The sequence below is a fragment of the Roseovarius sp. MMSF_3298 genome, assembly GCF_030733705.1.
GTDB classification, from domain to species: domain Bacteria; phylum Pseudomonadota; class Alphaproteobacteria; order Rhodobacterales; family Rhodobacteraceae; genus Roseovarius; species Roseovarius confluentis.
This window is the reverse complement of the sequence record NZ_JASHIN010000001.1, coordinates 168,437-395,244: the sequence shown is the minus strand read 5'-3', so window position 1 is coordinate 395,244 and position 226,808 is coordinate 168,437. Positions and strand designations below refer to the sequence as shown.

Genomic DNA, 226,808 nt, shown 5'->3' with positions numbered 1-226,808 from the left:
CAGGATGTCGGCGCCCGCATGCAGGAAATCCTCGTGAATTTTGCGAATCATGTCGGGCTGGGTCAGGGTCAGCAACTCGTTGTTGCCGCCCACGTCGCTGGGATGATCCTTGAACCGCGCGCCGCGATAGGCGGCCTCGTCGGGCTTTTCCTGTTGGATCATCGTGCCCATCGCCCCGTCCAGCACCAGGATGCGGTCGGCGTTGGCGGCGGCTATGTCGTTGGTCTTGGTCATGCGTTCTTCAATCCTTCAAGCGGCGTTCTCGGCCACAATACTTGGTGTCAGCCCCAATGTCCTGCAGACAGCCAGCGTGACTTTCGGCTGGTTGAGCGTATAGAAGTGAAAGTCGGTGATCCCGGCTTCCATCAGGCGGCGGCATTGCTCGGCGGCAACGCCCGTCGCCACCATCGCGCGGGTTTCAGGGGCTTCGTCCAGCCCGTCGAACATCTGGCCCATCCAGTCGGGCACCGAGGCGCCACAGCCTGCGGAAAACCGCTTCAGCCCCTCGAAATTGGCGACCGGCATGATCCCGGCAACGATCGGCGCGTCGATGCCCGCGGCCCGCGCGCGATCGACGAACCGCAGCACGGTGTCGGTGTCAAAGGCATATTGCGTGATCGCTCGCGCCGCGCCGTTATCGATCTTGCGCTTGAGGTGGTCCATGTCGGCAGCGGCATCGCGGGCCTCGGGGTGCACCTCTGGGTAGGCGGCGACCGAAATGTCGAACTCGCCTTTGCGGCGCAGTGCCGCCACCAGTTCCGCGGCATCGTTATAGCCATCCTCGGGCAGGCTTTGGCCCTCCGGCAGGTCCCCGCGCAGCGCGACGATACTGTGCATGCCGGTCTCCCAGAACGCCTCGGCCTGGGCGTCGATCTCGGCCCGGCTGGCGCCGACGCAGGTGAAGTGGTGCGCCACCGGCAGCCCCGTGCGGTTACCCACCATCTCGACGATGCGCGCGGTGCGGTCCCTCGTGGTGCCTCCGGCGCCGTAGGTGACCGAAAAATACTCCGGGTCGGCCGCACTCAGTTGCGCCACGGTATCGCGCAGTCGGGTCACACCGGCCTCCGACTTGGGCGGAAAAAGCTCGAATGAAATCGACGGCGTGTCGGACGTACCTGTCATGTGCGTGTCTCCATCTCGGTGGTCGGGAGCGAAAGGGCGGGGGCGCGCCACGGCGCCCCCGTCGTGGACTTCAGTGTTTTACGGGCTTGCGGAAATGCTGGATGCCCCAGGCGAGGTGGCCGTCATCTGCGGCCGTCACCCAGTTCTGCAGGCCAACCGCCATCTTGTCGAGATACTCGGCCGAGCAGCCCTTTTCGCGCAATTCGTCGTAATGCGCCAGAAGCTCTTCGCGGACCCGGGCATAGTGCGCCCGCAGATCTCCGACCGCATCCTCCTGCTGTACGGTCTCGAAGCCGAGCCCCTCGGCTGTCTGGCGGTAGAACCCCGGCGACCCGAGACTGTTGAGTTGCAGCCGGTCATAGACGGGTTGCAACACGCCCTGGGGCACGTCATCCGCCTGCATCGGGTCGGTGAATATCAGGTGCCCGCCCGGCTTCAGCACGCGGAACGCCTCGGCCAGGATCTGGTCGCGCTGGTCGGAATGCAGGAAGGCGTCCTGGCTCCAAACCACGTCGACGCTCTCGTCGGCCTCTGGCACGTCCTCGAATACGCCGTGGCGAATGCTGATCTTGTCGGCCAGCCGCGCGGCGCGAACCTTGCCAAGGTTATACTCGTTCTGCGTCTCGGAGATGTTAAGGCAGACAGCCTCGCAGCCGGTCTTCTTCACGACGGTGCGCATCGCGCCGCCATAGCCCGCACCAAGGTCCAGAACCCGGGATCCGGCTTTCAGGTCGGGCAGCGCCTCGATCATGCTTTCGATCGTCAGGTCGCTGGCTTCGCGGATGTTCTTGGTGGTCGCGTAGCGCCCGATATGGAGGTCCTCGCCCCCCCAGATGGTGGAGTAGAACGTATCGGCATCGTCGCTGTCATAGTAGGTTTCCGCGACATCGCGGATATCCGCGTTTCCATCGGCGCCGTTACCGCCCCAGCGGGCCACGTGCTCGGCCGATTTCTCGGCGACGTGGATGAAAAAGTCGGGCTCCTCCTCGGCATACGTATCCTGGAAATCGCCATAGGTGCGCACGCGCTCGAACCCGGCCTCGCGGAACAGGCGGCGCATGTAATCCTTGCGGATCGGGGCCATGTTCAGCGTGTAGGACGACCCGTCGGGGAAGCTGTAGCGCATCCGGCAAAGCCCGTCGTCGATATGGTCCGGCTCGGCGGTGACATCGTCGCCGCAATAATAGAACTTGTGCTTGCTCGAAAAGCCGTGGTCGAGCATGGCATCATAGTTCCGCTGGTCGAGGATCAGCACGCCGTCATGCGTGAGCGCGGCGTAGAACTCGGCCAGGGCGCGGCGGCGGTCCTGTTCTTCGTGAAGGTGGGTGAAAGAGTTGCCCAGGCAGATGATCGCATCGTACTTGCCGTGAATATCCCGGTTCAGCCAGCGCCAGTCCGCCTGGGCCGTCTTCAGGATCAGGCCGCGGCTCTGGCCGTTCTCGAACGCCTTGGCGACCATGGCCGCGTTGCCGTCGGCAGCGGTGACGTCGAAACCCGCTTCGGTCAGGCGCACCGAGTGAAAGCCGGTCCCGCAGGCCACGTCCAGCACGCGTTCCTTGCCGCGCGCCTTCAGGATGTCGATGAAGAACTGACCCTCGCTCTGGGCGCGACCGTCCCAGTCGATCAACTCGTCCCATTTGTCGACGAAGCTGGTGACGTATTCCTTGCGATAATGTCCCGTTTCGCGGTCTGCCAGCGGATCCTTACTGTAGGTCTGCTTGGTCATCGTCAGTTCGGCGTTGCCGGCGACATCGCTGGTCATGTCTCTCTCCGTTATCTGGTGACGGCAGCCCGCACTTGGCCGCAACCGGGCTTCCGGATTCCGCGGTGCGGAACACAGAGGCGGTACCGTCAGGGTTGTCGTTGTTCAGTCCGCACGTCGTTGCGTGGGCAGATCCCTGTGATCACTGGCGGTCGGATCGGTTTGGACCTCGCCGCCCAGCCGGAAAATTTCGTTTATAGAAGTTTTCGCCGGCCTTTAATGTCCCATTGCGTACCTTTTCAACTGAAGCGTATTCAACCTTTGTGTGCGGAATTTTCATGAAATCGCGCAATGTCTCTCTCAAATACCTATAAAGGCTTAATAAATTTAACGCTCAAAAATTAGCCGTCACGCCTCACCGGGCGATAACCCGAAGAATCGCGACCAGCGGCAGTTCAGGTTATGCTTCGATAAGCTAATTTCTTGCGGGTTCGCCGAGCCATGTCAGACAGGAAAACTTCATTCAGTCTCACCCGGTTCGAAGTGGTAAGACACGCGCCAATAGTCTCTCCACCTGATTGTCCATTCCTTCAAGTTCGGGAACCGAATGACGGACAACACAAACAAGCGACTTTACCAGGACGTGGTAATCCGGACGTCCGGCTAGGTTGTCGCTGGAAGCCCAAAGACAAGAGAAACTGGCCCCATCCGGCAAATCTGGCATGGCATCGAGAGAATATCTTTGGTCAAATGGCTTCCGAAGGTCCCGCTCCTTGGGATTAAACACTAACCTGCCAGTATGAAAAAAATAATTTCCCGCGGCATAACGAAAGCCCTTGGCCGTAGCCGACCATTCCAGTCCGAAATGCCAAAGGCTGACCCGCCGGTAATTGACAAGATTCAAATGACGCGAGGCCAATCCGAAATCCTGTCGCGCTGTTTGTCAATTGATCTGGAGGTCGATCCGAAAGAAGCCCGGATATTCGCCTTTGCCGCCGTGCCAGAGAGCGATGGAGGAGGAATCGTTCATCGGAAAGGTGACCCGAAAGTCGCGCTTGAAAAACTCGACCTGTTTTGCGCGGGTTTCGCTCATGTCATTGGGCACAATATTCTGCGCCATGACCTGCCGCATCTCATGGCGGTCTCGCCGCGCTTCTCAAAGCTCGCAGAGGGACCGATTGACACGCTGTGGCTCAACCCACTGGCATTCCCGCGCAATCCCTACCACAATCTGGTGAAACACTACCGCGATGGGCGGCTGCAAAGTGGTCACGTCAATGATCCTGAGTTCGACGCGCGGCTCGTGTTCGAGGTTCTTCGCAACCAGATCGACGCCTTCGTATCGCTGAACACGTTGTCGCCAGAAACGATGATGGCCTATCACTGGCTGTGCTGCCGAGGTCCCGGTAGCGACGGGTTTGATCGGTTGTTCAGCGATGTACGCGGGGCGTCCATCCCGACGCAAGCGGAAGCGCATGAGGCCATTCAGACGCTGCTAAAAGACGTGGCCTGTGGCGCACAGGTGAACGCTGTGCTCGAGCGGCTCTCGGACACTGAGCTGGGTTGGCCGATGGCATATGCCCTTGCCTGGATTTCGGTCGCTGGTGGGGATTCTGTCATGCCGCCTTGGGTGCGGGCGCAGTTCCGTGACGCAGCACGTCTCGTCAAAGCCCTGAGGGATACGAATTGTCGTAATCCGCAATGTGGCTATTGCGTAGAGCATAACGATCCTGCCCGTGCGCTCGAGCGCTGGTTCGGCTTCCCAAGTTTCCGTCCAGACCCGGTCGACGAAGACGGACGCCCGCTTCAGGAAAAGATCGTGGCGACGGCCATGGAAGGTGACAACCTTTTGGGCATCCTGCCGACGGGCACGGGCAAATCCATCTGCTATCAGATCCCCGCGCTGTCTCGGTTCGACAAAACCGGGGCCTTGACCGTCGTCATATCGCCGCTTGTGGCGCTGATGGCGGACCAGGTTCAGGGCTTGGTACGGGCCGGAATTTCCTCGGCGGTTACGATCAACGGGCTATTGTCTTTGCCCGAGCGTCAGGATGCGCTCGACAAGGTACGGCTTGGGGACGCTGCGATCCTATTGATTTCGCCCGAACAATTACGCAGCACAACAGTTCGATCCGTTTTGGCACAGCGCGAGGTAGGGCTGTGGGTGCTGGACGAGGCACATTGCGTATCGAAATGGGGGCACGATTTCCGACCCGACTATCGCTATGTTTCGCGGTTCATCAAGGAGAGCTCAGGCGATGAACCCGCTCCGGTACTTTGCTTGACCGCAACGGCAAAGCCGGACGTCGTGCAGGACATACGCAGTCATTTCAAAGAGCGGTTGGGGTCCGAGCTGGCGTTGATCGACGGTGGCGCATCGCGGTCGAACCTGAGCTTCCAGGTGCTGCCAACGCAGCGGGCAACCAAGATGACCGATATCCTCGACACAATCGAGGCCCGACTTCCACGTGAGGGCGCGTCAGGAGCGGTCGTCTATTGTGCGACCCGAAACGCCACCGAGCGCGTGGCGGAGTTCTTGAAACAACACGGCATCGCGGCGGAACGTTATCATGCGGGCCTTAGCGCCGATGACAAGCGTGAGATCCAGGAGGACTTCCGCGTCGGCAATTTGCGCGTAATCGCGGCCACCAACGCCTTTGGGATGGGGGTCGACAAGCCGGACATTCGTCTGGTGGTTCACGGGGACGTGCCGGGGTCGCTGGAAAACTACCTGCAAGAGGCCGGGCGCGCCGGACGGGACCGCGAGCCTGCAAACTGCGTACTTCTGTTCAATACCGAAGACGTAGATCGTCAGTTCAACCTCAGCGCGCGGTCTCGACTCGCGCGGCACGAGATCGGCGCGATCCTGAAAGCACTTCGTCGGCTTGACACACGAACCGGAAAGGGCGGTGAAATCGTCGCCACGCCGGGTGAGATCGTGCATGAAGAAAAAGACCGGGATTTCCAGCGGGACAGCAATACTGATGATACGCGGGTGAAGACGGCCGTCGCCTGGCTGGAAGAAGCGCACCTTCTGAACCGCGAGGAAAATCGGGTGCAGGTGTTTCCTGCGTCGCTACGGGTCAAGAGCATGAAGGAGGTTCGCGAAATCCTCGCATCTGCCGAGATCACAGAGCGGCGGCGAGAGGACCTGACGGCTATCGTGCAGCATATCATCAACGCGCCGCAGGAAGAAGGCATCACCACGGACGAGTTATGCGGGGTCAGTGGGCTGACGGTGTCGGGCGTTCGAAAGGCTCTGGTGGACCTCGAGGCGCTCGGCATCGCAAAGGACGACACGAACATCACCATCTTCGTGCATGTCCGTGTCGAGAATGCATCGTCGAAACGCTTCGATGCGGCATCCCGGCTGGAAGCCGACCTGATCGCGATTGTGAGAGAGCAGGCGCCCGACGCGGAAATCGACGAGGTTTTGTCCTGTCATCTGACCTCAGTTGCGCAAGCCCTGCGGGAGCGGGGCCACGCCTCTGTGCGGCCTGACATCGTCGAGGGACTGCTCCGCGGCATGGCGCAAGACGGCCGCGACATGGATGGCGGGCGGGGCAATATTGGCCTGCGCAAAGCCTCTAAAGGCAGCCTCTTGGTGCGCCTACAAAGATCGTGGGCGGTCGTCGAGCAGTCCGCTCAGCTTCGGAGGCAGGCGGCGGAGCGGTTGGTGTCTCATTTGATCGACCAGGTTCAGGCCGGCCTGCGCGGCAAGGACGTTCCTGTTGAGACCACCCTTGGTGACCTTCTGGCGGCGATCAGTAGCGATGCGTTCTTGCGAGCGTCCGTCAATGATCCGTCGAAGCTGATGGACCGTGCGCTTCTGTGGCTGCACGAACAGCAGGTGGTGACTCTGGGTAAGGGCTTGTCCGTGTTTCGCTCAGCCATGACGTTGCACATCAATCCGGAAGGCGGCGGTTTTACGACCCAGCATTTCGCGCCACTCGAAGACCACTACAGCGAACAAACCGTCCAGACTCACGTGATGGCGGCCTACGCGACCAAAGGCATCGACGATATCGATCAGGCCCAGCGGCTCGCGCATGATTATTTCGCACTGGATCAATCCGACTTCATGAAGGCTTGGATGCCGGGGCGGATGTCAGAGTTCAGGCGGCAGGCCACGCCCCAATCCTATGCGGAGATTGTCGATGATCTGGGCAACAAGATCCAAGAGCATATCGTGCGTGACGACCGCGAACAGACCAATGTGCTGGTGCTTGCGGGTCCGGGCTCGGGCAAGACGCGTGTGTTGGTCCATCGTGTCGCCTACTTGGTCCGGATCAGGCGCGAGGATCCCAACGGCATTCTGGTTCTTGCCTATAATCGCCACGCGGCGGCCGAGATCCGGGAGCGCTTGCGGCGGCTGATTGGCGACGACGCGCGGTTCGTGACGGTTCTGACGATCCATGCCCTGGCCATGCGCCTGGTCGGGGCGAGTTTTGCCGGTCGAGCAGGGGCAGATGCGCCTGATTTCGATACGCTTCTGACCGATGCAGCGCGTCTGTTGCGCGGCGACGGGCTGGACAAGGTCGAGGCCGAAGCCTTGCGAGAGACCTTGATCCAGGGGTTCCGCTGGATACTCGTCGACGAATATCAGGACGTAGGCCCTGAGGAATACGCTTTGATCGCCACCGTGGCCGGGCGCAGCATCGACGACCCGGACCAAAGGATCAGCCTCTTCGCGGTCGGCGATGACGACCAAAACATCTATGCGTTTGCAGGTGCTTCAGTGCGCCACATCCGGCAATTCGAGCAGGATTACTCCGCCAAGCCGGTCTTTCTGACCGACAATTACCGCTCGTCGAGGAACATCATCGCGGCGGCGAACGCCGTGATCGAAGGATCGCGCGAGCGAATGAAAACGGGGCACGGAATTACCGTCGACCAATCGCGGCAGAAAGACCCGGCCGGAGGGATCATGGAAAGCCTGGACCCGGTTGCGCAAGGGCGGGTTCAAATTCTTGGCTGCCCAGCCGGGAATGACGCTCAGGCCCTTGCTGCGGTCAACGAGATGGTCCGACTGTCAAAACTGATCCCGGATTGGAGTTGGAAAGGTGCGGCAATCATTTCTCGTGATTGGCGCAAGCTTCTACCGGTCCGCGACTTTGCTGAGGCGCATGGAATTCCAGTCGAGATGGCGAACGAGAACTTGCCAAGTGTGTGGCGCACCCGTGAGATGCAGAGATTTGTCGGCAGTCTGCGCGACAGGCAGGGGGCCATGGTCAGCTTGGGCGACCTGACCGAAATTCTGAACGCGATACCCGCAAGCTGTTGGACTGACCGGATTGGCGAGGGCCTTGGCCAGCTTGCGCGAGAAGTTGATGGCAAGGCGCTTCCGACCCCTGATGTGGTGGAATGGTTTGCTGAATGGTCGAAGGATTCTTGGGGGGTGCAGCGCGGCCTCAAATTGTTGACGGCTCACCGCGCGAAGGGTCTCGAATTCGACGATGTCGTGATCATGGATGGTGGTTGGGAGCGGCCCTCGCGAAAAGAAGATCAGGACGCGCCGAGGCGATTGTTCTATGTCGCCATGACGCGCGCGCGGCGCAATTTGATCGTCATGAGCAATGACAATCACGAATACCTTCCCACCGAGTCGCCTGCCGTGGTCACGCGACACGTGGTGCCCGACTTGACGACAGTCCCCGGCCCACGCCGGTTCTTTCAATCGCCTGAAATGAAGATGGTCGACCTGTCATTCGCAGGACGCCAAGGTGATCGGCACATCGTTCATGACGCGATCGCCGAAGCACAGGTCGGCGATCCGGTCAGGCTCTCCACTGTCTGCGATCGCTGGCAGATCGAGGATGCTCGAGGGCGGTCCCTCGGGCGGATGTCAAAAGCCTTCGCACCGCCATCTGGCACGAGTTTTGTCGCCGGCGAGATCGCGGCCATTATACATCGGAGTAAAGAGGATGCAGATGAGCGCTTCCACCATCTGCTGAAACGCGCCAATTGGGAAGTCGTTTTGCCTGAACTGGTCTTCGAAGAGGTCAAGGGTGTTGAGAGGGATTGAGAAAGGATCAGAACGGCAAGTAAGGCGGTCAACGGGTCGCTCGCTTCTCTTTCGACAAGGCACTACTGAGGGCCGAAAGCGGTGGATGACTTGTCTAGGGTGAAAGGCGGAAAAGTCCGCGTAGCAGACCCTGACCCAATCAGTCGCGCTTGTCTGCTCTCGGCCCAAAGCCGACCTTCGCGCTTGGCGCAGCGGATGACCGGTGTCAGCCCAGAATGGCCCTTCTTGTCGCGTCGGCCATCACACCTTGGCACGGAGCGCGGAGCGGATGTTCGCTGTGCAAGCGGGCGATTATTGGGTCGGCGGCGCAAGCTGGCTTTCAATCAAGCGTGTCGGCCGAACCCCAACTTCGTCGATGAGAGGCGCGAAAGCGATCCCGTAGCCGAAACTGCTCACTTACTCTGCGGAGATTTCGCAATTCCGCCATACAGTGCCATCGGAAGCAAGGACGATGGCTTGCCTCTTCGCATGACAGCGGTGCCCCTGTTTAGCACGGCGCCGCCTCTGCGCAGCTCAGCCCTTGTGACGTAACGCCTCCAGGACGGCCCTGAACGCTGGCGAAGGCTGGCGCCGGTTGGGGTAGTAGAGGTGGAAGGGATCGAAGAACGGACAGTAGTCATCCAGCACCTGCACCAGGCGTCCCGCCTTCAGATGGGGGTCGGCCAGATCCACCGACATGTAGGCGCAGCCGAAACCGGCGAGCGCCGCGTCGAGAACCAGAAAGATGTTGTTGAACGCCAGTGGCCCGTCGACCCGGACCCGCAGATCATGTCCGTCCTCGCGGAATTCCCAGGGGAAGGTGCGCTTGGCCGATTGCAGGAGGAAGTTGACGCAAGGCAGGTCAGCCAGGTCGCGCGGGTGGGTCGGCTTGGGGTGCGCCTCGAACACCTGCGGCGCGGCCACGACGATGTAGCGCAGGGGTTCGCCGATCCGGGCCGAGATCATGTCCTTGGCGAGGTGCTCGCCCCGCCGCACGCCCGCGTCAAAGCCTTCGGCCACGATGTCGTTGAACCCGTTGTCCTGCGTGATCTCGACCTTGATGTCCGGGTTTGCCTGTAGCAGAGGCTGCAACTTGGGCCAGAGCACCTGGCTGATGCCAAGCTCGGAGGACACGAGTCGGACCGTGCCCGCAGGTGTTTCGCGCAAGCTACCAAGCTCGTCGAGCTGCGCATCGATCTGGCCGATATGGTGGCTGATGCCGTCAAGCAGGCGCTGCCCGGCCTCGGTCGTGGCGACGGCGCGCGTGGTCCGGGTCAGCAGGCGCAGGCCGAGCCGTTCCTCCAGCTGGCGGATCGTGTGGCTCAGCGCCGATTGCGACACGCCGAGGCGGGCGGCAGCGCGGGTGAAGTTGCTTTCCTGCGCCACGGCCAGAAAGGCCCGGAGGTCGTTGAGGTTTTCGCGGGGCACGGTCTGTCTTTCATTCAGGATGGTCGATTGATCAAATGCGATTACATCCGATTTGTGGATAATCAGCAAGACAGACAGAAAGGCACGATATGGCTCGCATTTTCGTAACCGGTTCGACGACGGGGGTCGGGCATAATGCCGCGAAGTCCCTCCTCGAGGAGGGGCACGAGGTCATCCTCCACGCACGCAATGCCGAACGCGCCGAAAGTCTCGGGGCGCTGGCAGACAGGGCCCAAGTGTTGACAGGGGATCTGGGCGATCTGACTGAGGTCCGGCAGCTGGCCGAGGATCTGAACGCCATCAGGTCGATGGACGCGAACCTCCACAATGCGGGGATCATTGACGATGAGCGGGCGGAAACGCCGGATGGTCTGCTTCGGGTGCTGATGGTCAACGCGCTGGCGCCCTATATGCTCAGCCTGCTGGAGGATCGCCCCGCGCGGCTGATCTTTACCGGCAGTTTGATGCACCGGGGCCACGACGGGGCGCTGGACGACATGGACTGGACCCGCCGCCGCTGGTCGGCGAGCAGCGCCTATGGCGAGAGCAAGCTGCTGGTCACGGCCCTGTCGGCGGCTTTTGCGCGCAGGCTCGATGCTATCTGCCACACGGTCGATCCCGGCTGGGTGCCGACGCGGATGGGCGGTGCCTCGGCCAGCGATCCATTGGATCAAGCGCATATCACCCAGTGCTGGCTGGCGACCGGTGCCGGGGAGGAGACGGGCGGCTACTGGCACCACATGCGCCGCCAGCGCCCCGATCCCAAGGTCGAGGACCCCAGCTTTCAGGACGAAGTGCTGAACCGGTTCGCGGAGATGACGGGCGTTCCTGTGCCCTAATCAGATCATCTCGATGCGGACGGGGAAGGTGCCCTTGTGCAGCAGGGGCGCCACTTCGCCCTCGATATGGCCCAGCCGGATCAGGTCATCGCGGAATGTGTAATCGTCGTGGAACAGCGCGAGGTTACCCCAGCCGAGAAAGTAGCACAGATCCCCCGGCGTCTCGTCACTGAACGCCTCGAAGCCACCTTCGTCGAGGCGACGCGGCAGATGCACGATCTTCTCGTTGGTCGAGAAGTCCCGGATCTCCAGCTCGGCGGGCAGCATTGAGACAAGGTCGCGCGTGGTCGGGTTGTCGAACAACTGATAGACCGCCTGCTGGTCGTCGAAACCTACGCGCATCTGCATCGACTGCGCGCGGGCCACGGCGGGGATCATCAGGGCGGCGGCGCCACCCGCAAGGATGGCGCGGCGGTTAAGTCGGGTCGTCATGTCTCAGCTCTCCGTCTTCGGTTTCAACAGATTATGGCCCGTGCCGGTGATCGCAAGCGCCACGATGGCCAGAAGAACGCTTCCGGCAAAGGTGGCTTCGACCGACCACAGGTCCAGCAGGAAGCCCCCGATGACGCCGCCCAGCAAGATCGACGCCTGGATCACCGCGACTATCAGCCCGCCCGCCGCCTCGGGAAGGTCATCGACGTTGCGCGACATCCAGCTCATCCAGATCACCGACATGGCGGTGTTCATCGCGCCCCAGATCGCCAGCAGCAGCCCCGCAGCGACCACCGATCCCCCAACGATCAGCAGCGCCGCCGTGCAAACGCCTATCACCAGCGCCGGCAGGCAGAGCAGCCGCTCGACCCGGCCTCCGACCATGCGCCCCGAGAGCGACGAGCCGACGAACCCGGCCCCGCCCAGCACCAGCAGCAGCACTGACAACAGGTCGACACCGACGCCGGTGACCTGTTCGAGGAAAGGCCGCAGGTAGGTGAACATGGTAAAGGCCGAGCCCCAAGTGAAGGTGATCGCGATCAGCCCGCGCCGGAAATGGCGACGCCGCAGCAGCGTGCCGAAGGTGGCAAGGCTGGCCCGCGTCGTCACCGGTAGCGAGGGCAGCGCCACGAGGTGCCACACGAGGTTCAGCGCCACCACCGGCGTCAGCGCCCAGAACACACCGCGCCAGCCGACGATGTCGCCAAGGTAGCTGCCCAGCGGCGCGGCAAAGGCCGCCGCGATCGCCTGTCCGCCATACATCAGCCCGAGCGCGCGGGGCACGTCGGCCTCTGGCACCAGGCGCATCAGGATAGAGGTCGCCAGCGACCAGAACCCGCCGACGCAGACCCCCAGCAGTGCCCGACCCGCCATCAGCACCGCAAAAGACGGCGCCAGCGCCACCACCACCAGCGAGATCAGCATCAGCGCCGTCAGCACCACCAGCACCGTCTTGCGGTTGATCCGCCCCGCGATGGTGGTGATTGCAAGGCTGGTGGCCACCGCAAAAAGCCCGCTGATCGAGATCGCCTGCCCTGTCTGCCCGGTCGTGGCGCCAAGCCCCTCGGCCATCGGCGTCAACAGGCTGACCGGCATGAACTCCGACGCGATCAGCATCGCCACGCAAAGCGACATGGACCAGACGGCGGCCCAGGCCCCGTGGGTCGTCTCGTCTGGCTGTTCGAGGGGAATGTCCGTCAAGGTCTGCTCCGTCTGTCTGCCTTCGGCCTCTTCTATCCGTTCGGAGCGCGCGCGTTTATGCGGGATTCCGGCATGCAGTCATGCGCGGAATGGATCAAAGCCGCACCTGCAGCGCGCCCATTGATGAATGATCCTCATAGCGACATCCGGACTTTGCGGTCTAATCGTATGGTTTCCCGCCCCCATCTTGAGTGCAGATAAAGCAAGAAAGGGATCAAAGATGACCGAAATACCGCAAACCCCCGCCGCAACCGACGTCACCGATCAGGGCCGCCGCAACCTGCTCAAGATGGCAGGCGTGAGCGCCGCCACCATCGCCGCCGCCTCCTTCGGCAACCCGCTGCGCGCCCAGAGCAGCGACTGGGACAAGACCTTTCCGCAAAGCGATGCGGTCGAGCATTCCAAGGTCGAGTTCACCAACCGCTATGGCATCACCCTCGTGGGCGATCTCTACATGCCCGCCGAGCGCTCCGAAGGCGTCATGCCAGCGCTGGCCGTTGCTGGCCCGTTTGGCGCGGTCAAGGAACAGGCCGCCGGTCTTTACGCGCAGATCATGGCCGAGCGTGGTTTCGTGACCCTGGCCTTTGATCCGTCCTATGTCGGTGAAAGCGGCGGCCAGCCGCGCTCGGTGGCCTCGCCGGACATCAACACCGAGGACTTCATGGCCGCCATCGACTTCCTCGGCCTGCATGATGCGGTGGACCGCGAAAGGCTCGGCATCATCGGGATCTGCGGCTTTGGCGGCATGGCGCTGAACGCGGTGGCCGCCGACAAGCGGGTGAAGGCCGTCGCGACGACCTCGATGTATGACATGTCCCGCGTGATGGCGAAGGGTTATTACGACAGCCTCACCGACGAACAGCGCGCCGAAAACCTCGCCGCCATGAGCCGTCAACGCTGGGATGATGCTGCGTCCGACAGCCCCGCTCTGGCTGGTGGCCTGCCCGACAGCCTCGACGGCATCGACGACCCGGTGATCCAGATGTATTTCGCCTATTACAAGGATCCCGAGCGCGGCTATCACCCCCGGTCGGTGAACTCGAACGACGGCTGGACCGTGACCAACCCGCTGTCCTTCATGAACATGCCGCTGCTGACCTACATCGACGAGATCGCACCGCGCCCCATGCTGGTGATCGCCGGCTCCGAGGCACACTCGCGCTATTTCAGCGAGGAGGCGGTCGCGGCGGCGGCAGAACCGAAGGAACTGATGATCATCGACGGCGCCGATCACGTCGATCTGTATGACCAGGTGGACATCATCCCCTTCGACAGGCTCGAGTCGTTCTTCAGCCAGAACCTCGCCTGAAGCCGGGCGATTCAAGACGGGGTGCGGCCTGCCGGGCCGCACCCTGTTTCATTTCGGTGGTCCGGACGTCGAATGGCCAGCCCGACGGTCCGCGCCCAGCATTGCCCGAACGAGCGACGCCAGATCACTCCGAGACTGTCCGGCGGGCGTAGCGCTTCGGTCCGAATGGATCCGGCTGACAAATCGAGCCACAGGCGCGCTCGGTCACGCAATCATCGCGCTGTTGCCCACACCCGCATCGTCCACATCGCCGTTGCGCTGCCACCAGGTGAGATGTGCGCCTTCTCCGCGAACTGGATCTCTGCCCTTAGAACGCGCTTCGCGTTGGAAGAATGACCGCTTTCCTGAAGCTGTGGCGCAGGGTCGGCGACAATTCTTGGACGGCCAGTATATCGGGTGCGCCTGTAGAAAAAGGTGCACCAACTCGACCGGGCGCGGCCGCTTTCTGCGCACATCAGCCATTCAACATGGTCGCAGCGAAGGTCGGGAGTCCGCCCATTGCACTGTATGCTGTTTCTTTAGAACTTTTTGAGTGTGCGCGAAGGCGCTCATCAGATCCAGCAATGCTTTTTTTGCCAATAGTCGTATCGTTTGACAGCACAGTCAAAAACATCAGACGTTCAAGGTTTTGTTTGCCGCTCCGAATGATTGCAGCAATTTTGATTTGGCTTAGGGACGGGGGTGTGGCGGTCAACGCGTGCTCAAATGAGGCGCATCAACCTTTCTCATGGAAACATCTTTATTCGCGCTGATTTCAAATCTCAGCTTCACCGTGACGTAAAACCCGCCGCGCTGAATAAAATCATCCGATATTCTGCGCGCGCCGTGCATAGCGCGAGGCACCAAAAGTCACAACTTTGGGACCCACCCTGGGACTCAGGCGAGTGGCGTCCGGAATTGCCGGGTCCCACAAGCGCGTTAAGCGTCTGGTCGATAGTGGAATTTTGGCTCCGGCGGTAGGGATCGAACCTACGACCAATTGATTAACAGTCAACTGCTCTACCGCTGAGCTACGCCGGAATACCGGGGGCGGATATAGCAACCTCGTCTGGCGGCGTCCAGAGGGATTGTGACAAAAATTTCGCCGCCTTCACAATAATTCGAAACGCGAGGTCGCGGTCAGGTTTCCATCCGGGACAACCAGGTTTCTTCCATGAAGATCAATGAGATGCGCCAGAACGTTTCTTGCGGCCGCGCCAAGTAGCGCGACGGGCGTGTCGGTGTAGATACGCCGCGCCAGGGTTTGTGCGTCTGCCGGGCCGTCGCGCAGCGCACCTAGGATCGACGCTTCGCGCCCCTCGCGGTGCGCGAGCAGCCAGTCGAGCCGCTCCATCGGGTCCTTGATCGGCGCGCCGTGACCCGAATGAAACACCTTTGCACCGCGGGCTCTCAATCGACGGCAGGAGGCCATGAAATCCGTCAGGTCTCCGTCCGGCGGCGCCACCAGCGAACTGGACCAGCCCATTACCAGGTCACCGCAAAACACAATGTCGCCCAGGGCAAAGGCCATGTGGTTGCCAAGATGCCCAGGGGTCCAGAGTGCCTCCAGCGCCCAACCCTCGGCTTCGATCACCGTGCCATCGCTCAACGCGACGTCCGGGGCGAAGCCGGCCTCCACGCCTTCGCCGGCATCCTCGAGTCCTGATGCGGCCAGCCGCTTCATGATGGCGCTGCGCCCAGCTCCCGACGGTCCGAAGCCGTGCACCTGCGCGCCCGTCTCGCGCGCCAGCCGATGCGCCAGCGGCGAATGATCGACGTGGCTGTGCGTGACCAGCACGTGGCTCACCTTTTGTCCCGGGGTCAACGCGCCCAGTATGGCGGCCAGATGTGCCGCATCGTCGGGTCCGGGGTCTATCACCGCGATGTCGCGCGTACCCACCAGGTAGGTATTCGTCCCCCAGTAGGTCATCGGCGAGGGGTTGTCGGCGAGTACCCGTCGCAGGCCCGGCGAAAGTTCCTCGGCGACGCCGGGTGTGGGGCGGTCTTCATCCATATGCTTGGCTCTTTCCGATCCTGATCGTCGCGGATAGGTTTAGCGCATGTCCTTTCGCTGGCTCAAACCCTATATGCCCCGGTCGCTTTACGGTCGCGCCATCGCGATCCTGCTGCTGCCGGTGATCACCTTGATGCTGGTGGTCTCGATCGTCTTCGTGCAGCGCCATTTCGAAGGTGTGACCAAGCAGATGACCCGCACCGCCAGCCGCGAGGTCGTGGTTCTGCTCGACGCCGATCTGCCACCGTCCGAAATCGGCGACTCGCGGTTGGCGCGGAACCTGCGTATCTCGGTCGAGGAAATGCCGCTCGACGCGCTCCCCGAAGGCGACAGCCGCCGCTGGTACGACTTCACAGGCGGCTACGTGATTGCCGAGTTTAACCGGCTTCTGCCGATGCTGCACGCGCTCGAGCTGCCCGATGACCAGGTCGTGCACCTGTATTTCGCCATGCAGAACGAGGGTGTGCGGCTGACCTTCGACCGTCGGCGCGTGTCGGCCTCCAACCCGCATCAACTGCTGGTTTACATGTTCTTCTTCGCCGCGCTGATGACGATCATCGCCTATTTCTACCTGCGCAATCAGCTGCGCCCGATCACACGCCTGGCCAGCGCGGCCGAGGCGTTCGGTCGCGGCCGCCACGTCGCTTATCGGCCGTCGGGCTCGACCGAGGTGCGCGCGGCGGGGGCAGCCTTCCTTGACATGCGCGCCCGTATAGAGCGCCAGATCGAACAGCGCACCTTGATGTTGTCGGGGGTCAGCCACGATCTGCGCACGCCAATCACGCGTCTGAAACTGGCCCTTTCGATGCTCGACGCCGAGGATCGCGGCCCGATGGAAAAGGACGTGTCCGACATGGAACGCCTGATCACCGAATTCCTCGATTTCGCCCGCGGTGCGCAGGAAACGACACCCGAGCCCACCGATCCGCAGGCCCTCGTCGCGCGGATCGTCGAGGAGTTCCAGCGTGCCGGAAAGGCCGTCGAGCTTGGCCCCTGCGAAGGGCAGGGCGATGTGGCACTGCGCCCCGGCGGAGTGCGGCGCGCGGTCGAGAATTTGATCGGAAACGCCGTGCGCTACGGCAAAAGGGCCGAGGTGTCGGTCCAGCTGACCGACCGTGCCCTGCGCATTCGTGTCGAGGATGACGGCCCCGGCATCCCGCAGTCGCAGCGCGAAGAGGCGCTCAAACCCTTCGCCAGGCTGGACGAGGCCCGCAACCAGAACCTCGGCACCGGGGTCGGGCTGGGCCTGGCCATCGCGATGGATATCGCCCGCGCCCATGGCGGCACGCTGCGCCTGGGAAGCAGCGAGCGCCTTGGCGGGTTGCAAGTCGACCTGGTGATCGGGCGCTGACAGGCGTCGGGCCACGATCAGGGCCGGGGGCAGGGGCCCGGTGTCAGGCTGTTGCGGCGGCGTCGGCCTTTCGCTCCTTGGGAAAGAAGCTGTAATAAAAGACCGGCGCGGCCACCAGCGTCAGCACCGAGGCGAATCCCAGCCCGCCCATGATCGTCACCGCCATCGAGGCAAAGAACGCGTCCCACAAGAGCGGGATCATCCCCAGGATCGTCGTCGCCGCCGCCAGCACCACGGGCCGCAGGCGCGAGGTTGACGCATCCAGCACGGCCTGCCGGAAAGGCACGCCGTCGGCACGTACAAGGTCGATCTCCTCGACCAGTACGATGCCATTCTTGATCAGCATCCCCGACAGGCTCAGCAGCCCCAGCAGCGCCGTGAACGAAAACGGCAGGCCGGTGCCCAACAGGCCGATCACCACGCCGTTGACGCTCATCGGCACCAGCAGCCAGATGATCACCGGCTGGCGGATCTTGCCGAACAGCAGAACCGAGATCAGCACCATGATGATCAACGATATCGGCAACTGTTTGCCCAATGCCGTCTGCGCTTCGGTCGAGCTTTCGTATTCGCCGCCCCATTCCAGCGCATAGCCCTCGGGCAGATCCATCGCTTCGACCGCGCCGCGCAGCTGACCAAAGACGCTGGCGGCATTCTCGCCCGCGGGCACCCCGGCCTGAACCGATATCGTCGGGACCCTGTCGCGCCGCACAAGGAACGTGTTCTGTGCTTCCCACCCGAACCCGTCGGTGATCTGCGCCACCGGGATATAGGCTTGCGCCGCGTCGGAATAGACCGGCAGGTCGGCCAGGTGTTCCGCGCCCTCACCCCCGGCGCTGTCGGCCCGCATGATGATCGGGATCAGCCGGTCCTGCTCGCGGTAGAACCCCACCTGCACGCCCTCGGTCCCGAACTGAAGCGCCTGGGCCAGGTCGTCGCGCGCAACACCCGCCGCCTTGGCCCGCTCATCGGCGAATCGCGGCACCAGCGTCAGTTCCCGCTCGCGCCAGTTGGTGCGCAGATCTACCAGCCGGTCTGACGCACCGACCATGACTCCTGCCGCCTCATCGGCCAGCTGCCGCAGCACATCGGGGTCGGGCCCCGAGAACCGCGCCTCGATAGGCGCCCCGCCACCGGGGCCGAAGGCCAGCCGCTCCGTGCGGAACTCGCCCTCGGGCAGGGCGGTCCGGCCAAATTCCTCGACATCCGCCCGCAGCGACGGGATCTGCTCCAGGGTCTCGGTGCGGATGATCAGGTGGCCATAGGTCGGCAGCGCCTCCTCGGGGGCGTAGGTCAGCATGAACCTCGTCGCGCCGCCACCGATGAAGGTGGCCACCGACACCACGTCGTCGCGCTCGGCCAGCCACGCCTCGACCTGGGCCATGTCCTCCGACACGCGATGGATACTGGCGCCCTGGGGCAGCTTGTAATGCACGTAGAACAGCGGCGTGTTGGAATCGGGAAAGAACTGCTGCTTGACCTGCGCAAATTCCATGTAGCACACCACCGTCACCCCGATCAGCGCCAGGATCACCAGGTAGCGCACCCGCAGCGCGCCGGACAGCACCGCGCGGTAGGCGCGGAAGAGCGGCCCGGCATAGGGGTCATGAGCGTCGCCACTGCCCACCTTGAAGAAGTAATGCCCCAGAAGCGGCGTCGCGGTGATCGCCAGCACCCAGGACAAGAGCAGCGACATTCCGATCACCGCGAAAAGCGAGAACAGGAACTCGCCCGTGGCGTCGGGGCTCAGGCCAATGCCTGCAAAGGCCATGATCCCGATCACCGTCGCACCCAACAGGGGCGTCTGGGTCTTGCCGGCCACGTCCTCGGCCGCATCGCGTGCGGACTTGCCGCCCGCCATGTCGCCCTGCATCCCCTCGGCCACCACGATGGCGTTGTCCACCAGCATCCCCATCGCGATGATCAGCGCCCCCAGCGAAATCCGCTCCATCTCGATCCCGAAGATGGCCATCAGGAACACCGTGCCCACCACCGTCAGAAGCAGTGTCGATCCCACCACCACGGCCGAGCGCCAGCCCATGAAGACCGCCAGCACCAGCACCACGATCGTCACCGACATGGCCAGGTTCAGCAGGAAATCGTTCGATGCCTCGTCCACCACCACGTGCTGCTGGTAGATCGGGTGCAGTTCCACCCCGGCAGGTACGTCGCGCATCAGTTCGGCCAGCCGCGCATCCACCCGCTTGCCGACGTCCACAATATTGAGATCCGCCTTGCCAGCGACCCCCAGCGTGAACGCCTCCGTGCCTTGGAACCGGATAATCTCGGTCGGTTCCGCGACCCGGTCACGCTCGACCTGCGCGAGGTCCAAAAGGTCGATCACGTCGCCGCCCACTCCAATGGTCAGGTTGGCGATCTCGTCCACGGTGTCCGACCCCACGGGCGCCTGGATGCGGATATCCTGCCCGTTCTGCCGGAAACTGCCGGCGGGCGTGCGGGTGTCGGCCTGCGACAGGGCACCGGCGATGGCGTCGGGGCTGACGCCCAGGTTGCTGATGATCGAGGTCCGCGCGTTAACGTAAACCGCCTCCGACGGCAGGCCCGCCAGCGCCACGTCGGCCACGCCCTCCACAGCCAGCAATTCGCGCCTCAGGTACTCCGATATCTCGTGCACTTCCGCATCGGAAAAGCCGGGGGCGGTAAAGGCATAGAACACCCCGAACACGTCGCCGAAATTGTCGTTGACGATCGGACGCGCGGCCTCGGACGGCAGGTTGCGCGTGGCGTCCTGGACCCGGTTGCGCAGCTTGGTCCAGATCGCGGGCAGTTCCGTGCCGTCATAGGTGCTCTCGATGTTCACCGAGATCCGGCTGATTCCCGGCTTGTTGGACGAGGTGATGAAGTCGATCTCGCCCATCTTCTGGATCTCGGACTCGATCGGTTCGCTGACCTCTCGCGCCACCTGTTCGGCCGAGGCGCCGGGATACTGCGTGATCACGATGGCGTTCTTGATGGTGAAGGCCGGGTCTTCCAGCCGGCCGATCGTGGCAAATCCCCAGATCCCGCCCATCAGACAGGTCAGCATCAGGATCCACGTGATCAACGACCTGTCGATCGAGGCGCGTGCGATGGACATGGGCCTACTCCCCGATGCGGGTAAAGGGACGGGCGCTCTGGCCGTCGCGCAGTTGCGCGGCGCCGGTCTCGACGATCCGGGTGCCGTCGGCGGGGCCTTCGGTCATGTAGATGCGGCTGTCCTCGTGCACCTCGATCTCGACGGCGTGCGCCGTGACCTTTCCGTCCTCGAAGACCATGACCTCGGCATTGCCTTCAGGGTCGTAGACCAGCGCGGTCTCCGGCAGGATGACGCCTGTCTTCCCCGGCCCCTCGACGGCGGTGTAGACCGTGACCGACGCGCCCGGAAAGACGAAGGCGCCGGGATTCTCGATAAAGGCCAGCGTGATCGTATAGGTCTGCCCGGTGGCCGAAGTCTCGGTCTCGAATTCCCGCAACGCAAGGTCATAGCGGCGTCCGTCCCCCGGGAGCTCGGCGAAGAACGCGACATCGTCATCGGCCCCGGCCTTCCGGAACAGAATTTCCGGCACCTGGATATCGACCCGAATTTCCGACACGTCATGCAGCCGGACCACCGGTGTGCCGGCCTGAACCGTCTGGAAATTGGCCACCAGCCGCTTGGCGATCAGCGCGTCGAAGGGCGCGCGCAGCGTCGCGTGCTCCAGGTCTTCCCGGGCGCTGTTGAGCGCGATCTCGGCCAGCCGCAGCTGGGTCTGCGCATCCTGGACCTGCACCTCGCTCACCGCCTGTCCGCGCAGCGTCTCCAGCCGATCGGCATCGCGCTGCGCCTTCTCGAAATTGGCCTCCGCCTCGGCCACGGCGCGCCGGTATCCCGACAGGTCCAGCTGCGCGATCTCGGCGCCTTCAGCCTTGCGCGCGCCTTCCTCCGCCTCCAGCATCTCGAGCTTGCCAGGCACCTGGAAGGCAAGATCGACGGTCTGCCGCGCCGCCACCTGACCGAAAAACTGCCGGCGCACCGTAACGGGCTCGCTCGACAGCGTCATCAGCTTGACCGGCTTGGGTGGTGCGTCTGCTTGTTTGGACGGGTCTTCGTCCTGCGCGGCGACGGCCGTGGCGATCAGCAGCGACAGCAGGCAGGAAAGAAAAGCAGGCAGTGGACGGCGCATGAACAGGCTCCTGGCAACGGACGGGCAGTTGGGCCGTCACATAATGCAGGTGAAAAGTGAAACCAACAGTTTAGTTTTGCTCGCCATGGGTGCAGCGAGGTAAGCCGCCTTCTTCAAAGGAAAACCGCCCGGAAACTTTTGGAGTTTCCGGAATGGAAAATACGTATTGTCTAGTCTTTTTTGCGCCGAACACTGCGCCGGCGCCAGTGCTTCAGCGATTACGAGCGTGGCCGCAGATATGTCTCCGATGCGTATCCCGTCAGACCGGGCGCCCGGTCCAGCGCCACCTCGCACCAGCGCGTGCCACCGACCCGATTACAGTCACGCACCCGCACCAACGTTCCGTTGGGCAGCCCCACGCGCGTTTCGAACCCCAGGCCCGGTCCACCGCGCAGCTTCAGCATGTCGCCGTCTTCCACCCCGTAGACCTCGTAGATGTCCGAGGTGAATGCCGTGACCGGCGTGGTGTCGGCACAGGCGGAAAGAAAACCTAGGGCTGCAAGGATCGTCAGGGGGGTGCGCATGGTGCCTCTCGTCGGGGTTGTACTGGTAGGCCCGGCGGGGCTCGACCCCCCAGCCAAAGCGTTATGAGGGACGTGTGTCCGAGCGGACTATTTAACTTTCAATCCATTTAGTAAAGGCTGGCGCAGCAAAAAGTGCATCTGGCGCAATTCGGAATTGCCCCTGCCGCTCACCGCTGGGGAAATTCAAACGGCGGTATAACGTCCAGCCAGTACACCGCCGCGCTCTTCGTGCGAGACCAATGAGACATCTTGAGCTCGACTCAAGTGATCAGCCCTGCCGCCTTTCTCGCTATATCATCGACGTTCTCGCCACCGTTTTCCACGTACTCGCAGAATTGGCGACGCATTCGCGGGTCCCAGAAATCCTGCAGGTGGTTCGCGACCCGTTCGGCCTGGTCGTTACCGGGCTGGGACTTGAAGAACGTGGCAATCTGGTTGGCCATCATGACCAGTTTATCAGGCGACATCAGGTACCTCGTGGGTAATGCGGTGTGGGTTGGAATACAGGTCGAAACCGCCGCCGCGGGCAAAGGCGGCCAGCGTGATACCGGCCGTATCGGCCAGGCGCATGGCATGGGCCGTGGGGGCGGAGACGGCGATCAGCGTGCCGCAGCCGGCCATGGCGCATTTCTGCACCAGCTCGACCGAAAGGCGGCTGGTCATGACGAAAGCGCCCGCCGACGGGTCACGCCCCGCCCGCCAGAGCGCACCGATCAGCTTGTCGAGCGCGTTGTGGCGGCCAACATCCTCGCGCGCCATGACAACGCCCTTGCCCGGCAGGACGAAGCCCGCCGCATGGGTCGCGCGGGTGCGGCGGTGCAGGGGCTGGATATTGGCCAGCGCGTCGGCGGCATGGGCAATGTCGTCCCGGCTGAAGGTCGGGCCGACATGTGCCACGCATGGTACGTCGCGTACCGCCTGATCCAGCGAGTCGATTCCGCACAGCCCGCAGCCCACCGGCCCGGCCATGAAACGGCGGCGTGCCGCCAGCGCCTCGCGTCGGTCCGCCCGCAGCCAGAAACGGGCCTCGATGCCGCGCTCATGGCTGGCGACCTCGAAGCTTTCGATCTGGGCGAGGTCTGTCACGATTCCCTCGGTCACGGCGAATCCATGGGCGAAATCCGCGATATCCTCCGGTGTGGCCATCATCACCGCCTGTGTCGAACCGTCGAAGACCAGCGCGACTGGCAGTTCCTCGGGAAGAGCGCGCCTGACCATGTGCGCGCCCTCTGCCTGTACAGACAATCCCGAGCGGCTTTGGCAGGGAGAAAAACCCAAGGCCATCATTCCGCCGCCGGAAGGATGCGGCGGGCCTGCGCGGCCTGTGCCGCGTAGTCCTCCTGCCAGTCGGTCGGCCCGTTCGAGGGGCTGACCTGCACCGCCGTTACCTTGAACTCGGGACAGTTCGTGGCCCAGTCCGAGAAATCCGTGGTGATGACGTTGGCCTGGGTGTCGGGGTGGTGGAAGGTGGTGTAGACCACGCCGGGGCTGACCCTGTCCGTGATCGTCGCCCGCAGCGCCGTCTCGCCCGAACGGCTGGCCAGCTTGACCCAGTCGCCTTCGTTCACGCCGCGGTTCTCGGCGTCATGCGGGTGGATCTCCAGCACATCGGCCTCGTGCCAGATGGTGTTGTCCGTGCGCCTTGTCTGGGCGCCCACGTTGTATTGCGACAGGATGCGCCCGGTGGTCAGCAACAGCGGGAAGCGCGGGCCGGTTCTTTCATCGGTCGCCACGTACTCGGTGATGATGAACTTGCCCTTGCCGCGCATGAAGCTGTCCACGTGCATCAGCGGCGTGCCCTCGGGGTGCTCCTCGTTGCAGGGCCATTGCACGCTGCCCCTGGTTTCCAGCAGGGCGTAATCGACCCCGGCGAAAGAGGGCGTGGTGGCCGCGATTTCCTCCATGATGCGGGCGGGATGGGTATAGGTCCATTCCGCACGCCCGGATTTCTTCAGCATCGTGTTGGCCAGCAGCTGCGTCACCTCCCAGTCGGCATAGCCGTTGAGCGGTTTCATCACTTCGCGCACACGGTTGATGCGGCGCTCGGCATTGGTGAAGGTGCCTTCCTTTTCCAGGAAGGTGGAGCCGGGCAGGAACACATGCGCGTAGTTGGCCGTCTCGTTCAGGAAGAGGTCATGCACGATAACGCATTCCATCGCCGCAAGGCCCGCCGCGACATGCTTGGTGTCAGGATCCGATTGCAGGATGTCCTCGCCCTGACAGTAGAGGCCCTTGAAGGTGCCGTCGACCGCGCAGTCTAGCATGTTGGGGATACGCAGGCCCGGCTCGGGGTCGACTTCGGTTCCCCAGAGCGCCTCGAACATCTCGCGCACGTCGGCGTTCTTGACGTGGCGATAGCCCGGCAGTTCGTGCGGAAAGGACCCCATGTCGCAGGCGCCCTGCACGTTGTTCTGTCCGCGCAAGGGGTTCACGCCCACGCCGCGCCGGCCAAGATTGCCAGTCAGCATGGCGAGGTTGGCGATGCCCATCACGGTGGTCGAACCCTGACTGTGCTCGGTGACGCCGAGGCCGTAATAGATCGAGCCGTTGCCGCCGGTAGCGTAGAGATGCGCCGCCGCACGCAATGCCTGCGGATCTACGCCGGTCAGCAGCGCGGTCGCCTCGGGGCTGTGGCGTGGGTCCGATACGAAGGCCGCGTATTCCTGGAACTCTTCCCAGTCGCAGCGGCTGCGAATGAAGTCCTGATCCATAAGCCCCTCGGTCACGATGACATGCGCCAGCGCAGTGACCACGGCGACATTGGTGCCGGGCCGCAGGGGCAGGTGATGCGCGGCCTCGATATGGGCCGACTTCACCAGGTCGATCCGGCGCGGATCGATCACGATCAGCTTGGCCCCCTGGCGCAGGCGTTTTTTCATGCGGCTGGCAAAGACGGGGTGGCCGTCGGTCGGGTTGGCGCCGATGACGATGATCACGTCGGTGTCTTCGACGCTGTCGAAATCCTGCGTGCCGGCGGAGGTGCCGAAGGTCTGGCCCAGCCCGTAGCCGGTGGGAGAGTGGCAGACGCGGGCGCAGGTATCGGTGTTGTTGTTGCCGAAGACCGAGCGCGCCAGTTTCTGCACCAGGTAGGTTTCCTCGTTGGTGCAGCGGCTGGAGGTAATGACGCCGATGGATTTCTTGCCGTATGTCTCTTGCAACCCCAGCATTTTCGACGCGGCAAAGTCCAGCGCCTCATCCCAACTGACCTGGCGCCAGGGCTCGTCCACCCGGTCGCGGATCATCGGGTTCAGGATGCGGTCGCTGTGATGGGCATACCCATAGGCAAAGCGCCCCTTGACGCAGGAATGCCCCCGGTTCGCCTTGCCGTGCTTGTAGGGCACCATGCGGACCAGCTCATCGCCCTGCATTTCGGCCTTGAAGGAACAGCCGACGCCGCAATAGGCGCAGGTGGTCACGACCGAGCGGTCTGGCGTGCCCATCTCGATCACGGATTTTTCCTGCAGCGTCGCGGTGGGGCAGGCCTGCACGCAGGCGCCGCAGCTGACGCAATCCGAGGCGAGGAAATCGTCCTCAGCGGTGCCCGCGCTGACACGGGACTCGAAACCGCGACCCTCGATCGTCAGGGCAAAGGTGCCCTGCACCTCTTCGCAGGCGCGGACGCAACGGTTGCAGACGATGCACTTGCTGGGGTCATAGCTGAAATAGGGGTTCGACGTGTCCGCCGGGATATACTCGGGATTGCCCTTGTCGCCCTCCGGGGCACGGGCCCGGGTATCGCCCTGCGCCAGCGTGCCGCCCTTGGCGTCGTAGTGGTTGCGCCCGGCCTCGTAGCGCTGGTCGCGCAGCCCCACGGCGCCGGCCATGTCCTGCAACTCGCAATCGCCATTGGCCGAGCAGGTCAGGCAATCCAGCGGGTGGTCCGAGATATAAAGCTCCATCACCCCGGTGCGAATCTTGCGCACTTTCTTTGACTGCGTGTGCACGGCCATGCCGGGGGCGACGGGCGTGGTGCAGGAGGCGGGCGTGCCGCGCCGGCCTTCGATCTCCACCACGCAGAGGCGGCAGGAGCCGAACGCGTCAAGGCTGTCGGTGGCACAAAGCTTGGGCACCTGGATGCCTGCCTCGACCGCCGCGCGCATCACGCTGGTGCCTTCGGGCACGGTCACCTCGAAGCCGTCGATGGTCAGGGTCACGGGCTCGCCCGTCTTGGCGGGGGTGCCCATGTCGCGGTCGTCGGGAATGATCAGGTCTTTCATTCTGCGGCCTCCTTCGTGGTCGAGAATTCATCGGGGAAGTGGGTGAGCGCGGACATGACAGGGTAGGGCGTGAAGCCGCCCAGCGCGCAAAGCGACCCGTCGGTCATCGTCTCGCAAAGATCGGTGAGGATGGTCACGGCGTCGGCGTCGCCGCGCGCGATGCGGTCGATGGTTTCCACCCCGCGCACCGCGCCGATCCGGCAGGGGGTGCACTTGCCGCAGCTTTCCACGGCGCAGAATTCCATCGCGAAGCGCGCCATGCCCAGCATGTCGGCGGTGTCGTCGAACACCACCAGCCCGGCATGGCCAATGAGCCCGCCCTCGGCGCCGAATTCCTCGTATCCCATGGGCGCGTCGAATTTCGACTGCGGCATGTAGGCGCCGAGCGGCCCGCCGACCTGCACCGCCTTGAACGGGCGACCGGTGGCCGTGCCGCCGGCAAGGTCGTCGATAACCTCGCCCAGCGTCACGCCGAATCCGGTCTCGAACAGGCCGCCGCGCGCCACGTTGCCCGCGATCTGAAGCGTGATGGTGCCGCGCGATTTGCCGATGCCGAAGCTGGCGTGATGCTCGGCGCCTTTCTCGAAGATCACCGGCACGGTGGCCAGGCTGATGACGTTGTTCACGACAGTGGGCCGGCCCAGGAACCCTTCGAGCGCCGGAAGCGGCGGCTTGGCGCGGACGACCCCGCGCTTGCCTTCGAGCGAGTTCAGCAGCGAGGTTTCCTCGCCGCAGACATAAGCGCCGGCACCCTTGCGGATCTCCATGTCAAAGCTGTGCGGCGACCCGAGGATATTCTCGCCTAGGACGCCTTCGGCGCGGGCTATCTCGACCGCGCGGGTCATCACCGCGATGGCATCCGGGTATTCGGAGCGCAGATAGACATATCCCTTGGTTGCGCCGACCCCCAGTCCGGCGATGGCCATGCCCTCGATCAGGGTGAAGGGGTCGCCCTCCATGATCATGCGGTCGGCAAAGGTGCCGCTGTCGCCCTCGTCGGCATTGCAGACAATGTATTTCTGCGGCGCGTCCGCGTCGTGCACGGTCTGCCACTTGATCCCCGTCGGGAACCCAGCGCCGCCGCGGCCGCGCAGGCCGGAGGTCTTGACCTCGTCCACGACCTGCTGGCCGGTCATCGATAGAGCACGTTTTAGCCCGGCGAGGCCGCCATGCGCCTCGTAGGCGTCCAGCGACAGCGGGTCGATCACGCCGACGCGGGCAAAGGTCAGCCGTGTCTGGCGCTTCATCCAGTCGAGCTCGTCCACCGGGCCGAGCGCCTTGGCGCTGCTGCCATCGAGAATGGCCGCCGCGTCCTGCGGCGTCGCGGGGCCGAAACCGTGGCGGATGCCCTCGATCTCGACCTCGACAAGCGGTTCCAACCAGATCATGCCACGGGTGCCGGTGCGGATGATCTGCGCCTCGGGCGCGGCCTGTTTCAGGGCCGCGACAACCTCGTCGGCGCCAAGCGCCTTGGCGGCGCTGTCCATGGGAACATAGATCTTCATGCGCCCGCCTCCGCCAGCAGCGCATCCATGCGGCTGCGGTCCACCCGGCCCACGCATCGGTCGTCCATCATCGCGGCCGGGCCGCAGGCACAGAGGCCAAGGCAATAGACCGGCTCGACCGTGACGGCACCGTTGATCGTGGTGCCGTGCCAGTCCAGCCCCAGCTTTGCCAGCGTCTCTTCGGCCAGTGCGTTGCCGCCCATAGCCTGGCAGGCCTCGGCGCGGCAGATCTTCAGAACATGCCGCCCGGCAGGGGCTTTGCGGAAGTCGTGGTAGAAGCTGATGACACCATGCAACTCGGCCTTGGTGATGTTGAGACGATCCGCGATCATCTGCATGGCCGGCTGCGGAATGTGGCCGAAATTTTCCTGCAGCGCGTGCAGTATCGGCAGTAACGGGCCTTCCAGGCCGGCATTCGCGTCGATGAGCGCGGCAAGCTCGTCTTCGGTGGGTGTGGGGGCGGCTGATGGCATGGGCTAACCTCCTGCATGTTATTGTTTCAAGCAGACAGAAGGTGCGGGCCGACAACAATATCGCAGATCGGTCGACCGATAGGGATAGGCTATCAAACCGCTTTCGACAGTTTCCTCGCCGTGCGCAAAAGAGCATCCAGAACAGGGGTATGCGGCTCTCGGTAAGGGGCCACGAGGCCGACCGCGTGCGACGGCTCGCGCCCTGTCAGCGGCACGACGGTCAGGGCCTTTCCGGCCACGAGGAAGCGTGCCAGCTCCTCGGGAAGCACTGTCAGGTAACCGCCGGATTCGACATTGGCCACCAGGACGATCGTCGAATTGGATTCGATACATGTCTCGGGCGAGACGTTCGCCGCGGAGAAATTCCTGTTGATGATCCGCCGGTTCTGCATGTCCGGGGTCAGCAGGCAAAGCTTTTTACCCGACAACTCCTCCCAGGCCACGTCATGCCGGTTCGCAAAGGGGGAGTTGTTCGTGCACACGAGCATGTAGCGTTCCTCATAAAGCGGCTCGGTGCTGACCCGCCCCATCGGTTCGTTGTCGAGATAGGAAATGCCTGCATCAATCTCCAGGTTGTCGAGCATCGACATGATCTCGATCGACGTGCGCGACAATATGGTGAAATGCACTTTCGGATGCTTGGCATTGAAGCGCTGACAGAGCCGCGCCGCCACCGTCAGGGCCGTCGGAATGACGGCGATGCGCAACTGCCCGGACAAGCCATCCCGCTTGACGCGCATTTCCTCGCGCAGTTGCCGCGTGTCCCCGACGATCTTCCTGGCCCAGTCCAGCGCGGTCTGGCCTTCCGGCGTCAGCCCGCCAAATCGCGACCCGCGAAAAATCAACTGCACGCCAAGGTGATCCTCCAGCGTCTTGATCCCGTTCGACAGGGTCGGCTGGGTGATGCCCAGGCCGGAGGCCGCGCGACCGAAATGGCCTTCCTTGGCCACGGCGATGAACATTTCGAGCTTGTCAATCATATGCATAAAGCCAATCGAAATCGGCCATCCTGATAGAATTCGTGAATGATGGGTGTTCTTCCCGACGCGGCGTTCTCGAAACCAGGACCCGAAACTGTGGCGTCGTCATTCCGGTTGATCCGCTTTTTGGCCCGACAGACGGGCAAGAATGGCCTTCCGGACCGCCTCGGCAAGCGTCCCGAGGACCAGCCCGATCAGCGGGTTGCCCAGAAGCGTCGCGAGCGCGGTGATCGCGATGACGGGCCTGCAAGAGGGTCTGGCATCGAAAAGCCGGCGATTGGCGGCAAGTTCGACCGCGGCAATCAGCAACAAGGCTCCCAGCGTTGCAGACGGGACGGCCAACAACGCCGTGTGCCGCAAGTCTTGCGGCAGCAGAGCCACCGCCAGAAGCGCGGCCCCCAGCATCACCGGCGCGCCCCCGCTGCGTGCGCCGAAACGGTGATGCGCCGCCACGCCCCCGGCCCCGTGGCACATCGGCAAGGCTCCGAAAGGGGACAGGACCAGGTTTGCTGCACCCGACGTCACGCACAGGCGCCTGGGCGTCACCCGCGCGGCGCGCGCGCCATAACTGTCCTGCGCAACAAGCGCGGTCAGGAAAACGGCGTTGGTCAGGGTCAGGGCAAGTTGCGGCAGGGCGAGGTCGGCAATGGCGATCCGCATATCCTCAAGGTCTGGAACCGGCGCCAACCAGCCCATGGCCGCAGCGCCCGACAGATCGGGCAGGGCCTCGTGGCCGATGAAGTGGCCCGCCGCCACGCCGAAAACCAGCGTCATGAATGCCGCGTGTGTCCCCAGCCGCAACGCCGCAGCCGCAAGCCCGAGGGACACCACCCCGATCAGTGGCTGCCCGGCCATCAGCCCGAGCGATATCCAGGCCAGCCCCAGGCCCAGCCCCAGCTGAAGCCCGGTCAGCACCGATTGCGGCACCAGCCGCGCGATCCGGTCTATGAGGCCCGTTCCCCCCAGCAAAAGCAGCGCCGCGCCGATCAGCATCCCGCTCAGCGCGATGGACGCGGGCGAGATCTCGGCCACCAGCGCCACGGCCACGATGGCCTTCATCGGCTGGACCGGGACCGGCAGGCGGTAGATCAGGCCGGTGGCGATGTAGAACAGGCCGAAGCCCAGCAGCACCTGTGTCGCCGAGAGCCCCACAAGGGCGATGGCCCCGATGGTCAGCGGCAGCAGCGTGCCCAGGTCCCCCAGGGCCCCGTTCACTTCGCGCAGGTCAAAACGAAAACGATCTGGAGCATGCGGGCTCATCGCAATTCCTCCGCGTTTCCAACGCGACGCGAAATTAGTCTTAAAGAGTTGAAATCGCGGTTGTTGACCATACCGTACGCAAGGAAACCATGATGACAGGAGACACCCGCCATGAAACTCAGCGCACGCAACAAGATGCCCGGAACCGTGACCGCCATCGATAAGGGCGCGGTCAACGCCACGGTGCAGATCGACCTTGGCGGCGGCACCACCGTGACGGCGATGATCACCAATGCGTCGGTCGAGGAGTTGGGGCTGGAGGTCGGCAAGACGGCCTACGCAATCGTCAAGGCGTCGGACGTGATCGTCGGGTCCGACTGAAGGTGAAGGGACGGCAGGCAGACCTTGCGGCCTGACCCGGTGGTCTCGATGGTCACGGGGATGCCGTAGACCGTGCTCAGGTTGTGCCCGGTCAGCACCTCGCTGGCCGGGCCATCCGCCATGATCCGGCACTGGTGCATCAACAGGACGCGGGCATCCAGCGCAAAGGCCTGGTCCGGGTCATGGGTCGACAGGATGATCCCACGCCGCTCGGACGACGCGCCCTGCGCCAGCCGGGCGATCCGCGCCAACACCTGCGCCTGGTTCCCGAAATCGAGGCTTGCGGTCGGTTCGTCCATGACGATCAGCGGTGTATCCTGCGCCAGCGCCCGCGCGATCAGGACAAGCTGTCGCTGACCGCCGGACAGGCGCGAATAATCGCGCGCGGCAAGGTCGCGGATCCCAAGCTGATCCATCGCGTTTCGCGCGGCATCACGATCCGCCTTTCCAGGTTGTGCCAATGGCCCGAGCCGCGCGGTGCGCCCCATCAGGACGACCTCCAGCGCCTCGAATGGAAATGGCGGTGCATGAGCCTGAGGCACATAGGCGATGCGCCGGGCAATCTCGGCCCGGCGCTGTGCCGTGATCGGGGTGCCCCCAAGCCGCACCTCACCGGCCAGCTGAGGCAGCAGGCCCAGGAGGGTGCGAAAGAGCGTGGTCTTGCCGCAGCCGTTGGGGCCAAGCAGGCATAGGATGTCTCCGGCCTGAACCGACAGGCCCAGATCCGCGCCGACCTGCGTGCGTCCGTAGCCGATCACCAGCTCCCGCGCCTCCAGCATCACGACCATCCCCGCCGGCCACGGGCCAGCAACCACACGAAGAAGGGCGCGCCGATCACGGCGGTCAGGATGCCCAACGGCACCTCGGCCTGCGCCATTGTCCGCGCCGCCGTGTCCACGATCAGCAGATACCCCGCGCCGATCAACACAGAGGCGGGCAAGAGCCGCCCAAAGCCGGGCCCGACGAGCATTCGCGCGATATGCGGAATCACCAGCCCGACCCAGCCTACCACGCCGGCCAGCGCCGTGACGCTGGCGGTGATCAGCGTGGCGGCGGCGATCACCAGGAACCGCGTGCGCCCGGCCTCGACCCCCAGCGCGCGCGCCTCCTCGTCGCCAAGGCTCAGGACGTTGATCCGCCAGCGCAGCAGGGCCAGCGGCAAGAGGCCGATCAGCACCATGGGCAGGGCGGGCCCGATATCCTCCGTGGTGATCGCGGCGAGCGAGCCCAGAAGCCAGAAGGTGATCGCTGGCAACTGGTCATAGGGGTCGGCCGTGACTTTCAGCAACGACGTCGCCGCCCCGGCCAGCGCGCCGATCACCACCCCGATCAGCACCAGCGTCAGCGTGCGATCCGTGTTGCGCACCATCGACGCCACCAGCGTCACGATGCCCACCGCTGCCATGCCGCCGACAAAGGCCGACGCCTGGATCGCCGCCACCGGCAGCGACAGGAAAATCCCGGCAACCGCGCCAAGCCCGGCACCGGCCGACACGCCCAGGATATCCGGCGACACCAGCGGGTTGCGGAAAAGCGCCTGGTAGCTGGCCCCCGCCGCCGCCAGCGCCGCCCCCACCAGAAGCGCCGCCGCGACGCGGGGCAGGCGGATGTTCCACACCACGATCTCCGCCTGCCGCTCGCCTTGCCCCAGCAATGCCGCCAGCGTTTGGCCCGGGGACAGGCCAAAGGGCCCGATCATGACCGCGCCGAACGCCAGCGCGGCCACGCACAGGGCAAGGCCACCGGTCAAGGTCAGGCCGGGCTTTGAGCCCCTCAGTTCGGCGGTCGTCCCTCGGCCCATGCCAGCAGCCTCTCAAGGTCTTCGTCGTTCAGGTCGATATGATAATAGAGTTCGTAGAAGTCGCGGGTCTCCGCGCGCAGATCGCCCTCCCACCGATCAGGATACAACAATCCGGCCATCCAAATCAGGCCCATCATCCGGTTCAGTGATGGCGGCCGGTCGATCCAGCCGAAGGGTGCGGTGGGCGACAGGAAGACGCGCCCGTCCTCGACCGCGTCGATCCCCTGCCACAGCGGGTCGTCAAAAACCTTGCCGTAAAAGTTCGGGTCCCACGTCACGATGGTGTCGGGGTTGGCCACGATCACCTGTTCCATCGAGGCCTGCACCAGCCCGCGCGTCGCGCCGCCATCATCCGCCACGTTGCGCCCGCCCGCGCGCTCGATGATCTCGGTATTGATCGACCCTTTCATGCCCGTCTCCAGCCCCTCGGGACCCCGGGCCAGGTAGACGCGGGGGCGCTCCTCTTCCGGGACGTCTTCGAGAACGGCGTCGATCCGGGCAAACGTCGCCTCCACATCCTGCGCCAGGGCGGCGCCGCGCTCCGGCACACCCAGTGCCTCACCCAGAAGGCGCAGTGCGGCGGGCGTGTTCTCGAACCGTCCGTCGATCAGGATATAGGGGATGCCGGTCTGGTCCTGCACACGGTCCGCAAGGTCGACATATGTGTCCCGGACCGAGCCGAAATCGAGGATCAGGTCGGGCTCGATCTGCAGCACACGCTCCAGGTTCGCCTCGCCGCCGCGCCCGGTCAGACGGCCGGTTTCGGGCAGATCGCGATAAGGCGCGGCGATATAGGCGCGCTCCTCTGGACGCAGGGCGCGGGGCCAGCCCGTCATCGCCTCGGGCTTCATGATGTAGAGCAGGATGGCGGCGGGTGGACCGGCGGCGAAGACGGTGGTCACATCGTCGGGGATCTCCACGACGCGCCCGGCGCTGTCGGTGATCGTGCGCGCCTGAACCGGCAGCGCCAACACCATCAGCATCAGCAGCAGATATCTCACGTCACTCTCCTTTCGGCACCGCGGCGGCGTCGAACCCGTACTCCGCCAATACGGCCTGGCCTGCCGGTGACAGGATGTGCAGTGCCAGCTTCCATGCCTCGGGCGGCGCGCCGTCGAGCACGATCAGGCCGTAATCCGCGCCCACCGACAGCGGTTCCGGGATCTGCACGATCTGCAAGTCCGGCACTTCTTTCCGGGCCAGCACGGCGTTGGTGCAGTATGTCAGAAACAGGTCGGCCTGGTCGCTGTCCAGCACCCACGCATAGGTGTTGCGCCCCTCGGGCGGCGCGGCGCTGTCCGGCCCGCCGGTCAATTGCAGGGCCTTGGCCTTCAACGCCTCGGCATGGCCGGACTTTTCGAACAGTTGAAACGCGTAGTCACCTGACGGATCCGCCTTGGGCGTGGACGTGCCCAGGCGGGTGTTCTCGTCCAGCATGACGTCGAGCAGCGTTTCGGACGTCACTTCCACCTCGGGCCGCGCCAGCCCGCAAAGCCGATTGCGGGCAAAGAGCGCGACGGGGCCGCCCTTGCCGGCGCTTTCCAGTGTCCGGGGGTGGCGCATGTTTGCAGAGGCGAAGACATGGGCGGTTTCGCCCGCCTCGATCCGCTCGCGCATCAGGCCGGAGGGGCCGAAGCTTGTCGCGACAGGCGTGTCGTAGGCCTCGGCATAGTCTGCGGCCACGTCCGTCAGCGCGGCCTTGAGACTGCCCGCAGCGTGAAGGGACAGGTCTTGGGCTTGCGCGGCGCTCATCGCAAGGCCGAGGGCCGCTGCCAGTAGGGATACGTGTCGCATGGTCTGTCTTCCATTCTTTGTATTCGGGATACTCAGGGTTTCGGCGGTGCCATGGGGGTAAAGGCGCACCGGTCGGGCTTGAGGTCGATCAGCGGCGTGTCATCCAGGCAATCCAGCCCGCACACGATCAACGTGCCGCCCTCGATCCGCACCAACCGCACAAGCGACGTGCCGATGGGATTGGGTCGCACGGGAGAGCGCAGGGCGAAGGTGCCGATGGTCGATCCGTTGCTGCGCGGGCTTTGCCGCACAAGATCGCGACGGCTGCGATCCAGCCAGTAGAGCACCTCGATGGTCTCATAGTCTTCCAGCCCCTCCAGTGCCGGGTGCCATACGGGATTCAGTTCGATGCGGCACTCGGGGCCGTCCTGCCGGCCTTGACGTGGACAGTCCTCGCGCCGCGTCCAGGGCGTGCGGATGGTCCCGATGAACTGGAGCGCGGCATCGGCAGACGGTAGAGCCGCAACTTTTACCTCGCCGGGGCGCAGGGTATTGCCACTCATCGCCATGTCCGTAAAATTTGCAGTCGCGAGCAGGGCGCAGGAAACATATCGGTTTTCCTTGGTATGTGGAATTTCTTTTCAGGCACCGCGATGCTTGAACTTTGTCCGTTGGATCGCATAGTGTGCGAGGGAACGGAAGATTTGCAAGGTGGGAAATTTTGCAGTCCATGGGAGAAGCCTTCGGCCTCGCGCTCGACCTCGTCGCCTCGGGCGATGGGGATCTGATCGAAATCGTGCTGCTGTCGCTGCGCGTGAGCCTGACGGCCACTGCGCTGGCCTGCCTGATCGGCCTGCCCATCGGGGCGTTGATCGCCATCGGACGGTTTCCCGGGCGCAACGCGGTGCTGATCGTGATGAATGCGCTGATGGGCTTGCCGCCGGTGGTGGTGGGGCTGCTGGTCTACCTGCACCTGTCGCGCTCCGGCCCCTTGGGGTTCCTCGGGCTGCTCTACACGCCCACCGCGATGATCATCGCGCAGACCATCCTGATCGCCCCCATCGTCGCGGCTTTGTCGCGGCAGGTGCTGGAGGACCTTCACGCCGAATATGCCGAGCAGTTTCGCTCGCTCTGCCTGACGAAACTGCAGACCGTGCAGGCGCTTTTGTGGGATGCACGATATTCCCTGCTGACGGTGGGGCTTGCCGGTTTCGGCCGCGCGGTGGCCGAGGTGGGCGCTGTCATCATCGTCGGCGGCAATATCGACCACCTGACGCGGGTGATGACCACCGCCATCGCGCTGGAGACGTCCAAGGGCGACCTGGCGCTGGCACTGGCGCTCGGCATTATCCTTCTGGTCATCGCGCTTGGCGTCAACGCCGCCGTGCAATCGGTCCGCATGACAGCGGCGCGGCAAGCCTATGTTTGACACGGCAGCCTCATCAGCCGATCACGTTGTGCCCCGCGCCCGGACCGCGCCGATCCTGCCGCTTGCGGTGCGTGACCTGGAATTGCGTTTCGGCCAGACAACGATACTCGACGGAGTGAGCTTCGACCTGCAGCCGGAAGGCTGCACCATGGTCATGGGTCCGAACGGGGCGGGCAAAAGCCTGCTACTCAAGCTGCTCCATGGCCTGATGGCCCCGACTTCGGGAACAATCGACTGGAGCGGACAGGGGCCGCAGGACATCACCGCGCGGCAGGCACTGGTGTTCCAGAAGCCGGTTCTCTTGCGGCGGTCGGTGGCCGCCAACGTCGACTTCGTGTTGAAGGTGCGTGGCAAGGATCGTGCGCGGCGCGATACACTCCTGGATCACGTCGGGCTGGGCCACAAGGCCGACCAGCCGGCGCGCCTGTTGTCGGGCGGCGAGGCGCAGCGGCTGGCGCTGGCCCGCGCATTGGCCGCCGACCCCGAGGTGCTGTTTCTCGACGAACCCACCGCCAGCCTCGATCCGGCGTCCGTGCTGGCCATCGAGGAGATCGTCAGGGAGGCCAGCGCGCGCGGCGTGCGCATCGTTTTCGTCACCCATGACATGGGGCAGGCGCGGCGCATGGCCGACGACATCCTGTTTCTCAGCGGCGGCGGCGTAACAGAACACAGCCGCGCCGCCGATTTCTTTCCCGAACCGCAAAGTAAGGCGGCAAGGGATTACCTGAACGGCAAGCTCGTCGTCTGAAAGACTTCAAGAAAGGGAGTATTCATCATGAAATTGAACACATTCGGTGCGGCCACTGTCGCGCTGCTCATGGCCGGAGGAGCCTGGGCGCAGGACCAGTCGATCATCGTACAGTCCACGACATCGACGGCAAATTCAGGGCTTTACGACTACCTGCTGCCGATCTTTCAGGACAAGGCCGGCATCCAGGTGAACGTCGTCGCCGTGGGAACGGGTCAAGCCATCAAGAATGCCGAGAATTGTGATGGCGACGTGCTGCTGGTGCATGCCAAGCCATCCGAGGAGAAATTCGTCGAGGCGGGCTTCGGCACCTCGCGCACGGACCTGATGTATAACGATTTCGTCATCGTCGGCCCGGGCGAGGACCCGGCGGGCGTGGGCGGCATGGAAGACGTGCAGGGCGCGATGTCCAAAATTGCTGAAGAAGGCGCGCTCTTTGCCTCGCGCGGCGACGACAGCGGCACGCACAAGAAGGAAATGGCGCTCTGGTCCGACACCGGCGTCGATCCGACCGCGGCCAGCGGCGACTGGTACCGCGAGACGGGCTCGGGCATGGGCGCGACGCTCAACGCCGGCATCGGCATGGGCGCCTATGTCATGACCGACCGCGCCACCTGGATCAGCTTCGACAACAAACAGGATTACGCGATCCAGGTCGAGGGCGACGAGGACATGTTCAACCAGTACGGCGTGATCCCGGTCAATCCCGAGAAATGCCCCAGCGTGAACGTGGACGCCGCACAGACCTTTGCCGACTGGCTGGTCTCGGACGAGGGGCAGGAGGCAATCGGGTCCTACAAGGTGGCCGACCAGCAACTGTTCTTCCCCAACGCACCGAAAAACTGATAGACGTGTCGGGGCGGCGGTGCACCCGCCGTCCCGAGACACAAATCCAGGCGCCATGACCGAGCTCGACCTTCCCGACCACGAATACCTGACTGTCAAGGAACTGGCCGAGCTTTTGCGCCTGAAGGAACGCAAGGTCTATGACCTTGCCGCGTCGGGTGCCGTGCCGTGTTCGCGCGCCACGGGAAAGCTGCTGTTTCCGGCAAACGAGATCCGCACATGGATCGAAAAGGCGCAGTCCGGTGGCGGCGGAGACGCTCAAGGCGACGCGTCCAAATCGCGCACGCCTATCATGCTTGGCAGTCACGATCCCTTGCTGGATTGGGCGATCCGCCAGTCGGGATGCGGACTGGCCACGCTGCATGACGGCTCGAACGACGGGCTCGAACGTTTCACGAGCGGCGAGGGCATCGCAGCCGGCCTGCATATTCTTGACGCCGACACCAACCGCTGGAATGTGCCTGCCGTATCGAAGGCGGCCTCGCGCCAGAACGCGGTTCTCGTCCGGTTCGCGATACGTCGGCGCGGGCTCGTCGTCCGGCCCGGAGGACGCGTGCCGGCGGGACTTCACGATCTTGACGGGGTCCGGCTTGTTCCGCGGCAGGCGGGGTCGGGCACCGACACGCTATTCCGACACTTGGCCGAGCGCGAGGGGGTGGATCTTGCGGCGCTCGACCTCGCTGACGTCGCCCGGACCGAAGACGAAGCGGTGGAGGCGGTCCGGCGCGGCGCGGCCGAGACGACATTCGGGCTAGAAGCGGTCGCGCGGAGCTACGGGCTGGAGTTTGTACACGTCATCGAGGAAGAGTTCGCCTTGCTTGTCGACCGCAAGGCGTGGTTCGAGCCGCCATTCCAGTCGCTTATGAACTTCTGTGCCACGGATGCCTTCCGAATGCGGGCGAACGCCTATGGCGGCTACGACATCGACAGGATTGGTACCGTTCAATGGAACGCGTAGCGCATTTCGGTTGAAATCGCGCTGTCCGCTCAGCACACAATGAGGGCCAACCCGAAGCATCTCATTGGCTATGGCTCTGCCATGTTCGTGGGCCAAATCGAAAAAGGGGCGCACTGTACCGGCTTTTTCTCGAGGATTCACAAAGAGATCCGGGAGAAAAATTCGAAAACCAGACGCCTTACAGTCGGTAATTGAACCGTGCCTAACAGTAGATCTTTTGATTGGCCGACCAAGTCATTCCGGAAATCAGGTCTCGAGGCGACGCGGATGGGTTCTATGGCCCTTTTCCTCAAAACTTGAATTTCTCTAACCTTTTGAAATCATTGGTAGGCCCGGAGGGACTCGAACCCCCAACCAAAGCGTTATGAGCGCTCTGCTCTAACCAATTGAGCTACAGGCCCGACCTCTGCTCGGGATAGGCGGCGGCAGGGCGGGCGTCAAGGGCTCTGAGAGGGTTCGGGGCTTTCCCGATTGCACGGGCGGGCGCGATGGATTAACCGAAGCCCCAAGCCAGAGCGGAGAGCGCACATGACCGACGCCAAGAACGGGATCACCTATGCCGATGCCGGCGTTGATATCGACGCGGGCAATGCGCTCGTCGACCGGATCAAGCCCGCCGCCAAGCGCACCAACCGCGCGGGCGTCATGGCGGGTCTGGGCGGCTTCGGCGCGCTTTTCGATCTCAAGGGCGCGGGCTATACCGACCCCATCCTGGTGGCCGCCACCGACGGCGTGGGCACCAAGCTGCGCATCGCCATCGACACCGGCAACGTGGATGGCGTGGGCATCGACCTTGTCGCCATGTGCGTCAACGATCTTGTCTGCCAGGGGGCCGAACCGCTTTTCTTCCTCGACTACTTCGCAACCGGCAAGCTCGACACCGACACGGCCGCCCGCATCATCGAAGGCATCGCCGAAGGCTGCGTGCGCTCCGGCACCGCGCTGATCGGCGGTGAGACGGCGGAAATGCCGGGAATGTATCCCGAAGGTGATTTCGACCTCGCCGGCTTTGCCGTCGGCGCCATGGAGCGTGGCAGCGACCTGCCGGCGGGCGTGACCTCGGGCGATGTCCTGCTGGGCCTTGCCTCCAACGGCGTGCATTCCAACGGCTATTCCCTCGTGCGCAAGCTGGTCGAGATGTCGGGCCTCGGCTGGGATGCCGACTGCCCCTGGTCTGATGGCACCCTCGGCGCGGCCCTGCTGACCCCCACGCGCCTCTACGTGACCCAAGCGCTGGAAGCGATCCGTGCTGGCGGCGTCCATGCGCTCGCCCATATCACCGGCGGTGGCCTGACCGAGAATATCCCGCGCGTTCTGCCCGATGACCTTGGCGTCGACATCGACCTCGACAGCTTCGACCTGCCGCCCGTCTTTCGCTGGCTGATGGCGCAGGGCGGTATGGCCGAGACCGAGATGCTCAAGACCTTCAACTGCGGCGTGGGCATGGTGCTGGCGGTCGATGCGGCCCGCGCCGACGCGCTTGCGGACCTTCTGGTTGGCACCGGCGAGACCGTGGTCCGCCTGGGCCATGTCACCGAGGGTGAGGGCGTGCGCTACACTGGCAATCTCGCGTGACCAAACGCGTCGCAATCCTGTTTTCCGGCAGCGGCTCGAACATGGTGGCGCTGATCGACAGCATGACCGGCGACCACCCGGCACGCCCCGTGGTGGCGCTTTGCAACACGCCCGATGCCCCCGGTTTTGCCAAGGCCGAGGCGCGCGGCGTGCCGACCGAGCTTGTCGATCACCGGGATTTCAAGGGCGACCGCCCGGCCTTCGAGGCCGTGATGACCCGGACCCTGGATCGCTACGCCCCCGACATAATCTGTTTTGCGGGCTTCATGCGCATCCTCACCGACGATTTCATCTCGCGCTGGCAGGGCCGGATGATCAACATCCACCCCTCGCTTCTGCCTAAGTATCGCGGCCTCGACACCCACGCCCGCGCCATCGAGGCGGGCGAGGCCGAGGCCGGCTGTACCGTCCATGAGGTCACGCTGGAACTCGATGACGGCCCGATCCTCGGTCAGGCCCGCGTGCCCGTGCGTCCCGGTGATACAGCAGAGGTGCTGGCCGCCCGCGTGCTGGAACAGGAACACCGGCTTTACCCGGCCGTCCTGCGCCGTTTCGCCGCCGGCGACCACACGCCGGTGCACCTGCCCTGACAGGACAGGGCAAGCGGGCCCTTTCATGGTCTTAACGCGGCGCCGAAGTCGCAGCGTTGCCGTGCCAGTCTGCCGACACACGGTCGGGTGGGGCGGTGAGTGCGACGGCGCCTAACGCCAGCAGCAGGATAGCACTCAGCGTCATTGCCACTGTGCGCAGGTCGAGCCGCGGGGCAGGGCGGGCGGGGATATGGTCGAGGGTCGTCATGGCATGTCTCCATTATTGGAACTACATGTCACATAGACCCGGGCAATGTATTTTTAAAACGAATGAATGTTGCGCGCACCATCACGAACGGTGATGCGTTTGTGGGCCTCTCATCCGATCGCCGGCCTCTATGCATCACTTGCGCTTTGCTTTCCGCCGCGCCTCGGTATAGGCGATTGGATTACCACGTTTGATCCGCGGGAGCAGGAATGCACACCATCACCACCACCGAAGACCTCGCCGCCTTTTGCACCCGTGCGGCCGAGTCCGAGTATGTCACCGTCGATACCGAGTTCCTGCGCGAGCGGACCTATTACTCCAAGCTCTGCCTGATCCAACTGGCCCTGCCGTCCCGCGGCGAGGACGATGCCGTGCTGGTCGATCCCATCGAGGGGCAGGACATGTCGCTCGAACCGCTCTACGACCTCTTTCGCGACCCTTCGGTGGTCAAGGTCTTTCACGCCGCCCGGCAAGACCTGGAAATTTTCTATGTCGATGCGGGCCTCATTCCCGACCCGCTCTTCGATACCCAAGTGGCGGCGATGGTCTGCGGGTTCGGCGAGCAGGTGGGATACGAGACGCTGGTGCGCAAGATCGCCAAGCAATCGCTCGACAAGACCTCGCGCTTCACCGACTGGTCGCGCCGCCCGCTGACCGACGCTCAGAAGACCTATGCCATTGCCGACGTGACGCACCTGCGTGACATCTACGAGTTTCTTGCCGGAAAGCTGGCAAAGTCGGGCCGCGACAAGTGGGTCGCGGAGGAAATGCAGGTCCTGACTGACCCCGAAACCTATATCACCCGGCCCGAAGAGGCATGGCAGCGCGTCAAGACTCGCAACGCGTCGGGCCGGTTCCTGGCCATCGTGCGGGAGCTGGCGCGCTTTCGCGAAGACTATGCCCAGACGCGCAACATCCCCCGCAACCGGGTCTTCAAGGATGATGCGCTGGTCGAGCTGGCCTCGACCAAGCCCAAATCGGCGAACGACCTGTCACGCTCGCGGCTCTTGCTGCGCGAGGCCCGACGGGGTGACGTCGCCGACGGTATCATCGCCGCGGTCAAGGCGGGGCTCGATTGCGGCAACGACGACCTGCCCAAACCTGACCGCAGCCGCGAGCGGCTTCAGATCAACCCGGCGCTGGCCGACCTTCTGCGCGTTCTTCTCAAGGCGAAATCCGAGGAATACTCGGTCGCCTCCAAGCTCATAGCCTCGGCGGCCGACCTGGACGCCATCTCGGCAGGCGAACGCGATGTGCCGGCCCTTGGAGGCTGGCGGCGGGATGTCTTCGGTGACGATGCGATGCGGCTCTGCGACGGCAAGGTGGCGCTGGCCGCGCGTCGCGGGTCGATCGTGGCGATAGACCTCTAATCCGTCAGCGGCGTGAGCTGAGAGCGTTCAGCTCGCCGCGCACGCGGATCTCGTTGATCTCTTCGAGGTCGTTGTTGCTCAGGAACGCGCCCACCCGCACCTCGCGGGTGCTTTGCGCGCCCACCGGCGTCTCGATCGGCTGATAGGCGTTCAGCGTGTATTCCATGACGCCGTTGATCGGTCCGTCCTCGTTGATCGGCAGCAGGCGCACGTCGAACGCGCCCTCGCGCTGCGGCAGGCCGGTCACGCGCACGATGGCGCCCGTGGGCAGCGGCTCAACCACCAGGCTGGTCACCTGGTCCACCAGGCTGCCGTCGTAGATCTCGACCTTGGCGCGGCGGCGAAAGATGCCCGCCTTCTGCGCCGAAGAGGCATTGCGGCGCACGATCAGCTCGGCGTTCTGATCGTCGATCAGCGGGTTGCCGGTCTGCCGGTCGCTGGGCGAACGGCGTTCGCCGGTATTGGTGGTGTTCACGATCGGGGTGGACCTGCTGTTGCCGAACCAGTTGCGCGGGTTGGCGCCGGAATCGCGCCAGCCGCTGCACGCTGTCAGCGTCATGCTTGAGATCAACATCACCGAAAGCAGAACCCGCATTTCGACCGCCCCTTCCTCGTTTCTATTCGACTACCCCATCCGCGCTGGCTTGAAAAGGGACTTGGCGCACTGGACCTCGAGGTGTTGCACACCTAACTGTGGGGCAAGAAACAGACAGGAGACGCGTTGCATGGCGCAGCAGGCATTCGAAGAGATCGTCGAGGATTTCGAGTTTCTGGAGGACTGGGAAGACCGCTACCGCTACGTGATCGACCGCGGAAAGGCCATGGACGGGCTCGACGACGCGCTCAAGGTACCCGCGACGAAGGTCGATGGCTGTGCCAGCCAGGTCTGGTTGCACCCGCAGACCGAGGCCGGCACGTTCCGCTTCGATGGCGATTCGGACGCCTTGATCGTGCGCGGCCTGATCGCGGTGCTGCGTGCGCTCTACAATGATCTGCCGGTGGGGCAGGTGGGGCAGGTGGATGCCCCCGGCGAACTGGCCCGGCTGGGATTGAACGACCATTTGTCGGCGCAACGCTCCAACGGTCTTCGCGCGATGATCGAACGCATTCGCGTGGTCGCGTCGGAGGCCGCGTAACCCAGTGGAGTGGCTGCGCCACGCTCGATTTTTTTTCATGAAGAGAGGCGCTGCCCCTCCGGTCGAAACTTTGGTTTCGACCTCCTCCCCGGGATATTTTTGGCCAGAGGAAAAGGCCGCTCAGGCGCGGGCGGCAAGCGCGGTTTCGAGGTCGCCATAGCCGGTGAAACGGTATTCGAAGTCGAGCCCGAGCCGGTCGGCGCAGTCCTGGGCCTTGGCCTTGAGGGCGGGGTCCTCGACCTGGGCCTGGTAGACCAGCGTGGTGTAGTTGCCGAAGATCATGTCGCGCAGTTCGGGATGCCGGTCGAGGCCCATCGGCTTCCAGACGAAGGCGTCGAACTGCTTGACCAGGAAATCGGTCAGGTAGAAGGCGGTGATCTCGTCCCGGGCCGCGAAGGTCTCGTTGCCCTCGAAGAAGGAATAGCAATGCGGTCCTTCGACCATTTCGACGCCCACCTCGCGGCATTTCGCCTGTAAGAGCCCGCCGGTGCCGCAATCGGCGTAGACCACGAATATCTGGTCATAGGCATCGCGGTTCTCGGCCACCGTTCGTTCGACCGCTGTCACGATCTTGTCGGGAAAAAGGTGGTACTTTGCCGGCAGGCATTGCAGGACCATGTGATCCCATCCATTGGCTTGTTTCAACGCCAGGATCTCGCGCGCCAGCGCGCCACAGGCGACCAGCAGGATGTTGCCTTTCGTGCGTTCGGAAAAGCCGTCCTCGGTCAGGGTTTTGTCGCTCGGCAGCATCTCAGCGCCCGCCGCCGCGCAGGCCCATGGCGCGCACCACAAGATAGACCACCAGCACCAGCGGCACCGCGATCATCCAGTTCTCCGACAGTGTCTCGGGGCCCCAGGCGGAAGTCGCCACAAAGATCGTGGCGCCAGCGGCGGCGATCACCGCGATCAGCAGCATGACCAGCTTGTTGAGCGGCATGGGCGTGTTCCTTTCCGCAATGACATAAGCGCAGTGCTTTGACGAAAAAAGCCCCGCCGGGTCGGGCAGGGCTTTCTCGGTCACCATTGGCAAAGGCTCAGCCCGTCGCACCCTGGTTGTGCTTGCGACCCACCAGGTCCTTTGCGGTTTCCACCGCCACGGCGGCGTCGCGGCAATAGGCGTCGGCGCCGATGGCCTTGCCGAATTCCTCGTTCAGCGGCGCACCGCCCACAAGCACGATATAGTCGTCGCGCAGGCCCTGTTCGACCATCGTGTCGATGACGACCTTCATGTAGGGCATCGTGGTGGTCAGCAGCGCCGACATGCCCAGGATGTCCGGCTTTTCGGTTTCCAGCGCCTCGAGGTAGTTCTCGACCGGGTTGTTGATGCCGATATCGACCACCTCGAATCCCGCACCTTCCATCATCATCGACACCAGGTTCTTGCCGATGTCGTGGATGTCGCCCTTGACCGTGCCGATGACCATCTTGCCCACGCGCGGCGCGCCGGTTTCCGCCAGCAGCGGTTTGAGGATGGCCATGCCGCCCTTCATCGCGTTGGCGGCCAGCAGCACCTCGGGGACGAACAGGATACCGTCGCGGAAATCCTTGCCGACGATGGTCATGCCGCCCACCAGCGCCTCGGTCAGCACCTGGTAGGGTTGCCAGCCGCGCTCCAGCAGGATGTTCACGCCTTCCTCGATCTCTTCTTTCAGACCATCATAGAGGTCGTCGAACATCTGCTGGACAAGCTCCTCGTCGTCCAGTTCGCTGAGGATGATGTCGTCTTCTTCGTCGGACATGTGCTTGATCCCTTGGTGTGGCGCGTGGCCCGTTGTCTAGCCTCCGCGATTACGTCCATTTTGTCGCACACGACTTTCCAATTCCGACATGCTCGGTTCTTGCACCGACAGATGGCGCAGTTTCACGCCCCCAGCGGTGGAAAATCTCCATGCTCACTATGCGCTTGTTGCATATGTTCTCTTAATGTTCCTATAATTCGGCTATGTCCGATGCCTCCGACACCATTGATCCACGTTTGCGCCGTCCGGGCCGGGGGGCGGTCAGCAACGCCGTGGGCCGCTACGAGCGCGAGTCGCGAAGTTTCGAGGACGACGGCTGGAACCTCGCGCCCGAGGAGGCGGCCCTCGGCACCCGCGTTAGCATCGAGCGGCCGCGCAGTATCATCACGTACAATCGCTCGCCTGATCTGCCCTTCGACCGCTCGATCAACCCCTACCGGGGCTGCGAGCATGGGTGCATCTATTGCTTCGCCCGGCCCAGCCACGCCTGGCTCGGCCTGTCGGCGGGGCTTGATTTCGAAACCCGGCTGGTCGCCCGCCCCGACGCCCCCGAGGTGCTGGCCACGGAACTGCGCAAGCCCGGCTACAAGGTTCGGCCCATTGCCATCGGCACCAATACCGATCCGTACCAACCCATCGAAAAGACTCATGGCATTATGCGCGCCTGCCTCCAGGTTCTGTCACAGTTCAATCACCCCGTCGCCATCGTCACCAAGGGCAGCCTGGTGGAGCGCGACATCGACATCCTGTCGGACATGGCCGAGCGCGGGCTGGCACGGGTGGGCATTTCCGTCACCACGCTCGACGCGGCGCTGTCGCGCGCGATGGAGCCGCGCGCACCGGCCCCGGCGCGGCGGCTGAAAGTGATCGAGCGGCTGGCTAGTGCGGGCGTCCCCGTACGCGCCATGGTGTCGCCGGTGATCCCGGGCCTGACCTGCCACGAGATTGAGCCGATACTGAAATCCGTTGCCGGGGCAGGGGCCGAGGCGGCGAGTTGGATCATGCTGCGCCTGCCGCTGGAGGTCTCGCCGCTGTTCCGCGAATGGCTGGCCGCGACCTGCCCCGACCGGGCCGCCCGCGTCATGGGCCATGTGCGCGATATGCATGGCGGCAAGGATTACGCCGCGGATTGGGGGCGCCGGATGCGCGGGTCAGGCCCTTACGCCGAGATGGTGGCGCAGCGGTTCAAGGTGGCTGCAAGGCGGCTGGGGCTGGATGCCAAGCAGCCGCCGCTGCGATGTGATCTGTTTGAACCGCCCGCACGGGCCGGGGACCAGATGGAGTTGTTTTGAGATGGGCGATCACATCGGCGTCCGCGCGTGGGTTTTCACCCACCCTACGGGTCCGCACGACATCGCGCCGGGACCTGCCGGCTGCCGTAGGGTGGGGTTGCACCCCACCACTGCGCCCCGAATTACGCGCATCCCGTCCCGGGCTTGACCCGGGACCTCGATGCCTCCGTAGGGTGGGTGAAAACCCACCACACCCGCGCTACAATTTACGCACCTTCAACTTGGTCAGCCGGTTGTCTTCCTTCTCCACCACCTCGAACCGGAAGCCGTGAAAATTGAACACCTGTCCCACTTCCGGGATGATCTGCGCCTCGTAGATCACAAGACCTGCCACCGTGTTGGCCTCGTCATCCGGGAGCGTCCAGTCCGTCGCCCGGTTCAGATCGCGAATCGTCGTGCCCCCGTCCACCAGGAACTGCCCGTCATCGCTGCGCCCCACGGGGTGGTCGCCGTCCGGGTCGAACTCGTCGGTGATCTCGCCCACGATCTCTTCCAGGATATCTTCCAGCGTAATCAGCCCCTGCAAGTCACCATACTCGTCCACCACCAGCGCAAAATGGCTCCGCATCCGCAGGAATTGCCGCATCTGGTCATCGAGCGTGGTGGTCTCCGGCACGAAATAGGGCTCCATCGCGACGTCGCAGATATCGAACGTCGCCAAGGCGCCGCGCGCGCCCTCGGCCTGCAGGGCAAGCGTGTGCATGGCGCGCAGCAAGTCCTTGGCGTGCACCACCCCGATGATGTTGTCGGGATCGTCGCGATAGATCGGCAGGCGCGTGTGGTTGGATTTCAGGCACTGGTCCAGGATCGCCTCGGGTTCCAGCGCCGCGTCGATCATTTCGATCTGGCTGCGGTGAAGCATGATCTCCTCGACCGCGCGGTCGCCCAGGTCCAGCGCGCCAAGGATCCGGTCACGGTCCTCCTTTTCCACCACGCCCTCGGAGTGGCCAAGGTAAAGAGCCCCGGCGATTTCCTCGCGCACGGCCAGGATCTGGCTGTCGGGGTCGGTCTTCACCCCGAACACCCGCAGCACGCCGCGCACCAGCAGGCGCACCGCCGATACCACGGGCGAGAACACGACGATCACCCAGCGAATGACCGGAGCGGCATGCGACGCCGCCGCCTCGGCATTGGTGATCGCGTAGGTCTTGGGCAGCACCTCGGCAAAGATCAGGACCAGAAGCGTCATCACCAGCGTCGCCAGCGCCACGCCGCTCTCGCCGAAGGCGCGGGTAAACAGCGCCGTCGCCAGCGAGGTCGCCAGGATATTCACAAGGTTGTTGCCCAGCAGGACCGAGCCGATCAGACGCTCGTTGTCCTCGGTGATCTGCAGCGCCCGCTCGGCGCCTTTCGACCCCTTGTCGGCGCGAGCCCGCAGCTTGCCGCGCGATGCGGCGGTCAGCGCGGTTTCACTGCCCGAGAAGCAGGCGGACAGAACAAGAAGCAGCAGGATCGCACCGGCGGAGATCCAGAAGGCAGTGTCAAAGGTTGTTAAGGCGGGGTCCATTGTCCAATAGTCACGTTATGCGTTGCAGGGGTTATGGGGCGTGGACGCCGGTCATTCAAGGAAACAGGCGATGAAACTTGTCGATTTGGGCGCGCGGGACACTCCGCTCGCGGTCTTCGGCGGGCCGTATTCGAACCTGCACGCGACGCAGACTCTGCTGGCCCTGACGGTGCGCCTCGGCATTGCCCCGCGCGATACCATCTGCACCGGCGATCTGGTGGCCTATTGCGGGGCGCCGGCACAGACCGTGGCGCTGATCCGGGCGGCGGGTCTGCCCGTCGTGGCCGGCAATTGCGAGAAACAGCTGGCCGCGTACCAGATGGATTGCGGCTGCGGATTCGAGAACGGAAGCGTCTGCGACCTCTTGTCGGCGGGCTGGTATGCCCATGCCGACGCGGCCATCGGTGCGAACGCCCGCGCATGGATGGACGGTCTGCCCGACATGATCCGCTTCACCCATCACGGCCTGCGCTGCGCCGTCATCCATGGCGGTCTCAGCGATATCAGCCGCTTTCTTTGGTCCAGCAGCCCCGCGTCTGCCTTCGCCAGCGAAATCGCCCTGATCGAGACGCAGGGCGGGCCCGTCGATATCGTCTTCGCGGGTCATTCCGGCATCGCCTTCCAGCGCCGCATCGGGCAGGTTGACTGGGTCAATGCCGGTGTGATCGGCATGCCGCCCAATGACGGCACGCCGCGCACCGAGTACGCGCTATTGCGGGACGGCGCGGTCACGTTCCACAAACTGGACTACGATCATGCCGCTGCCCATGCGGACATGCAGTCGGCAGGCCTGACCCAAGGCTACGACAACGCGCTTCGCACCGGCTACTGGCCGTCCGAAGACATGCTGCCCGCATCGTTGCGCCGTTCCTCCTGAGCCAGCGGGTGCGCGTCGAACACCAGTTCGCGCAGGCGGTCCTCGAGCACATGGGTGTAGATCTCTGTCGTGCCCACATCGGCATGACCCAGCATCGTCTGGATGGTGCGCAGGTCGGCGCCCCCGGCCAGCAGATGCGTGGCAAAGGCATGGCGCAGCGTGTGGGGCGACACCCGCTCGGGGCTGATTCCCGCCGCCACGGCGAACTCCTTGACCAAAAGGAAAAAGCGATTGCGCGTCAGGTGGCCCGCCTTGCCGCCCGAGGGAAACAGGAAGGCCGACACCGGCTTGCCCTTGGCTTTCGCGGCCTCCTCGGCGGCATCGCGTCTCTCCAGCCACGCCGCCAGCGCCTGCCTTGCAGGCGGCGACATGGGCACCAGCCGCTCCTTGCCGCCCTTGCCGCGCACCAACAACATCTGCGGATCGCCCCGGCAGGACGCCACCGGCAGCGACACCAGCTCGGTCACCCGCATCCCCGTGGCGTATAGCAGCTCCATCAGGCAGGTGTTGCGCAGCTTGTCGGCCTCGCTCCGGCCCGTGGCCCGTGCGGCCTCCAGCAGCCGGTCCACCTCGTCCAGCTCCAGCGTCTTGGGCAGGCGTTGATCCCGGCCCGGCCCCTTGATCTGGATCGCCGGATTGTCGCTACGCAGCCCTTCGTCGAAAACGAACCGATAGAGCTGCTTGATCGCCGACAGCCGCCGCGCCCGTGTCGAGCGCGCCAGACCTTGCGCGTCGCAATGCACCAGGTAGGCCTCGATATCCGCCTGGCCCGCGCTGGCGGCATCCTGGCCGGTCCGTTCCAGCCACTCGGTGAAATCCGTCAGGTCTCGGGCATAGGCCTGCAACGTGTTTTTCGCCGCCCCGGCCTCGGCCGCCTGCGCGTCGAGGAAATTCGCCAGCCAGTGCGCCGTGCTCACGTGTCCGCCTTCAGTAGCAGGATCTGCAACGCCGCCTGTCGCGCGGTGTCCTCCAACCCCACGGAGCGCAGTGTCGCGAGGCCCGCCACGATGTCGCTTGCTTGGTTCGGTCCGGCAGTGTCCAGCTGCAACGCCGCGGTCAGAATCGCCTGGCCCAGCCGCCCGGCTTCCAACATGTCTGCGTGGTCGGTGTGCGCGGCTGTTGCGGCAAAGGCCTCGGCTATGGCGACCTGCGGAGTCTCGCTGGCCAGCGTGGCATCCGGTGCGCCCCGCGCCACCCCCAACAGGAACTGCGCCCGTGCGTCGCTCCCGGCAAGCTTCGGTGCCAGCGTCTCGTAATCCTGTGACAAAAGTGCCACCTCGAACGCCGCGTCCCGTGCCCGCCCGTCCAGCTCCAGCGTCGACAGGGACTGCGCGAACAGCGTGGCAAAGGCCACCGCAAGGCCTTCGCGTTTCATGTCCCGCCATAGCCCCGGCAGATGGCGCGCCACCGCCTGCGGGTCGGTATCGGCAATCGCCTGTTCCAAATTCTGCACGCCCGCCACGCGGTCCCACACCCCGCCCGAGGCCGCCGGGCGCTGGTCTGTGTAAAGTCCCAGCAGGCGATTGGCGGGCAGGGCGCCGGTGCGGGTCAACCGCTCTGCCGCCTCGATCTCGGCCTTCAGCCCGGTCAGCCCGCGCAGGTCCGCCACCGCGTATTCCCGCGCCAGATTGCGAGTGGGCAGGGGCGTGCCCGCCGCCTCGTACAGGCGATACAGAAGCGGCGTCATCTGCGTCGACGGGGCCAGCGACACCTCGGCCCCGATCGTCTCGGGGTCTAGGTACTGCGCCAAAAGTCGCGCGCTTGCGGTGTCCAGCACTCCCACCGCCGTGGCCGTCTCGTAAGTCAGCGCCGCAGTCTGCCAGTCCCCGGCGCGCGCCCCGCAATAGATCCGTGCGTCGTATCGTTCGCTCAACTCGGGTTCCCGGCTCAGCGCGGCACAGGCCTCTTCCTCGGTGCCGGTCAGGAGCGACAGGTCGAACCACTGATCGAACAGATTGGCATCATAACTTCCCGCCTGCTGCACCAGCGCCAGCGCCGGATCCACGGCCCCCATCTTGCGCAGCGCGGCCAGCCGTGCCCGCAGAAACCGCGCGTCGCGTCCCGCGTCAGCGGGCGCCTCGGCTTCGGCCAATAATAACGTGTAATACAGCGCCTGGATCGCCGGTAACGGATCCGGCGGCAGGCGCGAGAATTGCGACACAAGGGTGTCGGTGCTGCTGCCCGCCCACAAGTTCGGCGGCAGCCCCGTGGTGCTGCCGGGCAAGAGCCCCGCCGCATCGGGTTGTGCTCCGTCCAGCGGCATCACCTCGACGTCCGGCACCACGGCGCCTTCCACGTCGTCCGCCGCGGGCGGTTTCAGCGCCTCTTCCAGCGGTCTGGCCACGCTGATCGGCGCGGGATCTTTCAACCAGTCGATGGCCGCCAGCGGTTCCTGCGCCAGCACCGGCGTGGCAAAAATTATTGAGAAACAAATGGTTTCAAGTGTCTTCAAGTATGATTTCCTGTCGAATTTCTTCTCGCTCGGGCGAGAAATCCGCCCCGAAGAACGGGCCGATATAGGCATAGCCGACCAGCGCCAGGAACGCCAGAATGCCAAGATAGATCAGCCATTTGAGAAGTCTGAACATAACGTGCCTGCCCGTTTCTTACCGTCTTTTACCACTTTATAACTGGCAATTTCATCAAGATCACGTCATTCAGTGGCTGAAAAGAAGAGATTGGCATAGGAGCGCCGAAAGTGGCGGCCTCGGGACATTGGCAGTTGAAGAAAACCGTCGTGCTGGTGGGTATGATGGGCGCCGGAAAAACCGCCGTGGGCAAGGCGTTGGCGGCCATGCTTGATGTTCCTTTGCTCGACTCCGATGTCGAGATCGAGGCCGCGGCGAACATGACGATCGCCGAAATTTTTTCCCGCGACGGCGAGGCGTTTTTCCGTGACCGCGAAACGCAGGTGATCGACCGGCTGCTCGACGGCCATCGTTGCATTCTGTCGGCCGGAGGCGGCGCTTTCCTCTCCGAGCGCAACCGCGATCTTATCGGGGCAAAGGGCGTCTCGGTCTGGCTTCAGGCCGACCTGAAGCTTTTGTGGAATCGCGTAAAGCATAAAGATACCAGGCCTTTGCTGCGCACGGCTGATCCTTACAAGACGTTAAAGGACCTCTATGAGGCGCGGCTGCCGTATTACGAAATGGCCGATCTCGCGGTGCCCGCCCATGCGTCCTACACGATCGACCAGATGGCCATCAAGGTGTGCGAGGCGCTTCAACAGCGGCCCGATGTGCTGGAGAAGGTGACATGACAGAACGCGTTCACGTGGGGCTGGGCGACCGGGCCTATGACATCCATATCGGCCCCGGGCTTCTCGGACAGGCCGGGGCGCTGATCGCGCCGCTGCTGCGCCGCCCCCGCGTGGCCATCGTCACGGACGAAACAGTCGGAGCGTTGCATCTCGCCACGCTTCAGGCGGGACTGAAGGCGGGCGGCATCGACAGCACCGCCCTCGCGCTGCCCCCCGGCGAAGGCACCAAGGGCTGGCCGCAGTTCGAGCGTTGTGTCGAATGGCTCCTGTCCGAAAAGGTCGAACGCAGCGACGTGGTCATCGCTTTCGGCGGCGGTGTCATCGGCGATCTGGTGGGCTTCGCCGCGTCTGTCCTGCGCCGCGGGGTGCGGTTCGTGCAGGTACCCACCAGCCTGCTTGCCCAGGTCGACAGTTCCGTGGGAGGCAAAACCGGCATCAACGCGCCCCAGGGCAAGAACCTCATCGGTGCCTTCCATCAGCCCAGCCTCGTTCTGGCGGATACGGATGTACTCGGAACGCTGAAAAGTCGTGATTTCCTGGCCGGTTATGGCGAAGTGGTAAAGTACGGCCTGCTTGGGGACGCCGCCTTCTTCGACTGGCTGGAAACCCACGGTCCCAGTATGGCGCAGGGCGACATGGCTGGCCGGATCGCGGGGGTCAAACGCTCGGTCGAAATGAAGGCCGAGATCGTCATCGAGGATGAAAAGGAACACGGCCGCCGCGCGCTCCTGAACCTTGGTCACACCTTCTGCCACGCGCTCGAGGCCGCCACCGGATACGGCGACCGCCTGCTTCACGGCGAGGGCGTCGCCATCGGCTGTGCGCTGGCGTTCGAGCTCTCAAGCCGTCTGGGCCTGTGTTCGCAGGAAGACCCCAGCCGCGTCCGCGCCCATCTGCGCGACATGAACATGAAGGTGGACCTGTCGGATATTGCAGGAGAATTGCCGGATGCCGACGGCCTTATCGAGCTCATGAGCCAGGACAAGAAGGTGGTCGACGGCAAGCTGCGCTTCATCCTCGCGCGCGGCATCGGAGACGCCTTCGTGGCCGAGGACGTGGACATGGATGTGGTCCACAAAGTCCTGTCCGAGGCACTGGCCGCGCGCTGAGTCCCGCCGCCACCTGCGTAGGGTGGGTGATAACCCACGCGCGACCCATTCACTCTGTCCCGATCGCCTTTGACGTATTCACCCGCTTCGACAATTCCTCAAGCGTCTCGACCCGCTCGGAATACCGATCGGTCAGGTACGCCGCCTGATCGCGCGTCAGCAGCGTGAACTTCACCAACTCCTCCATCACGTCCACCACCCGGTCGTATAGCGGCCCCGGCTTCATCCGGTCTGTCTCGTCGAATTCGTCCCACGCTTTCGGCACGGACGACTGGTTCGGGATCGTCAGCATCCGCATCCACCGGCCCAGGATCCGCATCTGGTTCACCGCGTTGAAGCTCTGTGACCCGCCACTCAGCTGCGCCACGGCCAAGGTCTTGCCCTGCGTCGGGCGGATGCCGCCGATGGGCGCCAGCGGGATCCAGTCGATCATCGCCTTCATCACGCCGGTCATTGCGCCATGACGCTCCGGACTGACCCAGACCATACCTTCCGACCACAGCACCAACTCACGCAGTTCCGCCACCTTCGGATGGCTCGTCTCGGCATCGTCGGGCAGGGGCAGGCCATGCGGATCGAATGTCCGCGTCTCGGCACCGAGATGGCGCAACACCCGCGCCGCTTCCTCGCTCAACAGCCGCGAAAACGACCGTTCCCGCAAGCTGCCATAGAGCAGCAGGATTTGCGGCGCATGGCGGGCCCGCTCCGCCGGGAACAGGCGGTCCTCGTCTGTGCCCGGCAGGGCGTCCGCGTTCAGGTTGGGCAAATCACTCATCCGCGCACCTCTTGGCGTTGACCGAACCGCGCCCGCGTCCGGTTTGCAAACGCAACCAGCGACAGCATCACCGGCACCTCGACCAGCACACCGACCACAGTGGCCAGCGCCGCACCCGAATTGAGACCAAAGAGACTGATGGCCACAGCCACCGCCAACTCGAAGAAATTCGAGGTCCCGATCATCGCACAAGGCGCCGCCACCCGGTGCGGCACGCGCATCATGTAGGCCGCGCCATAGGCCAGCGCGAAAATCCCATAGCTCTGGATCAGGATCGGCACCGCGATCAGCGCGATCACGAAGGGATTCGCCAGGATGATGCTGCCCTGCAAGCCGAACAGGATCGCCACAGTCGCGATCAAACCGATGATCGACCACGGCTTCACCCGTGCCGTGAACGCCTCGATCGCCGCTTTCGAGCCCAGCATCCGCCGCGTCACCAGCCCCGCCACCAGCGGCAGAACCACGTAGAGGACCGTCGCCGTCACCAGTGTCTGCCACGGCACTGTGATGTCGGTCACCCCAAGCAGAACCGCGACGATGGGGGCAAATGCGAAGACCATGATCAGATCGTTCACCGACACCTGCACCAGTGTGTAGGTCTCGTCGCCCTTCGTCAGTTGTGACCACACGAAGACCATCGCCGTGCAGGGCGCCGCGCCCAGCAGGATCAGCCCGGCAATGTACTGCGCCGCATCCTCTGGCGCGATCCACGGCGCGAAAACGTAATCGAAAAACAGCACCGCCAGCAGCGCCATGGTGAACGGCTTGATCAGCCAGTTGACGATCAGCGTGATCACCAGCCCCTTCGGCTGTTTCGCCACCGCCGGAATGGTGCTCAGGTCCACACCGATCATCATCGGATAGATCATCGCCCAGATCAGCACCGCCACCACGAGGTTGATCCGTGCCACCTCTGCCGCCGCGACGGCCTCCACCAGCCCCGGCGCCATCACGCCAAGCGCGATACCCAGCACGATCGCCAGCGCGATCCAGACGCTCAGGTAGCGTTCGAAAACGCCCAGTCTGCTGTCCTGCGGGGTGTCGGTTCTGTCCGTCATCTTTGCCTTTCCTTCGCGTCTGCCCGGGTCAGCATTTCAGCGAAATTTCGTCGATAAGCGACTGGCACCGCGCAGGATTTCCGCCACAGCAATCCTCCATCAAAAACGCCAGCAACCCACGGAGGCCCCCGATCTCGGCGCGATAGCGCACCGAGCGACCGTCCCGCGTGGCCCGGACCAACCCGGCCTGCGACAGGATCGACAGATGCGCCGACATGGTGTTCTGCCGCACGCCGCAAGTTGTCGCGATTTCGCCCGCCGCCATGCCCTCGGGGCCGGCCCGCATCAACAGGCGAAACACGTCCAGCCGTGTATCCTGTGACAGGGCCTGAAAGGCGGCAAGGGCGCTTGGCTTATCCATATATCGAGAAATATGGATATTTAGCGTGGAACGCAAGCGATCTCTGTGTAACATTGAACCGCTGCCGCGACGGCAGCGCGGCGGCGCAGGAACAAAGCGCATCGCCACCCGTTTCGCCGGGAATAGGTCCGTTGTCCGGCCACACATCAAATAGGAAAGGTCGATTTTCATGAAAGCCGCGATCCACGATACATTCGGCGACCCCGCCAAGGTCCTCTACACGACCGACACCGACACGCCCGAACCGGGCGAGGGGCAGGTGCGTATCCGGACCCTCCTGTCGCCCATCCACAACCACGACCTCTGGACGGTGCGCGGCACCTACGGCTACAAGCCCGAACTGCCCGGTGCGATCGGCGGCTCCGAGGCGGCGGGCATCGTCGACGCCGTGGGCGAAGGCGTCGATGACAGCCTCAAGGGCCAGCGCGTCGCCGTCGCGGGCGTGCATGGCACATGGGCCGAGTATTTCCTCGCGCCCGCGAACGGCCTCATGCCCTTGCCCGAGCAGATCTCCGACGAGCAGGGCGCGCAGCTTATCGCCATGCCATTCTCGGCCATTTGCCTGCTCGACAGCCTCAAGGCCGAGCAGGGCGACTGGGTCATCCAGACTGCCGCCAACGGGGCTGTGGGCCGCATCATGGCCGTTCTGGCAAAGGAACGCGGCATCAACCTCGTCAACCTCGTGCGCCGGGACGAAGCCGCGCAAGGCCTGCGCGACTCAGGAACCACGAATGTCATTTCCACCTCTGACGACGACTGGACCGATCAAGTCAGTGAAACCATCGGCGACGGCAAGGGCGTCTCGGCCATCGATTCCGTTGGCGGTGAGGTCGCGGCACATCTTGTCGACCTGCTGTCGAGCGACGGCGAAATGATCGTCTTCGGCACAGCAACCGGCGCACCAATGCCGCTTGCCTCTGGTCCGCTCATCATGAAACAGATCACAGTCAAGGGCTTCTGGGGCGCCCGTGTCGGGCCCGAGATGGACCCCGACCGCCGCGAAAGCCTGATGACCGAACTGGTGACACTCGCGGTGCAGGGCAAGCTGCCGCTGGCAGCGGACGGCACGTATTCCCTCGATCAGGTCACCGACGCCGTGACCGCTTCTCTGACCCCCGGTCGTGATGGCAAGGTCATGCTGAAACCCTGACGCCGCCACGCGCTCGTTGTCTTGCAAGGAAAACGCCCCGGAATTTTTCAATAATTCCGGGGCGTCAATGCCTCATTCGGCGATCTTCACCAAAGCGTGCCGCTTCTTGCCCGCCGACAGCTTGATCGGTGACGACAGCGCACCCTGATCCACGATCAACCCCGCATCGGTCAGCGGCTGGTCGTCCATCCGGGCGCCGTTCTCGGCAATCAGGCGCTTGGCCTCCTTGCCCGATCCGGCCAGTCCGGATTTCACGATCAGTTGCACGATGGAAATCCCGTCGCCTACCTCGGCCGGCGACAGTTCCAGCGTCGGCAGATCGTCCCCGACACCGCCTTTCTCGAACACTTCCCGCGCCGTGGCTTGCGCCTTCGCCGCCGCATCGGCCCCGTGCAGCAGGGTCGTCACCTCGTTCGCCAGGATCACCTTGGCCTCGTTGATCTCGGCCCCTGCCAGCGCGCCCAGCCGGTTGCATTCGTCCACCGGCAACTCGGTGTAAAGCTTCAGGAACCGCCCCACATCGGCATCCATCGTGTTCCGCCAGAACTGCCAGAACTCGTAAGGCGACCGCATATCCGCATTCAGCCACACCGCGCCATCCGCCGACTTGCCCATCTTGCGCCCGTCGGCGGTCTCCAGCAGGGGCGAGGTCAGGCCATAGATCTCGTGGTCCAGCACCCGCCGCGTCAGGTCGATCCCGTTGACGATATTGCCCCACTGGTCCGACCCGCCCATCTGCAACAGGCAGCCATAGCGCCGGTTCAGCTCCAGAAAGTCATAGGCCTGAAGGATCATGTAGTTGAACTCGAGAAAGCTCAGCGACTGCTCCCGGTCCAGCCGCGACTTGACGCTCTCGAAAGACAGCATCCGGTTGACCGAGAAATGCCGCCCGATATCGCGCAGGAACTCCAGGTAATTCAGCCCGTCCAGCCATTCGGCATTGTTCAGCATCAGCGCATCCGTGGGCCCGTCGCCATAGGCCAGGTATCGCGCAAAGACCTGCTGCATCCCGTTGATATTGCTCTCGATCTGCTCGGGCCCCAGCAAGGGCCGCTCGTCCGACCGAAAGCTCGGGTCACCCACCTTCGTGGTCCCGCCACCCATCAGCGTGATCGGCTTGTGCCCGGTTTTCTGCAACCAGCGCAGCATCATGATGTTCAGCAGGTGCCCCACATGCAGCGACTGCGCCGTGGCGTCATAACCGATATAGGTCGGCACCACGCCCGCGCTCAGGGCGTCGTCCAGCCCCTGGTAATCGGTGCAGTCGGCCAGAAAGCCGCGCTCGATCATCGTGGCCATGAAATCCGATTTGGCGTGGTAGGTCATATCGCTTGTCCCAGCTGGTTTTGCGCGGCATGTATAGGGATGGTTCAGGCGAAGGAAAAGGCCATGTTGAAGGCCGGTTTGAAGAGCGGCCCGGTCTGGGCGCTCGGGGCGATGTCGGGCACCTCTCTCGACGGGGTCGATGCCGCCATGGTCCAGACCGATGGCGAGGCGATCTTTGCCTTCGGCGACAGCGGCTATCGCGAGTATTCTTCCACGGAAGAAGCCGTTTTGCGCGACGCCCTTGGCAAATGGCCCGACGAGGTGGGGCAGGAGGTCCTGCCGCTCGTCCAACAGGCCCATGTCGACGTGCTGTCGCGCTTTGAAGGCGCGCAGATCGTCGGCTTCCACGGCCAGACCTTGGCGCATGATCCACAGGGGCGCGGAACGCACCAGCTGGGTGATGGTGCGGCGCTGGCCATGCATCTCGACCTCCCGGTGATTTGGGATTTCCGCTCGGCCGATGTGCGCCTTGGTGGCGAGGGCGCGCCGCTCGCCCCGTTCTTCCACTTCGCCTGCGCCAAGTGGATGGGGGCCGAACGCCCGCTCGCGTTCCTAAATCTGGGGGGCGTGGGCAACATCACCTGGATCGACCCCAGCCGCGACCGCCCCGATCAGGACGGCGCGCTGTTGGCCTTTGACACCGGCCCTGCAAATGCCCCCGTCAACGACCTGATGATGCAGCGCAGGGGCGAGCCCTGCGACCGTGACGGCGCATTCGCTCTGCAAGGCACCGTGGCGCAAGGCGCGCTCGAGCTTTTCCTCGACGAGCCGTATTTTCGCAAGATCCCCCCGAAAAGCCTCGACCGCGACGCGTTTTCCGACCTCTACACCCTCGTGCACGAACTCGGTGACGCCGACGCCGCGGCCACCCTCACGGCGATGAGCGCCGCGGCGGTTCTGCAGGCGATGGAGCATTGCCCATCCCCGCCCGAACGCCTGCTGGTCTGCGGCGGCGGGCGCAAGAACCCCGTCATGATGTCCATGCTGCGCGCCGCACTCGACGCCGTGGTGGACCCGGTCGAGGCGGTGGGCCTTGATGGTGATATGCTGGAAGCACAGGCCTTCGGCCATCTTGCCGTGCGCGTGCTACGCGGCCTGCCAACATCCTGCCCCGCGACAACCGGCGTCGCGGCGGCAGTGGCAGGCGGCACTGTCAGTTGGCCGGACGGGAGCACGCGATGAAATACGACCTGGACAACGGTATGGGAACGCGCATCGGTCTCGTGGTCCTGAGCACCGACGAGACGCTGGAAACCGAGGCGCGCAGCATCCTCGCGGGCCGCGACGTGGCCGTGCATCACACCCGCATCTTCTCGGACAACGAGGTCACGGCCGAAAACCTCGTTTCCATGCAGGAACGCATGGCCGCCTCCGCCTCGCTTCTGCCGGACGGGCTCGATGCCGTGGGCTATGGCTGTACCTCCGCCTCGGCGCTGATGGGCCCCGAGCTGGTCGAGGGGCAGGTGCAACTGGCCCATCCCGGCGTCCCCGTCACCAACCCGATCAGCGCCGTGGTCGCCGGTCTCCGCGCGCTCGGGGCGTCGCGCATCGCGATGGTCACGCCATACTCGGCGCAGGTCATCGCCCCCATGCGCAGCTTTCTGGAATCACGCGGCATCGAGGTCGTGCACAACCTCAGCTTCGGCGAAACCGACGACCGTCGCGTCGCGCGCATCACCGAAGGCTCCACCCACGCCGCCGTCACCGAGGCCGCCAAGGCCAAGGGCGTGCAGGCCATCTTCACCTCCTGCACCAACCTACGCACCTTCGGCGTGATCGACCCCCTCGAATCCGAGTTGGGCCTGCCGGTCATCAGCTCCAACCAGGCGCTGCTGTGGCACATTCTGGGCCGCGCCGGGATAGATGCGCGCGGATGGGGCCCGGGGCGGCTCTTCGAGACCGAAGGCGTACGCACCGCGGTCGCCTGACCGCGCCTCGGCGCTCCGGTCCCGGGCCTGTCCCGGGATGGCGTCCGCCGCGTAGGGTGGGTGAAAACCCACCGTACCTCACCGGCTGCCGTCCTTTCATCGACCCTCAATGCGCCCCTGCCTTTCGCAGCGCCGCTGGGACGGGCAGGGCGCTGAAAAACCAGTCGCTTGCCAGAGGGAACCCGCGCATCGCGCCAACAACCGAGAGACAGGCCGCGAATAACCGCGCTATGCTTGCGCTGCGGAAGCGGCAAGACATGCGTCGCATCCCGGCAAAAACAAGAAACGGCCACCAAAAGGCCGGTCCAACAAGGAGAAGAGAATGGATTTCCTCGACAAACTGACGCGCGACCTGCGCACGCGACGGATCTCGCGCCGCCGCTTCATGCAACAGGGGCTGGCCGCCGGCGCGACTGTCTCGGCCCTGTCCCTGACCGCCGACATGGTTCACGCCCAGACCCCACGGAAAGGCGGTCATTTTCGCGTCGCCCGTGGCCACGGCGCGACCACCGACAAGCTCGATCCCGGCGTCATCGAGAACGGCTACACGATTGGCCTCTCCTTGGGTGGCTACCAGGGCTACCTGACCGAAATCGCGCCCGACGGCAGCCTCGCGCCCTCGCTCGCCGAAAGCTGGGAATCCTCGCCCGACGCCAAGACCTGGACGTTCAAGCTGCGCGACGGTCTGGAATTCCACAATGGCCGCACGGTCAAGGCCAGCGACGTCATCGCCTCGATCAACCACCACCGGGGCGAGGGCAACACCTCTGCTGCCGGGCCGCTCGTCGCACCGGTGACCGAGATCACCGCCGATGGCGACCTCGTCGTGGTGGTCGAGCTGGAGAGCGGCAACGCCGACTTCCCTTTCATCATGACCGACTACCACCTGCCGGTGATGCCCGCCAACGATGACGGCACGATGAACTGGCAGGATTACATCGGCTGCGGCTCCTACGTCCTCGACAATTACGATGCCGGCGTCAGCTCGCAGCTTTCCCGCCACGCCAACCACTGGAACGACGACGTGGCCTTTTTCGACACGGTCGAGGTGTTGTCGATCATCGACCAGAACGCCCGCACCTCGGCGCTGGTCTCGGGCGACGTTCACGTCATCGACCGGGTCGATCTCAAGACCGCCGCCCTGCTGGGCCGCCGCGACGGGGTCAACCTCAAGACCACCACCGGCACGCTGCACTATTCGCTGCCGATGCTCTGCGATGTCGATCCCTATACCGACAACAACATCCGGCTCGCAGTGAAATACGCCATCGACCGGCAGGAACTGGTGGACAAGATCCTCTTCGGCTACGGCGAGGTCGGCAACGACCATCCCATCGGCTCGGGCCAGCGCTTCTACAACGACGAGTTGGAACAGCGCACCTATGACCCCGACCGTGCCAAGTTCCACCTCAAGGAGGCGGGCCTCGACTCGCTCCAGATCGAGATAATGGCCTCCGAGGCCGCCTTCGCCGGAGCGGTCGACGCGGCCATCCTGATCCAGAACTCCGCCAAGGGCGCAAACATCGATCTCAACGTCAACCGCCAGCCCAATGACGGCTTCTGGGCCGACCACTGGATGAAATCCCCCTTCATCACCAGTTACTGGAGCGGGCGTCCGGTGGAGGACCAGATGTTTTCGACCACCTACCAGACCGGCGTGTCGTGGAACGAGTCACACTGGTCGAACGAGCGTTTCGACAAGCTTCTGGTCGAGGCCCGCGCGGAACTCGACGAGACCAAGCGCCGCGACATGTATTTCGAAATGCAGAAGATCCTAAACGAAGAGGGCGGCTCGGCCATCCCGATGTTCGCATCCTATGTCTTCGGGGTGGGCGACGACGTCGGCACGCCCGAGACCATTGCTACCAACTGGGATCTCGACGGCGAACGCTACATGGAGCGTTGGTGGCTCACCGCGTGACCTGAAACGAAAGAGCGGTCCGGTCAAAAAACCGCGCCACGGTTTCCCGTGGCGCGGCCTGCGCTTGCAAGGTCCTGTTTGGTGCTACGCCGTGGCCATCATGAACAGGACGTAGACCGAGACAAGGGCAAGCCCCACCGTACCGGTCCACGCCAGCCCCATCATGAAGCGGCCGGGCATATGCTCGCGCTCCTCGGGCGTCTGAAAGCCGTCGGTGACCGCCTTGATCGTCAGCCAGTAGATAACCGGCGAGAAGACCAGTGCGAGGATCGAGGCGACCTGCACCACCAGGATCGGCTTCGGCATACCGAACATCACGGCAGCGCCGCCGACGACCCACAACACCTGAAAACCGCGGTTGATCAGCTTGCGTGTCGTAGGCTTGTCCCAGCTTGTCTTGAGCCGGACACAGCATTCCTCGAACACCCGGGCCTGACCGTCGAAATAGGTGAATACGGTCGAAAAGAGCGCCGCGATACCGCCGGCGATGATGATCGGGAAGACCCACGCGCCGAACGTGTCGGTGTAGATGCGTGCGATCGTTACGCCCATTTCACGCCCCGAGGGAACAAGGCCGATCGGGTTCAGCACGACGGCACCGACGATCAGGAACACCATGCCGGTCAGCGCCGCGACGATGTAGGACACATTCATGTCACGGCGATAGAGGATCATCGAGTTCTTCATGTAGTCGGGATGCACGTCGACCTTGTGGCCTTTCTCCCGCATCTCCCGCACGTAGACCATGCCGCTTTTCTTGTCGACGGCCCAGTTGGACTGCATCGCCGAGACCTCGGTCGTGGTCGGGAAGTACCCGAACATCGACCCGAAAAGGATCATGGCGCCGGCAGGCGGCAGGCTCGGCAGCAGCCGCGACAGGTATTCACCCGCAGGCGGCGCCTGAAGCGCGAAGGCGACAAAGGACGACAGCGCGAAGACGATGATCGCGACCTTGACGATGCCTTCGAACACCTCGTACTTGCCCAGCCACAGGATGGCGACGCTGATCAGCAGGACTGACATCGACCACATCTCGAGCGGCATGAACGGGAAGGCGGCCCAGAGTAGCGCGCCACACCCCAGCGCCCGCCCAGCGATGCCAAACGTGTTGGCCAGCGACTGGAAGCCAAGATACCAGAACGGCCACTGGCCGACCCGGGCATAGGCGTTCATGATGCTTTCGCCCTTCACCATCGTGTAGCGGTGGGCGAATTCGAAACAGCAGTATTTCAGGATATAGGCCACCGGGATAATCCACAGCAGGGCATAGCCGAACTGCGCGCCGGCCGTAGGCCCGTGCATAATATGGCTGGCGCCGATACCGGTCATCGCGGCGGCGATGCCGGGGCCTGCGTTCTTCCAGGTGTCTTTCAGCGTCGTTCCCGGCGCATCCAAATAGATTGTCTCGCTCTCCGATGCGTCGGACGCGCCCTTGTCGGCGTCCTTTCCACCCAAGGGTATCGAAATGTCACTCAACTCTTGTCCTCCCAGACATAAAACATGCCCTCGGCAGGAACGGTGCCCGATGGGCCTCGGGCCATCGGATGTCCGCGACATGCGTCGGGCAAACTCTTGTTTTCCAAGGCAGTATGAAACGCTGTGCACTTCCTGGTTCGCGTCATCTTTTGCCCGCCGTGGTAGGCTGGCATCCCACACACCAAATATCAACCAAAATATACCATTGGTTGCGTAGAATGTTCGACCGCCGAAGACAACTGTTCTGAAACGCTTGCGGTTTGAACACCGAAATGCAGGAGTGTTCCACCAGAAACCATCATGATATCAGTGGCTTGGGATCGGTATCAAATACTTCGCAAAGATGTGGGCGAAGCACCGCTCGTTTCGCTTCCGGAGTGTGCTCAGGCCTTGATATCGTGTCACAAGGGGCCCGGCCTTGCGCCCGTGAGGCCGGCGCAGGGCTCCTTCTGGCACCGGAATCAGGTCCTGTACCGACGTGTTTCCAAGACCCCGTTCCGGGCCCCGACACGGGACCTCCCGCGCGGACACCGTATTTTTCACGGTCCTCGGCCCGATCTTTTGGCCCGGTCATGCGTTGAGCCCGAAACACGACAGGCTAGGGGACAGGACGCCATGCAGAACGACGCAAGCGAACACATCGCAGATCACCCGGCCCGCATCCCGCGTCGCGGCTGGTGGGACATCGCACTTCGGATCAAGTCCGGCATCGTCGCAGACCACATGTCGGTGGTCTCCGCCGGCGTCGCCTTCTTCGGGCTTCTGGCGATCTTCCCTGCCGCGGTCGCCCTGATCTCCATCGCGGGTGTCCTGCTGGACCCCGGTGATGTCGCCACGCAGCTCAAGGAGATCGTCGCCATCCTGCCCCAGAACGCGGCCGAGATCATCCGCGATCAGGTGCTTCAGGTCACCGGCGGCGACGAAGGCGCCACGGGACTGGCGGCCATCATCGGTCTTTTACTGGCGCTTTACGGAGCGACCAAGGGGATGATGACGCTGATGGAAGGTATGAACATCGCCTATAACGAGGAGGAGTGCCGCGGTTTCGTCGCCCTTTACGCCACCGGCATCGCGCTGACGCTGTTCATCATAGCTGGCCTGTTGGTGTCCCTGGGCGCGATGATCGTCCTGCCGAACATGATCGGCTTTCTCGGCCTGCCGGAGGGGCTGGAAACTGCGATCCTGTGGCTGCAATGGCCGATCCTGGCGTTCTTCGCCATCCTCGGCCTTGCGGTGCTCTATCGGTTCGGCCCGTCCCGTCCGCGCGCCCGCTGGCGCTGGATCAGCCCCGGCGCAGTGGCCGCTACGGCCCTGTGGCTGGTCGGTACGGTCGCCTTTTCCGTCTACACACAGAATTTCGGCAGCTACAACGAGACCTACGGCACATTGGGCGGTGTCATCATCCTGCTGACATGGCTGTGGCTCTCGGCCTTCATCGTGCTGCTCGGCGCCAAGCTGAACGCCGAGATCGAGACTCAGGCCGACGGCGATACGACCACCCCTAGCTGAGCCGCGTCTCCGCCTCTGAACGCAGGAAAGCCCCGGCCGAAACCGGGGCTTTCCCATTTCACTGTCCTGTTCCTCAGGCCCGGCGACGCCGCCGTCCACCGCGTCCGCCACGTCCGGCCTCTTCCTCGCCGGCTTTCGGCGGGGCCTTGTTGAACTTGATCCACTCGCCGCCATGCGGGTCGTTGTTGGTCAGGAAGTTGGCCGCGCGAATGGCTTCCATTTCCTTGCCGGCACGCGGCTTGGTGCTGCCCAGTTCAAAAAGCTTGCAGAAGGTCTCGTCGTCCATGTCCTCGGGGATGATGATCCCCGCGGCCTCGGCCTCGGCCCGCTTGGCGGCCTTGTCGGCTTCCTTCACGGGCAGGGCGATCGGGTTCATGATCGCGCTGGTCATGCCCGCACCCATCGCCATCGGCAGGAACGCGTTGTTGATGCCATGCCGGTTGGGCAGCCCGAAGCTGATGTTCGATGCGCCGCAGGTGGTGTTCACGCCCAGTTCTTCCCGCAGGCGCCGCACCAGCGTGAAGACCTGCAAACCGGCTGTGCCCATCGCGCCGATCGGCATGACCAGCGGATCGACCACGATGTCATGCGCCGGAATGCCGAAATCGGCGGCCCGTTCCACGATCTTCTTGGCGACGGCAAAGCGCACGTCGGGGTCTTCGGAAATCCCGGTGTCGTCATTCGAGATCGCCACCACCGGAACGTTGTATTTCTTGACCAGCGGCAGAACCAGTTCCAGCCGCTCTTCCTCGCCGGTGACCGAGTTCAGCAGCGGACGGCCCTCGCAGGTCTCAAGCCCCGCTTCCAGCGCGCCGGGCACCGAACTGTCGATGCACAGCGGCACATCGACCAGCCCCTGCACCAGTTCCACGACCTTGCGCATCAGCGGCGGTTCGGTCTGGTTGGGATCGGGGTTCGAGTTGTAGACAACGCCCGCGTTGATATCCAGAACCGTCGCGCCGGCCGCGACTTGCGCGATGGCATCGGCCTCCACGGTCGAGAAATCGCCCGCTTCCAGCTCGGCGGCAAGCTTCTTGCGGCCGGTCGGGTTGATCCGCTCACCGATCACGCAGAACGGCTGGTCGAACCCGATGATGGCGGTCTTGGTTTTGCTTTCGACGATGGTACGCGTCATGACTTATCCTTGCTTGGCGGCGGGCACGGTCGACGCGCCACCGTTTTCGATCGCCCACTCGGCATTGGTCTTGATGCCGCCCAGCGGGAAGAAGTGAACGTTGGTGATGTTGAAGTCCGGGTTGGCCGCCTTGTGCGCCGCCAGCTTGGTCAGCACGTCCGTGGGCTCGTAGGGCAACAGCAGCTTAGACACGTCCATCGCGCGCTTTTGCAGCACCTTCAGCGACGGGCCCACGCCACAGGCGATGGCGAACTTTATCAGCGTCTGCAGTTTCGCGGGCCCCGCGATGCCGATATGGATGGGCAGGGTCACACCGGCCGCGGCCAGGTCGTCGGCCCACTTGATGATCGGGTCGGCGTCAAAGGCGAACTGCGTGGCCAGAGCCATCTCGGCATCGGTGCGCTCCGAGAATTTCTGCTTCCACTGAACGGCATCCTCGACGTTCTTCATGCTGCCATCTGGGTCGATGTCGCGGTTGCCCTCGGGGTGGCCCGCCACGTGCAGCCGTTTGAATCCCGCCCGGTCGAACGCGCCGGTTTGCAACAGTTGTATCGAGCTGTCGAAATCGCCATGCGGATCCTTGACGCCACCGGCCAGCACCAGCGCCTGCTCGACGCCCGCTTCTCCCTGGTAGCGCGCGATCCAGTCCTCCAGCGTCGCCTGGTCCTTGATGATCCGCGCGGGGAAGTGCGGCATCACCTTGTAGCCTTCGGCGGCCACGCGCTTGGCGGTCACGACCATGTCCTCGATCGGCGTGCCCTCGATATGCGCGATGTAGACGCGCGTGCCTTCGGGCAGCAGATCGCGGAAATTGTCCACCTTCTCGGCAGTACGCGGCATCACCTCGATGGAATAGCCGTCCAGGAAGGCCTCCACCTGCGGGTTGACCGTGCGCGCGCCCGGGGTCTCACGTTTCTTGAAGTTCAAAAGCGCCATCGCGGCCTCCCAGAAAGATTTGCGGCCAGAACTCACGACGAGCCGGCCCAACCGTCATTCGCGATCAGCTGCTTGATGCGCGCCTGATCGTATTCCTTGTCCAGCCGTGCGGCCTCGGCCTCGGCCACCGCGTCGGCATCGCCCTCCACCTCGTAGGGGGCGGCCTTGCGCCACTCGGCGAGATAGGCATCGGTATCCTCGGCGCCGATCTTCATCGCGGCGCGGTCAATGGCCTGCTCGAACCGCTCGGGCAGGGGGCGCTTGGACCCGCGCCGGCCTTTGCCGACGATCACCTGCGCGGGGATGTCCCGCCAGTATACCACAGTCACATCAACCATCGCTGATTCCTCTACCTCGGTTGACTCTCTCTAATTCACCCGTTGCCTCCGACAGGGTCGTTTTTCGACTTAACGACGTCATCCAGCGACGTCACCTTATCCGCCATGCCGTTTCGAGGCCATCGCAAGGCACTGGAAAATGATTCAAGTTTATCCCGTGCGCGGCTCAAAGCTTGCGCGAAGCCCAAGCAACCACTACCTTCTAGGTAACTCGAAATGGAGGGCGTGAGTTATGGCGCCCAAGCGTCCCGAAAGTGCGGGCGCGGTCCCTCGTTCACCAGAACGACCAAAGGTCGAAAGCCCCGCACTGATCTCGCCCGAATCCGGCTCGCTTTATGCGGCGCTGGATCTGGGAACGAACAGTTGTCGTATGCTGATCGCCCGACCTGACGGCGCTCAGTTCAAAGTTGTGGACAGCTTCTCGAAATCGGTGCAGCTGGGGCAGGGGCTTGAACAGAGCGGCAAGCTGTCGCGCGCCTCGATCTACCGCACCATCCAGGCCCTGCGCGTCTGCCAGCAAAAGCTCAAGCGCAACAAGGTCAAGAACATGCGGCTGGTGGCCACCGAGGCCTGCCGCCGCGCCTCCAACGGCGCCGCCTTCATGAAGAAGGTCGAGCGGGAGACCGGCCTGCGCCTCGACATCATCGAACCCCAGGAAGAGGCGCAGCTGGCCGTCGTGTCCTGCGCCCCGCTGGTCAGCAAGAAGACCGAGCAACTGCTGGTCGTCGATATCGGCGGTGGCTCGACCGAGCTTGTGTGGATCGACCTGACCAATGTGCGCCCGCGCGAGCGGGCCTCGGCCATCATGCGGATGCATGGCGGGTTTCCCGACGCGCGACGCGGCGATGGCCCGTCGGCCCGCGTGGTCGACTGGATCAGCGTGCCGCTTGGCGTGGCCACGCTTCGTGACCAGTTCAACGATGTCGAGGATGACGCCGCCCGCTTTGCCCTCATGAGCTGGTTCTTCGAGGAAAACCTCGCTGAATTCGCCCCTTACAAGGACGAGCCGCCCCGCGCAGGCTTTCAGATCGTCGGTACCTCGGGCACTGTCACCACCGTCGCGGCGAGCCATCTCGGCCTCAAACGCTACGACCGCAACAAGGTCGACGGGCTCCGCATGACGTCCGATCAGATCGACCGCGTGATCCGCGACTACCTCGCCATGGGCCCCGCCGGACGCCGTCGTGACCCGCGTATCGGGCTCGACCGTCAGGCGCTCATCATGTCGGGTGCAGCCATCCTTCAGGCGCTTCTGCGCTGCTGGCCCACCGACCGCCTGTCGGTCGCTGACCGCGGCCTGCGCGAGGGGATGCTCTACGCCCAGATGGCCGCCGACGGCGTATTGATCGAAGGACAGGACTGATGGCGAAGAAACCAACCGGCAAGGGCCCCACGGGCAAGAACACGTCCGGCCGCGGCCAGCGCGACCTGACCGTCAAGGTCAAGACCGCCAAGGGCCGGCGCAGCAGTTCCACCCGCTGGCTGCAACGGCAGCTCAATGACCCTTACGTGAAACGCGCCCAGGCCGAAGGCTATCGTGGCCGTGCCGCCTACAAGATCATGGAACTGGACGACAAGTTCCGTTTTCTCGTCCCCGGCGCGCGCGTCGTAGACCTCGGCTGTGCCCCCGGCGGCTGGTGCCAGGTGGCCGTGCCGCGCGTAAACGCACTGGGCGAGAAATCCGGCAAGGCGCAGGGCTATATCCTCGGTATCGACCTGCAAGAGGTCGAACCCATCGCGGGCTGCGAGTTGCACGTGCTCGACTTCATGGAAGACGACGCCGACGACAAGGTCAAGGAATGGCTGGGCGGAAAGGCGGACGTGGTCATGTCCGACATGGCGGCCTCCTCCTCGGGCCACAAACAGACCGACCACCTGCGCATCATCGCACTGTGCGAGGCCGCGGCCTATCTCGCCTTCGACGTTCTGGAAGAGGGCGGCACCTTTGTCTCCAAGGTGCTGGCCGGAGGGGCCGAGGGCGATTTGCAGAAATTGCTGAAGCAACGCTTCGCCAAAGTCGCCAACGTCAAGCCACCCGCGTCACGCTCGGACAGTTCCGAGAAGTTTGTCATCGCCACGGGGTTCCGCGGCTAAAGCACCGCGGGCCGGGTGTCGAAAGACAACTCCGCCAGTTCCCGAAACGTCAGCGCCGCGTTGCCGTCAGTGATCTGCACTTGTGTTGACCTGTCACGCACCCGCCGCGCGGCATTCTCCTGCCGCAGAAGCTCGAAAAGCCGCGCGTGGCGTTGAATCAGGGATTTGTCCGGTCTGCTCTGCATGTGGCCTCGACGGGGGGTCCGCTCAGTGTCGCGCGAAATTCCTGCCATTCCATTAAGGCGGTTTTGGCCCGCTGATCGTTCGATTTGCGGGCAGGGGCGAAGATCCCTTGCCGCCAGAGATCCCGGATCAGGTCCGGGATAACGTCTTGCCGAATTCGTAGGGTGGGTGAAAACCCACGCGACCTCCGCGCGCCGTCTTCACCCTATCTTCACGTCTTTCCGATCGCGCCGTTCCACCGCACGTCCTGTTAACTCGGGCTCCGCTGAAAACCGCACCGTCGCGATACCACCCGAATACCGACGCGATACCGACGCCGGAATCGGGCGTTCGAAAAAATTAACTTTTGAGTCGCCTCACGCCTCGCGACCGTGTCGCACCAGCCGCGCATGCAGCCGCCGCGCATCCGGCGCCCCGGCCTCCAACGCGAACACATACGCATGCGTCAGGTAGAAGCACGACGCATCCAGATCGTTCGCCGTATCCGCGGCTTTGGTGTAAAGCTGTATCAGCGCGGAGCTGTCATGCGCCTCGTGCGCGGCGATCATCGCGTTGTCCAGAACTGCACTCATTCCGCCGCCTTTCCCATACCACGATAGGTTTCGATCTTGCCGGCGACCCAGGCGTGAAAACAATGGGTCGGGCTGTCCATCACAGGCGAGAAACGCCCCCCGTCGAACTGGTCCGCGTGCCGCCCGCGCTGCATGCCTTCGACCACGAAGATGTCCTCTTCAAAGACCGTCTTCCAAAGCTGCGTGTTACGCATCCGCAGCCCTTCGTCACTATCGGGCACGGAATAGTAGAGGTGGATATGTTCGACCGTTTTCTCGGGACCTTTCGGTTCCAGGATGATGGCGAAGGCATGGTCGCGATGTACGCCCAGCAGGACGTTCGGGTAGACGGCGATGTACTCCGCCTGTTCATTCCACTTTGCGCCAACTCCTTCAAAATCGGGGAATTTTTCGCCGTTCTCGTTGGTCAGCTGGCGATAGACCATCGTGCCCTGACCCGAGAATGCACCGGGCTCTTCGATGTTGTAGTGGTCCTCCAGCTTGGAATAGCTGTTGAGCCCCGGATGCACCCACGGCAGGTGGTAGCTCTCGCAATAGTTCTCCACCGCCAGCTTCCAGTTGGTGTTGACCTCGAACTCGATCTTGCTGTCGAATCCGCCGTGATAGACCGGCAATTCAAATTCCGACCAGCGCGCGATGACGTCCTTCATGGCCTCCTCGAAGACCGGCGCATCGCCCGAGACGTTGATCCACACGACATCGCGCCACACGTGGCTGCGCACCTCGATCAGGCCCAGGTTGTCGCGCTTGATCGCGTCGTGCGTATTGTGACCCGGTCCGCCCACATGCGGGGTCGAGACCAGCTTGCCCTTGGTGGAATAGCACCACGAATGATAGGGGCAGCGGATCGCACCCTCGATCTTGCGTGGCTCTTCCACAAGGATCATGCCCCGGTGACGGCAGATGTTCTGAAACACCCGGACGTCGCCATCCTTGTCGCGCAAAAGCAGCAGGGGCATCCCCAGGAACTCGATCGGTTTGGCGTCACCCGGCTCCGGCACGTCGGCCGCGACAGACAGCCCGGCCCACTGCGTATAGAGCAGCGCTTGGCGTTCCTCGGCGTAGATGGCGGGGTCGATGTAGTGGGCGTTGGGAAGGCCATTGGCCTTTTCGACACTGGTGCGAACGGCGGAGAGATCGGTGATCGTTGCAGACATCGGTAACACATCCCCTTGGCTGGTGATGTTCACCGATTGCCTGAAACCGCGCCGGAAAAACCGACGATTCACGACACGAATTTCCGCAAAGCGACTGTCTAAACGCAGGTGAGGCCTGCGGCCTAGCGGAATTCCTCTTTCAGGCGCAGCAGTCGCGCATGAAATACCGGAACCTCTTCCAGTGTTACCAGCCCGGCTTGCCGCGCCACCGGCAGCGCCTTGGTCAGCCCCGGACCAAGGTATTCATAGACCATCCGGGCCGCGCGCCTCCCGGTCACTTTCTCACGCACGGTGCGTGTCGCGTAGCCTTCCCAGATATTGGATTGGAAAGAGGTTTCGGGGGTCAGGAAGTTGAACGAACAGGCGAGCGAGTTGCGATGCGTGACCAGCGCCGCCACGCCTTCCTCCTGCCGCATGATCAGGCCGCGGAATTCCCTGCTCGCGGGCTCTGTGGACAGACCCTGGCTGCGCATCGCATCACGCGGCTCGAATCCGCGCAGAAACGTATAGGGCGCCTCGCGGTGCACGTGGACAAGGCCGATGGTAAAAAGGGTGTCGTCGATGAAGGACCGCCGGACGAAACTGTAGAACCCGCTGGGAAAAATCTCTTCGGGCACAGCGGTGGGCGACGCTCCGAAAAAGCCTGACAGGAAAGAATGGCCCAGAAGTTCGGGCGATGTCGCGAAAATCGACTCGACCGGTTCCAGAAGGATCCGGGCATCCACATCGAAGAACTGGCAGATCCTGTACAACAGATCGGGCCGTGGAAAGCTTTCGCCAGAGAGGTAGCGGTTGAACTGCGTGCGATTGATCCCAATCTCCCGGCACAGGCCTGAGACAGATTTGTACGGTGCACTAAGGATCTGTAAGTTCTGGCCAAATATACCGCGAAGGACCGCAGGATCGGGCGACAAGGCAGGCGGGGTGTTTGACTGGGTTTTCCGGTTCAAAACAGTACCGATTCTCCGTCCTCCCATACGTCGTCCATAGTCTCGCGAATGGAATTATTGCCCTCGCTACACGAAGATGTACGATTCTGTCCAGAAGTTGACGCGCTTTAGCGTCAGATTCGTTGACTGCTGACACAAATAGGTGCCGCAGATGCTTCAGATTTCCAGTGATCGCAACCTTGCGCTGGCCTATCCTAAATTCAGGATACAGCGAGGTTGCTATGTACGGTGCAGTATTGTGGGCTGATCGGTGTTCGAACCGCGCGCTGATCTGGTGTGAAGATCATGGCGAACTGGCGTTCTTCGAAGGTGAACCGAGCGACTCCACCAAAGCTTCGAAATTCGAGGAGGGAGACTTCGTTGCGTTCAAGATCCGTGACGGTCGCGGCATGCGCCTTGCCTTCGAGGTCGAGGTCGTTGCAACCGAGGAATACCCCTGCCTCGCGGCCGATCTGCGCTGCGCTACCTCGGACAGTGATCCTGGATACGCCGCTGCGCAGGACAGCGAAGAGCGCAAGGTTCTGCCGTTTCCGGTTCAGCCCGGCATGGACGTCCGAACTGCCGCGCAGCCGCAGCAGCCCAGCGCTCGCCTTGGGAAGGTCAATCTGTCCCGCTAGATTTTAACGGTACCGCGGATCAGTTTCCTCGGGATAGCGCGGCAACACCTGTTCGGGCGATCTCTTCCAGGCCCAGCGGACGCATGAGGTCAGCGAACGCATCAACCTTTTCCGACGTGCCGGTAATCTCGAAGACGAAGCTGTCCAGCGTGCTGTCCACCACACTGGCGCGGAAGATATCCGCAAGCCGTAGGGCCTCGACCCGCTTGTCGCCGGTGCCGGTGACGCGCAACAGCGCCAGTTCGCGCTCTACCGTGCGGCCCTCGACCGTCAGGTCATGGACTTCGTGCACCACTACGATCCGGCCAAGTTGCGCCTTGATCTGCTCGATGATCTGAGGCGTGCCCGTGGTGACAATAGTGATGCGGGACATATGGCCGGTATGATCCACTTCGGCCACGGTCAGGCTGTCGATGTTATAACCGCGTCCCGAGAAGAGGCCGATCACGCGGGCCAGAACGCCGGGCTCGTTATCCACGATGACGGCTAGAGTGTGACGCTCTTCCGCGTCGGAAAACGTGGGCCGCAAGTTATAGGCGGAATGGCTGGTCGCGCCTTTCTTGATTTTCAGGGCTGACATGGGATTAATCCTTTGAAGTGTGTCGTGCAGGGCAGGGACGGGGGGTGGCCTACACCAGCACCGCCCCGCCTGCGTCGATGGCATCCGCGGTGGACGCATTCTCGCCCAGCAGCATCTCATTATGCGCCTTGCCCGACGGGATCATCGGGAAGCAGTTCTCATGCTTCTCAACCAAGCAATCGAAAATCACCGGTCCATCGTAGTTCAGCATCTCCATGATCGCATCGTCCAGATCGGCAGGGTCCGAACACTGGATGCCTTTCGCCCCGAACGCCTCGGCCAGCTTGACGAAATCGGGCAGGGCGTCGGACCACGAGTGCGAATAACGCTCTCCATGCAGCAACTCCTGCCACTGGCGCACCATGCCAAGGCGTTCATTGTTGAGGATAAACTGCTTGACCGGAAGGCGGTATTGAACGGCCGTTCCCAATTCCTGCATGTTCATCAGCCACGATGCCTCGCCCGCGACATTGATCACCAACGCCTCTGGGTGCGCCACCTGAACGCCAATAGAGGCCGGAAAGCCGTATCCCATGGTGCCCAGCCCGCCAGACGTCATCCAGCGGTTGGGGTCTTCGAACCCAAGGTACTGCGCCGCCCACATCTGGTGCTGGCCCACTTCGGTGCAAATGTAGCGATCATGGCCTTTGGTCAGTTCTTCAAGACGATGCATCGCATGCTGGGGCTTGATCGTCTTGCCTTGTTGAGTGAAAGCGAGGCAGTTGATCTTTTTCCATTCCTCGATCCGACCCCACCAATTGCGAATGGCCTCACGGTTGACCTTGCTGCCGCGCTCCTTCCAGACCGACATCAACTGGCGCAGGACCTCCTTTACGTCGCCTACGATGGGGAAGTCTGTCCGGATCACCTTGTTGATCGAGGACGGGTCGATATCGATATGCGCCCGCTGCGATCCGGGCGAGAACGCGTCCAACCGCCCTGTAATCCGGTCGTCGAACCGCGCCCCAATATTTATCATCAGGTCGCAGTCATGCATCGCCATGTTCGCCTCGTAGAGGCCGTGCATGCCCAGCATACCCAACCAGTTCTTGCCCGACGCCGGATAGCAGCCGAGGCCCATCAAGGTCGATGTGATCGGAATACCCGTCGCCTCGACCAGCTCGCGCAGAAGCGCGGTCGCCTCGTCGCCGGAATTGATGACGCCGCCGCCCGTGTAGAAGACGGGCCGCTCGGCCTGCTCCAGCGCCTCGACCAGTTCGGTGATCGTGTCGATGTCGCCCGTGGTCTGCGGCTGGTAATGCGAGGTCTTGGTCTGCGCAGGCTCCAGGTACTTGGCCGATGCGAACTGCACGTCTTTCGGAATGTCCACCAGCACCGGTCCTGGTCGGCCCGACGTGGCCACGTGAAACGCCTCGTGGATGGTCTGGGCCAGACGCTCGGTTTCCTTGACCAGCCAGTTGTGCTTGGTGCAGGGGCGGGTAATGCCGACCGTGTCGGCCTCCTGAAACGCGTCGGAGCCGATCATGAATGTTGGTACTTGGCCGGTCAGAACGATCAGCGGGATCGAGTCCATCAGCGCGTCGGTCAAGCCAGTCACGGCGTTGGTCGCCCCGGGCCCCGAGGTCACCAGAACGACGCCGGGCTTCCCGGTCGACCGGGCATAGCCTTCGGCGGCATGGACCGCGCCTTGCTCATGCCGGACGAGGATGTGCCGAATGTCATTCTGCTGAAAGATCTCGTCATAAATCGGTAGCACGGCGCCGCCGGGATATCCGAATACGACGTCCACACCCTGATCCTTCAAGGCCTGGACCACCATTTTCGCTCCGGTCATCTGACGTGTCATCTCATTGCTCCATTCATGACATGTGTCTCTTTGCGTTACGCATAAAAAAGCCCCCGGAGGGTTCCGAGGGCGCATGGGGTACCTTTATGGTGTCCGTTACCGGCCCATGCGCCATTTACCTACGACTACGATTAGCGATGCCATGTGCGGCGACTCCTTGCTGCGTTCGGGGACATTATGTGTGAGGGTCAGGAGCGTCAACAGGCTTTCCGCGAAAAATGTCGCGCGAGGGGGCGGATTCTTTGCATTTGTTGCGCGGAATGCGGCGCGGCAGAAACGCGCAGGTTTGGAGGATGTCGCGGACCCGTCCGAGGGCTGTCAAACTCGTGTGACAATCTAGGGGATCTATTGCCACCACCATCCGCAGACCCGCCATGAAAGATGTCGACCTCAACCGCCTGTCCGCCAGTTGTTTGCGTGCGATACGGTCAGGGGCGGAATCTCATGCTTTCTGACTAGGCCGAAAGGGTCCGATCTGACGGGGCTGACATGGTCGACCGACCGGCGCACAAAGATCATGGGTATTCGGCACCCAGCCGCGCCATTCTCCGGCGGCGAAGGCAAGCTTCCGCGTTCTGCAATGGTGACCGGCAAGCGCGACGACGGTGCGCCGCTGGGATGGCGAAAATTCGTGCAAAATAGCGAGCCCAAGATTCTTCGTACGAAGAATCTTGGGCGAAACGCCCTACATCATGTGACCCAGCGTGCCCATCATGTAGTCTCGGTTATAGTGCAGCGCCTGCACGCGGGGATCGTCCTGCGACGTGCGCATCACCGTGTCGTAATCGGCAAAACAGATCAGCTGTGCCTCGTTTTGGATAATCCGGATGTTCAGGTCCCGGAGATAAGCGACGCGAAACCTGTCAGCCAGCCGTTCTGAGGCGAAGTTGATGATCGTTGTGGTGCCACCAGCGTTGTTCTGTAGGCCGTAACATACGGCTTTCTGGCGGTCGAAGGTGAAATCGGCGAACTCGACCGTGCTTTCGCCGTAGTCCTCTTGTACATCCTGCATGGTGTCCCCCATGACAATGAATGACACAACGATGACACAAAATTCAGTTTATGGAAGGGGTGCAGCGAAAAAATTTCTGCGCCGCGGCATCATATGCCGCAAAGTTGACCAGATGAGTGCTGTGACCCTGGAGTACACCGTGTTCCATTACATAGCGGGTCAGGCCGACGGTAGCACTGATAAGCAGCTTGCGCTTGATGATTTTGCGATGCTTTTCCACGGTGCGCACCGAGATGTCCAAAACCTGAGCCCCGCCTTTTTCGACTAACGCTGTGCCAGTTGAAACAAGGTCATCTGTTCGCGGTCAGTCAATCGAACGCGCCCTTCGCGGCTATCCGGCACCAGTGGTTCCTGCGCCCTGGTGCACAGGTAACACTGGGCTTTGATGGCCTCGTCGATCGCGCAATTGATCTTCAATGCGGGCACGTCTTCCAGCACGGATCCCATAGCACCGTGCCCAATGCGGAACTGATGTATTCGGCGCTGCCATGCCTTAAAGGACTGCGTGAGGGACAACATTGCCGCGTCGTCTTCGGGCACGACGCGGCCGTAGATGTTGACAACCGCAGGTCATGCCAAAAACATCCAGTTCTTGTGCTCGTCGCGTTTCGCCGAGATCAGTTTTTGCTCGAGGTTGCGGATATTGCGCTCCGCGACTTTGCGCGATTGAAGCGTGACCAGCGCGGAGATGGTTTCTACCGCTACGATCAGCAGCGGCGTGGCTGTCAGGAACAGTTCCCGGCTGTAGGTCACGCAGGGGACGATCATCGATTCTCCTCTCGTGAATTGATAATGCGAATCGCATCAAAAGCCCTGCGTCAGGTGGCACGTCAATACACGTTTGGATTGTGCGCGCGCCGCTGCATCTGGTCCGGTTTTGCACTTTTTGATGGGTCGGAATGCAGATCCTACGCACTACTCGGTATTCCCATCGCAAAATGCACACGATAGTGTCCCGGCACCTGCAACGGTCCGCGCGGAAGCTGCCAGGGACGGGTTTTCGCGCATCATCAATTGGGAGGATAAATCACATGGATCGTCGTTCATTCCTGAAGAATACGGCATTGGGTGGGTCGGCCGCCGCCGCCACGACGCTGGCCGCACCGGCCTATGCCCAAGGCAACCGCACGTTGACCATGGTCACAACCTGGGGCCGGGGCCTCGCCGGTGTTTTCGATGCAGCACAGCGCGCCGCAGACAACATCAACGGCATGGCTGACGGCGCACTGACCATCGACGTCAAGGGCGCGGGCGAACTGGTCGGCGCGTTCGAGGTGTTCGATGCCGTGACCGCCGGGCAGGCTGACATGTACCATGGCGCCGACTACTATTTCGTGGGGCAGCATCCGGCCTATGCCTTTTTCACCTCGGTTCCGTTCGGCATGACGGCGCAGGAACTGGTGAACTGGTATTATCACGGCGACGGCATGGGCTTCCACGACGAGTTGGGCCAGATCTTCGGCCTTAAATCTTTCCTCGCGGGCAACACCGGCGCTCAGGCGGGTGGTTGGTTCTCGAAAGAGATCAACGGCCCCGAAGATTTCAACGGCCTGAAATTCCGGATGCCCGGTCTGGGCGGCAAGGCCTTGGGCAAGTTGGGCGCATCGGTTCAGAACCTGCCGGGTGCTGAAGTCTACCAGGCGCTGGCCTCGGGAGCGATTGATGGCACCGAATGGATTGGCCCTTGGGCGGACGAAAAGGCAGGCTTCCAAGAGATCACGAAGACCTACTACACCGCCGGCTTCCACGAGCCGGGCGCAGGCCTGTCCATCGGGATGAACCGCGAAGTCTTCGACAGCCTGACCCCGGCGCAGCAGAAGATGGTCGAAACCGCCTGTGCCGAGGCGCACCAGTGGAACCTTGCACAATTCCTGTCGAACAACTCTGCCGCGCTGAGCCGGCTTCAGTCGAGCGGCGTCAACACGCTTGAATTCCCCGATTCGGTCTGGGACGCGTTTGGCCAGGCCGCTGACGAAGTTCACCAGGAGAATATGGGCGACGACATCTACAAGCGGGTTTACGACAGCTACATGGCCTCGATGAAGTCCTCGTCGGCTTGGCTTGCCAAGTCCGACGGCGCCTATACCAAGCAACGCGACCGCGTTCTGGGCTGATTGCCCTGTAGCGCGCTGTCTTGCGGGCGGGCCCTTCGGCGGGGCCCGCCTCAATCCCATAGACGGGTCCCGGGGGACCCGCACCGACATGAGGGACGTGGGAACCCATGCTGGACGCTCTTCTCTGGTTTTTCCAAAATATCGGCTTGGCCTTTTACAACTTGGCCTATGCCGTCACCCATCCCGCCAGCTGGCTGAACTGGGCAGACAAGGAAGCGATCATGCGGTTCGTCTATTACGGCGGATCGGTGGAATTTTTCTTTGTCGTGTTCACCTTCGTTCTGGTGCTGACAGTGATCGGTCTTTGGCGCAACGGCTTCATGTGGGGCTGTGTGCGTGTGATGGAGGGGTTTGCCAACATCACCGGGCGCATCTTTGCCTGGGCCGGCCTGATCATGGTGATCCAGCAGATCATCATTGTCTTCGTCCAAAGGATTTTCGTGCGACCCGATATCTCGTTCGGTTTTGGCATCCCGTTGTCCTACGACATCAGCTGGTGGGCCGAGATGCTCAAGTTTCACAACGCCCTCGTCGTCGCCCTGTGCTGTACCTACACGTTCGTCCAAGGCGGGCACGTGCGGGTCGATCTGTTCTATGCCGCCGTCAAATTTCGCACAAAGCGGATCATCGACATGATCGGAAGCCTGATCTTCATGGCGCCGATGGCCGTGCTGGTCTGGATGTACGGCTGGTATTTCATGTGGCGGCATCTGATCACTCCCAAGCCGTCGGCGTCTGACACGCTCGACCGGCTTATGATGAAGGCGCGTGCGGTCCGCTGGAACGTGGAAACGATCGGGTTCAGCCCAAATGGGTTCAACGGCTACTTTCTGTTCAAGATCCTGATGGTCGCGTTCGCGGGTATGGTCTTTATCCAGGCCATAGCGTTTTTCTACCGCTCGTATCTGGAGTTCAAGGAAGGGCCGGAAAGCGAGGGCAGGTACCTCGACAAGGATAACCTCGGACAAGGCGAGGAAGCCTATGAGGGTACACACTGATGTTGTTTGGACTTGATGGCGTCGAGGTCGGCCTGATCATCGTATTTCTATGTCTCTTCGGTGGCATACTTTCCGGGTTTCCGGTGGCCTTTGCCATCGGCGGTGCGGGTGCCATTTCCTTTGCGATCATCGCGGGGCTCGACAGTGCAGGCCTGCTGATCCACCAGGCGATCGACACCGGAAGCGAGGCGTATCGCACCCTCGTCGGATCGGGAGTAAAGCCCGAAACCGTTTCGATCTTCCGATATCCCGACCTGCCAAGGGTGGGCGAGCCAGTATTTCCGCAGGGATGGGAAACCGCGCTTGATCGCAACGTCAGCTTCATCGTCAACCGGATGAACGAACGCGTCTTCGCCGGTCAGTCGATCGAAACGCTATTGGCGGTGCTGATGTTCGTGCTGATGGGAATCACGCTGGAACGGTCGAAAATCGCAAACGATCTTTTGACAACCATGGCGCGGGTATTTGGGCCGCTGCCGGGCGGGCTCGCGGTTTCGGTGGTCGTCGTCGGTGCATTCCTTGCCGCCTCGACCGGGATCGTGGGCGCGACGGTGGTCACCATGGGGCTGCTCAGCCTGCCCACCATGCTGCGCAGCAATTACAGCCCCGAAATAGCCACCGGCGTTATTGCGGCCTCGGGCACGCTGGGGCAGATCATTCCGCCTTCGATCGTGATCGTTCTTCTTGGCACACTTGCTGGCGACCTCTACTCGGTCGCGCAGGAGGCGCGCGCGCAGGAGGTGGGCTGCGCCGACGCGCTGACCTACCTGGGGGAACCCGCAGTGGTGTCCGTCGGCACGCTCTTCCAGGCGGCTCTGCTGCCGGGCATCCTTCTGGCGCTGCTCTATGCGCTTTATGCCTTCGGCTTTGCTCTGGTCTACCCCAGCAGGGCCCCCGCGGTCGAGCTGGGTGCCACCAACGCAGAGGCCATCACCCGCGGCGAGGCGTTCACATGGTTTCTCGGGATCCCGGTTGCGCTGGTTGCCGGCATGCTGGTGCTGGGGCAGATGAATATCATTGGTAGCCAAAGCACGACCATCGACAGCTTCAGCGAACAGGGTCAAAGCGCCAGCCTGCGCACCAGCGTCGGCCCCGACTGCAAGGATGCGATGATCGAACTGCACGGACAGGCCGCCTGGGACCGCGCCGTGGCCGAGCAAAAATCCATCGACGAGTCCGGTGGCGTGACCCAAAGCGTCCGCTTGTCCGAGGAGGAACAGGCCGAAATGCTGGCCCGAAAGGTCGAGAACGCGGCACCGATTGGAACCGGCATCGCGATTATGATGCTGATATTCTCCCTCGTCCTGGCCCTTGCGCGCGGCGTTCTTCCATCTGAAAGCCCAACACCCTTGATCGTGGGGGCGCTCGGGATCACGCTTGGTCTTCTGGTCGACATCCTGTTGATCGGTCCGCAATGGAGTGCGGGCGCGACCTTCGCGATCTTGGCGATCCCCGTTGCGCTGGCGCTTTACGGTTGTGCCCATGGCGCTGCGCGATTGGCCCAGAACGAGCTGATCCGCGTGGTCTTTCCGCCGCTGGTTCTCATCGTGGCGGTACTGGGCTCGATACTCGGGGGCATCACCAACCCCACACCGGCCGCCGCATTGGGTGCGGGCGGGGCGATCATGCTGGCCGCCTACCGCAAGCTGAAGGACGACGAGCGCTCGGGCAAGATCATTATCTTCGCCACCTTCGCGATAGTCATCTCGATCATCGTCGGCATCAATTTCGACTTGCGGATCAACGTCGAGGGCGCCTCGGCCGAGAGCTGGATCGCGTTTTTCGTCGCTCAGGCGGCGTATCTGTACGCTCTTTTCGGGCTGCTCTTCGCCTGCTGGGTACTCTTCGCCGGCGGCATACTCAGCCCGGTCGTGCGCGAGACGGCGAAGGTGACCAGCATGGTGTTCACCATCCTGATCGGTTCGCAGCTTCTGAACCTCGTGGTGATCTCCTTCGGAGGCGAGCATTACATCCAGCAGTTCCTGCGCTCCTTCGACAACGAATACAAGGTATTCCTGATCGTGATGCTGGTGCTCTTCATACTCGGCTTCGTGCTCGACTTCCTGGAGATCATCTACATCGTGATCCCGATCGTGGGGCCTGTGATCTACGGCGGAACTTTTGATCCGAAATGGGTGACGATCATGATTGCGGTGAACCTGCAGACCTCGTTCCTGACACCGCCTTTCGGCTTCGCGCTCTTCTACCTAAGGGGGGTGGCGCCGAAGGAGGTCACGACCGGGCACATATACCGCGGTGTCGCGCCTTTCGTGCTAATCCAGGTCGTAGGTCTGGCGATACTGTGGTTCTTCCCGGATATCGTCACGATCTTCCCGGATCTGCTGAGCGGTTGACCCGGCATCGCCAACATAACAAGGGCTCGGGCATCGCCGGGCGCTTTCATTCCCGACAAATGCAGCGCACCAAATGACACAGGAAGCAAATACAAGGCATGTTATCCTGTCCGGATGCTCCGGTGGGGGAAAGTCAACGCTGCTGACGGCGCTTGGCCGCACCGGGTACAGCACCGTGCCCGAACCCGGGCGACGCATCGTTGCGGAAGAGACACGCGGCCGCGGCGTGGCCTTACCTTGGGTCGATCCCACCGCATTTGCCCGGCGAGCGGTGGATATGGCCCTGCAGGACCGGGCCGACGTGGCCAGCGATACAGGCTGGGTGTTCTTTGATCGCGGATTGATCGACGCTGCCATTGCGCTGGAGCATGCCGCGGGCATAGATATGGCCGTCACCATGGCGCCCGCGAAACGCTTTCACCAAAAGGTATTCGTGGCCCCGCCCTGGCCGGAGATCTACAAATCCGACAACGCGCGACGCCACGGCTTTGACGTGGCGATCGAAGAGTATCACCGGCTGTGCAAAGCATATGACCGGCTTGGCTACACGATTGTGTCTTTGCCCAAAACTAGTGTCGCTGAGCGGACCGCATTCGTTCTGAACCACCTGGGTTGAAACGATGCCTACTGAGCTGGGATCAAGGCAATACGGCCGCGGTCGGGGTCCGGTGTCCGCCCGGAGATCTCCAGTACAAGCTTGCGCCGCACGGTGCGTGCGAAACTGTCCCGACCCTCGGCCGTCACCATGAAGGCACCGGGACCGCCAATGATGCGTTTGGCATATTCTTCCTCTAGGTTCGCCCCGGCGCGGCGACCGTCTTCGGGCCGCAGGATCGGCAGGGCGTTGATGACGATCCCTGCCGCCAGAACCTCGGCCCGGGCCGAAGCTATGGAAGGACCCGAGGAGTTACGGATACTGTCCCCGGAAAAGTCGATTACCGCACGGGGCGCGATGATGTCGTTGGACTCGATCAACCGCTTTGCATCAAGAAGAGCGCCACCAATGGCGTTGCTGCCATAAGCTTGGCGCGGCGGACCGTCCAGCGCGTCGGCAAAGGCTTGTGCGGTGGCGTCGCCGTCAATCACAGTCCACGGCACGACAACGGCGGTATTGGTGGCCCACTCGACATAGGTCACCGCGACATTGCCATAAAGCGATTGCTCTATGGCCTTTAGAACCTCTGGGTCCGTGATCGCAGTTGCGTAGCCCTGTCGTTGGAAGGACAGCTCCATGTCGTCGATTGACCCTGACGCATCCGCCAGCAGAACCAGTTCCAGTCCGACCTCTTGCCGCGTTTCGGCAAGAGCCGAACCCGCAAGCCAGAAAAAGAAAAATGCCAGGATGCGCATAACACAACTTTTCCCTGCAAACCGCATCAGGGCAAGCCGCCCGTGGTCACATCCGCGTGTGGACAGGCGTTGCGTGGTCCTATGATGTGAAAACAGGCGAACCGGTCGTCAGTGCCGCGCTCAGGTCCTGTCACCCCGGGCCAGCGGCAGGATGGTTCCGCGGATAAGCTGCATCAGATCTCCGAAATAACCGACACTGCGCGCAGGGCGTGTGGAATCAGACGTGATCGCGATAGTCAGGCCCAGTCCCGGCACTATGCAGATCACCTGTCCGCCGTATCCGCGCGCAAGGGCGAAATCATCTCCGTCTGACTGTCCAAGAAACCAGCCATAGCCATAGCGCAGCCCGGACCATGGCGAGCGTGTGACGGGATCGAAAGACCGGGTGACCCAGTCCTCGCTCAACACGCGCGTGCCGTCCCACATGCCGCCGCGCCGGTACATCTCGCCGAAATGGATCATCGCGGGCAGGCTGAGCGACATCTCGTTGCCGCCAAGATAGCGCCCTTGCGGATCACGGGTCCAAGGCGGGATGCTGATGCCGAGCGGCGCACCCAGCCGCTCTCGCGATTGCTGCAGAAGGCTTTGCCCGGTGATTTCGGACAGGATCGCACCCAGCACGTGGAACGAGCCTGTCGAATATAGCATGCGCGCGCCGGGTTCCGTCTCGAACGGGCGCGACAGGGCGTTGGCGACCCAATTCGAACTGCTGACCCACTCTCCGTAATTCGGTCCTGATGTTCGCTCTAGCCCGGCTTGCATGGTCACGAGGTTCTCGACCGATATATCCGAAACGCCCGGCTCGGCGTTTGCGGGGATCAGGCCGGGGGCAAGCTGGCCGATAGTGGTCTGCAGTGTCGGTATTTCGCCGCGGTCCAGCGCGGCCCCTGTCAGCGCCGCAACGACGGTTTTTGACACCGACTTTATCGGGACTGGCGTCCCGATCTCGGGACCGCGAAACGCCTCGGAAAACACCTCGGCGCCGTGCTGGTGGATCATGACGGCATGGCATTGATCCAACGCACCCGCCACATCCGCCACGCCGCGCCATTCGGCGGGCTGGGCACGGGCGGGCCATGCGGCAAATGCGGCGGCACCGGCAAGAATATGGCGACGACTAAGAAAGGACATGCAACCTCGCTTTTCTGGGAAGTTCACCAGATATCACGCACCGTGCGAAGGGCCAGAGGGCAGGGACATCGAATAGCCGTCAAACACGTGAACGTGTTCGGATCGTGCGTCCCCAGGACGCGAAAGAACCCCTTGGCGCCTCAGTACTTCTTGTTGCGCAGGGGCTTGCCGTCGGGCAGCGAAATATTCGCGACTTGCTCGGCAATCGGATCGTTCGAGAGTGGATGTCGGTGCGCTTCGAAATCCTCGGGATCATGCATCTTCTGCCACTCGCCACCCGAGTAGACCTCCAGCCCGGAAAACGCGGCCTTGTACCCCATCTTCGCACTGCCTGGTACCCAGTATCCAAGGTAGACATAGGGTAGGCCGGCCTCGCGGGCGATTTCGATGTGATCGAGGATTATATAGGTGCCGAGACTGTCGCGCGGTCGGTTCGGATCGTAAAAGGAATAGACCATGCTGACACCGTCATCGAACACGTCGGTCAGGCACACCGCGACCAGGTCGCCTGTTTCCTGGTCGGCGTATTCCACGACGCGCGTGCGAATTGGCGTTTCCTCGATCATCGCGGCGAACTCGAACGTATCCATGTCAGCCATGCCGCCATTCGCGTGCCGGTCCTCGAGATATTCTCGAAAAAGAGCATACTGCTCCTCCGTGGCCCAGGGTGACGTGGCGCGGCGCTCGAGCCGCTGGTTGCGCTTGATGGTGCGTCGTTGGCTGCGCGACGCAGTGAAATTCTCGACATTCACCCGTGCCGACAGACAGGCGGCACAGTCCGCGCAAGACGGGCGATAGAGCACGTTTTGCGACCGACGAAAGCCTTGTTTTGAAAGCGTGTCATTGAGACGTTGCGCTCCGTCACCCTGCAAGGCCGTAAACAATTTCCGCTCCATCCGGCCTTCGAGATACGGGCAGGGCTGGGGCGCCGTCACATAGAACTGGGGCGCGATGGGAAGAGTGTGACGCATGGCAGAATTCGCAACTTTCGGAACCGACGATAACAACGATGTGACGCTGCGCCAAGAGGTCAAATCCGGCGCCGTCGGCGCGGCGTCAGGAAGCCGCGCGTCGGTTTATCGCAACGGTTCCAAGGACAAGGTCGGTCAGGCCCTGACCCCGCGACCCCGTTAGCATCAACAGGACCGAGGCAAGCTGCACTAGGGGTACGGCACAGGAAAACGTGAACCCCATCGAATGCAAGAACGCCATCAAGCCGTCGAAGCGGTGCCCGGATGCCGTGCGGAACTCGACCGCGAAAAGGCGCATACCCCAAGTGGCTGATCCTTGCGCTATGGTGGCCGTGCGGTAGATCAGGCCGATGGAAAGAAACAGGACCGGCAGAAAGAACAGACCGGTAAAGGCCGTGAACGGCAGCACCAGCACGCAGAAGCCCAGTATCAGCACGCTGTCCACCAGCCATGCCAAAAATCGCTTTAACGGGACGTCTGCGTAGAAGTCGGGCTGACTGTCGGGGTCGGGGATATGCCAGGTCGTATCACTCATTCGTATCATATAGGTTCGCCCCAAGCGCCTTGAAGGGTCTCGGCGCCGGGGGCACGGGATTTCGGTGGGTCAGCTGGCGGGCGCGGCACCACGCTCTTGTTCTTCGTCGCCTTGATCTTCGGTATCGTCACCGGACTCTGCCTTTCGGGCGCGGTCTTCCATGAACTGATCGAATTCCGCCTTGTCGCGGGCGGCCCGCAACCGTTCGAGAAATGCCTCGAAGTTCTGCTGCTCTTCTTCCAGCCTGCGCAGGGTCTCGTCGCGGTAGGCATCGAAGGCGCTGTTTCCGGAGGACCCGTTCATCGGGCGTGATATCCTGCGACGAGAGGTCCGACCGGACGGGCAGGACATCTTGTTGTTCCAGATCATGTAGGCCAACAGCATGAGGCCAACGGGCCAAAAGACGATCAACGAAACCACGAGAACCGCGATCCAAGCAGCTTTGCCTTTCTCGTCAAGCCATGCCTCTGAGCGGACGAACCAACTGGTTATGCCGCTATGGGGTGAATTGTAGGTATATGTGCTCATCCTTGGGTCCTTTCGAACGTTGTGTAAGGGCAGTATGTGAATTGCATTTACATTGAAGAGATGGGAAACAGGCGCAACGCGTGCAAGGGGTAATGTAAATTATTTTCACATGGCGCGATCTGTGCGCCATTCTCGACGTTCCCACTTGTTGTTTTCATCGGCAAGCGGGTCGTTGACCGGACCTGCCAAGGGTGTATCACTGCATCCATGAGCTTTTCCGACCGCATGACACGTTGCCCGCGCCCCTTCGAAGCCGATCCCGGCCTGGAGGCGCGCGATGCAGTTCCGAACCTGCCGTCCGAGCTCGCGGCACTGGTCGAAGGCGCAGCGGGATGCAGCCCGTTTCTGCAAGCTCTCTGTATCAAGGAGCGCGAATGGTTGCCGGAAGTCTTCGACGACCCCGAGGCCGTCTTCGACGCCCTGATGGAGGAGGTTGCGGAGTTTCCCATGGACGAGGTGGGACCGTGCCTTCGCCGGGCCAAGGGCAGGGTCGCGCTGATGATCGCGCTGGCCGATCTTGCCGGGGTCTGGACGCTGGAACAGGTGACCGGCGCCCTGACGCGGTTCGCGGACCTTGCCGTGGCCCAGGCGCTGCGCGCGGCTTTGCTGCCCGAGTTGCGGCGCGGCAAGATACCGGGTCAGGACGAGAATGCGCTGGAAGAGGCGGCCGGGATGGTCGTTCTGGCAATGGGCAAGATGGGCGCGCACGAGCTCAACTACAGCTCCGACATCGACCTCATATGTCTTTTCGACGAAGAACGGTTCGATGGCGACAGCTATCACGAGGCGCGGGCCGGCTTCGTGCGGGCGACCCGCCGCATGGCTGCGACGCTGAACGACCGGACTGCCGACGGCTACGTCTTCCGCACCGACCTGCGCCTGCGCCCCGACCCCAACGTAACACCAGTTTGCATGGCAATGGGCGCTGCCGAAACCTATTACGAAAGCCTTGGGCGGACATGGGAGCGCGCGGCCTACATCAAGGCGCGTCCCGCGGCGGGCGACATCTCGGCCGGCACGCGGTTCCTCGATACGCTGCGTCCCTTCGTCTGGCGCAAGCACCTAGATTTCGCCGCCATCGAGGACGCGCATAACATGCGTCTACGCATCCGCGAGCATAAGGGCCTTCACGGTCCCATCCGGCTCGACGGTCACAACATGAAGCTGGGTCGGGGCGGTATTCGAGAGATCGAGTTCTTCACCCAGACCCGCCAGTTGATATCTGGCGGTCGTGACCCGGACCTGCGGGTCCGCGGCACAGTCGTTGGACTGGAGCGGCTGGCGGACAAGAATTGGGTTCCCGAGAACGCGGCAGAGACACTGTCCGAGCATTACCGGGCGCATCGGGAGATTGAGCACCGCCTTCAGATGGTGCGCGACGCGCAGACGCAGGTCCTGCCAGAGCAACCTGAGGGCTGGGCGCGGCTCGCGGCGCTCTGCGACCGCGACTTGGCCGATTTTCGCGACGAGTTGACCGGACGGCTGCAACAGGTGCACGATCTGATTGAGGGGTTCTTTGCTCCCGAAAGCGGCGCCGAGAAGCCGGTCGCGGTCGACGGTCTGGACGAGGATATTATCGCCCGTTGGCGAGGTTATCCGGCCCTTCGCAGCGAGCGCGCGAACACGATCTTCGACCGGCTGAAGCCGGAGATCCTCGAACGTCTCAATCGGTCGTCCAACCCGCAGGAGGCGTTGGTGGCGTTCGACGGCTTCCTGGCTGGTCTGCCTGCGGGCGTTCAGGTTTTCGCATTGTTCGAGGCCAACCCCCAGTTGATCGACCTGATGGTCGATATCGCGGGTGTGTCACCAGCGCTGGCCAGCTACCTGTCGCGCCATGCGGGCGTGTTCGACGCGGTGATCGCAGGGGATTTCTTCGCACCTTGGCCAGACAGGGCACATCTGCGCCGTGAACTTGCGGCGCGGCTGGACCGCGAAGACGATTACGAGCGCAAGCTGGACGCGGCCCGCCGCTGGCTGAAGGAGTGGCATTTCCGCACCGGGGTCCACCTCCTGCGCGGCCTGATCGACGCCGACAAGGCCGGTGCGCAGTATGCCGATCTCGCGCAGGTGATCCTCGCTGAACTTTGGAGCGTGGTCTGCGCCCAGTTCGCCGAAAAGCACGGCCCGCCACCCGGGCGCGGGGCCGTGGTTTTGGGGATGGGCTCTCTGGGGGCGGGCAAACTAAACGCGGGTTCTGATCTCGACCTGATCGTGATCTACGATTCCGAAGGGGTCGAAGGCTCCGATGGGCGCAGGCCGCTGGCAACACGGCCCTACTATGCGCGCCTGACCCAAGCGTTGATCACTGCCGTGACGGCGCCTATGTCCGAAGGCCGGCTGTACGAGGTGGACATGCGCTTGCGTCCCTCGGGCAATCAGGGGCCGGTCGCCACCAGCTGGGCCTCGTTTCAGACCTACCAGCAAGAGCAAGCCTGGGTCTGGGAGCATCTGGCGCTGACGCGCGCCCATGTCGTGGCCGGTCCCGACGCGCTGGCGGAAGATGTCGAGGCATTCCTCTGTGAGTTGTTGCAGCAAAAAGGGGATGCCGCAATCGTTCTGAGGGAAGTGGCGCAGATGCGAGCGCGCATCAAGTCCGCCAAAGCGTCCGGCGGTCCTTGGGACACCAAGCTGGGCGACGGGAGGATGCAGGAGATCGAGCTAGTGGCACAGGCTGGATGCCTGCTTGCCGGACGGCCCGAACGCAGTGTCGAGGCTGGATTGGCCGCCGGTGTCGCCGCCGGTTGGTTAACTGACGCAGAAGAAATTACGCTCGGCGCTGCTTACGCGCTTTGCTGGAAAGTGACGCAGGCGGCGCGCCTGCTGGGCGATAAACCCATCGACGAAGATGTGCTTGGCGCCGGGGCAAAGGCTTTCGTCCTGCGGCAGACCGCGCAGGAAAATATGGCTGACCTGCGCGAAGAACTGCAACGGCGTACGGCAGACGCCGCCATAGTGATTGATGCTGCATTGAAGCGAGGAACCGAAGATGGCTGACGTGTTAGACCCAAAGGGGTTGATCCGGGAGTCCTACAATATTGAGGGCATTACGCCTGGCGAATGCCGCTCGATCTTTCTGGACTGGGCGCTTTCGATTGACGGCGATGGCGATATGAAAGTGCTGCTTGAGGGCCTAATCGAGCGCCACGGCACGCAACACCCGGACCACCCGATGACCGCCGTTTTGAATGAAGGCCTGAAATCGACTGAGGCGCCAAAGCGCCGCGGCGGCTGGCGCGGGCGTGGACGCTGACGCTCCATGGTCGCGTTTTCCGGCCTTGCGGAATCTTGATTAAGTACCGAGACCGCCGAAAACTCGCCTCAATTACTCGACAAAATGTCTCCAACCAATGCGCTGAAATCGCGCTAGGAGGATGACATGAAGACCCGTCAAGCTATCGCAGCACTCATCGTGGGACTGTCCGTCGCGGGCTGCTCCACACCCGAGACGGCAACACGGAATGCCTCGCTTGAGACTCCTTCGGTCGCCGTGGCTGCGCCAGCCTATGCAGTCCAGGAAATCCGCGTCAACGTTCCGAAGTCTCTCAGGGTTTCCGAAGCCAACCGCTACCTTCCGGGCGGTGACATCGTCTGGCGCGAAGACCCTGCGGGCGACCGGCACGCACAGGTCAAGGCGATCTTCGAGGCGGCGATGCAGCAGGGCGTCAACGCCATGCAACCCGGCCATGTACCGGCGGTCCTGGATATCCAGGTCACGCGCTTTCACGCACTGACCGAAAAGGCGCGTTATACTGTTGGCGGCGTTCATGCCCTGCAATTCCACATGCTTCTACGCAATCCCGAGACCGGCGTCGCATATGGCAAGCCGCAATTCGTAAAGGCCGACTTCAAGGCGCTTGGAGGGCAAGCGGCAATCAAGGCGGAGCAGCAGGGCATCACCCAGAAATATCGGATCACCAATCACCTTGCCTCGGTGATCCAGCGCCAGCTGACGAGCCCCGAGGGTTACCAGGCGGCAAACCTGGGCTTGATGGGTGCGCTGAATCAACTCGGTGCTTCCAACGAAAACTGAAACGGCTTAAGGGGACGGCATGACGCCGTCCTCTTTGCCTTCCATACGTCTGAAACCCAAAGTGCAGGCCCGCGCCATCCGGCACGGGTTTCCTTGGGTCTTCGATAATGAGCTCGTGACCGACCGCCGGACCAAAGCACTGGCGCCCGGCACTGTGGCGGTCCTGGAAGACGCCGAGCGAACACCGCTGGCCACGGTCGCGGTCAATCCCAAGTCCCGCATCATGGCACGGGTGTTGGACCGTGATCCGAACGCCCGGATTGATCAATCCTGGCTGGAAACCAGACTGCGCCTCGCCTTCGAGATGCGCGACCGGTTGTTCAACGCGCCTTTCTACCGGTTGGTGCATGCCGAGGCGGATGGTCTGCCCGGTGTCATCATAGATCGCTTCGACTCCGTCGCCGTCATCCAGCCCAACGCGGCGTGGGCCGATGTGCTGCTACCGCAGATCGCGGCGGCTCTGGTCGACTTTACCGGCGTTACATGCGTGATCAAGAACGCGTCTGGGCGTGCCCGCGCGCTGGAAGGCCTTGATGACGCTACGCTGGCTCTTGTGGGCGACTTGCCCGACAGTCCTTTACCGGTGCAGATGAACGGAGCCACCTACATGGCTGACGTCATTGGCGGGCAGAAAACGGGGCTGTTCTACGACCAGCGACCTAATCACGCCTTTGCCGCGACACTCGCACAGGGCAGTCGCGTGCTCGACGTGTTCAGCCACGTGGGCGGCTTTTCCCTCGCTGCGCTTGCGGCCGGTGCGTCCGGGGCGCTTGCAGTCGATGGCTCCCAACCGGCACTTGATCTGGCCCGGGACGGGGCCGCGCGTATGGGGCTTTCGGAAAGCTTCGCCACACGGCGGGGCGACGCCTTCGACGTGATGACGGCCCTCGCCGAACAGGGCGAACGGTTTGACGTGGTCATCTGTGATCCACCGGCCTTTGCCCCGAACAAGCAGGCGCTGGAAAAGGGCCTGCGCGCCTATGAGCGGGTCGCGCGGCTGGCGGCCCCGTTGGTGGCGGCAGGCGGGTACTTGGGGCTCTGCTCCTGTTCTCATGCCGCGACACTCGACAAGTTTCGCACGGCTTGCACTCGGGGCATCGGCCGGGCCGGGCGCGAGGGTGCGCTCATCCATACCGGCTTTGCGGGTCCGGACCATCCCCTGCATCCGCAACTGGCCGAAAGCGGGTATCTCAAGGCGTTCTTCTTCCGGTTATGAAGGCGGTTCTCGACACCTGCGTGATCTACCCTACCGTGATGCGCCAGACGCTGCTTGGCGCCGCGAAACGGGGCGTTTTCAAACCGCTCTGGTCTGCCCGCATCATCGAGGAGTGGCAACGCGCGGTTGTCAAGCTTGGCCCCGGTGGCATGGCGCAGGCCCAGGCCGAGGCGGCGATGCTGGCTGTCGAGTGGCCCGACGCGCAGGTGTCCTGGCCGCCGTCGCTGGAAGCCCGGCTATGGCTGCCGGACCCTGCGGATATCCATGTGCTGGCGGCCGCCATCGCCGGCTCCGCCGACCTGATCCTGACGGTCAACGCCAAGGATTTTCCACGCAACATCCTAGCCGAGGAAGGCGTAAACCGGGCCGATCCCGATACCTTCCTGCTCGGCGTTTTCGAAGCAACGCCGGAATTGATGCAGGAAATCGGCGGGGCGGTGCTGGCCGACGCACGGCGCCTCAGCGGCGAAGACTGGGACATCAGACGCCTGATGAAGAAAGCGCGGTTGCCGCGTTTGGGTAAAGCTTTGGCCTTTGCCTGAATCCCGCGGCGTCGCCGGCCACTAGTCCCGTGTCTCGGGCAAGCCGTTCCAGCGCGTTTCAAGCTTTTCGATCGCGGCAATCCGCTCAGTCGTCTTGGGATGGCTCATCAGCCAGGCCGGCATGGCGCCCGCACGCGACTGGGTCAGGGCCTCCAGCTTTTCAAACAGGGACTTCTGAGGCGCGGTGCCGATTCCCGCCTTTGTCAGCAAGGCGGCGGCGTATTCATCGGCCTCGTACTCGTCGCCGCGCGAAAGCCGTGCCGCAAGCAACGAAGCCATGCCATTGGCGAGCCAGACGCCAATACCGGGCAAAAACCGCGACAGAACCATCGCCAGCGCGGTACGCAGTGCGTTCTGACCCGAAAAATCGATCATCCGGCGGCGCGAATGACCAAGCGCCACGTGGCCCAGCTCATGCGCAATGACGCTTGTCATCTCTTCTGCCGAGACCTCTCCAGAAAGAAACTTGCGGTAAAAGCCCCGCGTGATGAAGATCCGCCCGTCCGGCGCGGCCAACCCATTGACCGGATCGATCTCGTAGATATGCACCTTGATCCGCGGCAGGTCGAGCGCCTTGGCCAGCCGCGTGAAGAGCGGCGTCAGCTTGGGATCCGCCAGTTCGGTCGAACGTGCGTCCAGTTCTCGCTTGGTGCGCCAGACCGAGAAGCGGTACATGACCACGGCATAGAGGACTGCCAGAAGGATCGGGGTGAACTTGATCATTCTACAGATATGGGCCCTGTCGCCGGGCGGGGCAAGCGACGCATCGCCGTCTGATATCCAGAATGACCACGCAACTCTGGAGATTTGCAAAAGGGCACGAGGCCCGAGTTCCGGTCAGCCCGTGCAGCTGGCGCCCCCCAGCACGCAGAACTTGGCGCAATGGGGGTGGTTCAGTGCCACGTCGCCCTCGGCCTCCGCCAGTGTTTCGCCCAGTTCGAACTCCGCGTCATAAGGCAGAAGGGTGCAGGCCAGCACGGAGGGCCGCTCCGCGCCCTTGCGCTTGACGACCATTCTGGAAGACGCGCACATCACGCTGTCCGGCGATTTCCCGAGGATGTTCCAGCAGCCGGTGGTGATTTCGGGAACCTCGACGCTTTCGTCCATTTCCGGGAACAGAACAGTCGTTGCAGGGTCGTGTGCGTCGATGTCGAACCCATGCGCGTCGAAAAACGCCTGATAGCCCGCGCGGGACTCGGCCTCGCTGTCGTTCCAAAGGCTCCGGCCCGCTACGGCCATGCGGATCCCAGTTTGTCGAAGCCAGTGCATTCCTTCCAGCGTCCGGGCAAAGCTGCCCTTGCCACGCTCCTCGTCGTGCAGCGACTCGGAGTGATGATCGACCGAGATGCGCAGGGTCAGATTTTCACCAAACTCTTCGTGCAGCGCTCTAAGGCCGTCCTGTACGTGCCTGCGCATCATGGGACGCATTGCATTCGTCAGAATAAGAACTTCGTAGCCACGCGACAGGCAGGCGCGGGTCATCTCGACCATTTGTGGGTTCATGAAGGGCTCACCGCCGGTGAACCCGATCTCGCCGACAGGCCAGGCGCGCGTGTCCAGCTGATCAAGGTAGTCTTCGACCTCGGCCGCGGTGATATAGACAAGACTGTCGTTTTCCGGAGAACTTTCGATATAGCAATTCGCGCAGGTGATGTTACACAGCGTTCCGGTATTGAACCAAAGCGTCTGTGGCTTGCTCAGCGCGACATGCGCCCTCGGTTCACCATCCGCAGTGACCTTCGGGTCGATGAATTTTCCACCGTTCGCACGGGGGGCTGCTACATCTTTCATCTGTCTATCTTCCGAATTTCATTTGCCTTTCGCCCATAACCTGTCCTTTCTTCCCTTGAAAGTCGAGTTCGGGCAGGTGACACCTTCGTGATCGCCACCTAGACTTGCACCGAGTTCAGGAGAAAAACATGGTATCTCGCGTCATTCCGGTCGACCCCTTTGACCTCGTGATCTTCGGGGGCACGGGGGATTTGGCGCAGCGCAAGATCCTGCCCGGCCTGTTCCGCCGGTTCCGGGCGGGCCAGATGGGCGACAATGCCCGCGTGATCGGCGCAGCGCGCAGCGACATGGATGCCGCCGCTTATCGAGATTTCGCCCGAAAAGCCGTGATGGAGTTCGAGCCGGAGGCCGCGAAAGACAGCGAGCATCTCGACAGCTTCCTGCGACAGCTCGACTATGTGACGATCGATGCCCGCGGCGACGCCGGTTGGTCCGAGTTGACTTCCATGCTACGTGACGACGAAATTCGCGCCTTTTACTTTTCCGTCGCGCCCAGCTTGTTCGGGGATCTTGCCGACAGGCTGCACGAATACGGCATGGACTGCCCGAATTGCCGGATCGTGGTGGAAAAACCTTTTGGCCGCGACCTCGAAACGGCCAAGGCGCTGAACGCAACCATCGCCGAGTATTTCGACGAGCACCAGATCTACCGGATCGATCATTACCTTGGTAAGGAAACGGTCCAGAACCTCATGGCTATCCGCTTTGGCAACACTCTGTTCGAGCCGCTGTGGAACAGCCAGTATGTCGATCACATACAAATAACTGTGGCCGAGGACGTGGGCGTCGGCGGGCGCGGAGATTACTACGACCGCTCCGGCGCGATGCGGGACATGATGCAGAACCATATCATGCAGCTGCTGTGCCTGATCGCGATGGAGCCTCCGGCCAAGTTCGACCCGGACGCGGTGCGCGATGAAAAGCTCAAGGTGATCCGCGCGCTGGACCCCGTCGCGCCCGAGGACGCAGTGCGCGGCCAGTACGAAGGCAGTGGCCAGTCCGGCAGCTATCGCAACGAGGTCGGCAACCGCGACAGCATGACCGAAAGCTTCGTGGCCCTGCGCGCCACGATCAGCAACTGGCGTTGGGCCGGCACGCCGTTTTACCTGCGTACGGGCAAGCGCCTGCGTGAAAGGGCCAGCGAGATCGCCGTGGTCTTCAAGGACGCGCCGCATTCCATCTTCGGCGCCGATGCCGGCCGTCACCGCAACATCCTGACGATCAAGCTGCAACCAAACGAGGGGATCGAACTGGGCGTGACCATCAAAGAGCCGGGGCCGGGCGGTATGCGATTGGTTGACGTGCCGCTCGACATGACCTTCGCCGAGGCGTTGGGACCCGAAGAGGCCGATTTCCCCGATGCCTATGAGCGTCTGATCATGGACGTGATCCGCGGCAACCAGACGCTTTTCATGCGCGGCGACGAGGTCGAGGCTGCCTGGGCGTGGATCGACCCGATCATCGGGCTTTGGGAAGACTCGGGCCGCGCGCCGCTTACATATGCCACGGGAAGTTCGGGGCCCGATGATGCGCTGATGCTGATGCACCGCGACGGCCGCCGCTGGCGGGAGATACGCGCATGAGGCTGATCGAATACGCTGACGAAGAGATGATGGCGATCAACCTCGCCAACCAGCTTGCCGGGGATCTCAACACGGCGCTGGAACATGACGACCGCGCACTGTTCGTCGTGCCGGGGGGCAGTACGCCCGGTCCGGTATTCGATGTGCTGTGCGACGCTGACCTAGACTGGTCGCGGATCGATATCTGCCTCAGCGACGAACGTTGGGTGCCCGAGGTGCACATCCGCTCCAACACCCGGATGGTGCGCGAGCGGCTTTTGGTGGGTCGTGCCGCCAAGGCCGGCTACCTGCCGCTCTATGCCCGCGCCGAGGCGCCCGAGGCGGTGCTTGCGGAATTGGAAGCCGTCATCCAGCCGCGCCTGCCGATCGCCGTTCTACTTCTTGGCATGGGCGCGGACATGCATACTGCCTCGCTCTTTCCAGGCACCGACGGGTTGGACGCGGCGCTGGCACATGACGCGCCGGTACTGGTTCCCCTGCGACCTGGCAAGGTCGAGGATGTGCGAATCAGCCTGTCGGCCCGGGTGCTGAACGCGGCGGTGGCCAAGCACCTGGTGATCACCGGCGAGGACAAGCGCAAGGCTGTCGAGCGCGCTCGCACCTGCCGACCCGAGCAGGCTCCCGTGGCCGCGATCCTTGAAGAAACGGATGTGCACTGGGCGCCCTAGTTCCGGGCAGTCCATCGCGACAACGCAGGAGGAGACCACATGACCTGGGCGGCGCTGAAGCCTGAGACGGGAAGGCCGATCGGCGATCTCTTGCAATCGCCCGACCGGGCGACTCGGTTCCAGGTCCAGGCCGATGGGATGCTGTTCGACTACGCCAAGACCTCGATGACCGAGTCGGCCCGTGAGCGACTTTTGCAACTGGCCACGGACCGCAATGTTGCAGAGCGGCGGGACGCGATGTTCGCAGGCGAGCCGATCAACGAAACTGAAGGGCGCGCGGTTCTGCACGTGGCGCTCAGGGCACGGGCCGACGCAGTGATAAAGGCGCGCGGGCACGACGTGATGCCCGGCGTCCGCGACGTCCTGTCCCGCATGCGCGCCTTCGCCGAAGACGTGCGCTCAGGGCAGCACAAGGGTGCGGGCGGTCAGATCACCGACGTGGTGAATATCGGCATCGGCGGCTCGCATCTCGGCCCAGAAATGGGCACGCTGGCACTGCGTCCTTATCATGACGGCCCGCGCTGCCACTTCGTGTCGAACGTCGATGGGGCGGATATTGCCGATTGCCTCGACGGGCTGGAGCCGAAGACGACGCTCTTCATCGTCGCCTCGAAGACGTTCACCACCATCGAGACGATGACCAACGCCGAGACCGCCAAGGCCTGGGTGCAGCTTGGTGGAGGGGACCCCAATGCTCAGTTCGTGGCCGTGTCCACGGCTCTGGACAAGACCAAGGCGTTCGGTATCGCGCCTGAGCGCGTGTTCGGTTTCGAGGATTGGGTCGGCGGTCGCTATTCTATGTGGGGGCCGATCGGGCTGTCGCTGATGTTGGCCGTCGGACCGGAGGAATTCGACGCATTTCTTGCCGGCGGTGCCGCGATGGATACTCATTTCAGGACCGCACCGCTTGAACGGAACATGCCGGTGATGCTTTCGCTGACTGGGTTATGGCACAGTCACGCCTGCGGCTATCCCACGCGGGCAGTGTTGCCCTACGATCAGCGCTTGTCGCGCATGCCCGCCTATTTTCAGCAGCTGGAGATGGAAAGCAACGGCAAGGGCGTGACTATGCAGGGCGAACCGGTGGAAGACGGATCGGGGCCCATAGTCTGGGGCGAGCCCGGCACCAACGGACAGCACGCGTTCTACCAGTTGATCCACCAGGGCACCCAGGTGGTACCCTGCGAGTTCATGGTCGCCGCCTGGGGATACGAGCCTTCGCTGGATAACCATCACCGCTTGCTGATCGCCAATTGCCTCGCTCAGTCCGAAGCGTTGATGCGAGGCCGGGACATCGACACCGCACGCGACATGATGCGCCACGCGGGCTTTGAAGGCGCGGAGCTGGAACGGCAGGCCGCGCACCGTGTCTTTCCAGGGAACCGCCCCTCGACCACTCTGGTCTATGACAGACTTACGCCCTATCGGCTTGGGCAGATCGTCGCGCTTTACGAGCACCGGGTCTTCGTTGAGGGGGTGATCCTCGGCATCAATTCCTTCGATCAATGGGGGGTTGAGTTGGGCAAGGAATTGGCGAAGGAGATGGAGCCAATGGTTGCGGGCGCTGCCGCACCCGAAGACAAGGACGGCTCGACGCAAAACCTTCTGGCCTTCCTGAAAGCGATCCGTGGCTAGCGCGGAATATCGAACCCGTCAGGCGCGAGTGTAAAATGCTCGAACTCGAAGCCGGGCGAGACAGTGCAGCCGACCAGCGTGTAGTCCCCGGTCGACCGCGCCATCTGCCAGGCGCCGGGGGGCACGATGACCTGCGGCCGCTGACCGTCGGTCAGGTCTGGGCCAAGCACCGTGTCCCGCGCGGGCCCGGCCTCACTTTCCGAGATCGACAGGACCAGCGGCGCGCCCGCGTAGAAATGCCAGATCTCGGCCGCGTCCACCTTGTGCCACTGGTTGGTGTCCTCGCCCCGCAGCAGGAAATAGATCGCCGTGCCATGGGCACGCCCTGCGTTGGACGCGCGCCATGTTTCGCGAAAGAACCCGCCCTCGGGATGCGGAGACAAATCGAGGGCGGCTATGATCTCGTCGGCTGTCACGTCAGTCCCGCAGGATCGAGCGCCCGGCATAGATCGCCGTGTCGCCAAGCGCCTCTTCGATGCGGATAAGCTGGTTGTATTTCGCCAGCCGGTCCGAGCGGGCGAGCGACCCGGTCTTGATCTGACCGCAATTGGTGGCCACCGCAAGATCGGCGATTGTGGCATCCTCGGTCTCGCCGGACCGGTGCGACATGACGTTTGTGTAGCCCGCGCGATGCGCCATTTCGACCGCCTGAAGCGTTTCGGTCAGGCTGCCAATCTGGTTGACCTTGACCAGCATCGAGTTTGCCACGCCGCGCTTGATCCCGTCCGACAGGCGCGTGGGGTTGGTCACGAACAGATCGTCACCCACCAGCTGCACCTTGTCACCGATCTGGTCCGTCAGGGTCTTCCAGCCGTCCCAATCATCCTCGGACATGCCATCTTCGATCGAGATGATCGGATAGTCGTTCACAAGTGCCGCCAAGTACGCCGCATTTTCTTCTGACGACAGGGATTTACCTTCGCCCGCAAGCTCGTACTTCCCGTCCTTGAAGTATTCGGTCGCGGCGCAATCAAGCGCAAGGTAGATATCCTCACCGGGCTTGTAGCCGGCCTTTTCGACCGACCGCAGGATGAAATCCAGCGCATCGCGGGTCGAGGCGATGTCCGGGGCAAAGCCACCCTCGTCGCCGATCCCGGTCGACAGCCCCGCGCTGGACAGCTCTTTCTTCAGCGTGTGGAAGACTTCTGCCCCCATGCGCACGGCATCGCGAATATTTCCCGCACTGACCGGCATGATCATGAATTCCTGGATGTCGATCGGGTTGTCGGCATGTTCGCCGCCATTAATGATGTTCATCATCGGCACCGGCAGGGTACGTGCCGACGTGCCACCGACATAACGAAAGAGCGGTTGCATGGCGAAATCGGCCGCGGCCTTGGCGACGGCAAGGCTGACGCCGAGAATGGCGTTAGCGCCCAGCCGGCCCTTGTTCGGGGTGCCGTCAAGCTCGATCATCGCCTCATCGATCGCGACCTGTTCCGTTGCATCGAACCCCGCCAGCGCGTCGGCAATCTCGCCGTTCACTGACGCCACGGCCTCCAGTACGCCTTTGCCCATGTAGCGGGCGGCATCGCCGTCGCGCTTTTCGACCGCTTCATGGGCACCTGTGGATGCGCCAGATGGAACGGCGGCGCGGCCCATGGTGCCGTCTTCGAGGATCACGTCCACCTCGACTGTCGGATTGCCGCGGCTGTCGAGGATTTCGCGTGCGTGGATATCCAGAATGATGCTCATGAGAGACCCTTTGGCAGAATACAGTTGCAGGTCCCATAGCAAGAACGCGCGTGAATGGGAACTGCGACGCATGGCGGTGTCGCGCAATCTTTCGACCGTTCAGGTAGTCCGCGCCCGCCGGGCCAACCGCCGCTCGCGCAGAAAAGTGTAAAGCCCGGTGGTGATGATCAGCGTTGCCCCCAGCAACGTCAGGCTGTCGGGCCGTTCGGCAAAGACCACGACCCCCACGATCAGTGAAAAAAGCAGGCGGGTATACCGGAACGGCGTGACCACCGCCGCATCGCCCATGCGCATGGCTGCAACGATCCCGTAATACCCCAAAGCCCCGAAAACCATGCCGCCTCCGATCATCGCCCACAGCTGCGGCGTCAACGGTGATAGCGTCTGTGGCCCAAGCAGGATCAGTAGAATCCCGGCCGGTACCACCGCGGCAAAGCCTTGGAACGACACCACGGCCGAGGACACAGCGACATCGATGCGCCGGGTGATAAGGTCGCGCGCGGCCACGCAGGCCACGGACACCAATACCAGCAACGCCGAAGGGTCGAAACCGGCAAGGCCCGGGCGGATGATAAGCAGCACGCCGCAGAACCCGATCAGAATCGCGCTCCACCGGCGCCAGCCCACGTCCTCGCCCAGAAAAAGCGCTGCGCCCATGGTGATGAACAGCGGCGTCGCCTGAAACACCGAGGCCACGACCGAGATATCTACCCGGGACAGCGCGGTGGTAAAGGCCAGCGCCGCCCCGGCCTCGCACCCTGCGCGCAGCAGGAAGGGCCTGCGCCACGCTTCCCGCACGAAAATACGGTGCCCGCCCAGGCGGGACACGACCGCGAAGATCGACGCGCTGCCAATCCCGAGGAAGATCAGGATTTGACCAACTGAAATATCCGCCGACATTTTCTTGATGAACATGTCCTCGACGGTGAAGGCCGCCATGGACAGAATCACCAGCACTATTCCGCGAAGATTGTCCATGATCGCCGTACCGCCTGAAAGTTCCCCTGCCGCGATAGGCGGCTTTTCGGGGCGATACAAGTCAGTCGGCAAGCCGGAGCCGGATCAGTCCTTCCGGATCGGGACGCCGTAGAGTTCCAGTTTGTGGCCCTTCAGCTTGTAACCAAGCTTGGCGGCGATCTTTTCCTGCAATTTCTCGATATCCGGATCGACAAATTCGATCACCTCGCCGGAATGCATGTCGATCAGGTGATCGTGGTGGTCACGCTCGGCGTCTTCGTAGCGGGCGCGCCCATCCCCGAATTCCAGCTTGTCGATGATCCCGGCCTCTTCGAACAACTTCACTGTGCGATAGACGGTGGCGATAGAAATCTTCGGATCACGACCGCTCGCGCGAGAATACAGTTCTTCCACGTCGGGATGATCGTCCGAGGATTCCAGCACCGCCGCTATGGTGCGCCGCTGGTCGGTCATCCTCAAGCCCTTCGCCTCACAACGGTCGATGATGGTGTCTGTCATTCCGGCCTTCTTCGCGTTTTCGGAGCGTTGGATAACGGGTGTGATATCGGAAATCCAGCTTTTTGCTACCCACTAGCGCTGCCGTGTCAGGTCCGCCCAGACGGGCAGATGGTCCGAGGCGATATGCGCGGGCTTGTCCGAGTGGACGCCAGTTGCTGCGACTTCAAGCTCGGCAGAATGGGCGATCCGATCCAGCCGCCCCACAGGGCGTATCGCGGGATAACTGGCCGGAGTCGGCACGAACTCCACGCTACCGGCTGCACCTCGCAGCGCGGCGGGGGGACGCCACTCATTGAAATCACCCGCCAGTACGAGCGGCATCGTCTCGCACCGTGCAACGGCCCGCATCACCGCCTTCATCTGCAATAGCCGGTACCGCCGCACCAGCCCCAGATGCACGCCAACGACCCGCAAGGGACCAAGACTGGTCTCGAACTCGGCCATCACCGCACCGCGCGGCTCCAGCCCCGGAAGTTCAACATGCCGTGTGTGCCGGAGCGACAGGGTGTGCCGCGCCAGCATTGCGTTCCCATGCCAGCCCAGCGATCCACCCGGTGCGCCGAATGGCAGGATGTGCCAGCCGTCACGCTCCACGAGGTTATGAGGCAGGGCTGCGGGCCGCGGCGGTAAGCGCTTGTCGACTTCCTGCAAGACCACGATGTCGGCGCCCAGGGCGTTGATCACCTGAAGGCTGCGATCTGGTCGCCGGCGCATGTCCAGGCCCACGCATTTTTGCAGGTTGTAAGTTGCAATTCTCAGCCGGGGTTCGTTCATGCTACGACACCTGTACGACAAAGAAAGGATCGCTGCACATGTTCGCAGATCAGACCTGGCTGGCGCGGATCATCTGGCTGGCACTTGCGGGAGCCGCCCTGTGGGCGCTGGCCGTGCTGCGGCTTGAGTTGGCCTTCGTGGCGCTGGCAACGCTGGGCCTTTCTCTGACCCCGGTCGTCGTGGCAAACTGGGCGCAGGTGCATGTGCCGCCGACCTTCATCGCGGTGGTTGTGATTTTCGTGGCGGCCACGCTGTTCCTGGGCGAGGTCTTCGATTTCTACGAACGGTTCTGGTGGTGGGACATCGCCATGCACGGCACGTCCGCCGTAGCCTTCGGGCTGATCGGCTTCGTCTTCGTCTTCATGATGTTCCAGGGCGACCGGTTCGCCGCGCCGCATCTGCAATTGAGTTTCCTCGCATTCTGTTTCGCCATGACGATTGGAACGGTCTGGGAGATATTCGAATTCGCGATGGATCAGATCTTCGGGCTCAACATGCAGAAATCCGGGCTTCAGGACACCATGGGCGATCTCATCATCAACGCGGTCGGTGCCCTGCTGGGCGCGGCGGCGGGTTATGGCTACCTCAAGGGACGGCATGTTGGTATCGGAACCTTCATCGACGAGTTTGTGCGTCGTAACCCGCGCTTGTTCCGCAGACTGCGCCGACGTCGCGACCGACGAGAGTAGCCTCACGTGCCGCAGAAGGTCTGCTGGACCGCTTCGGACGGCTCTGGTGGGCGGGCGAGGTCCGCAGCATTGCTCCGGGAGCGGTATGGCTCGGCCAGCACCTCGCACAGCCGGTGAAACGGAGCCATGTCCCCGGCCACCGCCGCCGCGATCATCTGCTCGACGCGGTGATTGCGCGGAATGTAGACTGGGTTGGCCGCGCGCATCACGTCATCCGGCGCCTGTTCCTGCTCCAACCGTTCGCGCCAGTCCTTTTCCCAGGCGTCGAACGCCGTTGGGTCCAGAAATTCGTCCCGGGGCTTGCCGTCGCTCAACGCCCGGAACGTGTTCGTAAAGTCGGCGCGGGAGGCGGCCATGGTATCCAAAAGCGATACGATCATCGGTTCGTCCTCTGACGTCGCATCGGCCAACCCGATTTTGCGCCCGAAAAGCGCGCGCCAGGTGTCATGAACCTGGCCCGGCATGGCGTGAACGGCATTTGTAAACTCTTCGACCGCCTTGTCCTGATCCGGCATCAAGGGCACCAGTGCCGTCGCCAGTTGGGCCATGTTCCACGCGATCACGTTGGGCTGGTTGGCAAAGGCATAGCGCCCGTGCATGTCGATGGACGAAAATACGGTGTCGGGATGGTAGGCGTCCATGAAGGCGCAGGGCCCATAGTCGATGGTCTCACCCGACAGCGTGGTGTTGTCGGTGTTCATCACGCCGTGAATAAACCCGACCGACATCCACTGCGCCACCAGCCGCGCCTGTCGCGCGATCACTGCGTCCAGCAGCTCCGCCGGGGAAGTCACCTCGGGATAGTGACGCTCCACCACGTGTTCGTAGAGCGCCTGAAGCGCGGGCAGGTCGCGCCGTGCTGCAAAGAACTGGAATGTGCCGACTCGGATATGACTTTGCGCGACGCGGGTGAGCACGGCACCGGGCAGGGCGCCGGTGTCGCGAAACACCGACTCGCCAGTCAGCGTCGCCGCCAGCGCGCGGCTGGTGGGGATGCCAAGCGCGTGCATCGCCTCACTCACCACGTATTCCCGTAGCACTGGCCCCAACCAGGCGCGCCCGTCGCCCATTCGCGAATAGGGCGTCGGTCCGGAGCCTTTGAGCTGGATATCGAATCGCGTCCCGTTCGAAGCGACTTCTCCCAACAGGTTGGCCCGGCCGTCACCCAATTGTGGTGAAAAGCCGCCGAACTGGTGCCCCGCATAGACCTGTGCCAGCGGGTCAGCGCCGGTTGGTATCGCGTTGCCAGAAAAAACGCGCGCCATTTCGTCCTCGGAGCCCGTTATGATCCCGAGATCACGCGCCAGCACATCGTTGAATACGATCAGCTGCGGCGCTTTGACAGGCACGGGGGGCTGTCTGGTGAAAAAGCGGTCGGGCAGTCGGGCATAGGAATTGTCGAATGGGATTTGCAGGTTCATACCTCAAAACATAGTAGCATATCCCGCGAACGCTAGAGCTTGCGTGACATCAGCATATAGTTCTCGCGTGGCTCGAAGCGCAGTTTCTCGTAGATGCGCCGCGCTTTTGCGTTGTCGCGGCTGACCTCCAAGTGAATTGCCTTCATGCCGGCCGACGCCAGCGTCTTGGGCAAGGTCAGAAGAATTTCCGAACCGATTCCGCGGCCTCTCACACCGGGACGGATGAAGATTTCGTCGACGAACCCATCCAGTCCGCCGAACTCCACCGACCAGCCGAAGGTGATGGTGACATAGCCGATCGGTGCGCGTCTCGGTCCGGCCAAGTAGACGCAACCGTGCGGCGATCCCTCCAGAAGCGGCGAAAGGGCGTCCCGCCGGGTCGCATCGTCCTGCACGATGCCTTCTTCTTGGTGGAACGCCGCCACCAGCGGCACAAGGCGCTCCATGTCCTCTATCGCGGCAAGGGTCAGTTTCGTCATAGCCGGGCCAGCCTTTCGGTCAGTAGGTCGAAAAATCCGTCGGCATCCAGGTCCCCGATGAACAACGCGTTTGGCGTCCGGTCCGTCACTCCCCACCAGTCCGTCACGGTCATTCCCATGGTCAGTTCCGATTGAGTTTCGATCTCGACATTGACGTGTCGGCCCGAGAACAGCTCTGGCCGGATCAGGTAGGCAACGGTGCAGGGATCGTGCAGCGGCGCCCCCTCCGAGTCGTATTTCTCGCGGTCGTACCGTTCGAAGAAGTCTGTCATCTCTGCAACAGCTTGACCCACGCGGTTGCCCAGGGCGCGAAAGGCATCGTTGCGCGCCCGGGTGACCAGCGCCTTGTGCGTCACATCGAGCGGCATGACCACGATCGGGACGCCGGAACTGAAAACCGTGTCTGCCGCATGCGGATCGACGTGGATGTTGAACTCGGACGCGGGCGTGATGTTGCCCACTTCGAAATAGGCGCCGCCCATGAGGACGACCTCCCGCACGTTCCGAACGATCTCGGGCGCCCTGCGGAACGCCGTGGCGATGTTGGTCAGCGGCCCGATCGGCACCAGAGTGACAGTGCCCTCAGACTCCTTCCGTAGTGTCTCGATGATGAAATCGACCGCGTGCATATCCTCAACCTGCATCGTCGGCTCGGGCAGGTTGGGACCGTCCAATCCGGTCTTGCCGTGCACATGTTCTGCCGTCACAAGGTCACGGTCCAGCGGGCGGTCGCATCCGGCATAAACCTTGATGTCGCGCCGCTCGGCAAGCTCGCAGACCATCCTTGCATTGCGGGTGGTCAGGTCGAGCGGCACGTTGCCGGCCACACAGGTAATTCCCAGAACCTCGACCTCGTCCGGACTCCCAAGTGCCAGAAGTATCGCGACGGCGTCGTCCTGCCCGGGGTCGGTGTCGATGATGATTTTGCGCACGCTCATGCAAATCCCCTGTCACGGCGGACATTGCTTGTCCACTGCGCATGATTCTTCTTGGCGGAAATACTCCGGGGGAGGGGCGTTATCCTTTGTTCGACCAGAGCGGCAGGCAGCCTACGCAAAACCGTCCTGCGTGGTGCGGCAACTCAAGCGGATCAGCGGCCCAACTCCCTCATCCCGCGTTCGATACCGTCAAGGGTCATCGGCACCATTCGGTCCTCGAATATCTCGCGAACCATTCCGATCGAATGGGTGTAACCCCAATAGGCCTCGGGCACCGGGTTGATCCACAGGTGCTCGGGCCATTGCGCTCGTGCCCGCTGCAGCCAGACCTGTCCGGCCTCGGCGTTCCAGTGCTCGTTAGCGCCGCCCGGATAGGCAATCTCGTAAGGCGACATCGAGGCGTCGCCGACGAAGATGCACTTGTAGTCCGGCCCATAAGTGCGCAGCACCTCGTCGGTCGGGGTCTGCGCGTCCCAGCGGCGGCAGTTGTCGCGCCAGACGCCTTCATAAAGGCAGTTGTGGAAATAGTAGTATTCCAGATGCTTGAACTCGGTTCGCGCGGCAGAAAACAGTTCCTCGACCATCTTGATATGTGGGTCCATTGACCCGCCCACGTCCAGAAACAGCAGCACCTTAACCGCGTTGCGCTTCTCGGGGCGCGTCTTGACGTCGAGATAACCGTGCTCGGCCGTCGCCCGGATCGTACCGTCGAGGTCCAGTTCCTCCTCGGCGCCGTCCCGCGCCCATCGCCGCAGTCGCTTCAGCGCCACCTTGATGTTGCGTGTCCCCAACTCGATCGTATCGTCGAGATTGCGGAACTCACGCTTGTCCCAAACCTTGACGGCCCGCTGGTGGCGGCTTTCCTTCTGGCCGATGCGCACGCCTTCGGGGTTGTAACCATAGGCGCCGAAGGGTGAGGTGCCCGCCGTGCCGATCCACTTGTTGCCACCCTGGTGCCGGCCCTGTTGTTCCTTCAGCCGCTCTTTCAGGGTCTCCATCAGCTTGTCGAATCCGCCAAGCGCCTCGATCTCGGCCCGTTCCTCTTCGCTCAGGTGCTTTTCTGCCAGCTTTTCCAGCCACTCCTGAGGGATATCGACCGCCTCGATCACGTCCTTTGAACTGATGGCTTCGAGGCCCTCGAAACTGGCGGCGAAGGCGCGGTCGAAGCGGTCGATCATCCGCTCGTCCTTCACCATCGCTGTGCGGGCGAGATAGTAGAACCCCTCCAAGTCATAGGTCACGAGTCCCGCGCCCATCGCTTCCAAAAAGGTCAGGTACTCGCGCAGCGAGACCGGCAGGCCCGCCTTCCTGAGATTCTCGAAGAAGGGCAGGAACATCGCTTACCTCAGATCGACATGCGGTGAATAATCAGCGTAGCGAAAAGCCCCAGCAGGGTGAAGATCAGGCAATAGACCGCCGCGTAAAGAAGAATGTCGGCAGTTCGCCCCTTGCGCCGCCACGCAGTGAATGCTCCCAGGATCGCGCCGAATACTACGATCATCGTGTCTTCCCGTCAGGTCACTTCAGGGGGCTGAGCGATGAGATCTCCCGCAGTTTCGCGCGTACCGCCCAGTCCGCGCCGAACCCGTACCGTGCCCAGCCGATACTGTCCAGCCGCACCGACTGCGCCTCAGCGACGCGGCCCGTCAGGTCCAGCGCCTCGGCCCTGAGCAACATCAGCGTAGACAGAAGCGCGGCGTTTTCATGACGTTCCGCGATCGCAAGATGCGGCGCCAGGATGGTCAGGGCCAATTGACCATTGCCCTCGGCAATGGCGAACGCGGCCAACTGCGAGGCGGAATAGGCGCGGTGCAGCTCGGTGCCGGGGGTCTGGCTGTAGAACCGCTCGGCGAGGCGGAAATGCTCGAATGCGGTGTCGGGTTGGCTGGCCTGGGTCAGGCGCCCCATGGCGAAATGCGAAAACGCCCGTCGGTGATCGTACCAGCCCATAGCGTCTGCGATACGCAGCGCCTCGGCTGCGGCCACCAGCCGTTGCGAATGGCCAGCGCCGGGGCCAAGCGCGGTCTGCACCGCCTTGATCCAGGCCCGCGGGGTCGATGACAGTGCGTGCGGCGCAATTGAATCGCCGGCAGGATTGAGACGCGACAGGATCGACGGCAGTCGCGCCGCGACCTGTCCTCGTGTCATGCCCGAACGCAGATCCGGCGAGTAGTAGACCCGCAGGATCAGCATGTCGAAGCCGGTAAGAATCGTGTGCACGTTGTCGTCGTTGAACACGCTGTCGGGTAGCCGGTATAAATCGTTGAGCGGGCCAAGCGACTGCGCGACTTCTTCGTGCAGGCAGTCGCGCACCTCTTGCGGCGAGGCATCGTTGGGCAGGAAGATCGCGATCTTCTTACGCTCTATCAGCGTGCTCCAGTTCGTCTGCCGCTTGTTGCGCGCCGCGCGGTACTCTGACAGGCGGCTGATATTGGGGACCACGAAACAGGCCGCCTTGGGCAGGTGCCTGCGGATCTTTGCCCGCGGCACGGCCTCGATGGTGATGTTGGCGACGTCGGACCGGACGCGGGCGATGTCGATCTTTGCTTCGGTGCGCAGGCGGTGCACCAGCCGGTTGAGATCGGGAATAAGCGTCGACGGAGGATTGCCCGTGACCCGTATGGAAATCGGTCCCTCGAACCGCGAGAAATTCTTCAACTTTCGTCCCGACTCAAGCTGGAAGGACAGTTCCAGGAAATCCCGAGCTATATCGCTGTTGGACCGTGACGGCGGGACCGGGCGCGGCGCGGAGAAGGATTTCAACGCGGGCAGGGAACTGGCGGACGGTGTGGCCGCACGGGTCGGCATTTCACTGGAGGGACCCGGAACGCACGCGCCCAGCATAAGGAACAATGGAAGAATGACGCGGCGCATAAGCCCCCCGATGCCTGTATCAACTCTAGTGGCAGGCGGTCGTCGTGATTCACCCTGCCATCCGGCGCAGTCGCCGCCTGATCGTTCTGCGCGTCCTTGACCGCACGCATTTCGACCTGCTGTTCAATGCAGCCTACCGGACAGGTGCCTTGATTGCCTCTTACTTCGTTCCCAGTAAGGAGCAAAAAAGACAAAACTGTGGCCGAATCGCCAGCAATCCGAATCACGATTCGAAGTCCGTTTTGAATGATCCCCGAATTCTGGACATACGGAATTTACCGTCTCCATTTTGGGGAATGATTGTTGCCGCTTCGGCACGCATTTGCGTGCCGGTGTCGAATTTTCAGACTAGACCTTTAGCGTTGGCGGCGCGCCATGAAGGCCAACCGTTCAAAAAGGTGCACGTCCTGCTCATTCTTCAGTAGCGCCCCATGCAGCTTGGGCAGGGCGTCGGCACCGTCGCGCTTGAGGTCTTCCGCCGTCAGGTCTTCGGCCAGGATAAGCTTCAGCCAGTCCAGCACTTCCGAGGTCGAAGGCTTCTTCTTCAGTCCCGATTGTTCTCGGATGTCATAAAATTGCGTCAACGCCTCGGTCAGCAGCCGTTCCTTGATACCCGGATGGTGAACCTCGACGATCTGTTTCATCGTATCGGGGTCCGGAAAACGAATGTAATGGAAGAAACACCGTCGCAGAAAGGCGTCGGGCAGTTCCTTTTCGTTGTTCGAGGTGATGATCACGATCGGCCGCTGGACCGCGCGGACGGTCTCGCCGGTCTCGTAGACGTGAAACTCCATACGGTCCAGTTCCTGCAACAGGTCGTTGGGAAACTCGATATCGGCCTTGTCGATCTCGTCGATCAGCAACACGATCTTTTCCTCGGCCTCGAACGCTTGCCACAGTTTGCCCTTGCGGATGTAGTTGCGCACGTCGTGCACGCGTTCCTCGCCCAACTGGCTGTCGCGCAGCCGCGACACCGCGTCGTACTCGTAAAGACCCTGCTGTGCCTTGGTGGTGGACTTGATGTTCCACTCCAGCATCGGCAGGCCCAGGCCGTTGGCAACTTGCCGGGCCAACTCGGTCTTTCCGGTGCCCGGCTCGCCTTTGACCAGAAGGGGGCGCTCCAGAGTCACGGCGGCATTTACCGCGACGGTCAGGTCGTCGGTGGCGATATAGGCGTCGGTGCCTTCGAATTTCATGAGCGTCCCTTTTCTTGGTCCCGCCGCGCGCAAGTGGCGGGTCGCATGGAATTTTTGCAGCACCCTATTGTCATGGGGAATTCACATCAATGGCGGGCATTTGTGTAGTGACAATCTGTCGAGGCGCGTGTAATTGCACGCCACAAGGTGGATTTCTAAAGGGGAAGTTGGGTGACCGACGGGGACCTGCAGGAGGGAGTGGAAATGAAACAGGACGTGGTTCTGTCGGAGGATTACACTCCGGCCGAAGACGAGCCGTTCATGAACGAACGGCAAGTGGAGTATTTTCGTCGCAAGCTGCTGACCTGGAAGAGCGAATTGCTCGAGGACAGCCGCGATACCATCGAGGGCCTTCAGGACGGCACGCGCGCCATCCCCGACGTGGCCGACCGCGCCAGCGAGGAAACCGACCGGGCGCTGGAACTGCGCACACGCGATCGCCAGCGCAAGCTTGTCGCCAAGATCGACGCTGCGCTGCGCCGGATTGACGAGGGCGAATACGGCTATTGCGAAGTGACCGGCGAGCCGATCAGCCTCAAGCGTCTGGATGCGCGCCCGATCGCGACGATGAGTCTCGAGGCGCAAGAACGTCACGAACGGCGCGAAAAGGTTCACCGCGACGACTGATCGCCGGAGAACCTAAGCGAATTCAAGACGCCGAGGCTTTTGCTTCGGCGTTTTCGCATTCAAAGGATCGTCATGGATATCGCGTCTCTCAATTGCATCGTTCTCGGCGGAGGCATTGGTGGGCTGACAACGGCGATCATGCTGCGCCGCGCGGGCGCCGCCGTGCGCGTTCTTGAACAAGCCCCCCGGATCACGGAAGTGGGCGCGGGCCTGCAGATCAGTCCCAACGGCTTCGTCGTGCTCGAAAAGCTGGGCTTGGGCAGTGCGCTGAGGGCGAAATCCGTGCGCGGGCAGTCGGTGCTGTTGCGCGACTACAAGGGGACCGAAGTCGTCCGTCTCGATCTCGCGCGGCTGCCATGCGGTGACTACCATTTCGTGCATCGCGCCGACCTCGTCCACATCCTCGAACACGCAGCCCTTGCAGCAGGGGTCGAGATATCGCTGGGCCATACGGCGATGTCCGTGACGCCGGGACCGGCGCCCCAGGTCACCCTGAAGGACGGATCCATGCTCGACTGCGATCTGGTGGTCGGCGCCGACGGGCTCCATTCGGTTGCGCGACAGGCGCTCAACGGCACGTCCGCCCCTTTCTTTACCCGGCAGGTGGCCTGGCGCGCCGTGATACCCGAAACCGGCGCCGACCCTCAGGCGCAGGTGTTCATGGGCCCACACCGGCATCTTGTCACCTATCCCCTCCGCGGCGGGCGTATGCGCAACCTCGTCGCTGTACAGGAACGGGCTCAGTGGCACGAGGAAAGCTGGACCGCTGAGGATGATCCGGAAACGCTGCGCGGCGTCTTCGGGGATTTCGGGCGCGACGCGAAGGATTTGCTCGACCGGGTGGAAAAAGTGAATCGCTGGGGGCTTTTCCGCCATTCGGTGGCCGCAAAATGGCATTTGGGTGCCGTGGTTCTGGCCGGAGACGCGGCCCATCCTACGCTTCCCTTCATGGCGCAAGGGGCCAATATGGCGCTGGAAGACGCCTTCGCTCTTGGCCGTTGCCTTGGCGACGGCTCGACTTTGGAAGCCGCGCTAAGTGCTTACCAAGACATGCGTTTTGACCGCGTGCGACGGGTTGTAGACACCGCCAGCCGAAATGCCTGGAAATACCACCTTAGTTTTCCGCCGCTCCGCGCCGCGGCACACGCCGCCCTTCGTATTGGCGGGGCTTTGATGCCCGGCCGCATGGTTGGACAGTTCGACTGGATCTACGGCTACGACGTTACGGCGACGGACGTCTAAGCATCCAGTTCGACCCAGATCGGCACGTGATCCGAGGGCTTTTCCCGACCGCGGACATCCTTGTCGATGCCCACGCCGACAAAAAGGTCCGCCGCCTGCGGGCTCAGCAGGAAATGGTCGATGCGGATGCCGTCGTCCCGGTTCCAGGCGCCCGCCTGATAATCCCAGAATGTGTAGTGGCCGGGCCCAGGCACACGCGCACGGAAGGCCTCGGTGAATCCCATGGCCAGAAGCTCGCGAAAGGCTGCCCGGCTTTGCGGCAGGGCCAGCGCGTCCTCGGCCCAGGCCTCTGGGCGCTTGGCGTCCTCATCCTGTGGAATAACGTTGTAATCGCCTGCCATCAAAAAGGGCTCCTCGGTCGCAAGCAACTCGGTGGCGCGCTTCTTCTGACGTTGCATCCAGGCAAGCTTGTAGTCGTATTTTGGCCCCGGCGCCGGGTTTCCGTTGGGCAGGTAAAGCCCGCACAGACGCACCGACGATTTCTCGCCCACGACCGTCGCCTCGATCCACCGCGCATGGTCGTCTTCGTCATCGCCGGGCAGGCCACGTGTGACGTCCTCCAAGGGCAGTTTTGACAGAATCGCAACCCCGTTGAAGCTCTTTTGACCATGGGTTTCTACGTTATACCCGCGGTCTTCGAATGGTTCATGGGGAAAGCCTTCGTCGACCGTTTTGATCTCCTGCAGCAACGCCATATCAGGTTGTGCTTCGTCCAGCCAATCGGTCAGGGCATTCAGCCGGGCCTTGATGCCGTTGATATTGAAACTGGCGATCTTCATGCACGGCCCCCCTCGGTTCTTTGCAATCTATCGCTCAGCACGAATGGCGAGGCAAGCCGGAACAAGGACTTCCTTAACGATTCTCATCGAGGCTGATTCGGCTTAAATTGGAAACAATCATCCGGTTATCCACAGATTCGTTGCGCTGTGGAAAACAAATTTTTCCGTGCGCTGCAAAGTAGCGCACGGAAAAGCAGGCAAGGCCGCGTGAAAATCGCGATTAGAAAATTAGCCTTGTGGATAACTCGCTATCCGCGAATTTCAGTTTGCAAAACCCGTTTTGCGTGTAACCGTTTTGAGTGTTGACCAAATCAGGAGACCACCAATGGTTGCACTTCGCAAAAATCGTTTCGCCGAAAACTCCGCCGCTTCTATCGAGGCCAGCCTGCACGACGGCACCGCTGTCGAAGCTTTCACCTCGTCATTGCAAGCATCTGGCGACATGCTGGACGGTGCCGGAACCGAGGCGTTCACTTCCAGTCTGGGTCCTGTTGCAGAAACCAGCCGGTTGACAGGCGATGCGGTCGAGGCTTTCACCTCCAGCTTGGCCGCCAGCGCAACGTCCGACAGCGCAACCGGTGACTCGGTTGACCTCTTCACCTCCAGCCTCGGCCCGGTGACCGGAACCACCACCAGCGCTGGCGACGCCGTCGAAGCATTCACGTCCAGCCTCAGCCCCGTCCGGACAGAGCGTGCCGGCGAAGGCGAAATTGTCGGCGCCTTCACGTCAAGCCTCTAAGACCTACGGCGGAACGGAAACAAATTACAGGGATATCATAACTATGGGATCCGTTGTCACACTCGACCTTCCGTTCCGCCAGACCACGCGGGACGCCCGGCAAACCGCGCTCCTGCAACGCTTCGCCTGCGAGCGGCGGCCTGACACCGACGTCTTCTGGCTCAAGGAAAACGCCGAGGTTCTGAACATTCTGACGAGCACAGGCGCAAAGCTACCGCTTTCGGCCCTTGCTCCATTTGAGCCGCACTACATTACGTTGGATCGCAAGCTTGCGTTCTTCCCCCAATATTACCGGTTCCTCCTGTCGCTTTGCCTCGACCTCGAGGATCTCGGCATGCCCGGAGACATGGGCGCACGATCAGTAGAGTGGGTTGCCTCTGAGGGGCTGGTGCATGCAGAGCTCTCTGACCTTCAGCGCGCCGAGGCCCGTCGCCTTTGCCTACGCCGCGGCATAGATCCTACCTTTTGCGACTCTGGGCTGGATGATCGACTGCGCGGCTTCGGCAGCCGAAGCGCGACGTTCACGCTCCCCAACAAAAAGGCCGCCTACGAACTCACTCATATTGTCTTCTATCTGTCCGAGTACGGCCACCGCGATCCCGACCTGCCAGCCGTTTTCATCGACAGCCTGCGGTTTGCCGGAACTGTAGCGTTCCTCGAAATGAACATCGACCTCCTTGCCGAAATCTGCATCGCCCTGCGCTTTTCCGGGCAAACTCCGCCTGACACCTGGGAAAGCTGGCTGGCGGCGCAGGTACGGCATTTCGTGATCGAGGCCGACGCGACTGGTTGGGTGTCGGACGACTACCATCCCTACCTGATGGTCCAATGGTTCCTGTCCACTGCCGGGCTTGGCGGGTTCGGCACGATGCTTCCCGAAGGCGGGCTTCGGATCACCGCGCCAAGGCCGCACGTGGCCCCGCTGCGCGAATTGTCGGAATGCATGTACTGCCTCGAGGGCAACCGCATTGCCGACTGGTCCCGGATGCGCACCCGCATCGACCCGCTCCTGACCGCCGAGGCCCGCGAGGTGGTCGAGGCCGCCGAAAAGGCCGTCGACTTCGACGCCTTCTTCCACGGCTTCTCCCGCGCCGCGACCGTCAAAGGAATACCGGCATGATCGCCCGGGGCCGCGAGGCGGTCTTTCTGGGTGTGTTTCTGACAGTGATCTACACGCTACTGATCACAGGTGCCGATGCCATCACCAAGCTTTTTTCATCCACTTACGCTGCACCCCAGATGTTCGCGCTCTCCGGCGGTCTGGTCTCACTCTTTTGCCTGGCGGCGGGCCGCAAATCCGCCGCCACGCGCGTGCTTGCCACCCGATGCCCACGCGTCATGGCGCTGCGCGCCGCCGCCACCGTCATCGGCACTTGCGCCTTCTTCTATGCGTTCAAGCTGCTGCCCTTCGCCGAGGTTTTCCTGTTTATCGCCATCATCCCGATCCTAGCCGCGCTTTTGTCGCGGGTGATGCTTAAAGAAAGCGCGGGGGGGCAGGTCTGGGGCGCGATGATTTTGGGCGTCCTCGGCATGGCCGCGCTGTTTCCTGGCGGCCTTGACAGTTTCGGGGCAGGTCATCTCGTCGCTTTTCTTGCCGTTGCGATGGGAGCAGTTTCCATGGTCGCCTCGCGCTATATCGGCCAGCGCGACCCGGGTGGGCTGCTGTCGCAGGTCTTCTATCCCAACCTCGCGCTGATGGTCATGATGAGCGCTGCCTTGCCTTTCGTCTTCGTGCCGATGGGCTGGTTGGATGTGATGTGGGTGACCTATTACGCCGGGCTGCTTTTTGCCGCGCGATGGGTTCTGGTGGCCGCGCTCAAGCTGCTTCCGGCCTATGTGGTCACGCCCTTGATGAACCTGCAATTTCTCTGGATGGTCGCTATCGGATCGCTCGCGTTCGGCGAACGGACCGGGGCAGGGGTGTTTCTTGGTGCGGCGCTTCTGATCGCGGCCGGCGCATGGTTGGTTTGGGACCAGCTCCGCACCCATGCACCGAAAGCGGCCGTTCCCGCCGAATAGATCACATTGAAAAGGACGTCCCGCAACCGCACGCGCTGGTCACGTTCGGGTTGTCGATGGTGAACCGCGCGCCGATCAGTTCCTCGGTGAAGTCAATCGTCGCCCCGGCCAGGAAGGGCAGGGACACACTGTCAACGATGACCTTCTGACCATCGCCGCCTTCCAGAACAAGGTCATCACCCGTGGGCGCGTCCAGCTTGATGTCGTACTGAAAGCCCGAGCACCCGCCGCCTTCGACGGCGACGCGCAGGGCCTGACCCTGTTCGCCGGCACCGATTTCAGCAAGGCGTTCATAGGCGCGTTGCGTCACTTTGGGGGGCATTTGCATCTGGCGATCCTCAAGGTTTCTTTGCCGTTCATCTTGGAATATACGAACGCTGGGACAGGACGACAAGGAAACAGGCGATGCATACCCCTTATGCTTCGGATCCGGCAGCAGCGCGCGCACGTCTGTACGCCGAAGAAGAAAGCGCATTTCGGTCTTGTTATCAAAGGGATCGCGACCGGATCATCCATTCCAGTGCGTTTCGCCGTCTCAAGCACAAGACGCAAGTTTTCGTCGAGCACGAGGGCGATTATTTCCGCACCCGCCTGACACACTCGATCGAAGTGGCGCAAGTGGCCCGGACCATCGCCGGGGCGCTTGGTCTGAATGTCGAATTGACCGAGGCCGTGGCGCTGGCGCATGATTTGGGCCACACACCTTTCGGCCATACCGGCGAGGATGCGCTCGACGCGTTGATGGCGCAATATGGCGGATTTGATCATAACGCGCAGGCCATTCGCATCGTCACCTCGCTGGAGCGGCATTATGCCGAATTCGATGGCCTGAACCTGACATGGGACACGCTGGAAGGCATCGCCAAACATAACGGCCCAGTCACGGGCGACCTTCCCTATGCGCTGGCCGACTATGATGCTCGCCACGACCTTGAACTCGACACTTATGCCAGTGCCGAGGCGCAGGTGGCCGCACTTGCCGATGACGTAGCCTACAATAATCACGATCTGCATGACGGCCTGCGCGCGAAACTTTTCAGCGAAGACGACATTGCCGAGCTTCCGGTCGTCGGCGCGTGCTATCGTGAAGTGGATGCAAAATATCCCGGACTCGATCCTTATCGCCGTAGACACGAGGCGCTGCGCCGAGTCTTTGGCGTCATGGTCACGGATGTGATCGAAACCTCGCATGCGCGTCTTCAGCGCACTGCGCCGGCCGACGCCCAGGCAGTGCGTGACCTTGGCCGCCCTGTGATCCGCTTTTCCGATCCAATGTGGTCTGATCTTCAGCAGATAAGGTCTTTTCTTTTCAAACGTATGTACCGCGCTCCCAAAGTGGTCGAGATGCGCAAGCGTGTCACCAATGTAGTCGAGGACCTGTTTCCGTTCTACATGTCGCATCCCGACTTCCTTCCGCGGCGGTGGCGTCAGGACGTGGCCGATGCCCCCGATGAAACGGCGCTGGCGCGTCTGGTCGCGGACTATATCGCGGGAATGACGGACCGGTTCGCGCTCGAGGCTCATGCGCGGCTGTTGGGCGGCGACGCCGACATGAGCGAGAGAAAGGGAATATAGCCTATGGCAACTGGCGGTGCGGAAGGGGCGATCGACCCGGTCATGGCGGTCGCGCTGGTGGGGGCGCTCGGCGTCGGGGCCCAATGGGTGGCGTGGCGCCTGCGGATGCCGGCGATCGTGCTGATGCTCGCCGCGGGCCTCATCGCGGGACCGATCCTCGGAATCTTTGATCCGGCACGCGATATCGGCACGCTGATGGGGCCTATGATTTCCATTGCCGTGGCCATCATCCTCTTTGAGGGGGGGCTGACGCTCGATTTCCACTCTCTGCGCGGGGCCGAGCAGGGCGTTAAGCGTCTCGTTCTGCTGGGAGCGCCCGTGGGCTGGATCGGCAGCGCCCTGGCGTTGCATTATGTGGGCGGTCTCAGTTGGGAAAGTTCCGCTGTCTTCGGCGGCATCATGATCGTCACAGGCCCCACAGTCATCGCACCGCTTTTGCGCCAGGCGCGTCTCAATCGTCGTCCCGCGCAGCTCTTGCAATGGGAAGCCATCGTAAACGATCCTATCGGCGCGCTTGCCGCCGTGCTGGCCTTCGAGGTTGTCGTCCTGACGGCCAGCGAGAGCAGTCTCGGCCTCGCGGCTTGGCAGATCATCCGTGGTATCGTCGTGGCGGGCGCGCTTGGCTGGGCCGGAGGTTGGGTTCTCAGCGAGGCGTTCCGCCGGGCGTACGTGCCGGAATACATGAAGGTGCCGGTGCTCTTCGCCATCCTGCTCGGAATCTTCGCTGTCACCGATTACATGCTTCACGAAAGCGGCCTTCTGGCCGTCACCGTGATGGGCGTTGTGATGGCCAACGCCAACCTGCCCAGCTATACCGAACTGCGCCGCTTCAAGGAGCACGCGACGATCCTGCTGGTCTCGGGGGTGTTTATCCTCTTGGCGGCCAGCATGGACGTTGCAACACTCAACAGGATCAACTGGAACGCGGCCGCAATGGTGGCGGTCGTGATCCTGCTGGTGCGCCCGCTGACGGTGCTGTTCTCACTGGCCTTCACCAACATTCCCTTCCGCGAGCGACTGCTTGTCGGGCTGACCGGGCCACGCGGGGTCGTGCTGGTCGCGGTCGCGGGCCTTTTCGGCGAGCGGCTTGTGGCCGAAGGGGTCGAGGACGCGGCCTTTCTCACACCCTTCGCCTTTGCGCTGGTCGCCGCGACCGTAGTTCTGCACGGCTTCACGCTGGCCCCGCTGGCCCGCGCCATGGGGTTGGCGGGCAAGGGGCAGCCGGGCGTTCTGTTGGCGGGTGGTTCGCAATTCGCCACCTCCTTCGCGAAAACACTTCAGGACCTCGAGGTGCCGATCCTGATCACCGACACCAACCGTGCCCGCCTGCGCAGCGCACGTGAAGCCGGGTTGCCGACCTTTTTCGGCGACGTGCTGTCAGAGGCCGCCGAGCACAGCGCCGAGATCATGAAATACGGCGTCGTTCTCGCGCTCAGTGACAACGACGCCTACAACACGCTGGTCGCCACCGACCTCGCGCCGGAATTCGGGCGCGAGAACGTCTACCAGCTTGGCCGCGCCAAGCAGGACAGCAAGCGCCACGCGCTTCCCGCCTCGCTGGGTGGGCGCGTCGTGGCGCAGGGCTATGGCTATACCGATTTGGCGAGCAGGATGGTCCAAGACTGGCAGGTCCGCGCCACCAACATGACCGACGACTTCACGATGGAGGACTGGTCAGCCCAGAACGAAGAAGGCATCCCCCTCGCCACGCACAGCCCGGCCACCGGTCTACGGATCCTGTCCGAGACCTCGAAAGTCGAGACCGGCGGCGAGTTCAAGCTTCTCTGGCTTGGGCCCCCGCGCGAAGACAAGACGCCCGAGGCGGCCGCCGAGACGGACAGCGCGGATTGACGCGACCGGCCCGGGTGATAAACCGGCGCCGAAATGAAGGATTGTCCGATGAATCTGTTTACCGAAATCCGCGCCTGCGTCCTTGCCGCCCTTGATACCATGCAGGGGCAGGGGAAACTGCCGGCCGGCCTTGAGATGTCGAACGTCACGGTCGAGCCGCCCCGCGATCCCGCGCATGGCGACATGGCCACCAATGCGGCGATGGTTCTGGCCAAGCCCTCTGGCCAGAAACCCCGCGATATCGCCGACACGCTGGCCGGTCTCTTGGCCGCCGATGACCGGATCGAGAGCGCCGAAGTGGCGGGACCGGGCTTTCTGAACCTGCGCCTGTCGGACACGCTCTGGCAGGACGTCCTGCGCGCCGCGCTTGAGCGCGGTGAGGCCTATGGCCGGTCCGAGTTGGGCAACGGCAAGAAGGTCAATGTCGAATACGTCTCGGCCAACCCGACTGGTCCTCTGCATGTGGGTCACACCCGCGGCGCGGTCTTCGGCGACGCGCTGGCCAGCCTGCTGGATTACGTGGGCTATGACGTCACCCGCGAATACTACATCAACGACGGCGGCGCCCAGGTCGACGTGCTCGCACGCTCCGTCTACCTGCGTTATCTTGAGGCGCATGGCCAGGAAATCGCCTTCGAAGACGGCACGTATCCGGGCGACTACCTCATCGCGGTCGGTGAAGCGCTCAAGGCGAAGGTGGGCGATGCATATGTCGGCCAGACTGAGGCCGTCTGGCTGGAAGAGGTCCGCGACTTCGCCACCGACGCGATGATGGATCTGATCCGCGAAGACCTGCGCGCGCTCGGTGTCCGGATGGACGTCTTCTACAGCGAGAAGTCCCTCTATGGCACGGGCCGGATCGAACAGGCGCTTGACGCGCTGCAAGCCAAGGGTCTGATCTACGAAGGCGTGCTCGAGCCGCCCAAGGGCAAGAAGCCCGAGGATTGGGAGCCGCGCGAACAGACGCTCTTCAAGTCCACCGAACATGGCGACGACGTCGATCGCCCGGTCAAGAAATCCGATGGCAGCTGGACCTACTTCGCGCCCGACATCGCGTACCACTACGACAAGGTCGAGCGTGGCTTCGACGCGCTGATCGACGTCTTCGGGGCCGACCACGGTGGCTACGTCAAGCGGATGAAGGCCGCCGTCAGCGCGCTCACCGATGGCCGCGTGCCGCTCGACATCAAGCTCACCCAGTTGGTGAAACTCTACAAGAACGGCGAGCCGTTCAAGATGTCCAAGCGGGCAGGGACCTTCGTCACGCTGCGCGACGTGGTCGACCAGGTCGGTCCGGACGTCACCCGTTTCGTCATGCTGACCCGCAAGAACGACGCGCCGCTCGATTTCGACTTCGACAAGGTCCTGGAGCAATCCAAGGAAAATCCGGTCTTTTACGTGCAATACGCTCATGCGCGGATTTCTTCCGTAATGCGCAAGGCACGCGAGGCCGGCATCGATGTCGATGACACCACCTTGGCCGGCGCGGATCTCTCGGTGCTTCAGGACACCGCACAACTCGCCGTGGCAAAGAAAATCGCCGAATGGCCCCGGCTGGTCGAGATCGCAGGTCGCACAAACGAGCCGCATCGCGTGGCCTTCTATCTCTACGACCTCGCCAGCGACCTGCACAGCCTCTGGAACCGGGGTAACGACTTGCCTGCGCTTCGCTTCCTTGACGAGACCGATATCGCCGGTTCGCAGGCGAAAATTGCGCTTGCGCGGGCCGTAACCGTTGTTATTTCCGCCGGTCTTGGTATCTTGGGCGTAACTCCGGCCGAAGAGATGCGGTAATAAACCGTGCCAGCGCCGGGGACGTGGCAGTAATCCAACCCGGCGGCCAAGTATCGCCGGAGGTAGCGAGGCGAGCGATGGCACAGATGCATGGTGTCTCCGATGAAACGGGGACAGTTCGGCAGATATCAGTTCAGAAATTCACCAACATGGCCGGGGCGGCGATATCGCTGGCCCTCGTGATCGGGATCGGCGTCTGGGGTTACAAGATCCTCGTGCGCGATGTCAGCGGCGTGCCGGTGGTGCGCGTCGCAGAAGGCCCGATGCGCATTCAGCCCGAGAATCCCGGTGGCTCCACGGCTGAAAACCAGGGGCTTGCGGTCAACGACGTGGCCGCCGACGGCTCTGCGGCACAGCCGGCGGACCGACTGGTGCTGGCACCGGAACCGCTGGCTCTCAGCCTCGAGGACACGCCCCAGGCAGAAACACAGGTCGCCGCTCCGGCAACAGGAACCGAGGATGCAACAGAAGAAGTGACGCCAATCGCCGAGTCCGAGGATGCCGTTGAAACCGACGAAGATGCCGCCACGCTGGCCGCCCTCAACACCTTGGCCGACGAATTGTCCGATGGTGTCGCGCCCCTGACTCCTGTCGCCCCTGCAACGGAGGACAGCACAGATAACGCCACCGCCGAGCCGGCGCTTGATGCCGACGAAGAGCCTGCGGCAGAGCCCGACCCCACTGCCACGCAGGTGACCGAAGGTCTTGGGCGCTCATTGCGGCCAAGGGCTCGCCCCGCGCAGGTCAGCACCGTTGAGGATGCTGTCGCCGCTAGCGTCGCCGCGCAGGCCGCGCCCGAAATCAATCCCGAGACCATCCCCGCCGGCACTCGCATGGCCCAGCTCGGCGCCTTCGAAAGCGCCGCCATTGCGGAACAGCAATGGGGCAAGCTGTCGGACAAGTTCGCGGAATATCTCGACGATAAACAGCGGGTGATCCAGAAAGCGCAAAGCGGCGGCCGTACCTTCTATCGCCTGCGGGCCATGGGCTTCGGCGACCTCAGCGATGCGCGTCGCTTCTGCTCGGCGCTCGTGGCCGAGAAGGCCGATTGCATTCCGGTGGTGACAAGGTGAGCACGCTAGGCGCCACGATCCTTGGCGTAGCGGGCACAGAACTGACACCGGAAGAGACTGCTCTCATCCGCGCGAGCCGTCCTTTCGGCTTCATCCTGTTTTCCCGCAATATCGACAGCCCCGACCAGGTGCGCGCACTCTGTGACAGCCTGCGTCAGGCCGCGGATCACAACGCCCCCATCCTGATCGACCAGGAGGGCGGGCGCGTCCAACGCCTGCGCGGCCCGGTCTGGCGCGAATGGCTGCCGCCATTGGAACAGGTCGAACTGGCCGGAAGTCACGCCGAAGTGGCGATGTACGCGCGCTATCGCATCATCGCGCACGAACTGATCGAACTGGGCATAGACGCCAACTGCGCGCCTCTGGTCGACGTCGCCGGGCGCCAAACGCACCCGTTTCTGAAGAACCGCTGCTATGGAACGGATCCGGATACGGTGGCGAAGGTTGGCCGCGCAGTGGCCAACGCGCATCTGGACGGTGGCGTTTTGCCGGTGGTCAAGCACATCCCCGGTCATGGCCGGGCCGTCGTTGACAGCCACTTCGACCTGCCTGTCGTCGAAACCGACATCGACACCCTCGCCGAGACCGATTTTCGCCCCTTCGCCGCTCTCAGCGATCTTCCGATGGGCATGACCGCGCATCTTGTTTATGAGGCCTGCGATGCAGCGCCCGCGACCACATCGCGCCGAATGATGCAACTGATCCGCGAGCGGATCGGTTTTGACGGCCTGATAATGACGGATGACATCTCGATGAAGGCGCTCAAAGGCGATCTTGCCACTCTGTCGCGGCAATCGATCGAAGCGGGCTGCGACGTGATCCTGCATTGCAATGGCACGTTCGACGAGATGAAGGCGGTCACCGACGCCTCCGGCACGCTGGCCGGTGACGCCCTGCAGCGGGCCGAAGCTGCCCTTGCCGCGCGGAAAACCCCAACAACGGTTGACATTCCTACGCTGGAGGCAAAGCTTGCCGAACTGCTACACGGCCAGGGCAATGTCTGAAGATACATTCGAAGAAATGGGGCAAATCGAAAGCGTGAGCGATCGCATGGCGGCCGAGTCGCTGATCGTCGACGTGGACGGCTACGAGGGGCCGCTTGACCTGCTGCTGACACTCAGCCGTACGCAAAAGGTCGACTTGCGCAAGATCTCCGTGCTTCAGTTGGCCGAACAATACCTCGCCTTTGTCGAACGCGCCAAGGCGCTACGGTTGGAACTGGCCGCGGATTACCTCGTCATGGCCGCATGGCTGGCCTTCCTCAAATCCCGCCTCCTACTGCCACCCGATCCGTCGGAAGAGGGCCCTTCGGGCGAGGAGCTTGCCGCACACCTCGCCTTCCAACTGGAGCGTTTGCAAGCCATGCGCGAGGCATCTGCGCGGCTGATGGGCCGCGACCAGCTCGGCCGCGATTTCTTTGCCCGCGGCCTGCCGGAGGACGTCACGCGCATCCGCCGCGTGCAGTACACCGCCACGCTGCTTGACCTGATGCAGGGCTATGCCCGCATCCGAACAAGGGATGAGTTTCGCCCATACGCGTTCGACCGCGAGGCGCTTTTCACCTTGGAACAAGCGCTGGAACGGATGCGCGGCCTAATCGGATTTGCCGGCGCATGGACCGACATCGCATCCTATCTGCCCGATGGCTTCACTGCCGATCCGGCCCGCCGGCGCTCGGCGACTGCCTCGACCTTCGCGGCCGCGCTCGAGTTGACCAAGGAGGGCAAGGTCGAACTGCGCCAGTCCGAGGTTTTCGCGCCGCTGGAACTGCGGCGTAAAGGATAAGAGGCCTATGTCGGACGAAACTGAACACCCCGCGCCGCAGGAAGAAAGCCTTTTCGAGGCCCCTCCCATGGCCGAGCAGGAGCGCATGTGCGAAGCGATCCTATTTGCGACTGCCGAGCCGATCTCGGCAAAGGAGATCGAGTCGCGGATGCCGCATGGCTGTGACGCCGCCGAGGCGCTGGTACATCTGCGCAAACGCTACGAGGGCCGGGGCGTGCATCTGGTCAAGGTCGGCGACGCCTGGGCCATGCGCACGGCACCCGACCTCGGCTTCCTGATGCAAAAGGAAACGGTCGAGACCCGCAAGCTCAGCCGCGCTGCGATCGAAACGCTGGCCATCATTGCGTACCACCAGCCCGTCACCCGCGCCGAGATCGAGGAAATCCGTGGCGTCAGCGTCAGCCGTGGTACGGTGGATCAGCTTCTGGAAATGGAGTGGATCCGCTTCGGACGCCGCAAAATGACGCCGGGGAGGCCGGTGACCTTCGTCGTTACACCCCATTTCCTCGACCATTTCGGCCTGGAAAATGCCCGCGACCTGCCGGGTCTGAAGGAGTTGCGCGCCGCCGGCCTGCTGGAAAATCGTCCGCCACCCGGCGACATGCCGCAGATGGGCGATGGCGACGAGGACCTGAACGAAGAGACCGAAGAAGGCCAGACCGAGCTATTCGAGGACTGAGCCGCGATAATTCGGTTAAAGCCCTGAAAATTTCATCTTTCCGTGTTACATCATGGAGAAGACACAGGACGAGGAGGGCGCAATGAACGCCAACCGTATCATCAACATGGTCATTCGCATGGTCATGAACCGTGTGGTTCGCTCGGGCGTGAATGCCGGCATCGACAAGTTCTCGCAGCGCGGGAAGAAATCGCCCGAGGGTAAGGGCGCCGCGGACCCGCAGCAGAAAAAGCAGACGGCCGAGACGCAGAAGCGTATGCGCCAGTCCATGCGCGTCGCGCGCAAGATTGGTAAGTTCTAGGCCGCCCGGAAATGCTTTGACAGCTTGAGCCCCTGGCCCTGGTAGTTTGACGCAATGCCCGCGCCGTATAGTTGTTCGGGCACTTCGTCCATCTGCTCGTACACCAGCCGTCCGACGATCTGCCCGTGTTCCAGCACGAAGGGCGCCTCGTGACAGCGCACTTCCAGCACCCCGCGCGATCCGGCACCGCCGGCCGCGTCATGGCCGAACCCGGGGTCGAAGAATCCCGCGTAATGCACCCGGAATTCACCCACCATCGCCAGGTAGGGTGCCATCTCGGCCGCATAGGCAGGCGGGATATGCACCGCCTCGCGGCTTACCAGGATATAAAAAGCGCCGGGGTCCAGAATGATGCGGCCCGTGTCGCTATGGACCTCTTCCCAGTACTCGGCGGCGTCATAGCCCGCGATATTGTCCAGGTCGATCACGCCCGTGTGGGGCTTGGCGCGATAGCCCACCAGCGTACCGGCCTCGGGCTTCAGGTCGACTGAGAATCCCAGCCCGTCGCTGATCACCGGTGGGGCGTCCACCAGCGGGCTTTCGGCGTGCAGCGCGCTCAACGCGGCATCGTTCAACACCGCCTGACCGGACCGGAACCTGATCTGGTTCAGCCGCATTCCGGGCCGTACCAGCACCGAAAAGGACCGCGGGCAGATCTCTGCGTAAAGCGGCCCGGCATAACCGGCCGGAATACGGTCGAACTCCTCGCCGCCATCCGTGATCGTGCGCGTCAGAAGGTCCAGCCGCCCGGTCGAGGATTTGGCATTCGCTACCGCATGGATATTCGACGGCAGGTCCAGCTGCTCCATCAGCGGCACGACATAGACACAGCCCTTTTCCAGCACCGCGCCGTCCGACAGGTCGATCCGGTGCATCTCGAATTCCTTCAGCCGGTCCTCGACCTTCGCACCGGCCCCGGCAAGGAACGACGCCCTGACCCGGTACGCCGTTGTGCCAAGCCGCAAATCCAGGGATGCGGGCTGTACCTGTTCGTCGGTGATCGACGGTTGTGCCGAAAGACGCCCGTCGAGGATCATCGCCCTCAGTTGCTGGCTGGCCAGAACGCCGGTCATGCGATCCTCCTTGCACGCGCCGTGGCGGCACCCGTGTTGCCCCGGGAAAAAAGGCCTGTGGTACGCGAAGAATTGGTCGGGCTAGCAGGACTCGAACCTGCGACCTTCCGTCCCCCAGACGGACGCGCTACCAGGCTGCGCCATAGCCCGACGTCTGGCCGTTCATACTGGTTTTCGCGCCAAGGACAAGGGGGAAATTCCAGATTCACGCGCTACTCTCTGGGCGTGGAACCGGTTGTCGCGCGCAGCCGGGACAGCAGGCTTTCAAGTCTGGTAATCGTGTCGGGCGTCAGCGGTCTTCGTACCCGCGCCAGCATCGACAGAACACCCGGATCGACGTCGAGTCCGTCATCAGGGTCGTCGGGAACATCTACCTCGATCGGTTGCGACGCAGGCGGCTCGGCCCTGGCAGGCTCCGGTTCGTCGACCGGGCCGTCCACGGTGCCGGACGCCGCGGAGGCTTCAGTTGATGCATTCCGCCGTTGTAGGAAACTTGGCAGCGGCGGGACGTCTTCTTGCGGCGACTCGGCTTCAGTCTTGTTCCGGCTGAAGGTCACCGGGCTTTCGTCGCTTGCGCTCTGAGGTGGCTCGGACGGCGGTGTCTCGGTCTGTGCCACGCGATCCGGCCGCGGCGGCAGACTTGAGGCAACCGGCGCGGGCTCGGGCGCGGCACTGGGCGTCAGCGGTGCGGGGTCGGGCACGGCGCCCGGCGATTGCTGGGGTGGTGGGGCGTTCGACTCGGGCGCCGAACCTGCAGGCATAGCGGCGGGTGGGGCAGGGCGCCCCACCGGGTCCGTCGGATCCGGCTGAGCTTCAGGTGAGGTGATGTCCGCCACGGCATCGGCCGATTCCGCTGCTGGCGCATCCTCGACATGATCTATTATGACGTCATCCGCCGCATCGCCCAGCGGTTGGGAAAACTCCGAAACATGGCCAACGCCCTGTTCACGCAGCATCTTCTGCACGCCTTTGATGGTCATGCCATCGTCGTGCAGCAGTTTCTTGATTCCGCCCAGAAGCTTCATGTCCGCGGGACGGTAATACCGCCGACCACCTGCGCGCTTCACCGGTTTTACCTGGCTGAACTTGCTTTCCCAGAAACGCAGCACGTGCGCCGGGGTTTCAAGCCAATCGGCGACCTCGCTGATGGTCCGGAACGCGTCGGCGGATTTGCCCATCGGTGGACCCTCAGGCCTTGTTGCCTGCCGCCACCCGGTCCTTCATCAGGTGCGACGGACGGAATGTCAGAACACGCCGTGGGTTGATCGGGACTTCTTCGCCGGTCTTCGGGTTACGCCCCACGCGGGCGGACTTGTCGCGAACAGAAAAGGTACCGAAGGACGAGATCTTGACCTGTTCGCCGCGCACCAGCGCGTCCGACATATGCTCCAAAACGCTTTCGACCAGTTGGGCGGAATCGTTGCGTGACAGACCCACTTCGCGAAACACTGCTTCGCTCAGGTCCATCCGTGTCACCGTATCGTTTGTCATCACATCCCCTTTGTCGTTTGCAAAGGACTTTAGGGGTGAAGAATTTTCCGAGTCAATGTCAATGACTTGGAAGGTACAGTTTAAGCGGAAAAATCGCGCTTTGTTCCGACATTCACCAGCGCAGAACCACGGCGCCCCAAGCCAGGCCGCCACCGATGGCCTCTGAAACGATTACGTCGCCGCGCTTGATCTTGCCCTCTGCCACGCCCACCGAAAGCGCCAGCGGGATTGATGCGGCCGATGTGTTGCCGTGATCCTGCACCGTCACGACGACCCGGTCCATCGGGACCCCAAGTTTCTTCGCGGTGCCCTGGATGATCCGGATATTGGCCTGGTGCGGCACGATCCAGTCGACATCGTCATCACTCAGCGCGGCCTTCTCAAGGGCGGCCTCGGCGGTGGTGGTCAGCTTTTCTACGGCCTGCCTGAACAGCAGGTTGCCCTGCATCTTCAGCTTGCCCGAGGTACCGGTCGACGACACGCCCCCGTCGACATACAGCATGTCGAGATAACGCCCGTCCGAATTGAGATCGGTCGAAAGGATGCCACGGTCTTGCGATGTGCCGTCGGCCTCGGAGGCACTCAGCACCACCGCGCCGGCCCCGTCACCGAACAGTACGCAGGTTGAGCGGTCGGTCCAGTCCATGATCCGGCTGAACGTTTCGGCCCCGATCACCAGCAAGCGTTTGGCCTGGCCCGAGACGATCAGCGCGTTGGCATTTGCCAGCGCATAGATGAACCCGGCACAGACCGCCTGTACGTCAAAGCCGAAGCCGCGTGTCATGCCCAGTTCTTTCTGGATCATTGTGGCGACCGAGGGAAAGGTCAGGTCGGGCGTCGAGGTGGCCACGAGAATGCCGTCGATATCGTCGGGCCCAACCCCCGCATCGGCCATCGCCGCAAGGGCCGCACGAGCGCCAAGATCGGACGTGGTCTGGTCCTCGGCGGCAAAATGGCGGCGCTCGATCCCCGACCGGCTCCTGATCCATTCGTCGGACGTCTCGAGAAACGTCTCGAAATGAGAATTCGGCACCACTCGTTCAGGAAGGTAGTGACCGACACCGTCTACAACGGCGCGAATCGTCATGCCTGTTCACCGTTACTGTCGGGTTCGTTTGCGGCATCCTGTTCAAGCATCGTCGCAGTTGCAACCCGTGCGGCCAGTTTTTCGGTGAACCCGGTATCGGCCAGCTCAAAGGCAAGCTTGACGGCGGCGGATATCCCCGTGGCATCGGCCGAGCCGTGCGATTTCACCACTGTCCCGTTGAGACCCAGAAATACTCCGCCATTCGCCCGGCTGGGATCGATCCGCTTGCCCATTCGCCGCAGCGAGGTCAACGCCAGGATCGAGGCGAGCCGCGACAGCGGCGTGTGCGCAAAGGCTTCCTTGAGCAACTCGCGAATAAGCTTTGCCGTGCCTTCGCCGGTCTTCAGCGCCACGTTGCCCGTGAATCCGTCGGTCACGATCACGTCGCAGACCGTGCCGGGCAGGTCGCGCCCCTCGACGAAGCCCACGAATTCAAAATCGCCGTTTCGCGCATTGCCCTCGATTAGATCGTACGCCTCGCGCAGTTCTGCGCGGCCCTTGTGCTCTTCGGTGCCCACATTCAAAAGCCCGACGCGCGGCCGCTCCAGACCAAAGCCGTTGCGGGCATAGGACGTGCCCATCAGCGCGTATTGCATCAGGTCCTTGGCATCGGCCCGGATATCGGCGCCGCCATCCAGCATGATGTTGTGCCGCTGCGGATTCTGCGACGGCCACAGCACCGCGATAGCCGGGCGATAGATCCCCGGCAGCTTGCGCAGACGAATGACTGACATCAGCATCAGCGCGCCGGTATTGCCGCAGGACACGCAGACGCTCGCCTCGCCGTTGCGCACGGATTCCAGTGCCGACCACATCGAGGTGTCCTTGCCCTGGCGCAGCGCCTGGCTCGGCTTGTCCTCCATCTCGACCACGTCGCCCGCGTTGCGAATCTCGCATCGCCCGGCGAGGTGCTTTCGCTTGGCGACCAGCGGTTTCAGCACGTCCTCGGGCCCGTGCAGGATAAACCCGATCCGGTCATTCTTCTTTGCAGACACGGAAATCCCGGCAACGACGGTTGCCGGGCCAAGATCACCACCCATGGCGTCTACGGAAATAAGGATGCGCCCGCTTGTCTTACTGTCGGCCGATGCCGTCATTGGACGCGTCCCTTGATGCCGCCGTTCAGGCTGCGTCTTCGTCCAGGTCGACCTCGTCATCCAACGCGATGACTTCGCGATCCGCGTAGTGACCACAGGCGACACACACATGATGCGGGCGCTTCAGTTCACCGCAGTTCGGGCACTCGTTCGGGTTTGCACCCTCCAGCGAGTCATGCGCCCGGCGATTGTTGCGGCGCGATTTCGATACTTTGTTCTGTTGGACGGCCATGTCACAACCTCAAATTTTATGGGCCTTTCGGCCCGGTTTCATACGCTGACGCGGCTCTTAATCCCTGAAGAGCCCGGCGTGCAACCCTAAATCCGGTGAGAGCGCGAAAATACAAGGAAATCGCTTGCTGTCCAGCGATTCTTTCGAGCTCTCAATCGTCGTCTTTCAACTGCTCCTTGAGCTTTGCCAGCGCCGCGAACGGCTTGGCATCCGCGTCCGTCAGCGGGGTCACGCCAGGGGGCGCATACCGAGCGGTTCCCAGTTCCTGCGCTGTGCTACGCGGGTAGGCGGGCAAGGCCAGTGCGATGGCCTCCTGCATGAAGGCCGACAGGTCGATATGGTCGGTCAGCGGGTCGATTGTCTCGTCCTCGGGCATTTCGATCTCTTCCTGATCGGTGTCGACCCCGGGCCAGTCCTTGCGGAACTTGCGGGTGACCGGTTCTTCGATGCGGGTGGTGACCGGGTCCAGCGTCACTACGCAGGACTGCACCACCGTCGCGCCCAACCGCGCTTCCAGCCGCCAGTTCTCGCCGTCCTCGGGATGCATCGTGCCTTCGAACACGGCCTTTTTCAGAGAGAGGATCCCAAGGTCCTCGGCCATCCGCGCCATGGTTGCGGTATCGGGCTCGATCCGAAACGGATGCGGTCGGTTCATCGCCATCTGTGCCAGATGCAGCACGGTCGTATTTTCTGTCTTTCCGGTCATGGGCGTATGACCTATCCTTTCTTGAACCTTACCGCTACCTTGTTGTATCGGAATAAAAGGGCAATGGGGACCCGTTCAAGAGGCGAAGAGGTGTGGCATGAAAATCTGGTTTGCCAAGACGGGGGTCATGTTGTGCCTGTTCGTGGCGCTCGCGGCCTGTACGCCGACCTATCGCAACCACGGGTATATTCCGCTTCAGGAAGACCTCAACAACCTTCAGGTGGGTGTGGACACACGCGAAACCGTCGACGACGTGGTCGGCCCGCCGTCCTCAGCCGGCATGCTCAGCGGCGGCGATTACTATTACGTACGCAGTCGGGTCAAAGAGCTCGGCATGTACCGCCCCGAGGTGATCGAGCGTCAGGTGCTGGCCATCAGCTTCGCCCCGAATGATACCATTGCCAATATCGAGACCTTCTCGCTGGCCGACGGCAACATCGTGCCTCTGACCCGTCGGGTGACCGATTCCTCGGTCGTCAACAACGGCTTCCTGCGTCAGATTCTTGGCAACTTCGGCAATGTCGATCCGGGCGAGTTCTTCTGACCTTCGACGTCATTCGCCTGTCACATGCTTCATGCTAAGCGGTTCGCATATATATACCGTCTAGGCGACCGTCACAGATGAGGCTGACATGTTGAGCAAGGGACGCTACAGGACGCGAACGGCCGAAAGCGCGGCCGATATCGAAGCGGCGCAACGCCTGCGGCATCTGGCCTTCAAGGGTGACGAGGCGACCGGGGCGCTCGACCAGGACAGCTTTGACGGCATTTGCACGCACATCCTCGTCGAGGACACCACGGACAATCGCCTGATCTGCAGTTTCAGGATGCTGCCTCTCAATGGCGGGGACGAGATCGAGCGCAGCTATTCCGCCCAGTTTTACGAGCTGTCCGCGCTGCGCGCCTTTTCCGGCCGCATGGTCGAGATGGGCCGCTTCTGCGTCCATCCCGAGGCGCGCGACCCGGATATCCTGCGCTTGGCCTGGGCCGCGATGACCCGCTATGTCGATGAAAACGAGGTAGAACTGCTCTTCGGCTGCTCTTCGTTCAAGGGCACCGACGCTGACACCTATCTCGACGCTTTTGCCATGCTAAAGGACCGCCACCTTGCGCCGCGCCGCTGGCTGCCGCGGGTCAAGGCGCCGTCTGTATTTCGCTTTGCCCAAGCACTGCGCTTGCGCAAGCCCGACGCCAAGCAGGCGATGCTACGGATGCCACCGCTCCTGCGCACCTACCTGGTGATGGGAGGCTGGGTCAGCGACCATGCGGTTGTGGACCGGCAGATGAATACCCTGCACGTTTTCACCGGGCTCGAGATCAACGCCATCCCGGCCGCGCGCAAGCGCCTGCTTCGGGCCGTTTCGGGCTAGCGCGTCGTCGCTTGACGCCGTACCTCGCGCGGGATAGCGCTGCGCCATGGCGCGTGCACCCCTTCTTCAACTCTCCGACATCTCCCTGACCTTCGGCGGAGCGCCGATCTTTGACGACCTGTCTCTGGTCGTCCAAGCCGGCGACCGCGTGGCGCTGGTGGGCCGCAACGGGTCCGGCAAGTCGACCCTGATGAAAGTTATCGCCGGCCTCGTGGAACCCGATCGCGGCACCCGTGTGCTTCATCCGGACACCTCCGTCGGCTACATGGAGCAGGAGCCGGACATGACAGGCTTCGACACGCTCGGGGCCTTTGCCGCCGACGGGCTGGACGTGGCCGAACACTACCGGATCGAAATGGCCGCCGAGGGCCTCAAGTTCGACCCCGACCGCCCCGTCGCCACCGCGTCGGGCGGTGAGCACCGCCGCGCCGCGCTGGCCAAGCTGATGGCGCAGGCGCCTGATCTCATGCTGCTGGACGAGCCGACCAACCACCTCGATATCGAGGCGATCGGCTGGCTTGAGCAACAACTGCGCGAGACCCGCGCAGGCTATATTCTCATATCCCACGACCGGGCCTTCCTGCGCGCGCTCACCCGTGCCACGCTCTGGATCGATCGCGGCGCCACACGCCGCCAGGAAAAGGGGTTCGAGAATTTCGAAGCCTGGCGCGACAAGATCTGGGAGGAAGAGGACCAGGCTCGCCACAAGCTCAACCGCAAGATCGCCGAAGAGGCCCGCTGGGCGGTCGAGGGCATTTCGGCCCGGCGCAAACGCAACCAGGGCCGGGTGCGCAACCTACAGGCGCTCCGGGCCGAGCGCGCTTCGCAGATCAAGCGGCAGGGTACGGCCGCCATGGCGCTGTCCAGCGGGCCGCAATCGGGGCGCAAGGTCATCGAGGCGCTTGGCGTCTCCAAGAGCTTCGAGAGTGCGCCCATCGTGCGCGACTTCTCCCTCACCATCCAGCGCAAGGACCGCGTCGCCTTCATCGGTCCCAACGGTGTCGGAAAGACGACGCTTCTGAATCTCCTGATGAAGACGCTCGAGCCCGACTCGGGCGAGGTGCGCCACGGCACCAACCTCGTGCCTGTCGTTTTCGACCAGGCACGCGCCCAGCTCGACCCCGACATGAGCCTCTGGGACAGCCTGACCGGCGATTCCGACATGCGCGTCTCGGGGCAGGCCGACCAGGTTATGGTGCGCGGCACACCGCGCCATGTGGTGGGCTATCTCAAGGATTTTCTCTTTGATGAACGCCAGGTCCGTGCGCCGGTCCGTTCGCTGTCCGGGGGCGAGAAAGCCCGCCTGCTACTGGCCAAGCTGATGGCACGGGACAGCAACCTGCTGGTGCTGGACGAGCCGACCAACGATCTCGACATCGAAACGCTGGACCTGCTTCAGGAACTGCTCGACGACTACGACGGCACCGTCCTTCTGGTGAGCCACGACCGGGATTTTCTTGACCGCGTGGCCACCACCACCGTCGCCATGGAAGGACGCGGCCGGCAGACCGTCTACGCCGGCGGCTGGACCGATTACATGGCGCAGCGCGTTCCGCCGGAGTCCGCAACAGAGGGAAAGCCCGACAAACCGGCGCCGGCCGCGCCCGCGTCGTCGAAATCCGCCGAACCGGCCAAGCCCCGCAAAACCAAACTCAGCTTCAAGGATCAGCACCGGCTCGACACGCTTCCCGACGAAATCGCGCGGCTCGAAGCCGAGATTGCCAAGTTGGAAGACCTGCTGTCCGACCCTGATCTTTTCACCCGCGAGCCGGTCAAATTCGCCAAGGCGAGCGAGGGACTCAGCACGCGCCAGACCGCGCTCGCAAAGGCGGAGGAAGAATGGCTGGTACTGGCGGAGAAGTCCGAGCACGCAGGCTGACGGCAGCTCACTCGTTGACGGATTTCCCGCCGACCTTCATGTCGCTCTTTTCCATCCATTGCTGCAACGTGGCTTCCATCTGTTCCACGTTGCGGCTGTCGATGGCCTGCCGCAGCGATTGCAGCGCGTTGGCCATTTCAATCTCCGACAGGTGCTTTTCCTGCGCCCGCAGGATTTTGGGGTGCGGCGTGGTCAGCATGTCTGACCCGATCAGCAATTCCTCGTGCAACTTCTCGCCCGGGCGCAGGCCGGTCACCTCGATCCCGATATCGCCGCCCGGATTTTCGTCGTCGCGCACCGTGTGGCCGGCGCTTTCGATCATCCGCCGGGCCAATTCGTAAATCGGCACGGGTTTGCCCATGTCCAGCACGAAGACATCGCCACCCCGCGCGAAGGATCCGGTCAGCAGCACCAGGCGAACCGCCTCGGGAATGGTCATGAAATACCGCGTTACGTCTTGGTGAGTCAGTGTCACAGGGCCGCCGCGCGCAATCTGTTCCTGGAACAGCGGAATGACCGAACCCGAAGAGCCTAGTACGTTGCCGAAGCGCACCATTGAAAATCGCGTTGTGCTCGATCGCGTCGCAAGGTCCTGTACCGCCAGCTCGGCAAAGCGCTTGGACGCGCCCATAATCGACGACGGGCGCACAGCCTTGTCCGTCGACACAAGAATGAACCGGTCCACGCCCTCGCGCATCGCCGCGCTGGCCACGGTCCGCGTCCCGAAGACGTTGTTCCGGATTCCTTCCAGCGCGTTCTGCTCAACCATCGGCACGTGCTTGTAGGCGGCGGCGTGCAGCACGATGTCGATCTCGTGGGACCGCATGACATCGGCCATGTGGTTTTCCTCGGTCACGCTGCCCAGCACCGGAATCACGGTCACCTCGGGCAGGATCGCGCTAAGCTCGCGATGCGTGTCGAAGAGCGCGAGTTCGCTGTGATCAAGCAACACCAACCTGGCGGGCTGGCACGACAAAAGCTGGCGCGACAGTTCCGACCCGATCGAGCCGCCGGCTCCGGTAATCAGGATGTTCCGATTGCGATAGGTGTCGGACATCCCGGGCAGGTCGTCGTCGAAGCCGGCTCGCCCCAGAAGGGTATTCACGTCCACCGGCTTGGTTTCCGCAAGGCTGGATCCTGACGTGACAACGAGGTCCGCAAAAGACGGCATTGCATGGACCTCGCAGGAGGTATCGGCCAGACGCTTGATGATGCTCGACTGAACCGCACGATTGGCGCTTGGCATCGCCAGAACCACACGTTTCACCTGATGGCGCCTGATCAGGTCCTCCAGGTCGCCGGGCGAATAAGTCCGCAGCCCCGCAATCGTGATTCCCTGAAGCCGCAGATCGTCATCGACAAAGGCAACCGGTGCCACCGCGTCATCGACCGTCAGCGCAGTGGCAAGCTGCTGACCGGTCTGACCAGCCCCGTAGATGATGATCGGCAGCCGCGCGTTGCCCTGCCGGTACACCGACAAAAGGACCTGCCTCAACACCAACCGGGACGAGATAGATAGGATCAGGAACAGCATCCCCATGACGACGTAAAGCGACACCGGAAACACCATCCCGAGAAACGTGAAGGAGGTCGCGACACCCGTGACGATCAGGATGCTGGCGACCACGGCTGATTCCACCACGCCCTGCATCTGGTAGGCGTTCAGCTTGATTTTGTGCAGACCCAGAAACAAGATCAGTGCCACGCCGGCACAGGTCACAACACCGATGCTCCCCACGAAGGCCTCTATATTGCGGCCGACGGCGTCCATCCCGAGAAGCAGAATACCGGCAACCACGTGCGACAAGGCGATCAGCACACTGTCGATGGCCAAAAGGATTTTTTGCTTCTGGTGACGGGAAAGCGAAATCGCCAACTTGTAAAGCATCAAGTCGCGTCCTCTTTCACCTATGATTGCAGAAAGTCGAGACAACACAACCCAAGCATTACAATTCACCTTTCAACTTCACAATACCTAAACCGTCGGGACGATTGGTCTAGCCCTCTCAAGCTATATTATGCTGCGTATGCAAAACAACCTGACGTGTACTCCAGTAAAGTGCTTTTAAGTTAAAAGTCTTTTAACTGCTATCGACCGGAAGCGAAAACTCGCCTAACAGTCGCGGCGATCAATGCCATGTCGTAGCACAAGCTACGGTTACGCGCCCAGATCAGGTCAATTTTGGCTTTCGCGGGCACGCAGCGCCGTATGTAGACGGCATCGGTCTCCTCCTGCGTATGGCACTGTGCCAGCAATCGCTCCTCCCGCTTGTGAAAAACCAGCGTTGCCAAACCGGTCACGCCGGGACGGTTCTTCAACACCTCGCGGTAGATCTCCGGGCAGAGTCTCACGAATCGGGGCAGGGGCGGGCGCGGCCCGACAAAGCTCATGTCCCCGCGCAGGATGTTCCAAAGTTGCGGTAGTTCGTCCAACCGCTTCTGCCGCAGGAAACGCCCGGTCGCCGTGATCCTGCTTTGCTTGTAGGCGCCGGACACTGACGCGTCCCGGGCTGCGGTCGACATCGTGCGGAACTTCCACAGCGTAAAGCTTTGCCCCGGCGCTTTCATCCGTTTCGACGGGTAAAGGACCGGGCGACCATCCTGCGCGAGCACGGCGAGTGCCACGAGCGCCGCCGGCACGCAAAGCAAGACGACAAGAACCAATGCCAGAACGATATCCATCAGGCGTTTGCCGGGGGTCATACCGCACCCTTCAACGCGCTCAGGTCGGCGACAAGGGCCTTGGCGTCGGCGTTAAGTCGGATTTCCGGCAGTAGTTTCTGCATCCGTTTCGTGTCGAGCGACACCTCCTGCAAGGCCTCGGCCGGGGCAGGGCGCCACACCACGTCCTTGCCCGCCGCGCTGGCGAGGTCCTGCATCGCCACCGGTACAGGTGCCGCGATATTGAGCGCATCGGGCAGTGTCTCGATATCCGGGTCCGCCAGCCCGCACAGGACCTGCAAAAGGTCGCTGGCGCCGATATAACTGCGCATCGGGCCGTGTCCGTCCGCAAACCTGTCCAGGGTCACCGGTGCGTTCCCGGCCAACGCCACGGCCAGGCTGTCGGCCCCGACCACGTTGGCCAGGCGCAGGACGCAATCCGCTGCGCCCGTTCCGCGGTCGCCACACCGCACCGACCGTTCCATCGCGGCCTTGGCCGCGCCATAGGGCGTATGCGGCGCTATATCCGCCGCTTCGGTCAGTCGCGCACCGGGTCCGTAGATCGCGGCAGAAGACAGGTGAAACACTGCCCGCGCCCCAAGGCCCTGTGCCACTTGTCTTGACGTCTCGACCAGGGTCGCGTTCACCGCAAGCTCTTCAGCATTTCCTGCGGTCGCGCCCCACAGTGCCACCACCGCATCGCACGCGGGCAGCCGTGTGATGGGCTCCTCGGGCTGCCACTGCACGTCTCGTCCCGCCTTGCGCGACTGAAACACGATCTCTGAGTCTGCCGCAACGCCACAGGCCCGTGCCGCGTACAGCAATCGCCCGAGCCGTCCGCCTGAGCCAGTGATCAACATCCGCATGATGGCCGTCCCACTTGGGGCAATCCTGCCCGATTGCCGACTTTTTCGATTACCCCATTGTCTATCATCACGTCCATGAGATAGGAAACCGGTGCATGCCCGGGGGGGACAGGTACATTGAAGAAAAGTATCAGGTTTGTTTTTCTGGCGCTCTGTCTTGCGGCGCTGTCCGCCTGAGCCCTGCCGCGCGGCGCAGCGGTTCAGTCCGAGGTGCTCAGGGAACAGAGGTCCGAAAACCCCTCGTTCCAGCTTGTCGAGGTCACGCGCGCCCTGACCCCCTTGCTGGCCAAATGGCCGCGAAGCGGCGTGCAAAGTCAGTATCACTGGTTCGGTGCCGACCATGGCCCTGAATCGACCGCGATCCAGACTGGCGACATCGTCAATATCGTCGTCTGGGACAGTGAGGAGAATTCTCTGCTAACGGGGCTGGACGGCACCGCTGCCGAGATACCGCCGCAGACGGTCACGGCCAATGGCCGCATCTTCCTGCCCTATGTCGGAGAGGTTTCGGTACGGGGGCTTACGCCGTCCTCCGCGCGAGCCCGCCTGCAGTCGCAGTTCGAGCAGATCCAGCCATCCGTCCAGGTCCAGCTTTCGGTTATCCCCGGGCGGAACAACTCGGTCGATATGGTCGGCGGCGTCGGGTCTCCGGGCCGCGTGCCGCTGGAAAGCCGAAATACAAAGTTGCTCAGTGTCATCGCCCTCGCGGGCGGCGTCAATTCTTCGCTGCGCAACCCGTTGGTTCGCCTGCAGCGCGGTGGCCGCACCTACGAAACACGTGTCTCCTCGGTGCTCGAGAACGCCAACCGCAATGTCCGCGTTATCGGCGGAGACCAGATCGTCGTCGTAGAGGACGAGCGCAGTTTTACCTCCCTCGGGGCGACCGGCAGCCAGCGGATCGTCTATTTCGAAAAGGAACGCATGACCGTGATGGAGGCGCTTTCTTCGACCAGCGGTCTCAATTCCGGCACGGCCAATCCCAAAGGTGTCCTGGTCCTGCGCGACTACCAGCCCAAGGATCTCAAACCCGGTCTTGCCGGCCCGAACAAGCAGCAGGTCGTGTTCAGCTTCGACCTCACGTCTGCCGACGGGCTATTTTCTGCGCGGCAGTTTTACATGCAGCCCGACGACACGCTTTACGCGACTGAGTCGCCGATCAATTCGGCCAGAACCATCATGGGTCTCATCGGCACGGTCATCGGTGTCTCCACTTCGGTCAACCGCGTCACCGACTGACACAACACCCCCGATTAGTGGCCAACCGCTCAAATGATCGCCAACCGTTCGGCGCGTTCAGGCTCCGGAAACGGGCGGTCCAGTGCGACATCCGCGCTTTCGATCATGTCATGCATCCGAGCGTAGAGCGTCTCGGCCTAGGCGCTTTGTTGTCCGACCCACCTGAATGCCCGGTCAAGTTGCGCCAAGTCTGACAGCTCGATTTGCAACAGGAAGTCGCGATGGGCAGCCGAAGCCAGGTTCAGCTTGCGGCGCAACAGCGAGCAGTTTCCGACCATCTCCGCCCGCCTGAAGGTGGGACTTCCAGTCTTCCAGTGCCGCGGCGAATGGCAACGACTTGGCGTCTTTCTTGAGGTCGATCTGGCACGTATAGACGTTCATGACACGCGGTTTCCCAGTGGGTTTGCGCGTATCGTTGCACGAAAACCTTGCCAATTGGTTACCGCCACACGCGACGGGTCAGGATCACATCGCGACGAAGATGTTGTCGACATCGATATCCGGATCCACCGATTGCCGCCCCAGGGCAGCAGAAATCCGGGGCTTCCTTAATCTTGTTTGCCGACGAGCTGAGGCGAAAGTCGTTCAAAACGGCGCGCTTTGCGCGGCGCGTTCAGAAAATCAGGTTGCCTCCTGGTCCTCCGCCTTGTCCGTCGTCGCCTCGCCATCCAGCAGTTCCTCTTCTCCGGTCTCGGCGATCCAAGCGACGCTGACGACTTTCTCGCCTTTGCCCGTGTTGAACACCTTAACACCGCCCGCGCTGCGCGACCGGAACGAAATGCCTTCGACCGGCACCCGGATCGACTGCCCGCGCGAAGTGGCCAGCATGATCTGGTCCTCGAGATCCACCGGGAAGGACGCGACCAACGCGCCGCCGCGCATCGCCTTGTCCATCGCCTGCACGCCCATGCCGCCACGTCCGCGCACCGGGTAGTCGTGGCTCGAACTCAGCTTGCCAGCGCCCTGCTCGGTGATCGTCAGGATCAGGTTCTCCGCCGCTTTCATCTCCTCGAACCGTTCAGGGGGCAGGGGAGCGTCGGCATTGCCTTCGTCCTCGCCCGTGCCCTCGTCATCCGCGCCGGCCATCTGGCGGCGCATCTTCAGATAGGCGGCCCGCTCGTCCGGGCTGGCCTCGAAATGGCGAATGATCGACATCGAGACGAGGGTGTCTCCATTCTGAAGCCTGATCCCCCGCACACCGGTGGAGTCGCGCCCCTTGAAGACCCGCACATCGGTTGTCCGGAAACGGATCGCCCGGCCCGAGTCGGTGACCAGCATCACGTCATCATCCTCGGAACAGATGCGCACGTTGACCAGACGCGTGTTTTCGTCGGGCAGCTTCATCGCGATCTTGCCGTTCGACTTGACGTTGGTGAAGTCGCTCAGCGCGTTGCGCCGTACGTCCCCGGCCGAGGTGGCAAAGAATATCTGAAGGTTTTCCCATTCTTCTTCCGGCACATCCACCGGCATGATCGCCGCGATGCTGACGCCGCTGGGAATGGGAAGGATGTTGACGATCGCCTTTCCCTTCGACGTGCGTCCGCCCAGCGGCAGGCGCCACGTCTTCAGCTTGTAGACCATCCCGTCGGTGGTGAAGAACAAAAGCTGCGTGTGCGTGTTGGCCACGAAGAGCGTGGTCACCACGTCCTCTTCCTTGGTCTGCATCCCCGACAGCCCCTTGCCGCCGCGTTTCTGCGCGCGGAAATCGGCCAGCGCGGTGCGCTTTATATAGCCGCCTGACGTGACCGTCACGACCATGTCCTCGCGCTCGATCAGATCCTCGTCTTCCATGTCGCCCGACCAGTCGACGATCTCGGTGCGGCGGGGGACGGCGAACTGCTCTCTCACCTCGGTCAGTTCGTCCGAGATGATCTGCATGATTCTCTCGCGGCTGGCGAGGATGGCGAGGTATTCCTTGATCTTGCCGGCCAGGTCCTGCAGCTCGTCCGTGACTTCCTTGACGCCCAGTTGCGTCAGCCTTTGCAGGCGCAACTCCAGAATGGCGCGGGCCTGCGTTTCGGAAAGGTTATAGGTGCCGTCCTCGTTGGCCTTGTGGGTGGGGTCGTCGATCAGCGCGATATATTCGAGGATATCGCCAGCCGGCCAGCGCCGGGTCATCAGCTTTTCACGCGCCTCGGCGGCGTCGGCGGAGGCACGGATGGTCGCCACGACCTCGTCGACATTGCTGACCGCAACGGCCAGGCCGCATAGCACGTGACTGCGTTCTCGGGCCTTGCGCAGGTCATAGGCGGTCCGCCGCGCCACAACGTCCTCGCGGAATGAAATGAAGGCGCTCAGGAAGCCGTAAAGCGTCAGTTGCTCGGGACGTCCGCCATTCAGCGCCAGCATGTTGCAGCCGAAATGGGTCTGCATCGGGGTAAAGCGGAACAGCTGGTTCAGCACCACCTCGGCGGTGGCGTCGCGCTTGAGTTCGACCACCACGCGCACGCCGTGCCGGTCGGATTCGTCCTGCACGTGGGTGATGCCCTCGATGCGTTTTTCGCGCACGGTTTCGGCGATCTTCTCGATCATCGCCGACTTGTTCACCTGATAGGGAATCTCTTCTATAATAATGGCATAGCGGTCTTTCCTGACCTCCTCTATCCGGGTCTTTGCCCGCACGATGACGCTGCCGCGTCCCTCGATGTAAGCCTTCCGCGCGCCCGAGCGGCCCAGCATGATGCCGCCCGTCGGAAAGTCCGGGCCGGGGATATACTCGATCAGTTGCTCGGAGCTCAGGTCGGGGTTGTCGATCAGGGCCAGCGTGGCGTCGATGACCTCGCCCAGGTTGTGGGGCGGGATGTTGGTGGCCATGCCCACCGCGATGCCGCCGGCCCCGTTGACGAGCATGTTGGGGAACCGCGCCGGCAGGACCGTGGGCTCGCGGTCTTTGCCGTCGTAGTTGTCCTGGAAGTCGACGGTTTCCTTCTCGATATCCGCCAGCAACGCGCTGGCGGGCTTGTCCATGCGGACCTCGGTGTAGCGCATGGCGGCGGGGTTGTCGCCGTCCATCGAGCCGAAGTTGCCTTGACCGTCAAGTAGCGGTAAAGACATGGAAAAATCCTGCGCCATACGCACCAGAGCGTCGTAAATAGCGCTGTCGCCGTGGGGGTGGTATTTACCCATGACGTCGCCCACGGGGCGCGCGGATTTGCGGTAGGCCTTGTCGTGGGTGTTGCCGGTTTCGTGCATGGCGTAAAGGATGCGCCGGTGCACGGGTTTCAGACCGTCGCGCAGGTCGGGAATGGCGCGGCTGACGATCACCGACATGGCATAGTCCAGGTAGGACGTCTTCATCTCGTCGATGATCGACACCGTCGGGCCGTCATACGCGGGGCGCTCTGGCGGCATTTCGTCTTCGTTTTCAGGGGTTTCCGGCGTGTCGTTCACGTTCTGTCCCGTCCTGTGGCAACTGTTCTATATCTTGTTGCGGAAACTATACCAGAGGCAGGATATGGGGTGCAATGGCTCGTGTCCCGCGCCATTGGCAGCCAGCCGGGCAGGGTGATAACATACTGTTTTTATTGAAAACTAATAATTTCGTGGCACACTGAAAGACATAACAATCAAGAGTGGTGCCAACATGGGAACGGAAATGGAGCTTTCGGAAACCGAACTGATGCTGAAAGGCTATGGCCTGACGACAGCGGAATTCTATTACCACATGCCGGATTATGCGCATGTTATCAATACCTTCGTCTGGCAGGACTATGACCTCGCGCCGGATCATCCCAAGCTTTTCAAGTTCATCGAGTTCTGGCAGGACGAGATCGAGGGGCCGCTGCATTCGGTGCAGTTCATCCATCGCAAGATGATCAGCCCCGGGGAATGGCGGCAGGTCACCGGCGAGTTCTACATGAACTGAGCGCGGTCGGTTAACCGATCGGCGCAACGGGCCGAAATCACGGGGGTGACAGGCGTGCACCCCGCGTACACCGCCCGTGCACCGGGCGGTGCAGCCAAGCGGCGTTAACTTCTCGGCGGCAGCATGACGGGCATTACCCGCGTCATCCCGCTGAAAGGAGCCCCTGATGCGCCGTACGCCGCCCCCGCAGAAAACCCGCGCCGCGTTGATGGACGAATTGCGGCAGTTGCAGGAATCGCTGACCGAACACTGGCTGGACCGATCCCTGCCCGAGGAGTGGGAGGGGCTGGAAAGCCGCGAGCCGATCGCCCGCCCGAAAACGCGGGTCACCATCCGGCTGGACAGCGACATGTTGAAATGGTTCCGCCGCCTTGGCCCCGGCTATGGCGCGCGGATCAACCGGGTGCTGCGGTTGTACTGGCTGGCCCTGATCGAGGGGCGGGTCTATGCGCATTGGGACGAGAACGGCGCGGGGCCGCAATTTGCCGAGTACCTGGACCGGCAGATGGAGATCCTGCACGACCAGCGCGCCCGCCGCCTGAACGAGACCGCGACAGACGACGACAACCCGTTCGAGGGGATCAAGATCGACTTCGGCGACGACAAGGAGTGAAGCGGGCCAGCTGCGCCCGGATCAATAGGGCGGACAGCTGGACGGTGGCGGGGGCAAGTCGGGCAGGGCACAGCCGCAATGGGATTTCAGCAGGGTGAACCGCTTACTGCGCAGCCCCATCCGCTGAAGCTGGCGATGCACGTGGCCCAACCGCGGGCGTGCGCCGGTCGAGAGTTCACGATCCATCACCATGCGGCCATCGAAGTGGACCTGGCTTGCCGTGTCATCGGCATCTTCCGGCAGGTGTCCCAGGGCCACCGCCTGCCGCTTGCTGCAATCGACCAGCACGTAGGTGGGCCGGTATCCCGCGGCGTCGGGATCAAGCTGCGAAAAAAGCACGGTGCTGCCGTTGGCGTGTTCGAGCATCGCTCGCTGACCGTTCGAGACCTCGCAGACCGGCGGAGGCAGGGCGCAGGCGGCGGCCCGCGCGGCAGAGCAGAGGGTGACAAGGGCGGCAAGGGCTGCGGTGCGGGACATGGGGTGACCTCACTGAAAAAGGGCGCGTGAGATGTTCACGCGCCCCTGTATGTCGTCTGATCCCTGTCCGGGGTTCAAACCCCGGGGCAGATCAGGGGATGATGCGCGTATACTTGGTGCCTTCGAGCGACGCGCCTACCAGTGCCCCCGCCTGGCCGAAGATCACCGCGAGCACCGGCGTGCTGGCCGTGGTGGTGTCGGCCCGCAGGTTTTCGCCCTTGTCCGAGAAGACGTATTCGATATCCGCGCCCGCGACCCAGCCGGAAGCGCGGCGGAAGCCGGCCAGCGCGTCTTCGGTCATGAAGAACAACACGTGGGCGAATTGCTGCGCCCCGATCTGAAGCCCGACGCTGCCCTTGGCCGCAGAATAATAATCGACCGTCGCACCGCCCACGCGCAGGGCGCCGCGGCCATAGCCGCCGCCGACGATGAAACCGCCCTCGGTGATCAGGGGCATGACAAGCTGGCCCACGGACTTGGCCGCGATGTCGCGGGTCTGGGGGTAGCGTTGGTAAAGGTAATTGAGCGTCGAGTCGACGCGGGCGTCAATCTTCTGCGAGCCGACGCTGCCGACCCCGTTGCCGCAAGCGGCCAGGAGGGGGGATGCGGCCAATGCACCGAGCGTGAAGCTTCGCCGGGAAAGGTTTTTCATGATACTGCCTGTTCGTTGCCTGATCCGTGGCCGGTCTTTTGTAGAATGCCGGCCTGTCCCTACACTATAGAGGGGAAGACAGGCGGTGTCACCACAGTTTGTGGTGTCCGGGCAGATAAGCAAGAACCCGCGTGGGTATCAGCCGTTCAGCATCCGCGCGACGGCGGGGGCAAAATAAGTCAGGATGCCGTCGCAACCGGCCCGTTTGAAGGCCATCAGGCTTTCGACCATGGCGCGGTCGTGGTCGATCCAGCCGTTCTGCGCGGCGGCCTGGATCATCGCGTATTCGCCCGACACCTGGTAGGCATATGTGGGCGCGCCGAATTCGTCCTTCACCCGGCGGCAGATGTCCAGGTAGGGCATCCCGGGCTTGATCATCACCATGTCGGCGCCCTCGGAAAGATCGCGGGCGACACAGCGCAGCGCCTCGTCGGAATTGGCCGGGTCCATCTGGTAGGTCTTCTTGTCGCCTTTCAGCGCGCCCGAGGCGCCGACCGCGTCGCGGAACGGGCCGTAGAAGGCGGAGGCGTACTTGGCGGCATAGCTGAGCAGGAGCGTGTTCTTGTGGCCTTCGGATTCCAGCGCGGCGCGCAGGGCGCCGATGCGGCCGTCCATCATGTCCGAGGGGCCGATGATGTCGACCCCCGCCGCGGCCTGGCTGAGGGCCTGTTTCACCAGCGCCTCGATGGTCTCGTCGTTGAGGATCTCGCCATCCACGACAAAGCCGTCATGGCCGGTGTCGGAATAGGGGTCGAGCGCCACGTCGGTCATGATGGCAATGTCGGGCACCGCGTCCTTGATGGCGCGGGTGGCGCGGTTCGATAGGTTGTCGGGGTTCCACGCCTCGGCGCAATCCGAGGTGCGGTTCTCGGCCGAGGTATAGGGAAAGATGCAGATTGCGGGGATGCCGAGGGATTGCGCCTCGCGGGCGGCCTCGACCACGCGGTCGACGCTGCGGCGCAGGACGCCGGGCATGGAGGGCACGGGGTCTTCCTGGCCTTCACCGTCGCACACGAAGACCGGCCAGATGAGGTCTGCCGGGGTCAGCGTGTTCTGGGCCACCAGCGACCGGATTGCCGGCGTGGCGCGGGTGCGGCGCAGGCGCGTGACGGGGAAGGGCCCTTGGGTGGGACGCATTGTAGCCATCCTTTTTCTTAGTCGCCTTCTGAGTGGCATGGAAATTCCGCCATCTCAAGGGTAGGAATTGGCGCAGAGCGGCGCTAAGAGGTGCCCGGATAGAACGCGGCACAGCGCAAAGACGCAACGAGGCACCGGCATTGGACCTGATCGAGACCATTTTCGAGCTGATCGACATGCGCAGCTTCAGCAACCTTTGGTTCTGGATCGTGCTGGCGGTGCTGTGGTCGTCGACCAGCCACTGGGTGCTGGGCGTGCCGTGGGACATGGTGCAGCGCGCCAGGAGCGGCGATGAGCAGGGGGTCATCGACCTGCACGACATGGTGCGCATCAACAGCAACCGCCTGCTTTACATCGCGCGCGAAACCGGGATGCTGCTGGCCGGGTTCGCCTGTTTCGTGCTGACCACGCTGGGGCTTCTGGGGTTCGTCTATCGCAACGAGTTCAGCCAGGCGGTGTTCCTGCTGGCCTTTCCGATGACGCTGGTGGCGCTTTTGTCGATCTATACCTCCCACCGCATCAACCGTGACGGGCTGGTGGGCGAGGCGCTTTACAAGCGAATGCATTACCACCGCGTCACGACGCAGTTCCTCGGCATCCTGTCGATCCTTGCGACCGCGATGTGGGGCATGCTGGTCAACATGTCGACCGGCGCGCTTGGCTGAGGGGCTGCAAATGGCCGAAAACAAACGTATCGCCGTTGGCGGCGCGCCCGAAGGCTTCGACGCAAGGCTGATCCTGGACGAGGCCGCCCGCGCGGAGGGCCCCGTGATCCATGTCGCCCGCGACGACAAGCGGATGGCGGCGATGGAGGAGGCGCTGCGCTTTTTCGCGCCGGACATGCCGGTGATCCGCTTTCCCGGCTGGGATTGTCTGCCCTATGACCGGGTCTCGCCTAACGCCGACATTTCCGCCACGCGGATGGCAACGCTGGCCGGGCTGGTGCATGGCGGACCGTCGCGGTTCATCCTGCTGACCACGCTGAATGCGGCGACACAGCGGGTGCCCGCGCGGGACGTGCTGCGCGAGGCGGCGTTTTCGGCGCAGGTCGATTACCAGATCGACGAGGAGGCGCTGAAATCCTTCCTCGTACGCATGGGCTTTACCCAGGCGCCCACGGTGATGGAGCCGGGCGATTATGCCGTGCGCGGCGGGATCATCGACATCTACCCGCCGGGCGAGAGCGGCCCGGTGCGGCTGGACCTGTTCGGTGACGTGCTGGACGGCGTGCGGCGGTTCGACCCGGCCACGCAGCGCACCACGGAAAAGCTGGACCGGATCGAGCTGGCCCCGGTCAGCGAGGTCATTCTGGACGAGGCCGCGATCACCCGGTTCCGGCAGAATTACCGCATCGAGTTCGGCGCGGCCGGCAGTGACGACCCGCTTTACGAAGCCGTCAGCGCGGGGCGCAAGCAGGCGGGGATGGAGCATTGGCTACCGCTGTTTCACGAGCGGCTGGAGACGCTGTTCGACTATATCCCCGGCGCGCCGGTCAGCCTGGATGACCAGGTCGAGGCGGCGCGGGAGGCGCGGTGGGTGTCCATCGCCGACCAGTACGATGCGCGCAAGCACGCCATGACCCAGAAGGGCCGCGAGGACAGCATTTACAAGCCCATCGCGCCCGATCTTCTGTATCTCGATAACGATGCCTGGGGGGCCGCCCTGGGGGACCGTCGCGTGCTGGCCCTGTCGCCCTTGCCGCAGGCGCCGGGGCCGGGGGTGATCGACGCGGGCGGGCGGATAGGCCGCAATTTCGCGCCCGAACGTCAGCAGGAAAAGATCAACCTTTTCAGCGTCCTGAAAGACCATATTGATGCGCGCATGGCCGAGGGCCCGGTGCTGGTCGCGTCCTATTCGGACGGTGCGCGCGAGCGGCTGGAAGGGCTGTTGGAAGACGAGGGTTTGCTGGGTGCGGTGACGGTCAAGAATGCCGGGGCCATTGGCAAGCGCGGCTTGCACCTGGCGGTCTGGGGGCTGGAGCATGGGTTTACCGCGCCCGGTCTGACGGTGATCGCCGAGCAGGATATCCTGGGCGACCGTTTGATCCGGTCCCCGAAGAAGCGGCGGCGGGCCGAGAACTTTCTGACCGAGGCGCAGAGCCTGTCGCCCGGCGACCTGGTGGTGCATGTCGACCACGGGATCGGGCGTTACACGGGGCTGGAAGTGGTCACGGCGGCGGGCGCGGCACATGAATGCCTGCTGCTGGAATATGCAGAACAATCAAAGCTTTACCTGCCGGTCGAGAATATCGAACTGCTGAGTCGATACGGCCACGAGGAGGGTCTGCTGGACCGTCTGGGCGGCGGCGCGTGGCAGGCCAAGAAGGCCAAGCTGAAGGAACGCATCCGCGAGATGGCCGACCGCCTGATCCGGATCGCTGCAGAACGCGCGCTACGCAAGGCGCCGGTGCTGGAGCCCGAGCACCACGCGTGGGAGGCGTTCTCGGCCCGGTTCCCGTACCAGGAGACGGACGACCAGTTGCGCGCCATCGAGGACGTGGTGGCCGACCTCGACAGCGGCACGCCGATGGACCGGCTGATCTGCGGTGACGTCGGTTTCGGCAAGACCGAGGTGGCGATGCGCGCGGCCTTTATCGCCGCCATGTCGGGGATGCAGGTGGCGGTGATCGCGCCGACGACCCTGCTGGCACGCCAGCATTACCAGAGCTTTGCCGAGCGGTTCCGGGGCTTTCCGGTGACGGTGGCGCCTTTGTCGCGCTTCGTGTCGTCAAGCCAGGCCACCAAGACCCGCGCGGGGCTGGCGGACGGCACGGTGGATATCGTGGTGGGCACGCATGCTCTGCTGGCCAAGAACATCCGGTTCAAGAACCTTGGCCTGCTGGTGATCGACGAGGAACAGCGGTTCGGCGTGACCCACAAGGAGCGGCTGAAATCGCTGCGCTCCGAAGTGCATGTGCTGACCCTGACCGCGACGCCGATTCCACGGACGCTGCAACTGAGCCTCAGCGGCGTGCGGGACCTGAGTATCATCGGCACGCCGCCCATCGACCGGCTGTCGATCCGCACCTATGTCAGCGAGTTCGACACGGTGACGATCCGCGAGGCGCTGCTGCGCGAGCATTACCGGGGCGGGCAGAGTTTCTACGTGGTGCCGCGCATCAGCGACATTGCCGAGATCGAGGACTTCCTGCGCACCCATGTGCCCGAGGTCAGTTTCGTGGTGGCGCATGGCCAGATGGCGGCCAAGGAGCTGGATGAACGCATGAACGCGTTCTACGACGGCAAGTACGATGTGCTGCTGGCCACGACGATCGTGGAATCAGGGCTGGATATCCCGACGGCGAACACGATGGTGGTGCATCGCGCCGACATGTTCGGCCTGTCGCAGCTTTACCAGATCCGGGGCCGTGTGGGGCGGGCCAAGACGCGGGCCTATGCGTATTTGACGACCAAGCCACGGATGCGCCTTACGCCGTCCGCCGAGAAGCGATTGCGGGTGCTGGGCAGTCTGGATCAGCTGGGCGCGGGGTTCACGCTGGCGTCTCAGGACCTCGATATTCGCGGGGCGGGCAACCTGCTGGGCGAGGAACAGTCCGGGCAGATGCGCGACGTGGGGTACGAGCTTTACCAGTCGATGCTGGAAGAGGCGATCGCCAAGATCAAGTCGGGGCAGCTGGAGGGGCTCAGCGAGGCGGACGAGCAATGGGCGCCGCAGATCAACCTGGGCGTGCCGGTTCTGATCCCCGAGGACTACGTCCCCGACCTGGATGTCAGATTGGGATTGTACCGCCGTCTCAGTGGCTTGGCGACCAAAGTTGAACTGGAAGGCTTCGCCGCCGAGCTGATCGACCGGTTCGGCAAGCTGCCGCGCGAAGTGAACACGCTGATGCTGGTCGTGCGGATCAAGGCGATGTGCAAACGCGCCGGGATCGCCAAGCTGGACGGCGGGCCGCGGGGGGCGACGATCCAGTTCCACAACGACAAGTTTTCCAACCCTCAGGGGCTGGTGGAATTCATCAAGGATCAGAAGGGGCTGGCCAAGGTCAAGGACAACAAGATCGTGGTCAAACGCAGCTGGAAATCCGACGCCGACAAGATCAAGGGCGCGTTCGCCATCGCGCGGGACTTGGCGGAGAAGGTGAAGGAAGGCAAGAAGGGGTGAGAGCTTCGGCCGCGTGATTGCCAGACCGCGGGGTGGCGATCCGACGTCATTTCAGGGCACTTTATCGCCGCAAATTCCGCGAGACTTCCAATCGAAGCGCTGACTTCACCCAATCGCCAGCCCGGGGGGCGGCCCCCCTTTCGGCGGTTGCTTGCAACCGCCTTTCGGTCAGCGGGCGATCGCGCGGCGGCGCGCAGGGCGCGCCTTGATTCCGCGCGGCGCTTAGGCCGACCGTTTCAACTCCGCAACCAGCTTGTCGTAGTGCGCCTTGGTCAGCTCGTCGGTGTCGGTATAGGGTTTCGAGGCCAGGAAACTGCGCTCGAACAGGGTGTCGTAGGTCAGGCGCGGGCCGAGCGCATGTTTGCCGGCGCCGTCCTCGCCCAGACCCTCACCATGATGCCGCGCGACCGACAGGGCGTTCTGCATCCAGTTGAGGCAGTTGATCGCGGTGAAAGGATCGTTGACGCCGGGGGAGAGTGCGCGGGCCAGCACCTCGACCAGTTCATCGACGAGAAAGAGCACGTTCTGATGCTCGGTCTTGCTGGTGCCTAGCGCGTAGCAGTCGCGCAGCTCCGCGATATCCTCGTCCGACAGCGCGTCGCGTGACCAGACGGACATCACGGGCGTAAAGGAACTGACGAAGTCGCCAGGCTGCTGTTCGATCCGCAGGGTCCAGTCGTCGCGGTCGGTCAGCTGCTCGACCTTTCCGTAGTTCAGCGTGCGGATGTAGCCGGCGGAGTTCATGGTGATCCGGTGGTCGGGGTCACGGTCGGGATAGGCCAACTCGCGGCGCTTGTCGCGGGCGTCCTCGGCGTCGATGATGGCCTTGATCTCGGTTTCCAGCCGCTGGCCCAGGCCGGCGGTGATGTTGCCGACGTTGATCGTTTCGGGGACGTGGTGCACGAAATAGATCATGGTGAAGACCGCGATGATGCAGCCCAACATCGCCAGCAACATGGAATATTGCGGCACGAAGGCTTCGATTTCGGCGGTTTCGGACGGGTCCTGCACGGCGCGCAGGATCAGAAGGGCATAGACGAAGGTGGAAATCAGGATGCCGAGGCTGATCTGATTGCCCCGGTTGCGCATGAAATTCCCGATCAGGCGCGGGCCGTAATTGCCGGCGGCAAAGGACACCGCGACCATTGTCATGGAAAACATAACGCCGGTGACGCCGATCACCGACGTGGCAATGGTCGACAGCGTGCTGCGCGCGCCGTCGACCTGAGTGTCGATCAGGGTTTCGGGAAGCTGGTAAGGCAGGATCTCGGCGTTGTGGTCGAGCCATTCCGACCCGTAGGCCAGAAGGATCGCGAACAACACCATGTTGGCCGGAATGAACCAGTAGCTGGCGCGTACGTCCTGCGCCAGTTTGAGCAAGAGCGCCCGTTTGTTCATTCAGTTCTTCCCTGGAGGTCGGACCCCGGGACCTGCTTCAGCCGATACCGATAAACGAAAGAATGGCAACGACGATGACAACAAGGCCGACGATATAGATGATATTGTTCATGGGTCTTCTACTCCGGTTTGCCGGGCGGGCACAATTGGCGTGCCCGCTCGTGGCGTGCAGGAAGGTAACTGCACCCGGAGCGGGAAAGTTCCCGAAGACGTGATCAAAGCGTGAGGATGGTCGAGCCGGTGGTTTCCCGCGCCTCGAGCGCGCGATGCGCCTCGGCGATATCCTCGAGCTTCCATGTCTGGCCGATATTCACCTTCACGTCGCCCGACTGCACCTTTGAAAAGAGGTGCTTTGCCATGTCCTGGCAGCGTTCGTGATCGGCCAGGAAGGTGAAGAGCGTGGTGCGCGTCAGCTTGAGCGAGCCTTTCTGTGCGAGGGTCAGCAGGCTGACCGGCTCGACCGGGCCCGAGGCGTTGCCGAAGGACATCATCATGCCCAAGGGCTTCAGGCAGTCGAGCGAACGGTCGAACGTGTCCTTGCCGACGCCGTCCATCACCACGTCGACGCCCTTGTCATCGGTCAGTTTCTTGACTTCGGCCACGAAATCCTCGGTGCGGTAGTTGATGCAGGCCGACGCGCCGTTATCGACCGCCAGCTTGCATTTCTCGTCCGTCCCGGCGGTGCCGATCAGGGTGATCCCCTCGGAGCGGGCCCATTGGCAGGCCAGCAGGCCCACACCGCCGGCGGCGGCGTGAAACAGCACGGTGTCGCCCTTTTTCAGCGGCGAGACCCGGTGAAAGAGGTATTCCACCGTCATGCCCTGCAGCATGATCGAGGCGGCGTCCTCGAACGGGATGTCGTCGGGCAGGGGGCAGACCTGTGCGGCGGGCATGACGCGGGCCTCGGAATAGGCACCGGGGGGCGTGGCGGCATAGGCGGCGTGCTGGCCCACTTGCAGATGCGTGACACCTTCGCCCACGGCCTCGATGATGCCCGCGGCCTCCATCCCGAGGGCATGGGGCAGCTCCAGCGGGTAAAGCCCGGTGCGCTGGTACACGTCGATGAAGTTCAGCCCGCAAGCCACATGGGCGATGCGCACCTCGCCGGGGCCGGGATCGCCCACCTCGCGGTCAACGAGCTTGAGATTGTCCGGACCGCCGAACTCTTCGATGATGATGGTGCGTGCCATTGTGGTCTCTCCTTGCTTGTCATGCGCGGCCGTCATGGAATGCGCCGCACACGTCTTGTCGGGCACCTAGCCCGCTTGACGGGGATCGCCCATGCGAATTGCAAACGCGGTCAGGTTTCGGGCGCGTCATTGGCCGCGTCGCCACCGTCCGCCTGCTTTTCCTGGAATTTCTTGACCCGGTTCAGCAGGTGCGCGCGCGCCGCCATGTTGGCGCGGCGCACCCGCATCGAGGTCAGGAACGCCTCTTCGGCGGATTGGGACGTGGCGCCGAGGATGCCGACGATCTCGGAAATGACGCCATCGTCGCCGGAGGCATCCACGTACTTGATGACCTTGAGCGCCAGTTCGTCTGCCAGATCCTCGGTCACGCCCATGGGCTTATCTCGTGGTCTCGGTCAGGCGGCGTTTGACGTAATCGCTGACGGTGTCGATCATCGTCTCCATGTGCGGCTCTTCGAAGAAGTGCCCCGAGCCCTCGACCTGTTCGTGGGTGATGGTGATGCCCTGCTGTTCATGCAGTTTGCCCACCAGCGACTGGGTGTCGGCCGGCGGCGCCACGCGGTCGGCGCTGCCGTTGATGATCAGGCCGGAGGACGGGCAGGGGGCGAGGAACGAGAAGTCGTACATGTTGGCCGGTGGCGACACGGACACGAAGCCGGTGATCTCGGGGCGGCGCATCAAGAGCTGCATCCCGATCCACGCGCCGAAGGAAAAGCCCGCGACCCAGCAATGTTTCGAGTTGGCGTTCATCGACTGAAGGTAGTCGAGCGCCGAGGCGGCATCGGAAAGTTCGCCCACGCCCTGGTCATATTCGCCCTGGCTGCGTCCCACGCCGCGAAAGTTGAAGCGCAGGACGGTGAAGCCCAGCTTGTGGAACGCGTAATGCAGGTTGTAGACCACCTTGTTGTTCATCGTGCCCCCGAATTGCGGGTGCGGGTGCAGGATGATGGCAATCGGCGCGTCGCGCTCGCGTTGCGGGTGGTAGCGGCCTTCCAGGCGGCCCTCGGGGCCGGGAAAGATGACCTCGGGCATGCGTGTCCCCTTGCATTTCGGCGCCGCTCAATTCTTGACGGAATTGATCAAGCACCTTAGAACAATTCTAAACAACCGTATGGATTCTGCGGCTTCAAGCGAGATAGGGGGTTGATTGACCAAGGTCAATCACTTCCCCGCCTGTCAAGCCCCTGAAGCGCCGGTATTTTGGGGGGAAACGATGAAACTGAGCACCAAGGGGCGTTACGCGATGGTGGCGCTGGTCGATATCGCGCTGCAGGAAAAGGACGGGCTGGTGACGCTGAGCGACATCTCGGGGCGGCAGAGCATTTCCTTGCCCTACCTGGAACAGCTGTTCGTCAAGCTACGCCGCGCCGAGCTGGTGACGTCCGTGCGGGGCCCGGGCGGCGGCTACAAGCTGGCGCGGCCCGCCTCCGAGATCCGGGCGGTGGATATCCTGGCCGCGGTGGACGAGACGATCGACGCGATGCACAAGGGCGCGGGCGCGTCGGGAGCGACTAGCGGCTCGCGGGCGCAGAGCATGACCAACCGGCTGTGGGAGGGGTTGAGTGCGCAGGTCTACGTGTTCCTGCACCAGACCCGGCTGAGCGACGTGGTGGGCAACTCGCTGGCGCCGTGTCCCGCGGTGCCGTCTCTGTTTGCCGTCGTGGACGAGGAATGAGGGCGCCTTCGGAGACAGGTTTTGCGCCGCGTTCCGCGTCGCGGTGGGCGGGGGCCCTGGCCCCAACGTCGAAACGGTGTTTCGACGACCCCCGGGATATTCATGGCCAACAGAAGAGGGGAACGGTTTGAGCCGGGTGTACCTCGATTACAATGCGACGGCGCCTTTGCGGGCCGAGGCGCGGGAGGCGATGATCGCGGCGATGGATATCGTCGGCAATCCGTCGTCGGTGCATGGCGAGGGGCGGACGGCCAAGGCGCTGGTGGAGCGGGCGCGGGGCCAGGTGGCCGCTGCCGTGGGATGCAAGCCGCAGGAGGTGGTGTTCACCTCGGGCGCGACCGAGGCGGCGCGGGTGCTGGCGGGCTTCGATACCGTGGAGGTTCAGGCGACCGCCCATGACGCGCTGTGGGCGTATCACGCGCCGGGCGATGGAGCACCGATCGTGCGCGCGATGGGGCTGGCCAATTCCGAGACCGGAATCGTGACGCAGCCCGAGACCGGCGGAGATCTGCTGCTTCTGGATATCACGCAAGCCGTGGGCCGCCTGCCATTTTCCTTTGCCTGGTCCGGGGCGGACATGGCGGTTATGTCAGCGCACAAGCTGGGCGGGCCCAAGGGCGTCGGTGCGCTGATCGTGCGGCAGGGGCTGGATATCCCAACGCTGAGCCTTGGCGGCGGGCAGGAGATGGGCCGCCGGTCGGGGACCGAGAACATCATCGGCATCGCCGGGTTCGGCGCTGCGGCGGAAGCGGCGCAGCGCGATCTGGAGGCGGGCGCATGGGACCGGGTGAAAAAACTTAGAAGGATTCTAGAAAACGCTATTGAGGAATCCGCCCCAGCGACTATTTTTGTCGGGAAATCCGATGACCGGCTGCCGAACACGTCCTGCTTCATCACACCCGGCTGGAAGGGTGAGACGCAGGTGATGGCGATGGACCTTGCGGGGTTCGCGATATCGGCCGGTTCGGCCTGTTCCAGCGGCAAGGTCAAGGCCAGCCGCGTGCTGGCGGCGATGGGGTTCGACGAGCGAGAGGCGGCCAGCGCCGTCCGGGTCTCGCTGGGCCCCGACACGAGCGAAGACGACGTTGTGGCCTTTGCGCAAGCCTGGGCCAGACAACATGAAAAATTCCGCGCCCGTGCGGCGTGAGAGATAACCGAGGAGGTGGCCCAATGGCGGCACTGGACGAAACCCAAGTCAAGGAAGGCGTCGACAAGGAAACCGTCGATGCGGTGCGCGACATCAGCACGTATAAATACGGCTGGGAAACCGACATCGAGATGGAATACGCGCCCAAGGGCCTGACGCCGGAGATCGTCAAGCTGATCTCGGAAAAGAACGGCGAGCCCGAGTGGATGACCGAGTGGCGTCTGCAGGCCTACGAACGCTGGCTGCAGAAGGAAGAGCCCGACTGGGCCATGGTCGACTACCCGCAGATCGACTTTCAGAACCAGTATTACTATGCCCGGCCCAAGAGCATGGAGCAAAAGCCCAAGTCGCTGGACGAGGTCGATCCCAAGCTGCTGGAAACATATGAAAAGCTAGGCATCCCGCTGAAGGAACAGATGATCCTGGCCGGGGTCGAAGGGGCCGAGGAGGCGCCTGCGGAGGGCCGCAAGGTGGCCGTGGACGCGGTCTTTGACTCCGTGTCCGTCGGCACGACCTTTCAGAAGGAATTGGAAAAGGCCGGCGTGATCTTCTGCTCGATCTCCGAGGCCATCCGCGAGCATCCCGAACTGGTGAAGAAGTACCTCGGTTCGGTCGTGCCCGTCAGCGACAACTTCTATGCGACGCTCAATTCGGCTGTCTTCTCGGACGGGTCGTTCGTCTATGTCCCGCCGGGCGTGCGCTGCCCGATGGAGCTGAGCACGTATTTCCGCATCAATGCCGAGAATACCGGCCAGTTCGAGCGCACGCTGATCATCGCCGACAAGGGCTCTTACGTCAGCTACCTCGAAGGCTGCACCGCGCCGCAGCGGGACACCAGCCAGCTGCACGCCGCCGTCGTCGAGATCATTGTCGAGGAAGACGCCGAGGTGAAGTATTCCACGGTGCAGAACTGGTTCCCCGGCGACGAGGAAGGCAAGGGCGGCATCTACAACTTCGTCACCAAGCGCGCCGATTGCCGGGGCGACCGGGCGAAGGTGATGTGGACGCAGGTGGAAACCGGCTCTGCCGTGACGTGGAAGTACCCGTCCTGCATCCTGCGCGGCGACGACAGCCAGGGCGAGTTCTATTCCATCGCCATCACCAACAACTGGCAGCAGGCCGATACCGGCACGAAGATGATCCATCTGGGCAAGAACACCAAGAGCCGGATCGTGTCGAAAGGCATCAGTGCGGGTCACGCGCAGAACACCTATCGCGGGCTTGTCTCGATGCATCCCAAGGCCAAGGACAGCCGCAACTACACGCAATGCGACAGCTTGCTGATTGGCTCGGAATGCGGGGCGCACACGGTGCCGTATATCGAGGTCAAGAACAACTCGTCCCGGGTGGAGCACGAGGCGACCACGTCGAAGGTCGATGACGATCAGTTGTTCTATTGCCGCCAGCGCGGCATGGACGAGGAAGAGGCCGTGGCGCTGGTGGTGAACGGGTTCTGCAAGGACGTGCTTCAGGCGCTGCCGATGGAGTTCGCCATGGAAGCGCAGCAACTGGTGGCGATCTCGCTGGAAGGCAGCGTGGGATGACCGAAGGGTGCCGGACACCCGAGGCGACCCGGAGCCGGCTGCCGAGGCTTGGCCATTCGGGGCGCCTGCGGTCCGGCACCCGGACATTTACCATGCTGCTGCTTGGCCATTTCCTGGTGTTCGTCCTTGCGATGAGCCATGACGAAATCGCCCTGCAGGCCGTCGAGACTGGCTGGATCCGACCGGGTCGGGGAGAACTCGCCGAACTGGGAATAGGGCTGGTTCTGTTCGTGATCTGGGGGTGGCTGAGCGTGCACCTCGTCGGAATCCTTAATGGAGCGCGGGCGGCTTCGCACGACGAAACGGAGTGATAAAATGATCATCACGACGACGAATAACATCGAAGGGCGCAAGATCATCGACTACCGCGGCATCGTGGTGGGCGAGGCGATCATGGGGGCGAATGTCTTCCGCGATTTCTTTGCCCAGGTGACGGATATCGTCGGTGGTCGCTCGGGCGCTTACGAGACCAAGCTGCAGGATGCCCGCGACACCGCCATGCGCGAGCTGAAAGAGCGCGCCAAGGCCGCGGGTGCAAATGCCGTGGTGGGCGTCGATCTGGACTACGAGGTCGTGGCGGATTCCATGCTTATGGTTTCGGCCAGCGGGACGGCGGTGGTGCTGGACTGACATGAGCCCGACCGCCACCATATCGCGGCCCGAGCTGACCCTGCCGGAGGCCGAAGCGGAGGTGCTGCGCGCGGCCTACGCAGGCGCGGACGTGATCCTGGAATACGGGTCGGGCGGGTCGACCGTGATGGCGGGCGAGATGCCGGGCAAGCGAGTCTACTCGGTGGAAAGCGACAAGGACTGGGCGCTGATGATGCGCGGCTGGTTCGAGGAAAATGCGCCCGCGAAAGGCACCGAGGTGGACGTGATCTGGTCCGACATCGGACCGACGAAGGAGTGGGGCTATCCGACCGATGCGGGGCACTACATGCGCTATCCGCGATACCCGCTGGAGGTCTGGGACCTGACCGAATTCCGCCAGCCCGACGTGGTGCTGGTGGATGGGCGGTTCCGCACGGGCTGCGTCATGGCCACGGCGCTGCGCACCGAGCGACCGGTGCAGGTGTTCGTCGACGACTACAAGCGGCGCAAGCAGTACCACGTGGTCGAGAATTTCATTGGCGCCCCAAGGATGACGGGGCGCATGGCGGGGTTCGAGGTGGAACCGCTGACCCTGCCGCAAAACGAACTGATGAACGTGATCGAGATGATGCTGCGCCCGTGAGGCGCCAGCGACAGGAAAAAGGAGAGAAAGATGTTGGAGATCAAAGGCCTGAAGGTCGATCTTGAAGACGAGGACAAGACCATCCTGAAAGGCGTGGACCTGACCGTCGAGGCGGGCAAGGTGCACGCGATCATGGGGCCCAACGGTTCGGGCAAGTCGACGCTGAGCTATGTTCTGTCGGGCCGTGACGGCTATGAGGTGACCGGCGGGACGGCCACGCTGGAAGGCGAGGACATCCTGGACATGGAGCCCGAAGCGCGCGCCGCGGCGGGGCTTTTCCTGGCGTTCCAATATCCGGTCGAGATTCCCGGCGTGGGCAACATGACCTTCATGCGCACCGCGCTGAACGCGCAGCGCAAGGCGCGCGGGCAGGACGAGATCAGCGCCGCCGATTTCCTGAAGCTGGTGCGCGAAAAGGCCGCCACGCTGGAGATGAGCAACGACATGCTGAAGCGCCCGGTGAACGTGGGCTTCTCGGGCGGTGAGAAGAAGCGCAACGAGATCCTGCAAATGGCGGTTCTGGAACCGAAAATGTGCATCCTGGACGAGACCGACTCGGGCCTGGACGTGGACGCGATGAAGCTGGTGTCGCAGGGCGTGAACGCGCTGCGGGACGCGGGCCGTGGCTTCCTGGTGATCACGCACTACCAGCGCCTGCTGGATCACATCAAACCCGACGTGGTGCACATCATGTCCGATGGCCGCATCGTGAAGACCGGCGGGCCGGAACTGGCCCTCGAGGTCGAGAAGAACGGGTATGCCGACATCAAGGCGGAGGTGGCGTAATGGCCTTGCCCCAAGCGAAACAGGACGCCACCGAGGCGCGCCTTGCCGCGCTGAGCCTGCCCGACGCGTCGGGCTGGACGAAAGCGCCGCGCGAGGATGCGCTGGCGCGGCTGCGGGCCGCGGGCCTGCCGCATCGGCGTGACGAGTACTGGAAATTCACCCGCCCCGACACGCTGGTCGACGCGGAGGTGCCCAAGGCCGCCGTGTTCGAGAGCGACGAGACGCAGGTGTTCGACGATGTCGATCGCCTGAGCATCGTGTTCCGGGACGGCGTGTTCGACGCCGAGGCCAGCGACGACCTGAGCCTTGAAGGCGTGAAGATCGACCGCCTGGCCGAGGCCGGGAAGGCCGATATTCATTGGGCCAAGGATCTGTACGGGACGCTGGAAACCAATGGCCAGACGCCCGTGGCGCGGCCCCTGGCGACGCTCAACACCGCCGCCGCGACAGATGGCGTGCTGATCCACGTGACCGGCAAGGCCAGCAAGCCGATCAACCTGATTTATCACCACGAATCCGAGACGTCTGACGCGATCCTGCACCATGTCATCAAGCTGGATGCCGGTGCCGAGCTGACCGTGCTGGAAAACGGCCCCGCCGCCGCGCGGTTCAACAAGGTGATGGAGGTCGACGTGGCCGACACCGCCGCGTTCAACCACGTGCGCACACAAGGCCGCGACCACGAGCGCCGCGCCGTCACGCATATTTTCGCGCGGCTGGGACGGGAAAGCGCGTTCAAGTCCTTTACCATGACCGCCAATGGCGTGCTGACGCGCAACGAATGCGTGATCGAGCTGACCGGCGACGACGCCATCGCGCATGTCGCGGGCGCCTGCGTGGGAGACGGGGATTTTCACCACGACGATACCGTCTTCATCACCCATGACGCCGAGAATTGCGAAAGCCGGCAGGTGTTCAAGAAGGTCCTGCGCAACGGCGCCACGGGCGTCTTCCAGGGCAAGATCCTGGTGAAGGAAGGCGCGCAGAAGACCGACGGCTACCAGATCAGCCAGTCGCTGCTTCTGGATGGAGACAGCGAGTTCCTGGCCAAGCCGGAGCTTGAGATCTATGCCGACGACGTGGCCTGTTCGCACGGCTCGACCTCGGGCGCGATCGACGAAGAGGCGCTGTTTTACCTGCGCGCGCGGGGCGTGCCCAAGTCCATCGCGACCGACCTTCTGACGCTGGCTTTCCTGGCCGAGGCCGTGGAAGAGATCGAGGACGAGGGCCTGCGCGACGGGATCGTCGAGCGCCTTGAAGGCTGGCTGGTGCGGCGGCGCGGCTGATGCCGGTCACCACCGATATCGTGGCCGCATATCGTGGCCCGCGAACGGTGTTCCGTCGCCTGCTGGCGATGGGCGCGAACGAAGGGCGTGCGCTGGCCATCGTGATGGCCGGCTGCGCGGTCTTCTTCATATCCGAGTGGCCGCGCCTGGCGCGCGAGGCGCATCTAACCGGGCAGGAGCTGAACCCGCTGCTGGGCGGGTCGCTGATGGCCTGGATCTTCATCGCGCCGCTGGTGTTCTATGCCATCGGCACGCTGAGCCAGTTTGTCTTGCGGATCTTTGGCGGCACCGCCTCGGGCTATGCCGCGCGTCTGGCGCTGTTCTGGGCGTGGCTGGTGGCCAGCCCGATCAAGCTTTTGCACGGTCTGGTGGCCGGTTTCATCGGACCCGGACCGGGCTTGACGGCGGTGGGTGCGATATGGCTGCTGGCGTTTCTTTGGGTGTGGGCGTCGGACCTGCGCGAAGCCGGATGGGGGCAGACATGAACACGACCGTGCTGAAACCCCTGTTCGTGACGACCATCCGGAACCCGCGCGGTGCCGCCGAACGGGCGATTGCCCTGAATTGGCCCGCCCAGGCGCTGTGGACCGCGCTGACGTTGATCTCTGTCGTGACCTCTGCCGTGGTCGCGGCGCTGGTCCAGGCCGCGCCGTTGCCCGAAGGTGATCTGGGCAGGCTGCTGGAGGCGTCGCCGGTCTATAGCTCGCCGTTGATCTTTGCCGCCACGCAATGGGCGCGGGCGGTTTTCTCGGTCTTCATGCTGTTCTGGATCGGCCGTGCGCTAGGTGGACGGGGCACGGTGCCCGACATCCTGGCGGTGATCACGCTGTTGCAGGCGGTCAGCTTCGTGATGGTGGCGGGCTTTACCATCGTTGGGCTGGTCATCCCGTTTCTGTCGTCGCTGGGCCTCTTGGTCTTCATCGTCTGGTGGATGTGGGCGGTGTCCAACATGCTGGACGTGGCGCATGGCTTCGACAGCCCGCTCAAGGCGTTCGGCGTGATGGTGATTGCGATCTTCGGCGTCGTGGTGGGGCTGTCCATCATCATGGGCGTTATCGGCGGCCTCTTCGCCGCAACGACAGGAGCAGTTTGAGATGTACGATATCGACGCGATCCGCCGGGACTTTCCTATCTTGTCGCGCGAGGTAAACGGCAAGCCGTTGGTCTACCTGGACAATGGGGCCAGCGCGCAGAAACCGCAGGTCGTGATCGACGCGATCACCACGGCCTATGCCGAGGAATATGCCAACGTCCACCGGGGGCTGCATTACCTCAGCAACCTGGCGACCGAGAAATACGAGGGCGTGCGCGGTATTATCGCACGGTTCCTGGGCGTGGCGGATGAAGACCAGATCGTGCTGAATTCCGGCACCACCGAGGGAATCAACATGGTCGCCTATGGCTGGGCCATGCCGCGGATGCAGGCGGGCGACGAGATCGTCCTGTCGGTGATGGAGCACCACGCCAACATCGTGCCCTGGCATTTCCTGCGCGAACGGCAGGGCGTGGCGCTGAAATGGGTCGATACGGACAGCACCGGCGCGCTGGACCCGCAAAAGGTGATCGACGCCATCGGGCCGAAAACGAAACTGGTGGCGCTCACGCACCTGTCGAACGTTCTGGGCACCAAGGTGGATATCAAGGCGATCACCGATGCCGCCCATGAAAAGGGCGTGCCGGTGCTTGTCGATGGCAGCCAGGCGGCGGTGCATATGCCGGTCAACCTCGACGAGCTGGGCGTGGATTTCTACGCCATCACCGGGCACAAGCTTTATGGCCCCTCCGGATCGGGCGCGATTTTCGTCAAGAAAGAGCGCCTTGCCGAGATGCGCCCCTTCATGGGCGGCGGCGACATGATCCGCGAGGTTTCCAAGGACGAAGTGACCTATGCCGACCCGCCGATGAAGTTCGAGGCCGGCACGCCCGGCATCGTGCAGACCATCGGGCTGGGTGTGGCGCTGGAGTACATGATGGGGTTGGGGATGGAGAACATCGCCGCCCACGAGGACCGGCTGCGCGACTATGCCGTGGGCCGCTTGGGCGGTCTGAACTGGTTGCAGGTGCAGGGGCAGACGCCGGACAAGGCGGCGATCTTTTCCTTCACGCTGGACGGCGCGGCGCATGCCCATGACATCTCGACCATCCTGGACAAGAAGGGCGTCGCGGTGCGCGCCGGCCACCACTGTGCCGGGCCGCTGATGGATCATATCGGACTGACGGCGACCTGCCGGGCGTCCTTTGGGCTCTATAATACAGAGGCCGAGGTCGATGCGTTGGTCGATGCGCTGGAACTGGCGCACGAGCTGTTCGCCTGACAATCCGGTTCATTTGAACCAATGACCTTGGTGGGCCGACCCATGGCCGGAACACCAAGGAGATCATCATGTTCAAGTTTCGCACCACCATTCTCGTCGCCCTTGCGGGCGCAACCCTGTCGGCCTGCACCGAGGCGCCCACGGCTCAGAGTCGGGCCGCGATCACGCCGGACCCGATCCTGACCAAGTATGACAGCGATGGGGGTGGTGGCGGCTGTCCCGGCGGCAGCCAGCAAGGCACCGCCGGCGGCTCTGATGAGTGCCTGCCGGACACCTATCCGCAAACCCCGCCCAGAACCCCGGGCCAGCCCCAAAGGGGCGGCGGAGGCAACCCCGGTGGAGGGAATCAGGGCGGCGCGCGTCCCTGAACCGTCCGGCCCGGGCGCATCCGCCCGGGCCTAGACACCAGCGGCAGCCTGCGCCATATCGCGGAGTTTTTCACCGTTGCGGCACTGGACCGAGGCGGTTGTTGTTCGCGCAGGCCCCTGTAGCCCAGCTGGACGGAGCGCTGCCCTCCGAAGGCAAGCACCTATCGGCAACTCCTTGTTCTTCATGGATAAAAAAACACATGAAAACAGACTTGTCCTGAAATGGTCCTGAAACTCTCCTGTTGCGCCCGGTTTTTGGACACGGTAGTAAACGCTCGTCGGTCTCATAGCTCAGCTGGATAGAGCGCTACCCTCCGAAGGTAGAGGTCCCAGGTTCGAATCCTGGTGAGATCGCCAAGTTCCCAACGCTTGAAAATTGATTATGTAGCGCCAGCAATCTTTGATTTAGAGCGCAGGGTTGAGCTTTGCTGCGTGAGCGATGAAGTGGTCCGTTCCAGACTGGTTGGAGCGGAACGCGATTAGTGAGAATCGTTGACTTTGCGGCGTGGTGTGGTGATCGTTAATTGTTCACAAAGATGAAAAGCGTTGTTTCCAGCGCTCAAATAACAATCTCAGTTGACATGTCGCGCGTAAGATAGAGATGTTTGGTAATATCTTGTTGATTGAAGCGACATGAAGCGAGAATCATAAGTAATCTTAACCATTGATGTTAGAAAAATTGGGTGAAAAATGATGTTCAACTATGATCCGGGAACGCAAGCGGGTGAGATCGCCTCGAAGGGCTACGCTCATTTGAAAGGCGTCTTGACTGACGACTTTCGGAATTATCTTCAAACCTTTCTGGACGCTGCGATGACAGAAGCGTCGAATGAAAGCGATGACTGGAAGATCAAAGGCAAGAAAAGACAGTTTGTATTCGAGTTTCCTTCGGACGAAGCGGCGGAGGAATTTCGCAAGGGAATGGCCAAGCTTACCGGCATCGCAGAGAAAGACTTTACGATATCCGAGCGGCATCTGAAGGTCTATGACGATGCGGCAAATCCCTATCCGGCGCCGCACAAGGATCGTTCGGCCTCTCACTTTTCGATCGGTCTGCCGGTCCGGATGTCGGAGGGATCGACTGTTTGTGTCTTCCCGAGCCTTAAGGCTGGGCCGAACACCGAACCGAAAGCGGTGTTTCTTGAAGAAGGTGACCCCGAGAAGATCCGAGCGCTTTATGACGGCCCGGAGGCCCGGATGCTGAACGAAAGCTTGGGCGATGTTGTCGCTTTTCTTGGTTCCAGCCTTTACCATGAAAGAGTTAAGGCTGCCGGCACGGCGGTGCTGTACATCAAGGTTAACGACGATGGCTCTGATCCCTTGCGGGAAAACATATACGCGAGTTTGGCAGTGGCCGAATAAGGTACCTGCATCCGCCTAGGTCGACTGGAAGGTTTTGCTTAACCCGCGTGTTCTGCGGGTTAAGCCGTTTCTCGGGCAATTACTGGTCGGCTCGGATATGGTTGGTCGTGGCTTGTGCAGTCACGGCATCACGTCGGTCTTTAACAGGACCGGTCGAGAGCAACAGAGCGGCGACCACATTCGGCGTCCTCGTTGCATGAGAATACAGCACCTCTTTCGCGCGTCCTGAGCATGGTTTTGACACGCATGTGGCTGACTCGGATGATCGCTTTGTGTCGCGCGGGCAGGGCTGAGTATGTTATTGTGATCCCGTTTATAGCTAACTCCATTGCGGGTAATCCTGCCCTTGTCAGGGACCTTTTTCAAATTGGTGAGTCCTATGCACATTCTGCGCCCATTGCTTCTCACTTCCATGATGCTTGCAGGACCCGAAGCCAGCGCGGAGCAAGGTCTACCGACGTTCCGGCTTGGGGTACAAACTCATTTCGAGCAAGGTTGGCCGACACACCTTATTGATCGCGCAGCAGACCTCGGCGCGGTCTCGGTGCGCGACGAAATCAACTGGCGCAAGACCGAGACGACGAAGGGCATTTACGATTTTTCGGTCGCCGACCAGTACATAGAGCCTTTGATCGAAGCCGGCATCAAGCCTTTCATCGTATTTACGGGCCGAAACCCTTTATACGATGGCGGGCAAACGCCCTATTCCGATGAAGGTATTGCAGGATTGGCAAACTTCATCAGTGCGATTTACACCCATTACGGTGCAGAAAACTTGACGGTCGAGATCGGAAACGAGGTGAATTCCGATGATTTCGTAACGGGTCCTTTCGCGGAAGATAAGCCAGGGAACCTTGCTGCGGTCGTTCGGGCCGTGGACGAAAAACTGGCACAGGATAATCCAGGCGCGGAGATTGTCTGCACAGGATTGAATACGATCGCGATGGAGTTCTACCGCGATTTTTTTCGGGCAGGGGGGTTGCTGGCCTGCGACGGCATTTCGTTCCATCCCTATCGCGATTTCCCTGAAACGCTGCGCGTCGAAATTGATCGACTGAAGGACCTGATGCAGCTTTTCGGGGGGGAAAAACCGCTTTACGCGACGGAATTCGGTATCTGGCTGGACGATCCGGAAGACGCGCCGGACTACATGAGCAAGATGGTGATCGAACTTGCATCCGCCGGCGTGCGTGAAGCGCACTGGTATGCGCTGACCGACGAGCCTTGGTGGCCGAATATGGGATTGCTGGAAGAGGACGGTTCAACAGAAAAGCCTGCGGCGGACGCGTTTCGCTTTCTCCAGCAGACCCTGTTGCCGTTGGGGCGGCCGGTCTTGCGCAGTGATCTGCCGTCCGTCCGGGTTTTCGAATTCGGTTCAGACAGCAAAGCCTACGCAGTCTGGGGCGTGGGCGGTCGGTTGAAGGTCGACGGAGCGGCCGAGTTCTTTGACACGCGGGGTCGGCCTATCGACCGGGTAGAAGTGTTGACCGAAACTCCGATTTACGTGATCGGAGACAACATAGAGGTAACGGTAGCCTCCGCAGGGGTGGTGGCCGACAGTCTGTATCAGTTCAATCAATCGCCTTGGAGTTACCTGGTCCTTCGGGCCGGCAAGAGCCTGAGGCCTCTGGAAATCATTGACTGGGAGTGGACCAGCTATCGTGGTTCGCCTGACCTGGCTCCACTGGCCGTGCGGGACACCAGCATCACGATGGCGCGGTTTCACGGCAAGCCTTACCACGTCATAGAGCGATTCACCGCAAATGAGCCCGGCACGTATGCCGTCGAAGGGTGGTGGAAGACGACAGACGATTCCGAACCGTCCCGCCTGATCATCCGACACAACCGGAACATCGTTGCGGAGGCGCCAAAGCTGTCTTCGGATCCGTACGATCTCGATCATTTCGAACTTATCCTGGAAGCAGGTGACGTCATCGATTTCGAACTGGTTCCAACGGGGCCCTCGGGGGATAGCTCGGTGCGGCGACGTATCCAGGTGCTTCGGCTGTCAGCAGAAGAATGACGCAGCGTGTGGTCCCGTTTCAAGGCGACTCCTCAGTCGATCGCCGGGCTTTTCTGCAATCTGGCAGCCAAGGAGGTTGGCTCGGAAAGCTTAATTTCTTCCCGTACGTGGTGATTCGATTGAGCAGGCCCGAATGCCCGCTCGCTCTTCTTGTTGTGTGAATAAGGGACCACGTCGGCGGATGACTCGCTTACACAAGTCAAAAAGAAGTTTGTTTCTCAATAGGAAACAGAGGGCTAATGTCGGAAGAATTGTTTCGTTAATGTGAACAAATATTTTTATTCAAGGGCTTAGAGGGCAAACGCTAAGATTATCAAAACCCAAGTCATGGCACATCCGGCAACGACCGAAATTCTGAGCGTGCGTTTGCCAAACGGAACACACTGTCGACTGGACCGGTACGTAGCCTGTTGCTTCGAAGGCCAGTTTTCAAGCTTGGTGTGATCTTGTATGTCCATGCCGCGTTGTAACTCTCATGTGCAACAAAATAACTATTTTTTACGTTACCCGCGATTTACCGCAAGATTTGGCCGATGGCGCATGTCACGCGCGTGATGTCCGACCGCTTATTTTCTGGTCACTTCCAGCACCAGGATAGTCCAAACGGTGTATGCGTTTCATCGCGTAGACGCTTGCCGAGTGTAGGGCAAACAATTTTAGGTTGCAATGGTGTTTAGTCCTTCGTGCTTGTGCTGCGGTCCTTTCTGAATTGGCTGGTCAGCATTCGCCGGATAGTGCCGTCAAGAACAAGGATCACGGGTGTGTAGAGGGCGACCATCGCAGAACCCAGGATCAAAACCCGCAGCAGGGCGGGAAGCTCTTGTGCAATCTCCATCCGCACCGCGAACAAGTGGCCGGCAACCGCCAGACCCAAAGCCGGCAGGATTCGCCAGCATCCTTTCAGAATCCGGGTCCAGTGGATGTTCGCAAAACGTTTCAGAATATACGCGTTGATGGCGAAAACGATTAGTGCAGCGGCAAGTTCGGACAGCGCGATCGCCACGATGCCGTAGCTTGCCGCGATCAGGATGCAGGACACGGTGATCATCGAGAATAGCAGGATTATACGGGGGAGGAGGTCGGCTCTTCCGGCCAGTGAAAGGACCGGGATCGACGCGTGGTTGGGAAGTCGGACGAGGCCGGCCAAAGCCAATATCTGAACCACGGGTCCCGCGGCGGCCCATTCGTCGCCCACCAGTCCGACGATCAGATCCTGTCCGAGGATTGCTATGACCACAAACACCGGCGTGGCACAGTAAAGCTGAACGCGGAAGAAGGTCTGCGACAATTCATCGAACTTCCCGATCCGGTTGCCTTCTTCGCTCTCGCGAGCCTTTCGGAAAAGCGACCACGAGAGGACTCGGACAGGCTCGCTGAAAATCTCTTCAAAGCCGCTGATAACGCGCTGTGCAGCTCGGAACAGGCCGACGGCCGTCGGCCCCACAAAGCCGCCGATGATGAATGTCGAGGCGTGGAGGCGCAAATTAAACAGGACTTTGGTCAGGATGATGTGCCTGGAAAAGCCCACCATGTCCTTGATCAGGGATACGTCTGTCGGAAGCTGCGGGCGTATCCCTGCACTTATGCCTGCCGATAGCGCCCACGTGACACCGTGGGCAACACGTCCAAAAGCGAGGGCCAGGATGCCATACCCTGCCAAGAGTCCCCAGATCGACACGACCAGGCTTGTGACCTCGCCCAGGACGGCGCAGACCGCGGCCGACTCCAGCCTGTCTTGCCAGTTCAGCACTCCGGCATAGGCGGCTGCCGTGGCGGAAAACACAACGCGGATCGACATGAACGCGGCAAGCAGGACCAAGTCGGGGGTATCGAAGAGCGGCCCCGCCAGTACCGCAATCGCTACACCCAATACCGACGCAGCGCATCCGCTGACGACGGCGATGGAGACCGCGCTTCCCATTTTTTCTTCGGCGGTTTCGTTCTGCATGATGTATTCAGCCCAGCCCGCCATGGACAGTTGCTCAAGTATCACCACGCAGGCCGCGACAAGCGCAAATACCCCGAATGCCGCCGGGTCAACCCATCGCGCGACAACGATAAAAACAACGAGCTGAATTGCCTGGATGACGACGCGCGACACTAGCGTCCAGGATCCGCCTCTTAATGCCGAAGCTGATTTGGCGCTAGTCCGGTGGGACTTGCTCATGAGAAAGTGTCTTTCATGATCACCTGAAGCTGAATTATTGTTTTATCTTAATAGCGTGCGGTCGTTAACACTGTTAGTATAAAGAAGCTGTCAGGTAGCGACGGTGCAGCTTGCAGAAGACAAATTTGGCAGATGCAAGCCGCTGGCATATGAAGATTTAATTGCTATCATGTTTTTTTCGCTGTGGATTTAATGATTCGAAATGTTCTTTGACGCCGGTCACTCCGTTTTTTCCAGATCTTGGAGATCCCGTGTGCATTGCCTTGCGTGGCTTTTTTCACTTGTAATGCTTGTTCTGACCACAATGGTATCGGCAGCAACACCCGAAGACTACCTGATAAATGTGGGCGACGAACTTGAGCTGGACATTCTTGATGATGCCGCCCCGCCGGAGCGCTTCATCGTAGGCCGGAACGGGGCCGTGCAACTTCCCTTCATCGGCAGTTTTGTCGTCTCATCGAAAACCGTCGGGGACGCACGGTTGCAGATCAGGAAAGAGTACATCAAGCATCAGATCTTCGTGGATCCCTCGATCGAGTTGTCCATCGCAGCGTTTCGGCCGATTTCCGTGCTAGGCGATGTGCGTGAACCTGGCAACTACGAGTACCAGCCATTCATGACCGCGGAACAGGCGGTTGGCCTGGCCGGCGGGCCGACGATCGCCGCCAACAACGAGGAGGCGCGGGTGCTTGAACGCCGTAACCTCAAAGGGGCGCTGAACAATCACGAATTCGACCTGGCGCTGGCGGCGGCGCAATACGCGCGTGTACAGGCGCAATTGCAGGGGCAGGACAGCGCCACGTGGTCGAACCTGCCGGAAGACGCCAGGGCCGACATCAACCGCGAATTGTTCGACGAGCACAAGATCAAGGAAGACCAGATCATCGCCCTGTCCGCCGAGGACGTCTCGAAAAGGCGGAAACTGCTTACGGATGCGGCGGAGGAGGCTCGCAATCGTATTGAATTGCTGGAACAGCGCGAAGGCATTCAACTGCAGATACTGAAGGTCACGGAAGAGGAATTGGCCCGGGTCACGGACATGGCCGAACGCGGACTGGTAAAGACTTCGAGCGTCAACACAAGCGAACTGGGATTTGCGCAGGCGCAAAGCGATTTGCTGAGGCTGAAGGAGCAGAAGTCGGATGCCCGCGGACAGCTTGCGGATATCCAATCCGAACTGTCGCAATTCGACTCCGATTGGAAAAAGCAGCTGTTGAACGAGTCGCAGATGTTCTGGAGCGATATCAAGAAGCTGAAGGCAAGCAGGGCGTCTATCGAAGACCGGATTCGTCTGTTGGACCAATGGATGAACGCGGCATCGGGGCTGGATACCGAATACCTGCTGGAGTACCAGGTGCGCCGCCGCGAGAATGGCCAGTTCGTGAACGAGGTCCTGCAGCCTTATGACGAATTGTTGCCGGGCGACCTGCTCGTGGTCGTCGTCAAGTCACCAGACACGCTCGAGACCGAGGGATGAAAGCGACACCCCATACGCGCGGCTGGCGGAATTCTGCGTTCGAGGCAGGGACGAGCAGGCTTCAGCAGCCCTTTCAGTCGATCGATTTGATGGGAATGTACTCGGTTCTTGAGCGGAACCTGCGGCTGATCCTGGCGATCACCGTCACGTTCATTATCCTCGGCTACGTTTACCTGCAATCGCTACCACCTGAATACTCCGCGCATGCGTCGGTCATCCTCGACACCCGAGAGGAGCAGATAACCCCGGCGCAGGAGGTCATTTCGAACCTGAACGTGACGAGTGCGGTGCTGGCGGGTGAAATCATAACGATACGCTCGAACGTCCTGATCGGCCGGGTCGTTGACAGGTTGGACCTGACGAACAACCCCGAATTCGATCCCCGCGTGCCGCGCTGGCCGGGTCTCTGGCCGTTCTTCAAGCGTTTCCTCACGGGACGCGAGCCCAGTCACGAGGTTGCCAAGAGGCTTCCTGACAGCGTCCTTCGGTCATGGGTCGTGGATGCGCTGCGCCAACGGATCGCCGTCGAGCAAGTCGGCGTGTCCTACGTGATCGCGATCAGGGTGGACAGCGAGAACCCGGAGCTTGCGGCCGAAATCGCGAACGCAGTCACGGAAGAGTATATCGATAGTCTGCTCGATACCAAGGCCGTGGCCACACAACGCGTCAACGCCTGGCTTGCCGAAAGATTGAACGAATTGAGCGTTCAGGTGGAGGAAGCCGACGACGCGGTCGTGGATTTCAAGGCCAAAATGATAGACGACGCCGGCGGCAGCGAAGAGACCATCAATCAACTGCTTGCAGAGCTGAACACCAGGTTGGTCGCGAGCACCACAGATCGGGCAGACTCGGAAATTCGGCTGCAACAGGTCGAAAGTTTGCTGGCGGACGGTGGCTTGGACGCTGTGGGAGATGTCCTGACCTCACCGTTACTTGAAACTCTTCAGCAGGAACTGGCCGTGATCACGGCCAACAGGGCGCAATTGGAGAGCTCCCTTGGCCCGCGACATCCGGACATGGTCCGGATCTCGGCGCAGATATCGGACATCAATAACAGCATCGATGGCGAGCTGAGTCGTCGGGTGGAAGAACTGCGTAGCAATGTGCGTGTTACCGGAAACCGGGAAATCGCACTGAGAGATCAAATCCTGGTCGTGTCGGAGCAGGCCGACAAGCTGTCGAAGGACTCGGTCCGGCTTGGACAGCTGGAGAGGACCGCGGAAGCAACGAGGCTTGTTTACGAGAACTTCCTCACGCGCTTCAAGGAAACCAGGGCTCAGGCCGATTTTCAGACACCAGAGGCCCGCGTGATTGCTACGGCGGTTACGCCCGTCGTCCCGTCCGGGCCGAAGAAAACGCTCTTTCTGCTTTCCACGATGATTATGGGGCTGGCCGCTGCGATAGGGTTCGTGTTCCTTCGCAACCTGGTTCGCTCGCCCGTTTCGAACCCCTCGGAACTCAGAGAACTGACGAACTTGCCGAACCTGGCGGTTCTGCCCTTTGTCGGCAGTGCGTTCAAAGACAAAAACGCGTGGCTCAAAACTGAGCTCGCGGCAGAGCAGGGCTCACCGTACCTCGAGCGGGTCAAGGCAATTCGCACGGAACTCTTCAATGTCGGTCAAGGACAGCAACCCAAGGTCATCATGATCACGTCGTCGGTACCGGACGAAGGCAAGACATCGCTGAGCTGCACCTTGGCGAAAGTTCTCATCCAGCCGAAGAAATCCGTTCTCATCATCGATGCTGACCTGCGCCGTCCGGATATTCGGCAAGCTCTGGACATGCCGAAACACGGCGGGTGTCTGGTTGATTTCCTTGAAGGCAAAATCAAGCAGCAAAACCTGATCCAGAGGTCTGAGTCGCTTGGACTGGATGTCATTGCCCCCTGCCGAAGCGCGGACAATGCCTCCGATCTGCTGGCCTCTCCGGTCTTGTTGGGACTGATTACGCGCGTGTCGCAAAAGTACGACATGATCGTCATCAACGCGACGCCGGTACTCCATCTTTCCGATACGCTGCTTCTGGCCGGAATGTCCGATGCCACTCTGTTGGCGGTGAAGTGCGACAGCACGTCTTCCAAGGTCGTCACCGAGTCGCTGCATCGCCTGCAGAAGGCGAAGGATGCGAATGTGGTCGGAACGGTTTTGACGATGGTGCGTCGTTCCCATTCAAAATCTACGGAACTCGACATGTTCAATTACGAGTACTAAGGCGCGTTAAGGGTGAAGGTTGCGATCGTCCATTACTGGCTGGTTGGCATGCGCGGAGGGGAGCGGGTTCTCGAGGAACTTGTCCGGCTTTATCCGCAAGCCGACCTGTTCACGCATGTGGCAGACCGCGAGAAGTTGTCAGATCTCTTGGCGAACCAGAGAATTGTGGAAACCTTCGTCTCGCGACTGCCGGGGGCCAAGCGCCACTACCAGAAGTATCTCGGCTTCATGCCGCGCGCCCTGGAAGAACTGGACCTGTCGGGATACGACTTGGTCATTTCGTCGGAAAGTGGACCCGCCAAGGGCGTCATCGTCCCCCCGGGAACACCGCATATCTGTTACATCCACTCGCCGATGCGGTACATCTGGGATCACTACCAGCTGCACAAGTGGCAGCTGGGGCGCCTGGGCCGCATGTACTATTCCCGGCTTTGCCATAGGCTGCGCATCTGGGACGTGACGACAGCGGCGCGGGTCGATCAATTCGTTGCCAATTCGACGTTCGTCGGTGCGCGGGTCAAGCGCTACTATCGCCGAGACGCCAGCGTGGTGCACCCGCCTGTCGACCTTGAACAATACGGACTTCCCGACGCGGGCGCGGAGCGTGGGACCTACCTGTTCGTTTCGCAACTGGTGCCCTACAAGCGTGCGGAGCTTGTGATCGAGGCGTTCCGGGGGCTGGACCGACAGCTGATTGTTGTCGGCGACGGAAGCCAACGCGCGCAGCTTGAACAGAACCTGCCCGCGAACGTGACGTTGCTCGGAAGCGTGCCGGCCTCGGAACTGCGCAAGCTCTATCAGACGTCCCGTGCACTCGTTTTCCCGGCGGAAGAGGATTTCGGCATAGTTCCAGTGGAGGCCATGGCCTGCGGAACGCCGGTTCTGGCCTACGGACGCGGCGGAGCGCTGGATAGCGTCGTGGAGGACCAAACGGGCCTGTTCTTTTATTCTCAAACCCCCGATGCCATTCGCGAAGTGGTCAAAAGGTTCGAGGACCAAGCCGCGCTGTTTGATGCTTCGGCGATCCGTGCGCATGCTGAAACTTTCGCGGCAGACCGTTTCCGACGCGAATTTTCTGAAATTGTTGATCGGGTGCTTGCAGACAGGGCAATGTGATCTGGCAGTTCTGTTCGGCCCACGGCAGGCTTCACCCACGTCAGCGACGCCGTCCGCGACCAACACCTAGTGACTTATCCGGAACACCGACATGTCTTTCGCCCCATTCGCCGCCATATTCATAATCGCTTGGTTGTGGGTGGCTCTGCGCAAGCTGGAGAATGGGATCACCTTTGTGATCGCAGTCCTGCCTTTTGGCATGTTTGCGGCGATCAGCGTCGCCGGTTTGTCTCTTCTCCTGGCACATTTTCTCGCGATGCTGACCATGGTTGCATTGGTCGTGCGTTGGATCACGACGCGGACCTCGGGGACATCGGTGTTGTTACCTATAGATGGTAGATATCTAGTATTTTTTGCCGCTTACGCGCTGTTTTCGGCGCTTGTTCTCGTCCGACTGTTCGCGGGAGATTTTCTCGTATTCCCTATGAACCTCAATGCGGGAACAACTCAGGTCAGCATCTTCTTTCCATCATCGGTGTGGCTGCTGCGTCCGAGTAACGCCAATATTTCCCAAGCCTTCTACATCCTGCTGTCCTGCGGTTTTTTCATCGCGGCGATCAGTGCTTCGAAACGCTTTGGCCGCCAGATCATCGAACTTGGGCTCGTCATCGCGACGTCGATCAACATCTTTCTGGGCATCCTTGATTTCCTGGCCATGGACAACTTGCTGGCGATAATCAGGACAGCTGACTATTCTCTTGCAAATCAGCAGCAAATGGCAGGAATTGCGCGTGTCATAGGTGGGTTCTCGGAGCCCGCGAGCTTTGCTACGACATCAGCGGCTCTGACGGCTTATTTCGCCATGTCCGCTCTGATTGGTCGAAAGACGCGTGATGTCGTCCTGGCTGTAGGCAATCTGATATGTACGGTGTTCGCCTTTTCTTCGACCGGTACAGTGGCGCTGGTTTGTGCCTTTGTGCTGATCCTTCTGCATGGGCGCGGGTTTCTTACAAATACGTTGTCCCGAACCTTTGCGCATATGCTGGTCATCCTAGCAGCTACCGTTGTCTTTGCAGTGTGCATGATCCTGCTTTTGACACCTGCGCCGGACCTGATTGCCGACATGGTCGAACACCAGATTCTTGAAAAGCGCAATTCAATGTCGGGTATCGAGCGCCGTGCCTGGGCCTATTCCGCCTTCGCCGCCTTCTGGGAAACGTGGGGGCTGGGGGCGGGGGTAGGTTCGCTGAGGGGGAGCGGGCTGTTGTCCGTTCTTATGGGAAGTGTTGGACTGCCGGGGCTGATCGCCTTTGGAGGCTTTCTGTATTATGCCCTTATCAGGCCGATCGGGCATCACGATGCCGACATCCAGCGCACGTTCTATGCGAGCCGGATCGGCAGCCTGACGTTGCTCTGCTCGATGCTCCTGTCGGCAACTTCGGCCGATCCGACGCTGTTGCTCATGTCCTTGGCTGCGCTCGCGACCGTCTCTCGAGACGAGGCGGTTCAAACGTTCAATTCCGCAAGTCGCGAAGACACGACGCTCGAGGCGGGCGCCGCGCTTTAGTGCGCGGATCTGCACAACCAGCGCAAATGTGCAGGATTGGTTTAAATCAACGGAAAATCGAAGGCCCTAAAGTGGTTACATTTTGGACAAATTCGACGATCTTTTAGGAAAAAACTCTTTTGAAATCCGCCTGTTACGCCTTTTTCTTGCCTCAATTCGTTAATTTTCTGTAAAGATTTGAGTCAAAAAGGGCAGTTTGTTCTATGCTTGTCTTTGAACTCACAAACCATTGGTTCCGATTCGTTTTGTCATTTGTGCGGTACCCGTCATGCAAATCTTAAATATTTCAGTGAATAAGTTATGAGCTCTAGAGATCAACTTCATGGGGAAACAGATCTAAGGGCATTCCATCCAGGATATGTCAGTTCCCAGTTTCCAACCCCGCGTAAGCACAGGAGTGCCCGTATCTTTGGGTCGCTCTTCGATAAATCCTTTGCATTTTTGGCGCTTCTACTCTTTGCGCCGTTTATCTTATCAATTTCGCTGGTCATCCTTCTGAAAGAGGGCAGACCGATCTTCTTCGCGCACAAGCGCGTGGGTCAGAACGGCGAACCATTCAAATGCATCAAGTTCAGAACCATGGTTGTGGACGCTGATGAGCAATTGAAGAAACTCCTCGATAGCGATCCTGACGCACGTGCCCAATGGGCTGCCAATCAGAAGCTGGACGATGACCCACGTGTGAGCTGCATCGGAGAATTCTTCCGCATAACCAGCTTGGATGAATTGCCTCAGTTCTGGAACGTTCTGCGCGGGGAAATGGCCATCGTCGGTCCGCGCCCGATCGTCAAGGACGAGTTGGAACACTACGGTCGCCATGCCAACGTCTATCTTTCGGTCCGCCCGGGCATAACTGGGCTTTGGCAAGTAAGTGGTCGCAGCAATACCACCTACGAGGAACGGGTCGCGTTGGATGTTGAATACGTTCGCAACCGCACGTTCTGGGGGGACGTCCGGATCATTCTGAAGACCGTGAAGGTCATGCTTACGGTGGATGGAGCGAAATAGACGTTCACAAAGCTTGGAAAGCTATGCCGCAATAGCCCCGATAACTGCGATCCAGAAAGTTGCACAACCAAGGACCACGGCGGTTCTGTGTGTGCTGGCTGGAATTGATTTCACAATACCCATACAAAGGGTAGGCTTCGCAAGTACAGCTGATTTCATTTTTGACTGCTCGTTTGTTTTTGTTTTGTATCAAATGTTGAAGGGTCGCTTGAAGCAAGTCAATAAATGCTTCGGATCGTTGATGTTTTTGTAATTAGGTGTGATGAGAAAGCTTCTTCAGATATGCGTATTATAGTGGCAATCCCGTCGACGAACCGGTGTTCGATCCTGATGTCGACGGTTAAAGATCTGGAACGTCAAACCCGTAAACCCGATTTGACCCTGCTTGTCGTCGCCGACGAAAGCGATGTCGATACAGGCTCGGTTTCGGAAGTCTCGTTTCCGGTCTCCGTAATTCAGACGGAGAGGGGGCTCACGATCCAGCGGAATGCGGCTCTGGGCATCTTGCGCGAAGACGATATCATGCTTTTTCTGGATGATGACTTCCTTCTTGCGCCTGACTATCTCGCCAACCTGGAACGGCTGTTCCAAAAGCATCCTGACGTGGCCATGTGCACCGGTCACGTTTTGGCGGACGGAATTCATGGGCCGGGGCTGAGCCACGACTTTGGCCGTAGGCTTATATCGGAACCTGTTGCGTCTGAAGATTTTGCGCTGGCTGGTGTATATAACTGCTACGGTTGCAACATGGCGCTCAAGGCCAATCCAGTCATGCAGAACAAGCTGCGGTTCGATCAACGGCTTAAAGCCTATTGCTGGCTCGAGGATGTCGACTTTTCCCGCCAGGTGGCGCGCTATGGAAAAATCGTTTCGTCCCCTTTGCTGAGGGGGGTGCATCTCGGCACGAAGACTGGTCGAGGCAGCGGCCTGAGGTTCGGCTATTCTCAGATCGCAAACCCTATATATCTCGCCAAGAAAGGGACCATGTCCAAGCCTCGCGCCTTGAACATCATGTCCCGAAACTTGGTGAGCAATGTCGTGAAATCTTTGAAACCTGAGCCAGAGGTTGATCGCAGGGGGCGGCTCGTAGGTAATTTTCGCGCCTTCAAGGACTTGGCCCGCGGGCGCCTGGCTCCTGAACAGATTCTTTCTTTCGAGTGATTTCGTTGCAACTCGACCGCGTTGTCATCCTGAGCGATTTCTCCACTGTCCAGGGAGGGGCGTCGAAGCTGGCGCTGCTGCACGCCCGGTCTTTGGCAGACCGAGCTGTGCCCGTGACCTTCTTTTCGGGAGATTCCAATGACCTGTCCATGAAGGGCGTGCACGCGGTTTCGACAGGTGGCAACAGGTTGCTGGAGCAGGGCAAGGTCAAAGCTGCTCTTGGCGGGCTCTGGAACGCCAATACACTTCGGCTGCTGAGAAACTGGGTAGATGCAAACGACAACCCAGGTACGATCTACCATGTCCACGGCTATCATCAAACGCTCTCACCATCGGTCCTTGCCGCCCTTGAAGGCGTCGCATCGCGAACGGTCATGCATGCGCACGATTATTTCCTGGCCTGTCCAAACGGGGCGTTCTTCGATTTCAGATCGGGAGAAACCTGTGATCGGCGGGCGATGTCTTCGAGATGTGTGCTGAGGAATTGCGACAAGCGCAGCTATGCGCAGAAGCTTTGGCGTGTCGCGCGCCAGTCGCTGCAGAACCGCGCTCGGGCGCGGCTGTCGCCCGAAGTCACCACGATCCTGATCCACGAAGGAATGGAGACTCGCCTGTTTCCGGATGGGGCGGCAGGGCAGGTTCGTACAATTCCCAATCCGGTCGATCCGCTCTTGGAAACACCGGTCGCAGCGGAACGAAACCGGGGCGTTCTCTACATAGGAGACATCCATGCCTACAAGGGCGTGTTCCTGTTGGCGGAGGCAGGCCGGCAGGCTGGTGTGTCTGTTACCTTCGTCGGCGAAGGAAGGGATAGGGAAAGGCTTCTCGATGAATATCCCGAGCATGTTTACAGCGGTTGGCAGGATCGGGCAGGGCTGCAAGACGCAATGAAGAACGCACGGTTGCTGATCGCTCCCACTCTTGGCCCCGAACCATTCGGCCTGGCACCGGTCGAGGCGCTTTTGTCCGGAGTTCCCGTAATCATCTCGGACAGTATGCTGCTTGGACAGGATATAGACAGGCTTGGCATGGGACGAACTTTCAAGGCTGGCAACCATGAGGCGCTGGCGGCAATCTTGCGGGAGTTGAGTGGCGATGATCGCACAGTGGCTGACATGTCCCAGGCAGCGAAGACCAACGGCCGGCAGCTGTCGTTGAGTGCGAAAGAGTGGTGCGATGCGCTGTGCGACCTCTACGGGGACCTGCTCGAAGATACCGTGGAAGGCCAGACAAGAGCGCGCCTGACGCCAAATGAGAGGGCAAATGGCGGGCGAACCTAGCCGGGAAAGACTGGTTTCCGAGAAATCGCATATTTGGCCCGAAATTGCTTCTGTTTTCGACAAGCTTGGGTTTGACTGGCGATGGTAGGCGATTTTTACGACAGATTGATTCAACAGTTTTTTACAGGTGATACTCCAATGTTTCTCCAGCACGTCGCGGTGGTGATTTCTGTCCAGTTTGCCGTTGATGCAAACATCTCCGGGCGCGCGCTTGATCATGCGTGATGCTTGCACGAAACCGTCGACGCCCCTGAGGTTGGCGCTGGCTTACACGCCCGGCGAGACGCTGACCGATGCGCAAGCCATGCTGCTTGACCGACTAAGCGCGTCGGGAGAGTTTCAGCTTGTCGGAAAGCTTGCAGGTCAACGGCCGACTGTAATGCGACGGCCGCCTTTCCTTGTTCGTTGGGCGCTGGCGGCGGAGCGATATCTCATGAGCCGCCGTATTGCCAAATACGACACAGCGGCGGCGACCGCTCGGCTGGCAGAGCTGTCCGAGATCCGTGACGACGCCGCACGGCCTGTCTTTGACGTCGCTCTTGTGTTGGGCGCAAGTACGCTTGCGCAAAAGCACTTGCAATTGGCGCGCGTCGGTGAGGTTTCCGTCACCTACGAGGGGTCCTCGACACCCGACTGGATCGGGACCTGTCGCACCGTGTTCACAGCGCCCAACATCAAGGTGGACATCGTACTCCGAAAGCTTGGGGAAACGATTGGGCGAACCCTGCGGCGTGCGGCTTACAATCCAAAGCCGGGGGCCGTCCTGACCGGGGCGTTCGTAGCGGAGAAGACCGTCCTTTTGGTTTTACGGACATTGAAGGACCTGCAATCCAACCCGGACTTCGGCCACGACTTGGCGGAACCACTGCCACCACGCGCGCCCTCGGGCCATGCTGACCTTCTGCCCTATCTCGGCAGTTTCCTTTCGACGGCCTGCCAAAGGCTGGCGCGGCGCCTTCCTGGAAAGCTGTCGAGCCCAAATCTTACCTGGAGGGTCATGAGCGGCACGTCCGACCGGATGGATATCAACCTGCGTGACGCCTGGGATCTTCCGGCAAACGCATATTTCATGGCGGATCCCTTTCTGTTCGAACACGATGGCGAGACCTGGATCTTCTACGAGGCCATGGGCCAGAACGACAGCAATGGTTGGATCGAAGCGGCACGGCTGGGCGAGGGATTTTTATCGCCTTCGGTGGTGGCGCTGAAACGTCCATACCACCTTTCCTATCCATACCTGTTTCGAGAAGGGAACGACATTTTCATGGTTCCTGAAACACAGCAGAAAATGCGATTGGAAGTCTGGAAAGCCAAGACGTTTCCCACGGAATGGGAACTGCACGCGACAGCGTTCGAGGGCGAGTACCTTGCCGATAGCAGCCTGTTTCGGACGGAGGATGGACAGTGCTGGCTCTTGACGAATCTTTCAGACCATTATGCCTTCCAGGATCATTCCAGCGAACTTTACCTGTTTGCGGTGGACGGCCCTGATCTCGCGAGCATCGTTCCGCATCCGCAAAATCCTGTGGTGATCGGCTCTGACGTTGCGCGTAACGCGGGGTCCGTGATCCGGAGGGAGGCGAGCATTTATCGGCCATCTCAGAACAACAGCTTCGGTGTGTACGGGTACGGGCTGAACATCATGGAGATCACGCGCCTCGATCACATGGCATACGAAGAAAGGCTGGTGCACAGGTTCACGCCGGAGGACAAGCCGGGCAGCATTGGTCTGCATCACCTCAACATGCTGCGGGACCGATATGTGATCGATTGGTGCACGACGTCGCCGGATAGATAGACGTTTCATGCGTCGAAGCGGGCCGACCGCCTTACCGCGTTAACTCGACCGCATCTTCTTGCGGCCGAGCAGCCTGAGAGTCGTGTTACGCCCAGCACGAAGAAGGGGATACAAAAGCCCGGCGCGGGTCTTTGAGCGAAACACCCACGCGTTGAACCGATTGAATGCGCCTTCCGGCGAACTCAGCAGAGACAAAGCGTGAATGCAGTCCTGCCCGTGATACAGCTTGCCTGACATCTTCAGCACCATGCCTTCGTCAAGGTCCAGATCGCGGGCTTTGACTTCGTCAACTTCGGGTCCGCCGTCCCGTGCGTTGATAAGGCGCAAGGGTCCGACGGCGTCACGGATGCGAACAAGCTCTACATAGCGGCTGCAAAACGGACACTCACCGTCATAAAGCAACCAGTTATCCGCTTTGCCCGGCGGTGTGCTGGTTCCGGAATTCGCGTCTAGTGCAGACAATAGGATAAATCTCCTTTAAACACCGGCCGGAAATACAGAGCTTTTTGCATCCATATGGACGGAGCGATATCGAGGTCGGGATCGGCTTCGTTGCTTTCGCCGCGTTTGAACGTCTTCTGCTTACCGTCACGAATATAGGTAATCTCCAGATCCCGATCTTCCAGACCCGCGACGCTGCGGCGAAGTTCGAAGTAATTCACGTAAACGTCGAAGTCTTGTCCGCCAAAACCATACCGGGCCGGATGTGTCTTCAGGTCTTCGATAGTTGCGTTGTTCGAGGCAACGATTTCCACGAGGTCGTCCTGAATGTCGAACAACGGAAACCTTGGCATAAACATGTGATTGTTCACCCCGCCCTCGGTTCGCATGTTGCTGTACATGGCGACGTTGGTCTGGGTCTTGAGGCCAACATAGGGTGACAAGGAATTCAACACGACCAGTACGAAGAAGACCCACAGCAAGCCCGGTTTCGAGGTCCACATAGGGGAAACGCCGGTCCCGGCGAACAAGCCGTGCTTGATATGTTCACGCACGGTCGCACACAGCAGGGCCGTCGCGACGCCGAGCGTCCAGATAAGCCAGGCCCAGCTGGGTTTGATGACCCAGACACTGGCCAGGAACAATCCGCTCACGATCGCAAATCCCAAAGTCGGCGACACCGCCGGCACGAATTTATTGCGCAACCTGTCTGCCCAATCCGTCACCTTGCCGAGCACATCCACAAGGGCCGGCGCAGCGACCAGAACATAAAGGGCGATCATGAAGGACGAAAACGGCCAGTGACCCATCAAGCCAAGCAGGACGTGGAATGGGACGCCGAAGTAGAATGCAAGAAGCCGCGTCTTGCGGATGGCCAGCATCAGCGGAAGAAGAGCTTCGGCGACTATGAAGAACCAGAAGAAAAATTCGACACTCGCTATCGAAAGGAGGGGCGACAGCAACGGGCGCCTGTCATGCGCCTCTTCGATCATTCCCGCGAGACAGCTTATATCGAGGTTGAAGAAGTCGGTGTTCAGCTTTGAAACGATGATGGAGAAGTACATGAATGCGAAAGCGGCGCCACACACCGGGGCGAATTTGTCGAACCAGGCGTCAGCCAAGTCACGATCGAACGGAATTTGCCGACGCTTGAAATGCAAGACCATCCAGATCAGGGCCGCCAGCATGCTTGCCGACATAAACGTGTCGATGAAAATGTGGTTCACGACAAACGGCCACTGCGAAACGAAATAGACGATACTCGCGAAGATCATGGCGCCGAAGAGCCAGACCCGGCCGGGAAACATGAAAACAAGTATCGCGAGCGCGGCGAAAATGTAGCCCAGGATCACGCCTTGCTCGAACCAAACACTATGGAAAAACACCAGTTGAACCAGGCTTTGTGCGGCCCAGGCATGTGAGAAAACGGTTAAGCTTTTCAGTTCGGAATAGGACTTGGGGTAATTCATATCTGTGACTTTGCAGAAATAAAGCAAATTGATGTTCACGAAGATTGCAAAGAGTCGCCATCCTCTCAAGGCTTTTTAAGCGCAATCCGGAAAAAACCTACCTAAATAATATGATTTACCGACGCGTGTCGGTCGGCGGATGAAAAATTGGACACATCAGCCCGCAAAAGCCGCCCAGGTTCAGGCTTTGCGCACGGCATTTCGACTCATTCGATGATCCACAGAGTATCTTCTTCTGCCCGCCCCAGTGTGGTCAGGATCGAGAAAACCAAGCCGCGTAATGCATTGGCAGGCCATTTTATGCCTTCACCCATCAGGTTGTCCCAGTCCACCGGCTCGGTTTCCCCGTCGGCCGAGACCATCACGAGGTCTGACATACCCGCCCAGCGAAAGCTGGTCCACGCGCGCGGGATATGAAAGCGGTCAGTGACGACGGCAATCTGGCCACTTGCCTCATCCCCAAGTAACTGGAGGGAGAACAAGGCGTTCTGAAGCGTGGAGCCAGAGCGGCCTTCGACGATGATTTTGTCGGGCGGCACGCCCAGATCGACGGCCAGGTCCCTCATGTCCTCGGCCATGCTGGGGTGGTCAGAATAAACCTTGCCGCCGGATAGGACGAGTTTCGGGTCGTCGCCCGCCTGACGCAGCCTGAAGTACAGATCCACCCCGGACCGTGTGCGCATACCGGTTCGCCCCTCCCGGTCGTCTCTCATCGGGCCTGATGACAGGACCACGATGGCGCTGACCGGGCCCTGCACCAAATCTTGCCTGTAAGTTTCCACATACACCCGCATAGCGCCTACCAATAGGACGTAGGCGACGAGCAGGAACAAAAGCAGCTTTCCGAAATGACGCATCGGATTACCCTGTGCAATCTCGAAGCCGGCCGATCCTTGCAGCCATCCGGGTCAATGCTGGCGTTACCATGGTGTCTGCATCCCCAGATTTGCGGCCAGTTCTTCCAGGTGTCGGGCCGTCTCAGGCTCGATCTCGATCCCCTCGCGGGAATTCCGATCCAACGCGTCCCAGCGGGCTTCGCCAGGCAGGCGAACTGAACCGTCCGGGCTGGAGGACGCAATCATCGAAGCCATCGCGTCGAATCGATCGTAATACGCTTCCAACGGCATCCAGTGCTTGATGTCGAAAGCCAGGACGAAATGCCCGTTGTTTCCCGGTTGCGAGGAGTTTGCATATAGTGAGCCGATTTGTTTGGACATCGCAGAGCCGCTCAGGACGCCGGCAAGAATCTCTACGCAAAGCGACAAGCCGAAACCTTTTGCACCGGCAGCCGGCAGCAACGTGCCGTTCAATGCGAGTTCCGGGTCGGTCAACTGATTGCCTGCCTTGTCGATCACGAGCCCTGTGGGCAGGTCCAGGCCTTGCCTGCGGTGCGCGCGCAGGGTCGACCCGGCAAGCCCGGCCGTCGACATGTCCACGAGAAGGGCGCGGCCGTCGCGTCGGGGCGCTCCGAAGGCGATCGGGTTTGTGCCCAAGACAGGCGCCACGCCGCCATGCGCGGCCACCTTGGCGAAAGAGTTGCTCATGATCAGGGCGATCATGTCGGCCTTGGTCGCTTCGACAAGAAAGGCCGCCCCGGTGCCGAAAAAGTTGCTTCCGGACACGCTGACGCCGCCCATGCCGGCGGTTCCGGCAAGATCGATTGCATGCGCCATCGCGCGCTGCCCGGCTATCTGCCCGAACCCGTCGTCAGCATCCAGCGATCCGGCGCCTGACCCCAATTTCGTGAACCGCATGCGGGACGGTGACCGGATCGCGCCCGACCGCACTTTGGTGCAAAGGATCGACAGCCTCTCGCAGCCATGGTTTCGGCGGTCGACGAGATCGTTCCAGATCAGGTTTTCCGCAACACAAGCGGCCTCCTTAGCGTCTGCGCCGGATCGCACCAGTGCGTCTCGCATGAACTCCGACAGCATCTCGGGGAGGATTCTGCAGGGGGTGACCGTCATGTCCGGATCACGCCTTTCTTCTGGCTGAACATGATTTCGAGGATCCGGCTCGCAACGGGCACGCCTTCGTCACGGTTGGCGATAAGGTAATGATGATGCAATCCCGGTCCGATGTTCACCTCGTGGAAATAGGCGCCGCTTTCCTGCATCGGGGCCGTGTGATCGCGCACGATGACGTCCAGCCCGGCAAGGCGGACGTTCAGATTTGCGACGAGCTGCCCGCCCGCTTCGATGATTTCCGAATTGACAGCGTCACGAACCGAGCGGTTGTCGCGCGCGGCGTTTTCGTTCACGACATTCTTGACTGCTATACGCTGCCCTGCACTCGGACGGCTGCTTAGCGCGAGTTTCTGTCGCGTCAGGAAGCTGCGGCAGTCCACATCAATGTTCAGAGGGTTCAGCGCGACGATTGGTTTTCGTATCAGCCGATTTCGCGTCTCGTTCCTGATAAGTTGCCGCAAGGTGGCGCGTCCGTCTCCGATGACGGTTGGGCGGTCGCGTAGCACTGCATCCAGATACACGCCATCCAGGTAAAGCAAGCGGAGACTTGACCCTTCGAGGATAGGTTCGGCCAGAAGTTTCGCATTGAAACTGGCCGCGTGTCTGGCCGCCTGGCTTAACATCTCGTTGGAACGGATGCCCACGCTGACGCCGTTGCCGCCGCCGGTTCCACGCGCCGGTTTGACGACGATCCCGCCGGGATGACGCGCGAGGAAGGAACGCGCCTTCGCCAAATCGTCAATGGAGAAGACACAGTGATCCGGTACCGGATGCCCGAGCTTTGAAAGCAGTCCATAGGTCACGGCCTTGTCCGCCATGACCCGTGTCGTAATCGTATCGTCCAGCATAAGGTCCGAATGATGCACGAAGGTACATAGCGAACCGGCCTTGATTTGCGTCAGCCCATCGGTCTTTTCGACCTTGGCACTCACATCCCGGGCGGCCTCGGCCCAAAGACGATCATAAAATTCGTCGCGCAGCCCTCGAAACCGTCGCCGCTTGAGGACCGCGTCCAGATCCCGCAACTTTAGTAGGCGGCGCCTAAGCCTCTCGAAATGGTACTGCACGATCTTTGTAGCCTTGTTCGATTGCTACGGTGGCGTCATTCGTTGAATTGGCAACCCTCGGCGTTCAATTGATCATCAACCCAGGCATTCGAGAACCTGCCGCGCTTGACGTCCGCAACGTATTGACTCATCCGGTCACGGTTTTCCCTCAGCCGTTCGAGCGTGTCCTTGGCGGCCCAACTGGGCACGACGACAACGCCACTGCGGTCAGCGCTCACGATGTCGCCGGCTTGGACGACAACGCCTCCCAGGCTGATGGGGTAGTTTATCTCGCCCGGGCCGCGGTGAAGCGGGCCGAAAGGCGTGACCCCGATAGCATAGATCGGCAAGCCGCATTCCACGATCCCGGGCAGGTCGCGAACGAAACCATCTATGACAAAACCCGCAATCCCGCGGGATTTTGCCTTGTTGGCGATCAGGTCGCCCACAACCGCGGCTGTTTTGCTTTGGCTGGCATCGACGGCGATGACATCTCCGGGCTTGGCAAGATCGAGTGCCTTGTGGACCATCAGGTTGTCGCCGGGAAAGACCTTCACGGTGACGACCGTGCCGACAAGGCTCTTGTGATTGGCCAGGTTCTGAATGTCACTGCCCGTCGTGTACATCCGGTTCAAGGCGTCGGAGACATCCGTCGTCTCGAATTCACGGAAGCCATCTATGACGTCCTCGTCAACACGCGCGAATGATTTCCTGACCATGAAACCGGGACCCGGATTCATCTCGGACGACTTCGGCTTTGCAACGGCACCGTCGCTGGTTTCGAAACAATCTTTTTTCAATTTTCACCAAACTCTCAATAACATATTGTATGTAGTCTACTATCGTGCCGATCCGTGACACAGTCACTACGGTTCAATACTATTGCGAATAAAGCAATCAAAATGACAAAAATAAATTGTTTACGATTTAGCGAGGAGACCTTGATTGACCTTACCCAAAGCTGGTGTGCTTTTACTTGGTGGTGGCGAGAACGGCGTTTCTGTCGCGCGGAACCTATCGGCCCTCGGTATTCACGTTTCCGCGTCCGGCGAGCACGGTGCATGGGTGTTGAATTCGCGTTATTGCGACAAGCGCTATCCGGTGCCCAAGGGTGTTGACGCGTCGAGCTTCTGGAATGACCTCCTGCGATCCGATAGCGAATTGGAAGGATCTGTCATCTTTCCGCTTTGCGACGATTCAATCACGTTTGTCTGCCAGAACAAGGACTGGTTGGAGGAGCGATACATCTTGGAGGATTTCGATCCAGAGCTTCGCTTGGCCATGCTGGACAAGAAGGAAACGCTGGAAATAGCCAGGGCTGCTGGGGTGCCGACACCGAATTTCTGGACCGTCAACAGTGTCGAAGACCTTGATGCAATTCGGGACGAGATCACTTTCCCGGTTATGGTGAAGCCGATCCATTCGCATCTGTTCACCAAAGTGTTCGGGTGCAAATTGTTCATCATCAACAGCGATTTCGAAGAAGCGCGGCACAAGATCACGCTGGCTCAGTCGCACGGACTGAACGTCATGCTGGTCGAGATGATACCGGGTCCCGACTCGTTGCTGAGCAGTTACTACACCTATATCGACCAGCACGGCGAAAGGTTGTTCGATTACACGAAATGCGTCATCAGGCGCTATCCGATCAACCGTGGGGGCACCTGCCACCATAAGTCCGTGATACTGCCCGAAACCGCAGAGATGGGGCGGAGATTTTTCGGATACATGCCATGGCGGGGCACCGCCAACATAGAATTCAAAAGGGACGAGCGGGACGGTCAGCTCAAGGTCATCGAATGCAATCCACGTTTCACTGGCGGCCATGCCCTGGTGACGGCATCGGGCATGAAGATTGATGAATTCATCTATGCGCACCTGACCGGCCAGGAAAGGTTTGAGATGTCCCAGTCCAGCGAAGACATCAGGCTGTGGAACCCGTTGCGCGATATGTTTGCCTCGATCGAGCTCTACCGGCGTGGTGAACTCAGCGTGCGGGAGTGGCTTGCGAGCGTCAGGTCCGGCCGGAAGATCTATCCAATGTGGAGTGTGAATGACCCGCGGCCCGAACTGGCACGCCTGAGATACGTTTCAGGTCGGGTGATGGCCAGAAAGCTCTCGCGTTCGGACGGATGACCGCTCGCAGTCGACAGTATGGGATGCTGCTCTCAACCTGACAATCTGAGCCTGGCTCGAAACGGTCAATACGCTCCGCGCGACGCCATGAAAAGTCGTACGAATTTTCTGGGCCCAAGATTCTTCGTACGAAGAATCTTGGGCGGTCCCGCGCGGGATCACGGGCGATAGCGGCCGCTTTTGGGATCGACCGCCATCCAGTCGGGCAGCCCGACGAAATACTCGATCCCGAAGATCAGCAAACAGATCCCGATGATCGCGAAGACGAACTTGACCCGCCCCGCGCTTGGCGGGTTCTGCGCCCAGCGGGACATGCGAAACAGCCATCTGGGATTCATTGACGGGCCGGTCCCGTTCCGAAACCCATGACTTTTTCGCGCGGCATACCCGGCCCCCCTTGCATTTCGCGGGCCAGTTTACGACACAGTCCCATACCGCCACAACCCTACGGACCGATCTGCCCGCATGCCTTCCCACGCCGAAACCCGGACGCTGCCGTATACCGCGCAGCAGATGTACGATCTTGTCGCCGATGTCGGCTCTTACCCGGAATTCCTGCCCTGGACCGCCGCCGCGCGCGTGAACAGCATCACGCCGCAGGACGACGGCAGCAAGGTGATGGAGGCCGACCTGGTCATCAGCTTTCGCGTCTTCCGCGAACGGTTCAGCAGCCGGGTCGTCCTGTGGCCGGAACAGAAGCGGATCGAGACGGAATACCTCGATGGCCCGTTCCACCACATGCGCTCCAACTGGGAGTTCCGTGATATTGGCGAGGGCCAGTGCGAAGTCGGGTTCGACGTGGATTTCAAGTTCAAGAACAGGTTGTTGCAGGGCGCGGCGGAGCTGTTTTTCTACGAGGCGATGAAACGCATCGTGCGCGCCTTCGAGACACGGGCGGAAAAGCTTTATGGACGGGGTTGAGATCGGCGAACGGCTGGCCGGCTTCGCGCTCGGCGCAGTCACGGCGCAAAACGCGATGGAGATCCTGCGCCTGTCGCTGCTCGACTGGGCCGCCGTGAGCGTGGCCGGGCGGGACGAACCCGTGGCTACGGTCCTGCGCGAACAGGCTGCGGACGAAGGCGGCACCCCCCAGGCCACCCTCATCGGCAGCGAGTTGCGCATACCGGCCCGCATGGCGGCGCTGGTCAACGGGACGATCTCGCACGCGCTCGACTATGACGACACGCATTTTGCCCATATCGGTCACCCGTCCGTCGCCGTGATCCCCGCCGCCCTGGCCGTGGGCGAGGCGGTGGGCGCCTCCGGCCCCGCGATGCAGGAGGCCGCGCTGATCGGCGTCGAGGCCTCGATCCGCGTGGGTGTCTGGCTGGGCCGGGCGCATTACCAGGTGGGCTATCACCAGACCGCCACCGCCGGGGCCTTTGGCGCGACCTTGGCCGCCGGGAGGCTCATGGGGCTGACAAAGGGACAGATGCAGCACGCCATCGGCCTCGTCACCACCCGCGCCTCGGGCATCAAGGCGCAGTTCGGCACCATGGGCAAACCGATGAACGCGGGCCTTGCCGCCTCCAACGGTGTCGAGGCCGCGCAGCTGGCCGCGCGCGGATTTGTCAGCGCGCCGGGCGCGATGGACGGGCAGAACGGTTTCGGACCGACGCATCATGGCGAAGGGCAGGGCGCGGCGTTCGATACGCTGGGCCAAGAGTGGCTGTTCGAGAGCGTGCAGCACAAGTTCCACGCCTGCTGCCATGGCCTGCACGCCACGCTCGAGGCGTTGCGCGACCTCGACGCAGGCGCCGACGCGGTCGAGAGCGTGGAAATCACCACCCATCCCCGCTGGCTGAGCGTCTGCAACATCGCCACGCCCGAAAGCGGGCTTCAGTCGAAATTCAGCTACCGGATGGTCACCGCCATGGCGCTGACCGGGTACGACACCGCGCGGCTGGACACCTTCGACGACGCGCTGTGCGCCGACGCCGGCCTTGCCGCGCTGCGCGAACGGGTCAGCGTGCAGAGCGACGACAGCCTGACCGAGATGCAGGCCCGTCTGCGCGTGACGCTGAAGGACGGCAGCGTGCAGGAGCTCTTTCACGACCTCGACGCCGATCCGGGCCTGGCCGCGCGCCAGAACCGCGTGCGCGCCAAGGCGGCCACGCTGCTGGGCGAAGGCCGGGCCGACGCGATCTGGCAGGCGATCGAGGCCGACGCCCCGCCGGAGGAATTCGCGGCGCTGCTGGTCCGTTAGACCTCGCCGGTCAGTCCATGGAGAAAATGACCGCGTCCTTCGGCAGGTCGACCACGCTGCCGTCATACTTAGGCAGGTCGTCGTCGATCATCAGCCACGGCAGGCGGCTGCGGTAATGCACGTGAAATGCCGGTTGCACAGCGCCCGGATTCTCCAGCGACGCGGCATAGACATGCATGTCGCCCGGGTAGTGATCCGCCTCGAACGCCATGGGCGTGCCGCAGGCGGCGCAGAAATGCCGGTAAGCGCCGGGCGAGCTCTCGCGGGTCGCGGGCGCCGTGCCGGTCCAGCGGAACGCCGCCACCGGCACGCCCAGCCACGCCACCACCGGCGCCCCGCAATTGCGGCGGCAGTCGTCGCAATGGCAATAGCAGGCCCAGTTGGGCGGTCCCTCGAATGCCCAGCGCGTTGCACCGCAATGGCAATGGCCGCGTGTCGTCATGTCGTGTCGTCCTTCGCTGACGGCGCCGTACCATCCATGTCCGCAGGGCAGGGCGTCTAGCCGATCCCCTGCAAGAGCAGGTCCAGCGCATGATCGCGCGCCTGTGCCCGTACCTCGGCGCGGCCCAGGGCACCGAACTCTACCGTTTCCACCTGTGTCACCCGGCCCACGCGGGCCAGCCCGAAACAGACCCGTCCCTCGGGCTTGTGCTCGGACCCGCCGGGGCCGGCAATGCCGGTGATCGACACCGCCACATCCGCCTCGGAATGGTCCAGCGCGCCTTCGGCCATCTCCCGCGCGATCTCCTCCGAGACCGCGCCATGCGCCTCCAGCGTGTCGGCCCGAACGCCCAGCATCTGCTGCTTGGCGGTGTTGGAATAGGTCACGAACCCCCGCTCGACCACCGCCGAGGAGCCCGCGATATCGGTCAGCGCGGCGGCCACCATGCCGCCGGTGCAGGATTCTGCCGTGGCGACCATCAGCCCCGCCGCCTTGGCGGCGTTCAGCACGGCCTCGGCGCTCACAGCCCCAGCACCCCGTGCGATAGCCACGCGAAGAGCATGACCCCCAGCGCGGCGAAAAGCCCCGCGATCACGTCATCCAGCATCACGCCCAATGGCCCGCCCTGCCGGTCAGCCCAGCCCACCGGGCCGGGTTTCCATATGTCGAAGAGGCGGAACAGCAGGAAGGCCGTCACGAAACCCGGCCACAATGCGGTCAGCGCCGCGCCTGCATGGGTGGCCCCGATCGACACGGGCAGGAAGGCCAGCCATTGCCCGGCGACCTCATCAATAACGATCTCGCTCGGGTCGTGATCGTCTTTTCCCTTTGTTTCCAGTGCAGTCGCCCACCACCCTAAGGCAAATGAGGCGACCACGCCCAAGCCCAACAGTACCGGCCCGCCAAGCACATGCAACAGAGCCGCCACAGGCAGGGCTGCCAGCGAGCCCCAGGTCCCCGGTGCCGGGCGCAGGTAGCCCACGCCGCCGAAAGTCGCGATCAGCTGCGCCGCCCTCATGGCCGCACCAGCGTCGCCACGGCCTGTGCCGCGATGCCTTCGCCGCGACCGGTAAAGCCCAGCCGCTCGGATGTTGTGGCCTTGACCGACACGCGCTCCACCTCCAGTCCCATGATCTCGGACACCCGCGCCTGCATCGCCGCGGCATGCGGCCCGATCTTGGGCGTCTCGCAGATGAGGGTCAAATCCACATTGGTGATGCGAAACCCCTTTTCGGCGGCCAGACCCGCCGCGTGGGACAGAAAGACATGGCTTTCCGCCCCTTTCCACTGCGGATCGCTGGGCGGGAAGTGCCGGCCTATGTCGCCCTCGGCCATCGCGCCATAGATCGCGTCGGCCAGCGTGTGCAGCCCCACATCGGCGTCAGAATGCCCCTGCAGCCCCCTGTCATGCGGGACCGCCACGCCGCACAGCATCACGTGGTCGCCGGGGCCGAAACGGTGCACGTCAAAGCCGGTTCCGGTGCGTATGTCCATGGGGCCTCTCAGGATGGTCTCGGCCCGGGCGAAATCCTCGGGCGTGGTGATCTTCAGGTTGCTTTCGCGCCCGGGCAGGATGCGAACGGGGATGCCCGCGGCGCGGGCCACCGCGACATCGTCGGCGGCGTCCTCGGGCGCGGTGGCGTGGGCGGCAACGATCACGTCGCGGGCAAAACCCTGCGGTGTCTGCGCCCGGTAAAGCCCGGCGCGATCCTGCGTGCGGCTCACCAGCCCGTCCTGGCCAAGCCATAGCGCATCGCTGACCGGAAGGGCCGGGGCCGCCGCCGGGCAATCGGGGCCAAGCGCGGCGATGACATCGGCGATCTGGTCCGGGGACACGCAGCACCGCGCCGCGTCGTGGATCAGCACATGGGCCACATCCGTCCCCTCCAGCGCGGCCAGACCGTTGCAAACCGAGCCCGCCCGCGTGGCCGCGCCTTCGGTCAACGTGACCCCTGTCTCGCCCGTCAGTTCGGCCATGTCGTCGGGATGCACCACCACCACGATCCGCTCGATCGCCGGCACCGCGCGGAACGCCGCCAGCGTCCAGTCGATCACCCGTTTGCCGGCCACGCGCTGCCATTGCTTGGGCCGTTCGCCCCCGGCGCGGGTGCCACGCCCTGCGGCGACGATGATGGCTGCGGTGCTCATACGCTTTGCTTACGCAAGCAGGCTGGGGCATGCAATGGGGGCGTCATTGCGGGCATCTGCTTAATTTTTAATCACTCGCACTTTTTTGATTTCAAATTGGGCATGCATAAATTGTACTTGGCGCCGCACGGACATAAAAGCTCCACATGCTCATTCGTTAGGCACCCATGCTCAACATCGGCCCCCGAAACCTACATCCCCCGGTCCTTCTTGCCCCGCTCGCGGGCATTACGGACCTGCCATTCCGCACCCTCGTCAGCCGGTTCGGTGCGGGGCTCGTGGTCAGCGAGATGGTCGCCAGCCAGGAAATGGTGCAGTCCAAGCCCGGCGTGCGCGAGAAGGCGGAATTGGGTTTCGAAGCGGCGGACACCTCCGTGCAACTGGCGGGTCGCGAGGCGCATTGGATGGCCGAGGCCGCCCGCCAGGTCGAGGGCAATGGCGCCAAGGTGATCGACATCAACATGGGCTGCCCCGCCAAGAAAGTGACCAGCGCCAGCGGCTCTGGCGCCAGCGGGTCGGCGCTGATGAAGGATCTCGACCACGCGCTGTCGCTGATCGAAGCGGTGGTCGGCGCGGTCTCGGTCCCCGTGACGCTGAAAACCCGGCTGGGCTGGGACGATACCAACCTGAACGCGCCCGAGCTGGCGCGACGCGCCGAAGGGGCAGGGGTGCGCATGATCACCATCCACGGGCGCACCCGGTGCCAGTTCTACAAGGGCTATGCCGACTGGGCCGCGATCCGCGCCGTAAAAGATGCGGTCAGCATCCCCGTCATCGCCAATGGCGACATCACCGGCACACCCACAGCCCGCGACGCGCTGATGAAGTCCGGCGCGGACGGCGTGATGATAGGCCGCGGCGCACAGGGCCGCCCGTGGCTGCTGGCACAGGTGGCGCACGAGCTGCACGGCACGCCCGCGCCGCAGATCCCCGAGGGCGGGGACCTGACGCGACTGGTGCAGGATCATTACGACGCCATGCTTTCCTTCTATGGCAGCGATCTGGGCATCCGCGTCGCCCGCAAGCACCTGGGCTGGTACATGGACGGGCGCGACACGCCCCAGGCCTTGCGCAAGCGCATCCTGACCGAACGCGACCCCGCCAATGTCAACCGCCTGCTCGAAGACGCCATGAGCGCCCCCGAAAGGACCGCCGCATGACCGGATTGGACGAAATGGTCTGGACCTCGCTGCCGGTGCCCGGGCTGATCCTCGACGGGCAGGACCGCATCGCGCAGATCAACCCCGCCGCCGAGGGCTTCCTGATGACCTCGGCCCGCTCGATCGTCGGCCAGCCCGTATGGGACAAGCTGGCCGTCGACGCGCCCATCGAAGAGGCGCTGGAACGCGCCCGAGAGAAATCCGCGCCGCTTTTCGTCAATGACGTGGACGTGGGCACCGGCGACCGCGCGCCGATGCAGTGCAACCTGCAAATCGCGCCGGTCTCGGGCTGGGACGATCACATGATCCTGCTGATCTCGCCCCGCGAACTGGCGGGCCGCGTGACGCAAAGCCAATCGGTCAAATCCGCCGCCAAGTCCGCCATCGGCATGGCGGAAATGCTGGCGCATGAAATCAAGAACCCGCTCGCCGGCATCACCGGCGCGGCGCAGCTTCTGTCGATGAACCTCGACCAGGACGACCTTGAACTCACCGACCTCATCGTGTCGGAAAGCCGCCGCATCGTCGGCCTGCTGGAACAGGTCGAGCAGTTCGGCAACGTGAGCCTGCCCAAGCTGCGTGCGGTCAACCTGCATGACGTGCTCGATCGCGCCCGCCGCTCGGCGCTGGTGGGCTTTGCCGCGCACATGACCATTGTCGAGGATTACGACCCGTCGCTGCCGCTGGCGCTGGCCGATTCCGACCAGCTCTTGCAGGTGATCCAGAACCTGCTGAAGAACGCGGCCCAGGCCGCGGGCGACAAGGGCGGCACGATCACCCTGCACAGCTATTACGAGCAATCCCTGCGCGTCCGCCGCGACGGCGGGGGGCCGGGCAAGTCGCTGCCTCTGCAGATCGAGGTGATCGACGACGGCCCCGGCCTGCCGCCCGAAATCGCCGGCAACGTGTTCGAACCGTTTGTCTCGGGCCGCGAGAACGGCACCGGCCTCGGCCTCGCGCTCGCAGCCAAAATTGTCTCGGACCTCGATGGCTGGCTTTCGGTCAACTCGGTGCCGGGACGCACAGTATTCAGGATATCGCTGCCGCGCGCCGGCAAGGACATGGAGGAAAGCTAGATGGATGGCACGGTACTGGTCGCCGATGACGACCGCACGATCCGCACGGTTCTGACGCAGGCCCTGACGCGGGCGGGGTGCCGGGTGCACGCCACCTCGTCCCTGACCACGCTGATGCGTTGGGTGGGCGAGGGCAAGGGCGACGCGGTGATCACCGACGTCATGATGCCCGACGGCAATGGGCTGGAAATGCTGCCCAAGATCAACCAGGACCGCCCCGGCATGCCGGTGATCGTGATCTCGGCCCAGAACACCATCATGACCGCCATCCAGGCCGAAGAGGCCTCGGCCTTCGACTATCTGCCCAAGCCGTTCGACCTGCCCGACCTGATGAAGCGCACCGCCCGCGCGCTCGACGCCCGGACCACTCGCACCCCGGCCGAGGCGAAGTCCGAGGACCGCCCGGACGAGTTGCCGCTGGTCGGGCGCACCGCGGCGATGCAGGGGCTTTACCGCGTCGTCGCGCGGCTGATGAATACCGACCTGCCGGTGCTGATCACCGGCGAATCCGGCACCGGCAAGACGCTCATCGCCCGCGCGATCCACGATTTTTCCGACCGGCGCACGCTGCCCTTCGTCACCGTCACACCCAGCGACCTGGCCGATCTGGAAGGGCCCGCGCGGGTCATGGCCCGCGCCAAGGGCGGCACCATCGTGCTGGACGGGGTGGGGGACCTCAGCACCGATGCGCAGGCCCGCGTCGTGCGGATGATGGATGCGCCCGGCGATCACGTGCCGCGCTTCATGGCCACGTCCCTTGGGCGTCTGGCCGACCGACTGGAAGAGGGCAAGCTGCGCGAGGATCTCTATTACCGCCTGTCTGGGGCCGTGGTCGAGGTGCCGTCCCTGCGCGCCCGCGTCGACGACATCCCGCTTCTGGCCCAGCACTTCCTGCTGAAGGCCGAGCGCGAGGGCCAACCGCCCCGCACGTTGTCCGAGGATGCGATGGAGCTGATGCGCGCCTACAGCTGGCCGGGCAACGTGAGGCAGCTCGAAAACGCGGTGCAGCGTCTTGGCCTGACCGCGCGGTCGGCCGAGATCACCCGCTCCGAGGTCGAGGCGGTGCTGGGCAACCAGCCCGAGGCCGCGCCCGTGGTCGGTGGCGGCGGCGGTGAGACCCTTTCGACCTCGATCTCGCGCCACCTGCGCCGCTACTTCGACCTGCACGGCAACACCCTGCCGCCACCGGGCCTCTATGGGCGAATCCTCAAGGAAATGGAGATGCCCCTGATCGAGATCGCGCTCGATGCGACGGGCGGGAACCAGGCCAAATGTGCCGACCTTCTGGGCATTAACCGCAATACATTGCGCAAGAAAATCACCGACCTTGATATTCGCGTGACACGGCGCCGCAAGTTGATGTAAAACTGCAACATCACTGTGGCCCTTCGGAAGCTCTGCCAGGTTCCAAGCCACATCTGGAGGTCTGGCGCATCCCGCGCCACAACCTGATGGGGGGATTGCGTGGCTGTAAAAGCACGCAGACTGACGTGGGAAAAGCTCGGGCGCCTTCGGCGCATGAAACGCGTGCGCAATGCCGCCGCCTTCAGCCTTGTCGTGCTTGGCCCCGTTCTGGCGCTTCTGACCTATCTGGTGATGGGCCCGCTCGATCAGGGCAGTTCGTCCAACGTTCTGCGCATCATCCTGCTGGCCGACATGGTCTACATTATCATGGTCGCCGCGCTGGTGCTACAGCGCGTCGCCCAGATGGTCGCCGCCCGCCGCCGCAAATCAGCGGGCTCGCGCCTGCACCTGCGCCTGACGGGGGTCTTCGCCCTGATGGCGCTTTTGCCCACGATCACCGTCGCCGTCTTCGCCACGCTGTCGGTGAACATGGGGCTCGAGGCATGGTTCTCCGACAGGGTGGGGCGCGTCGTCGACAACTCCGTTGCCGCGGCGCAGGCCTACGAGGATGAACACCGCCGCGATCTGCTGGTCGATGCCCGCGCCCTGGCGTCGCTGATCAACGCCACCAAGCGCGCCGCCGTTTTCCTGGATGATGGCGACATCCGCCAGATCCTGTCGCGCGGCCAGCGCGAAATCCAGCGCGGCCTGCGCGAGGCGTTCGTCATCGACGGCACCGGCGACATCCGCTCGCGCGGGGAACGCTCCTACCTTTTCGACTACGAGGAACCCTCGCGCGAGATGTTCGACGAGGCCAACGAAGAGGGCGTCGTCATCATCCGCGACTGGGACAACAACGAATTCCGCGCGCTTCTTCCCCTGGAGGAGATCCCCGACCGCTATCTCTACGTCAGCCGCAATGTCGACGGCGACATCCTCAGCCTGCTGGATGACACGCAGGAAACCGCGCGCTTCTACCAGCAGCGCGAGGACGAGCGCGACCGCGTGCTCTTCGAGTTCGGCGTGCTCTATCTCGGTTTCGCGCTGATCCTGATCCTTGCCGCCGTCTGGCTGGGCATGTGGTTTGCCGAACGTCTCAGCCGTCCCGTGGGCCGCCTGACCAGCGCGGCGCAGCGCGTGGGCGAGGGCGATCTGGACACCCAGGTGCGCGAAGAGGATGCCGATGACGAGATCGGCATGCTCTCGACCTACTTCAACCAGATGACACGGCAATTGAAGCAACAGCGCGACACGCTGCTGACCAACACCGAGCAGATCGAACGCCGCCGGCGGCTGTTCGATTCCGTGCTGGGCTCGGTGTCGTCCGGCGTGGTGGGGCTGGATGCCAAGGGCCGGGTCACTTTCGTCAACCGCGCCGCCGAACGCCTGCTCGACTGGCAGGAGGACCAGCAATCGCTGGCGCTTTCCGTGGCGATCCCGGAATTCGGCGCGCTCTTTGACCGGCTGAAGGAGTCCAACACCGGCTTCGCGCAGGAAGAGATCAAGGTCAGCCGCACGGGCCGGATGGAAAACCTGCTGGTGCGCATGTCGACCCGTAGCAATGACGGCGGCCGACGCGAAGGCTACGTGGTGGCCTTCGACGACGTGACCGACCTCGTGACCGCCCAGCGCATGGCCGCCTGGGGCGACGTCGCCCGCCGCATCGCGCACGAGATCAAGAACCCTCTGACCCCGATCCAGCTGTCGGCGGAACGCATCAAGCGCAAGTTTACCCGCGTGCTGGATGACGAACAGGCCGCCAGCCTGGAACAGCTGACAGACGTGGTCGTGCGCCAAACCAACGATTTGCGCCGCATCGTCGACGAGTTTTCCAAGTTCGCCCGCATGCCCGAACCGCAGACCAAGGTCGAAAGCCTGACGCACCTGCTGCGCGAGGCGGTCCTGCTGCAGGAAGCCGGGCAGCCCGATGTCACGTTTGAGGCCACGCTGACCGATGACGCGCTGATGGCCGAAGTTGACGGCACCATGTTGCACCAGGCGCTGACCAACCTGATCAAGAACGCCGGCGAAGCCATTGAAAGCCTTTATGAAAAAGAAGGCTCCGACGGGCACCAGCCGCAGATCCGCGTCACCAGCACGCGCGAGGACGACGCGGCCGTGATCTGCATCTCCGACAACGGCATCGGCCTGCCCGAGGATCGCTCGCGCCTGTTCGAGCCTTACGTGACCACCCGCGAAAAGGGCACCGGCCTTGGCCTGCCCATCGTGAAGAAAATCATCGAGGAACATGGCGGCAGCCTTGGCCTGGAAGACGCCGAGCCCTTCGCCGAGGGCGCGCGCCCCGGCGCCATGGCCGTGATCCGCCTTCCCCTGACTCGGGCCGAGGCCGCGCCGGATACCGACCCCGATTCCGACCCCGATTTGAACGAATATGACCAACGACAGGCCGTATGAGGTAGACCCATGAGTGACATCCTGATTGTCGACGACGAACGCGATATCCGCGAACTGATTTCAGACATCCTGCAGGACGAAGGCTTCACGACCCGCCTCGCGGGCAATTCCGACGAGGCCATGGCCGAGATCCGGAACCAGCCGCCGGGCCTGCTGATCCTCGACATCTGGCTGAAAGACAGCAACATGGACGGGATCGACATCCTCAAGGCGGTCAAGCGCGACTTCCCCGAGGTGCCGGTGGTGATCATCTCGGGCCACGGCAATATCGAGATCGCGGTGGCGGCCATCAAGCAGGGCGCCTACGACTTCATCGAGAAACCCTTCAACATCGACCAGCTGATGGTGGTGATCCGCCGCGGCATGGAAACCAGCCGCCTGCGCCGCGAGAACCTCGCGCTCAAGCGGCAGGGCAGCGGCCCCGCCGACATGCTGGGCGAAAGCCCCGTCTTCCGCACGCTGGTGGGCCAGCTGGACAAGGTCACGCGGTCGAATGGCCGGGTGATGCTGTCTGGCCCTGCCGGCTCGGGCAAGGAGCTGGCGGCGCGCTACATCCACGCCAATTCCGACCGTGCCAATGGCCCCTTCGTCTGCGCCGGCTGCGCCTCGATCGAGCCCGACCGGATGGAAGAGGTCCTCTTCGGGCGCGAGGCCGAGGACGGCACCGTCACCGCCGGCCTGCTGGAAGAGGCCAATACCGGCGTCATCTATTTCGACGAGGTCGCCGACATGCCCCTGGTCACGCAGGGCAAGATCCTGCGCGTGCTGGTCGATCAGACCTTCCTGCGGGTGGGCGGCAGCGACAAGGTGCAGGTCGACCTGCGCGTCATCTCCTCGACCAGCCGCGATCTCGAGGCCGAGATCCAGGCCGACAGGTTCCGCCGCGAGCTTTACCACCGCCTGAACGTGGTGCCGATCGCCGTACCCAGCCTCGAGGACCGGCGCGAGGACATACCGGTACTGGCGGCCTATTTCATCGAAAAGCTCAACAGCGAACAGGGCCTGCCCATCCGCGCCCTGGCCGACGAGGCGGCGGCGCTCCTGCAGACCATGCGCTGGCCCGGCAACGTCCGTCAGCTGCGCAACGTGATCGAGCGCGTGCTGATCCTGGGCGAGTCCAACGGTGACATCACCGCGCGCGAAATCCCCGGCGACAGCGCCACGCCCAGCGACGGGGATCGCGTTGTCCTGTCGGGCACGGTGGCCACCATGCCCCTGCGCGAGGCCCGCGAGGCGTTCGAGCGTGAATACCTGATGACCCAGATCAACCGCTTTGGCGGCAATATCAGCCGCACGGCGGAATTCGTCGGCATGGAACGCAGCGCCCTGCACCGCAAGCTGAAATCGCTGGGGGTCGTCACCGGGACCAAGGGCGCACGCGTGTCCGACGAGGAAGAGGACAGCCAGCAGGCCGCGACGGGCTGACAGGGCAGGGTATCGCGTACACGCTGCGCTTCCCCTGGTCAAAAACATCCCCGCCGGAGGCAAACCCGAGACGACCCCGCCGCCGAGATATCAAGCGCGCCGCAGGCGCTCCTTTAGGCGACGCAGACCTACTCGGGGTTCACGATCTGGTATTTCCCGCCCTTGATGCGGATCGCGCAGGAGTTTTCCGTCAGTGGCGGCTGCACCCGCGTCGCGGTGATCACCGTGGCCTCCACCACCTCGGGCGGGCAGGGCTTCAGGCTGACCTTCTGGTATCCCTGGTCGGCCATGCATTGCTTGGCCACCCGTGCGCGCAGCCCCTCGTTGGCGTCATAGCTTTCCCACCGCCCGGGCGACAGCAGCACCCGGACCGTCTTGCACGCGCCCGCCGCGTTGCAGACCGGGCGATAGCTGTAGGTCGGCGGGATATAGCGCGTCAGCGTGCGCACCGGCACTTCGCGCAGCGCCGCCACGTCACATTGCGTGCGGTCCCGCGCGACCCCGCTCACCGGGGCGCCTTCCTTGTAATAGACAGTGGTCGGCAGGCAGCCCGCCAACAGCGGCGCGACACAGGCGAAAATCGGGACAAGGTACCATCTCATAACCGCCAGCTTATCCGCAAATCCGCGCAGGACAAAGCAATTGACCGTGACTGCCCCATCTGTCATGCAAAGCCCTCGATTGGGTCAATAAGGGCACAGCCCATGAAGGTCATCATCTGCGGGGCAGGGCAGGTCGGCTGGCAGATCGCGCGCCACCTGTCGGGCGAACGCAACGACGTCACCGTCGTCGACAACAACCCCGACCTGGTTCGCCGCGCGACCGAGACGCTGGACGTGCAGGGCATCAACGGCTTTGCCAGCTATCCCAACGTGCTGGACCAGGCCGGGGCGCGCGATGCCGACATGATCATCGCCGCCACCTACTCGGACGAGGTCAACATGGTCACCTGCCAGGTGGCGCATTCGGTCTTTTCCATCAACCGAAAGATCGCCCGCCTGCGCAGCCAATCCTACCTGGACGCGATCTACTCCGACCTCTACCGCCGCGACCACATGCCCATCGACGTGGTGATCTCGCCCGAGCGCGAGGTGGCCGAGGCCGCGCTGCAACGCCTTGCCGCCCCCGCCGCCTTCGACACCGAAACCTTCATGGAAGGAAAGGCGCAGCTTCTGGGCCTGCGGATCGAGGATGACTGCCCGATCGTCAACACGCCCCTGCGACAGTTGACGGATCTCTTTTCGACCCTCGAAGTGGTGGTCGTGGCCATCCGCCGCGACGGCAAGCTGTTCGCGCCCGAGGCCGAGGACCAGCTTTTCGTCGGCGACGACGCCTATGTTTTCGCGCCCTCCGAGGACGTGCCGCGCACGATGGAGGTTTTCGGCAAGACCTCGCAGTCACAGGAACGGCTGGTCATCATCGGCGGCGGAAATATCGGCCTCAGCGTCGCCAAGCGGATTGAGAAGCGCGGCAAGCGCACCCGGGTCAAGGTGATCGAGCGCGACCGCAAGGTGGCCGAACGCGCCGCCGACGCGCTGGAACGCACCATCGTGCTCAACGGCGACGGGCTGGACGCGCAATTGCTGGCCGAGGCGAATATCTCGCGCACCGATGCGGTGCTGGCGGTGACAGACGACGACAAGACCAACATGCTGGCCGCCGTGCGCGCCAAGTCCGAAGGCTGCCCTTTCTCCATCGCGCTGATCAACGACCCCACGCTCTTGCCGATGATGGAGCCGTTGGGCATCGACGCCTATATCAACCCGCGCTCCACCACCGTCAGCTCGATCCTGCGCCATGTCCGCCATGGCCGCGTGCGCTCGGTCTATTCCATCGGCGATGCCGAGGCCGAGGTGATCGAGGCCGAGGTCATGTCCACGTCCAACATCGCCGGCGCCGCGATCCGCGCGATCGACTTTCCCGAAGGGGTGCTTGTGGGGGGCGTGCTGCGGGACGGCAAGGTGCTGAAACCCTCCGGGTCCATGCGGATCGAGGCGGGCGACGTGGTGGTGATCTTCGCGCTGGCCTCGGATGTGGGCCGGGTGGAACAGCTCCTGCAGGTCTCGATTGATTTCTTCTGAGACATCCTCGCCGGGCCTCACGGCCCGTCTGCTGCGGTTCCCACTCATCCTCGTACTGACCGGGATCGCCAGCATCGCCATGCTCGGCCCCGCGCTGCACGCCTTCGTGCAGGACGATCATTCCGTCGCCCGCGCGTTTCTCTATTCCAGCGTGCTGGGGGTCACCTTCATCCTGCTCGTCGGCCTGGCCATCGCGGGCCGCCGGCAACAGGACAATTCGGACATCCAGAACCTCGCTTCGCTGGCGCTGGCCTATACCGCGCTGCCGGTGTTCCTGGCGCTGCCCTTCTACGAGGGGCTGGAGACGACGCGCTTCCTCAACGCCTATGTCGAGATGGTGTCGTGCCTGACGACGACCGGCGCCACTCTCTTTGACAATCCCGCGCGGCTGGTCGACAGCTTGCATCTGTGGCGCGGTGTGGTCGGCTGGTTCGGCGGGCTTCTGATCTGGATTGCCGCCTCGGCCGTGCTGGCGCCCATGAACCTTGGCGGGTTCGAGATCACCGTCTCGGCTGAACCGGGGCAGGGGGAGGATGCGCTCAGCCGGTTCCGCCGCGCCAGCTCTGCCCGTCGCATCGCGCAAAGCACGCAGGCGCTGGCGCCCGTCTATGTGGGCCTCACCGGGGTCGTGTGGTTCCTGCTTGTGATCGGCGGTGACCGTCCGCTGGTGGCGGCGGTGCATGCCATGTCCACGATGGCCACCAGCGGCATCTCCGCCGTCGGCGGGGTCGAGAATGCCGGCAGCGGCTTTGGCGGCGAGATCGTGATCTTCCTGTTCATGTTCTTCGCCCTGTCGCGGCTGACCTTTTCGTCGGACACGCTGACCAGCAAGTCCACCAGCGTGCTGGGCGACCCCGAGTTCCGCATCGGCTGTGCATTGGTGCTGGGCGTGCCGCTGGTCCTGTTCTCGCGCCACTGGCTGGGCGCCTTCGACGTCGACCAGGTCGAGGATTTGGGCCAGGCACTGCAGGCGCTCTGGGGCGGCACGTTTACCGTCATGTCCTTCCTGTCCACCACCGGCTTTCAAAGTGCGGCGTGGGAGGCCGCGCAATCCTGGTCGGGTCTCGGCACGCCGGGGCTGTTGCTGATGGGGCTGGCGATGTTCGGCGGCGGCGTGGCCACCACGGCGGGCGGTGTGAAACTCCTGCGGATCTACGCGCTCTACCTCAACGGCCAGCGCGAGATGGAGCGGCTGATCCATCCCTCCTCGGTGGGCCGCGCGGGGGTCCACACCCGCCGCATGCGGCGCGAGGGCGCCTTCGTGGCGTGGATCTTCTTCATGCTTTTCGCGCTGTCGCTGGCATTGGTGACCGTCCTGATGGCGGCCTTCGGCGAGGACCTGCAGAACGCCATCGTACTCTCGACCGCCGCGCTGGCCACCGCCGGGCCGCTCACGCAAGTCGGCGCCGACGCGCCCATCGCCCTGCTTGAAATGCACCCGGCGGCCAAGCTGGTCTTTTCCGCCGCGATGGTGCTGGGCCGGATGGAGACGCTGGCCCTGATCGCGCTTTTCAACCCCAGCCTGTGGCGCCGCTGACCGTCGGGAATATCCGCCCCGCGCGGCAATGTTGTCACACTCCTGAAACACCACCCCGGCAAGACACCGCAACGATTTGATTTTTGGGCTGGAAACTCCGAAACGCGCACTCCATACTCCCTCCCGAGGGAGACCGGGGCCGCAAGAGGCCTCATGCAAGAACAAAGGCTATAAAAACAATGGCGACAGACCGACAAAATCTGCAAGACGCATTTCTGAATCAGGTACGCAAGACCAAGATCCCGGTCACTGTTTTCCTTATCAATGGCGTCAAACTGCAAGGTGTCATCACCTGGTTCGACAATTTCTGCATCCTGCTGCGCCGCGACGGGCAGTCACAGCTTGTCTACAAGCATGCCGTGTCCACGATCATGCCGTCCCAGCCGGTCAGCCTGTACGAGGGCGATGACGGGTCTTGACCCAGACCGACGTTTCGGACACCCGCGCCTGGGTCCTGCACCCGGATATCCCCAGTTCAGACCGCGAGCGTGACCCCGCGCTCGCGCTCGAAGAAGCCGTGTCGCTGGCCCACGCCTTGCCGGGGCTGGAGGTGCTGGGCGGCTCGGTCGTGCGCCTGCGCGATCCGCATCCCGGCATGCTCTTCGGCAAGGGCAAGATGGCCGAACTGCAGCAGCTTGTCGAAGACAACGAGGTCGAGCTGGTTCTGATCGACGGGCCGGTGTCGCCCGTGCAGCAGCGCAATCTCGAAAAGAAGCTGGGCGTCAAACTGCTGGACCGGACCGGGCTGATCCTCGAGATTTTCTCGGACCGCGCCGCCACCCGCGAGGGCGTGCTTCAGGTCGAGATGGCCGCGCTGTCCTACCAGCGTACCCGGCTGGTGCGGGCCTGGACCCACCTCGAACGTCAGCGCGGCGGATTGGGCTTTGTCGGCGGCCCCGGCGAGACGCAGATCGAGGCGGACCGCCGCGCCATCGACGAACAGCTCGTCCGCCTGCGCCGCCAGCTGGAAAAGGTCGTGAAGACCCGAACCCTGCACCGTGCCGCCCGCGCCAAGGTGCCGTTCCCCATCGTGGCGCTGGTGGGCTACACCAACGCCGGCAAGTCGACGCTCTTCAACCACCTCACCGGGGCCGAGGTCATGGCCAAGGACATGCTTTTCGCCACGCTCGACCCCACCATGCGCAAGATCGCGCTTCCCGGTGGTGGCCCCGAGGTAATCCTGTCCGACACCGTCGGGTTCATCTCCGATCTGCCCACCGAACTGGTGGCCGCCTTCCGCGCCACGCTCGAGGAAGTGCTGGCCGCCGACCTGATCGTCCATGTCCGCGACATCTCGCACCCCGAGACCGAGGACCAGGCCGGCGACGTGCACGAGATCCTCACCAGCCTCGGCGTGCTGGAAACCACGCCGCAGATCGAGGTCTGGAACAAGATCGATCGTCTGACCCCCGAGGACCGCACCCTGGTCGAAAACCGCGCCAGCCGGATGGAGAACGTACAGCTTCTGTCCGCCATCACCGGCGAGGGCATGGACGCGCTCAGCGATACCATCATCACCCGGCTGGCGGGCACCACCCATGTCGAGACGTTCACCTTGGGCTTTGACGCCGGTCGCAAACGCGCATGGCTCTTCGAAAAGGGGCTTGTCGAGGACGAGGTGCAGGACGAGGACGGCTATACCCTGACCGTGCGCTGGAACGAGACGCAGAAATCGCAGTTCGACGGGCTTTGAGCACACCGCGTCTCGCGGCCTCGTGATTTGCGAAAACCGACGCGCATGCCGATCTAGCGGCCAGAAGCACCCGAAAGGACGCAAGACATGGCCAAGACCTTCCACGAACTCGCCTTCACCGACGCGGTCCGCGCCATGCAGGAAAAACAGGGCTCGGCGGCGATGTACGCCCGCAGTCTTGCCCCCGATGCCCCCGCCGACGACCGTCTTGGCCCCAACGAGGCACAGTTCATCGCCCTGCGCGACGGCTTCTACCAGGCCACGGTCAGCGCCACGGGCTGGCCCTATGTGCAGTTTCGCGGCGGCCCGCGCGGCTTTCTGAAAATGCTGGATGACCAGACGCTGGGCTATGCGGATTATCGCGGCAACCGCCAGTATATCTCCACCGGCAACCTGGCGGACAACGACCGTATCTCGCTTATCCTGATGGACTACCCCAACAGCGCCCGGCTCAAGATTCTGGGCCGCGTGAGGATCAGCGACGATCCCGACCTGATATCCCGACTGATGGACGAGGGCTACAAGGCGCGCCCAGAACGGGCCGTGGTCATCACCGTCGAAGGCTTCGACTGGAATTGCCCGCAGCACATTCCCGTCCGTCTGACCATGGAGGAACTCGACCCCATCCTCGCGCCGTTCCAGCAGGAACTGGCCAGTCTGCGGGCCGAGAACGCCGAACTCAAGGCCCGGTTGGACGCGGCTCAGTCGCTGTGAACCAGCCGCAGGTAGGGCCGCTCGCTGGGATGTGACAGCTCCGCGGGCTGCTCCTGGCGCGCTTTGGGGGCAGGACGGGTCTTCGGGGTCGGGGCGGCCAGTGCCGCCTGCTCTTCACTGAATCCGGTGACCTTGGTGTCGGACAGGTCCAGCGGCGTCACCTTGCTCTCCACGATCTTGAACCGGCGCGGCGTGGTGCCGATCGGCCCCGAGGACACGAAACACCCTAGCGCACGCGAGATATCGCCCAGGTCGCTGCGCAGCGGCAGCACGATCAGCGTCGCGGCCATCGCCGCGCGGCGCAGGCCGCCGGGCGCTGTCAGGTCCATCCGCAGCGTCGCAGGCCGCTCGAACAGGTCGACCATCGCGTCGGCCAGCCGCCCCCGATCCTCGGGCGCGATCAGCGCCGACAGGGGCATGCCGCGTACTTCCATGCCCATCACGTCCGACAGATGCGTGCCGGTGATCCGAAGCCGGGCGATGCCGGGGGCGACCTTCTCGGCGATGAAGGCGTTGCTCAGCAGGCTTTCGATGCCGCGCGGGTCGATCTCAGTGCGCAGCGGCACATCGCCGCCCCGGCGCATCCCCGACCAGTAGCCGACGAACTTTTGCAGATCGGCCTCGACGCGGGCGCTGTGACCGCCGCTGCCCGAGGGCCGCAGATCGGCAAACTTGTCCAGAAATGAGCTTCCAGAATCATCCTTCATCGGTCTTTCCCCATCCGGCGCAGGGGCCGGTCTTGCCTCTCAATTTTCAATCCCGTCACCAGGGCCACCCGCCCCGGTCCTGCGGTTCCGCGACCGAGGCAAGCCGCCCCGGCGCGTCCCTGCGGCCCGATCCACCTGAAAGGCTCAACTTGAATCGGATGCAGTTCAACTTGAAACAAGATTGCCACATTTCCGCCCGATTTTGTTCAACTTTCTTGCCGAGTGGTTAACGCCCGGCGTCGCGTGACGCTTGCGAACAGGCCGCCGACGCACTAGGAAACCATTGCAACAACGGGCCTTTCGCGGCCCGCCCCGCAAAGGATCAAATGACCGTGACCCAAGCCCCCGCGCAGCTGAACTCCATGACCGGCTATGCCTCGGGGCAGGGAATGCATGGCCGCTTCGGCTGGACATGGGACTTGCGCGCGGTCAACGGGCGCGGACTGGATCTGCGGCTGCGGGTGCCGGACTGGATCGACGGGCTGGAGCCCGCCTTGCGCGCACGCCTGACCAAGGCGCTCGGGCGTGGCAATGTCACCTTGTCACTGAAGCTGCAGGCCCAGGATGGCGGTGCCGCCGCGCAACTGGACACGGCCCAACTGGACAACGTGCTGGCGGCAATGACCGAGATCGAATCTCGCGCCATGGCGCTTGGCCTGTCGCTCGCGCCCGCCAACGCCGCCGATGTGCTGGGCTTGCGCGGCGTGTTCGAGCCGGGCGCGCAGGACGAGGATACCGCCGCCCTGGGCAAGGCGCTGGTGGCCGATTTCGAAACCGTGCTCAGCAGTTTCCAGTCGATGCGCCGCCGCGAAGGCGTGGCGCTGGCCGAGGTTCTGACCGGCCAGCTGGACCGGATCGCCGCGCTGACGGACGCCGCCACCACCGCCGCCGAGGCCCGCCGCCCCGAGACCGAGGTCAATTTCCGTGCCGCGCTTCAGCGCGTGATGGACAACACCGACGGCATCGAGGAAGCCCGCATCGCCCAGGAACTGGCGGTGCTGGCGGTCAAGTCCGACGTCACCGAGGAGATCGACCGCCTGCGCAGCCACGTCGCTGCGGCCCGCGACCTTATCGCCGGGGGCAGCCCCGCGGGCCGCAAGCTCGACTTTCTCGCGCAGGAATTCAACCGCGAGGCCAACACGCTGTGTTCCAAGGCCCAAAGCAGCGACCTGACCAGCGTCGGGCTGGAGCTGAAAAGCGTGATAGAGCAGATGCGCGAACAGGTGCAGAATGTGGAGTGACCTGCAAAACAAAATTTTGCAGGTCATCCCGGACTTGATCCGGGATCTCCTGGCCTCTTTGCGCTACCACGTCCCGGGCTTGACCCTGCCTGTCCCGGGCATGACCCGGGACCTCCCGGCTAAAGGGTTTGCGCCACCTTCGGCGTCGCCGCAGCGCGCCTTCGGCGCTTGCATGAGTATTTTGGGCAAGAAAAAGCCGGGCCATGCGCCCATACCGGAGGCCCCATGAAACACCGCCGCGGCCTTCTGATCATCCTGTCCTCGCCCTCGGGCGCGGGCAAATCCACGCTGTCGCGCCGCCTGCGCGACTGGGACGAGACGATCTCGTTTTCCGTCTCGGCCACCACGCGCCCCCCGCGTGCGGGCGAAGTGGACGGGCAGGATTATCACTTCCTTGACGACAGCACCTTTCGCAAACAGGTGGCGGCCGGCGAGATGCTGGAACACGCCCATGTCTTCGGCAATTTCTACGGCTCGCCCCGCGGCCCCGTGCAGGCCGCCATCGACGAAGGCCGCGACGTTTTGTTCGATATCGACTGGCAGGGTGCGCAGCAGATCCAGAATTCGGTCCTCGGCCCGCATACCCTGTCGATCTTCATCCTGCCGCCCAGCATCACCGAGCTGCACCGCCGGTTGGAAACCCGCGGCCAGGACAGCCCCGAGACCATCGCCAAGCGGATGCAGAAAAGCTGGGACGAGATCAGCCACTGGGGCGAATATGACTACGTGCTGGTCAATGACGACCTCGAGACAACGGACAAAGCCCTCAAGACCATCGTCTCGGCCGCCCGCCTGCGCCGCCTGCAACAGCCCGACCTGAATGCCCACGTGCAACGCCTTCAGGCCGAATTCGAGGAGAGATGAATGCCCATTTACGCGCTTGACGACGTGATACCGCAACTGGAGGAGGGCGCCTGGGTCGCGCCTGACGCCAACATCATCGGCAAGGTGGTGCTGGAGGAAAACGCCTCGGTCTGGTTCGGCTGCACGCTGCGCGGCGACAACGAGCCCATCGTCGTGGGGCAGGGCAGCAACGTGCAGGAAAACACCGTGATGCACACCGACCCGGGTTTTCCGCTGACCATCGGGCGCGGTTGCACCATCGGGCACAAGGCGATGCTGCATGGCTGCACCATCGGCGAGAACTCCCTGATCGGCATGGGGGCCACGGTGCTGAACGGCGCGAAGATCGGCAAGAACTGCCTGATCGGGGCCTGTGCGCTGATCACCGAGGGCAAGGAGATCCCCGATGGCAGCCTTGTGATGGGCGCACCGGGCAAAATCGTGCGCGACCTGGACGACAAGGCCATCGCGGCGTTCAAGGCCACCGCGCTGCACTATCAGAAGAACGCCGCGCGCTACCGGGCGGGGATGCGCCGCGTCGAGATCGAATGAACCAGGGCAATATCGCCACGCTCTTGCAGGCGATTCCCCTGGCCTCGTTGCTGATCGGCCGGGGCGAGCGCATTCTCGGTGCCAACGACCGCGCCGCGGCCTTGTTGGGGCCGGGGCTGATCGGCCGCCATTTCATCACCGCCATTCGCCAGCCCACCGTGCTGGACGCGGTCGAGGCGTCCCTGCGCGACCGCGAGACGCGCCAGACACGTTACCTTTCCAGCGCGGGCACGCAGGACACCGCCTTTGCCGTCACCTGCAGCCCGGTCGAGACCGAGGCGGGCTCCGGCGTGCTCTTGTGTTTCGAGGATGTCACCCATCTTGAACAGGTGGGCCAGATGCGCCGCGATTTCGTCGCCAATGTCAGCCACGAATTGCGCACGCCCTTGACCGCGCTTCTCGGTTTCATCGAAACCCTGCGCGGCCCGGCGCGCAATGATCCCGCCGCGACCGAGCGTTTCCTGGGCACCATGCAAGTCGAGGCCAGCCGGATGGAGCGTCTGGTGAAGGACTTGCTTTCGCTCAGCCGGGTCGAGGCGCAGGAACGCGTGCGTCCCACCGACCGGGTCGATCTGGTCCGGTTGATGCGCGCCGTTATCCATGCCACGCGCCCGATCGCGGACGAGGCCGGCGTCGAGATCGCGTTCGAGACGACTCTGTCCGACGTCACCGTGCCCGGCGACGCCGACCAGCTGCATCAGATCCTCACCAACCTGATCGAGAACGCCATCAAGTATGGCGGCCCCGGCAAGACCGTCACCCTGATGCTCGAGGCCCATGCCGATCACCCCGCGCTGCGCGGCCCCTCGGCGGTGATTTCCGTCATCGACCAGGGCCCCGGCATCGAGGAGGTGCACATCCCCCGCCTGACCGAACGATTCTACCGGATCGACAGCCACCGCTCGCGCGAGATGGGCGGCACCGGGCTGGGGCTGGCCATCGTCAAGCACATCGTCAACCGCCACCGCGGGCGACTGAAGGTGCATTCGGAACTGGGGCAGGGCACCCGATTCGACGTGATTCTGCCCTCGCGCCCGACCGCGCAGCAGACCTGATGCACCGCTCATTTTCGCGCCCCGACGTCAACCTCAATTAATTCGACCTTAACGCCCGGAAAATGCGGCCGGTCATGAAACCGTTACAAAACTGTAACAGAAGCGTCGTGCCCGAGGCGTAGCAGAGCGCCAAGGTCGCCCGCTGCAAGGTGACCGGGATACATGGATATCAGGAGCTATATATGTCCTTCATGAAAATGACCGCCTCCACCCTGGCGATCGCGGCCGTTTCGGCCACCGCTGCCGCTGCACGTGACAACGTCCAGGTTGCCGGTTCTTCCACCGTTCTGCCCTACGCGTCGATCGTGGCCGAGCTCTTCGGCGAAAACACCGACTTCCCGACCCCGGTCGTGGAATCGGGCGGCTCGTCGGCTGGCCTGAAACGCTTCTGCGAAGGCGTTGGCGAAAACACCATCGACGTGGCGAACGCCTCGCGCGCCATCCGCGAAAAAGAGATCCAGGCCTGCGCCGACAACGGCGTGACCGACATCATCGAAGTGCGCATCGGCTATGACGGCATCGTCTTCGCCAGCCAGCAGTCCGGTCCCGCGTTCACCGCGTTCGAGCCCACCGACATCTTCAACGCCATCGGCGCCACCGTCCTGAAAGACGGCGAGCTGGTCGAGAACACCCACGAAAGCTGGGCCGAGTTCAACTCCGACCTGCCCGATGCCGAAATCGCGATGTTCATCCCCGGCACCAAGCACGGCACCCGCGAAGTCTTCGAAGAGAAGGTTCTGCTGATCGGCTGCGAGGAAACCGGCGCGATGCAGGCCATGCTGGACAGCGGCATGAGCGAAGACGAAGCCGAGGACTCGTGCCTCGACGTCCGTCAGGACGGCAAGTCGGTCGATATCGACGGCGACTACACCGAAACCCTGGCGCGCATCGACGCCAACACCAACGGCATCGGCGTGTTCGGCCTGGCGTTCTACGAGAACAACACCGACAAGCTGAAGGTCGCCACCATGAGCGGCATCGAGCCCTCGACCGACACCATCGCCTCGGGTGAATACCCGGTGTCGCGCCCGCTGTTCTTCTACGTCAAGAAAGCGCATATCGGCGTGATCCCCGGCCTGAAAGAGTACGCCCAGTTCTTCGTCGCCGACGAGATCGCAGGCCCCGGTGGCCCGCTGTCGAACTACGGCCTGGTCGCGGACCCGGAACTGGCGGCCACGCAGTCGGCTGTCGAGGCCGAAGAAACCATGGGCAGCGGCTCCTGAGCCTCTGACCTTCCGGGGGCGGCATATTCCGCCGCCCCCAACCCCTTTTAGGTAATTTTTCCAGACAGACGGATGGGGGGCTCATGCCGACACTCTGGCTATTCCTGATCGTGCTTGGCATCGCGGCCGCGGGCTATGTGCTCGGGCGCGGGCGGGCGCTTCAAAGCGTGGAGGGCGACAACCGCAAGCTCCACTCCCTGCCGTCCTATTACGGATCGAACGTCCTGATCAAAGTGGTCGTGCCAGCCTTTCTGCTGATGATCGCCTGGCTGCTGATCCAGCCCATCGTGGTCGGCAACACGATCTCGGGCATGATCCCTGACCGTTCGGTCGACAACAAGGGCTCGCTGGGGCTGGTGATGGCCGAGGTCCGCCGCACCGCCGAAGGCCTCGACAATGCCATTGCCCAGGGGCTGATGGACGAAGACTTCGTCAACAACGCTCGCGCCGACCTCGCCGATGTCACACAGCGGCTCAAGGATGCGGGCCAGATCGTCACCTCCGAGGTGACCCAGCCCATCCTGAACGCTGCGCAGCGCTACCGGGTCATGAACGCCACCGGCAACCTCATGATGACCATCGCGGTGCTCGTGCTGGCCGTGCTCGGCGCGCTCTGGGGCCTGCGCGAATCCCACGGCGATTTCCGTGCCCGCAACACGGTCGAGAAAAGCATCCGCGCGCTGCTGATCGGCGCGGCCTCCATCGCCATCCTGACCACGATCGGCATCATCCTGTCGCTCGTGTTCAACACGATCGAGTTCTTCCGGCTTTATCCCGCGTCCGATTTCTTCTTCGGCACCAACTGGGCGCCCAGCTTCTCGGGCCGGGGCGGCAGTTCCGACCTCGGCGTGCTGCCGCTTCTGTGGGGCACGTTCTACATCTCCATCGTGGCGCTGGCCGTGGCCGTGCCCATCGGGCTTTTCGCCGCCATCTACCTGTCGGAGTACGCCTCGCCCAAGGTTCGCTCTGTCGCCAAGCCGCTGCTCGAGGTGCTGGCAGGTATCCCCACCATCGTCTACGGTCTTTTCGCCCTGCTGACGGTCGGCCCGCTGTTGCTGAAGGTCTTCGGCGATGACGGGCTTGGCATCATGCAGGCCGGCACCGCCGTCATGACCGCCGGTCTGGTGATGGGCATCATGCTCATCCCCTTCGTCAGCTCACTTTCCGACGACATCATCAACGCCGTGCCCCAGTCCATGCGCGACGGCTCCTACGGCCTTGGCGCCACGCAATCGGAAACCATCCGCCAGGTGGTGCTGCCCGCCGCGCTGCCGGGCATCGTGGGCGCCATCCTGCTGGCCGCGTCCCGCGCCATCGGCGAGACGATGATCGTGGTTCTGGGGGCAGGGGCCGCCGCAAGGCTCAGCCTCAACCCGTTCGAGGCCATGACCACCGTCACCGCCAAGATCGTCAGCCAGCTGACGGGCGACGCCGACTTCGCCTCGCCCGAAGCGCTGGTCGCCTTCGCCTTGGGCATGACCCTCTTCGTCATCACGCTGGGGCTCAACGTCTTCGCCCTCTACATCGTGCGCAAATACCGGGAGCAGTACGAATGACCGACGCAACGCTCAACGGCGCCAGCGGCGGCGGCCACGGCCGCTCCTCGCTCAAGACCATCGACGCGAACACCAAACGGCGAAACGCGGCCGAGAAACGCTTCCGCGCCTACGGCATGGCGGCCATCGGCATCGGGCTCTTTTTCCTCGTGGTGCTGTTCTTCTCGATCATCCGCTCGGGCCTTCCGGCCTTCACCCAGACCGTGGTGGAGATGGAGTTCACCATCACGCAGGAACAGTACGAGGAGGCCGAGGGCCAGCTTTTCAAGACCAAGGCCTATTCCAACCTGTTCATCACCCAGCTTCAGCAGCAACTCGAAGAACGCGGGCTGGAGCTGGACTTCGACGAAGCCGCCATCGAACGCCTGCTGGGCAAGGTCGGCGGCAACCTGCGCGAATACTATGCCGGCAACCAGAACCGCATTGGCGAGCCGGTGGAGTTCTCGCTCTCGGCCTCGTCGCGCGTCGACGGCTATTTCAACGGTCGCGTCACCCGCGAAAGCATGCAGGACAGCCGGTTCCTCATGGCTTCCGACCTTGATCTGGTGGATGCCATGGCCGAGGCAGGCATCATCAAGTCCGAGTTCAACTGGAACTTCATCACCGGCGCGGATTCCGGCGTGGACAACCCTGGCGGCGCGGGCATCGGTGCGTCGGTCGTGGGCTCGTTCTTCATGATGCTGGTGGTGCTGGTCCTGTCGCTGCCCATCGGCGTCGCCGCCTCGATCTATCTCGAGGAATTCGCACCGCAGAACCGCTTCACCGACCTCATCGAGGTCAACATCTCGAATCTCGCCGCCGTGCCCTCCATCGTCTTCGGCATCCTTGGCCTTGCCGTCTTCATCCAGTTCATGCACCTGCCGCAATCGGCCCCGCTGGTGGGCGGGCTGGTGCTGACACTGATGACCCTGCCGACGATCATCATCTCGACCCGCGCCTCGCTCAAATCCGTGCCGCCGTCGATCCGTGACGCGGCGCTCGGGGTCGGGGCGTCCAAGATGCAGGCGGTCTTCCACCACGTCCTGCCGCTGGCCATGCCCGGCATCCTGACCGGCACCATCATCGGCCTCGCGCAGGCCCTGGGCGAAACCGCGCCGCTGCTGCTCATCGGCATGGTCGGCTTCGTCGCCCGCGGTTACCCCGACGGCTTCGTCGCCGGCTTCACCGAACCGAACTCGGCCATGCCCGCCCAGATCTACACCTGGGCCGCCCGCGCCGACGCCAGCTTCTATGAGAAAGCCTGGGGCGGGATCATCATCCTGCTGGCCTTCCTGCTTACCATGAACATCATCGCCATCATCCTGCGCCGCCGCTTCGAGCGCCGCTGGTAGAAAGGGACCTCCCCATGTACGATACGCCAAATACGGAGAGAGCCGTGGATCAGAAAGACATCAAATTCTCGGCCAAGGGCGTTCAGGTCTATTACGGCGACACCCACGCCATCAAGGACGTGGACGTGGCGCTGGAAGACAAGACCGTCACCGCCTTCATCGGGCCGTCCGGCTGTGGCAAGTCCACCTTCCTGCGCTGTCTCAACCGGATGAACGACACGATCGACATCTGCCGGGTCGAGGGCGATATCCTGCTCGATGGCGAGGATATCTACGACAAGAAAGTGGACCCGGTGCAACTGCGCGCCAAGGTCGGCATGGTGTTCCAGAAACCCAACCCGTTCCCCAAGTCGATCTACGACAACATCGCCTACGGCCCCCGCATCCACGGCATGGCCAAGAACAAGGCAGACCTGGACGAGATCGTCGAACGTGCCCTGCGCCGCGGCGCCATCTGGGACGAGGTCAAGGACCGCCTGCAAGCGCCCGGCACCGGGCTTTCGGGCGGCCAGCAGCAGCGTCTCTGCATCGCCCGCGCCGTCGCGACGGAGCCCGAAGTGCTCCTGATGGACGAGCCCTGTTCAGCGCTCGACCCCATCGCCACGGCCCAGGTCGAGGAACTGATCGACGAGCTGCGCACGCAGTATTCCGTGGTCATCGTGACCCACTCGATGCAACAGGCCGCGCGCGTCAGCCAGAAGACCGCCTTCTTTCACCTGGGCAACCTGGTGGAATTCGGCGAAACCGGCAAGATCTTCACCAACCCCGAAGATCCCCGCACCGAAAGCTACATCACCGGCCGGATCGGCTAAGGAGCGCACGCTATGAACGACGAACACATCTCATCGGCCTTCGACCGCGACCTCGAAACCGTCCAGGCGCTGATCATGAAGATGGGCGGCCTGGTCGAAGAGGCGATCATGAACGCCGCCATCTCGCTCGACACCCGCGACGAGGAACTGGCCGAAAAGGTCCGTGCCGGCGACCGCGTGATCGACGACCTCGAAGAGCAGATCGACCAGGAAACCGCGCGGACCATCGCCCTGCGCGCGCCCACCGCCATCGACCTGCGCGTCATCCTGACGGTGATGAAAATCGCCTCGAACCTGGAGCGCATCGGCGACTACGCCAAGAACATGGCCAAGCGCACCACGGTGCTGTCGCAGATGACCCCGATCACCGGCGCCACCGCCTCGCTGCGCCGCATGGCCCGCGAGACCGAACGCATGCTGCGCGACGTGCTGGACGCCTATATCCAGCGCGACGCCGAGCTGGCCCGCGAGGTGATCCAGCGCGACCACGACGTGGACCAGATGTACAACGCGCTCTTCCGCGAGTTCCTGACCTTCATGATGGAAGACCCGCGCAACATCACGCCCTGCATGCACCTGCATTTCATTGCCAAGAACACCGAGCGCATGGGCGACCACGTCACCAACATCGCCGAACAGGTGGTCTATCTCGTCACCGGCACCATGCCGGAGGACGGCCGCCCCAAGAGCGACAAGACATCGCTCGATCCCAAGGTCTCGCCCCAGGTCGGCGCATAACGAAGGACATCAAACGTCATGGCAAGCGAACAGCCCAGCGTTCTTCTGGTCGAGGATGAACCGGCACAGCGCGAAGTCCTGGCCTACAACCTCGAGGCCGACGGCTTTGCCGTAACCAAGGCGGAAAACGGCGAAGAGGCCCTGATGCTGGTCGAGGAAGGCGCGCCCGACCTCATCCTGCTGGACTGGATGTTGCCCAACGTGTCGGGCATCGAGGTCTGCCGCCAGCTCAAGACCCGCTCGGAAACGCGCAACGTGCCCATCATCATGCTCTCGGCCCGCTCCGAGGAGGTGGACCGCGTGCGGGGGCTCGAAACCGGCGCCGACGACTACGTGATCAAGCCATACTCGGTCATCGAACTCATGGCCCGCGTCCGCGCGCAACTGCGCCGCACCCGGCCCTCGACCGTGGGCGAACGGCTGGAATACGAGGATATCATCCTCGATTCCGAGACCCACCGCGTCACCCGCAAGGGCGAGGGCCTGAAACTGGGCCCGACCGAGTTCCGGCTGCTCTCGACCTTCATGGAAAAACCGGGCCGCGTCTGGAGCCGCGAACAACTGCTCGACCGCGTCTGGGGCCGCGACATCTATGTCGACACCCGCACCGTCGATGTCCATATCGGCCGGCTGCGCAAGGCGCTCTGTCAGCATGGCGGCGACGACCCGCTGCGCACGGTGCGCGGAGCCGGGTATTCCCTCGGCTGACCGCGCGCCCGTGGTCGGCGGCGAGACATGAGTATTTTCGGCAAGAAAAAGCAGCAGGATGCGCCCGGCTTTTTCTTGCTCCAAATACTCAAATCAAAAAAATAAAGCGTGGCGCAGCCACACAATCGGGTCACGTCACATGTTACCGGGGCAGGGGGTCTTCGTCCTCCGCCTGCGGCGCCAGCCAGTCGCGGAACTTCACCACCGCGCTGTCCTGCGCCTTCTCCTCGGGCCAGACCAGGTGATAGGCGCCCGGGCTGTCCGTGCGCCCACCCCAAACGGTCACCAGCTTGCCCGTGGCCAGGTCCTGTTCGGCCAGGTAGTCCGGCAAGAGCGCCACGCCCAGCCCGTGCAAGGCGGCCTGCGTGATGGTCGAGAACTGGTCATAGATCGTGCCCGCCACCGTGCCCGTCTCGACACCGTGCGCGGCGAACCACGCGCGCCACGCCTCGGGCCGCGTCTCGATATGCATGAGGGGCAGGGACAGCACATCGCCCGGTCCCGATACCTGCATCCGTTCCAGCAGCGCTGGCGCGGCAACTGCCACCACCGCCTCGCTTTTCAGCCGCAGACTTTGCGTGCCGGGCCAGCCACCATCCCCGAAAAGTATAGCCGCATCAAACGGTTCCGCGGCAAAGTTGAACGGCTTCAACCGGGTCGACAGGTTCAGCGTCACCTCCGGATGCGCGGCCGCAAACTCCGGCAGCCGCGGCACCAGCCAGCGCATCCCGAAGGTCGGCAATATCGCCAGGTTCAGACTGCCGCCCCCGGGGTTCAGCGCCAGCTTAAGCGAGGCCTGGCTGATCCGGGTCAGCGCCGCGCGCGTCTCGCCGGCGTATTCCCGGGTCTCGGGTGTCAGCCGCACGCGCCGCCCTTCGCGCACGAACAACGGCACGCCCAGCTGGCTCTCCAGCGTCTGCAATTGCCGGCTCACCGCGCTCTGGCTCAGGTTCAGCTCCTCGGCCACCGCCGTCAGGCTGCCCAGCCGCTCCAGCGCCTCCAGCGCGCGCAAGGCGCCCAGCGATGGCAGAAAGCGACGGGGCAGGGACATCTATGCGGTTTCCTCATGAACATATGCCGAATTGCCGCTTTTTATTGCGCTTATCTCAGGATAAATTCAAGCCAAAGCACATTCGCCCTGTATAAGGAGACCGCCATGAGCCTCGACGCCCCCAAACTGCGCGACAAGGACAAGCCCGACCTCGCCGGGTTCGACTGGGCCGATCCCTTCCTGCTGAACGCCCAGCTGGAAGAGGACGAGCGCATGGTCGCCGACAGCGCCCGCACCTTCGCGCAGGAGACGCTGCAGACCAAGGTCAAGGACGCCTACGCGACCGAGGCCTCCGATCCGGGCATCTTCCGCGAGATGGGGCAGATGGGCCTTCTGGGCACCACCATCCCCGAGGAATACGGCGGGCTTGGCTCCAATTACACCACCTACGGCCTCGTCGCGCGCGAGATCGAGCGCGTCGACTCCGGCTATCGCTCGATGATGTCGGTGCAGTCCAGCCTCGTGATGTATCCCATCTACGCCTATGGCAGCGAGGAACAGCGCCGGAAATACCTGCCGGGCCTTGCCTCGGGCGAGCTGATCGGCTGTTTCGGCCTCACCGAGCCCGATGCGGGCTCCGATCCCGCCGCAATGAAAACCCGCGCCGAGAAGACCGATGGCGGCTACAAGATTTCCGGCTCCAAGATGTGGATTTCGAACGCGCCCATCGCTGATGTCTTTGTCGTCTGGGCCAAGTCCGACGCCCATGACGGCAAGATCCGCGGCTTCGTGCTCGACAAGGGCATGAAAGGCCTCAGCGCCCCCAAGATCGGGGGCAAGCAAAGCTTGCGCGCCTCGATCACCGGCGAGATCGTCATGGACGGCGTCGAGGTGGGAGAGGATGCACTTTTGCCGAATGTTCAAGGGCTTAAAGGCCCCTTTGGATGTCTCAACCGCGCCCGCTACGGCATCGCGTGGGGCGTCATGGGATCGGCCGAGTTCTGCTGGCACGCCGCGCGCCAATACGGCCTCGACCGCAAGCAGTTCAAGCGTCCCTTGGCCCAGACCCAGCTCTTTCAAAAGAAACTGGCCGACATGCAGACCGAAATCGCCCTTGGCCTTCAGGCCGCGCTGCGCGTCGGTCGCCTGATGGACGACGCCCAGGCCGCGCCCGAGATGATCAGCCTCATCAAGCGCAACAATTGCGGCAAGGCGCTCGATATCGCGCGACAGGCCCGCGACATGCATGGCGGCAACGGCATTTCCGAGGAATTCCACGTCATCCGCCACATGATGAACCTCGAAACCGTCAACACCTACGAAGGCACACACGACGTGCACGCGCTTATCCTCGGGCGCGCGCAAACCGGGCTTCAGGCGTTTTTCTGAAGCCGAAACAAGGCGTTGCGGGGCAGGGGACTGCCCTGCTCTACGGGCCGTTGCCGGTGAACCGCCGCGCGTAATCGCTCAGCACCAGCAGGCCGCCGGCAATTGCCCAGTTCTTGACGAAGATCGACATCTGCCAGCCATCCTCGGGCTGGAAGTGGAAAATGCTCGTCACCATGCAATAGACGCTCAGCGCCAGCGCCACCCAACGCGTGGCGTATCCCATCAACAATGCCAGACCGGCCACCGCGTTGAACACCAGCGCGGGCCAGATCAGCCAACCGGGCAAGCCCAGATTACCCAGCAGCGCCATGCCTTGCTCTGGTCCCAACGCTTTCTGCACCGCACCGGCCAGGAACAACACCGCGATCAACGTGCGTCCCACGCGCAGGGTCACTGGCGTTGCGGTCGGGGTGGGGTCTGTCGCGGCCATCAAGCGTCTCCCTGGCGTCGTGTCCCGGTCCATGCGCGGATACAGGTCATGTAAAGCCACGCAAACACGGGGCGAGAAGTTTCCAACCGGACACTTCCTGATACGCGGTAAGCGCATAATCAGTATTATGTTAAATATGTAGGCATCCCGGAAAACCCCCTCGGCCAGCTAAAACCCAGACACAGCAAAGGTTTGACCGGATCAGCTCACCCTCGTACCGAAGTCGTCAGCCACGATGCCACACTGCCGCACAGAGAGCCAGACCCCGCAACTCTCACTCGACACCACCGTATGTCACGGTCTATGACGTAGCGGAAAGGACGCGCGCCACATGACTTCCATCCTGATCCTCAACGGGCCCAACCTCAACCTCCTCGGCACCCGCCAGCCAGAGGTCTACGGGACCACGACGCTGGGTGACATCGAGGCCCAATGCACCAAGGTGGCCCGGTCGCTCGGCCTGACCCTCGCCTTTGCCCAATCCAATTCCGAGGGCGCGATGGTCGACATGATCCATGAGGCCCGCGGCACGCATGACGGCCTCATCCTCAACGCCGGCGCCTACACACACACCTCCATCGCTCTCATGGACGCGATCTCCAGCGTCGGGATCCCCACGATCGAGCTGCATCTCAGCAATATCCACGCACGCGAAGAGTTTCGTCACACCTCCTACATCGCAAAAGTCGCCCTCGGGGTGATCTGCGGTTTCGGCGCGCATGGCTACACGCTGGCGCTTCAGGCCATGGCCAACCACCTGGAGGCTACCACGTGATCTCAACCGCGCATCTCAACACGCTCCTGAACGCACCCAGCGTCGAAGAGCTCTGGGATATGCACGTCGCGCAAATGGCCGACTACGGCTTCGACCGGCTGATCTACGGCTTCACCCGGTACCGGACGTCGACGTCGCTGGGTGACCCGGACGATTTTGTCCTGCTCAGCAACCATTCGCCCGAATACATGGACACGTTCATCGGCGACGGTCTCTATCACCACGCGCCGATGGTCCGCTGGGCGCTGGACAACGAAGGCGCCTGTTCCTGGCGGGTCATGGCCGAGATGCTGGAAACCGATACGCTGACCCCGCAGGAACGCAAGGTGGTCGAATTCAACGCCTCGATGGGCGTGACCTGCGGCTACTCGATCAGTTTCAAATCCATGTCGCCGCGCACCAAGGGCGCCGTCGCGCTCACTGCGCATGCCGATCGTGACCAGGCGGCCTGCGACACGCTGTGGGAACAGCATGGCGACGACATCATCCTGCTCAACAACATCGTGCATCTGCGCATCCTCACCCTGCCCTACGAGGCCCCGGGCCGGTCCTTGACCAGGCGCCAGAAAGAGGTGCTGGGCTGGGTTGGCGACGGCAAAACAATCCAGGACATCGCGCTCCTGATGGAACTGACACCGGCCACGGTGGAAAAGCACCTGCGCCTCGCGCGCGAGGCCCTGAGCGTCGAGACCACCGCTCAGGCGGTGCTCAAGGCCGCGTTCCAGAACCAGATCTTCGTGCTCGAAACCTGACATCGGCGCAACCTATGCGCGAAATATAGTTTCAAATACTTCCCTCCTGGCGACATGTTTTACCACTTGGTAAGGATTCCCTTACTTCCCCGAATTGACGTTACGTCGCATTATTGGGGCGTTCCGTGAGTGGTGGCTTTTAAGCCTGGGAACATGGGTCGGACCTCTCTGCGATACCAGGGAGAAACCGGCCTGCCGGTTTTGCCGGAGGCCGGTCGGTTTGCCTATTCATCGGCGGACCGGCCGGATTTGCCTGCACCGTCTCATCCCGTTTCAGGTGCAAGGAATGACGGTGTCGTCCGCCCGGGCGGCACCGTTTCTCTTGGCGCCCTACCCGTCCAATGCAGCTTGCCGCCAAAAGCAAAGGCGTCGCGCAGATACGACACGCAAATCGCGCGGCCGCCGATCTTCCGACGGCCCCGGCGTACAGGATGTGATGAAAGGACAACGCCACCCGGCCCGGCGACGCCATCGCCTCTGCCCGGCTCCGATCTAGCAACAACTCTTGCGTCGAACCAAGCAAAAAACGCGCCCCGATGACTCGGAACGCGCCCATTTTCCTCTGGCCGGAAATATCCCGAGGGGTGCGGGGGGCTGCCCCCCGCTTTGAACCAGTAGCCCGAGGGGCTGGCCCCTCGGTCCCACGGTCAAGCCAAGCTCAGCCCTGAGCCGCCTTGGCGACTTCCTCGGCGAAGTTCTCTTCTTTCTTCTCGATCCCCTCGCCCACTTCCATGCGGATGAAGCCGGTGATCTCGGCGCCCGCTTCGGCAGCGGCGGCGCCGACGGTCACGTCGGGGTTGATGACGAAGGACTGGTTCACCAGCGTGATCTCGGACATGTATTTCTTCATGCGGCCCTCGATCATCTTCTCGATCACCTGCTCCGGCTTACCGGATTCGCGGGCGATGTCGATCTGCACCTGGCGTTCCTTGTCGACAACGGCCTGATCCAGCTCCGCCTCGTTCAGCGCGGCGGGATTGGTGGCGGCGATATGCATCGCGACCTGGCGGCCGAACGCCTCGTCACCACCTTTCATGGCGACCAGCACGCCGATCTTGCCCATGCCATCGGTGGCGGCGTTGTGGATGTAGCTCACCACGGTGTCGCCCTCGATCTTCTCCATGCGGCGCAGGCCCATGTTCTCGCCGATCGTGGCGATCTTGTCGGTGATGGTGTCGGCCACGCTCTTGCCACCGATCTCTGCCGATTGCAGCGCGTCGATATTGGCCACGCCCACGGCGGCGGCGGCAATGTCGCCCACCATCTTCTGGAAATCGGCGTTCTTGGCAACGAAGTCGGTCTCGGCATTCACCTCGACGGCAACGCCCGTGCCACCGGTCACGCTGACGGCCACCAGGCCCTCGGCGGCGGTGCGGCCGGATTTCTTGGCGGCTTTCGCCAGGCCCTTGGTGCGCAGCCAGTCAACGGCGGCGTCCATGTCGCCATCGGTTTCGGTCAGCGCTTTCTTCGCGTCCATCATGCCCGCGCCGGTCTTGTCGCGCAGCTCTTTCACACTTGCAGCTGTGATCGCCATCTTGGCTCTCCTCGAATATTGGGGCTGTCATGGGCGCAGGTCGACCCGCGCCCAGTTATATCAACAAGGTATAGGTTTCGTGACAGGCTCAGCTGTCAGCGGCCTCTTTCTTGACCTCTTCGGCGGACTCGATGTCCAGCGGCGCGTCCTTGGACATGGAGTCGTCGTGCATCGCCTCGTCGCTCGGTGCGGGCGCTTCGGCGGCCGGGGCCGGCGCTTCGCTCACGGCTTCCTCGGTCGGGGCCTCTTCCATCGCGCCCACGTCGATTCCGGCCGCACCCATCTGGGCCGACATGCCGTCCAGCGCGGCGCGGGACACCAGGTCACAGTAAAGCGAGATCGCGCGTGCCGCGTCGTCGTTGCCGGGGATGATGTAGTCGATGCCATCGGGCGAGCAGTTGGTGTCGACCACGGCGACCACGGGAATGCCCAGCTTGTTGGCTTCCGCCACGGCCAGCGATTCTTTCTTGACGTCGATCACGAACAGCAGGTCGGGCACGCCACCCATCTGGCGGATACCGCCCAGCGACGCGTTCAGCTTCTCCTGGTCGCGCTCAAGGCCCAGACGCTCTTTCTTGGTCAGACCCTCGGCGCCGCCTTCCATGATCTCGTCGATCTCGTTCAGGCGCTTGATCGACTGGCTCACGGTCTGCCAGTTGGTCAGCGTGCCGCCCAGCCAGCGGTGGTTCATGTAGTATTGCGCGCATTTTTCAGCGGCTTCGGCGATCGGCGCGCTGGCCTGCCGCTTGGTGCCCACGAACAGCACGCGGCCGTTCTTGGCCACGGTCTCGCGGATGACGTTCAGCGCCGCGTCGAGCATCGGCACGGTCTGCGTCAGGTCCATGATGTGGATGCCATTGCGCGCGCCATAGATGAACTCGCCCATACGGGGGTTCCAACGCTGCGTCTGGTGGCCGAAGTGAACGCCAGCTTCAAGCAGCTGACGCATGGAGAACTCTGGAAGAGCCATGGTCTTTTTCCTTTCCGGTTTGCGCCTCGGTACGGGATGAGAAGCGGATGCTTCAACCGGTGGACTTCCGGGGATGTCTCCCCCGAAAAGCCCGCCCATACCTGCGGGATTGAATGGCGCGGACCTAAACCAAAGCCGATCGCTTTGCAAGAGCGTTGTTGGAAAGGCCGTGCGCCGCGCAGCGTCGGCGCCCGCGCGGGTCTATTTCGCGCGGTCCAGTTTCTTTCGGGCGGCACGGCGCACAAAGGCTTCGGCATCGCTCTCGGCGATCTCCTTCAACCGGTCCATTGCCGCCTTGTCTCCGATCCGTGCCAGCGCCTGCGAAGCAACCTTGCGGATCTGAGCATCATCTGCTGCCGTCATCTTGACCAACTCACCCCGAGCCTTGGCTCCGCCCAGACGGCCAAGCGCATCCGCCGCCGCAAGCTTTCCGCCCGTGTCCAGCTTGGGCAGCGCTTTCAAAATCGGTTGCACCGCTTCCTTCTTGTTCATGCGCCCCAGCACGAACATCGCACGGATCTTCCGGGCATCGGGTGCGCTGTTCTCCTCGATCACCCGGACCAGCGCGGCAAGGTCCTCGGCCGTCGCCTTGCGGGCCAGTTCCTCCAGCGAATGGCCACAATCGGTGGCCAGCATGCGCTCGGCAATGTTGTCTAGCTCTGCCATTGTTGCCTCCTCAGCATTCCTCGACATCGTCGTCGTCGTTGATGTTGTCGCATTGCGTGTTGTTCAGGTTGGGCAGCGCGACGTTGATGTTGTTGGTGCCGCACCCGGTCATCAGGTTCGTCAGGTCGCAACTGTCATCGCTGTCGATATGGGGATTGTCCCCGACAACGTGGGTCAATTCATGCACCCAAGTCCAGGGCGACGCCCCCGGCCCCACCCAGAATCCGCGCCGGTCGGACGGGTGCGCGGCACAGCCGAACGGGCTGGGGTTGTTGACGTAATACCCGACGATATTCGCACCCAGGTTCCGGCCCAGGTCGAACAGTTCGTCCTCGTCGTCGCTCACACTGTGCCCGCTGCCCCGGCAATCGTCCTGCTCGAACACCAGCAGCCCGGGGTTGTTCACGGTTATGCTGTCCGTGGGATAGATCCAGACATCGCACTCATTCTGGTAAACGTCATTGCCATTGTCCAGGTCGCGCTGAATCTGGGGCGTGGCCCCCTGGATCGTGACCAGCGCCACCTTGACGAAGGGCATGTTCTGGATGCGGTCCATCTGCGCCAGGACCGACCGGTTGCGGGGATTGTCATTGGCATAGACGCCAAGGATGTCCTCGCGCAGCGACAGGCGCCCGGTCTTGTCCAGGCACGTGTCCGCCACGTTTCTGATGCTTGCACTCATGTCCCGGCCTCCTATTGCAGGTTGACCAGGACCGGGATCAGGCCGGTGCCCTGCTCCAGCGGTGCCAGCGCCTTGCCCAGCACGGCGCCGAATGCGCGCTGGCGGTCGACCGCCTTCATCGCGTGGCCCGGCATGTCCGCCGAGGTCAGCAGGTCTCCAACCGAAATCGCGGCCATGCTCGCATCGACCTTGCAATAGACCTTGCCGACCAGAGCGATCGGCATCCGGTCCTCGACGTCGTGGCGCTTGTCCATGACGATCCCCGGCTTGAAGTCTCCGGCGCCCGAGATCACGCCCACGACCCTCGGATCATAGCCGCGCTCGCACGGTACCAGCGATCCGTCATCGGTGAGCGACATGACCGTGCCGGGGCTTGCTTCGGCCACGGCACAGGCGGCCACGTCGAAATCCTCGGCGAAGTCGGCGTTCTGCATGATGATGTCACCGGCGTCGCCATTGATATGGATCGTGGCCTGGCTCAGCGTCGTGTTATCCCCGTCCGAAGCGAACACCACGATGTCGCCGTCGGCGCCATTCCCACCGATCCACATGTTGCCGCCTCCCGCGTCCAGCCGGATGCGGTTGTCGCCGTTATCGGCCTGCAGCGTGATATCTCCGTCGGCACCATTACCGCCAGCGCGGTAGTTCCCGGAGTCGCCGCTCATGTGGATTGTCGCCGCGGCGGTCGATTGGGTGGTCGCACCACTTGGCAAAAGAACCAGGTCGCCGTCGGCGCCATTCGCCCCCAGCCACAGGTTGCCGCCGCCCGCATCGAGATGGATGCGCCGGTCGCCACTGTTCGAATTCAGCGTAATATCCCCGTCCGCGCCATTGCCCCCGGCGCGATAGTTGCCCGAGTCGCCGCTCATGTGGATTGTACCCGCCGAGGCCGATTGGCTGGTCGCCCCGGCGGGCATAAGCACCAGGTCCCCGTCGGCGCCGTTGCCACCCAGATACGCGTTGCCGCTGCCCGCATCCAGGTGAATGCGCCGCGTGCCGTCATTGGCGTTCAAAAGCAGGTCACCATCGGTGTTGTCACCGCCTGCCGAGATGTTTCCGGTGTTTGAATTGATCGAGATAGCCATGAAAATTTCTCCGTAATATCAAAGTTTTGACGCCAGTTCAGGCGGCTTTGGAAATAGATTTAAAAAACTATGCACACAGGGCCGGCGACCCGTGGATACAAAAACGCCCAGGGCCGGCACTCGCGCAATAAGTGTACCATTAACGCCTTCTTCGCGCAACTATCGTCAAACTTCCGCTGGTAATCTGCACCAGCCCGCTCCAAGACTTTGGGCTAAAGGCACACTTCGCTCAGTCGGATCTCCGCCAGTTCAGGCGCTGCCTCGGCCAGCATGTCTTCAAGGACCTCGGTCCCGACCGGCGCATAAAACCATTCCGCATCATCCCAAACCACCAGCCATCGTGCGCACCAATTCGTGACCGCGTCCTCTGGCGACAGACCTTCGGTCCCGCTGGCCGCCAGACCCCACTGCCAGTCGCCCTGCGACCCGTATCGGTCGAATGCGGGCGCGGTCACCTCGAATGCCGCTATATCGAACGGATGCGCATAGTCGGGGTCCAGCACCGCGTCCCGCAGCCAGTCGGCGGGCATGTCGATCCGGTCGGCATAGGCCTCCAGCAGCCCCGGCAACACATGCGCCCGCCGGTCCCGACGCACCCGCGCCTCCTGTCCCGACAGGTCCGCGACCGTGCCGAGAAAGGCAAAGGCCCCCTCCCCCGGCGCGGCGCTGAGGTTGGCAAAGGCGGAAAACACTTCCGCCCGCCGGTCCTTTGCCGTCTCTTCGGTGAACCACGAGGCCGGCAGGTTCGCGGCAACCGCCGCCAACACCAGAAGCGCCAGCACGGGTCTCAGCGGGATGCGAAAGCGACGAGCCTTTTCCATTGCGCCACCCTACGCCGCGTCACCGCGCCTCGCAAACCGCTTGCTCTCGCCGTTCCCGGCGGTGCAAATGATCGCATGACGCCTCCGCCCGACATCCTCTGCATCGGCTCGGTCCTGTGGGACATCATCGGCCGCTCCGCCAGCGCGATGCGCCAGGGATCGGACGTGCCCGGCCGCATCGCCCGCGGCCCCGGCGGCGTGGCGCTCAACATCGCGCTCACCCTGCTGCGCTTCGGCCTGCGCCCCGCCCTGCTCAGCGCCGTGGGCCGCGACGCCCCGGGCGAAGAGCTTCTGGCGCTCTGCACCGCGCGCGGCATCGACACGTCCCATGTCTGGCGCTCGTCCGAGCTGCCGACCGATCAATACATGGCCATTGAGGGCGCGGGCGGACTGGTGGCGGCCATCGCCGACGCCCATTCGCTCGAAGCCGCCGGAGACCGGATTCTCGCGCCGCTGCAAGACGGCACATTGGGCAGCGCCGCCAAGCCACATACCGGCCCCATCGCGCTGGACGGCAACCTGACGACCACGCTGCTGAGCCGGATCGCCCACGACCCCGCCTTTTCCGCCGCCGACCTTCGTGTCGCCCCTGCCTCGCCGGGCAAGGCCGAACGCCTGCTGCCGTTCCTGCAAACCGGGCGGGGCATCCTCTATGTCAACCTCGAAGAGGCAGGCATCCTCTGCGGCCGAACCTTTGCCTCCGCCTCCGGCGCAGCGCAGGCCTTGCGCGACCGGGGCGCCGCCCGCGCCGTCGTCACCAACGGCGCAGAGACCGCCGCCGACGCCCATCCGGGCGGCCTTCTGACCGGCCAGCCAGCGCCCGTTCTCGTCACCCGAGTCACCGGCGCGGGCGACACATTCATGGCCGCGCATATTGCCGCCGAAACACGTGGCGAGGACCGCGCCACCGCCCTCGACCGCGCGCTTCAGGCCGCCGCCACCCACATTTCCGGAGAGATCCCGTCATGACCACCCTGCCCCTGCAGTTCTCGCCAGAGGTCGCCGCCGCCCGCGCCGAGGGGCGCCCCATCGTGGCGCTCGAAAGCACCATCATTACCCACGGCATGCCCTATCCGCGGAACCTGGAAACGGCGTGGCAGGTCGAGGATGCGGTGCGCGAGGCGGGCGCGACCCCGGCCACCATCGCCGTGCTGGATGGGCAGTTGCATATCGGCCTGGACGAGGGCCAGCTCGAAGCACTCGCCAAGGCGCAGAACGTCGCCAAGCTCAGCCGCGCCGACCTTCCGGTCTGCCTGGCCACCGGCGGCACCGGCGCCACTACCGTCGCCGCCACCATGATCGCCGCGCACATCGCCGGCATCGCCACCTTCGCCACGGGCGGCATCGGCGGTGTGCATCGCGGCGCCGAACACAGCTTCGACATCTCCGCCGATCTGCAGGAACTGGCGCAAACCCCCGTCACCGTGGTCTGCGCCGGGGCCAAGGCCATTCTCGACCTGCCCAAGACGCTGGAAGTGCTGGAAACCCTCGGCGTGCCGGTCATCGCCTATGGTCAGGACAGCCTGCCGGCCTTCTGGTCCGCCAACTCGAACCTGCCCGCGCCCCTACGCCTCGACGATGCGCATGCGATCGCGCGTGCGCACCTCACCCGCGCGGCTCTCGGACTGCCGGGCGGACAGCTTGTCGCCAACCCTATACCGTCCGCCGCCGAAATCCCCGCCGCCGAGATCACCCCGATCATCGAACAGGCCACGCAAGAGGCCACCGACCGGGGCATCACCGCCAAGGAGGTCACGCCCTTCCTGCTCGACCGGATCTACACCCTCACCGAGGGCCGGTCGCTCGACGCCAACATCGCGCTGGTTGTCAACAATGCCCGGCTTGCCGCGAAAATCGCCACCTGCCTAATCAATGAGCCTCAAAGCGGCGCTCGGCGCTGAAATCCGTTGTAGCGTCCCCTTGAAGCGCCTAGATATCGCCAGATAGAACCCCCGAAGGCGCCAATGAACACCCCTTTCGACGAAGATCCCCCGCCCCCGCCCAAGAAACCCGGACGGTTCGCGGGGCTGCGCGCCAGCTTTCTGACCGGCATCGTGGTGATTGCGCCGGTTGTTCTGACCATCTGGTTGATCTGGACGCTGGTCGGCTGGGTCGACGGGTTCGTTCTGCCGTTTGTCCCGGACATCTATCAGCCGGAATACCTGATCAACCGCTTCGTTCTGGGCAACACGCGCCCCGACGATGCCGACTGGGTCCACTTCAACATTCGCGGCGTGGGCGTGATCGTCTTTCTCGTGTTCACGCTTTTCGTGGGCTGGGTCGCCAAGGGCCTGATCGGCCGCTCGCTCATCCGCTACGGCGAAAGCCTGGTGGACCGGATGCCGGTCGTCCGCTCGATCTATTCCGGGGTCAAGCAGATCGCCGAGACGGTCTTTGCCCAATCCGAACGCAGCTTCGAAAAGGCCTGCCTCATCCAGTACCCGCGCAAAGGCATCTGGGCCGTCGGCTTCATCTCGACCCAGGCCAAGGGCGAGGTCGCCGAAAAGGCGCAGATATCGGAAGACATGCTCAGCGTCTTCGTGCCCACGACACCAAACCCGACCTCGGGCTTCCTGCTGTTCTTTCCACGCTCCGACGTGATCGAGCTGGACATGTCGATCGAGGACGCGGCCAAGCTGGTGATCTCCGCCGGGCTGGTTTATCCGGGGCAGAACGGCAAGGTGGTCCAG

Annotated in this window: 219 protein-coding genes, 4 tRNA genes and 3 pseudogenes (2 of these 226 running past the window's edge); 111 read left to right on the top strand and 115 right to left on the bottom strand. The window is 62.8% G+C overall.

Features of this window, described 5'->3' with window-relative positions; translation table 11 throughout:
* The 3 genes and pseudogenes from metH to RBB18_RS01955 form a co-directional block, all read right to left on the bottom strand.
* Positions 1–234 (bottom strand): annotated as a pseudogene (metH, locus tag RBB18_RS01965) (methionine synthase); it reaches 3,503 nt to the left of the window's first position.
* 15 nt (positions 235–249) lie between these two features.
* Entirely contained in the window at positions 250–1,122 is an 873-nt protein-coding gene (metF, locus tag RBB18_RS01960) for a methylenetetrahydrofolate reductase [NAD(P)H] (protein ID WP_103761026.1), read from the bottom strand.
* Positions 1,123–1,192: 70 nt separating this feature from the next.
* Positions 1,193–2,884, bottom strand: coding sequence for a methyltransferase domain-containing protein (locus RBB18_RS01955; RefSeq protein ID WP_306111122.1), 1,692 nt, complete (start codon positions 2,882–2,884; stop codon positions 1,193–1,195).
* Positions 2,885–3,689: 805 nt separating this feature from the next.
* Between RBB18_RS01955 and RBB18_RS01950 the strand changes: the two genes are divergently transcribed.
* A complete protein-coding gene (locus RBB18_RS01950) occupies positions 3,690–8,849 on the top strand; it encodes a RecQ family ATP-dependent DNA helicase (RefSeq protein ID WP_371931572.1) in 5,160 nt (1,719 codons plus the stop codon).
* Between the two features lie 513 nt (positions 8,850–9,362).
* Here RBB18_RS01950 and RBB18_RS01945 read toward each other — a convergent pair.
* Complete coding sequence (locus RBB18_RS01945) at positions 9,363–10,256, bottom strand: LysR family transcriptional regulator (protein WP_306111123.1); 894 nt, start codon at positions 10,254–10,256, stop codon at positions 9,363–9,365.
* An 89-nt stretch (positions 10,257–10,345) separates the two neighbouring features.
* On the opposite strand from RBB18_RS01945, the gene RBB18_RS01940 reads away from it, so the two are divergent.
* Positions 10,346–11,095 carry an SDR family NAD(P)-dependent oxidoreductase gene (locus RBB18_RS01940; RefSeq protein WP_306111124.1) on the top strand — a complete coding sequence of 250 codons (750 nt, stop codon included), beginning with the start codon at positions 10,346–10,348 and terminating at the stop codon, positions 11,093–11,095.
* On the opposite strand, the gene RBB18_RS01935 is transcribed toward RBB18_RS01940, so the two are convergent.
* Together RBB18_RS01935 and RBB18_RS01930 are read right to left on the bottom strand one after the other, a co-directional pair.
* Positions 11,096–11,527, bottom strand: coding sequence for a cyclophilin-like fold protein (locus tag RBB18_RS01935; RefSeq protein ID WP_306111125.1), 432 nt, complete (start codon positions 11,525–11,527; stop codon positions 11,096–11,098).
* Positions 11,528–11,530: 3 nt separating this feature from the next.
* Entirely contained in the window at positions 11,531–12,727 is a 1,197-nt protein-coding gene (locus RBB18_RS01930) for an MFS transporter (RefSeq protein WP_103761032.1), read from the bottom strand.
* A 220-nt stretch (positions 12,728–12,947) separates the two neighbouring features.
* On the opposite strand from RBB18_RS01930, the gene RBB18_RS01925 reads away from it, so the two are divergent.
* Complete coding sequence (locus RBB18_RS01925) at positions 12,948–14,036, top strand: alpha/beta hydrolase (RefSeq protein WP_103761033.1); 1,089 nt, start codon at positions 12,948–12,950, stop codon at positions 14,034–14,036.
* Positions 14,037–14,490: 454 nt separating this feature from the next.
* Here RBB18_RS01925 and RBB18_RS01920 read toward each other — a convergent pair whose 3' ends face one another.
* The 3 genes from RBB18_RS01920 to RBB18_RS01910 all read right to left on the bottom strand — a co-directional run bounded on the left by RBB18_RS01920 (position 14,491) and on the right by RBB18_RS01910 (position 16,029).
* Positions 14,491–14,730: a hypothetical protein gene (locus RBB18_RS01920; RefSeq protein ID WP_146049923.1), complete on the bottom strand. Its 240-nt coding sequence runs from the start codon at positions 14,728–14,730 to the stop codon at positions 14,491–14,493.
* A 251-nt stretch (positions 14,731–14,981) separates the two neighbouring features.
* Positions 14,982–15,056: transfer RNA gene (locus RBB18_RS01915), tRNA-Asn, on the bottom strand.
* 70 nt (positions 15,057–15,126) lie between these two features.
* Positions 15,127–16,029, bottom strand: coding sequence for an MBL fold metallo-hydrolase (locus RBB18_RS01910; RefSeq protein ID WP_306111126.1), 903 nt, complete (start codon positions 16,027–16,029; stop codon positions 15,127–15,129).
* A 46-nt stretch (positions 16,030–16,075) separates the two neighbouring features.
* On the opposite strand from RBB18_RS01910, the gene RBB18_RS01905 reads away from it, so the two are divergent.
* Entirely contained in the window at positions 16,076–17,380 is a 1,305-nt protein-coding gene (locus RBB18_RS01905) for an ATP-binding protein (protein WP_103761044.1), read from the top strand.
* 43 nt (positions 17,381–17,423) lie between these two features.
* On the opposite strand, the gene RBB18_RS01900 is transcribed toward RBB18_RS01905, so the two are convergent.
* The 10 genes from RBB18_RS01900 to RBB18_RS01855 form a co-directional block, all read right to left on the bottom strand.
* Positions 17,424–20,477 (bottom strand): efflux RND transporter permease subunit, encoded by a 3,054-nt coding sequence (locus RBB18_RS01900; RefSeq protein WP_306111127.1) that lies wholly within the window; start codon positions 20,475–20,477, stop codon positions 17,424–17,426.
* Positions 20,478–20,481: 4 nt separating this feature from the next.
* The gene (locus RBB18_RS01895; protein ID WP_306111128.1) at positions 20,482–21,543 is read right to left on the bottom strand and encodes an efflux RND transporter periplasmic adaptor subunit; all 1,062 of its coding nucleotides are present in this window, start codon (positions 21,541–21,543) and stop codon (positions 20,482–20,484) included.
* 218 nt (positions 21,544–21,761) lie between these two features.
* Complete coding sequence (locus tag RBB18_RS01890) at positions 21,762–22,067, bottom strand: SH3 domain-containing protein (protein ID WP_103761047.1); 306 nt, start codon at positions 22,065–22,067, stop codon at positions 21,762–21,764.
* Positions 22,068–22,327: 260 nt separating this feature from the next.
* On the bottom strand, positions 22,328–22,534 hold the full coding sequence (locus RBB18_RS01885; protein WP_103761048.1) for a formate dehydrogenase subunit delta: 207 nt from the start codon (positions 22,532–22,534) through the stop codon (positions 22,328–22,330).
* On the bottom strand, positions 22,524–23,354 hold the full coding sequence (fdhD, locus tag RBB18_RS01880; RefSeq protein WP_306111129.1) for a formate dehydrogenase accessory sulfurtransferase FdhD: 831 nt from the start codon (positions 23,352–23,354) through the stop codon (positions 22,524–22,526). Before fdhD ends, RBB18_RS01885 begins: the two co-directional genes overlap by 11 nt.
* Positions 23,351–26,284, bottom strand: coding sequence for a formate dehydrogenase subunit alpha (fdhF, locus tag RBB18_RS01875; RefSeq protein WP_306111130.1), 2,934 nt, complete (start codon positions 26,282–26,284; stop codon positions 23,351–23,353). The genes fdhD and fdhF overlap by 4 nt, the downstream gene beginning before the upstream one ends.
* The gene (locus RBB18_RS01870; protein WP_103761051.1) at positions 26,281–27,789 is read right to left on the bottom strand and encodes an NADH-quinone oxidoreductase subunit NuoF; all 1,509 of its coding nucleotides are present in this window, start codon (positions 27,787–27,789) and stop codon (positions 26,281–26,283) included. Before RBB18_RS01870 ends, fdhF begins: the two co-directional genes overlap by 4 nt.
* Positions 27,786–28,262 carry a formate dehydrogenase subunit gamma gene (locus RBB18_RS01865; RefSeq protein WP_306111131.1) on the bottom strand — a complete coding sequence of 159 codons (477 nt, stop codon included), beginning with the start codon at positions 28,260–28,262 and terminating at the stop codon, positions 27,786–27,788. Before RBB18_RS01865 ends, RBB18_RS01870 begins: the two co-directional genes overlap by 4 nt.
* A 92-nt stretch (positions 28,263–28,354) precedes the next feature.
* Positions 28,355–29,242, bottom strand: a complete 888-nt coding sequence (locus RBB18_RS01860) for a LysR family transcriptional regulator (RefSeq protein ID WP_103761830.1) — start codon at positions 29,240–29,242, stop codon at positions 28,355–28,357.
* Between the two features lie 105 nt (positions 29,243–29,347).
* Complete coding sequence (locus tag RBB18_RS01855) at positions 29,348–30,502, bottom strand: putative sulfate/molybdate transporter (protein WP_306111132.1); 1,155 nt, start codon at positions 30,500–30,502, stop codon at positions 29,348–29,350.
* A gap of 111 nt (positions 30,503–30,613) precedes the next feature.
* On the opposite strand from RBB18_RS01855, the gene RBB18_RS01850 reads away from it, so the two are divergent.
* Positions 30,614–30,823: a molybdopterin-binding protein gene (locus RBB18_RS01850; protein ID WP_274594053.1), complete on the top strand. Its 210-nt coding sequence runs from the start codon at positions 30,614–30,616 to the stop codon at positions 30,821–30,823.
* Here the strand turns inward: RBB18_RS01850 and RBB18_RS01845 are convergent.
* From RBB18_RS01845 to tsaA, 5 genes are read right to left on the bottom strand one after another with little or no spacing between them, the layout of a single operon-like run.
* Positions 30,778–31,602: an ABC transporter ATP-binding protein gene (locus RBB18_RS01845; protein ID WP_306111133.1), complete on the bottom strand. Its 825-nt coding sequence runs from the start codon at positions 31,600–31,602 to the stop codon at positions 30,778–30,780. The genes RBB18_RS01850 and RBB18_RS01845 overlap by 46 nt on opposite strands.
* Positions 31,602–32,624: an iron ABC transporter permease gene (locus tag RBB18_RS01840; protein WP_306111134.1), complete on the bottom strand. Its 1,023-nt coding sequence runs from the start codon at positions 32,622–32,624 to the stop codon at positions 31,602–31,604. Before RBB18_RS01840 ends, RBB18_RS01845 begins: the two co-directional genes overlap by 1 nt.
* The gene (locus RBB18_RS01835) at positions 32,597–33,625 is read right to left on the bottom strand and encodes an iron ABC transporter substrate-binding protein (RefSeq protein WP_306111135.1); all 1,029 of its coding nucleotides are present in this window, start codon (positions 33,623–33,625) and stop codon (positions 32,597–32,599) included. The genes RBB18_RS01840 and RBB18_RS01835 overlap by 28 nt, the downstream gene beginning before the upstream one ends.
* 1 nt (position 33,626) lies before the next feature.
* The gene (locus tag RBB18_RS01830) at positions 33,627–34,418 is read right to left on the bottom strand and encodes a molybdate ABC transporter substrate-binding protein (protein WP_306111136.1); all 792 of its coding nucleotides are present in this window, start codon (positions 34,416–34,418) and stop codon (positions 33,627–33,629) included.
* 32 nt (positions 34,419–34,450) lie between these two features.
* Entirely contained in the window at positions 34,451–34,921 is a 471-nt protein-coding gene (tsaA, locus tag RBB18_RS01825; RefSeq protein ID WP_306111137.1) for a tRNA (N6-threonylcarbamoyladenosine(37)-N6)-methyltransferase TrmO, read from the bottom strand.
* A 158-nt stretch (positions 34,922–35,079) separates the two neighbouring features.
* Here tsaA and RBB18_RS01820 point away from each other — a divergent pair, with 158 nt between their 5' ends.
* Genes RBB18_RS01820 through RBB18_RS01805 form a run of 4 tightly spaced genes read left to right on the top strand, consistent with a single transcriptional unit; the run spans position 35,080 to position 38,339 of the window.
* Positions 35,080–35,787: an ABC transporter permease gene (locus RBB18_RS01820; protein WP_371931571.1), complete on the top strand. Its 708-nt coding sequence runs from the start codon at positions 35,080–35,082 to the stop codon at positions 35,785–35,787.
* Positions 35,780–36,535 carry an ATP-binding cassette domain-containing protein gene (locus tag RBB18_RS01815; RefSeq protein WP_103761058.1) on the top strand — a complete coding sequence of 252 codons (756 nt, stop codon included), beginning with the start codon at positions 35,780–35,782 and terminating at the stop codon, positions 36,533–36,535. Before RBB18_RS01820 ends, RBB18_RS01815 begins: the two co-directional genes overlap by 8 nt.
* A 27-nt stretch (positions 36,536–36,562) precedes the next feature.
* Positions 36,563–37,381 (top strand): substrate-binding domain-containing protein, encoded by an 819-nt coding sequence (locus tag RBB18_RS01810; protein WP_103761059.1) that lies wholly within the window; start codon positions 36,563–36,565, stop codon positions 37,379–37,381.
* 55 nt (positions 37,382–37,436) lie between these two features.
* Positions 37,437–38,339, top strand: a complete 903-nt coding sequence (locus tag RBB18_RS01805) for a helix-turn-helix transcriptional regulator (RefSeq protein WP_306111138.1) — start codon at positions 37,437–37,439, stop codon at positions 38,337–38,339.
* A gap of 324 nt (positions 38,340–38,663) precedes the next feature.
* Here RBB18_RS01805 and RBB18_RS01800 read toward each other — a convergent pair.
* A tRNA-Ile gene (locus RBB18_RS01800) sits at positions 38,664–38,740 on the bottom strand.
* Positions 38,741–38,867: 127 nt separating this feature from the next.
* On the opposite strand from RBB18_RS01800, the gene purM reads away from it, so the two are divergent.
* Both purM and purN read left to right on the top strand, forming a co-directional pair.
* Complete coding sequence (gene purM / locus RBB18_RS01795; RefSeq protein WP_103761061.1) at positions 38,868–39,914, top strand: phosphoribosylformylglycinamidine cyclo-ligase; 1,047 nt, start codon at positions 38,868–38,870, stop codon at positions 39,912–39,914.
* A complete protein-coding gene (gene purN / locus RBB18_RS01790) occupies positions 39,911–40,504 on the top strand; it encodes a phosphoribosylglycinamide formyltransferase (RefSeq protein WP_306111139.1) in 594 nt (197 codons plus the stop codon). Before purM ends, purN begins: the two co-directional genes overlap by 4 nt.
* A gap of 31 nt (positions 40,505–40,535) precedes the next feature.
* On the opposite strand, the gene RBB18_RS01785 is transcribed toward purN, so the two are convergent.
* Positions 40,536–40,712, bottom strand: coding sequence for a hypothetical protein (locus RBB18_RS01785; RefSeq protein ID WP_306111140.1), 177 nt, complete (start codon positions 40,710–40,712; stop codon positions 40,536–40,538).
* 209 nt (positions 40,713–40,921) lie between these two features.
* Between RBB18_RS01785 and rnd the strand changes: the two genes are divergently transcribed.
* Positions 40,922–42,082 (top strand): ribonuclease D, encoded by a 1,161-nt coding sequence (rnd, locus tag RBB18_RS01780; RefSeq protein ID WP_274594123.1) that lies wholly within the window; start codon positions 40,922–40,924, stop codon positions 42,080–42,082.
* A gap of 4 nt (positions 42,083–42,086) precedes the next feature.
* Here rnd and RBB18_RS01775 read toward each other — a convergent pair whose 3' ends face one another.
* Positions 42,087–42,641 (bottom strand): hypothetical protein, encoded by a 555-nt coding sequence (locus RBB18_RS01775; protein WP_274594124.1) that lies wholly within the window; start codon positions 42,639–42,641, stop codon positions 42,087–42,089.
* A gap of 166 nt (positions 42,642–42,807) precedes the next feature.
* On the opposite strand from RBB18_RS01775, the gene RBB18_RS01770 reads away from it, so the two are divergent.
* The gene (locus RBB18_RS01770; RefSeq protein ID WP_103761065.1) at positions 42,808–43,218 is read left to right on the top strand and encodes a SufE family protein; all 411 of its coding nucleotides are present in this window, start codon (positions 42,808–42,810) and stop codon (positions 43,216–43,218) included.
* Positions 43,219–43,338: 120 nt separating this feature from the next.
* Here the strand turns inward: RBB18_RS01770 and RBB18_RS01765 are convergent, their stop codons facing one another.
* The 3 genes from RBB18_RS01765 to RBB18_RS01755 all read right to left on the bottom strand — a co-directional run bounded on the left by RBB18_RS01765 (position 43,339) and on the right by RBB18_RS01755 (position 44,957).
* A complete protein-coding gene (locus RBB18_RS01765; protein ID WP_306111141.1) occupies positions 43,339–43,968 on the bottom strand; it encodes a DUF1638 domain-containing protein in 630 nt (209 codons plus the stop codon).
* Position 43,969: 1 nt separating this feature from the next.
* Positions 43,970–44,155 carry a hypothetical protein gene (locus RBB18_RS01760; RefSeq protein ID WP_306111142.1) on the bottom strand — a complete coding sequence of 62 codons (186 nt, stop codon included), beginning with the start codon at positions 44,153–44,155 and terminating at the stop codon, positions 43,970–43,972.
* Between the two features lie 97 nt (positions 44,156–44,252).
* Complete coding sequence (locus RBB18_RS01755) at positions 44,253–44,957, bottom strand: B12-binding domain-containing protein (RefSeq protein ID WP_103761068.1); 705 nt, start codon at positions 44,955–44,957, stop codon at positions 44,253–44,255.
* A gap of 203 nt (positions 44,958–45,160) precedes the next feature.
* On the opposite strand from RBB18_RS01755, the gene RBB18_RS01750 reads away from it, so the two are divergent.
* On the top strand, positions 45,161–46,249 hold the full coding sequence (locus tag RBB18_RS01750) for a PA0069 family radical SAM protein (RefSeq protein ID WP_306111143.1): 1,089 nt from the start codon (positions 45,161–45,163) through the stop codon (positions 46,247–46,249).
* A gap of 199 nt (positions 46,250–46,448) precedes the next feature.
* Here RBB18_RS01750 and RBB18_RS01745 read toward each other — a convergent pair whose 3' ends face one another.
* Positions 46,449–47,756: an HlyC/CorC family transporter gene (locus tag RBB18_RS01745; RefSeq protein ID WP_103761070.1), complete on the bottom strand. Its 1,308-nt coding sequence runs from the start codon at positions 47,754–47,756 to the stop codon at positions 46,449–46,451.
* A gap of 70 nt (positions 47,757–47,826) precedes the next feature.
* On the opposite strand from RBB18_RS01745, the gene RBB18_RS01740 reads away from it, so the two are divergent.
* Entirely contained in the window at positions 47,827–48,633 is an 807-nt protein-coding gene (locus RBB18_RS01740; RefSeq protein WP_306111144.1) for a metallophosphoesterase, read from the top strand.
* Here the strand turns inward: RBB18_RS01740 and RBB18_RS01735 are convergent.
* From RBB18_RS01735 to RBB18_RS01725, 3 genes are read right to left on the bottom strand one after another with little or no spacing between them, the layout of a single operon-like run.
* On the bottom strand, positions 48,582–49,550 hold the full coding sequence (locus tag RBB18_RS01735) for a site-specific tyrosine recombinase XerD (protein WP_103761072.1): 969 nt from the start codon (positions 49,548–49,550) through the stop codon (positions 48,582–48,584). The genes RBB18_RS01740 and RBB18_RS01735 overlap by 52 nt on opposite strands.
* Entirely contained in the window at positions 49,547–51,085 is a 1,539-nt protein-coding gene (locus RBB18_RS01730) for a hypothetical protein (RefSeq protein ID WP_306111145.1), read from the bottom strand. The genes RBB18_RS01735 and RBB18_RS01730 overlap by 4 nt, the downstream gene beginning before the upstream one ends.
* A complete protein-coding gene (locus RBB18_RS01725; protein ID WP_170067083.1) occupies positions 51,072–51,221 on the bottom strand; it encodes a hypothetical protein in 150 nt (49 codons plus the stop codon). Before RBB18_RS01725 ends, RBB18_RS01730 begins: the two co-directional genes overlap by 14 nt.
* Before the next feature lie 110 nt (positions 51,222–51,331).
* On the opposite strand from RBB18_RS01725, the gene RBB18_RS01720 reads away from it, so the two are divergent.
* Positions 51,332–51,892: a shikimate kinase gene (locus RBB18_RS01720; RefSeq protein ID WP_306111146.1), complete on the top strand. Its 561-nt coding sequence runs from the start codon at positions 51,332–51,334 to the stop codon at positions 51,890–51,892.
* Positions 51,889–53,001 carry a 3-dehydroquinate synthase gene (gene aroB / locus RBB18_RS01715; RefSeq protein WP_103761075.1) on the top strand — a complete coding sequence of 371 codons (1,113 nt, stop codon included), beginning with the start codon at positions 51,889–51,891 and terminating at the stop codon, positions 52,999–53,001. The genes RBB18_RS01720 and aroB overlap by 4 nt, the downstream gene beginning before the upstream one ends.
* 49 nt (positions 53,002–53,050) lie before the next feature.
* On the opposite strand, the gene arsH is transcribed toward aroB, so the two are convergent.
* The 3 genes from arsH to RBB18_RS01700 are packed head-to-tail and all read right to left on the bottom strand — an operon-like array spanning position 53,051 to position 55,198.
* The gene (arsH, locus tag RBB18_RS01710) at positions 53,051–53,776 is read right to left on the bottom strand and encodes an arsenical resistance protein ArsH (protein ID WP_306111147.1); all 726 of its coding nucleotides are present in this window, start codon (positions 53,774–53,776) and stop codon (positions 53,051–53,053) included.
* A complete protein-coding gene (arsB, locus tag RBB18_RS01705) occupies positions 53,773–54,837 on the bottom strand; it encodes an ACR3 family arsenite efflux transporter (RefSeq protein ID WP_306111148.1) in 1,065 nt (354 codons plus the stop codon). Before arsB ends, arsH begins: the two co-directional genes overlap by 4 nt.
* A 28-nt stretch (positions 54,838–54,865) precedes the next feature.
* Positions 54,866–55,198 carry a helix-turn-helix transcriptional regulator gene (locus tag RBB18_RS01700; RefSeq protein WP_306111149.1) on the bottom strand — a complete coding sequence of 111 codons (333 nt, stop codon included), beginning with the start codon at positions 55,196–55,198 and terminating at the stop codon, positions 54,866–54,868.
* Between the two features lie 169 nt (positions 55,199–55,367).
* Between RBB18_RS01700 and RBB18_RS01695 the strand changes: the two genes are divergently transcribed.
* Positions 55,368–56,348, top strand: a complete 981-nt coding sequence (locus RBB18_RS01695) for a zinc-binding dehydrogenase (RefSeq protein WP_306111150.1) — start codon at positions 55,368–55,370, stop codon at positions 56,346–56,348.
* Positions 56,349–56,420: 72 nt separating this feature from the next.
* On the opposite strand, the gene tyrS is transcribed toward RBB18_RS01695, so the two are convergent.
* Positions 56,421–57,674, bottom strand: a complete 1,254-nt coding sequence (tyrS, locus tag RBB18_RS01690; protein WP_274594157.1) for a tyrosine--tRNA ligase — start codon at positions 57,672–57,674, stop codon at positions 56,421–56,423.
* Positions 57,675–57,737: 63 nt separating this feature from the next.
* Here tyrS and RBB18_RS01685 point away from each other — a divergent pair, with 63 nt between their 5' ends.
* The 3 genes from RBB18_RS01685 to RBB18_RS01675 all read left to right on the top strand — a co-directional run bounded on the left by RBB18_RS01685 (position 57,738) and on the right by RBB18_RS01675 (position 61,523).
* Complete coding sequence (locus RBB18_RS01685) at positions 57,738–58,856, top strand: anhydro-N-acetylmuramic acid kinase (protein WP_306111151.1); 1,119 nt, start codon at positions 57,738–57,740, stop codon at positions 58,854–58,856.
* The gene (locus RBB18_RS01680) at positions 58,853–59,602 is read left to right on the top strand and encodes an aspartate/glutamate racemase family protein (protein ID WP_103761081.1); all 750 of its coding nucleotides are present in this window, start codon (positions 58,853–58,855) and stop codon (positions 59,600–59,602) included. The genes RBB18_RS01685 and RBB18_RS01680 overlap by 4 nt, the downstream gene beginning before the upstream one ends.
* A gap of 322 nt (positions 59,603–59,924) precedes the next feature.
* The gene (locus RBB18_RS01675) at positions 59,925–61,523 is read left to right on the top strand and encodes an ABC transporter substrate-binding protein (protein WP_103761082.1); all 1,599 of its coding nucleotides are present in this window, start codon (positions 59,925–59,927) and stop codon (positions 61,521–61,523) included.
* Positions 61,524–61,607: 84 nt separating this feature from the next.
* Here the strand turns inward: RBB18_RS01675 and RBB18_RS01670 are convergent, their stop codons facing one another.
* A complete protein-coding gene (locus RBB18_RS01670) occupies positions 61,608–62,999 on the bottom strand; it encodes an Nramp family divalent metal transporter (protein WP_211286089.1) in 1,392 nt (463 codons plus the stop codon).
* A 615-nt stretch (positions 63,000–63,614) separates the two neighbouring features.
* Between RBB18_RS01670 and RBB18_RS01665 the strand changes: the two genes are divergently transcribed.
* Positions 63,615–64,508: a YihY/virulence factor BrkB family protein gene (locus RBB18_RS01665; RefSeq protein WP_306111152.1), complete on the top strand. Its 894-nt coding sequence runs from the start codon at positions 63,615–63,617 to the stop codon at positions 64,506–64,508.
* A gap of 73 nt (positions 64,509–64,581) precedes the next feature.
* On the opposite strand, the gene RBB18_RS01660 is transcribed toward RBB18_RS01665, so the two are convergent.
* From RBB18_RS01660 to RBB18_RS01650, 3 genes are read right to left on the bottom strand one after another with little or no spacing between them, the layout of a single operon-like run.
* Complete coding sequence (locus RBB18_RS01660) at positions 64,582–65,643, bottom strand: methyltetrahydrofolate cobalamin methyltransferase (RefSeq protein ID WP_103761085.1); 1,062 nt, start codon at positions 65,641–65,643, stop codon at positions 64,582–64,584.
* Positions 65,644–65,646: 3 nt separating this feature from the next.
* On the bottom strand, positions 65,647–66,579 hold the full coding sequence (locus RBB18_RS01655) for a 5,10-methylenetetrahydrofolate reductase (protein WP_103761086.1): 933 nt from the start codon (positions 66,577–66,579) through the stop codon (positions 65,647–65,649).
* 32 nt (positions 66,580–66,611) lie between these two features.
* Positions 66,612–66,917 carry a virulence factor gene (locus tag RBB18_RS01650; protein ID WP_103761087.1) on the bottom strand — a complete coding sequence of 102 codons (306 nt, stop codon included), beginning with the start codon at positions 66,915–66,917 and terminating at the stop codon, positions 66,612–66,614.
* Positions 66,918–67,149: 232 nt separating this feature from the next.
* Between RBB18_RS01650 and RBB18_RS01645 the strand changes: the two genes are divergently transcribed.
* Positions 67,150–68,280, top strand: a complete 1,131-nt coding sequence (locus RBB18_RS01645) for a Ppx/GppA phosphatase family protein (RefSeq protein WP_103761088.1) — start codon at positions 67,150–67,152, stop codon at positions 68,278–68,280.
* Positions 68,280–69,011, top strand: a complete 732-nt coding sequence (locus RBB18_RS01640; protein ID WP_274594163.1) for an RlmE family RNA methyltransferase — start codon at positions 68,280–68,282, stop codon at positions 69,009–69,011. Before RBB18_RS01645 ends, RBB18_RS01640 begins: the two co-directional genes overlap by 1 nt.
* Here the strand turns inward: RBB18_RS01640 and RBB18_RS01635 are convergent.
* The 4 genes from RBB18_RS01635 to RBB18_RS01620 all read right to left on the bottom strand — a co-directional run bounded on the left by RBB18_RS01635 (position 69,008) and on the right by RBB18_RS01620 (position 71,675).
* On the bottom strand, positions 69,008–69,196 hold the full coding sequence (locus RBB18_RS01635) for a hypothetical protein (RefSeq protein WP_103761090.1): 189 nt from the start codon (positions 69,194–69,196) through the stop codon (positions 69,008–69,010). The two genes, RBB18_RS01640 and RBB18_RS01635, sit on opposite strands and share 4 nt — an antisense overlap.
* A 354-nt stretch (positions 69,197–69,550) precedes the next feature.
* A complete protein-coding gene (locus tag RBB18_RS01630) occupies positions 69,551–69,766 on the bottom strand; it encodes a hypothetical protein (RefSeq protein ID WP_103761091.1) in 216 nt (71 codons plus the stop codon).
* Entirely contained in the window at positions 69,763–70,923 is a 1,161-nt protein-coding gene (locus RBB18_RS01625) for an aromatic ring-hydroxylating dioxygenase subunit alpha (RefSeq protein WP_306111153.1), read from the bottom strand. Before RBB18_RS01625 ends, RBB18_RS01630 begins: the two co-directional genes overlap by 4 nt.
* 122 nt (positions 70,924–71,045) lie before the next feature.
* Complete coding sequence (locus RBB18_RS01620) at positions 71,046–71,675, bottom strand: XRE family transcriptional regulator (protein WP_338020431.1); 630 nt, start codon at positions 71,673–71,675, stop codon at positions 71,046–71,048.
* Positions 71,676–72,094: 419 nt separating this feature from the next.
* On the opposite strand from RBB18_RS01620, the gene RBB18_RS01615 reads away from it, so the two are divergent.
* Entirely contained in the window at positions 72,095–72,490 is a 396-nt protein-coding gene (locus RBB18_RS01615; protein WP_146049930.1) for a hypothetical protein, read from the top strand.
* A 19-nt stretch (positions 72,491–72,509) separates the two neighbouring features.
* Here the strand turns inward: RBB18_RS01615 and ilvN are convergent, their stop codons facing one another.
* The 5 genes and pseudogenes from ilvN to RBB18_RS01590 all read right to left on the bottom strand — a co-directional run bounded on the left by ilvN (position 72,510) and on the right by RBB18_RS01590 (position 76,657).
* A complete protein-coding gene (gene ilvN, locus RBB18_RS01610; protein WP_103761095.1) occupies positions 72,510–73,070 on the bottom strand; it encodes an acetolactate synthase small subunit in 561 nt (186 codons plus the stop codon).
* A gap of 49 nt (positions 73,071–73,119) precedes the next feature.
* Positions 73,120–74,877, bottom strand: coding sequence for an acetolactate synthase 3 large subunit (locus RBB18_RS01605; RefSeq protein ID WP_103761096.1), 1,758 nt, complete (start codon positions 74,875–74,877; stop codon positions 73,120–73,122).
* A gap of 685 nt (positions 74,878–75,562) precedes the next feature.
* Entirely contained in the window at positions 75,563–75,889 is a 327-nt protein-coding gene (locus RBB18_RS01600) for a hypothetical protein (protein ID WP_146049931.1), read from the bottom strand.
* Positions 75,890–76,013: 124 nt separating this feature from the next.
* A pseudogene (locus RBB18_RS01595) lies at positions 76,014–76,380 on the bottom strand (LuxR C-terminal-related transcriptional regulator); the annotation flags it as partial.
* 79 nt (positions 76,381–76,459) lie between these two features.
* Positions 76,460–76,657, bottom strand: a complete 198-nt coding sequence (locus RBB18_RS01590; RefSeq protein WP_306111154.1) for a hypothetical protein — start codon at positions 76,655–76,657, stop codon at positions 76,460–76,462.
* 263 nt (positions 76,658–76,920) lie between these two features.
* Between RBB18_RS01590 and RBB18_RS01585 the strand changes: the two genes are divergently transcribed.
* From RBB18_RS01585 to RBB18_RS01570, 4 genes are all read left to right on the top strand, one after another.
* Positions 76,921–78,003 (top strand): TRAP transporter substrate-binding protein, encoded by a 1,083-nt coding sequence (locus RBB18_RS01585; RefSeq protein ID WP_103761101.1) that lies wholly within the window; start codon positions 76,921–76,923, stop codon positions 78,001–78,003.
* Between the two features lie 107 nt (positions 78,004–78,110).
* The gene (locus RBB18_RS01580; RefSeq protein WP_103761102.1) at positions 78,111–79,001 is read left to right on the top strand and encodes a TRAP transporter small permease subunit; all 891 of its coding nucleotides are present in this window, start codon (positions 78,111–78,113) and stop codon (positions 78,999–79,001) included.
* Positions 79,001–81,355 carry a TRAP transporter large permease subunit gene (locus tag RBB18_RS01575; RefSeq protein ID WP_306111155.1) on the top strand — a complete coding sequence of 785 codons (2,355 nt, stop codon included), beginning with the start codon at positions 79,001–79,003 and terminating at the stop codon, positions 81,353–81,355. The genes RBB18_RS01580 and RBB18_RS01575 overlap by 1 nt, the downstream gene beginning before the upstream one ends.
* A gap of 73 nt (positions 81,356–81,428) precedes the next feature.
* A complete protein-coding gene (locus RBB18_RS01570) occupies positions 81,429–81,971 on the top strand; it encodes an AAA family ATPase (protein WP_306111156.1) in 543 nt (180 codons plus the stop codon).
* Positions 81,972–81,979: 8 nt separating this feature from the next.
* On the opposite strand, the gene RBB18_RS01565 is transcribed toward RBB18_RS01570, so the two are convergent.
* The 5 genes from RBB18_RS01565 to RBB18_RS01545 all read right to left on the bottom strand — a co-directional run bounded on the left by RBB18_RS01565 (position 81,980) and on the right by RBB18_RS01545 (position 85,870).
* On the bottom strand, positions 81,980–82,705 hold the full coding sequence (locus tag RBB18_RS01565; RefSeq protein ID WP_306111157.1) for a DUF1194 domain-containing protein: 726 nt from the start codon (positions 82,703–82,705) through the stop codon (positions 81,980–81,982).
* 120 nt (positions 82,706–82,825) lie between these two features.
* Positions 82,826–83,836 (bottom strand): serine hydrolase, encoded by a 1,011-nt coding sequence (locus tag RBB18_RS01560; protein ID WP_306111158.1) that lies wholly within the window; start codon positions 83,834–83,836, stop codon positions 82,826–82,828.
* A 140-nt stretch (positions 83,837–83,976) separates the two neighbouring features.
* Positions 83,977–84,807 carry an arginyltransferase gene (locus RBB18_RS01555; protein ID WP_103761107.1) on the bottom strand — a complete coding sequence of 277 codons (831 nt, stop codon included), beginning with the start codon at positions 84,805–84,807 and terminating at the stop codon, positions 83,977–83,979.
* An 85-nt stretch (positions 84,808–84,892) separates the two neighbouring features.
* A complete protein-coding gene (locus RBB18_RS01550; protein WP_306111159.1) occupies positions 84,893–85,342 on the bottom strand; it encodes an RDD family protein in 450 nt (149 codons plus the stop codon).
* A gap of 69 nt (positions 85,343–85,411) precedes the next feature.
* Positions 85,412–85,870: a DUF2852 domain-containing protein gene (locus RBB18_RS01545; RefSeq protein WP_306111160.1), complete on the bottom strand. Its 459-nt coding sequence runs from the start codon at positions 85,868–85,870 to the stop codon at positions 85,412–85,414.
* A 207-nt stretch (positions 85,871–86,077) separates the two neighbouring features.
* On the opposite strand from RBB18_RS01545, the gene RBB18_RS01540 reads away from it, so the two are divergent.
* The 5 genes from RBB18_RS01540 to RBB18_RS01520 all read left to right on the top strand — a co-directional run bounded on the left by RBB18_RS01540 (position 86,078) and on the right by RBB18_RS01520 (position 91,658).
* A complete protein-coding gene (locus tag RBB18_RS01540; RefSeq protein WP_306111161.1) occupies positions 86,078–88,864 on the top strand; it encodes a glutamine-synthetase adenylyltransferase in 2,787 nt (928 codons plus the stop codon).
* Positions 88,857–89,120 carry a hypothetical protein gene (locus RBB18_RS01535; RefSeq protein ID WP_103761111.1) on the top strand — a complete coding sequence of 88 codons (264 nt, stop codon included), beginning with the start codon at positions 88,857–88,859 and terminating at the stop codon, positions 89,118–89,120. The genes RBB18_RS01540 and RBB18_RS01535 overlap by 8 nt, the downstream gene beginning before the upstream one ends.
* A gap of 126 nt (positions 89,121–89,246) precedes the next feature.
* Positions 89,247–89,900, top strand: coding sequence for a DUF6778 family protein (locus tag RBB18_RS01530; RefSeq protein WP_103761112.1), 654 nt, complete (start codon positions 89,247–89,249; stop codon positions 89,898–89,900).
* A 19-nt stretch (positions 89,901–89,919) separates the two neighbouring features.
* The gene (locus RBB18_RS01525) at positions 89,920–91,116 is read left to right on the top strand and encodes an RSP_2647 family RNA methyltransferase (RefSeq protein WP_103761113.1); all 1,197 of its coding nucleotides are present in this window, start codon (positions 89,920–89,922) and stop codon (positions 91,114–91,116) included.
* Positions 91,113–91,658 (top strand): RSP_2648 family PIN domain-containing protein, encoded by a 546-nt coding sequence (locus RBB18_RS01520; protein ID WP_103761114.1) that lies wholly within the window; start codon positions 91,113–91,115, stop codon positions 91,656–91,658. The genes RBB18_RS01525 and RBB18_RS01520 overlap by 4 nt, the downstream gene beginning before the upstream one ends.
* Positions 91,659–91,679: 21 nt before the next feature.
* Here RBB18_RS01520 and RBB18_RS01515 read toward each other — a convergent pair whose 3' ends face one another.
* Both RBB18_RS01515 and RBB18_RS01510 read right to left on the bottom strand, forming a co-directional pair.
* Positions 91,680–92,381: a M48 family metallopeptidase gene (locus tag RBB18_RS01515; protein ID WP_274594178.1), complete on the bottom strand. Its 702-nt coding sequence runs from the start codon at positions 92,379–92,381 to the stop codon at positions 91,680–91,682.
* Between the two features lie 114 nt (positions 92,382–92,495).
* Positions 92,496–93,449 (bottom strand): radical SAM protein, encoded by a 954-nt coding sequence (locus RBB18_RS01510; protein WP_306111162.1) that lies wholly within the window; start codon positions 93,447–93,449, stop codon positions 92,496–92,498.
* A 128-nt stretch (positions 93,450–93,577) separates the two neighbouring features.
* On the opposite strand from RBB18_RS01510, the gene zwf reads away from it, so the two are divergent.
* The 3 genes from zwf to pgi are packed head-to-tail and all read left to right on the top strand — an operon-like array spanning position 93,578 to position 97,335.
* Positions 93,578–95,032, top strand: a complete 1,455-nt coding sequence (gene zwf, locus RBB18_RS01505) for a glucose-6-phosphate dehydrogenase (RefSeq protein ID WP_306111163.1) — start codon at positions 93,578–93,580, stop codon at positions 95,030–95,032.
* Positions 95,029–95,700, top strand: a complete 672-nt coding sequence (gene pgl / locus RBB18_RS01500; protein ID WP_103761118.1) for a 6-phosphogluconolactonase — start codon at positions 95,029–95,031, stop codon at positions 95,698–95,700. Before zwf ends, pgl begins: the two co-directional genes overlap by 4 nt.
* Positions 95,701–95,739: 39 nt before the next feature.
* Positions 95,740–97,335, top strand: a complete 1,596-nt coding sequence (pgi, locus tag RBB18_RS01495; RefSeq protein WP_306111164.1) for a glucose-6-phosphate isomerase — start codon at positions 95,740–95,742, stop codon at positions 97,333–97,335.
* Here pgi and RBB18_RS01490 read toward each other — a convergent pair.
* From RBB18_RS01490 to RBB18_RS01470, 5 genes are all read right to left on the bottom strand, one after another.
* Positions 97,332–97,751, bottom strand: coding sequence for a cupin domain-containing protein (locus RBB18_RS01490; RefSeq protein ID WP_103761120.1), 420 nt, complete (start codon positions 97,749–97,751; stop codon positions 97,332–97,334). The genes pgi and RBB18_RS01490 overlap by 4 nt on opposite strands.
* Before the next feature lies 1 nt (position 97,752).
* Positions 97,753–99,030: a phosphopyruvate hydratase gene (gene eno / locus RBB18_RS01485; protein ID WP_103761121.1), complete on the bottom strand. Its 1,278-nt coding sequence runs from the start codon at positions 99,028–99,030 to the stop codon at positions 97,753–97,755.
* 99 nt (positions 99,031–99,129) lie between these two features.
* On the bottom strand, positions 99,130–100,008 hold the full coding sequence (locus RBB18_RS01480) for a DMT family transporter (RefSeq protein ID WP_103761122.1): 879 nt from the start codon (positions 100,006–100,008) through the stop codon (positions 99,130–99,132).
* A gap of 84 nt (positions 100,009–100,092) precedes the next feature.
* Positions 100,093–100,506, bottom strand: a complete 414-nt coding sequence (locus tag RBB18_RS01475; protein ID WP_103761123.1) for a Fur family transcriptional regulator — start codon at positions 100,504–100,506, stop codon at positions 100,093–100,095.
* Positions 100,507–100,578: 72 nt separating this feature from the next.
* Positions 100,579–101,280, bottom strand: coding sequence for an endonuclease/exonuclease/phosphatase family protein (locus RBB18_RS01470; RefSeq protein WP_306111165.1), 702 nt, complete (start codon positions 101,278–101,280; stop codon positions 100,579–100,581).
* A 38-nt stretch (positions 101,281–101,318) separates the two neighbouring features.
* On the opposite strand from RBB18_RS01470, the gene RBB18_RS01465 reads away from it, so the two are divergent.
* Positions 101,319–101,969 carry a hypothetical protein gene (locus tag RBB18_RS01465; RefSeq protein WP_274594184.1) on the top strand — a complete coding sequence of 217 codons (651 nt, stop codon included), beginning with the start codon at positions 101,319–101,321 and terminating at the stop codon, positions 101,967–101,969.
* A gap of 2 nt (positions 101,970–101,971) precedes the next feature.
* Here RBB18_RS01465 and RBB18_RS01460 read toward each other — a convergent pair whose 3' ends face one another.
* From RBB18_RS01460 to RBB18_RS01430, 7 genes are all read right to left on the bottom strand, one after another.
* Positions 101,972–103,390: a YdiU family protein gene (locus RBB18_RS01460; protein ID WP_306111166.1), complete on the bottom strand. Its 1,419-nt coding sequence runs from the start codon at positions 103,388–103,390 to the stop codon at positions 101,972–101,974.
* Positions 103,391–103,422: 32 nt separating this feature from the next.
* Positions 103,423–103,869, bottom strand: coding sequence for an N-acetyltransferase (locus RBB18_RS01455; protein ID WP_306111167.1), 447 nt, complete (start codon positions 103,867–103,869; stop codon positions 103,423–103,425).
* Complete coding sequence (locus RBB18_RS01450; protein WP_306111168.1) at positions 103,866–104,807, bottom strand: nucleoside hydrolase; 942 nt, start codon at positions 104,805–104,807, stop codon at positions 103,866–103,868. The genes RBB18_RS01455 and RBB18_RS01450 overlap by 4 nt, the downstream gene beginning before the upstream one ends.
* A 152-nt stretch (positions 104,808–104,959) precedes the next feature.
* Positions 104,960–106,144, bottom strand: coding sequence for a VWA domain-containing protein (locus tag RBB18_RS01445; RefSeq protein WP_306111169.1), 1,185 nt, complete (start codon positions 106,142–106,144; stop codon positions 104,960–104,962).
* An 8-nt stretch (positions 106,145–106,152) separates the two neighbouring features.
* Positions 106,153–106,308 (bottom strand): hypothetical protein, encoded by a 156-nt coding sequence (locus tag RBB18_RS01440; RefSeq protein ID WP_306111170.1) that lies wholly within the window; start codon positions 106,306–106,308, stop codon positions 106,153–106,155.
* A 17-nt stretch (positions 106,309–106,325) separates the two neighbouring features.
* Entirely contained in the window at positions 106,326–107,681 is a 1,356-nt protein-coding gene (locus tag RBB18_RS01435; protein WP_306111171.1) for a DUF2927 domain-containing protein, read from the bottom strand.
* Positions 107,682–108,037: 356 nt separating this feature from the next.
* Positions 108,038–108,877: a MoxR family ATPase gene (locus RBB18_RS01430; protein WP_274594189.1), complete on the bottom strand. Its 840-nt coding sequence runs from the start codon at positions 108,875–108,877 to the stop codon at positions 108,038–108,040.
* Positions 108,878–109,081: 204 nt separating this feature from the next.
* On the opposite strand from RBB18_RS01430, the gene dksA reads away from it, so the two are divergent.
* Positions 109,082–109,504 carry an RNA polymerase-binding protein DksA gene (gene dksA / locus RBB18_RS01425; protein ID WP_057790282.1) on the top strand — a complete coding sequence of 141 codons (423 nt, stop codon included), beginning with the start codon at positions 109,082–109,084 and terminating at the stop codon, positions 109,502–109,504.
* 72 nt (positions 109,505–109,576) lie between these two features.
* Positions 109,577–110,746: an FAD-dependent monooxygenase gene (locus RBB18_RS01420; protein ID WP_274594190.1), complete on the top strand. Its 1,170-nt coding sequence runs from the start codon at positions 109,577–109,579 to the stop codon at positions 110,744–110,746.
* Here RBB18_RS01420 and xth read toward each other — a convergent pair.
* The gene (xth, locus tag RBB18_RS01415) at positions 110,743–111,525 is read right to left on the bottom strand and encodes an exodeoxyribonuclease III (RefSeq protein ID WP_306111172.1); all 783 of its coding nucleotides are present in this window, start codon (positions 111,523–111,525) and stop codon (positions 110,743–110,745) included. The two genes, RBB18_RS01420 and xth, sit on opposite strands and share 4 nt — an antisense overlap.
* A 325-nt stretch (positions 111,526–111,850) precedes the next feature.
* Here xth and RBB18_RS01410 point away from each other — a divergent pair, with 325 nt between their 5' ends.
* Genes RBB18_RS01410 through RBB18_RS01400 form a run of 3 tightly spaced genes read left to right on the top strand, consistent with a single transcriptional unit; the run spans position 111,851 to position 114,283 of the window.
* The gene (locus RBB18_RS01410) at positions 111,851–112,264 is read left to right on the top strand and encodes a DUF6749 family protein (RefSeq protein ID WP_306111903.1); all 414 of its coding nucleotides are present in this window, start codon (positions 111,851–111,853) and stop codon (positions 112,262–112,264) included.
* A gap of 43 nt (positions 112,265–112,307) precedes the next feature.
* The gene (locus RBB18_RS01405) at positions 112,308–113,384 is read left to right on the top strand and encodes a hypothetical protein (RefSeq protein WP_306111904.1); all 1,077 of its coding nucleotides are present in this window, start codon (positions 112,308–112,310) and stop codon (positions 113,382–113,384) included.
* A complete protein-coding gene (locus RBB18_RS01400; protein WP_306111905.1) occupies positions 113,381–114,283 on the top strand; it encodes a DMT family transporter in 903 nt (300 codons plus the stop codon). Before RBB18_RS01405 ends, RBB18_RS01400 begins: the two co-directional genes overlap by 4 nt.
* Before the next feature lies 1 nt (position 114,284).
* Here RBB18_RS01400 and RBB18_RS01395 read toward each other — a convergent pair whose 3' ends face one another.
* Positions 114,285–114,611, bottom strand: coding sequence for an iron-sulfur cluster assembly accessory protein (locus RBB18_RS01395; protein WP_057789486.1), 327 nt, complete (start codon positions 114,609–114,611; stop codon positions 114,285–114,287).
* A 77-nt stretch (positions 114,612–114,688) separates the two neighbouring features.
* On the opposite strand from RBB18_RS01395, the gene RBB18_RS01390 reads away from it, so the two are divergent.
* The 8 genes from RBB18_RS01390 to RBB18_RS01355 all read left to right on the top strand — a co-directional run bounded on the left by RBB18_RS01390 (position 114,689) and on the right by RBB18_RS01355 (position 123,341).
* Positions 114,689–115,858: a deoxyguanosinetriphosphate triphosphohydrolase gene (locus RBB18_RS01390; RefSeq protein ID WP_306111906.1), complete on the top strand. Its 1,170-nt coding sequence runs from the start codon at positions 114,689–114,691 to the stop codon at positions 115,856–115,858.
* A 3-nt stretch (positions 115,859–115,861) separates the two neighbouring features.
* Positions 115,862–117,709: a sodium:proton antiporter gene (locus RBB18_RS01385; RefSeq protein ID WP_274594195.1), complete on the top strand. Its 1,848-nt coding sequence runs from the start codon at positions 115,862–115,864 to the stop codon at positions 117,707–117,709.
* A 48-nt stretch (positions 117,710–117,757) separates the two neighbouring features.
* Positions 117,758–119,503 (top strand): arginine--tRNA ligase, encoded by a 1,746-nt coding sequence (gene argS / locus RBB18_RS01380; RefSeq protein WP_103761139.1) that lies wholly within the window; start codon positions 117,758–117,760, stop codon positions 119,501–119,503.
* A gap of 77 nt (positions 119,504–119,580) precedes the next feature.
* Complete coding sequence (locus RBB18_RS01375; protein WP_103761140.1) at positions 119,581–120,576, top strand: SPOR domain-containing protein; 996 nt, start codon at positions 119,581–119,583, stop codon at positions 120,574–120,576.
* Positions 120,573–121,580: a beta-N-acetylhexosaminidase gene (gene nagZ / locus RBB18_RS01370; RefSeq protein ID WP_306111907.1), complete on the top strand. Its 1,008-nt coding sequence runs from the start codon at positions 120,573–120,575 to the stop codon at positions 121,578–121,580. Before RBB18_RS01375 ends, nagZ begins: the two co-directional genes overlap by 4 nt.
* Positions 121,573–122,361: a ScpA family protein gene (locus tag RBB18_RS01365; protein ID WP_306111908.1), complete on the top strand. Its 789-nt coding sequence runs from the start codon at positions 121,573–121,575 to the stop codon at positions 122,359–122,361. The genes nagZ and RBB18_RS01365 overlap by 8 nt, the downstream gene beginning before the upstream one ends.
* A gap of 7 nt (positions 122,362–122,368) precedes the next feature.
* A complete protein-coding gene (gene scpB, locus RBB18_RS01360) occupies positions 122,369–123,040 on the top strand; it encodes an SMC-Scp complex subunit ScpB (protein ID WP_103761142.1) in 672 nt (223 codons plus the stop codon).
* An 82-nt stretch (positions 123,041–123,122) separates the two neighbouring features.
* Positions 123,123–123,341 carry a hypothetical protein gene (locus tag RBB18_RS01355; protein WP_306111909.1) on the top strand — a complete coding sequence of 73 codons (219 nt, stop codon included), beginning with the start codon at positions 123,123–123,125 and terminating at the stop codon, positions 123,339–123,341.
* Here RBB18_RS01355 and RBB18_RS01350 read toward each other — a convergent pair.
* The 8 genes from RBB18_RS01350 to RBB18_RS01315 all read right to left on the bottom strand — a co-directional run bounded on the left by RBB18_RS01350 (position 123,338) and on the right by RBB18_RS01315 (position 129,027).
* Entirely contained in the window at positions 123,338–124,414 is a 1,077-nt protein-coding gene (locus RBB18_RS01350) for a 2'-deoxycytidine 5'-triphosphate deaminase (protein ID WP_306111910.1), read from the bottom strand. The two genes, RBB18_RS01355 and RBB18_RS01350, sit on opposite strands and share 4 nt — an antisense overlap.
* Before the next feature lie 73 nt (positions 124,415–124,487).
* Positions 124,488–124,564 (bottom strand) — tRNA-Pro (locus RBB18_RS01345).
* Positions 124,565–124,626: 62 nt separating this feature from the next.
* Positions 124,627–125,592, bottom strand: coding sequence for a MerR family transcriptional regulator (locus RBB18_RS01340; RefSeq protein WP_245890351.1), 966 nt, complete (start codon positions 125,590–125,592; stop codon positions 124,627–124,629).
* A gap of 10 nt (positions 125,593–125,602) precedes the next feature.
* Positions 125,603–125,905 carry an integration host factor subunit alpha gene (gene ihfA, locus RBB18_RS01335; protein WP_057789467.1) on the bottom strand — a complete coding sequence of 101 codons (303 nt, stop codon included), beginning with the start codon at positions 125,903–125,905 and terminating at the stop codon, positions 125,603–125,605.
* A 112-nt stretch (positions 125,906–126,017) separates the two neighbouring features.
* Positions 126,018–126,992 carry a beta-ketoacyl-ACP synthase III gene (locus RBB18_RS01330; RefSeq protein ID WP_306111911.1) on the bottom strand — a complete coding sequence of 325 codons (975 nt, stop codon included), beginning with the start codon at positions 126,990–126,992 and terminating at the stop codon, positions 126,018–126,020.
* Positions 126,989–128,089 (bottom strand): phosphate acyltransferase PlsX, encoded by a 1,101-nt coding sequence (gene plsX, locus RBB18_RS01325; RefSeq protein WP_103761146.1) that lies wholly within the window; start codon positions 128,087–128,089, stop codon positions 126,989–126,991. Before plsX ends, RBB18_RS01330 begins: the two co-directional genes overlap by 4 nt.
* Positions 128,090–128,114: 25 nt before the next feature.
* Positions 128,115–128,321 (bottom strand): 50S ribosomal protein L32, encoded by a 207-nt coding sequence (gene rpmF / locus RBB18_RS01320; RefSeq protein WP_057789461.1) that lies wholly within the window; start codon positions 128,319–128,321, stop codon positions 128,115–128,117.
* A 151-nt stretch (positions 128,322–128,472) separates the two neighbouring features.
* Positions 128,473–129,027 (bottom strand): DUF177 domain-containing protein, encoded by a 555-nt coding sequence (locus tag RBB18_RS01315; RefSeq protein WP_306111912.1) that lies wholly within the window; start codon positions 129,025–129,027, stop codon positions 128,473–128,475.
* Positions 129,028–129,124: 97 nt separating this feature from the next.
* Here RBB18_RS01315 and RBB18_RS01310 point away from each other — a divergent pair, with 97 nt between their 5' ends.
* From RBB18_RS01310 to RBB18_RS01300, 3 genes are all read left to right on the top strand, one after another.
* On the top strand, positions 129,125–129,571 hold the full coding sequence (locus tag RBB18_RS01310) for an outer membrane protein assembly factor BamE (RefSeq protein ID WP_306111913.1): 447 nt from the start codon (positions 129,125–129,127) through the stop codon (positions 129,569–129,571).
* Between the two features lie 88 nt (positions 129,572–129,659).
* A complete protein-coding gene (locus RBB18_RS01305) occupies positions 129,660–130,397 on the top strand; it encodes a GNAT family N-acetyltransferase (RefSeq protein WP_306111914.1) in 738 nt (245 codons plus the stop codon).
* A 46-nt stretch (positions 130,398–130,443) separates the two neighbouring features.
* Positions 130,444–132,276, top strand: a complete 1,833-nt coding sequence (locus RBB18_RS01300) for an ABC-F family ATP-binding cassette domain-containing protein (protein WP_306111915.1) — start codon at positions 130,444–130,446, stop codon at positions 132,274–132,276.
* 7 nt (positions 132,277–132,283) lie between these two features.
* Here RBB18_RS01300 and RBB18_RS01295 read toward each other — a convergent pair whose 3' ends face one another.
* The 3 genes from RBB18_RS01295 to RBB18_RS01285 all read right to left on the bottom strand — a co-directional run bounded on the left by RBB18_RS01295 (position 132,284) and on the right by RBB18_RS01285 (position 135,803).
* Positions 132,284–134,164 carry a nucleoside-diphosphate sugar epimerase/dehydratase gene (locus RBB18_RS01295; RefSeq protein ID WP_306111916.1) on the bottom strand — a complete coding sequence of 627 codons (1,881 nt, stop codon included), beginning with the start codon at positions 134,162–134,164 and terminating at the stop codon, positions 132,284–132,286.
* 200 nt (positions 134,165–134,364) lie between these two features.
* Positions 134,365–134,979, bottom strand: a complete 615-nt coding sequence (locus RBB18_RS01290) for a sugar transferase (RefSeq protein ID WP_306111917.1) — start codon at positions 134,977–134,979, stop codon at positions 134,365–134,367.
* The gene (locus tag RBB18_RS01285; RefSeq protein ID WP_103761152.1) at positions 134,976–135,803 is read right to left on the bottom strand and encodes an NAD(P)-dependent oxidoreductase; all 828 of its coding nucleotides are present in this window, start codon (positions 135,801–135,803) and stop codon (positions 134,976–134,978) included. Before RBB18_RS01285 ends, RBB18_RS01290 begins: the two co-directional genes overlap by 4 nt.
* Before the next feature lie 210 nt (positions 135,804–136,013).
* On the opposite strand from RBB18_RS01285, the gene RBB18_RS01280 reads away from it, so the two are divergent.
* Positions 136,014–137,039 carry a polysaccharide biosynthesis/export family protein gene (locus RBB18_RS01280; RefSeq protein ID WP_306111918.1) on the top strand — a complete coding sequence of 342 codons (1,026 nt, stop codon included), beginning with the start codon at positions 136,014–136,016 and terminating at the stop codon, positions 137,037–137,039.
* A gap of 29 nt (positions 137,040–137,068) precedes the next feature.
* Here the strand turns inward: RBB18_RS01280 and RBB18_RS23170 are convergent.
* From RBB18_RS23170 to gyrA, 3 genes and pseudogenes are all read right to left on the bottom strand, one after another.
* Positions 137,069–137,296: pseudogene (locus RBB18_RS23170) on the bottom strand (DUF6614 family protein).
* Entirely contained in the window at positions 137,214–137,420 is a 207-nt protein-coding gene (locus RBB18_RS23165; protein ID WP_338020407.1) for a DUF6614 family protein, read from the bottom strand. Before RBB18_RS23165 ends, RBB18_RS23170 begins: the two are co-directional and overlap by 83 nt.
* Before the next feature lie 240 nt (positions 137,421–137,660).
* A complete protein-coding gene (gyrA, locus tag RBB18_RS01270; protein ID WP_103761838.1) occupies positions 137,661–140,390 on the bottom strand; it encodes a DNA gyrase subunit A in 2,730 nt (909 codons plus the stop codon).
* A gap of 244 nt (positions 140,391–140,634) precedes the next feature.
* Between gyrA and RBB18_RS01265 the strand changes: the two genes are divergently transcribed.
* Complete coding sequence (locus tag RBB18_RS01265; RefSeq protein ID WP_103761153.1) at positions 140,635–140,904, top strand: usg protein; 270 nt, start codon at positions 140,635–140,637, stop codon at positions 140,902–140,904.
* Between the two features lie 166 nt (positions 140,905–141,070).
* The gene (locus RBB18_RS01260) at positions 141,071–141,517 is read left to right on the top strand and encodes a BrnA antitoxin family protein (RefSeq protein ID WP_211286092.1); all 447 of its coding nucleotides are present in this window, start codon (positions 141,071–141,073) and stop codon (positions 141,515–141,517) included.
* 21 nt (positions 141,518–141,538) lie between these two features.
* On the opposite strand, the gene RBB18_RS01255 is transcribed toward RBB18_RS01260, so the two are convergent.
* The 3 genes from RBB18_RS01255 to hemB all read right to left on the bottom strand — a co-directional run bounded on the left by RBB18_RS01255 (position 141,539) and on the right by hemB (position 143,783).
* Positions 141,539–141,994, bottom strand: a complete 456-nt coding sequence (locus tag RBB18_RS01255) for a hypothetical protein (RefSeq protein ID WP_306111919.1) — start codon at positions 141,992–141,994, stop codon at positions 141,539–141,541.
* 91 nt (positions 141,995–142,085) lie between these two features.
* Positions 142,086–142,646 carry a YSC84-related protein gene (locus RBB18_RS01250; RefSeq protein WP_103761155.1) on the bottom strand — a complete coding sequence of 187 codons (561 nt, stop codon included), beginning with the start codon at positions 142,644–142,646 and terminating at the stop codon, positions 142,086–142,088.
* A gap of 138 nt (positions 142,647–142,784) precedes the next feature.
* Positions 142,785–143,783 carry a porphobilinogen synthase gene (gene hemB, locus RBB18_RS01245; protein WP_306111920.1) on the bottom strand — a complete coding sequence of 333 codons (999 nt, stop codon included), beginning with the start codon at positions 143,781–143,783 and terminating at the stop codon, positions 142,785–142,787.
* 140 nt (positions 143,784–143,923) lie between these two features.
* Between hemB and RBB18_RS01240 the strand changes: the two genes are divergently transcribed.
* Both RBB18_RS01240 and mfd read left to right on the top strand, forming a co-directional pair.
* On the top strand, positions 143,924–144,448 hold the full coding sequence (locus RBB18_RS01240; RefSeq protein ID WP_103761156.1) for a component of SufBCD complex: 525 nt from the start codon (positions 143,924–143,926) through the stop codon (positions 144,446–144,448).
* A 10-nt stretch (positions 144,449–144,458) separates the two neighbouring features.
* A complete protein-coding gene (gene mfd, locus RBB18_RS01235; protein WP_306111921.1) occupies positions 144,459–147,905 on the top strand; it encodes a transcription-repair coupling factor in 3,447 nt (1,148 codons plus the stop codon).
* Between the two features lie 222 nt (positions 147,906–148,127).
* On the opposite strand, the gene RBB18_RS01230 is transcribed toward mfd, so the two are convergent.
* The 4 genes from RBB18_RS01230 to RBB18_RS01215 form a co-directional block, all read right to left on the bottom strand.
* Positions 148,128–149,303: a DUF2254 domain-containing protein gene (locus tag RBB18_RS01230; protein ID WP_103761158.1), complete on the bottom strand. Its 1,176-nt coding sequence runs from the start codon at positions 149,301–149,303 to the stop codon at positions 148,128–148,130.
* A 215-nt stretch (positions 149,304–149,518) separates the two neighbouring features.
* Positions 149,519–150,493 carry a quinone oxidoreductase gene (locus tag RBB18_RS01225; RefSeq protein ID WP_103761841.1) on the bottom strand — a complete coding sequence of 325 codons (975 nt, stop codon included), beginning with the start codon at positions 150,491–150,493 and terminating at the stop codon, positions 149,519–149,521.
* A gap of 110 nt (positions 150,494–150,603) precedes the next feature.
* Positions 150,604–150,867, bottom strand: coding sequence for a hypothetical protein (locus RBB18_RS01220; protein WP_103761159.1), 264 nt, complete (start codon positions 150,865–150,867; stop codon positions 150,604–150,606).
* 4 nt (positions 150,868–150,871) lie between these two features.
* The gene (locus tag RBB18_RS01215; protein WP_103761160.1) at positions 150,872–151,525 is read right to left on the bottom strand and encodes an alpha/beta hydrolase; all 654 of its coding nucleotides are present in this window, start codon (positions 151,523–151,525) and stop codon (positions 150,872–150,874) included.
* 181 nt (positions 151,526–151,706) lie between these two features.
* Here RBB18_RS01215 and RBB18_RS01210 point away from each other — a divergent pair, with 181 nt between their 5' ends.
* The 15 genes from RBB18_RS01210 to RBB18_RS01140 all read left to right on the top strand — a co-directional run bounded on the left by RBB18_RS01210 (position 151,707) and on the right by RBB18_RS01140 (position 164,233).
* Positions 151,707–152,168, top strand: coding sequence for an Rrf2 family transcriptional regulator (locus tag RBB18_RS01210; RefSeq protein WP_103761161.1), 462 nt, complete (start codon positions 151,707–151,709; stop codon positions 152,166–152,168).
* A gap of 127 nt (positions 152,169–152,295) precedes the next feature.
* A complete protein-coding gene (locus tag RBB18_RS01205; RefSeq protein ID WP_103761162.1) occupies positions 152,296–153,315 on the top strand; it encodes a cysteine desulfurase family protein in 1,020 nt (339 codons plus the stop codon).
* Positions 153,316–153,338: 23 nt separating this feature from the next.
* Entirely contained in the window at positions 153,339–154,859 is a 1,521-nt protein-coding gene (gene sufB, locus RBB18_RS01200) for a Fe-S cluster assembly protein SufB (protein WP_103761163.1), read from the top strand.
* Positions 154,856–155,170: a hypothetical protein gene (locus RBB18_RS01195; protein WP_103761164.1), complete on the top strand. Its 315-nt coding sequence runs from the start codon at positions 154,856–154,858 to the stop codon at positions 155,168–155,170. The genes sufB and RBB18_RS01195 overlap by 4 nt, the downstream gene beginning before the upstream one ends.
* Before the next feature lie 4 nt (positions 155,171–155,174).
* Positions 155,175–155,489 (top strand): heavy metal-binding domain-containing protein, encoded by a 315-nt coding sequence (locus tag RBB18_RS01190; protein WP_103761165.1) that lies wholly within the window; start codon positions 155,175–155,177, stop codon positions 155,487–155,489.
* 1 nt (position 155,490) lies between these two features.
* Positions 155,491–156,093 (top strand): hypothetical protein, encoded by a 603-nt coding sequence (locus RBB18_RS01185; RefSeq protein ID WP_306111922.1) that lies wholly within the window; start codon positions 155,491–155,493, stop codon positions 156,091–156,093.
* A gap of 30 nt (positions 156,094–156,123) precedes the next feature.
* A complete protein-coding gene (gene sufC, locus RBB18_RS01180) occupies positions 156,124–156,879 on the top strand; it encodes a Fe-S cluster assembly ATPase SufC (protein WP_306111923.1) in 756 nt (251 codons plus the stop codon).
* Positions 156,879–158,165, top strand: a complete 1,287-nt coding sequence (gene sufD / locus RBB18_RS01175; RefSeq protein WP_103761168.1) for a Fe-S cluster assembly protein SufD — start codon at positions 156,879–156,881, stop codon at positions 158,163–158,165. The genes sufC and sufD overlap by 1 nt, the downstream gene beginning before the upstream one ends.
* Positions 158,165–158,650 (top strand): YIP1 family protein, encoded by a 486-nt coding sequence (locus RBB18_RS01170; protein WP_306111924.1) that lies wholly within the window; start codon positions 158,165–158,167, stop codon positions 158,648–158,650. Before sufD ends, RBB18_RS01170 begins: the two co-directional genes overlap by 1 nt.
* Positions 158,647–159,258: a Yip1 family protein gene (locus RBB18_RS01165; protein WP_306111925.1), complete on the top strand. Its 612-nt coding sequence runs from the start codon at positions 158,647–158,649 to the stop codon at positions 159,256–159,258. The genes RBB18_RS01170 and RBB18_RS01165 overlap by 4 nt, the downstream gene beginning before the upstream one ends.
* A 1-nt stretch (position 159,259) precedes the next feature.
* Positions 159,260–160,480 (top strand): cysteine desulfurase, encoded by a 1,221-nt coding sequence (locus tag RBB18_RS01160; protein ID WP_306111926.1) that lies wholly within the window; start codon positions 159,260–159,262, stop codon positions 160,478–160,480.
* Positions 160,481–160,548: 68 nt separating this feature from the next.
* On the top strand, positions 160,549–160,848 hold the full coding sequence (locus tag RBB18_RS01155) for a hypothetical protein (protein WP_306111927.1): 300 nt from the start codon (positions 160,549–160,551) through the stop codon (positions 160,846–160,848).
* 280 nt (positions 160,849–161,128) lie between these two features.
* Positions 161,129–161,205, top strand: a tRNA-Arg gene (locus RBB18_RS01150).
* 333 nt (positions 161,206–161,538) lie between these two features.
* Entirely contained in the window at positions 161,539–162,210 is a 672-nt protein-coding gene (locus RBB18_RS01145; protein WP_306121231.1) for a hypothetical protein, read from the top strand.
* A gap of 379 nt (positions 162,211–162,589) precedes the next feature.
* The gene (locus tag RBB18_RS01140; RefSeq protein WP_146049935.1) at positions 162,590–164,233 is read left to right on the top strand and encodes a hypothetical protein; all 1,644 of its coding nucleotides are present in this window, start codon (positions 162,590–162,592) and stop codon (positions 164,231–164,233) included.
* Positions 164,234–164,906: 673 nt separating this feature from the next.
* On the opposite strand, the gene RBB18_RS01135 is transcribed toward RBB18_RS01140, so the two are convergent.
* On the bottom strand, positions 164,907–166,400 hold the full coding sequence (locus RBB18_RS01135; protein WP_306111929.1) for an oligosaccharide flippase family protein: 1,494 nt from the start codon (positions 166,398–166,400) through the stop codon (positions 164,907–164,909).
* A 304-nt stretch (positions 166,401–166,704) separates the two neighbouring features.
* Between RBB18_RS01135 and RBB18_RS01130 the strand changes: the two genes are divergently transcribed.
* From RBB18_RS01130 to RBB18_RS01095, 8 genes are all read left to right on the top strand, one after another.
* Positions 166,705–167,877 (top strand): polysaccharide biosynthesis/export family protein, encoded by a 1,173-nt coding sequence (locus tag RBB18_RS01130; protein ID WP_274591824.1) that lies wholly within the window; start codon positions 166,705–166,707, stop codon positions 167,875–167,877.
* Positions 167,874–170,087 (top strand): polysaccharide biosynthesis tyrosine autokinase, encoded by a 2,214-nt coding sequence (locus RBB18_RS01125; RefSeq protein WP_103761177.1) that lies wholly within the window; start codon positions 167,874–167,876, stop codon positions 170,085–170,087. The genes RBB18_RS01130 and RBB18_RS01125 overlap by 4 nt, the downstream gene beginning before the upstream one ends.
* 12 nt (positions 170,088–170,099) lie before the next feature.
* Positions 170,100–171,203, top strand: coding sequence for a glycosyltransferase (locus RBB18_RS01120; RefSeq protein ID WP_103761178.1), 1,104 nt, complete (start codon positions 170,100–170,102; stop codon positions 171,201–171,203).
* A 91-nt stretch (positions 171,204–171,294) separates the two neighbouring features.
* The gene (locus RBB18_RS01115) at positions 171,295–172,710 is read left to right on the top strand and encodes a hypothetical protein (protein ID WP_306121230.1); all 1,416 of its coding nucleotides are present in this window, start codon (positions 171,295–171,297) and stop codon (positions 172,708–172,710) included.
* A gap of 300 nt (positions 172,711–173,010) precedes the next feature.
* Entirely contained in the window at positions 173,011–173,718 is a 708-nt protein-coding gene (locus tag RBB18_RS01110) for a sugar transferase (protein ID WP_306110513.1), read from the top strand.
* A gap of 225 nt (positions 173,719–173,943) precedes the next feature.
* Positions 173,944–174,879, top strand: coding sequence for a glycosyltransferase family 2 protein (locus RBB18_RS01105; protein ID WP_103761181.1), 936 nt, complete (start codon positions 173,944–173,946; stop codon positions 174,877–174,879).
* Between the two features lie 5 nt (positions 174,880–174,884).
* Positions 174,885–176,159, top strand: coding sequence for a glycosyltransferase family 4 protein (locus RBB18_RS01100; protein WP_306110512.1), 1,275 nt, complete (start codon positions 174,885–174,887; stop codon positions 176,157–176,159).
* Positions 176,160–176,370: 211 nt separating this feature from the next.
* Entirely contained in the window at positions 176,371–177,957 is a 1,587-nt protein-coding gene (locus RBB18_RS01095) for a hypothetical protein (RefSeq protein ID WP_306110511.1), read from the top strand.
* A 39-nt stretch (positions 177,958–177,996) separates the two neighbouring features.
* Here RBB18_RS01095 and RBB18_RS01090 read toward each other — a convergent pair whose 3' ends face one another.
* The 6 genes from RBB18_RS01090 to RBB18_RS01065 all read right to left on the bottom strand — a co-directional run bounded on the left by RBB18_RS01090 (position 177,997) and on the right by RBB18_RS01065 (position 183,599).
* Positions 177,997–178,419, bottom strand: a complete 423-nt coding sequence (locus RBB18_RS01090; protein WP_306110510.1) for a DCC1-like thiol-disulfide oxidoreductase family protein — start codon at positions 178,417–178,419, stop codon at positions 177,997–177,999.
* On the bottom strand, positions 178,407–179,867 hold the full coding sequence (locus tag RBB18_RS01085; RefSeq protein WP_306110509.1) for a hypothetical protein: 1,461 nt from the start codon (positions 179,865–179,867) through the stop codon (positions 178,407–178,409). The genes RBB18_RS01090 and RBB18_RS01085 overlap by 13 nt, the downstream gene beginning before the upstream one ends.
* A gap of 206 nt (positions 179,868–180,073) precedes the next feature.
* On the bottom strand, positions 180,074–180,724 hold the full coding sequence (locus RBB18_RS01080) for a YdcF family protein (RefSeq protein WP_103761185.1): 651 nt from the start codon (positions 180,722–180,724) through the stop codon (positions 180,074–180,076).
* A 63-nt stretch (positions 180,725–180,787) separates the two neighbouring features.
* Entirely contained in the window at positions 180,788–181,834 is a 1,047-nt protein-coding gene (locus RBB18_RS01075; protein WP_306110508.1) for an Ldh family oxidoreductase, read from the bottom strand.
* Positions 181,831–182,901, bottom strand: coding sequence for a hypothetical protein (locus tag RBB18_RS01070; RefSeq protein ID WP_146049939.1), 1,071 nt, complete (start codon positions 182,899–182,901; stop codon positions 181,831–181,833). The genes RBB18_RS01075 and RBB18_RS01070 overlap by 4 nt, the downstream gene beginning before the upstream one ends.
* A gap of 35 nt (positions 182,902–182,936) precedes the next feature.
* Positions 182,937–183,599 carry an RraA family protein gene (locus tag RBB18_RS01065; RefSeq protein WP_170067088.1) on the bottom strand — a complete coding sequence of 221 codons (663 nt, stop codon included), beginning with the start codon at positions 183,597–183,599 and terminating at the stop codon, positions 182,937–182,939.
* Positions 183,600–183,825: 226 nt separating this feature from the next.
* Here RBB18_RS01065 and RBB18_RS01060 point away from each other — a divergent pair, with 226 nt between their 5' ends.
* Positions 183,826–185,016 carry a hypothetical protein gene (locus RBB18_RS01060; protein WP_306110507.1) on the top strand — a complete coding sequence of 397 codons (1,191 nt, stop codon included), beginning with the start codon at positions 183,826–183,828 and terminating at the stop codon, positions 185,014–185,016.
* A 158-nt stretch (positions 185,017–185,174) separates the two neighbouring features.
* Here RBB18_RS01060 and RBB18_RS01055 read toward each other — a convergent pair whose 3' ends face one another.
* Entirely contained in the window at positions 185,175–185,330 is a 156-nt protein-coding gene (locus tag RBB18_RS01055) for a hypothetical protein (RefSeq protein ID WP_371931566.1), read from the bottom strand.
* A 151-nt stretch (positions 185,331–185,481) separates the two neighbouring features.
* Between RBB18_RS01055 and RBB18_RS01050 the strand changes: the two genes are divergently transcribed.
* Together RBB18_RS01050 and RBB18_RS01045 are read left to right on the top strand one after the other, a co-directional pair.
* Positions 185,482–185,937 (top strand): type II toxin-antitoxin system RatA family toxin, encoded by a 456-nt coding sequence (locus RBB18_RS01050; protein ID WP_103761191.1) that lies wholly within the window; start codon positions 185,482–185,484, stop codon positions 185,935–185,937.
* Positions 185,924–187,222: an MmgE/PrpD family protein gene (locus RBB18_RS01045; RefSeq protein ID WP_306110506.1), complete on the top strand. Its 1,299-nt coding sequence runs from the start codon at positions 185,924–185,926 to the stop codon at positions 187,220–187,222. The genes RBB18_RS01050 and RBB18_RS01045 overlap by 14 nt, the downstream gene beginning before the upstream one ends.
* Positions 187,223–187,232: 10 nt before the next feature.
* On the opposite strand, the gene RBB18_RS01040 is transcribed toward RBB18_RS01045, so the two are convergent.
* The 4 genes from RBB18_RS01040 to RBB18_RS01025 are packed head-to-tail and all read right to left on the bottom strand — an operon-like array spanning position 187,233 to position 189,812.
* Complete coding sequence (locus RBB18_RS01040) at positions 187,233–187,664, bottom strand: GFA family protein (protein ID WP_306110505.1); 432 nt, start codon at positions 187,662–187,664, stop codon at positions 187,233–187,235.
* A gap of 56 nt (positions 187,665–187,720) precedes the next feature.
* Positions 187,721–188,188, bottom strand: coding sequence for a CinA family protein (locus RBB18_RS01035; protein WP_306110504.1), 468 nt, complete (start codon positions 188,186–188,188; stop codon positions 187,721–187,723).
* The gene (locus RBB18_RS01030; RefSeq protein ID WP_103761195.1) at positions 188,185–188,682 is read right to left on the bottom strand and encodes a phosphatidylglycerophosphatase A; all 498 of its coding nucleotides are present in this window, start codon (positions 188,680–188,682) and stop codon (positions 188,185–188,187) included. Before RBB18_RS01030 ends, RBB18_RS01035 begins: the two co-directional genes overlap by 4 nt.
* On the bottom strand, positions 188,679–189,812 hold the full coding sequence (locus RBB18_RS01025) for a bifunctional 2-C-methyl-D-erythritol 4-phosphate cytidylyltransferase/2-C-methyl-D-erythritol 2,4-cyclodiphosphate synthase (protein WP_306110503.1): 1,134 nt from the start codon (positions 189,810–189,812) through the stop codon (positions 188,679–188,681). The genes RBB18_RS01030 and RBB18_RS01025 overlap by 4 nt, the downstream gene beginning before the upstream one ends.
* 167 nt (positions 189,813–189,979) lie before the next feature.
* On the opposite strand from RBB18_RS01025, the gene dusB reads away from it, so the two are divergent.
* From dusB to RBB18_RS01000, 5 genes are all read left to right on the top strand, one after another.
* Positions 189,980–190,972, top strand: a complete 993-nt coding sequence (gene dusB, locus RBB18_RS01020) for a tRNA dihydrouridine synthase DusB (RefSeq protein WP_274591838.1) — start codon at positions 189,980–189,982, stop codon at positions 190,970–190,972.
* Entirely contained in the window at positions 190,969–192,048 is a 1,080-nt protein-coding gene (locus RBB18_RS01015; RefSeq protein ID WP_103761198.1) for a nitrogen regulation protein NR(II), read from the top strand. The genes dusB and RBB18_RS01015 overlap by 4 nt, the downstream gene beginning before the upstream one ends.
* Positions 192,049–193,413 (top strand): response regulator, encoded by a 1,365-nt coding sequence (locus tag RBB18_RS01010; RefSeq protein ID WP_306110502.1) that lies wholly within the window; start codon positions 192,049–192,051, stop codon positions 193,411–193,413.
* 153 nt (positions 193,414–193,566) lie between these two features.
* Positions 193,567–195,807, top strand: coding sequence for a PAS domain-containing sensor histidine kinase (locus tag RBB18_RS01005; protein WP_306110501.1), 2,241 nt, complete (start codon positions 193,567–193,569; stop codon positions 195,805–195,807).
* 9 nt (positions 195,808–195,816) lie between these two features.
* A complete protein-coding gene (locus RBB18_RS01000) occupies positions 195,817–197,232 on the top strand; it encodes a sigma-54 dependent transcriptional regulator (protein ID WP_103761201.1) in 1,416 nt (471 codons plus the stop codon).
* A gap of 128 nt (positions 197,233–197,360) precedes the next feature.
* On the opposite strand, the gene RBB18_RS00995 is transcribed toward RBB18_RS01000, so the two are convergent.
* Positions 197,361–197,900 (bottom strand): hypothetical protein, encoded by a 540-nt coding sequence (locus tag RBB18_RS00995; RefSeq protein WP_103761202.1) that lies wholly within the window; start codon positions 197,898–197,900, stop codon positions 197,361–197,363.
* 21 nt (positions 197,901–197,921) lie between these two features.
* On the opposite strand from RBB18_RS00995, the gene trkA reads away from it, so the two are divergent.
* The 5 genes from trkA to RBB18_RS00970 all read left to right on the top strand — a co-directional run bounded on the left by trkA (position 197,922) and on the right by RBB18_RS00970 (position 203,257).
* Positions 197,922–199,313, top strand: a complete 1,392-nt coding sequence (gene trkA / locus RBB18_RS00990; RefSeq protein WP_371931573.1) for a Trk system potassium transporter TrkA — start codon at positions 197,922–197,924, stop codon at positions 199,311–199,313.
* The gene (locus RBB18_RS00985; RefSeq protein WP_274591842.1) at positions 199,264–200,850 is read left to right on the top strand and encodes a TrkH family potassium uptake protein; all 1,587 of its coding nucleotides are present in this window, start codon (positions 199,264–199,266) and stop codon (positions 200,848–200,850) included. The genes trkA and RBB18_RS00985 overlap by 50 nt, the downstream gene beginning before the upstream one ends.
* Before the next feature lie 179 nt (positions 200,851–201,029).
* The gene (gene hfq, locus RBB18_RS00980) at positions 201,030–201,269 is read left to right on the top strand and encodes an RNA chaperone Hfq (protein WP_057789335.1); all 240 of its coding nucleotides are present in this window, start codon (positions 201,030–201,032) and stop codon (positions 201,267–201,269) included.
* A complete protein-coding gene (gene hflX / locus RBB18_RS00975; protein WP_103761205.1) occupies positions 201,266–202,543 on the top strand; it encodes a GTPase HflX in 1,278 nt (425 codons plus the stop codon). Before hfq ends, hflX begins: the two co-directional genes overlap by 4 nt.
* Positions 202,544–202,630: 87 nt before the next feature.
* The gene (locus RBB18_RS00970; protein ID WP_306110500.1) at positions 202,631–203,257 is read left to right on the top strand and encodes a pyridoxamine 5'-phosphate oxidase family protein; all 627 of its coding nucleotides are present in this window, start codon (positions 202,631–202,633) and stop codon (positions 203,255–203,257) included.
* Here RBB18_RS00970 and RBB18_RS00965 read toward each other — a convergent pair.
* Entirely contained in the window at positions 203,245–203,964 is a 720-nt protein-coding gene (locus RBB18_RS00965; RefSeq protein WP_306110499.1) for a PAS domain-containing protein, read from the bottom strand. The genes RBB18_RS00970 and RBB18_RS00965 overlap by 13 nt on opposite strands.
* Before the next feature lie 362 nt (positions 203,965–204,326).
* Here RBB18_RS00965 and RBB18_RS00960 point away from each other — a divergent pair, with 362 nt between their 5' ends.
* The 10 genes from RBB18_RS00960 (at position 204,327) to phoB (ending at position 214,023) form a co-directional block, all read left to right on the top strand.
* Complete coding sequence (locus tag RBB18_RS00960; RefSeq protein ID WP_306110517.1) at positions 204,327–205,205, top strand: YicC/YloC family endoribonuclease; 879 nt, start codon at positions 204,327–204,329, stop codon at positions 205,203–205,205.
* A 225-nt stretch (positions 205,206–205,430) separates the two neighbouring features.
* Positions 205,431–206,069: a guanylate kinase gene (gene gmk, locus RBB18_RS00955; protein ID WP_103761208.1), complete on the top strand. Its 639-nt coding sequence runs from the start codon at positions 205,431–205,433 to the stop codon at positions 206,067–206,069.
* Positions 206,070–206,600, top strand: a complete 531-nt coding sequence (locus RBB18_RS00950) for a gamma carbonic anhydrase family protein (RefSeq protein ID WP_103761209.1) — start codon at positions 206,070–206,072, stop codon at positions 206,598–206,600.
* Positions 206,597–207,655 carry an ATP-binding protein gene (locus tag RBB18_RS00945; RefSeq protein WP_103761210.1) on the top strand — a complete coding sequence of 353 codons (1,059 nt, stop codon included), beginning with the start codon at positions 206,597–206,599 and terminating at the stop codon, positions 207,653–207,655. Before RBB18_RS00950 ends, RBB18_RS00945 begins: the two co-directional genes overlap by 4 nt.
* Before the next feature lie 182 nt (positions 207,656–207,837).
* Positions 207,838–208,878, top strand: coding sequence for a substrate-binding domain-containing protein (locus tag RBB18_RS00940; protein ID WP_103761211.1), 1,041 nt, complete (start codon positions 207,838–207,840; stop codon positions 208,876–208,878).
* A gap of 83 nt (positions 208,879–208,961) precedes the next feature.
* Positions 208,962–210,434 (top strand): phosphate ABC transporter permease subunit PstC, encoded by a 1,473-nt coding sequence (gene pstC / locus RBB18_RS00935; protein ID WP_306110498.1) that lies wholly within the window; start codon positions 208,962–208,964, stop codon positions 210,432–210,434.
* On the top strand, positions 210,431–211,765 hold the full coding sequence (gene pstA / locus RBB18_RS00930; protein ID WP_103761213.1) for a phosphate ABC transporter permease PstA: 1,335 nt from the start codon (positions 210,431–210,433) through the stop codon (positions 211,763–211,765). Before pstC ends, pstA begins: the two co-directional genes overlap by 4 nt.
* A 14-nt stretch (positions 211,766–211,779) precedes the next feature.
* Entirely contained in the window at positions 211,780–212,577 is a 798-nt protein-coding gene (gene pstB / locus RBB18_RS00925) for a phosphate ABC transporter ATP-binding protein PstB (protein ID WP_103761214.1), read from the top strand.
* 12 nt (positions 212,578–212,589) lie between these two features.
* Positions 212,590–213,315 carry a phosphate signaling complex protein PhoU gene (phoU, locus tag RBB18_RS00920; RefSeq protein WP_103761215.1) on the top strand — a complete coding sequence of 242 codons (726 nt, stop codon included), beginning with the start codon at positions 212,590–212,592 and terminating at the stop codon, positions 213,313–213,315.
* A gap of 18 nt (positions 213,316–213,333) precedes the next feature.
* On the top strand, positions 213,334–214,023 hold the full coding sequence (gene phoB / locus RBB18_RS00915; RefSeq protein WP_103761216.1) for a phosphate regulon transcriptional regulator PhoB: 690 nt from the start codon (positions 213,334–213,336) through the stop codon (positions 214,021–214,023).
* 142 nt (positions 214,024–214,165) lie between these two features.
* On the opposite strand, the gene RBB18_RS00910 is transcribed toward phoB, so the two are convergent.
* The gene (locus tag RBB18_RS00910; RefSeq protein ID WP_103761217.1) at positions 214,166–215,074 is read right to left on the bottom strand and encodes a LysR substrate-binding domain-containing protein; all 909 of its coding nucleotides are present in this window, start codon (positions 215,072–215,074) and stop codon (positions 214,166–214,168) included.
* Between the two features lie 105 nt (positions 215,075–215,179).
* On the opposite strand from RBB18_RS00910, the gene RBB18_RS00905 reads away from it, so the two are divergent.
* Entirely contained in the window at positions 215,180–216,403 is a 1,224-nt protein-coding gene (locus RBB18_RS00905) for an acyl-CoA dehydrogenase (protein WP_103761218.1), read from the top strand.
* 40 nt (positions 216,404–216,443) lie between these two features.
* On the opposite strand, the gene RBB18_RS00900 is transcribed toward RBB18_RS00905, so the two are convergent.
* The gene (locus RBB18_RS00900; protein ID WP_103761219.1) at positions 216,444–216,833 is read right to left on the bottom strand and encodes a DoxX family protein; all 390 of its coding nucleotides are present in this window, start codon (positions 216,831–216,833) and stop codon (positions 216,444–216,446) included.
* A gap of 331 nt (positions 216,834–217,164) precedes the next feature.
* On the opposite strand from RBB18_RS00900, the gene aroQ reads away from it, so the two are divergent.
* A complete protein-coding gene (gene aroQ, locus RBB18_RS00895; RefSeq protein WP_306110497.1) occupies positions 217,165–217,608 on the top strand; it encodes a type II 3-dehydroquinate dehydratase in 444 nt (147 codons plus the stop codon).
* Positions 217,605–218,360 carry a LuxR family transcriptional regulator gene (locus RBB18_RS00890; RefSeq protein ID WP_103761221.1) on the top strand — a complete coding sequence of 252 codons (756 nt, stop codon included), beginning with the start codon at positions 217,605–217,607 and terminating at the stop codon, positions 218,358–218,360. The genes aroQ and RBB18_RS00890 overlap by 4 nt, the downstream gene beginning before the upstream one ends.
* A 658-nt stretch (positions 218,361–219,018) precedes the next feature.
* Here the strand turns inward: RBB18_RS00890 and tsf are convergent.
* The 6 genes from tsf to RBB18_RS00860 all read right to left on the bottom strand — a co-directional run bounded on the left by tsf (position 219,019) and on the right by RBB18_RS00860 (position 224,118).
* On the bottom strand, positions 219,019–219,894 hold the full coding sequence (tsf, locus tag RBB18_RS00885) for a translation elongation factor Ts (protein WP_103761222.1): 876 nt from the start codon (positions 219,892–219,894) through the stop codon (positions 219,019–219,021).
* A gap of 88 nt (positions 219,895–219,982) precedes the next feature.
* Complete coding sequence (rpsB, locus tag RBB18_RS00880; protein WP_103761223.1) at positions 219,983–220,864, bottom strand: 30S ribosomal protein S2; 882 nt, start codon at positions 220,862–220,864, stop codon at positions 219,983–219,985.
* Between the two features lie 201 nt (positions 220,865–221,065).
* Entirely contained in the window at positions 221,066–221,530 is a 465-nt protein-coding gene (locus RBB18_RS00875; RefSeq protein ID WP_170067089.1) for a HEAT repeat domain-containing protein, read from the bottom strand.
* 10 nt (positions 221,531–221,540) lie between these two features.
* Positions 221,541–222,212, bottom strand: coding sequence for a hypothetical protein (locus RBB18_RS00870; protein ID WP_146049942.1), 672 nt, complete (start codon positions 222,210–222,212; stop codon positions 221,541–221,543).
* A gap of 11 nt (positions 222,213–222,223) precedes the next feature.
* The gene (locus RBB18_RS00865; RefSeq protein WP_306110496.1) at positions 222,224–223,297 is read right to left on the bottom strand and encodes a hypothetical protein; all 1,074 of its coding nucleotides are present in this window, start codon (positions 223,295–223,297) and stop codon (positions 222,224–222,226) included.
* Positions 223,298–223,509: 212 nt separating this feature from the next.
* Positions 223,510–224,118: a hypothetical protein gene (locus RBB18_RS00860; RefSeq protein WP_306110495.1), complete on the bottom strand. Its 609-nt coding sequence runs from the start codon at positions 224,116–224,118 to the stop codon at positions 223,510–223,512.
* 75 nt (positions 224,119–224,193) lie between these two features.
* Between RBB18_RS00860 and RBB18_RS00855 the strand changes: the two genes are divergently transcribed.
* The 3 genes from RBB18_RS00855 to RBB18_RS00845 all read left to right on the top strand — a co-directional run.
* Entirely contained in the window at positions 224,194–225,087 is an 894-nt protein-coding gene (locus RBB18_RS00855; RefSeq protein WP_306110494.1) for a PfkB family carbohydrate kinase, read from the top strand.
* Positions 225,084–226,019: a pseudouridine-5'-phosphate glycosidase gene (locus tag RBB18_RS00850; protein WP_306110493.1), complete on the top strand. Its 936-nt coding sequence runs from the start codon at positions 225,084–225,086 to the stop codon at positions 226,017–226,019. The genes RBB18_RS00855 and RBB18_RS00850 overlap by 4 nt, the downstream gene beginning before the upstream one ends.
* Before the next feature lie 63 nt (positions 226,020–226,082).
* Positions 226,083–226,808: the 5' portion of a DUF502 domain-containing protein gene (locus tag RBB18_RS00845; protein ID WP_306110492.1), read on the top strand. The gene runs 18 nt beyond the window's last position; the window shows 726 of its 744 coding nt (coding positions 1–726); its start codon is at positions 226,083–226,085; the stop codon falls past the right edge of the window.

Bases quoted from the DNA above. Each gene is read 5' to 3' on its own strand.
- RBB18_RS01725 (WP_170067083.1), bottom strand. From the start codon at position 51,221: ATGTTCAGACTTCTCAAATGGCTGATCTATCTTGGCATTCTGGCGTTC.
- zwf (WP_306111163.1), top strand. From the start codon at position 93,578: ATGGTATCTCGCGTCATTCCGGTCGACCCCTTTGACCTCGTGATCTTC.
- RBB18_RS01760 (WP_306111142.1), bottom strand. From the start codon at position 44,155: ATGCCGCTCAACAAGCTGGTCATGCTGCTGATCGCGGTGATCGCCGCC.
- RBB18_RS01590 (WP_306111154.1), bottom strand. From the start codon at position 76,657: ATGATCGTCCCCTGCGTGACCTACAGCCGGGAACTGTTCCTGACAGCC.
- RBB18_RS00950 (WP_103761209.1), top strand. From the start codon at position 206,070: ATGCCCATTTACGCGCTTGACGACGTGATACCGCAACTGGAGGAGGGC.
- RBB18_RS01550 (WP_306111159.1), bottom strand. From the start codon at position 85,342: ATGAGTGATACGACCTGGCATATCCCCGACCCCGACAGTCAGCCCGAC.
- RBB18_RS01140 (WP_146049935.1), top strand. From the start codon at position 162,590: ATGCACATTCTGCGCCCATTGCTTCTCACTTCCATGATGCTTGCAGGA.
- RBB18_RS01765 (WP_306111141.1), bottom strand. From the start codon at position 43,968: ATGCTGCCGAGCGACAAAACCCTGACCGAGGACGGCTTTTCCGAACGC.
- RBB18_RS01940 (WP_306111124.1), top strand. From the start codon at position 10,346: ATGGCTCGCATTTTCGTAACCGGTTCGACGACGGGGGTCGGGCATAAT.
- RBB18_RS00960 (WP_306110517.1), top strand. From the start codon at position 204,327: ATGACCGGCTATGCCTCGGGGCAGGGAATGCATGGCCGCTTCGGCTGG.
- RBB18_RS00860 (WP_306110495.1), bottom strand. From the start codon at position 224,118: ATGGAAAAGGCTCGTCGCTTTCGCATCCCGCTGAGACCCGTGCTGGCG.
- RBB18_RS01400 (WP_306111905.1), top strand. From the start codon at position 113,381: ATGATCGCCCGGGGCCGCGAGGCGGTCTTTCTGGGTGTGTTTCTGACA.
- RBB18_RS00875 (WP_170067089.1), bottom strand. From the start codon at position 221,530: ATGGCAGAGCTAGACAACATTGCCGAGCGCATGCTGGCCACCGATTGT.
- RBB18_RS01015 (WP_103761198.1), top strand. From the start codon at position 190,969: ATGACCGGATTGGACGAAATGGTCTGGACCTCGCTGCCGGTGCCCGGG.
- arsB (WP_306111148.1), bottom strand. From the start codon at position 54,837: ATGACGGACAGAACCGACACCCCGCAGGACAGCAGACTGGGCGTTTTC.
- pgi (WP_306111164.1), top strand. From the start codon at position 95,740: ATGACCTGGGCGGCGCTGAAGCCTGAGACGGGAAGGCCGATCGGCGAT.
- RBB18_RS00945 (WP_103761210.1), top strand. From the start codon at position 206,597: ATGAACCAGGGCAATATCGCCACGCTCTTGCAGGCGATTCCCCTGGCC.
- RBB18_RS01510 (WP_306111162.1), bottom strand. From the start codon at position 93,449: ATGAAAGATGTAGCAGCCCCCCGTGCGAACGGTGGAAAATTCATCGAC.
- RBB18_RS01435 (WP_306111171.1), bottom strand. From the start codon at position 107,681: ATGCGCCGCGTCATTCTTCCATTGTTCCTTATGCTGGGCGCGTGCGTT.
- RBB18_RS01885 (WP_103761048.1), bottom strand. From the start codon at position 22,534: ATGTCGCCTGATAAACTGGTCATGATGGCCAACCAGATTGCCACGTTC.
- RBB18_RS01680 (WP_103761081.1), top strand. From the start codon at position 58,853: ATGAAATACGACCTGGACAACGGTATGGGAACGCGCATCGGTCTCGTG.
- RBB18_RS01675 (WP_103761082.1), top strand. From the start codon at position 59,925: ATGGATTTCCTCGACAAACTGACGCGCGACCTGCGCACGCGACGGATC.
- scpB (WP_103761142.1), top strand. From the start codon at position 122,369: ATGTCGGACGAAACTGAACACCCCGCGCCGCAGGAAGAAAGCCTTTTC.
- gmk (WP_103761208.1), top strand. From the start codon at position 205,431: ATGAAACACCGCCGCGGCCTTCTGATCATCCTGTCCTCGCCCTCGGGC.
- RBB18_RS01355 (WP_306111909.1), top strand. From the start codon at position 123,123: ATGAACGCCAACCGTATCATCAACATGGTCATTCGCATGGTCATGAAC.
- RBB18_RS01700 (WP_306111149.1), bottom strand. From the start codon at position 55,198: ATGGATAAGCCAAGCGCCCTTGCCGCCTTTCAGGCCCTGTCACAGGAT.
- RBB18_RS01695 (WP_306111150.1), top strand. From the start codon at position 55,368: ATGAAAGCCGCGATCCACGATACATTCGGCGACCCCGCCAAGGTCCTC.
- RBB18_RS01830 (WP_306111136.1), bottom strand. From the start codon at position 34,418: ATGCGACACGTATCCCTACTGGCAGCGGCCCTCGGCCTTGCGATGAGC.
- RBB18_RS01260 (WP_211286092.1), top strand. From the start codon at position 141,071: ATGCGCCGTACGCCGCCCCCGCAGAAAACCCGCGCCGCGTTGATGGAC.
- RBB18_RS01010 (WP_306110502.1), top strand. From the start codon at position 192,049: ATGGATGGCACGGTACTGGTCGCCGATGACGACCGCACGATCCGCACG.
- tsaA (WP_306111137.1), bottom strand. From the start codon at position 34,921: ATGAGTGGCAATACCCTGCGCCCCGGCGAGGTAAAAGTTGCGGCTCTA.
- RBB18_RS01655 (WP_103761086.1), bottom strand. From the start codon at position 66,579: ATGGCGCTTTTGAACTTCAAGAAACGTGAGACCCCGGGCGCGCGCACG.
- RBB18_RS01540 (WP_306111161.1), top strand. From the start codon at position 86,078: ATGAGCTTTTCCGACCGCATGACACGTTGCCCGCGCCCCTTCGAAGCC.
- RBB18_RS01085 (WP_306110509.1), bottom strand. From the start codon at position 179,867: ATGAATTACCCCAAGTCCTATTCCGAACTGAAAAGCTTAACCGTTTTC.
- RBB18_RS01520 (WP_103761114.1), top strand. From the start codon at position 91,113: ATGAAGGCGGTTCTCGACACCTGCGTGATCTACCCTACCGTGATGCGC.
- tyrS (WP_274594157.1), bottom strand. From the start codon at position 57,674: ATGACCTACCACGCCAAATCGGATTTCATGGCCACGATGATCGAGCGC.
- RBB18_RS00905 (WP_103761218.1), top strand. From the start codon at position 215,180: ATGAGCCTCGACGCCCCCAAACTGCGCGACAAGGACAAGCCCGACCTC.
- RBB18_RS01250 (WP_103761155.1), bottom strand. From the start codon at position 142,646: ATGAAAAACCTTTCCCGGCGAAGCTTCACGCTCGGTGCATTGGCCGCA.
- RBB18_RS01445 (WP_306111169.1), bottom strand. From the start codon at position 106,144: ATGTTCCTGCCCTTCTTCGAGAATCTCAGGAAGGCGGGCCTGCCGGTC.
- RBB18_RS01160 (WP_306111926.1), top strand. From the start codon at position 159,260: ATGTACGATATCGACGCGATCCGCCGGGACTTTCCTATCTTGTCGCGC.
- RBB18_RS01585 (WP_103761101.1), top strand. From the start codon at position 76,921: ATGGATCGTCGTTCATTCCTGAAGAATACGGCATTGGGTGGGTCGGCC.
- hfq (WP_057789335.1), top strand. From the start codon at position 201,030: ATGGCGACAGACCGACAAAATCTGCAAGACGCATTTCTGAATCAGGTA.
- ilvN (WP_103761095.1), bottom strand. From the start codon at position 73,070: ATGTCAGCCCTGAAAATCAAGAAAGGCGCGACCAGCCATTCCGCCTAT.
- RBB18_RS01170 (WP_306111924.1), top strand. From the start codon at position 158,165: ATGCCGGTCACCACCGATATCGTGGCCGCATATCGTGGCCCGCGAACG.
- eno (WP_103761121.1), bottom strand. From the start codon at position 99,030: ATGAGCATCATTCTGGATATCCACGCACGCGAAATCCTCGACAGCCGC.
- RBB18_RS01255 (WP_306111919.1), bottom strand. From the start codon at position 141,994: ATGTCCCGCACCGCAGCCCTTGCCGCCCTTGTCACCCTCTGCTCTGCC.
- RBB18_RS00970 (WP_306110500.1), top strand. From the start codon at position 202,631: ATGGCCAAGACCTTCCACGAACTCGCCTTCACCGACGCGGTCCGCGCC.
- RBB18_RS01665 (WP_306111152.1), top strand. From the start codon at position 63,615: ATGCAGAACGACGCAAGCGAACACATCGCAGATCACCCGGCCCGCATC.
- RBB18_RS01685 (WP_306111151.1), top strand. From the start codon at position 57,738: ATGTTGAAGGCCGGTTTGAAGAGCGGCCCGGTCTGGGCGCTCGGGGCG.
- rpmF (WP_057789461.1), bottom strand. From the start codon at position 128,321: ATGGCCGTCCAACAGAACAAAGTATCGAAATCGCGCCGCAACAATCGC.
- RBB18_RS01310 (WP_306111913.1), top strand. From the start codon at position 129,125: ATGAAAATCTGGTTTGCCAAGACGGGGGTCATGTTGTGCCTGTTCGTG.
- RBB18_RS01000 (WP_103761201.1), top strand. From the start codon at position 195,817: ATGAGTGACATCCTGATTGTCGACGACGAACGCGATATCCGCGAACTG.
- RBB18_RS01395 (WP_057789486.1), bottom strand. From the start codon at position 114,611: ATGCAAATGCCCCCCAAAGTGACGCAACGCGCCTATGAACGCCTTGCT.
- aroB (WP_103761075.1), top strand. From the start codon at position 51,889: ATGACAGAACGCGTTCACGTGGGGCTGGGCGACCGGGCCTATGACATC.
- tsf (WP_103761222.1), bottom strand. From the start codon at position 219,894: ATGGCGATCACAGCTGCAAGTGTGAAAGAGCTGCGCGACAAGACCGGC.
- RBB18_RS00850 (WP_306110493.1), top strand. From the start codon at position 225,084: ATGACCACCCTGCCCCTGCAGTTCTCGCCAGAGGTCGCCGCCGCCCGC.
- RBB18_RS01755 (WP_103761068.1), bottom strand. From the start codon at position 44,957: ATGTCCGACGAAGAAGACGACATCATCCTCAGCGAACTGGACGACGAG.
- RBB18_RS01315 (WP_306111912.1), bottom strand. From the start codon at position 129,027: ATGACCGGAAAGACAGAAAATACGACCGTGCTGCATCTGGCACAGATG.
- RBB18_RS01230 (WP_103761158.1), bottom strand. From the start codon at position 149,303: ATGAACAAACGGGCGCTCTTGCTCAAACTGGCGCAGGACGTACGCGCC.
- RBB18_RS01785 (WP_306111140.1), bottom strand. From the start codon at position 40,712: ATGACGACCCTCGACCATATCCCCGCCCGCCCTGCCCCGCGGCTCGAC.
- RBB18_RS00910 (WP_103761217.1), bottom strand. From the start codon at position 215,074: ATGTCCCTGCCCCGTCGCTTTCTGCCATCGCTGGGCGCCTTGCGCGCG.
- fdhD (WP_306111129.1), bottom strand. From the start codon at position 23,354: ATGATGGCCTTGGGTTTTTCTCCCTGCCAAAGCCGCTCGGGATTGTCT.
- RBB18_RS01605 (WP_103761096.1), bottom strand. From the start codon at position 74,877: ATGACACGTCAGATGACCGGAGCGAAAATGGTGGTCCAGGCCTTGAAG.
- sufD (WP_103761168.1), top strand. From the start codon at position 156,879: ATGGCCTTGCCCCAAGCGAAACAGGACGCCACCGAGGCGCGCCTTGCC.
- RBB18_RS00985 (WP_274591842.1), top strand. From the start codon at position 199,264: ATGTGGGCCGGGTGGAACAGCTCCTGCAGGTCTCGATTGATTTCTTCT.
- RBB18_RS01215 (WP_103761160.1), bottom strand. From the start codon at position 151,525: ATGCCCGAGGTCATCTTTCCCGGCCCCGAGGGCCGCCTGGAAGGCCGC.
- RBB18_RS01810 (WP_103761059.1), top strand. From the start codon at position 36,563: ATGAAATTGAACACATTCGGTGCGGCCACTGTCGCGCTGCTCATGGCC.
- RBB18_RS01040 (WP_306110505.1), bottom strand. From the start codon at position 187,664: ATGACGACACGCGGCCATTGCCATTGCGGTGCAACGCGCTGGGCATTC.
- dksA (WP_057790282.1), top strand. From the start codon at position 109,082: ATGAAACAGGACGTGGTTCTGTCGGAGGATTACACTCCGGCCGAAGAC.
- RBB18_RS01905 (WP_103761044.1), top strand. From the start codon at position 16,076: ATGTCCTTTCGCTGGCTCAAACCCTATATGCCCCGGTCGCTTTACGGT.
- mfd (WP_306111921.1), top strand. From the start codon at position 144,459: ATGGCCGAAAACAAACGTATCGCCGTTGGCGGCGCGCCCGAAGGCTTC.
- RBB18_RS01110 (WP_306110513.1), top strand. From the start codon at position 173,011: ATGAGCTCTAGAGATCAACTTCATGGGGAAACAGATCTAAGGGCATTC.
- RBB18_RS00865 (WP_306110496.1), bottom strand. From the start codon at position 223,297: ATGGCTATCTCGATCAATTCAAACACCGGAAACATCTCGGCAGGCGGT.
- RBB18_RS01770 (WP_103761065.1), top strand. From the start codon at position 42,808: ATGGCGCAGCAGGCATTCGAAGAGATCGTCGAGGATTTCGAGTTTCTG.
- RBB18_RS00965 (WP_306110499.1), bottom strand. From the start codon at position 203,964: ATGAAGGATGATTCTGGAAGCTCATTTCTGGACAAGTTTGCCGATCTG.
- rpsB (WP_103761223.1), bottom strand. From the start codon at position 220,864: ATGGCTCTTCCAGAGTTCTCCATGCGTCAGCTGCTTGAAGCTGGCGTT.
- RBB18_RS01865 (WP_306111131.1), bottom strand. From the start codon at position 28,262: ATGCCATCAGCCGCCCCCACACCCACCGAAGACGAGCTTGCCGCGCTC.
- plsX (WP_103761146.1), bottom strand. From the start codon at position 128,089: ATGACGGCATCGGCCGACAGTAAGACAAGCGGGCGCATCCTTATTTCC.
- RBB18_RS01600 (WP_146049931.1), bottom strand. From the start codon at position 75,889: ATGCAGGATGTACAAGAGGACTACGGCGAAAGCACGGTCGAGTTCGCC.
- RBB18_RS01860 (WP_103761830.1), bottom strand. From the start codon at position 29,242: ATGATTGACAAGCTCGAAATGTTCATCGCCGTGGCCAAGGAAGGCCAT.
- sufB (WP_103761163.1), top strand. From the start codon at position 153,339: ATGGCGGCACTGGACGAAACCCAAGTCAAGGAAGGCGTCGACAAGGAA.
- RBB18_RS01660 (WP_103761085.1), bottom strand. From the start codon at position 65,643: ATGACGCGTACCATCGTCGAAAGCAAAACCAAGACCGCCATCATCGGG.
- RBB18_RS01220 (WP_103761159.1), bottom strand. From the start codon at position 150,867: ATGGGCGTGACCGAGGATCTGGCAGACGAACTGGCGCTCAAGGTCATC.
- RBB18_RS01615 (WP_146049930.1), top strand. From the start codon at position 72,095: ATGTACGGTGCAGTATTGTGGGCTGATCGGTGTTCGAACCGCGCGCTG.
- RBB18_RS01430 (WP_274594189.1), bottom strand. From the start codon at position 108,877: ATGAAATTCGAAGGCACCGACGCCTATATCGCCACCGACGACCTGACC.
- RBB18_RS01515 (WP_274594178.1), bottom strand. From the start codon at position 92,381: ATGATCAAGTTCACCCCGATCCTTCTGGCAGTCCTCTATGCCGTGGTC.
- fdhF (WP_306111130.1), bottom strand. From the start codon at position 26,284: ATGAAAGACCTGATCATTCCCGACGACCGCGACATGGGCACCCCCGCC.
- RBB18_RS01455 (WP_306111167.1), bottom strand. From the start codon at position 103,869: ATGACGAAACTGACCCTTGCCGCGATAGAGGACATGGAGCGCCTTGTG.
- RBB18_RS01350 (WP_306111910.1), bottom strand. From the start codon at position 124,414: ATGACCGGCGTTCTGGCCAGCCAGCAACTGAGGGCGATGATCCTCGAC.
- RBB18_RS01840 (WP_306111134.1), bottom strand. From the start codon at position 32,624: ATGGGCCGAGGGACGACCGCCGAACTGAGGGGCTCAAAGCCCGGCCTG.
- RBB18_RS01075 (WP_306110508.1), bottom strand. From the start codon at position 181,834: ATGACGGTCACCCCCTGCAGAATCCTCCCCGAGATGCTGTCGGAGTTC.
- RBB18_RS01815 (WP_103761058.1), top strand. From the start codon at position 35,780: ATGTTTGACACGGCAGCCTCATCAGCCGATCACGTTGTGCCCCGCGCC.
- RBB18_RS01440 (WP_306111170.1), bottom strand. From the start codon at position 106,308: ATGATCGTAGTATTCGGCGCGATCCTGGGAGCATTCACTGCGTGGCGG.
- phoU (WP_103761215.1), top strand. From the start codon at position 212,590: ATGAACGACGAACACATCTCATCGGCCTTCGACCGCGACCTCGAAACC.
- RBB18_RS01910 (WP_306111126.1), bottom strand. From the start codon at position 16,029: ATGGATGAAGACCGCCCCACACCCGGCGTCGCCGAGGAACTTTCGCCG.
- RBB18_RS01055 (WP_371931566.1), bottom strand. From the start codon at position 185,330: ATGTCCCGCTGGGCGCAGAACCCGCCAAGCGCGGGGCGGGTCAAGTTC.
- RBB18_RS01635 (WP_103761090.1), bottom strand. From the start codon at position 69,196: ATGCAGAGCAGACCGGACAAATCCCTGATTCAACGCCACGCGCGGCTT.
- RBB18_RS01900 (WP_306111127.1), bottom strand. From the start codon at position 20,477: ATGTCCATCGCACGCGCCTCGATCGACAGGTCGTTGATCACGTGGATC.
- RBB18_RS01570 (WP_306111156.1), top strand. From the start codon at position 81,429: ATGACACAGGAAGCAAATACAAGGCATGTTATCCTGTCCGGATGCTCC.
- RBB18_RS01365 (WP_306111908.1), top strand. From the start codon at position 121,573: ATGTCTGAAGATACATTCGAAGAAATGGGGCAAATCGAAAGCGTGAGC.
- RBB18_RS01285 (WP_103761152.1), bottom strand. From the start codon at position 135,803: ATGCGGATGTTGATCACTGGCTCAGGCGGACGGCTCGGGCGATTGCTG.
- RBB18_RS01850 (WP_274594053.1), top strand. From the start codon at position 30,614: ATGAAACTCAGCGCACGCAACAAGATGCCCGGAACCGTGACCGCCATC.
- RBB18_RS01650 (WP_103761087.1), bottom strand. From the start codon at position 66,917: ATGGTTGATGTGACTGTGGTATACTGGCGGGACATCCCCGCGCAGGTG.
- RBB18_RS23165 (WP_338020407.1), bottom strand. From the start codon at position 137,420: ATGAACGTCTATACGTGCCAGATCGACCTCAAGAAAGACGCCAAGTCG.
- pstA (WP_103761213.1), top strand. From the start codon at position 210,431: ATGACCGACGCAACGCTCAACGGCGCCAGCGGCGGCGGCCACGGCCGC.
- RBB18_RS01165 (WP_306111925.1), top strand. From the start codon at position 158,647: ATGAACACGACCGTGCTGAAACCCCTGTTCGTGACGACCATCCGGAAC.
- RBB18_RS01030 (WP_103761195.1), bottom strand. From the start codon at position 188,682: ATGAGGGCGGCGCAGCTGATCGCGACTTTCGGCGGCGTGGGCTACCTG.
- RBB18_RS01125 (WP_103761177.1), top strand. From the start codon at position 167,874: ATGAAAGCGACACCCCATACGCGCGGCTGGCGGAATTCTGCGTTCGAG.
- RBB18_RS01845 (WP_306111133.1), bottom strand. From the start codon at position 31,602: ATGCTGGAGGCGCGGGAGCTGGTGATCGGCTACGGACGCACGCAGGTC.
- RBB18_RS01410 (WP_306111903.1), top strand. From the start codon at position 111,851: ATGGTTGCACTTCGCAAAAATCGTTTCGCCGAAAACTCCGCCGCTTCT.
- RBB18_RS01625 (WP_306111153.1), bottom strand. From the start codon at position 70,923: ATGTCTGCAACGATCACCGATCTCTCCGCCGTTCGCACCAGTGTCGAA.
- RBB18_RS01950 (WP_371931572.1), top strand. From the start codon at position 3,690: ATGCCAAAGGCTGACCCGCCGGTAATTGACAAGATTCAAATGACGCGA.
- RBB18_RS01870 (WP_103761051.1), bottom strand. From the start codon at position 27,789: ATGAAGATCTATGTTCCCATGGACAGCGCCGCCAAGGCGCTTGGCGCC.
- RBB18_RS01375 (WP_103761140.1), top strand. From the start codon at position 119,581: ATGGCACAGATGCATGGTGTCTCCGATGAAACGGGGACAGTTCGGCAG.
- RBB18_RS01890 (WP_103761047.1), bottom strand. From the start codon at position 22,067: ATGCGCACCCCCCTGACGATCCTTGCAGCCCTAGGTTTTCTTTCCGCC.
- pgl (WP_103761118.1), top strand. From the start codon at position 95,029: ATGAGGCTGATCGAATACGCTGACGAAGAGATGATGGCGATCAACCTC.
- RBB18_RS01265 (WP_103761153.1), top strand. From the start codon at position 140,635: ATGGAGCTTTCGGAAACCGAACTGATGCTGAAAGGCTATGGCCTGACG.
- RBB18_RS01300 (WP_306111915.1), top strand. From the start codon at position 130,444: ATGGCGCGTGCACCCCTTCTTCAACTCTCCGACATCTCCCTGACCTTC.
- RBB18_RS01460 (WP_306111166.1), bottom strand. From the start codon at position 103,390: ATGAACCTGCAAATCCCATTCGACAATTCCTATGCCCGACTGCCCGAC.
- RBB18_RS01580 (WP_103761102.1), top strand. From the start codon at position 78,111: ATGCTGGACGCTCTTCTCTGGTTTTTCCAAAATATCGGCTTGGCCTTT.
- RBB18_RS01080 (WP_103761185.1), bottom strand. From the start codon at position 180,724: ATGCGTCATTTCGGAAAGCTGCTTTTGTTCCTGCTCGTCGCCTACGTC.
- RBB18_RS01575 (WP_306111155.1), top strand. From the start codon at position 79,001: ATGTTGTTTGGACTTGATGGCGTCGAGGTCGGCCTGATCATCGTATTT.
- RBB18_RS01295 (WP_306111916.1), bottom strand. From the start codon at position 134,164: ATGCTTTACAAGTTGGCGATTTCGCTTTCCCGTCACCAGAAGCAAAAA.
- RBB18_RS01190 (WP_103761165.1), top strand. From the start codon at position 155,175: ATGATCATCACGACGACGAATAACATCGAAGGGCGCAAGATCATCGAC.
- RBB18_RS01750 (WP_306111143.1), top strand. From the start codon at position 45,161: ATGTCCGATGCCTCCGACACCATTGATCCACGTTTGCGCCGTCCGGGC.
- RBB18_RS01105 (WP_103761181.1), top strand. From the start codon at position 173,944: ATGCTTCGGATCGTTGATGTTTTTGTAATTAGGTGTGATGAGAAAGCT.
- RBB18_RS00900 (WP_103761219.1), bottom strand. From the start codon at position 216,833: ATGGCCGCGACAGACCCCACCCCGACCGCAACGCCAGTGACCCTGCGC.
- RBB18_RS00940 (WP_103761211.1), top strand. From the start codon at position 207,838: ATGTCCTTCATGAAAATGACCGCCTCCACCCTGGCGATCGCGGCCGTT.
- argS (WP_103761139.1), top strand. From the start codon at position 117,758: ATGAATCTGTTTACCGAAATCCGCGCCTGCGTCCTTGCCGCCCTTGAT.
- RBB18_RS01535 (WP_103761111.1), top strand. From the start codon at position 88,857: ATGGCTGACGTGTTAGACCCAAAGGGGTTGATCCGGGAGTCCTACAAT.
- RBB18_RS01225 (WP_103761841.1), bottom strand. From the start codon at position 150,493: ATGGCACGCACCATCATCATCGAAGAGTTCGGCGGTCCGGACAATCTC.
- RBB18_RS01480 (WP_103761122.1), bottom strand. From the start codon at position 100,008: ATGGACAATCTTCGCGGAATAGTGCTGGTGATTCTGTCCATGGCGGCC.
- RBB18_RS01470 (WP_306111165.1), bottom strand. From the start codon at position 101,280: ATGAACGAACCCCGGCTGAGAATTGCAACTTACAACCTGCAAAAATGC.
- phoB (WP_103761216.1), top strand. From the start codon at position 213,334: ATGGCAAGCGAACAGCCCAGCGTTCTTCTGGTCGAGGATGAACCGGCA.
- RBB18_RS01210 (WP_103761161.1), top strand. From the start codon at position 151,707: ATGAAACTGAGCACCAAGGGGCGTTACGCGATGGTGGCGCTGGTCGAT.
- metF (WP_103761026.1), bottom strand. From the start codon at position 1,122: ATGACAGGTACGTCCGACACGCCGTCGATTTCATTCGAGCTTTTTCCG.
- pstC (WP_306110498.1), top strand. From the start codon at position 208,962: ATGCCGACACTCTGGCTATTCCTGATCGTGCTTGGCATCGCGGCCGCG.
- ihfA (WP_057789467.1), bottom strand. From the start codon at position 125,905: ATGACAAACGATACGGTGACACGGATGGACCTGAGCGAAGCAGTGTTT.
- RBB18_RS01130 (WP_274591824.1), top strand. From the start codon at position 166,705: ATGGTATCGGCAGCAACACCCGAAGACTACCTGATAAATGTGGGCGAC.
- RBB18_RS01420 (WP_274594190.1), top strand. From the start codon at position 109,577: ATGGATATCGCGTCTCTCAATTGCATCGTTCTCGGCGGAGGCATTGGT.
- gyrA (WP_103761838.1), bottom strand. From the start codon at position 140,390: ATGCCGCCAGAGCGCCCCGCGTATGACGGCCCGACGGTGTCGATCATC.
- RBB18_RS01135 (WP_306111929.1), bottom strand. From the start codon at position 166,400: ATGAGCAAGTCCCACCGGACTAGCGCCAAATCAGCTTCGGCATTAAGA.
- RBB18_RS01065 (WP_170067088.1), bottom strand. From the start codon at position 183,599: ATGGTCAGGAAATCATTCGCGCGTGTTGACGAGGACGTCATAGATGGC.
- hemB (WP_306111920.1), bottom strand. From the start codon at position 143,783: ATGCGTCCCACCCAAGGGCCCTTCCCCGTCACGCGCCTGCGCCGCACC.
- RBB18_RS01640 (WP_274594163.1), top strand. From the start codon at position 68,280: ATGGCGAAGAAACCAACCGGCAAGGGCCCCACGGGCAAGAACACGTCC.
- RBB18_RS01115 (WP_306121230.1), top strand. From the start codon at position 171,295: ATGTCTTTCGCCCCATTCGCCGCCATATTCATAATCGCTTGGTTGTGG.
- RBB18_RS01565 (WP_306111157.1), bottom strand. From the start codon at position 82,705: ATGCGCATCCTGGCATTTTTCTTTTTCTGGCTTGCGGGTTCGGCTCTT.
- RBB18_RS01925 (WP_103761033.1), top strand. From the start codon at position 12,948: ATGACCGAAATACCGCAAACCCCCGCCGCAACCGACGTCACCGATCAG.
- RBB18_RS01390 (WP_306111906.1), top strand. From the start codon at position 114,689: ATGCATACCCCTTATGCTTCGGATCCGGCAGCAGCGCGCGCACGTCTG.
- RBB18_RS01185 (WP_306111922.1), top strand. From the start codon at position 155,491: ATGAGCCCGACCGCCACCATATCGCGGCCCGAGCTGACCCTGCCGGAG.
- dusB (WP_274591838.1), top strand. From the start codon at position 189,980: ATGCTCAACATCGGCCCCCGAAACCTACATCCCCCGGTCCTTCTTGCC.
- RBB18_RS01045 (WP_306110506.1), top strand. From the start codon at position 185,924: ATGGACGGGGTTGAGATCGGCGAACGGCTGGCCGGCTTCGCGCTCGGC.
- RBB18_RS01385 (WP_274594195.1), top strand. From the start codon at position 115,862: ATGGCAACTGGCGGTGCGGAAGGGGCGATCGACCCGGTCATGGCGGTC.
- RBB18_RS01630 (WP_103761091.1), bottom strand. From the start codon at position 69,766: ATGAGTGCAGTTCTGGACAACGCGATGATCGCCGCGCACGAGGCGCAT.
- RBB18_RS01155 (WP_306111927.1), top strand. From the start codon at position 160,549: ATGTTCAAGTTTCGCACCACCATTCTCGTCGCCCTTGCGGGCGCAACC.
- purM (WP_103761061.1), top strand. From the start codon at position 38,868: ATGACCGACGCCAAGAACGGGATCACCTATGCCGATGCCGGCGTTGAT.
- sufC (WP_306111923.1), top strand. From the start codon at position 156,124: ATGTTGGAGATCAAAGGCCTGAAGGTCGATCTTGAAGACGAGGACAAG.
- RBB18_RS01745 (WP_103761070.1), bottom strand. From the start codon at position 47,756: ATGGACCCCGCCTTAACAACCTTTGACACTGCCTTCTGGATCTCCGCC.
- RBB18_RS01405 (WP_306111904.1), top strand. From the start codon at position 112,308: ATGGGATCCGTTGTCACACTCGACCTTCCGTTCCGCCAGACCACGCGG.
- RBB18_RS01450 (WP_306111168.1), bottom strand. From the start codon at position 104,807: ATGAGCGTGCGCAAAATCATCATCGACACCGACCCCGGGCAGGACGAC.
- RBB18_RS01855 (WP_306111132.1), bottom strand. From the start codon at position 30,502: ATGAGCCCGCATGCTCCAGATCGTTTTCGTTTTGACCTGCGCGAAGTG.
- RBB18_RS01340 (WP_245890351.1), bottom strand. From the start codon at position 125,592: ATGGGCAAATCCGCCGACGCGTTCCGGACCATCAGCGAGGTCGCCGAT.
- RBB18_RS01935 (WP_306111125.1), bottom strand. From the start codon at position 11,527: ATGACGACCCGACTTAACCGCCGCGCCATCCTTGCGGGTGGCGCCGCC.
- RBB18_RS01560 (WP_306111158.1), bottom strand. From the start codon at position 83,836: ATGTCCTTTCTTAGTCGTCGCCATATTCTTGCCGGTGCCGCCGCATTT.
- RBB18_RS01740 (WP_306111144.1), top strand. From the start codon at position 47,827: ATGAAACTTGTCGATTTGGGCGCGCGGGACACTCCGCTCGCGGTCTTC.
- RBB18_RS01525 (WP_103761113.1), top strand. From the start codon at position 89,920: ATGACGCCGTCCTCTTTGCCTTCCATACGTCTGAAACCCAAAGTGCAG.
- RBB18_RS00855 (WP_306110494.1), top strand. From the start codon at position 224,194: ATGACGCCTCCGCCCGACATCCTCTGCATCGGCTCGGTCCTGTGGGAC.
- aroQ (WP_306110497.1), top strand. From the start codon at position 217,165: ATGACTTCCATCCTGATCCTCAACGGGCCCAACCTCAACCTCCTCGGC.
- RBB18_RS01465 (WP_274594184.1), top strand. From the start codon at position 101,319: ATGTTCGCAGATCAGACCTGGCTGGCGCGGATCATCTGGCTGGCACTT.
- RBB18_RS01955 (WP_306111122.1), bottom strand. From the start codon at position 2,884: ATGACCAGCGATGTCGCCGGCAACGCCGAACTGACGATGACCAAGCAG.
- RBB18_RS01005 (WP_306110501.1), top strand. From the start codon at position 193,567: ATGAAACGCGTGCGCAATGCCGCCGCCTTCAGCCTTGTCGTGCTTGGC.
- RBB18_RS01050 (WP_103761191.1), top strand. From the start codon at position 185,482: ATGCCTTCCCACGCCGAAACCCGGACGCTGCCGTATACCGCGCAGCAG.
- RBB18_RS01775 (WP_274594124.1), bottom strand. From the start codon at position 42,641: ATGACGCTGACAGCGTGCAGCGGCTGGCGCGATTCCGGCGCCAACCCG.
- RBB18_RS01555 (WP_103761107.1), bottom strand. From the start codon at position 84,807: ATGCGTCACACTCTTCCCATCGCGCCCCAGTTCTATGTGACGGCGCCC.
- RBB18_RS01545 (WP_306111160.1), bottom strand. From the start codon at position 85,870: ATGAGCACATATACCTACAATTCACCCCATAGCGGCATAACCAGTTGG.
- arsH (WP_306111147.1), bottom strand. From the start codon at position 53,776: ATGAGTGATTTGCCCAACCTGAACGCGGACGCCCTGCCGGGCACAGAC.
- RBB18_RS01475 (WP_103761123.1), bottom strand. From the start codon at position 100,506: ATGACAGACACCATCATCGACCGTTGTGAGGCGAAGGGCTTGAGGATG.
- rnd (WP_274594123.1), top strand. From the start codon at position 40,922: ATGCACACCATCACCACCACCGAAGACCTCGCCGCCTTTTGCACCCGT.
- RBB18_RS01145 (WP_306121231.1), top strand. From the start codon at position 161,539: ATGATGTTCAACTATGATCCGGGAACGCAAGCGGGTGAGATCGCCTCG.
- RBB18_RS00995 (WP_103761202.1), bottom strand. From the start codon at position 197,900: ATGACAGATGGGGCAGTCACGGTCAATTGCTTTGTCCTGCGCGGATTT.
- RBB18_RS01290 (WP_306111917.1), bottom strand. From the start codon at position 134,979: ATGACCCCCGGCAAACGCCTGATGGATATCGTTCTGGCATTGGTTCTT.
- RBB18_RS01530 (WP_103761112.1), top strand. From the start codon at position 89,247: ATGAAGACCCGTCAAGCTATCGCAGCACTCATCGTGGGACTGTCCGTC.
- RBB18_RS01195 (WP_103761164.1), top strand. From the start codon at position 154,856: ATGACCGAAGGGTGCCGGACACCCGAGGCGACCCGGAGCCGGCTGCCG.
- RBB18_RS01805 (WP_306111138.1), top strand. From the start codon at position 37,437: ATGACCGAGCTCGACCTTCCCGACCACGAATACCTGACTGTCAAGGAA.
- RBB18_RS01330 (WP_306111911.1), bottom strand. From the start codon at position 126,992: ATGACGATTCGCGCCGTTGTAGACGGTGTCGGTCACTACCTTCCTGAA.
- RBB18_RS01895 (WP_306111128.1), bottom strand. From the start codon at position 21,543: ATGCGCCGTCCACTGCCTGCTTTTCTTTCCTGCCTGCTGTCGCTGCTG.
- RBB18_RS01305 (WP_306111914.1), top strand. From the start codon at position 129,660: ATGTTGAGCAAGGGACGCTACAGGACGCGAACGGCCGAAAGCGCGGCC.
- RBB18_RS01025 (WP_306110503.1), bottom strand. From the start codon at position 189,812: ATGAGCACCGCAGCCATCATCGTCGCCGCAGGGCGTGGCACCCGCGCC.
- RBB18_RS01645 (WP_103761088.1), top strand. From the start codon at position 67,150: ATGGCGCCCAAGCGTCCCGAAAGTGCGGGCGCGGTCCCTCGTTCACCA.
- pstB (WP_103761214.1), top strand. From the start codon at position 211,780: ATGTACGATACGCCAAATACGGAGAGAGCCGTGGATCAGAAAGACATC.
- RBB18_RS00870 (WP_146049942.1), bottom strand. From the start codon at position 222,212: ATGAGTGCAAGCATCAGAAACGTGGCGGACACGTGCCTGGACAAGACC.
- xth (WP_306111172.1), bottom strand. From the start codon at position 111,525: ATGAAGATCGCCAGTTTCAATATCAACGGCATCAAGGCCCGGCTGAAT.